Source organism: Salinicola socius (assembly GCF_001937195.1).
Lineage (GTDB): Bacteria > Pseudomonadota > Gammaproteobacteria > Pseudomonadales > Halomonadaceae > Salinicola > Salinicola socius.
The window spans coordinates 51058-220685 of record NZ_MSDO01000004.1 but is presented as its reverse complement, the minus strand read 5'-3'; the positions used below and the strand labels follow the sequence as shown (position 1 = coordinate 220685).

Genomic DNA, 169628 nt, shown 5'->3' with positions numbered 1-169628 from the left:
TCGGGCCGGTGTCATAAGCCGCACTGCCGGCGGCTTCGGGCCGGTGTCATAAGCCGCGCTGCCGGCGGCTTCGGGCCGGTGCAATAAGCCGCGCAGCCTAGCATAATCTCCCCCGGTGGGCCCGCCGCGGCCCAAGCGAGATTCGAGTCAGCGGTTCATGCGGGGTTTCGCGGCTTGATCAGCGGGCACGCCTGACAGTATTCCCGTGGACAGGTCGCCTTGAAATAGAGACAACAAGTCCGCCGAAAACGGACCGAATCGTTGTCTTCCGGTCGGGTGCGCGCGTGGAAGAATCGCGCCAGGGGATTGAAATCGAGTCCGAAAAGCGAGGGGTCAGCCGCTAGCAAAAAACGATAGTCCTCATCGCGACGCTGGATGGCATGGGTACAGGCAAGTCCGGTCAGCCGGCGTTCGTAGAGCGAATAGACCCTGACCGCCAGATTTTCCCACAGGATGCGTTCCGGCACGCCCCCCACTTCGCGAAGCCTCTGCCACAGCGGGACGATCGTCTGCGCGAACAGCACATGCAGGGTCTCCCTGCGGGCGCTGTGGCGTCGCGAGGCCGCCAACGCCTCGCTCTCCAGCGTCCACAGCGGCAACGAAGAGGTCCATACGCCGTCGTCGTAGGCGTATTCGATGACGCAATTGGAGGCGGAAAGATCGAGTCTGCGATCGCATATCGACAGCGCGTATAGCGGTGCGCCGGTAAGCAGAAAGCCCAGGCGTTTCGACAGCAACGATGCCGTCGTGCGCCGCTCGGGGGACCCTATCACCGGCCCCAGATGATCGAGCAGTTCGCGACAGCGCCTGGGATCGAGGAAATCGGCGACGTTCAGCGAGCGCGAGTCCGCCCTTTCGGCCGACTTCAAGCGCAGCGTGCCTGCCAGGTAGTGCCAGTGCGAAGGATCGAAACCATGGGTGCGGGACGCTTCGCTCATGCATCCTCCCGCCTGGCAAACGGAATACACAGCGGCGTATGGAAATAGGGATCGTCGATGACCTGACAGTCGAGGTGGAAGATCTCCTTGACCCGCTCACGGGTGATCACCTCATGGGGTGTACCCTGCGCGAGTATACGGCCCTCGCGCATCGCCACGATATGATCGGCGTAGCGACACGCCAGATTGAGATCGTGAAGCACCATGACGATGGTCTTTCCCGACTCTCGGTTGAGACTGGCCAACAACTCCAGCACTTCCATCTGGTGAGCCAAGTCGAGGAAAGATGTCGGCTCGTCGAGCAGCATCAAGGGAGTATCCTGGGCCACCGCCATGGCGATCCAGGCGCGCTGGCGCTGTCCGCCGGAGAGAGTCTCGACACGACGCTCCGCAAACGCGTTCAGTTCGGTGCGCGTCAGCGCTTCTTCGACCTTGCGCTCGTCCTGCTCCGACCATTGCGCCAGCCAGCCTTGATGCGGATGACGGCCCAGCCGCACCAGCTGACGCACGGTAATTCCTTCCGGTGCCACCGGATGCTGCGGCAACAGCGACAGTAACCTCGCCACGGCCTTGGTCGGCTGCTGCTGGATGTCGTATCCCTCGAGAATCACGTTGCCCTGCCACGGCGTCAACAGGCGCGCCAGCGCCTTCAGCAGCGTACTCTTGCCGCAGCCGTTGCTGCCAACGAGCACGGATACCCGGCCTTCCGGCAACACCAGAGACAGCTCGTGTAGAATCTTTTGTCGCTGATAACCCAAGCTGAGTTCATGCGCGGCGATCGTCGTCATGGGTCAGCGTACCTGCCAAATCAGAAGACCAAGAAAAAACGGCGCCCCGACGGCCGCCACGAAAATGCCGGCGGGTAGATCCAGCGGTAGAAAAAGCGTACGTCCCAGCAGGTCCGCCAAGATGACCATCACGCTACCGATCATGCTCGCCATGACGATCTGTGCAGCCCCCGGTCCAGGCACCAGACGCCTCGCCAGATGTGGCGCCACCAGGCCGACGAAAGCGATGGCGCCCCCCCAGGCGACCGCGATGCCTGCCAGCCCCGCCGCGAGCAACGTTAACGTTCCCCGCGACAACTGCACTCGCACGCCGATGCCGACTGCCAACGCGTCGTCCAGCGACGCCAGCAACGCGAAGCGCATCAACGGCACCATCATCAGCAAGGCACCGGCGAACCACGAAGCCAGTCGCAAAACCTCGGTCCAGTTGCTGCCATAGACACTGCCGGTCAACCAGACGTAGGCCGACAGCGTGGTAGACAAGGGGCTGGATAGCAGCACGAACGTCGTCACCGCCGCCAGCATGGCGGAGAGACCGATGCCCATCAGCACCAAGCGTAACGGTGTCACACCCTGCTGCCATGCCATTGCGTATACCAATCCCACCGCGGTGAGCGCACCGGTCGCAGCCGCCAACGGCAGCCAGGTGCTGCCGAGCGTACTGGCCAGAAAGGCCAGATAACAGACCGCCCCGGCGCTGGCCCCGCCGGTCACGCCCAGCGTATCGGGTGAGGCCAGAGGATTGCGAACGACCTGCTGCAGCAACCATCCGGAGAGCGCCAGCGCGCCGCCCGCCATGACACCCAGCAGCGTTCGCGGCAGACGCAGCTGCCATACGATCAAACCGATGTCGCTGCCGGGCGCCATCAGCGCTGCCCTCAACTCGTGAGGTGGCAACGGCACCTTGCCGAGCGACAGGCATGCCACAAGGGCGAGCCCCAACAGCATGGCGACGATAGCCACGCGACGCCACGATCGCCAGACGACCGCGCGGGAAAATGCGCCTATCCGTAACGCGCCGATCTCAGACATTGACGTCCCCCTGACGTCTGACGAGCCCCATGAACAGCGGCGCCCCGACCAGCGCGGTCATCACACCGATCGGCACTTCGCCGGGCAGGATCAGCGTGCGCGCGGCGATGTCCGCAAGCAGCAGTAGCGTCGCGCCCACCAGCGCGGCGGCGGGCAACCAGTGACGATGATCCGATCCCGCCAGCCGACGTGCCACATGCGGGACGATCAACCCGACGAAGGCGATGTTTCCCGCCATGGCCACCGCTGCGCCAGCCAGTATGACGATCAGTACCACCGACGCGCCCTGTAACCTGCCTATCGCCACGCCAGCACCCACGGCAACCGATTCTCCGGCAGCCAGCACGTTCCACTGCCTCGACAACGGCCAGCAAGCCGACAGCGCCACCATGGACAACAGCATCAATGGCCAGATGTCCGACAACGGCCGCGCGGATACCGATCCAGCCAGCCAGAACAGGACCGAATCCAGCCCCTGCTGATCAATCACCAGAAGCGCCTGACTAAAGGCATGGAACAGTGCGGTCAGCGCCGCCCCGGCCAGAATCAGGCGCAACGGCCCCGCCTGACTGGAGCGACGCATGGCGATCCACCACACCATTGCCGCGGCCAACCCGGCACCGACGAAGGCACCGGCGCCAGCCGCCCAGATCGGCAAGGTGGAACCCAGCGTGACGAGTAACACCACCACGAACAGCGCACCGGCGTTGATACCCAGCAAGCCGGGAGACGCCAGTGGATTGCGCGTCAGCGTCTGCATGATGCCTCCCGCCACGCCGAGACCCGCGCCGACGACCAGCGCCACCAGCGTTCGCGTCAGGCGCGTCGTCCGAATCAGCAGATCGTCGATGTCTGTCGCCGAAGGCGACCACAGGGCATGCCACACCTTGATTGGGCTCAGCCAGTGCGCGCCTGCCATCAGGCTCAGCACAAGCGCCGCCAGCAGACCCAGCACCAGCGCCACCAGTCGCAGACTCATGAGCGCCCAGCGCCTGATGCCAGCCAGGCATCCAGGTCGTCGAGAATGCCGAAGATTCCCAGAACGCCCCCGGACAGGCTCCAGGCGACCGGATCGACCTCCCATACACGATTCTGGCGAACCGCCGACAGGCGCTGCCAAAGCGGATGCTCACGCAAGCGACGATAGTGCGTCTCCGCGGATTGGCTCCTGCGATGCAGAATGAAAAAGACATCGGCATCAATCGCCGGCAAGCTCTCGACGCCACCCAACTGCAGCATCACCCCGGACGACTCCCTGGAAGCCAGGTTCCACACGAAACCGAGCTCGGCCAGTACCGATCCTCCGAAGCTCGACGCCAGATAACTACGGATTTCGCCAGGGCGAACGTCTAGCAACGACACCGTCAACGGCCAGCGGTCGCCGAAGCGGCTATCCAACCGCCGACGCAGCGTCGTCATGCGTTGCATCAACGTATGCGACAGCGCCGCCGCTTGTCCCTCCCGATGAAGCGCACGAGCCATGGTATGCAATGTACGCCGGTATCGGTGGATATCGTCGAGCATCAGCACCGGCGCCAGCGCCGACAGCAGCGGCGCAATGCGCTGATGCCGGAACCGCGAGGCGACAATCAGATCAGGAGCCAGCAGCGCGATATCCTCGAGACTGGGCTGGGTCTCGAGCCCTACCAGAGTGACGCCGGACAGCGCCTGTCGCAGATAGGGATAGATCGGCTTGTCCTGCCACGACTCCACCACCCCGACCGGCGTCACGCCGAGCGCCACCGCGGTATCGGTAGCGCCCTGAAACAGCGTCACGATGCGTGGCGAGGAAGCGTCGTGCTTGTCGCCAGCGGCGAATGCCGCACCCGGCGCCGCCCCCAGGGCCAGCGCCATGACCAATAGCTCGCGTCGCGTCATTGCGCCCTTGCCTGCCACAGGTCCCCAGGATCAGCTCGCTTGCCGGGCCGTTTAGAAGTCGACACTGTAGCCCACGGACAGCGTCCGTCCGCGACCGGCGAAATAGCGGTCGTTCATGTAATCGGCACTGGGGCTGTCGAGCGCACTCTGGGAGTAGTAGGTGATGTACTGCTTGTCGAACAGGTTGGCGATGCCGACGTTCAGTTCGCCCACCGGCAACTGGTAGCCGACGGCGGCGTCGACCAGCGTGTAACCGTCGAAGTCGGTATCCCAGCCATTGGCGCTGTCGTCGAAGCTCTTGTCGAACGCGTGATTGACCTGCAGGAACGAGGTCCATTTCGGCGACCATCGAGCGGACCAGCTCGCGATCAAACGGTCGGGGGCGACATTGAGTCCGTTGAGCCTGGAATCGAGCGTGCCGTTGTTATCGCTGTCGTAGCGCCCCCGGGTATGGGAATAGGCCACTCTTCCCGAGTGCCTGTCGGTAAACTCGTAGCCCACGGAAGCTTCGATACCCTCGATTTCTGTTTTTTCGCGTTGCATCACGAAGGCGTCGTCCCGTGTCGTCAGACGCGTGCCGAAGTCGGACGATGAAACGTAGTACGACAATTCGGCATTCAGACGACCGTTGTCGAAGCGCACACCGGTTTCGACATTGTCCGTGACGATGGGGCGCAGATTCTCGAAGCTGTCGACTGACTGCCCCGGCGTATTGATGCCACGCAGCACGCGGCCGACGTCGGGAATCGCAAACCCTTCCGAATAGTTGGCGAACAGGCTCCAGTCATCGACGGGACGCCATACCACACCCGCGTTATAGAGCGTCTCGTCGAAGTCGGGCGAGCCACCATCGACATCGACCCCGTTATTGGCGGCCACTGTCCGGTAGCTGTCGATATCGAGCTTGGCATACTCATAGCGCGCGCCGGCCGAGAAGGTCAGCGACTCGATCGGGCTGAAGTCCATTTGCACGAAAGGCGAAATATCGGTGTACCGGATCTCGGGCACGTAGGTTCGATCCGTGCTCCACAGATACTGCTCGGTATCGTCGCGCATGACGTCCAGGCCCAACGTGAGCTTGATGCGATCGTCCCACAGCCCGTCCTTGATCAACGACGTCTTGAGGCCGTACTTGCTGGTTTCCGCCATGGTCTGGTCGTAGAGCGTACCGACCGGTGCGATATCGGGATCCTGAAACGTACCCGAATCGGTCGCCCCGAACAGCGATTCGTAGTCCTGGTAGAACGCCAGCACGTTCAGGTGCATGCCGGCCAGGTCGTAGTCGTCCCAGGTAACGCCGGTGGTCCAGACCCTGTTGTAGGGAGCACTCCCTTCCGGCTCGTCACGCTTCGAGGTGGTGGGTACCCCGTTTTCACGATCGCCCGCGACGCTGACGTAGTGATTCTGCCCCTCGAGACGATAGTGATTGATGCTGAGCTGCAGCCGGCGGTCATCGTCTAACCAGTAGGCGACCTTGCCGAACACGTCATAGGCGCGTGAATCCATCAGATCGCCCTGGGTATTATCGACGCCAATGGCGTCGTCATCGCCATCCAGATACAGCCCCTGATCTTCGTAGCTCAGCGAGAACAGATAATCGATTGCATCCTTGTTGCCACTGACGCCGTAGTTGGTGCGATAACTGGTGGTGTCTGAATTCAGCTCCGACGTCGGCGTGGTGAGCTGGGCTTCGAAATGCTGGTTGAGCGAGCCCGGCTCGGGGCGCCTGGTGACGAGGTTGATGACGCCACCGGCGGCGCCCAGGCCGTTGGTGGCGTTAGCGCCCTTGATCACCTCGATGTGATCGATCATCGAGAAATCGATGGTGTGCAATTCCCGCCCGGTAGGACGCAGGGGATTGGATTGAGGAATGCCATCGATCATCACCAGCGGGGTTCGCCCGCGAAGAGTCTCGCCGCTGCCGCTCATTTTCTGGCGCGGCGGCGAATAGTCCGGTAGCAGGTTGCTCAGTATTTCGGAAGAGTCCGAGGTAATGCGTCGCTGCTGATCCAGTTCCTCCCGCGTGATCACCCGGACCACCTGGGGAGAATTCTGTTTCTCGGTACCCGAGCGCGTCGCGGTGACAATCAACGGCTCCTGACCGTTCGAGTCGAGTGCGACGGCCGGTGTCACCACCAGCATCGACAGTGTTCCCCACGCCACGACCGTAACCTTTGATCGCATGTTCCCCCCCTTGCTTCGCTATTTTTCTAGTGATCTCGGGCGCCGCCTCAGGAGGCTTGCGTCCGATGGCGGGGGATTATTGCAAACAATATGCAAAAACATCAACAAATGAGAATCATTTGCTTTAATGCGGCAATCGTTTTGTCGATCCCCGGCTGCCCGTCTCTGCTGCCCACGACGCATCGACAATCTGTCAAAATATTGTGGTCGACTTGTCTTGACGACGGCATCGCCGTAGATGAAGGTCGAACGTGGTTGTGGGGAACCCCCGCCTCGACCACCGAATTTCTCTATCCGCCCCGTGGCGACCACCTTCTCGTAGGCCATCGCCGGAGATAACAGACGCATGACACAGAGTTCGCCTCCCCCAAGCAGCGGCGACACACCCCGCTACATCGCCCATCGCGGTCTCTCGGCGCGAGCGCCCGAGAATACCCTGTCTGCGGTTCAGGCCGCGCATGACGCCGGTTGCGAGTGGGTCGAGCTCGACGTTCAACTGCTCGGCGACGGGACGCCGGTGATCTGGCACGATGCCGGCTTGAAGCGCTGTTCCAACGGCCGAGGCAAGCTGTTCAAGCTCAATGCCGAAAGCGCCGCCAAACTGGATGCCGGCAGCTGGTTCGGCGCCCAGTATCGTGGCGAGCCGATCGCCACGCTGGAGGCGATGCTGACGCTGATCCAGCGTCTGGGCATGGGGCTCAACCTGGAACTCAAGGTGTGCCGCGGCCGTAATGCCATCGAACTGGTCAAGGCTGCCCTGCCACCGACGCTGGCAGTGCTGCCGGCCGACAAGCTGATCGTCTCCTCGTTCGACCGCCATGCGTTGACCGCCGCGAGAGCGTTGGAAACCGATCCCGACCGTCTACGCCTTGGCGTGCTCGACGACAAGGCGCCCAAGCGCTGGTGGCAGGAAACCGAACGGCTGTCGGCCTACAGCCTTCACCTGGATTGGCGCAAGCTGAAGATCAAGCGTGCCCAGGAGATCGCCGACGAGGAGATCAAGCTGTTCTGCTATACCGCCAACGACCCGGTCACTTTCGAGAAGCTCTGGGATTGGGGCGTCGACGGCGTGATCAGCGACGATCCCACGCGCTTCGTCACTCATGCCGAGGAGACCGCGGCGCGCCGAGGGAGTGAAGAGAAGTCGCTCGACCCGGCTGCGGTCATGAACCACCGCCAACGATAAGCGCCTGATACACTCGCCAATTAGCGCCTTTGACGGCACGCTCCTGCGCTTAAGATGGGCACCATGCCCGTTTTCCAGGTTGCGAGCCGTTCATGAATCCCTCCACGCTTATCGGCATCATCGCCAGTGCGCTGCTATTGGCGACCGTCGTGCTGTTCACCGCTCAGGCCCCGAGCAGTTTCTTCAATCTGCCGGGGTTGGCGATCGTGCTCACCGGCACGCTGGCGGCCAGCTTCATCAGCTACCCCCTTCAGGAGATGCAGCGGCTATGCCGCCAGATCGCCGTGGTGTTCCGCCGTGAACCCCAGGCGAGCGAACTGGAGAGCGACCTCGAGCAGCTGATCGACATGTCGCGCCACTGGAGCCGCGGCAATATCCGCGCCATCGAAGGCGCCCTCGAGAGCACCACCAACCCGTTCCTGCGCACCGGCATGCAGATGGTGATCGCCAACACCCGCGAGGAAGAGATCCGCGAGATGCTTCGCTGGCGCATGGTGCGGGTCAAGGCCAAGGAGCGTACCGAGGCGCAGATACTGCGTACGATGGCCGTCTATGCGCCGGCCTTCGGCATGCTGGGCACGCTGGTCGGGCTGATCAACATGCTCGAGGTGATCCAGGCCGGCGATCTTGCGGTCATCGGGCCCCGCCTGGCCGTGGCGCTGATGTCGACCTTCTACGGCATTCTGCTGGCCAACCTGCTGTTCAAGCCGATCGCGGTCAAGCTCGAACGCCGCACCGAGGCCCGGCTGATGGCGATGACGCTGATCCTGGAAGGTATCGCGATGGTCAGCAAGCGTCGGCTGCCGGCGTTCATCGAGGAAGCACTGAATACCTACCGTGCCGAGCATCGCGACGAAATGCGCGATCCCCGCCGGCCTCAACCCGCCGATGCGTCGGCCGAGACCGCATGAGTCAGGCCGCAATCTCTCCCGGCGGCCCCTTCGCCGACCTGCTGTTCGATGATGGCCCTTTCGACGACGCCGGGCACGGCAGCGAGAGCGATTCGTGGCTGATGAGCTATCTCGACATGCTGATGCTGCTGATCACGTTCTTCGTGCTGATGCTGGCGCTCTACGGCGGCCAGCTCGTCGACCGCAACGTCGACGACACCCCGGCGATCACGGCACTGCCGCTGCACATTCCGGCGATGGCACCGCCGCTCAGGCTCCCCCAGGCGACCGTCGGCGAGTTCTATCGGCCGCCGCGTCAGCTCTCCCCGGCACCGCTGGCGAGCGACGTCGGCTTTTACTCTCCAGACTCGACGCCGCCCCCCGTCGAGCCATTTCAATCGTCGCCAGCCCTCGCCGAGGTCACGACTGGCGCTCCGATGGCGTTCAGCGTGCCGCTGTTCGATCTGCCCGATGCGGAACCGGCGCCGGTGCTGCCGCAGATCGACGGCGTCGAGGTCACGGCGATTCCCCACGGCTTCAACCTGCGCATTCAGGATCATCTGCTGTTCGACAGCAGTGCCGTCGGGCTCAGCGATAACGGACGACAGCTGGTCGAGAAGCTGATCCCGATGCTGGAGGAGTTCAAGGGCACCATCTCGGTCGAAGGCCACACCGACAGCGTCCCCATCTCGACCTCCCGCTTCCCCTCCAACTGGGAACTGTCGGCCGCGCGCGCCTCCGCCGTCGTGCGGGTTCTGCGTCTGGCCGGTATCGATGGCGATCGGCTGCGAGCGATCGGCTACGCCTCGACGCATCCCCTGGCCGACAACCACACCCCGGCCGGCCGAGCCAGCAACCGCCGCGTGGAACTGGTACTCCAGGAGCCCGATTCGTCAGCCCCGTGACGGTTAGCACCGTCGCGGGGTTGCTGGGGCCGATCCGGAATTCACTTGTCGCGTGGAAGCTGCGACAATCCGGCGCGTCGAGAGACGTGTGCACGGGAAGCGGGTGAGAACCCCGCACTGCCCCCGCAACGGTAATCGCGTTAGGAAACACTGCATAAATGACTGCGCAGGCGAATCGCTGCATTGCGCGGTGCTCGGAATCCTCACCTATACCCCATAGGCTCCGGTTCCCGTGCTCCGTGCGTCTTGCGACGGAGTGCCGCCCACTTCATCCTGCTCGCCGATTTATTCGGCATTTCCTTGGACACCACGAGGATGCGCCGCCAGGCCATCCAGCCACTGTGATCGAATGGACAACGCGTCAAGGGAACGTCCATCGACATGGGAAGGCGTGCGTGTCGGATGACCCAGCGTCATCGCGCAAGAGTCCGGAGACCGGCACGTCTCTCTTCACTGGTTGATGCGGAGGGCTCATCCAGTGGCGGCTTCCCCTGCCCGGACTCCATGACGTCCGAGGCGGGCATCGTCACGTCCGTCCTCCCATTGCGTATTCGTCAGAATTTCGCACCATCGTGCTCGGCCGACCGGTCGGCGATCTTCGATGGTGCCACGCAGTTGGGGATCACATCGCATGCGTTACAAGAAGAAAGTCGCCGTATCCAGCGTCGCACTCGCCGTGGCGATGACCACGGTATCGGCTCACGCCCAGCAGGTTCAGCAGTCGCTCGACGACGTCCAGGTCACGGCCAATCGTCTGCCGCAATCGCAGGCCGACGTGCTGGCCAGCACCACCATCATCGATCGCGCCGAGATCGAACGAAGCCAGGCGGGCAGTCTCGTCGAACTGCTGCAGGGGCGTGCCGGGATCGAACTGGCGCGCAACGGGAGTCGCGGCAATACCACCAGCCTGTTCATGCGCGGCACCAATTCCGACCACACGCTCGTTCTCGTCGATGGGCTGCGCATCGCATCACCCACCGACGGCAGCATCAACTGGGAGTTCCTGCCGGTCGCCGCCATCCAGCGCATCGAGATCGTGCGCGGACCGCGGGCGGCTGCTTACGGCGCCGATGCCATCGGTGGCGTCATCAACATCCTCACCCGGACCGCAGATCAGGATGGCCAGCACGCGACCCTCGACCTGCGCGTCGGCGAGGACAGCAGCCAGCAGCAAAGCGGCTGGTTCTCGTCGGTTCAGGGCGATACGCGGCTCTCGGCGCTAATCGACCACCAGAAAAGCGACGGCTATTCGGCTCGCGATAACAGCACCGATGACGATGGCTTCGAACAGGCCACCGGCCAGCTCTCGCTGAACCACGCTTTTGCCGACAAGGCCGATCTGGACGTCTCGTTGTTGCGCTCGACGACCGATTACGACTACGACGATTGCGGCTTCCCCTACTCCGAGGACTGTCGTGGCAAAGGAGAGCAGTTTCTCGCCCAGGCCGCGCTGACCAGCCACCTGACGCGGAGCTGGGACATGGTGCTATCCGCTGGGCAGGCCCGGGAATCCCGGGAGAATCGAATCACCGGCGACGACCAGGGCAAGACCGCCACACGCCGCAACGACTTTGGCATCGCTCATCGGTTCCGGCTCGATAACGGTAGCGCCGGTCTCGGCGTCGACTATCGTCAGGAAGAACTGACCGACGGCGACGATGGCTATGCTCGAGATTCCCGCGAGAACTACGGGCTCTACGCCAACTGGCAGGGCGACTATGGTCGCCACTCGCTTTCCGCCGGCGGTCGCTACGATGACGATCAGCTGTTCGGCGATGCCACCACCGGCAACGTCGGCTACGCCTATCAGTTGACCGAACGCCAGCAGGTCGGCGCCACCTACGGTACGGCGTTCAAGGCACCCAGCTTCCTGGAACTTTATGGACCCTTCGGCGCCAACCCGGATCTTGATGCCGAAGCGTCGGAAACCACGGAACTGTTCTGGCGTCTGCGCGCCGAATCTTGGCATATCGGTTTGACCGCGTTCGAGACCCATATCGATGACCTGATCAGCTTCAGCGGCCCCAATTTCACGCCGATCAACATCGACGATGCCCGAATTCGTGGCGTCGAGCTGAGCACCGGCTGGGAGCATGGAGGATTCGATATCAGCGCCTCGCTGACCCATCAGGACCCGGAGGATCGCTCCACTGGCGAGCGCCTGCAGCGCCGGGCGCGCACCTTTGGGCGAATCGACGCCGACTACGCTTTCTCGGAGTGGGGCGTGGGCGCAACCCTGCGTAGCGCCGCTGATCGCCGGGATGTGGACGTTGTCAGCTTCGGCGACACCACCACGGCCGGCTACGGAGTCGTCGACCTGCGCACCGCCTGGCAGGTCACTCCGGAAATTCAGCTATCGGCCAAGCTGGAAAACGCCTTCGACAGGGACTATCAACTGGTCGACGGCTACAACACCCAGGATCGTTATCTGGAAGGTGGCGTGAAACTCAGCTTCTGACTCGGCCGCTCGCAGGCCCCGGCTCGATAGGGATCCGAAAGACGCCTCGTCACTCCATGGTTGGCGAGGCGTCGTCGGTTAGAGAGCGAAATGTCGACAAGTCACAAAAACCGTTCAACCGGAGGGCGCCACAACGCTGTATCGGCGACGCATCCGAGCGCAAACCTTCGAGAGCCACGCGAGTTGATCAGGGCCACAACCGAAAGCCCCGGACGTGAACGAGCCCCCGTCATCCGCCCGAAACCCTCCGCCCGAAACCATCCACCCGAAACATGGGTCACGGACAGTTTTCCTATCGAGCAGCCAACCAATCGTCGAAGGCTTCGGCGGTCATCGGCCTGCCCATCCAGTAACCCTGCGCTTCGTCGCAGCCCAGTGCTTGCAGTATCCGGTAGCTTTCCTGGGTCTCCACGCCTTCGGCGACCACATGATAGCCCAGCTCCTGAGCCATGGAGATCATCGCTTTGATCAACGTCTGGCTGCGGGCTTGCTGATCTATCTGGGCGACGAAAGAGCGATCGATCTTTACCACATCGGCCGGCACCTTCTGCAAATAAGCCAGGCTGCTATAGCCGGTACCGAAGTCATCGATAGCGAGTCTGATACCAGCGTTGACCAGCACATCGAGTGCTTCGCGAGCGGTCCGGGTGTTGCTGATCAGAGCACTCTCCGTCAGTTCAAGTTCGAGGGCACCCACCGGTAAAGCCTGCTCGGCCAGATACCTCTCGAGTCGAGCACTGAAATCCGGCTCACCGAGGTTGGCAGCGGAAATATTGACCGACATCTGCAACACTCGGCCGCGCCGGTGCCAGACGGCGGCCTGACGGATAGCGTGGCGCAGCACCCAGTCAGTCAGCGGCCGCACCATGGCCGTGTGCTCGATCAAAGAAATAAACTCGTCAGGGGAGATCGAACCCAGCGTCGGATGTTGCCAGCGAATGAGCGCTTCCGCGCCCACACAGCGGCCGGTGGCCAAGGACACTCGCGGTTGATAGACAAGCTGTAGCTGTCCGACGTCCTCGAGGGCATGACGAAAACCGTTGATCAGCTCAAAACGCCGAAAATGCTGCTCGTCTAAAGACGAAGAGAAGAGGCTGACCCCGGTTTCGCTGTCACGGGCCGCCTGGCAAGCACTGTGCGAGGTTCGAAGGATATCGGCAGGCACGTTTTCGCCCAAGCGGAAAGGCGCTACCCCCACCATCGGACACAGTACGAAAGGCACGGCATCCCCAAGCGGCATGCTCGACAACACTTGCCTGAGGCGTAGGGCCGTAGCCAGCGCTTCACTCTCCTCCAGACAGCGCTCGGCGCTTTCCAGAATGTAGGCATACTGGCAGGGCCCTACCTGATAGATAACGTTGCCGACACCCAGTTCCAGCTGGAGGCGCATCGCCGCCTCGCGCGCCACATCGTCGAGACAAGCCGGCCCCAGGACACGCTGCAACGAGTGCATTTCGGCGATGTCGATCAGCTCGATATAGAGCGCAAAACAGCTTACGCCGGCCCTATCTCGGGCCCGGTCTTCCAGATCCTCGATGAACTTGCTGCTGTTGGATAGCCCGGTGAGCGGGTCGAGCCTGCCAAAGGCATGCTGCAGTTCGATTTGGGCCATGACCATCGCCGCCAAATCCTTCAGCATGCTTATCTCATGTTCTGTAACGCTCCGCGGCTCGTTGCCCAGAACGCACATCGCCCCCAGGAGATAGCCGTCGTATGTTTGCAACGGCGCCCCGGCATAAAAGCGGATGCCCGATTGCGCCAGAGGACTATCGCGGTAGTGCGGCGATTCGAGCAGATCGGGGATCACCACCACCCGAGACAAATCGGCAACTTCCCCGCAGCACGCCTTGGAACGCGGTATCTCCCAATGATCGATCCCCACTCGCGACTTGAACCATTGACGATTCTCGTCAGTGAGCGAAACGGCGGCGATAGGCAGGTTGAAAAGCTCACTGGCGATACGCGTGATGCGATCGAAACTCTCGCTGGGAGGCGTATCGAGCAGATTGAGCTGTCGCAGCTTCGATAATCGCTTGCGCTCGTGCTCTTCGACAGACGAGATATGGGAACCATTGATCATCCTGCAGCTTCCTCTGTGTCTCCCGCACGCTTTCGGCGCCTAGCCAGAAAGCTCTGAACGGCTATCGGCAATATGGCCCCTGATCTTCAGCGATCCTCATCACGAGATTCGACAATATTTTCGAAGGTCCGATGAACGTCGTTGCCGGTCGTGGTCTTGACCCGGATAGGGTGTGACCCGATTCGCGACTTGTCGAACTGGCAAGGCTGGCCCAAGATACTGTATATATAGCCAGTCATCATGCCCAACCACAGGAGTCGCTGGAATGACGTCTCCCTATCGATTTACCGGCCCGCTGAAAGGCCGCGGCGCGACCTACAATCCCGACAACCGTTTCCAGCCGACGCACGGCACCGTGGAAGACGACGGCTGGTGGCAGCAAGAACTGCCGGCGCGTATTGCCACCCAGGTCCAGCTCGAAGCACCCCGCTCCGCGTTTTCCTGGAATCAATCGCCGGATCTGGGCTTCGATCGTTCGCTCAACCCCTATCGCGGCTGCGAGCACGGCTGTATCTACTGCTATGCCCGCCCCAGCCACGCCTACTGGGATCTCTCTCCCGGGATCGATTTCGAGACGCGCCTGATCGCCAAGACCGGCATGGCGGATCGATTGCGCGAGGAGCTGTGCAAACCCGGCTACGTCTGCCGGCCGATCAACCTCTCCGGCAACACCGACTGCTACCAGCCGATCGAGGCGCAGCACGGTACGACGCGCTCGCTGCTGGAACTGCTGCTGGAGTGCCGCCACCCGGTCACGCTGGTGACCAAGAGCGCGTTGATCCTGCGCGACCGGGAACTGCTCGCCGAAATGGCCCGCGAGCGGCTGGTCCGTGTCTTCGTCAGCCTGACCTCCCTCGACAACGAACTGAAGCGCACGCTCGAGCCGCGTACCGCTTCGCCGGCGGCGCGCCTCAAGGTCATTCGGGATCTGCATGAAGCCGGGGTCCCGGTGGGCGTGCTGGTGGCGCCGGTGATCCCCGCCATTAACGACAGCGAGATCGAGACGCTGCTGGCGCGGGCGGCTGAGGCCGGGGCCCGAACCGCCAGCTGGACGCTGTTGCGACTGCCACGCGAGGTGTCGCCGCTGTTCGAAGCCTGGCTCGAGGAGCACTATCCGGAGCGCGCGGGCAAGGTCATGAGCCTGCTCCGCCAGTCCCGCGGCGGGCAGAACAACGACAGCCGTTTCGGCCACCGGATGCGTGGCGAGGGGCTGTTCGTGGACATGATTGACCAGCGTTTTCGCCGTGCCGCCGCTCGTCTGCAGATGGGCCAACGGGCGGAGATGGGTCTCGATACCACGCGCTTTCGCGCGCCTCACGCGCAGCAGGATCTGTTTGGCTGATTTTCGACAATCGGCAGGCACCCTTTGACCCTGCCCTGAGCAGGAACGTCGTTTTCCTGTTTGTCGCTTAAGATTTCTTTAAGCCTGGAACACGACCATGAACGGATCGCCCTCGCGCTCATCGTCCACGATTGCCCTGGCCTGACCGACGCGGTTGGGCCCGCGGCCCTTCGTCAAACCGATCCGTGATCTCTCAGGTTGCCCGTTCACATGGCCAGGATATCGTCACCAATGCGTTCAAGCCTCCATTCTCCCTTGATTTCGATTCTGATACCGGCCAAGGATGAAGTCGGCAATCTCCCCGGCCTGCTCGATGAAATCAGCCTGGCGCTTGCCGATGTCGAGCATGAAGTCATCGTCGTCGACGATGCCTCGACGGATGGCAGCTGGGAGCTGTTGACCCGGCGCGCGGCGCAGGATTCTCGCCTGCGCCCGATGCGTCACGCTTGCAGTGCCGGACAAAGCACCTCTGTCTGGCAGGCCGCGTGGGCGGCCCGCGGAACCTGGCTCGGCACGCTGGATGGCGACGGCCAGAACGATCCGGCGGACCTGCCGGCGCTACTCGCGCGCGCGCGACAGGGCGATGTCACGCTGGTGGCGGGTCATCGGGTTCAGCGCCACGACGATTGGCTAAAACGGGTGTCGTCGAAGATCGCCAATCGCGTCCGCGCGGCGTTGCTCAACGATGCCACGCCGGATACCGGTTGCGGATTAAAGGTGGTGCGTCGCGACGCTTTCGTGTCGCTGCCCTACTTCGATCATATGCACCGGTTTCTCCCCGCCCTGGTTCGCGCTCAGGGGGGCGAGTGCGTTTCCGTTCCAGTCAATCACCGCCCGCGCGGCAGCGGTCGGTCGCATTACGGTCTCAACAATCGGCTGTGGGCAGGGATCGTGGATATGGTCGGGGTGATGTGGCTGCGACGCCGTAGCCGACTGCCTGCGGCCATCGTCGATACGATGACGCCGGCCGGCAGCCCCGCTGAGAATCCGAAAATTTCGACGCACGCGGAGCCGATGCCATGAATCAGGAATGGCTGTGGGTGACCATCGGCTTCATCGGCCAGGCGCTGTTCTCGGCACGCTTCATCATCCAGTGGCTCGCCAGCGAGCGCGCCAGGCGTAGCATCATTCCGGTCGCCTTCTGGTTTTTCAGCCTCGGCGGCGGCGCCACGCTGCTCGCCTACGCCATCTATCGCCGCGATCCGGTGTTCATCGCGGGCCAGGGCACAGGCCTGATCATCTACGTTCGCAACCTGATGCTGATCCGCCGGGAGACGCGTCAGACGGATTCCACCAGAACCGCACTTTCCGACGACGTCTCGAACTCCTGAACGGAACCCTTGCCATGCGACGCTTCTGGACCGACCCATCACAGGCGCAATATCGTCGTACCTGGTTGCTGTTGCTGCTGTTCACCATCGTGCTACTGGGAATCGGCATCGGCCTACGTGATCCGTGGCCCGCCGATGAACCACGTTTCGCGCTGAATGCCCTGGAGATGCTGCGTACCGGCCAGTTCTGGTTCCCGCACCGGGGCGGCGAGCTCTATCCCGACAAACCGCCCCTGTTCATGTGGGCATCGGCCCTGAGCATCTGGCTCACCGGCTCCGTGCGCTGGGGGTTTCTGATACCCACCACGCTGGCCGGTGTCGGTACCCTGTTGCTGACGATAGATCTTTGCCGTCGCCTGTACGGACGGCGCATCGCGCTGATGTCGGGGGTGGCGCTACTGACCGCATTCCAGTTCGTGCTGCAGGCCAAGACGGCCCAGCTCGACATGATGCTGACGTTCTTTACCACCCTTGCCAGCTATGGTTTTCTGCGTCACGCACTGCTCGGCCCTGCCAAGAAGTGGTGGCTGACAGGCTGGGCCGCAATGGGCCTCGGCATCATCACCAAGGGTGTCGGCATCCTGCCTCTGACACTGCTGCCGGCCTGGTGGTGGATGGCCTACCGCGGACAGGCCACACGCTTTCGTCTGAAGGATTTGGCGCAGGGGATCGGCGTCATGCTGCTGTGTGTGGCCACCTGGGCGGTGCCGATGATTGTCATGGCGACATGGGGAGATGACCCGTCATTGGCCGCCTATCGGGACAATATCCTGTTCAAGCAGACCGGCCAGCGCTACGCCGATTCCTGGGCGCACCTCGAACCCTGGTACTACTATCTGCTCAACGTTCTGCCGTGGGCGTGGATGCCGCTGATCCTGGCCTTCCCGTGGGCGATCCCCGCCTGGTGGCGTCGTCTGTGTCGCGCCGATGCACGCATTCTGCTGCCGCTCAGTTCCGTCATTCTGATCGTCACTTTCTTTTCCCTGTCCCCCGGTAAACGTGGCGTTTACATGCTGCCGACGTTACCGCTGCTGGTCATGGCGATGGCACCGCTGCTGCCCGGACTGATCACTAAAAAGCGCCTGCATTGGCTGGGGTTCGGCCTGCTGGCCTTGCTCGGCGGCATACTGTTGATCGCAGGTATTCTGGGTTTCGTCGGTCTGCCGGCACTGACCAAAGTCGCCTCACGTCATGCGGTATCGCCCTGGGCATGGTGGATCGTCATCGGCGTCATAGCGCTTGGATTGCTGGCATGGGCGCGCCCGCGCCGCGGATTGTGGGCACTCTGCGGCTGGTTGATCGTTTTCTGGGTCAGTTGGTCGAGCTGGGGTTATACGCTGCAGGATCACGCTCGCTCTCCGCGGGACATGATGGCCGATGTCGAGTCGATCACCGGCACCGGCATCTGGTTGGCGATGCCGGATTACGATGAAGAGTTTCTTCTGCAGTCTCGCCAACCCAGCATTCAGTTCGGCGACAAGACGCCGGCAAGCGATCAGTTCCAGCGTGCCTTCGCCTGGCTCCAGCAGGATGACAGCCGCTGGATGTTCGCGATGAAGCGTCAAGCCGAAGATTACGACTGCATCGACCGCGGCCAGGTTCACGACATGGGGATTCAGAATGGCGACGACTGGTGGCTCGTTCCGGCGACGGCCGTGGGCCAGTGCCAGGGCGACGTGACCGCAGCGCCGATCTTCGTGGCACCGACCACCTTGCCGGACAGTACCGGCAGCGCACCGAGGGTTTAAAAGCCTGGGACTGCAGCATGAACCCGATGCGCTTCGAGACGGCGGCCAACGTCCCGGCGGGGTGAGTCAGACGACAGCATCGAGCCAGTCCAGCCTGACCACCAGGCCGCCTTCCGCGCGGTTGGCGAGCGTCATCGTCAACCGCTGGCGCTCGGCGATCTCGGCCGCAATGGAGAGGCCCAGGCCGCTGCCGCTAATACGCTGGTCGGACGCGCGTTGGAAGCGCTGTTTCACCGACTCCAGCAGCGCTTCGGGAATGCCGGGGCCGGAGTCCGCGATGGTCAGCCAGGGGTGCCGGTCATCGCTGCCCACCGCCACGACCACCGTCCCTTCCGGTGGGGTATAGCGCAGCGCGTTGTCCATCAGATTGCGGATCAGTATTCCCAGTTCGGTGGCATTGCCGGTAACGCTCACCGGCTCGCCTTCGACGATCTCCAGCGTCTGCTGCCGGGACTCGGCCAACGGCCACAGATCGGCGGCCAGATCCATGACCAAGGCCGGCAGCGGGATCGACTCAGGAGCCGGCCGTTCACGATGAATATCCAGACGGGCCAGCAGCAGCAACTGCTCGACCACGCGCTGCAGACGCTCGATGCCTTTATAGGCCTTGTCCAGCGCACTGGGCTCGCCGTAACGGGCGTTGTCGAGATGGATCTTCATGGCCGCCAGCGGGGTTCTCAACTCGTGGGCCGCATCGGCCGTGAAACGCCGTTCACGTTCGAGCGTCTTGCCCAGACGGTCGATGAAATCGTTGAGCGCACCACGCAGGGTCTGCAATTCTCGCGGCACGCCCACGCGAATCGGACTCAAGTCTTTCTCGTCTCGCGCCTGAACTTGTCGGGAAAGATGATCGATCGGCTTCAAGCCTCGCCGAATCAGCCGGGCAATCAGCCAGATAAGGATCGGCAGCGCCAGCAGCAGCGGCACGAAATTGCCGATGGCGACCTTGTTGGAGAGTTCGTCCTGAAACGCTTCCCGCAACCCGACGCTCAGCCAGCGCCCGCCCTCGATCGGCATGCTGAAGACCCGCCAGCGATGACCGCCGAAACGCTGCCAGCGATACCCGGCGTCTTTCGGCGCCGGGAAGGCGTCGTCCTTCCCGTGCCAGCGCGGTCCCATCAGAATCGGTCGCTGTCCGGCATCCCAGAAGCCGAGCGACAGCATGCCCTCTTCATGGATGTAGCGCTTGGGATGGCCGATCTTGTCGAGGAGGCTGCCGGTTTGGCCATACCAGCGTGCGAAGTGCCCGGGTTGCGACAGCTTTTCGGCGACCGCCTGATACTCCCGTGATGTCGTGTCGGTATCGACGAGCGCCGACACCACGCGCGCCTGAAGGCTCAACTGCGCATCGAAGATCTCTTCCATTTCGTGGCGCGTGATCAGATAGGCGGCGGTGACTGCCAGCCCCATGACGATCAGCAGTACGCCAACGAGCGTAAAATTGAGATAGCGGCGGATCGATGTCATGCCACGCGGCTGTCCAGTCGATAGCCGATGCCTCTGACCGTAGCGATCAGATGCTTGTCGAGCTTGCGGCGCAGGTGGTGGACATGAACTTCCAGTGCGTTGGAACCGACCTCTTCTCCCCAGCCATAGAGCAGACTTTCCAGTTTGGGGCGCGACATGACTTTATCGCGGTTTCTGGCCAGCTCGAGCAGCAGCGCAAACTCCCGTCGAGCGAGCGGGACAGACGCCCCCTTCCAGCTGACTTCATGCTCGGCTTCGTTGATGGTCAACTGGCCGATCGCCAGCAGCTGGGTCGCCCTGCCTTCGGCACGACGCGTCACCACGCGCATCCGTGCCAGCAGCTCCTGCAGATCGAACGGCTTGAGCACGTAGTCGTCGGCGCCGGCATCCAGCCCCATGATGCGCTGGTCGACCGCATCCCGGGCGGTCAGGATCAGAACCGGCAGCGGATAGTGGCGCCGAATGCCTTTGAGCACCTCGAGTCCGTCGATGTCCGGTAGACCCAGATCGAGCACGACCAACGAAAATGGCTCGACGCGCACTGCTTCCAGTGCATCCCGGCCTTTCGTCAACCAGTCCACCACGTAGCCTTCCCGGATCAGGGCAGTCCGAATGCCGTCCCCCAGCAGGGGATCATCTTCCACCAACAATACGCGCATTGCGGTTTCCGTCTTCGTTGCGTGTCTCTCGTTGTGTGTCTCGATCGTGCGCGTGCATCATCCGGCTTCGTCGTTCGTCTGCGTCACGCCGCCGAGGATCCCGACGGGATTTCGCCCGTCTAACCCATTGAGACACACCCACCTTAACGCTTTCTTATCGTGCGATTCGCTTCTCGGAATTCCGCCCCCAACCCCGTTCTTGCACGATCTGGAGACCGTCCTGTCTCGATAATATTTCGTTAAGCCAGCGCCATCACAGTAGCGTCTCTCCACTTCGTCGAGGCGCGATCGCGTGATCATCACCCGCCAGTTTCCGCACTCTCTCACTCTGTTGCGTTGGGAAACCAGACATCGCGACACCGCGGTCATCGTGCTGCTCTGGTCGATGGCGCTCGCCGGCGCACTGGCCAAGCCGTTGATGCCGATCGACGAAACCCGCTACGTCTCGGTCGCCTGGGAGATGTGGCACGCCCACTCTTTCTGGCTTCCGCTCATGAACGGCGTCCCTTACGCCGACAAGCCGCCGCTGCTGTTCTGGCTGATCCATTCCGGCTGGTCGCTGTTCGGGGTCAGCGAATGGTGGCCCAGGTTGATCTCGCCGCTGGCGTCGCTGATTGCCATGGCGCATCTCTATCGCATCGCCCGCCGTCTGGGTTACGCCGGCAGTCAGGCGCGACTCGCGCCCATGGCATTGATGGCCATGTTGATGTGGAACCTCTACAGCGGCGCGCTGATGTTCGACATCCTGCTCAGCGCCTGCCTGCTGGGCGCCATCGCGCCGCTGGTAGCGGGCCAACTGACGATATCCAAGGCCACCGTCAGCGGGCTCTGGCTGGGGCTGGCACTGCTCGCCAAGGGCCCGGCCGTGTTCGTGACGCTCGGGCCGATTCTGCTGACGATCCCGCTTTGGCGAGCCTCAGCGCTGGGTCCATCCGGTCGGCGTCATCTCGTCCTGGCGCTGACACTGGGACTCGCCATGCTGTTGGCCTGGGCATTGCCCGCCGCGTGGCTGGGCGGTCGCGACTACGCCCAGGATCTACTCTGGGGCCAGAGCGTCGATCGCCTGCAACAGGCAATGGACCACGCGCGCCCCGTGTGGTGGTACCTCCCGTGGCTACCATTGCTCGCCTTCCCCTGGACGCTATGGCCAAGCGCATGGCCTCGGCTGCCGCGCCACCGCCATCAGCGCCTGGCCTGGATCTGGCTAGGCTGCCCGCTGGTCATTTTTTCACTCATCAGCGGCAAGCAGATTCACTACCTGATGCCACTGCTGCCGGCGTTGGCGCTGCTGATCATGGACCGTCTCGGCAGCATCGATCGCCGTGCACGCCTGCGTGGCCGCCTGCCCGCCATGGCCATCGGCCTGCTAGGCGTGGCAGCTCCGGTTCTGATGCTCCTTGGCACTGGCGCCGTGAGTCGCGCGATGCTTTCCCCCTTCGGGGCTATTGCCCTGATCGCCTGGGCGGCTTTTCTCTGGTATCGGCATTGGCTGGGCGCAGCTCAAGCGATTCGCAATCTGGCACTCGGCACCGGTATCGCTGTGCTGATCGCCACCCAACTGATGCTGTCGCCCCTCTGGAGCCGCTACGACGTCACCGCTCCCGCCAGGCTGATGGCACGACTGCAGCATGAGGGGGTCCCCGTTGCCTTCAACGGCAATGGCTACCAGGCGACCTTTCAGTTCGCGGGACGACTGAGCAAGCCCCTGATCACGCTGAACGGTACATCCACAGATCTGTGTCGCTTTGAACACCAGATGCCGGAGGGCTGGGTCGTCGGCCGTGATCGCGATCTCCGTCCGTTGATGGATGACGCCACCGTCGCTCACACCTTCCCTTACCGCGGCGGGCAACTGGATGTGCTACCCGTCGCCGCCCTGTCATTCGGCAGGCAGGCGGTCGCCTGTGGCAATCAGAGCCCAGCACCCGTTCGCCGGCTCGATCAGTCATGGATTCATCAAGGACAGAAACCTGCATGAAAATCCTCGTTACCGGTGCCGCCGGATTCATCGGCTTTCATCTTGCCGATCGTCTTGCCCGCGATGGTCACAGTGTCGTCGCCCTCGACAACCTCAACGATTACTACGCCGTCTCCCTCAAGCAGGCGCGAGTCGCACAGCTGTCCGGGGTGCCGTTCCATCGCATCGATATCGCCGATCTAGCGTCGCTGGAGGCGCTGTTTGTCCGCGAACGTTTCACTCACGTGGTCAATCTCGCCGCCCAGGCCGGCGTGCGCCATTCCGTCGATCACCCGCACGAGTACGGGCGCAGCAACCTGACCGGGTTTCTCAACCTGCTCGACGTGTGCAAGCGTCACGATGTCGAGCATCTGCTCTACGCCTCCTCCAGTTCGGTCTACGGGCGCCAGAAAACCCTGCCATTTCGGGAGACCGATGCCGTGAATCAGCCGGCCTCGATCTACGCCGCAACCAAACGCGCCAATGAGATGATGGCCTACAGCTATGCCGACCTGCATCGGCTGCCTTCCACCGGAATGCGTTTCTTTACCGTCTATGGCCCGTGGGGACGCCCGGACATGGCGCCATGCCTGTTTGCCGCCAACCTGTTACGCGCAGAGCCGATCGATATCTTCAACCACGGCCGCATGGCCAGAGACTTTACCTATATCGACGATGTCATCGAGTGCATCGTGCGGTTGCTGCCCCTCGCTCCAGAATCGGCGCCCGCCCCGACTACCGAGCGCAGCGCGCCGCACGACATCTACAATCTGGGGCGCGGCAAGCCGATCGCCCTGCTAGACTTCGTCGCCACGCTGGAAGCCCGGCTGGGCGTCACCGCCACCAAGCACTTCAGACAAATGCAGCCGGGCGATATGGAGCGCACCTGGGCGGACACCCGCAAGCTGCAGTCGGCCATCCATTACACGCCTCAGATTTCGCTGGAACGGGGCATCGATCGCTTCGTGGATTGGCTTCTCGATTACCGCGAGCTGCTGCTGGAATCCATGGCCGCCTGACTCGAGTGCTGCCCCACGGTGCCAACGGTCGTCGAACGCAAGGCGTTGGCGTAGCATCGGAGCCATGCCATCCCGAACCACGAGCCCGTCCATGACTCTCAGCAAGACCCGCACCAGCTTCTATCGTCGCCTCTACGTCGCCCACCTGATCGATGCCGGACTTGCCGCGAGCGTGCCGGCCATCGTCGAGGTCAGCGGCATGCCCCGGCGTACCGCGCAGGATACGCTGGCCGCACTGGGCGAGCTCGACATTCGCTGCGAGTTCGAGCAGTCCGCGGGCGAACGTCACCAGATCGGGCGCTACGTGATCCGCGACTGGGGCCCGATCTCATCGACATGGGTCGAGCATCATGCCGATGAGATCGCCGGCGCGCTGGGCTATCCGCTTCCCGCACCGTGATCCCGATCCGCTTTTCCTTTGCCGACCCGATCGCCCTTCCATCCAAGACCGGAGCCCAGCCATGAGTGACCGCCAGCAGCGTCACCAGCAAGCGATGCAGAAACTCAAATCCCACGTCGACGAGAAGGTCGCCGCCGCCACAGAACAGCGCGGTCTACTGCTGGTCTTCACCGGCAACGGCAAGGGCAAGACCACGGCGGCCTGGGGCACCGTCACCCGTGCGCTGGGCTACGGCTATCGCGTCGGCGTGATCCAGTTCATCAAGGGGCTGTGGGAATGCGGCGAACGCGACCGGCTGATCGACGATCCCCACCTCGAGGTCCACGTGATGGCGACGGGATTCACCTGGGACACCCAGAATCGCGACAGCGACACCGTCGCCTGTCTCGAGGTGTGGCTGGAGGCCGAGCGCCTGCTCGCCGATCCCGACGTCTATCTGGTGGTGCTCGACGAGATCACCTACATGCTCAAGTTCGGCTATCTCGAGTTCGAGACGGTCAGGCGCGCCATTGCCAATCGGCCGCGGGAACAGAGCGTGATCGTGACCGGGCGCAATGCCCACCGCGAGCTGGTGGAAATGGCGGATACGGTGACCGAAATGCACGACACCAAACACGCGTTCAATGCGGGGGTGCAGGCGCGTCGAGGCATCGACTACTAACGCCAAGAGCAATGAGCCACGGGCCGCGGGCCGCGGGCCAAGAGCCAAGATCCCCGGGTTGAGCGCCAAGAGCGACGAGACGCGGCCAGGAATCCCCTTTCCGCTATCGACTCGTTGGCTATCGGGTCGTCGGCTATCGGATCGTCTGGGCAAGCGCCCGACACACTTGGCGCACGGCGTGGATCATGCGTGGGCCGGGGCGGCTGATCGCGTCCGGGTCCAGCGTGTACATCGCCCCGTTGCGCACCGCCGGCAATTCATCGTGCTCGGCCCAGAACGACTGCCAGCGATCATCGTTACCGGCTGCCAGAATGACCTCTGGCTGCGCTTCGATCAGTGACTCCCAGCCGATCTGGGGCACCAGCACCGGCGCATCGTCGAACAGCGGCACGCCGCCGCAGTGGCGAATCACCTGGGTCACGATCTGACCGCCGGCCAGGGTGGTCAAGGGTGACTGCCCCAACTGATAGAACACCCGTGGTGCCGGGGAAAGCTGCTGCGATGTCCCTTCCAGCGCTTGTTCGAAATCGGAAGCGGCCTGCTCTCCCGCCGAGGCATGTCCCGAGAGCCGGCCGATATCCCGCAGGTCGCCCGCGATCTCCCCGAGCTGGCGCGGCTCGCTGCGATAGACGGGGATATCCAGGCGCTCGAGCTGCTCGACCAGCGAAGCCGGCGTACCGCTACCCCAGACCAGCACCAGATCCGGCTGCCTGGCAACGACCAGTTCGAGTGGAATCCCTCGGTAGCTGCCGACACGGGCGATCTGCCGCGCCGCCGGCGGGTAGTCGCTGCCGTCGATGACGCCGACCAGCTGTCTGCCGGCGCCGACGGCGTAACTCAATTCCACCAGGTGCGGTGCCAGCGCAATGATGCGCTCGGCCGGCCGCGCCAGCGTCACCCGACGGCCGCTATCGTCTTCCACACTGACCGCAGTCACACCCACGTCGGATTCGGCGGCTGAAACCCTGGTCGCCGGCCAGCCGACAACGGCCACCATCAGCGCCAGTGCGAACGGCGACACAGCCGCCAATGGCCAGCGGATTGTCTGGCGCCAGCGGCTCGGCAATGGGGAAAGACAGCGCATCATCGACTCGAAGGGTTGGGATATAGAAGCGGGCGAGCATAGCATGGGAACCGAACGACGCTGGAAGCGTCCATGCAGCGCTCGGTTCTCGCACGAACGACGTTTCAACGCCGGTTTTCGGTACCGCCGTTTTTTCGACAAAGGAAATGCCATGTTTCTCGACACGCCTATCGACCTTCGCCACGCATTGTGCGACTCATCCCCCCGCAAGGCCCACCCGCAGACACTGGGGCGGACCCTCGGCCTGGGCGTCGCCGCGGTGCTGGCGACCCTGACGCTGGTCACGCCGGCGCTCGCCGACAAGACACCCCACCAAATCCACGTGCAGGCCAATGCCAAGATCGATATCGCGCCCGATCAGGCAACGCTGAACGCCACGCTTTGGGAGCGCACGCCCGCCCAGGTTCAGGGCGAGGAGTCCTCGGGCGATAGCGACGCCATCAAGAAGGCGCGGGAACGGCTCGAATCCCGCACCGGCGAATTGATCCGCACGTTGGAAAACGCGGGTATCGACAGCAGGAACATTCGCGCCGGTTCGCTCAGCGTGCGACCCGACTTCGTGCAGACCGCCAATCGGGGCGACGACAACACGCCTCCCAAGGTACGCACCCAGGTCGAACGTTCGGTGTCGTTGACGCTCGATGAGCTCGACCGTCTGCCGCGCGTTCTCGACGCCTTGACCAGCGCCGGGGTCGATTCACTCGACGGTGTCAGCTACGGCCTCAAGGACAGCGACGCCGCCGACGATCGGGCGCTCAAGCAGGCACTCGAACGCGCCCGCCAGAAGGCCGAGATGATGGCGGACACGCTGGGCGTCGATCTGGGCGATGTCGTCACCATCGAGGAGACCACCGCTCCGCGCTACCAGCCGCAGATGGTGATGATGCGCGCTGCGGAGGCCGACAGCAGTGGCAGCGCCGCGGAGTACCGCAGTGGCGAGATCAGCATCGACGCAGGTGTCAGCGTCAGCTGGGAAATCGATGACTGATGCCTCTCGGGCGGGCGTCGGTGCCCGCCCGACAGCAAAACTCGGTGGCCACGTCACCAATTCGATGAGAACTCGCTGACGACTGACCGCCTCTCACCCACCCTGGCGTCCATGACGACGAAGGATAGCGACTTCGGCAATCAGCGCGAGAACCAGGACTGCCGCCAGCCAGCGCCAGTCGAATGCCGCACCCAGCGCGCCGAGAGCGTCCAGGAACACCATCACGATCGCCAGCGGACAGACATAGCGGATCGCGAATCGCCACAGTGCGTGAACCGCCGAAGGTAGCCCCAACTCCTCTTTCAGACTCTCTCCGCGCAGCACGAATCCTGCCAGCAGCGCCGTTCCCAGCCCCCCCAGCGGCATCAAAAAGCGCGAGGTCAGAAAGTCGAGCCAGTCGAAGAAATGTCGCCCCGCCAGCTTCCAGTCCGCACCGACGTTGAACGACAGCATCGCCAGCGTGCTCACTACCCACAGCAGAATACCGACACCCCAGGCCGCCCTGACGCGGGACAGGCCGTGACTCTCGTTCAACCATGCGACCGTCGCTTCGATCATCGAGATGGCCGATGTCAGTGCAGCCACGGTGAGCATCAGAAAGAAGATCGTCTCGACTGCGCCACCCAGCGGCATCTGCTGGAAGGCCAGCGGCAGACTCATGAAGATCAGGCCAGGGCCGGATGCCGGGTCCATCCCGTTGGCGAAGATCACCGGGAAGATCGCCAACCCCGCCATCAGTGCGACCAGGGTGTCGCAGATGGCGACCATCAGCGTGGTGCGGCCGATGGATTGATCTGCCGGCAGGTAAGCGCCATAGGTGAGGATGGCACCTGAAGCCAAGGACAAGGTAAAGAAGGCGTGGCCCATCGCGGCCAACACCGCCTGTCCGGTGAGCTTGCCGGGGTCGAAGGCAAACAGGAAGTGCACTCCGGCGCCGAAACTGCCGGAGAAGAGCGCATAGACGATCATCACGACCAGCATGACCACCAGACCCGGCATCATCCAGCGCACGCTTCGCTCGATGCCCGCCTGTACGCCCAGCCCCACGATCGCCATCGTTGCCAGCGTGACCAGCGAGCTCCAGAACCCCAGATTCCAGGGGTTGGCATTGTTGGCGCTGAAGATGGCGGCCATGCCCTCGACGCTATGGGCGGCGAGACCACCCGTCACCGATTTCCACAGATAGGAGACCGCCCACCCGGCGACCACCACGTAGAACGACAGAATCATGAAGCCGCACAGCATCGCCATCCATCCCAGCCCCGACCACCATCGGCTGCGCCCGGACTCCCTCGTCACCCGCCGGATGGCGTCGATCGGACTGCCTCTCCCTCGGCGCCCGAGTGCGATCTCCGCCATCATCACCGGCACGCCGATGGCGGCAATGCAAAGGAGATAGACCAGCACGAAAGCGCCGCCGCCATATTCGCCGGTCATGTAGGGGAACTTCCAGATGTTGCCCAGGCCTACCGACGAGCCGGTGGCCGCGAGGACAAAGCCCCAGCGTCCCAGCCACAAATTCTTGGGTGATGCGATTGCGGTCATGCGTCCTCGTCGTTCCAGTAGCTGGCTGGGTCGAGCCGTGCCGTGCCCGAACCGGGCCTCGAGCACCGATCCGGTGCCGGGAATCGCCCATAACGGTGTCGCTCCTGATGAGAAAAACGACCCATGGCGGGAGATGCGGCGGGGGATTGTAGCGTCGACGCGAGACATGCGCGACCGCATCATGGTTGGTACGATGCCGGGGCTTGTGCAAAGCTCGGCGCACAGCGATGATCCGGGCGATTTATCAGGGCCTCTGACGACTCATGTCAAGCTCGTGACGATTTCATGTCAGGCTCAGGTGTTTCGTTTCGGTCTCTGTCAGACGAGACCTCACAAGGAGATTTCGATGTCCCGGCACTTCGCCATTCTGGGGTTGGGCTATTTCGGCAGTACCGTCGCGCGTGAATTGAAACGCCACCAGAATCAGGTGCTAGGCGTCGATGCCGACGAAACCCGTGTCGACGCGCTGTCGGACATTCTCGACCATGCGGTAATTGCCGATCTCACCGACGAGAAGGCGCTGGGTGAGCTGTCGCTCGATGCCTACGACGTGGTGGTGATCGACGTCGACGACAACGTCGAGGCCAGCGTGACCTGCACGCTCCACGTCAAGGAGCTCGGCGCCAAGGAGATCTGGGCCAAGGCGCACTCCGACTCTCACTACAAGCTGCTCAAGCGCCTCGGCGCCGATCGCGTGGTCTATCCGGAATACGATGTCGGCGTGCGCGTGGCAGAAAGCCTCAACTATCACGCCATGGTCGATTTCATCCGGCTGGGCGAGCGCCAGTTCATCGTCGAGATCGAAACCACCGAGCGCCTGATCGAGAACTGCGCCAGCGTCGCCAATCTCTCGATCGATCGTGATGCGCTGTTTCTGGTCGCCATCAAACGCGGCCAGGAAGTGATCCGCAATCCGGCCGACGACACCCCGCTCCAGACCGGCGACAGCCTGATCCTGATGGGCGACCTGCAGGCGCTGCGCGAAATCGGCAAACAGATATGAATCTCCCGATAGCTCATGCCTCCGAGCCGGCGTCGGGGATGCGCCCGTGAGACGCTGGCAACGCTTGAAACAGCCGTTTCGTCGTGCCCCCCATGGCGGCGTCATCCGGCTATCGCCGCCGGAAGTGCTGTTGCTCGGTTTCGCCCTGCTCTGCGCCATCGGCGCCCTGCTGCTGTGGCTGCCCGGTAGCGGTACACGTCCGCTGGCCTGGCACGAGGCACTGTTCACCGCGACATCGGCGGTCACGGTCACCGGCCTCAGCGTGATCGATGTCGGCGAGGATCTGACCTTCGTCGGCCAGTTGGTGGTGCTGGTGATGATCCAGCTGGGCGGCCTGGGTTTCATGACGTTCGCCGCCCTTACCGTGCTGCTGCTGGGGGCGCGGCTGCCGCTGAGCCAGCAGAATCTGGTCCGCGAGGCGTTGGGCGAGATCGCCTTCAGCGACATCCGCGATCTGGTCAAGCTGGTGATCGCCTTCGCATTCATTACCGAAGGCATCGGCACCTTGCTGCTGGCGTGGCACTGGGTGCCGGAGTACGGCCTGAAAATGGGGTTGTGGCATAGCCTCTTTCATGCCGTTTCCGCGTTCAACAACGCCGGATTCTCGACCTTCTCCGATAGTCTGATACAGGAAGTCGGCGACCCGCTGGTCAACGGCACGGTGACACTGATGTTCATCGTCGGCGGGCTCGGCTTCGTGGTGGTAAGCGACCTGTATCGCCATCGCCGCTGGTCGCGTCTGTCGATGCAGACCAAGGTCGTGCTGCTGGCCACGTTCTGGCTCAACGTGATCGCCACCGCGATTCTGCTTGGCCTGGAGTGGTCCAATCCGGACACGCTGGGCGGTCTGGGCGATATCTTCGCCAGGATACAGGCTGCCTGGTTCCAGGCTGTAACCCCGCGTACGGCCGGGTTCAACACGCTGGAGATCGGTTCGCTGACCGACGCCTCGACGCTGCTGGTGATGCTGCTGATGTTCATTGGCGCGGGCTCCAGTTCCACTGCCAGCGGTATCAAGATCACCACTTTCGTGGTGCTGCTGCTGACGGCTCGGGCGTTCTACCGCAACACCGAACACCCCACCGCGTTCGGCCGTTCGATCACCCAGGAGACCGTGATCAAGGCGATCACGGTCGCGCTCGCCGGGGTTCTGCTGGTCTTTCTGACGCTGTTCGGGCTCACCATCACCGACGGCGACCATTCGTTTCTCGATCTGGCGTTCGAGACGGTTTCCGCCTTCGGTACCGTCGGGCTGTCCCGCGGCATCACCAGCGATCTCTCGCTGCCCGGCCAGTTCCTGCTGGGGCTGACGATGTTGCTGGGTCGTGTCGGGCCACTCTCGGTAGGCTATTTTCTCGCCACCCGCCAGGCGCGAGGCGTGCGCTATGCCAAGGGCGAGATACAGATCGGCTAGCGATCTGTCGCGTTCGTTGTGGTGCTGGCGACGCGTTCACAGCGGACGCGTCGCGAGCTGCCAGGCGATCGCCAGCATGATCAACCCCACCGCAATATCGATCCCCTGCCACCAGCGGGGATCGCGCAGCCGTGGCGCCAGCCAGTGGGCCAATCCGACCAGACCGAAGAACCAGACCAGCGAGGCCGCCGAGGCCCCGATCACGAATCCGGCAGGGCTGGACTGCTGACCGCCGATGATCCCGAGCATCACCACCGTATCCAGATAGACGTGTGGATTGAGCAGTGTGACGCCCAGCGTCGCGACCACCACGGATCTGGCATCTGGCGAACTCACGCCGATCGACGCTCCGTTCTCCTTGTCTTGCAGGTTGATGGCTTGAGCACGGAAGGCACGCCTGAACGCCAATGCGGCCTGCCACAGCAGCCAGATCACCCCGCCCCATCGAGCCAGCTGCAGCCCGGTGGAACTCGACGTGATCAGCGGCGCAAGACCCGCCACACCAGCGGCGACCAGCAACAGATCGCAAACCGCACAGATGCCGGCCACCAGCCAGCCGTGTTCGCGTCGCAGACCCTGACGCAACACGAACGCGTTCTGCGCGCCGATGGCTACGATCAGGCTGGCGCCGATCAACAGGCCGTGAACGATGGAAGTTCCCACGATAGCGATCTCGAATGAAGGGATTCGCATCATGCCGGGAATTCGACTATTAATAAAAATGAACAAGCTGAATGAGGCATTAGCGGATTTGATGCTGGATTACAAACTTCTGGAGGCGCTTTCCGCCATTGTCGATCAAGGCGGATTCGATCGCGGTGCGCAGCAACTCAACCTGACCCAGTCGGCCGTCTCGCAACGCATCAAGCTACTGGAAGCGAGACTCGGCCAGCCCGTAGTCGTTCGCACCCCTCGGCTGGTGCCGACACCCCTGGGGCAACGGCTGTTGAATCATGCCCAGCAGGTGCGTCTGCTGGAACACGACCTGCTGGACAGGATTCCGGCGCTCGGCGAGAGAACGCAACGCCTGCGACTGGCGATCAACGCCGATAGCCTGGCGACCTGGTGGGCACCGACCCTCGGTGATTTCTGTCATCGCAGAGGCGTTCTGCTGGACCTGGTGGTGGACGATCAGGAGGTGGCGCTGCGGCGCATGCGCGACGGTGAGGTGGCCGGTTGCATCTGCGCCACCGCTCGCCCGGTCCAAGGCGCCCGCGCCCGCGCGCTCGGCACCATGCGTTATCGCGTCATGGCCAGCCCCACCTTTGCCGAACGTCATTTCGCGGAGGGCGTGACCCATCGAACGCTGGAGCAAGCGCCGGCGATTCTCTATGGACCGGATGACCGCCTGCATCAACGCTATCTCGATGTCCATGGCATCAGGACACCATTTCCCTATCACCTGTGCCCCTCGTCAGAAGGGGTACTGCACATGACCCTTGCCGGTATCGGCTACGCCATGATCCCCGAGACGCAGGCGGCGGCCGGGCTAGCCGCCGGCGATCTCGTCGATCTCGATCCGCAGCAGCCGCTGGACGTACCGCTGTATTGGCACTTCTGGCGCCATGGCGGTGAACTGCTCGATGCGCTTACCGCCCACCTGCTTTCCGCCGGCGACCATTGGCTGATCGCACCGAAAGCGCCATCGACTGCGATCATCTGACAACGCCGTTGTCGCGATGGAGCGACATTTTTCCCTACGTTAGAATGACTTACGATAACTGGTGACTTGAAGATCGAAACGTACGGTCTAGACTGAAGACTGATAGCCACAGCGTCGTCAAAGGATCTTGCCGACGCTGGTTCAAGAACCGTGACACAAGGAGTGAGTGACATGATGCAGACGACAACCAGAACCCCGGCATGGATGGCCCTGGCTGGCGTGCTGACACTGGGCGTCCTTTCCGGCTGCGCCAGCGACAGCAGCTCGATCGAGAAAGATTCCTCCGATTACGTCGTGACCGGATTGGGTGACGACCAGGATGAAGCGATGAGCAACGCCAAGGAACGTTCTCTCGAGCAGTGCGAGAGCCAGGATCGCGATGCCTTCGTCATCGTCGAGCAACAGATGATGGGACCGAACGACAGCGCCAACAAAGCGGCAAGCGCCAACGATCAGCTCGAAGGCGCGACCGTCGACGAGGACACCGAGCTACAGGCTGCCACTCAGGAAGGAGATGGCTACAAGGCGACCTGGACGATCCGCTGTCGCTGAACCGACGGACCGTCATCGAAACCACCCCATCAGCCCCGTCGACCGCATTGCCGGCGGGGCTGATTGTCCCGATTTCTCGGCGATTCAGGCCCGCCGGGGGCTCTTTCGAAACCCGCCGAGGGCTCTTTCAATCCCGCGGAGGGCTCTCTCAGACCCGCCGGGGGCTCTTTCAATTCCGCCGAAGGCTCTCTCAGACCCGCCGAAGGTTCTTTCAATCCCGCCGAAGGCTCTCCACGCTCCCGACCTTGTCATCCATGCGCTGCTCCCGATCCGTACGGGTCCCCATCTTCAGTGTCGTGGTGATCCTTGGCGCTCCCATCGCGTGCACCGCTTCATGGCAAGCCTTGACCACCGCCATCACCTCATCCCAGGGACCTTCGATATTGGTGCCGTAGGCATGCATTCGATGATGCAGGCCGGAGGCCTCGATCACGCGCTGGCACTCCGCCACGTGCGATGACACAGAAACTCCCACCCCCAACGGCACGACACAGAGATCGATGATCACGTGCATGGTCTGCCTCCTTGAATGACTGCTGGATTGCTGAGATCGGCCCTCATTCAGCCTCATTCGAATCAGGCTTGTCGATTTCCCGGCGTAAAAAGCCGTGCATGGCTGGACTATTGAGAGAATAGCGCTAGGATTATTGACGGGAAAGCCGTTAGCACGCAATGTAAATAAAGCCAACATGGCATTTGCGGCTAGCATCTCCACAAGGCTAACCAGTAGGAAACAGGGACCGTGGCGCACCACGTCACCGCCGCCATAGCTTGATCCTCCGTACCGATCCAAGCGAGTGGAAAATGACCGAACCAACGCGTCATCGCGGTCGAACCCGCAAGTCAACAGGTTATTTTCTGCCGCTCGAGCGGAGCGATGCGATCGGGCGGCCGGGGAACGGGCTGCGCCCCTCGCCAGGAAAAACCATGACCAGTAATACGCCTATCGCTCCCGTCGCGCTGCCCGACACCCGAGCTCGTCAAACCCTGGAAAAACTGCTGCAAGGCTCCGGCGTTACCCTCAATGGTAACCAGCCGTGGGATATTCGCGTTCATCATCCCGATCTGTTCTCGCGAGTCATCCGCCAAGGCTCCATCGGTTTTGGCGAAGCCTACATGGACGGATGGTGGGAGTGCGATCGCATCGACGAGATGATCCATCGCCTGTTGCGTCACGGCCTCGGCGGCGTGGCACACACCACCACCGAACGCGTGGTCTACAAACTGCAGTCGAGCTTCGTCAATCTGCAGAGCAAGGCGCGAGCCTACATCGTCGGCAAAGAGCACTACGATTTCGGCAACGACCTTTTCACCCGGATGCTCGACGAGACGCTGTGCTACTCCTGCGGCTACTGGAAGGAGGCGCAGACGCTCCATGAAGCGCAGATCGCCAAGCTCGATCTGGCCTGCCGCAAGCTCGATCTCGAGCCAGGCATGAAGGTGCTGGATATCGGCTGTGGCTGGGCCAGTTTTGCCGAACATGCGGCTCGCCAGTACGGCGTCGAAGTGACCGGCATCACCATCTCCGAAGAGCAGGCGAAACTGGGCCGCGAGCGCTGCGCCGGCCTGCCGGTCGAGATCCTGCTCGAGGACTATCGCGAGCTCACCGGCGAGTTCGACCGTATCGTCTCGATCGGCATGTTCGAGCACGTCGGCCAACGCAACTACGCCACCTACTTCGATACCATCAAGCGCCTGTTGAAACCCGGCGGCCTGTTCGTGCTGCACACCATCGGTTCCAATACCAACGAAGTCAGCATCGACCCCTGGATCAACAAGTACATCTTCCCCAACGGCATTCTGCCGTCGATCCAGCAGATCGGCGACGCCAGCGAGGGCAAGCTGGTGATGGAAGACTGGCAGAACTTCGGTGCCGACTACGACACCACGCTGATGGCGTGGCAGGACAATCTGCTCGCCCGTTGGCACGAAATCGCCGACCGCTACGATGAACGCATCAAGCGGATGTTCCTCTACTATCTCGGCTCCTGCGCGGGGGCCTTCCGGGCAAGAGATCTCCAGCTGTGGCAGGTGGTCTATTCCAACGGCCGGGGTGGCCGTTACGATTCGCCGCGCTAGCCCGAGCCACGAGCCGAAACCAGTGTCGCAGAGGGCCACTCGAGTGGAAAAGAAAGGGGCCTGCCATCATGGCAGGCCCCTTCTTCGTTGCCGCACGCCTTCACCGACTCACGCCACCGGCGCGGGCGTCACGTGAATGCCGAACAGGCTCGCCTCCCCGCTACCGCGGCCGGTCTCTTCCGGCGCGACGGCCTGCCCTTCGCGTACGATGACATGCCCCCCTTGGCCCTGCTGGCCACCGATCACGCTGCCGACCAGATAGGTCGGGAATATGCTCGGATCGTTCTCGTAGTTGGGGTTGTGGATCAGGCCGATCATCTGGAAACGCCCGCGCGTGTTGCGCAGCGATTCCAGCGAGTCCTGGATCAACCGCCGGTGCGATAGCTTCGAGAACAGGCCGTCGAGCAGGATGACGCTCTCGCGGCTGGCGCGCGCCCGGCGCTTGTGGCTGCCGGGCAGTTCCCGCAACTCGCGCTCGATGGCGAACTCGGACAGTTTCACCAGCCACATCAGCGAGACGGCTTCGCGCTGACCTTCCGACATGTCCTCGTTGAGCGAGAACAGTCGGCCGTGCGGGCGAATCGCGTCGTGCTTGAGCCGGATGGTGACGTCGCAGAACAGGCCACGGTAGATGCGTCGACGGATCTGGCGGGTCAACTCATCGTCGCGCCCTCCCTTGGGCTGACTGCCGTCGCTGGCCTGCTCGAGCCGGCGTCGCTGCACCGCGAGATGCGCATCGATATCCGCCAGCAGCTGCTGGATCAGCTCTCGCACCGACTCGTCGGCGATCAGGTCGGCCTTGACCTCGAAGTATGCCCCCCCGTCGCTGGTGCGTTTTGCCACCCGCTTGAGGATCTCCAGATTGCCGGCCGCATCGATGATGATCGAGCTGAGGCGCTCGACCAGCGTGTCTTCGATCTGCTCCCGCGAGGCATGCAGTCGCGCCACGCGCTGACGGTGCTCGTCGAGCTGGCCGCCCAGTTGGCGGTGTAGGCCGCGAAGCGATTCCAGGGCGGCATGACTGACGCCTTCCAGCGTACCGAGCCGAGCCCGTTCAGTCTCGTTGAACAGCCGACTGGCGCTGGCCGATTCCAGCGAATCCGCCAGCGCCTTTTCCCGTGACGTCACGTCCCGTGCCTGGCGCTCGCGATTGCGCGCGCGCTCGCCCAGATTGAGACTGCCAAGCCCATCGAGCAGTGTCTGCTGGCAGGTCTCGAAAGCTTCCAGGTCGAAGACATCGGCGTCCCTGTTCTTGCCTGGCGTATCGCCGGCGCCATCGAGCGAGGCCAGCGCCCAGCGCCGCCACTCGTCCATCGCGGCATCGAGGTGCGCGGTTTCTTCGCCGCTCGCCGGCCAGCGAGCCTTCGCATCCGCCGTGGCCCGCTCGAACCAGCCCTCCGGCAATTGACGCAGCACCTCCAGCCACGCCACTGCCAACTGGTCGACCACCGTCAACGCCTGCTGATGGCGCGCCAGCCGGCTCTCGAGCTCGCTCTGCTCGCGAGCGCTGGCCTTGCGCCGTTCACGCATCTCCTTGAGCGACTGTTTCAGGCGACCGATGTCCCGCTCCAGCGTACGGTTGCCGCCCTGATCGTCTCGCACCTGCAGAAACGCCCGAATCCGGTCGAAATCGAAATCGGCACGCCGGCTGGCGTGCGCCAGCGCCTCCGCCAGTGCGGCCTCGCGAGCGTCGGCATCGCGCATGAAGTGCGGTCCACCTTCGGCAACGAAAGCCGCCAGCCGCCGCAGTCGTTCACGCTCGCCGTCGGCGAATAGATGACGCAATTGATCGCGACACGTCTCGCGACGCGCGTTCAATTCCTCGATTTGAAGCAGGATCTCGGCGAAGCGCTCGTCATGTTCGGCCAGCTCCTCCGCCAGCGCGGAGAGACTGGCATCGATCTCCCCGAGCCGTTCGACACCGCCAGCCGTGGCAAATCGCTCGGCGCTCAGCCAGAGCTCGCCATGGGTTTCCAGCTCACGCGCGGCCTGCTCGCGCTGCGGACTCAGCGACTCGACGCGCTCGGCGGCGCTCTGTGCCGCCTCGGCAGCGGACTGCAGTGCCGGCTCGCCGCCCTCCTCGAGAAAGCGCTGAAAATCGTCGATCGACTTCATCGCGGCTTCGCCCAGGCGCGGCTCGAGCGCGTCCCGCTCGGCTTCGGCGCTCTCGCGCTGTTCCGCCAGCGTCGCCAGCTGCAGTTCGACCTCCTGCGTCAGCGCCTCGTCCGCCTGCAGCGCTTGGCGGAAGCGCTCACCGTGAGGATCGAGACGCTCGATCTCTTCCTGGAGTGCCTGCTGGCGTTCGCGGTCCACCGCAAGACGCTGCTGGGTCTCTTCGCGAAGGGCCGTGAGGTAAGCGGGATCCAGCGCGGCCTTGACCGCCAGCGTCTCGACGCCCTGCACTGCCCCCAGCGGCAGCTCGCCCCGCGCCAGTGTCGCCCGCAGTCGGTTGGCCTCTAGCACCGGAACGCCACAGCCGGCATCGACCAGGCACTGCGAGGCCTCCCGGGCGTCGTCTTCGCCCTCGACCACGGGGGCAAACAGCTGGCCGGCGGACTGCGCCAGCCAGCCTCGACGCTGTTCATCGTCGGCTTCGAGCGCGGCGAGCACCTCATGCAACGGCCGGAAGGCAATCTCGCGCGCCTCCAGCCAATGCTGGGCTTCGGCCTCGGAGGCCAGGCGGGCCAGCGGGTCGCCACTCAAGCTGTCGAGATAGCCTTCTCGCGCCTCGATGGACCCGGCCAGGGTTTCGCGCTCCCGCAGCAGCCGCGGGTAGCGCAGTTTGGCGTCTTTGAGCCAGGCCGAGGGCGGCTGCTCGCTGGTCTCGCGAAATGCGCTCAATGCCTGCTCGAGCACCTCGAGCTGCTGGCCCTGCTGTGTGAGCTGATGAAGACGGTCCTGTGCTTCCCGGGACTGGCGGTAGAGCGTTTCGCGCAGATGCACCGGCGACGCCTCGCCGTGCCAGTGACGATAACGTTCGGCCGCATCCCTGAGCGGCGACAGTCGGTCCAGGCGCGCCTTGGCATCATTCTGCGCCCGCCGGACCTCGGCCAGCGCCTGTTCCAGCTCGGCCAGCGCGCTCTTGCGCTCGCTCCAGAAGCCCACCGCGGCATGTTCGGGCCACTGTGCGGCAAACGCTTGCCACGCGTCGCGTCCCGCGGCCAAGGGTGCCAGCTCGCCCTCCAGGCGCTGACGCTGCTCGCGGCGTGCCTGCAGCGCTTCTCTGGTCGTTTCGCGTTGACGCTCCAGCGTGCTGGCCTGGGCATCCCAGTCGCCGAGCTGGGCCTCCAGCATCTCCTGCTGCTCGCCCTTGGTCGCCAACAGCTCCTCGGGCGAGGCATCGGGATGTTCGAGGAGAAATTCGTCATACCACTGCGCGGGCTGCTTGAGCTCGCCCATGCGGCCGAGATGATCGGCATGCGCCTTGCGTGCTTCACCGAGCCGACTCTGAGCCGCCTCTCGGGTCGCTTCCGGTGCTTCGAGCTCGGCTTCGGTGAATAGCCCCTCCGCCAGCGCCTGGGTGTAGACGCTCTGGTTGTCGATGAAGTCGCGCTGGCGTGATTCGAGCTGTTCGCGCTCCTGCTCGAGACGCTCGACTTCCTCGTCCAGCTGCTCGGCATCGAGGCGCAGCGAGCGTCGATACTCGCGATCGGCGATCACCTCTTCGCGGAACCGGTTGCCATCCAGCGCCTCGAAGGCCTCGGCACCATCATCGAGCACACCGAGCGCCCGGTAGCGCGCGGCATCGTCGTGGAACGCGTGGCTATCCGCCAGCCAGGCGCGGGCCTGATCGAACGACACATGACCGATATCCCGGGCGCTGACCCAGGCCGCCGCCGGTAGATGAATCAGGCGCCGATGCGTGTCGACCCGCGCGCCGCGCTCGGACAGCGCAAGACGCACATTGCGTTCGGACTGGCGCGAGAGTTTCGCCAACAGCCAGGTCGAGACCCGTGGGCGTTCGGTATCGCCGGTGACCCAGGCGAAGCCGATCACGCTGTCGGCAACCTCCTTGGCAAGCCCGCGACCCTTCTCGTCACCATCGGCGCCGGGCAAACCGGGCAGTGGCGCCAGCGCCTGCCCGCCCAGCAGACGTTCGGCCTCGAGCAGCGACGCGTCGAGCGCGGTCAGTTGGCGGCGCGCCTCGAGCAGCCCTTCTCCCTCCTCGTTCAGCGTGGCCAGCCGTTCGACTTTCTCGTCGGCGCGCTGTTGATCGCTGGCGGCTTCCGCCAGCCGGTGTCGCAGTTCGGTAATACGCGTGCCGGAGTTGAGGATCACGTCCTCGATCAGCTCTTCTTCCTCGTCGGTCTCGCCGCGCGTCGCTCCGGAGAGTATCTGCGGGGCCAGCACTTCGTAGAAAAACGCCTGATCGGCCTTCTCGCCGGCCCGCGGCTTGATGGCGTTGAAGATCTGGCTCTTGTCGGCGCCGCCCTCTTTCTGGAATGCCGCCATCTGCGCCAGTTCGCGGCGAGAGATATGCACGCCGACCGCTTCCAGCCACTCCTCGCGGTTGTGGGCACGCGTCACGCCCTGGGCCCGCATCGTGCTCTGGAAATCGGCATTGGCGTAAAGCGCCAGCTTGCCGTCGCGAGTGATGTGGTGCACCGGCACGTCGGCGAGCTTGCCCGGGTAGTGATAGAACACCAGACCGCTGCCGTCGCTGTAGCCGTACATGCCGAACACGAAGGTCTCGCCGGCGACCTCTTCGCCAGCGACCGCCAGCATGTCGTCCTGCTGGCTGGCGCTGTCCTGGGCACGGAATTCCACGCGCAGATGCGTCCAGCTGCGGCCTTCGCCGTTGACCTTGGACGGCGAACACTTGCGCCGGGTCCGGGTCAGCAGTTGGCGATCTCGCGAGAGCATGCCGATCAGGGCTTCGGCCATGGTGGTCTTGCCGAAGCCGTTCTCCATGCTGATCGCGCTCGACTGCCCGCGCAGATCGAGCAGCAGATGGCGCATCTTGGCTTCCCAGGGCGAGGCGATATCACCGTGCTTGTTGAGCAGATTGGCGATTTCGATACGGTTGATGACGCTCACCGGCGATCCCCCTCGGCATTCTGGGTCGTCGGTCGGTCGGTGTTCTCGTCCGTCGAGGTGTCGAACATGTCGGCGACGTCCGGATCGTCCTCGCCGGCGGCATCGCTGCCTTCCGCGACATCGTCCGCCGCCACGGCAATCTCGCCCGCCTCGTCCAGGCTAGTTTCGGATTCGCCGGCGGTCAGTTCGATCAGATGCGTCAGATGGTTGACCCCGATCTGCTCGGCTTCCAGCGCCCCCAGCAGGGTCTGCTGCCAGACATCCTCGTCGGCGGCCTCGCGGACGGCCTCGAGATGGCCGGCACGCATCAGTAGGTCGATGAACGCCTTGACTCGGCGGGGAATGTCCTCGCCCCGCTCATCGAGCAGCACGCGGCTATTCTGAGGCGCGCGGTCGCCCAGGCCACGCAGCGTTTCCAGCTGTTCCCGCACCAGCTCGACCAGTTCGCGGGTGGCGAACGTGGCCTCCTGGTAGCGACTGACATCGGACAGCGCCCGGTTCAGCCGGGTGTAGATCAGCGTGTGCAGCAACAGCCACAGTTGCAGATACCACAGCGCCAGTTCGGCCCGACTCTCCTGGCGCAGCTTGAGCGCCTCGAACACCGGCTCGCGGGTGTAGAGCGGCGGCTGTTCGAGCTCAGGATCCGGCAGTAGCGCGAAGAAGCGAGATCCCGGCGCGATGCCGGGATAGTCGCCGGACTCGAAGGCCTTGAGGCGCAGCCCTTGCCCGGCGAGGAAGTCTCGCAGCGCCTCGCGCTCGCTCTCCTGGGCGTCGTCGATCAGTGCGCAGACGTCACGCTCGGAGAGCTGTCCTTCTCTCGCCGAGCGGCGTTTGCGACCGCCACTGGGGACACGTTCGGCGGTGCGGTAGCGCAGCAGGTAGGCGACGACTTCGCCCATTTCCATCATGTTCATAAATCAGACTTCCTGTTCTTCTGTTGCCGTCTCACGCAGGCGCAGCGACGGCGTGACGGCGCCCTCGATGCAACGTCCATCGGGCAACTCGATCACGAATGGGGTGTCGTCGATGCCGACGCTCAGGTGGTCGTCGAGCAGTTGGGTATCGACGAAGGTGTTGAGAAGCTGGGGCAGGCAGTCCAGGGTCTCGGCGCTCGCCCCGTCCGAACCCGCCTCGAAGTGGTGCCAGCCTTCGCTGAGCGCATCGGGCAACGACAGCGGCGCCTGGCGCAGTCGCTGGCGAAGGGCCGGGCCGCGCGCCTTGAGATAGCGCGCCAGCAACGGATCGGCGTTGGGCCTGTCGCTGGCCTCGTCGAACACCAGCGCCGCACCGCTGCGCTCGGCACGCCGGGTCTCCACCAGCGGCAGCAGCGTCTCGACGCGCGGCATCGCCACGCGAGAGCCCAGCGGCATCATCCGCGCGACCACCGCGTCCTGCAGACGTCCGGGCGGCGGGGTGATGAGCAACCGATGCGCCAGCCCGGCGAAGTCGATCACCCCCATCGACTGGATTCGGCCTTCGGCGATGTCCGACAGCAGCTCGGAGAGTCGCCGCGACAGGTTCTCGATGGCGTTCAACACGCGCCCGATGGTGGCGGAGAGCATGCGCAGATCCCACTCCTCTTCCTGCCGCTCGGCCCAGCTATCGAAGTTGGCGATCAGCGCCGGTGTCGAGAGCTGCGAACGCGCGCTCAGCAGGGTGCCCTGAATGGTGCTCAGGGCGTTGTGGTAGTGGCGCTCGTTATCCAGCAGCGCGGCCAGCTTGCCTTCGTGGGTCGGGTTCTCGCGGACTCGTCGCAGCTCCTGGGTCAACGCGCGGATCGCCATCAGGATCTGCTGGGTGATATCCGGCACGCGGGCGTAATCGCCGCGGGAAAGCGCCGCGATGACCTTGGCCGCATCGTATTCGGAATAGAGCAGGTCCTCGACCTGGCTCGCCAGCGTCACCGCCTGGCGACCGCTCGGGGTGAGGCGCACCTGGCCGGTCTGGCCCTGCTTCTCGATCAGCGCCGTGCGCTTGGTACTGCGCCCGCTGCGCCCGCTGCGCACGCCCGGCGACGTTTCGTCGCCATCGGGTTCCCCCGCGTCGCCGGGACTCGCCCGCCATTCGCGATAGTGAATTTCGCTGGGTGTCGCGAGCAGGTTGATGACGAAGCTCAGATCATCGGCCGGGAGGTCGGGATAGTCCCCGCGCAGGTGCGAAAGACAGCGACGCTGGGTAACGAACGCGCTGTTGGTGGCGAAATCGACCTCCAGCAGATAATCGAGCAGCAGGCAGCCCAGATCGAGCCAGTAGCCGTCACGCAGGCCGCGGCGCTGCTCCTGCGTTACCTGAACGAAGGGCGAACCCGGCTCGTGGGCGCTGTCATGCAGATCCAGCAGCCGCGACGTCGCGACCAGCAGCTTGTTCCAGGCGGTCATGTCGACTCCAGACGGGGAACAACGAAGAGAAAGCGCAGCATTATGCCAAGGATGGCCGGTCGGGTCATGACGATCCGCGTAACGATCTCGTCACGTCACGGTGTCGTCGATGCCTGCTATGGTGTGGAAGTCCCTTCACTCGGAATTCATCGGGAGCACATCATGGAATATCGTCGTCTCGGCCGTACCGGCCTCAAGGTTTCTCCACTCTGTCTCGGCACCATGACCTACGGCACGCCACAGTGGCGCGACTGGGTGCTGGACGATGCCGGGAGCCGCCCTTTCATCCAGCAGGCACTGGATGCCGGGATCAACTTTTTCGACACCGCCGACATGTATTCCGATGGCGAATCGGAGCGTGTCGTCGGCAAGGCGCTCAAGGACTTCGCACGCCGGGAAGAGGTGGTGCTGGCGACCAAGGTCTACAACCCCACCGGCAACAAGTCTCCCAACGAGCGCGGCTTGTCGCGCAAGCACATCCACCACGCCATCGACGCGTCGCTGGAGCGACTGGGCATGGATTACGTCGATCTGTACCAGACCCACCGCTGGGATTACGACACGCCGATCGAAGAGACCATGGAAGCGCTCCACGAAGTGGTCAAAGCCGGCAAGGCACGCTACATCGGCGCTTCCAGCATGCATGCCTGGCAATTCGCCAAGGCGCAGCACGTTGCCGAGCGCAATGGCTGGACGAAGTTCGCGACCATGCAGCCGATGGTCAACCTGATCTATCGCGAGGAAGAACGCGAGATGATCCCCCAGTGCCTGGATCAGGGCGTGGGCGTGATCCCCTGGAGCCCGTTGGGCCGCGGCATTCTCGCCGGCAGCAAGGCGGTGGGCAGCGAAGGCAGCACGACTCGCGCCAGGAGCGACGAGCAGATGCGCAACTGGAAACTGGGGCTCGAGCGTGACGCAGCGGTCATCGAAGCGCTGCAGCAGGTTGCCGAATCCCGCCAGGTCTCGCCCGCCCAGATCGCGCTGGCCTGGGTGCTGCAGAAACCCGGCATCACCGCACCGATCGTCGGCGCCAGCAAATCGCACCACCTGGATCAGGCGCTGGGTGCGCTGGATATCGCGCTGACGGCAGACGAAGTCGAACAACTGGAAGCGCCCTACGTGCCGCACGACGTCGTCGGGTTCGAATGACATTTCTTGCGGCTTCCCCATGACGAAGCCGCATGACGCTTGCCGTTCCCGCAGGGAGATTCGACCATGACGACGCTCGCCGAACAGCCGTGCACCGCCTGTGACGCGGGTGCAGCGACGTTGACACCGATAGAGATCGATAAGTTGCTGCCGGAACTGCCCCAGTGGCAGATCCTGGAGCACGATGGCATCATGCAGTTGCAGCGAAGCTTCACGTTTCGCGATTTTGCGCAGGCTCTGAGCTTTACCAACCGGGTGGGTGAACTTGCCGAGTCGCAAGGCCATCATCCGGCGCTCACCACCGAATGGGGCAAGACCACAGTGACCTGGTGGACGCACAAGATCAGGGGCCTGCATCGCAATGATTTCATCATGGCCGCCAGAACCGACGAGGTAGCGCACTCCTATGCTGGAGAAGACCGATGTTTGAGAAGATCGAGCGTGTCCCCGGGGACGCCATCCTCGGGCTGATCGAAGCTTACAATCAGGATGCCAACCCGCAGAAGGTCGACCTTGGCGTCGGCGTCTACCGGGATCCGAATGGCCATACCCCGATCATGCGCGCCGTGAAACAAGCCGAGGCGCGCCTGCTGGAAAGCGAACAGACCAAGAGCTACATCGGCTCTCATGGCGATCCGCGCTACGGCAAGGCGATCCTGCCGCTGGTGCTGGGGGCAGGCTCGCCGGTGCTGGCCGCCAATCGCGCCAGTGCCACCCAGTCACCGGGCGGCACCGGTGCGCTGCGTCTGGCCGCGGATTTCATCCGCACCCAGCTGCCGGGCAAGAGCGTGTGGCTTTCCAACCCGACCTGGCCCAATCATATCGGTATCTTCGAAGGTGCCGAGATTCCGATTCAGCGTTATCCGTACGTCGATGGCGACAATCGCCTCGATTTCGACGGCATGCTGGCCGCGCTCAAGCAGATCCCTCACGGTGACGTGGTGCTGCTGCATGCGTGCTGCCACAACCCGTCAGGCTTCGATCTCAATCAGGACCAGTGGCGCCAGGTGCTGGCGGTGGTCCAGGAGCGCGAGCTGTTGCCGCTGGTCGACTTCGCCTATCAGGGCTTCGGCGACGGGCTGGACGTCGACGCTTTCGGTGCCCGCCTGCTGGCCGAGAACCTCGACGAGATGCTGATCACCAGCTCCTGCTCGAAGAACTTCGGTCTCTACCGCGAGCGGACCGGCTGCCTGATCGTGATTGCCAGGACCGCGGAGCAGATGGAGAACGTGCGCTCGCAGATGGCGATCGTCGCCCGCGAGAACTACTCCACGCCTCCCTCGCACGGGGCGGCGATCGTGGTCGACATTCTCGAATCCGAGGAGCTGACCCAACTGTGGAAAAGCGAACTGACCGAGATGTGCGATCGCATCAATACGCTGCGTCGTGACCTGGTCGACTCGCTCAAACCCTACGGACTGGATCAGCGTTTTGCCCATGTGGCAGAGCAGCGCGGCATGTTCTCCTACACCGGGCTATCCACGGCCCAGGTGAAGCGGCTGCGGGACGAGTTCAGCATCTATATGGTGGGTTCCGGCCGCGCCAACGTCGCCGGATTCACCAGCGAGAACCTGCCCTACGTGGCCAAGGCGATCGCCGCCGTCGTCGACTGAACCCGAGCGGAGGTCGGCCGAACGTCCTCCGGTCGGACCCGAGACACCCAGCCACGGCTGGGTGTCTTGCCATCGGCGACTCCTGGCGCTGAAGGCCCACGCCCTTGAAAGCCCACGCCTTTAAGCACTCAGTACCAAGCACTCAGTACCAAGCGCTCAGGCCGACCACCAGAGAGAGCCGGTCAGCCTCTTCTCGCGTCCGCATATCCCGCGTTTCTCCATGGACGTTTTCCCAGCTCATCCCGACATAGGGCGAGAATTGGCGGGTCACGTCATAGCTCAGACGCAATCCGGCCTCGGTGCTGGTGATGCCCTTGCCGAGCTCGTAATCGGCTACACGATCCGCGGAGGCGTTGATCTCGAAGCGCGGTGAAAGGATCCACCGCTGCGTGAGCAGCCACTCATGCTCGAACTCGAGCCGCGCGCTGGTATCGCCGCGCTCGCTGACGAACAGCGACGCCTCGGTGTCGATGCCGTAGGGCGCGAGCCCCTGAAGGCCAATAACCCCGTAGGTGCGCGAGGGATGGGGGTCGGCATCATGCCGCAAGCCCACCTGTAGATCCCAGAAATCGTCCAGCATGCGGTCGTAGAGGCCTTGGAATTCGGCACTCTCCGTCTGCCCGGTGCGCCAGTCACCCTCCCCTTCGGTCTTCCACCAGAACTTGTCGCGATCGTTGCCGTACCAGCCTTCGGCCTCCCATAGATAGCCTTCGCCACCGTCGTAGCCACGATACTCCAGTCGATCCAGAGTGAAGTTGGCGTAGTTGGCATCGTCCACAACCGGCCGCGCCCAGCTGGCCGGCGCCCCGCTGTGCGCGTCGGGATCCGCCGGCACGACCGACTCCAGAGACGCCTTGCCGGGCGGGGTCGCCTGCGCCGAGACGGGCATCAAAATCATGGCGGCCAGCAATAGGGGTTGGAGCGCGCATTGAGAGTTATTCATGCGCGTGCTCCTTGTCCAGGACGCGAACGACCCGAAACATGCCCATCTCCATGTGGTAAAGCAGGTGGCAGTGGAAGGCCCAGCGTCCCGGCTCGTCGGCGGTCACCAGCAGCGATACCCGCGCCGCCGGTCGCACGCTGATGGTGTGCTTGAGCGGCAGGTGTGCACCTTGTCCGTTCTCGAGTGCCATGAACATGCCATGCAGGTGGATCGGATGCTCCATCATGGTGTTGTTGATCAACACCAACCGCAATCGCTCGCCATAGTGGAAGTCGATAGGCCCGGATTCGCTGTAGGCCTTGCCATCGAACGACCACATGTAGCGCTCCATGTTGCCGGTAAGATGCAAGGTCACGGTACGGGTCGGCGACCGCTGATCCTCGATCGCCACGGGGCGTCTGAGCTGTGTGTAGCGCAGTACACGGTGATCGACATTCTCGAGACCTAGGCCGGGCTCGTCGAGCCGGTCGCGCATGGCCGCGTGCATCATCCCCTGGCTCCGCTCGCCGTGGCTTTGGTGCCCCATCGGGGCCGCCATGGAGCCTCCTTGCATGGCGTCATCGTCCATGGCGCCTTCCTTCATGCCGATGCCGGCATCCCACGCGCCATGAGGCACCCTGTGGTCGACCATGCCACCATCGTGCATTTGGCCCATATCGCTCGCCCCCATCGTCATGTCCGCCCCCTGAGTGCCGCTCATGCGAGCCATGGAACCCGTGTCCATACCGGCCATCGCTCCCATGCTCATGTCGGCCATGGTTCGACGAGGCGGCTTGCGCAACGACGGCACCGGCGCGAATTCGCCAAGACTTGGTGTCAGGCTGCCGAGTGCGAATCCCGTTCGATCCATGCTTTCGCACATCAGCGTGTAGGGGCGGGCCTCCGGCGCCACTATCACGTCGAAGGTTTCGGCCACGCCGATCTGGAATTCGTCGATCTCGACCGGCTCGACCGGTTGTCCGTCGGCGGCCACCACTGTCATGGCCAACCCTGGAATCCGGACGTTGAAATAGGTCATGGCGGAAGCGTTGATGAACCGCAGCCGAACCCGCTCCCCCGGCGCGAAGAGCCCTTCCCATGGCGTGGCCGAATGGTGACCGTTGAGCAGGTAGTCGTAGGTGAGCCCGGAGATATCGGCGATATCCCGCGGGCTCATGCGCATGTCGCCCCACATCCGGCGCTCCTGCAGCGTCGCTGACCAGCCCTTGGCCTCCACTTCCTCGAAGAAATCACCGACGGTCCGCTCGTCGAGGTTGTAGTAATCGCTCTGTGCCTTGAGCTTGGTCATGATCCGATGAGGATCGTCGAAGGTCCAGTCGTTGAGCATGACGACGAAATCACACGCCACCGGATGTGGATCCGGTTCGGCGGAATGCACGACGAGCGGTCCCGTCAGGCCTTTCTGTTCCTGCACGCCCGAATGGCTGTGATACCAGTAGGTGCCGCTCTGGCGCACCGGAAAATAGGCCTCGAACGTCTCGCCCGGAGAAACACCGGGGAACGAGACGCCGGGAACGCCATCCATCGTGAAGGGAAGCAGGAGGCCGTGCCAGTGCAGGGACGTGGGGACATCCAGGTGGTTGTGAACGCGCAGACGCGCGGTTTGCCCTTCCCACAACTCGATGAGCGGCGACGGCACGCTGTCGTTGACGCTGTACGCCGCGCCGCCACGACCGGCGACATGGAAGCGATCGGTACGCACGTGTGCATCGAAGGTCACGTTTCGGGGAGGGCCTTTCTGCAGACGCCCGATGTGGCCGGGGGTTGCCGAGCGGCTCCCCGCTGCCGCGAAGGCGGCCGGCGGCATCAAGGCATTCCAGCCGCCCAGCACGCCGAGTGCACCCAGCGCGCGTATCAGCGTTCGACGCCGAGGACAGAATTCATTCATTTCAGGCTCTCCGACATACAGCGGTAGTCGCAGACCTTAACCCCCGAAGCTGACACCAAGCTGAGAAACGGTCACGAATCGCCCGACGGCAGGATCAGCTCGATCCTTAGCCCGCCGCCGCTCGCTTGCCCGAAGTGCACATCGCCGCGATAGCGTTCGACCAGTTGACGCAGGATGGATAGCCCCAGACCGTGCCCGGGGCGCTGTTCGTCGAGACGCCAGCCTCGCTCTCCCAGCCGGTGTCGCTGCCCTTCCGGTACCCCCGGTCCATCGTCCTCGACGACGAGCCGATAGGCCGAGACACAGTCGACCGTCACCGAACGCGCGGCCCACTTGCCGCCGTTGTCGAGCACGATCCCCAGCACTTCCATCGCATCGTGACGCTCGAGCGGGAGTCGGGTCAGCGCCAATCGATCCGGCAGGAAGCGATAGTCGATGTCGGGATAGAGCGTTGCCATCATGCCCAGCATCGTATCGACATCATCCTCGCTCAGACGGCGCTGCCCGGTAGCCTGGCCCGCGATACGCGAGCGCCGCAGCGCTTCGGTCAGCTTCTCGTCGATGACGTAAAGACGATGCAGAATCTGCTCGCGACGCTTGTCGGTCAGTGGTTTACGCTGGCCCAGCGCCTGAATGATGGCGGCCAGCGGCGTCTTGATGGCATGCGACAGGTTGGCCAGCGATTGCCGGGAACGTAGCTGACGAAAGCGCTGCTCATCGACGAACTCGTTGATCTGGGCGACGACATCCTCCAGCTCGGAGACCGTGGAGACATCGAGGCAATCGCGCTCGCCCCGGCGCAGGGCCCAGAGCTGGCGCTTGAGCCCAGCCAGCGGCCGAAGCGCACGCTGTACGACGACCCAGCTCAGCAGCAGCAACAGCAGCGAGATCAATGCCGCCGTGGCGCCGATCCAAAGATGCAGACGTGCAAGCCCTCGGTCGACCTGAGCGAAGTCCTCCCCGACCAGCACGGTGACCATTTCGTCTCGGATTTCCGCCTGCTCGCGCCAAGCCAGGAAAGGGTGTCCCTGCCACTCGATATCCAGAACCTGGCGGTCCGGCCCCTTCAGGAAGCTCTCCAGTTCACGGACCCCCTCGGAAGGCGAGACGAACACCTGCCCCCCGCGACGTACCAGATAGACATGGTGAAAAACGGAAGTGTCGGGCCACACGTCCCGCTCGACCGGTGCCAGCGGCATGTCGCCCAGCGCCAGGCGGGAAATGATGTACTCGGCTTCCTGCTGCAGACGGCCGGCCAGAAAGTCTCGGGCCAAGTTCGTCAGCAACATGCCATGAAGGAACCAGGTCACTCCCATGATGAAGACCGCGACCAGCGCCAGCCGGCTCAGCAACCGTATCCGCAGGCTACGACTGGCGAACGGCATGGAGCACGTAACCTTCACCCCTGCGGGTTTCGATGCGAGAGCGCCCGAAGCGTTGACGCAGACGCGCGACGTAGACCTCGATCATATTGGGTGTGGATATGTCCTGGGACAGCGTATAGAGCTGGTCCAGTAGCCGTTGCTTGGAGTGGACACGATCGGGGTTGTGCATCATGAAACGCAGTAACCGATACTCGGTAGCCGTCAGCGTCTGCCAGTCCGACTCGCCGATGCGACAGCGCTTGAGCGCTTCGTCCAGTTGCAGGTCGTCCAGTGTCAGCAGCGCCTTGGCCTGCCCGTGGGAGCGGCGAATCAAGGCTTGCAAGCGGGCCAACAGCTCCGCCTCGTGAAAAGGCTTGGTGACGTAGTCGTCGGCGCCGCCCTGCAGCCCCTTGACCTTGTCCTCCCAACTGTCGCGGGCCGTCAGCGCCAGCACCGGAACGAGATTTCCCGCATCCCGGCAGCGCTCCAGTATGCCCAGACCCGATCCGTCCGGCAGTCCGAGATCGAGGAGGATGGCGGCGTAGTCCTCGCTCGCGATCAAGGCTTCGGCATCACGGCACTGCGTCGCGACGTCCACCCGATAGCCCTCTTCGTCCAGCCGCTCGGCCAGACTGTCGCCGAGCAGCTCGTCATCCTCGACCAGCAACAGTTTCATGATTCGACTCGCTGACAAACGCATTCAGCATCCTATATCGACAATCTGAATGCCGGCTGAATGACCACGCGAGGGCACCCAGCCCAGCGGAGTGACACGCCAGGGCTCACTCCGACAACGTGTCCGACCCCATTGCCTGCTCGAAGCTTTCCCGTGTCACGCCACTGGGCTTTCCCTCGCTTCCTGGCGTGCTGAGCTGCTCGAACATCGTCCGCTGCCTGGCGCTGACCGCTTCGTCCTGATCGATGACGCCATCGCCATCCACATCCAGTTGCTCGAAGCTCAAGGCATTGGGCCGCTGATCGACCGGGGTCTGTGCGCCGCCGTCGGTGAACCCGGCATTCTCACGCCCTACGCCGCCGGATTTCTCGATCGACTCATGATCGACCTGGGACGCGTTGGCAGGCGCCTGAGGCTCGTCGCTGTCCTGCTTGACGTTCAACCCCGAACTCCCCGCCGACATCGAATCCTGCTCCGCCGCCGCATCCTGGGCCCACACCGGCAACGCCAGACCGCCGGCCAGCAAACCAACACACAGGCAAGACGCCATCCGTCTTCCCACCGTCCGCGTAAGCATCGCTATTCCTCTTGAAACGGTAACGTTCCTGAGACCCGCGATTACGACAAAAATTCAGCCACTACTCATCCCATCGGGGAGCGAATGACGGGTTGGCCTGGCGGTCACCACGATCGAGACGATCGATCTGCTCGATCTCGTCGGCGCCAAGACGAATGTCCATCGCCTCCAGGTTCGATTTCTGGTTGGCCGGCTTGGTCGAGGAGGGAATCACGATGATATCGCGTGCCGCGATCCAGGCCAGTGCGATCTGCGCAGCCGAGGCATCATGGGCGTCAGCGATGCGCTTGAGCACCGGGTCATCCATCACCTTGCCCACCGCCAGCGGCATGTAGGCGGTGACATCGAGCCCCTTGGCCTGACAGTGTTCGACCAGCTTGCGGTTGGCGAGGAACGGGTGCACCTCGATCTGGTTGGTGACGATGTTCTCGCCGCCCGGCAAGCCGAGGGCCTCGTCGATCTGGGCGATGGTGAAGTTGGAAACGCCGATATGCCGGGTGAGACCGCGAGCGCGTGCGGCATCCAGCGCGGCGATGGTGTCGGCCATCGGTACCTCGCCCTTGGGTGATGGCCAGTGAATCAGCACCAGGTCCAGTTGCTCGAGTCCGAAGTTCTCCAGACTCTGTTCGATGGCGGCGGTCAATGGCTTCGGTTCGAGCTTGTCCCACCAGATCTTGGTGGTCACGAACAGCTCGTCACGCGCGATACCGCTGTGGCGAATGGCCTTGCCCACCGCGACTTCGTTCTCGTACATCTGGGCGCTGTCGAGATGGCGATAGCCGAGTTCGAGGGCGGACGTTACCGAGTCGATCACCGCCCGCTCCTTGAGGCGATACGTACCCAGACCGGGCTGCGGCAGAATATGGCGTGTCATCAATGCGCTCTCCTAGAGTTCAACGATCAGCCGAGGCTCGAAGTCGGGCACAGGACACCACGGATGAAAAACGACCTCTTCGAGCCTCGCTCTCAGCACATGCTAGACTGAAGTCCGACTCCCCGCCCGGATCGAGGCATGACGAATACCCAGCCGAGCCACCTTGACAACCGGCCCGTAGGCCAGCATCTGATACTCGTCGGCAACGGCGATTCCCATCTTCACGTCGCCGCCCACGCCGAGCGTCTCGTGCAGCGAGGCGCCCGGGTGACGCTGGTGACGCGGCAGGACTTCGCGTTCGCCGACTGGCTCGGCGGCATGCTGGGTGGCGAATGGCAGCTCGATGATGTCCGTCTCCCCGCAGACCGTATCGTTGCCCACGGTGGCGAGCATGTTGCCGCCGAGGTGGTGCAGGTCGACCGCCAGCAGCGTCGAATCACCCTCGAGGACGGCAGGCAACTCGACTACGACTGGCTGTCGCTCGATCTACCGCCCGTGGTCGACGAGCATGCGATCCCCGGCTTCTACACGGCCAAGGGCGTCTTCACCGCCTCCGCCGACGATCTCTGGATACTACGTCAGCGACTGGAGACTCAGCTTGCCGGCGCCACAGGCGACCTGCCCAGTATCGCCGTCATCGGCAATGGACCCACCGCCGTCGAGCTCGCCGCCAACCTGCTGGCGCTGGGCGAGCGCTATGGCCGCCGGCTGACGGTGACTCTGGTCGGCAATGATCGCCGCCCGCTGCCCGGCGCCTGTCAGCGCGCCAATCGCTGGCTATTGCAGCGGCTACATCGTAGAGGGTTGCGGCTGGAGCTGGTCGCAACGGCAACCCGCTACGATCGCAACCAGCTGATTCTGGACGATGGCAGCGGGGTCGACGCCGATCTGCTGCTCGTTACCGAACATCTACGGCCCTCGCCGGGACTGACGCCGTTCGGCCTCGAGACCGACGGGAATGGCCGCATCGCCGTCGGACCCGCCTTGCGCAGTCGCGAGGATCCGCGACTGTTCCTGGCACGTGGACTGCTGGCGGATCTTGCTCACCCGCCGACGACCCGCGAGCGAGCCGCCCTGCTGCTGGAAGCATTGGATCAGACGCTCAGCGGGGAATCGCGGACCCTGCGCTACGATCAGTTCGAGCGCTGGAAGGCGCTCAATCTGGGCGATCTTCGTGACATCGCATGGCGCGGCTCGTTGTGGTGCCGCGGTCGTTGGGTACGGCGCTGGAAGCATCGCCGCGACCGCCGCGAAGTGGCGCACTATCTCGGCAACGCTTGACCGCCGGCGCCGTTCCGAGCCGGAATGTCGAGTCGCCAGCCATGACCAAGCAGACCGGCGCAAACGCAAGATCCCGGCACCAGGGCCGGGATCTCCTATTTTGAAGGCGGCTTTTCGCGACCGCCTTGCATAGCCACCTTTCATGACTAGCGCGGCTAACGCTGGCTCCAGCGCGAACCCTCTTACTGACGAACGCCCTCGAGCACGATATACAGCTCGACGCTGTGCATCGGTTCCGGGAAATCGCTCATGTCGATATCGAAGTCCGCCAGATCCAGCGTGGTGGAAGCCTCGAAGCCTTGACGATAACCGCCCCAAGGATCTTCGCCACCGCCGATGTGATCGACCTCGAACGTCACCGGCTTGGTAACACCATGAATCGTGAGGTCGCCGGTCATCTCGGCCTCGTCGCCTTCGTCATCGACGTCGAAACTCGTCGACTTGAACGTGGCCTGCGGAAACTCGCTCACATTCAGGAAATCGCCGCTCTGGATGTGCTTGTCACGCTCGGCATGATTCGTGTCCAGGCTGTCCACGTCCACGGTCACGTCGACGCTGGAGTCATCCGGCGACTCGGGATCGTAGCTGAAATCGCCCTGGAACTGCTTGAAGCTACCCAGAATGTACGAATACCCCAGGTGGCTGATCTTGAACTGGATAAAGGCGTGCTGTCCTTCGCTGTCGATCTGGTAATCGGCAGCCTGCGCCTGGGCCAGCGGCAGAGCCGACGCGGCGGCGATCAGCGTTGCGAGTGCGGTCTTTTTCAACATCGTCATGCTCCTTGAAGCGGTTTGAGTCTTCTAGCCAGAAGGTCCAGCCCCGGCGACGGCAGGCACTCGCCGGGGCGGGAGAATGAAACTGTCAGCGGCGTCTGGCCGCGCGGGGAGTGAGCATACGGGTTAGCGTATCCTGGCGATCTACCCAGTGATGCTTGAAAGCTGCCAGTCCGTGACCCGCGGCAAGGACGACCAGCGCCCACGCCGCATACCAATGGATGTCGCCGGCCAGCACCGCCTGATCCGGCAACCCGGACACCAGCGCCGGAACGGTGAACCAGCCGAACATGCTGATGCCCTCGCCTTCCGCCGTGGAAATCAGATAGCCCGAAATCATCACCACGAACATCAGTGCATAGATCAGACCGTGACCCAGATGCGCCGCACGCTGCTCCAGCGGCTTGCCATGGGCGACCGGCGTCGGCTGCAACAGCCGCCACACTACCCGGAAGATGCTGACCAGCAGGACCGCAATACCGATCGACTTATGCCACCACGGGGCCAGATGATACCAATGGTCATAGTAGCCCAGTCCGGTCATCCACCAGCCCAGCGCGAACAAACCGACGATCGCCAGCGCGCTCGACCAGTGAACGACGATGCTGACCCAACCCCAACCCGATCGCGTATTACCCCACACGGCACGTCTCCCTTTCATCTACGCTCAGCATACGGCGTGACCGGCAGGAAGCCAGACCCGATCCGTGAAACCATTGGTGACGAGAGGGAAACAATAAAGCCGTGGCCGAAGACACGCCCAAGTGCCTCGCACCCCAGGCGAGACCGACAGATACCCCCGTCACCAGCGAGCGATCGACGGCACAAGGCGTATTGCTGACTTCGGTGGTAGTGAAGACCTCTTCCGCGACAGCGATGACGCTATTGATCGCCGAAAAAAACAAAGCCATCGAATCATCGATGGCAGTCGTGGACTTACTTATCAAAAATGCTGCTTGTGGACTTCTTGGACACTTTTGCGGCTTTCTTCTCTTTGGCGGTTAGTAGCGGTTTCTTCTTGGCGTTCTTCTTGCTGTCTTGTCCTTTACTCATGGCACTTCCCTCATCGACATGAAGCCAATTTAGCCAGCCGGACAGCTGTGACCACCGACTGATTTCCCAAGCAGCCAAGCTGGCGTGACCATCAGTATGGCCCTAAGCATGACCAATAGATAGGCGCCGTCAGCGAGGGTCCGTCGGTCAAAAACGACGAAGCTCCGGCGGAGATGCCAGAGCTTCATCTGCAATCCAGAACCCACGAGCGCAGGCTTTTTCCAGATCGGCGAAGGCTTGCGAAAAGCCAGGCCAACCCGCTCGGCCGACTAGAGCAGCCTCAGGCCTCGCTCGAGATCGGCCTTGAGGTCGTCCAGCGTTTCCAGCCCGACGGCGATACGAATCAGGCCATCGCGAATGCCGGCGGAAGCGCGCTGTTCATCGGTGAGACGACCATGCGTCGTGGTGCCGGGATGGGTGATCGTCGTCTTGACGTCGCCCAGATTGCCGGTGATCGACATCACGCGCGTATTGTCGATGACCTTCCAAGCTGCGGCCTGACCGCCCTTCACCTCGATGCCCATCACCGCCCCGAACCCCTGCTGCTGACGTTTGGCCAGCGCATGCTGCGGGTGGCTTTCGAGACCGCTGTAGTGGACACGCTCGATGGCCGGTTGGGACTCGAGCCATTCCGCCATCGCCTGAGCGCTCCGGCTATGCGCGTGCATCCGCAGGCTGAGTGTCTCCAGCCCCTTGAGGAAAATCCAGGCATTGAACGGACTCATGCACGGCCCGCAGGTGCGCACCACGCCGTAGAGCTGCTCCAGTTCCTCGTTGCGGCCGACCACGGCACCGCCGATCGCCCGCCCCTGCCCGTCGAGATACTTGGTGGCGGAGTGAATCACCAGGTCCGCGCCCAGATCCAGCGGCCGCTGCAGCGCCGGCGTCAGGAAGCAGTTGTCGATCGCCAGCCAGGCGCCATGCCGGTGGGCCAGTTCGGCCAGCGCGGCGACGTCGACCAACTCGTTGAGCGGATTCGACGGCGTCTCGGCAAACAGCAGCTTGGTGTTGGGCGTGATCGCCGCTTCCCACTGCGCCAGGTCGTTGAGCTCGACATAGCGTGGCACCACGCCGAACTTGGCCAGATACTTGTCGAACAGCGCGATGGTCGAGCCGAACACCGACCGCGAGACGATCACCTCGTCACCGGCCTTGAGCAGCGCCAGCACGGTGGACAGAATCGCCGCCATGCCGGAGCTGGTGGCGACACAGCGTTCACCACCTTCGAGTGCCGCCAGCCGCTGCTCGAACGTGCGCACCGTCGGGTTGGTGAAGCGGGAATAGACGTTGCCGGGCTCTTCGCCCTTGAACTTGCGCGCCGCTTCCGCCGCGCTGCCATAAACGAAGCTGGAGGTCGGGAAGATCGGCTCGGCGTGCTCCTGTTCATGGGTACGCTCATGCCCCGCGCGGATTGCCAGCGTCTCCAGGCCTAATGTTTCCGAGCCCGGCGTTTCCAACCCCGGCGTGAGATCGTCGTCAAAACTCATCCAGCAGCTCCTGAAAAACAAGATCCCGTGAGAGCCCGGCGTACGTGTCCGGACTCAGGTTCGATCGCCTTGGCGATCAGTCGTCTTCACTGTCATTGTGCAGATCGACGACGGCGTTGAGGCTCTCGCGCCCGGACTTGGCGGCATCGTTACGCGCCGCTTCCAGCGCCGCCAGGTAGTTGTCGTCGACATCGCCGGTGACATAGTGGCCGTCGAATACCGAACAGTCGAAATCGTCGAGCGCCGGATTGACCTCGCGGCACGCCGCCTTGAGATCCTCGAGATCCTGGTAGATGAGGCGGTCGGCGCCAATCAGCTCTCCCACTTCGGCATCGGTGCGGCCATGGGCGACCAGCTCGGTGGCGACCGGCATGTCGATTCCGTAGACGTTGGGAAAGCGCACGGCTGGCGCGGCCGAGGCGAAGTAGACCTTGTTGGCGCCGGCGTCGCGGGCCATCTGGATGATCTGCTTGCAGGTCGTTCCGCGCACGATCGAATCGTCCACCAGCATCACGTTCTTGCCTTCGAACTCGCTGGCGATGGCGTTGAGCTTCTGACGAACGGACTTCTTGCGCTGGGTCTGCCCCGGCATGATGAACGTCCGACCGATATAGCGGTTCTTCATGAAGCCTTCGCGGAAGGTCACGCCGATGTGCTGGGCCAACTCCAGCGCCGTGGTGCGCGAGGTATCGGGAATCGGGATCACCACGTCGATATCGTGATCCGGCCATTCGCGCTCGATCCGATCGCCCAGCTTGCGGCCCATCTGCATCCGGGTGCCGTAGACATACGCGCCGTCCAGCATCGAATCGGGGCGTGCCAGATAGACATGCTCGAAAATACACGGCGTCAGGCGCGGCTTGTCGACGCACATCTGCGTATGGATGTTCTTGTCCATGTCGACGAAGATCGCTTCACCCGGCGCGAGATCCCGCACCAGCTCGAAACCGGCAACGTCGAGTGCGACCGATTCGGAAGCGATCATCACGTCCTGGCCCTCGGCGGTCTGTCGGGTGCCATAGACCACCGGACGAATCCCGTGGGGGTCACGAAACGCCACCAGTCCGAAACCGTTGATGATCGCCACCGCGGCGTAACCGCCGCTGCAGCGCCGGTGAACGCGACGCAGCGAATCGAAGATATCCTCCGGCGTCAGCGTCACCCCCTGCTTGCCCAGTTCATGGGCAAACACGTTGAGCAGCACCTCGGAATCGGAGCTGGTGTTGATGTGACGCAGGTCGGAGGAGAACAGCTCCTGCTTGAGCTGATCGGAGTTGGTCAAATTACCGTTGTGGGCCAGCGTGATGCCGTAAGGGGAATTGACGTAGAACGGCTGGGACTCGGCCTCGCTCGCGGTACCCGCGGTCGGATAGCGAACATGACCGATACCGAGCTGGCCCTGGAGCCGCTTCATGTGACGCGTGTGGAACACGTCCCGCACCAGTCCGTTGTTCTTGCGCAGCAGAAAGCGACCTTCATCCCAGGTCATCATGCCGGCGGCATCCTGTCCGCGGTGCTGCAAAACCGTCAATGCGTCGTAAATCAACTGATTGACCGCTTCATTGGCCATGAGGCCTACGATACCGCACATGCCGCCTTACCTCGCTTGGTCGCACCCCGGTTCAGGGCGCCGGTTTTTCGTTCGGAACGGGGATCGGAATCGTCACCCCTTGCCCATCCTGACTTCGTGAAGAACTGTCTGAAGAGCCGTTTGAAGAATCGGGTGAAGCGCTGGAAGGAAAATTGCTCCGCCCCGGTAACGTCATCGGCAAGTGCCGCATGGCGTCCTCGGCAGCGGACGGATCCACATCCCAGCTCTGGAGCTGAACCACCGCCCATTCACGCAGCGATTCGAACGAAGGCCTCAACTGGGCCTGCTGCCAGGCCTGCAACTGGGCCAACGGCGTCAGGCCGATCACCACCGTGACGATAACCAGAATGGCCCCGCCGCGGGCCAGACCGAAGATCGCCCCGGCGACCCGGTTGAAGAACCCCATTCCGACCCATTCGATCGCCGCGTTGAGCAGCCGGATGATGAATCCGCAGACCATCACCACCACGAAGATGATCAGAACGAACCCCAGTACCAGTCGCGCATCGGGATGCGAGATGTAGGGTTCCAGCAGGTCCGCGATCGGTTTGGCGAATATTCGCGCCGCCAGCAGCGCCACGATCCAGGCACCCAGTCCGAGCGCTTCTCTCACCAGGCCCCGCATGAAACCTGCCAGCATCGATATCGTCAACACCAGCAGGAAAGCGTAGTCGAGCCAGGTCAATGTCATCAGCTACCCGGTTTGCGAATCAGCAGCCCCTGGATATTGGCGGCCTGCTTGAGTTCGGATCTGGCCTTCTCGCCTGCGTCAGACGAAGAGAACGGGCCCACGTAGACCGTGGTCAGGTTGTTGTCCCGTGGCTGCGAATAGGCGGCGAAACCCTGCTCCTTGAGCTTGGCGGCGAGCCGGGTGGCGTTGTCGGACTGACCGAAGCTGCCCACCTGCACGACCCAGCCCCCGTCGCTGCTCGCCGAAGTACGCTCGGGCGTGGAGGACGACGGTGAAGAGGACGACGTCGAGGGAGGCTGCGCCGGCGCCGGCTCGGACGGAGCCGGATTGGATGGGCGGGGCTCGGGCTGGGCCTGTTCGGACTGCGCGATATCGGCAATCGGGTCATCGCCACCGCTCGACACCCTACCGTTATCTGACGATCCATCGCTGCTCTGACCGAACGAATCCTCGCTGCCGGCACCCAACTGACTGCGCGTATCCGGCTCCGGCACGGGGACGTTACCGGCGCTGCCGCCGTTCTGGTTTCCAGTGCTCTGACTGCCCGCATTCTGGCCGCCATTGGCAGCGACCGATGCCGGCGGCTCGGGCGACTCGATGATGCGCTGGCGCGTTTCGCCACCGTCGATCGGCTGCTCGATGGCCATGACCGGTCCAGGTTCCTGCTGTCTCGGTTCGGGATCATCGAACAGCATCGGCAGAAAAATGGCCCCCAATGCGACGAGAATGACCGCCCCGCTGATACGCTCACGCCATCCATACTTCATAGGACCTTGACCTCCTTGGTAGCACCTGGACCTTCGTCACCCGCGCCAGCTTTCAATGCTTCGAGCGCACCGGCCACGGTCAGAAACGAACCGCATACTAACACTTCTTCGTCGGGCGCAAGACGTGGGGCCAGCCAGTCGACGGCCGCTGCCGGCGAAGAGGCCACCGATAACGTCTCGCCGCCGCGGCGCGCGATGGATTCAGCCAATTCTTCACCCGAACGACCACGCGGCCCTTCGAGTCCCACCGGAAGCCATGCATCGACCACGGGCGCCAGCGCCTCGATCAACGCTTCGGCGTCCTTGTCCTTGAGCACACCGAGCAGGCCGATACGTCGCCGAGGCGCCGAGCGCTGCGCCAACCTGGCTGCTACATAGTGGGCAGCATGCGGATTGTGCGCCACGTCGAAGCACCAATTTCCCACCCACTGCAGTCTTCCTGCCAGCCCAACGGTGGCCATCGCCTGGCGAGACTCCGCGGGTTGCGGCATGACGCCGCAAAGCCGGAGCACCTGCAGCGCGACGGCGGCATTGTCCAGCGGCAGCCCCGGATCGGGCAAGCTATCGAGATGATAGCGAGCTCCCTCGGCGGACTGGCCCTGCCAGCGCCAGTCACCGCCTTCGCCGATGGCGTGATCGAAATCGCGGCCGAGCCAATGGGCGACCGCGCCGAGCGTTTCGATACGCTGAGAGACACTGGCGGGTAGTTGACGGCTACCGAGTACCACCGGGCGGCCCTGGCGAAGAATACCTGCCTTCTCGGAGCCGATGATCTCGAGATCGGTGCCGAGGAAATCCGCGTGGTCATGAGCGATTGTGGTGATGACGGCGATATCGCTGTCGATCACGTTGACCGCGTCCAGCCGCCCGCCGAGCCCCACTTCGAGAATGGCCAGCTGGGGGCGGACATCGGCAATCGCCACCAGCGCCGCCAAGGTTCCCGCTTCGAAGTAGGTCAGGCTGACGGGGTCGCCGGCCAGGCGCGCCGCGTCCACCCGCTCGAACCCGTTCACCAGCGTGGCGTCATCGGCTGCCACGCCATCGAAACAGAGTCGTTCGTTGTAGCGCAGCAGATGGGGCGAGGTATAACTGGCCGTGGTCGAGCCATGGGCGCGGGCCAGCCGTTCGAGCATGGCCACCGTGGAGCCCTTGCCGTTGGTACCGGCAACGGTCACCACCTGCTTCGCGATCGGACCCTGCGTCAGACCCAGCCGCTCGGCGACGATCGCCACCCGTTCGAGACCCATGTCGATGGCGATCGGATGCTGGCGCTCGAGGCGCGCCAGCCAGTCGTTGAGGGGGGCACTCATGAATCGGCGATTCCTCTGACAAATTCTAGCGCGCTGTCTTGGCCGTATCCGGCTCGTCGGCCAGCGGCGAGAAATCATCGCTCTCGTCAACACTGTGACCAACCGCCGGCTGATGCGTCAGCTTGCGCAGAATGCCACCCAGGCGCTCGCGCAATTCGGTACGCGCCACGATCATGTCGACGGTGCCATGCTCGAGCAGAAACTCGCTGCGCTGAAAGCCTTCCGGCAAGGTTTCGCGTACCGTCTGTTCGATGACGCGCGGACCGGCAAAGCCGATCAACGCATTGGGCTCGGCCACGTTCAGATCGCCGAGCATCGCCAGCGAGGCCGAGACGCCGCCGAAGACCGGATCGGTGAGCACGGAGATATAGGGAACGCCGGCCAGCTTGAGCTTCTCCAGCGCCGCCGAGGTCTTGGCCATCTGCATCAGCGAGAACAGCGCTTCCTGCATGCGCGCACCGCCGGAGGCGGCGAAGCAGACCAGCGGTATCTCGTTCTCGAGCGCCAGCGTAGCGGCGCGCACGAATTTTTCGCCGACCACGGCACCCATGGAGCCGCCCATGAACGAAAACTCGAACGCCACCGCCACCACGGGCAGGCCATCCAGCGTGCCGCGCATGGCGATCAGGGCGTCGTTCTCGTCGGTCGACTTCTGGGCCGAGGTCAGCCGATCCTTGTACTTCTTGGAGTCACGAAACTTGAGACGGTCGCTCGGCTGAAGATCGCCCGCGATCTCTTCACGCCCTTCTGCATCGAGGAACCAGTTGAGGCGCTTGCGCGCGGTCAGCCGCAGATGGTGCTGACACTTGGGGCAAACGTTCTGGTGTTTCTCCAGCTCGGGGAGATAGAGCACCGCTTCACAGTTCGGGCACTTGCGCCACAGGCCGTCCGGCACGCTGGCGCGGCGGTCGTTGCGCTGGGTGCGGCTCATCGACGGGACGATCTTGTCTAGCCAGCTCATGTCAGGAACGATTCCCTATTTGCCAAAATAGAAAGTAATGACGACAGTCGTCATGAAAACGACTGTCGTGATAACCGCAGATGCCGAATGATACCAAATCGATGGCGACGGCTCAGCTAACCGCATCGCGGTCGAGCGCTTCGCGCATTTCGCCGAGAATCGATTTCAACGCGGCAGGAATGGACGCCGGATCATCGGCTCGTTCGGCAATACGCCCGACCAGAGCGCTACCGACGATCACACCGTCGGCGACACGACCAATGGCCGCCGCCGTCGCCCCATCGCGAATGCCGAACCCGACGCACAGTGGCAGCTCGGTCACCTGGCGCAGCTTGCTCAACTGCTCGCCGACGGCGTCGGCATCCAGCGTAGCCGCACCGGTCACGCCCTTTAGCGAAACGTAGTAGAGATATCCCTCGCCGTGCTCGCAGATCGCTCTGGCCCGCGCGTCGGACGTCGTCGGCGCCAGCAGGAAGATCGACTGCAGGCCGTGCGCCGCGAACAGCGCCGCGTTATCGCCGGCCTCTTCGGGCGGCATGTCGACCACCAGTACGCCGTCGACACCGCAAGTCTGCGCCTGTTCGGCGAAGACGTCATACCCCATTCGCTCGATGGGATTGAGATACCCCATCAGCACCACCGGCGTCTCGCTGTCCCGCTGGCGGAATTCTGCCACCATCTCCAGCACGTGCTGCAACCGCGTGCCGTGCTTGAGCGCTCTCTCGCAAGCCTTCTGGATCACCGGCCCATCGGCCATCGGATCGGAGAACGGTACGCCGAGCTCGATCACATCGGCACCGGCTTCCACGCAGGCGTGCATGAACTCGACCGTATGCGCCGGCGCCGGATCGCCAGCGGTGATGTAGGGGATTAACGCCGTGCGGCCCTGAGCCTTGAGCGTGGCAAAGCGCCGGTCGATGCGGTTCGGTTCGGTTCGGTTCATGTCGGGCCCCGTCAAAATTCGATGCCGTCGAGCTCGGCGACGGTGTGGATATCCTTGTCGCCGCGTCCGGAAAGGTTGACGACGATATGCTGATCCGGCGACATTTCCCCCGCCAGCTTCTTGGCGTGGGCCAGGGCGTGCGCCGACTCCAGTGCCGGCATGATGCCCTCGACCAGGGTCAGCTCACGGAACGCTGCCAGCACCTCATTGTCGTCCGCCGCCACGTAGCGCACGCGGCCGACATCCTTCCACAGCGCATGCTCGGGGCCGACGCCGGGATAATCCAGGCCGGCAGAGATCGACTGGGTGTCTGCGACCTGCCCGCCTTCGTCGGACATCAGATAGGTCCGGTTGCCGTGCAGCACCCCGCGCGGGGCGTTGGCCGTCAGCGGTGCCGCATGGCGACCGGTGGCAACGCCTTCACCGCCGGCCTCGACGCCGTACATGGCGACGTCGTCATCCTCGACGAACGGATAGAAAAGCCCCATGGCGTTGGAACCACCGCCGACGCAGGCAACCAGTGCGTCGGGCAACCGACCGATCTGCTCGAGCGACTGCCGCCGCGCCTCGCGTCCCACCACCGCGCTGAAATCGCGTACCAGCATCGGATAAGGATGCGGGCCGGCCACCGTGCCGATGATGTAGAAGGTATCGTCGACGTTGGTCACCCAGTCCCGCAACGCCTCGTTCATGGCATCCTTGAGCGTGCGCGAGCCGGACTCGACCGGCACCACCTTGGCACCCAGCAGATGCATGCGATAGACGTTCAGTTTCTGGCGCTGCACGTCCTCGGCGCCCATGTAGATTTCGCACTTCAGCCCGAGCCGCGCGGCAACCGTCGCCGTGGCGACGCCGTGCTGACCCGCCCCCGTTTCGGCGATCACGCGCGGCTTGCCTGATTTCTTGGCCAGCAGCGCCTGGCCGATGGTGTTGTTCACCTTGTGGGCGCCGGTGTGGTTCAGATCCTCGCGCTTGAGCCAGATCTGGGCGCCACCGATCTCGCGCGACCAGCGTTCGGCGTGATAGAGCGGTGACGGTCGGCCGACGTAGTGCTTCAGATCACGGTCGAACTCGGCCTGGAACTCGGGATCGTTCTTGAGACTCGCATAGATGTTCTCGAGCTCTTCGAGGGCGAAACTCAAGGTTTCGGAAACGAAGCGGCCACCGTAAGGCCCGAAATGGCCGCGAGCGTCCGGGAGTTGCGTCAAGTCGTGGAATCGGCTCACGAAGGGACCCTCATGATGTGGCGGTGAATGAACGAGGCGTGCCGGAGTCGGCGCTGGACGACACCGCGTGGAGCGCGGCATTGGCCGCCCGCACACGATCGCAGAAGGCGCGGATACGCCGGGGATCCTTGATACCCTTGCGGCGGGTGTCGTCATCCGGAGATGACGTCACCTCGACGCCACCGGAGACATCGACCGCATAGGGGTGCACCTGCGCCACCGCGTCGGCGACGTTATCCGGCGTCAGCCCTCCGGCGAGAATAACAGGTTTCGCCAGATCCCCCGGAATGCGCTGCCAGTCGAAGGTCTCTCCCGTTCCCCCTGGCACGCCGGGACGGTAGGCATCGAGCAACAGCGCGCCAGCGCCAGCGTAGCTGTCGGCCGCAGCCTGCAGATCGATATCGTCATGCATGCGCAGCGCCTTGATCCAGGGTCTGGAGAAACGCGCGCAGAATTCGGGCGATTCGTCGCCATGAAACTGTAGCAGGTCGAGATACGGCAGACACACTTCGACATCGGCCACGCTGGGGTCGACGAACAGCCCCACCCGTGTCACGAACGGTGGCACCGTGACGCTCAACGCTGCCAGCGTATCGATATCGATGGCGCGCCCGCTGCCCGGCCACATCACGAAACCCAGCGCATCGGCGCCACTGGCAACGGCCGCCGCGATGTCTTCACGGCGGGTCAATCCACAGATCTTGATCCTGACGGGGTTCATGGCGTGGTCTCCAGACGGGCCCGAGGCGGCTCGTCGACCACCCGTCCCTCATCGTCGATCCATTTTGGCCAGACCCGGCGACGACGCATCAGCGGGGTATCCGGGATCTCGCCTCGTTCGCCGGTCCAGTCGCCCAGAAACGACAGCAGCTGTGGCCCCACCGGCTCTTCCGGGAGTTCGAAACGTTCGTCGAAGCGCACGTCGACGAAATGCAGGCCGCAGGCCGGTGCCGTCACGTTGCCCAGCCGACGATCCCTCAGCGCCAGCAGTTCGGCGGGATACGCTTCTCCCTCGTCACCCCGTCCGACCGCCACCAGCACGCCGGCGATGTTGCGAATCATGTGGTGAAGGAAGGCATTGGCCTGGACATCGATCATGACCAGTGGCCCGAAACGGCGGACGTCGATGAAATGCAGATGGCGCACCGGCACCTTCGACTGACAGCCGGCGGCACGATAGCTCGAGAAATCGTGCTCGCCGACCAGCGCCTGCGCGGCGCGATGCATGCGATCGGCATCGAGCGGTTCGCGACACCAGGTCACGTTGTGACGCTCCATGACCGGGCGCGTCGGCTGGTTGAGAATGAGGTAGCGATAGCGTCTCGCCAGCGCCGAAAATCGCGAATGGAAGTCGTCACCGACCGGGACCAGCCAGCGCACCGCGATATCGCGAGGTAACTTGGCATTGGCACCGAACACCCACGCCTTCTGGGTGCGTACGACCGGCGCGTCGAAGTGAACGATCTGGCGCGTGGCGTGAACGCCGCTGTCGGTGCGACCGCTGCAGAGCACGCGCACGGGAGTGGCGGCGATCTTGCTTAATGCCGCCTCGAGCGCACCCTGGACCGAATCGGCCTGGCGCAGTCGCTGCCAGCCGCAATAGCGCGTGCCGTCGTATTCGACGCCAAGGGCCAGGCGACCCGAGAGCGGCTGGTTATCGTCCTGCCGGGAGAAAAACGCCATCGAAAGCTGTGCAGCCCAAAGTCGTCAGGGGCGACCATTATCCCGATGCGACGGCTGGAATTCCACCTCATCGACATCCCACGCTGCAGGAACTTCCCGTTTTGTGCCACAGGCCCTCGCGGCAGCTGGCGGCGCGCCCTCCTTCGGCGTCTCGAGACCATCACCCTGGGCGGATGTATCGAAGACGACCTCAGGCCCGCTGCCGGTGGCAGGCTCGGCTGGAGGTGTCATGGCTACCGGCTCCAGCGAAAATGCGGAAAAATCGATAACCGGCATGGCCGACGGCGAGCCCGGAGTCCCCGTCACGAGCGCGGCCAGGGAAGAGGAGTCCGATGCCGAAGCCGATGTCTCGTTCTCAGCCGCGTCCAGCTCCAGGGCCGGCGCTTCGTAATCGATGCATGACGCGAACAGCGAGGTTGCCGATGGATCGACCGACGGGGTCAGATCGTCATCGAACAACGCCGACATCGGATCGGGGTGATCTTGCACGTCGTTCTGAATCGATGAAGGATGGCGCGGGATCGGGGCCGGGGAAACGAGATCCGGATCGAAACGAGCGGCGGCGGGGTCGGGCCGATCGACCTGCGCCTCGAACAGCGCATCGACGTCTTGTGCAGCCCCCCGCCAAACCGGCTCGTGAGGCTCGGAGGCGACCTCTCCTGTCGCCTCCTGCCAGCTCTCCTCGACGTATCGGGCGCGGTAATCATCGACCAGGGCTTGCCCTTCACGACGCTGCTCGGCTGTGGCGTCGTCACCGAAGCCCGCCAGCGCCTGCTCCAGCGCGTCCATATCGCGCAGCTCCCCCAGTGCTTTCAACAGTCCCAGGCGAAACTGCGAATTCTCCCGATTCGCCAGCTGATCGCGCAGCCAGTCACGCGCTTCGGCGTGACGACCGTACGCCATGTAGATATCCGCCTGGCTGATCGAGACCGAATCCACATCCAGCTCGACAGCCGACCGGCGTAATGGCGTGGACTGACGGCTCGTCCCACGGGGTGATATCTCAACCGCGCCCGACATCGACTCGTCAAGAGATTCGGGGATGCCGGTTTCGCTGACGTCGGGTTCGGCGCGACGACGCCGGCGCTGCCAGACCCACAGCATCAGAAGCGCGATCAGCAACCCTCCGCCGATCCAGTCGAGGTGCCCGAGCAGTCGCTGCCACAGTGACGGCGGCGAAGCGGGAGAGGGATCCGGTGACGCCGCCACCGCCTGGCTGACCACACCGGATGCAGGAGCGTCCGATCCGGGGGCGTCCGATACCGATACGGCAACGTCGGCCGTTTTCGACACCACAGGCGATACGCTGCCGTTGGATGCATCGCGCTGTCCGGGCTGGCGATCCGGATCGGCCTCGGCCGACGGCGTATCGACGACTGCCAGCGCCCCCTGCAGCGTATCGCGTTCGCGCCGCAAGGCTTCGATCGTCGCGCGCTGCCGTTCGGTTTCGGCGGTCAGATCGGATAGCCGTTGTTGCAGCATGGCGAGTCTGGCCGCAGCTGGCGCTTCCCCGGAGGATGTCCTGGAAACCGGCGCTTCGGACGCTGTCGACGTCGGGTCCCGCCCCACGATGTCGATGACCGGCCGACCGTCCCTGGTCTTGCGGACGAGCGTCTCGAGCCGGGACGCTGCCTCGGCGGGCGAGATATTGGCCACGGCCGCCAGCGTGGGCACATCCATTGCCACATTGGCGCGCAAGCGATCAATATCGCCATCGACGAACGCCGCCGGGTTGGACTGGAACAGCGCCAGCATCAGCGACTGACGGCTCATGCCGGCCTGCGGCAACAGCGAGGCCGCCAGCGTCGACAGCGAATCGCCGGGGCGAACGGTCACTCGCGAGGGCCACGCCAAAGGAGAGGAAGAGGAAGAGGAAGAAGAGGGAGAGGAAGACGGATGATGCGACACGGGGACTGGAGTCACGCCGTTCGATAACGCATAGGCGCGCGTCAGATCGCGGTCGCCACTTAGCAGCGGTTGGGCGCTGGCGTAATCGACCGGATCGAACAACAGCGACACGGCACGCTGCCACTGCCCTTCCGGCCAGGTCACCACCAGCACCAGATCCAGAAAGGGTTCTCTCACCCGCCGCGGGCTGTCGAGCACGACTGCCAGGCCACCCGCCTGACGCTCGACCGTGGCCGACACCGTGTCCGTGAGCGCGCTGCGCGTCAGTCCGGCCTGGCGATAGGCGGCGTCATCGGCAACGGTCACCGATACCTGCGAGGCCTCGAGGCCACTGTCGTCCGTCAGCGGCAGCACCACATGCAGCGGCCGATTGAGCGAGGACACCTGCCGAGGGTCGCCGACGCCGAGCGCGTAAGTCGACGAGGCCAGTAACAGACAGAGCCCGCCGATCATGAGTGTGAGCCATTGCCGCATGGGGTCCTCGCCAACGCATTGGAGTGAGTCTCGACTCCCTCATCGGCGGCACCTCAGCAAACTTTAACAATTTGTAACGATTGGATAACAAAAGGCCTCGCCAGCCGATGCTGACGAGGCCCTTGTCGCTTAAGGCGAACGTAACGCTCCAGGAGAACGTGACGCTTACGCTTGCTCGCGCACGATCTTGAGCATGCGTTTGAGTGGTTCGGCGGCGCCCCACAGCAGCTGGTCTCCGACACTGAAGGCGGTCAGGTATTCCCCCCCCATGGAGAGCTTGCGCAGGCGCCCTACCGGCACGGTCAGCGTACCGCTGACGGCAGCCGGCGTCAGCTGCTCGAGCGTCGCGTCTTTCTCGTTGGGGACGACCTTGGCCCAGTCGTTGTGCCTGGCCAGGCGATCCTCGATCTCGTCGAGCGGCACGTCCTGCCTGAGCTTGATGGTGAACGCCTGACTATGCGAGCGCATCGCGCCGATGCGTACGCAGAGGCCGTCGATGGGAATCGGATTGGCGCCGGTGGCGAGAATCTTGTTGGTCTCGACCCCGCCTTTCCACTCCTCCTTGCTCTGGCCGTTGTCCATCGCCTTGTCGATCCACGGCAACAGGCTGCCGGCCAGCGGCGCGCCGAAGTTGTCGACCGGGAACTCCCCGCCCCGCATGGCGGCGGTGACGTCGCGATCGATGTCGAGAATCGCGCTCGATGGCGTGGCGAGATCGCTGGCGACTGCCGAATGCAGCGCGCCCATCTGCGACAGCAGTTCGCGCATGTGCTTGGCCCCGGAACCGGAAGCCGCCTGATAGGTCATGGAGGTCATCCACTCGACCATGTTGGCTTCGAACAGCCCGCCCAGCCCCATCAGCATCAGGCTGACGGTGCAGTTGCCGCCGACGAAGGTTCTGGCGCCCTTGGCAAGCTGAGCGTCGATCACGTGCCGGTTGACCGGATCGAGCACGATGGTCGACTCCTCCGCCATGCGCAACGTGCTGGCCGCGTCGATCCAGTAGCCTTTCCAGCCCGCCTGGCGCAGCGGCTGATAGACCGCGCCGGTGTAGTCGCCGCCCTGACAGGTGACGATCACGTCCATCGTCTTCAGCGACTCGATGTCGTTGGCGTCCTTCAGCGCCGGCACATCGACGCCGATGTTCGGCCCGGCCTGGCCGGCCTGGGAGGTGGAGAAGAAAACTGGCTCGAGTCCGGCGAAATCGTTGTCGTCCAGCATGCGCTGCATCAACACGGAACCGACCATCCCGCGCCAGCCGACGAATCCGACTTTCAACATAGTGGCGTACCCCGAAGCTTTTTGAATGTCCTGAATCGACACGACGACTCGTTCGAGTCGTCGCATCCTGTCAATCCTGAAAGCGCATTATAGCGCATGGGTCCAGGGCCTGTTCACGCCATACACCGCGAGCCGCGTGGATAGTGTGAACAGGCCTGGCATGCCCGCCCTCACATATCCGCGCTCAGGCCTCGGCGAATGCCGCCAGCACCGCGTCGCCCATCTCGCTGGTGGAGACCTGGCGGGTGCCCGGATAGGCGATATCCGCGGTGCGCAGCCCCTGATCCAGCACCTTGCCCACGGCGCGCTCGATGCGATCGGCCAGCGTCGGTTCGCCCAGCGAATAACGCAGCATCATCGCCACCGACAGAATCGTCGCCAGCGGGTTGGCCAGGCCCTGACCGGCGATATCCGGCGCACTGCCGTGGCACGGTTCGTACATGCCCTGCTGACGCTCGTTGAGCGACGCCGATGGCAGCATGCCGATCGAACCGGTCAGCATCGCGGCGGCGTCGGAGAGAATGTCGCCGAACATGTTGCCGGTCACCACGACGTCGAACTGCTTGGGCGCGCGCACCAGTTGCATGGCGGCGTTGTCGACGTACATGTGCGACAGCTCGACATCCGGATACTCCGGTGCCAGCCGATTCATCACTTCCCGCCACAGCATGGTGACTTCGAGCACGTTGGCCTTGTCCACCGAGCAGAGCTTCTTGCCGCGCTTCTGGGCCATCTCGAAGGCGACGCGACCGATGCGCTCGATCTCGGACTCGGCGTAGACGTAGGTGTTGAAACCGACGCGCTCGCCGTTACGTTCCTCGATGCCGCGTGGCTGACCGAAATAGATGCCACCGGTCAGCTCGCGCACGATCATGATGTCGAGGCCGGAAACCACGTCCGGCTTTAGCGTCGAGGCCTCGGCGAGCTGCGGATAGAGCAGCGCCGGGCGCAGATTGCCGAACAGATTGAGATTCTTGCGCAGCCCCAGCAGGCCCTTTTCGGGGCGCTTGCTCAGGTCTTCCAAGGTGTCCCATTTCGGGCCGCCGACGGCGCCGAGCAGGATCGCGTCCGCCGCCTTGGCTTTCGCCAGGGTGGATTCGGGCAACGGATCGCCCTCGGCATCAAAACCGGCGCCGCCGACCAGCGCCTCTTCCAGCTCGGCGTCCAGACCGGCCTCGCGGCAGGCGTTCAGGATCTTGACCGCCTCGGCGGTAATTTCCGGGCCAATACCGTCACCGGGCAACACCAGAATCTTCTTGCTCATGCAGTTTCCTCAAACATGTTCTTTGGTCGCCCACAGCACCAGCATATCCGTGGTGAAGGAGCCGTCATCGCTGATCTCGAAGGCATCGCGCACTTCCTGACCGACATCGCGCTGCAGGTGGCGAATCGCATCGCGCATCACATCCGGGGTACGCATGCGCTCGATCCAGGTCTCGAAATCCAGGCGCAGGCGCTGACGCGAGCTGGACGTCATCACAAGGCCCGCTTCACCGACCCTCTGTGCCCATTCACTCGGGGCGTAGTCGCGCACATGACTGGTGTCGCGCAGCATCTCCACGGTCTGCAGGAAGCTGTCGAACAGCGGCTGCTCGGACGCCGAGACGTCGATGAATGCCGCCAGTCCACCCGGCTTCAACACCCGTCTCGCTTCGCGCAGCGCCAGCCCGACATCGCGCCAGTGGTGCGCGGAGAAGCGGCTGCAAACCACGTCGAAACTGTCGTCCGCGAACGGCAGCGACTCGGCGATGCCCTGCACCGTGCGGATATTGTTGAACCCACGCTCGATGGCCGCCTCGCCGACCACCGCGAGCATTCTCGGCGACAGGTCGTAGGCCACGATCTCCGCCGCCAGATCCGCCAGCTGGAAGCTGACGTGACCCGAGCCGCAACCGAGATCCAGCACGCGTGGCGCGTCGATCCGGGCAACGCGTTCGTGAAGCTGCGCGAACTCTTCACCCTGGGCATGCACTTGACTCGACAGGTAAGCCGCAGCCTGCCCTCCGAACTGGCGCTCGACGACGGCGCTATGGTCGCCGTGACCTGTCACGTCAGACATCCCGGAACAACCAGGGGTTCGCCGGACGATGGCGACTCTCGAAGTCGCGAATGGCCGCGGACTGCTCGAGGGTCAGGCCGATGTCGTCGAGCCCCTCCAGCAGGCAGTGCTTGCGAAACGCGTCGACCTCGAACGGGATCGCCTCGCCACTCGGCGTGGTAATCGTCTGCCCCTCGAGATCGATGTCGAGGCGATAGCCTTCCACGGCCTCGGTCTCCTGGAACAGTCGATCGACGGTGGCCTCGTCGAGCGTGATCAACAGGATCCCGTTCTTGAACGAGTTGTTGTAGAAGATGTCGGCGAAGCTCGGCGCGATCACCACGCGGAAACCGAAGTCATCCAGTGCCCAGGGCGCGTGCTCGCGCGAACTCCCGCAACCGAAATTGCGCCGCGCCAGCAGCACCTGCGCATCGCGGTAGCGCGACTGGTTGAGCACGAAATCCGGATTGAGCGGGCGGCCCGTGGCGTCCTGCCCCGGATAGCCCTCGTCGAGATAGCGCAGCTCGTCGAACAGGTTGGGGCCGAAGCCGGTGCGCTTGATCGACTTCAGAAACTGTTTGGGAATGATCAGGTCGGTGTCGACATTGGCGCGATCCAGCGGCGCGACCAGACCCTGCAGGCGTTCGAACTTTTTCATCGTCTGGCCTCCTTAGGCACTCATCGCATCGGCGCGATCATAGTCATAGCTCCGGACATCCACGAAGTGGCCTTCGATGGCAGCGGCCGCCGCCATCGCCGGACTCACCAGATGGGTGCGTCCACCGTAGCCCTGGCGCCCCTCGAAGTTGCGGTTGGACGTCGACGCGCAGCGCTCGCCGGCGCCCAGCTTGTCGGCGTTCATCGCCAGACACATCGAACAGCCCGGCTCGCGCCATTCGAAGCCCGCCTCGACGAAAACCCTGTCGAGCCCTTCGGCTTCGGCCAGGCGCTTCACCAGCCCGGAGCCCGGCACCACCATCGCCAGTTGAATGTTGTCGGCAACCTTGCGCCCTCTCGCCACCTTGGCCGCCTCGCGCAGGTCCTCGATCCGCGAGTTGGTGCAGGAGCCGATGAACACCTTGTCGAGCCGGATATCGGTGATCTTCTGTCCGGCGCTGAGCCCCATGTATTCCAGCGCGCGTGTCATGCCCTGGGTGACGGTTTCATCGGCGGCCGTGGCCGGATCCGGCACTTCGGCGGAGACGTTGACGACCATTTCCGGGCTGGTGCCCCAGGTGACCTGCGGCTCGATCTCGGCGGCGTCGAGCTCGACGATCTTGTCGAAGTGCGCGCCGTCGTCGGAAACCAGATCCCGCCACGCCTCGACCGCCGCAGACCACTGCTCGGCCGTCGGTGCATAGGGGCGGCCCTTCAGATAGTCGATGGTGTTGTCGTCCACCGCCACCAGCCCGACGCGGGCGCCGGCCTCGATCGCCATGTTGCAGATCGTCATACGACCTTCCATGGAGAGATCGCGGATCGCACTGCCGGCGAATTCGATGGCGTAGCCGGTGCCGCCAGCGGTACCGATACGCCCGATGATCGCCAGCACGACATCCTTGGCGGTGACGCCGAGCCCAAGCTTGCCCTCGACGCGCACCTGCATGTTCTTCATCTTCTGGGCGATCAGACACTGCGTCGCCAGCACGTGCTCGACTTCGGAGGTGCCGATGCCGTGAGAGAGCGCGGCGAAGGCGCCGTGCGTCGCGGTGTGCGAGTCGCCGCAGACCACGGTCATCCCGGGCAGCGTGGCGCCCTGCTCCGGCCCGACCACGTGGACGATACCCTGGCGCTCGTCGTTGATCCGGAACTCCTCGATCTCGAAGCTCTCGCAGTTGGCATCCAGGGTCTCGACCTGGATTCGCGACACGTCGTCGAGAATCCCGGCGTTACCGGCGCTGCGCTCCTTGAGCGTGGTCGGCACGTTGTGGTCCGGCGTCGCCAGGTTGGCGTCGCGACGCCACGGCTTGCGCCCGGCCAGACGCAGCCCCTCGAACGCCTGGGGCGACGTGACCTCGTGCAGCAGGTGACGATCGATGTAGATCAGCGCGGAACCGTCGTCGCGCTGGGTCACCAAATGCTGCGCCCACAGCTTGTCGTAGAGCGTCTGGCTTGCCATCTGTGTCATCTCCTCCGTCCCGCTGTCTGACGGGAAACGCCGCATAAATGCCTGCGCCAGCGAATCGCTACGTTGCGCGGTACTCGAAGACCCAACTAACCCTATGTTATGTCTCGTCTCCTGCGTTCCGTGCGCCTTGCGATTCATCTTGCTCGTCGATTTATTCAGCCTTTCCCTACCGCAGCTTGGTGACGTAACGCTTGCGAATCGAGACGTCATGTGACGCCGCGAATGATTGGTTAGCCAAGATACGGCGCCTTTATGCATAAAATCAATTCATCTTGATTATGCTTTGGATTCCATAACAGAATTGAACGATACACCTGACGGAAAACGACGCCATGGACACACAGAGCCTGCAGGCTTTCATCGCGGTCGCCGATACGGCGTCGTTCTCGCTGGCCGGCGAGCAACTGCATCTGACCCAGCCGGCGGTCAGCAAACGGATCGCCACGCTGGAACATCAGACCGGCGCCAGGCTCTTCGACCGGATCAATCGGCGCGTCAGCCTGACCGAGGCCGGCCGGCTGCTGCTGCCCCGCGCGCGGCAGATCCTGCAGCTGGTCGAGGACAGTCGCCGGACCATGAGCAATCTGAGCGGCAGCGTCGAGGGCAGCCTGACGCTCGCCACCAGTCACCATGTCGGCCTGCACCGGCTCCCGCCGATCCTCAAGGCCTTTACCCAGCGCTACCCCGGGGTCGATCTGGATCTGCGCTTTCTCGATTCCGAACAGGCCTATCACGGCGTCGTCGCCGGCGAGATCGAGCTGGCCGTGGTGACGCTGTCGCCGCACCCCAACCCGCAGGTGGAATCGGTCCCGGTGTGGATCGATCAGCTGCGCTTCGTCGCGGCGCCCGAACACCCGCTGACGACGCGCGGCGAGCTGCCGCTATCGACACTGGTGAACTATCCGGCGGTACTGCCGGGGCCGCTCACGTTTACTCGCGACATCGTGGTGGGTTCGTTCAATCGGGCCGGACTGGCAATCGATGTGGCGCTCTCCACCAACTACCTGGAGACGCTGAAAATGATGGCGGGTATCGGGCTGGGCTGGAGCGTGCTGCCGGAGAGCATGATCGACGAGGAGATCGCGGTACTGCCGGTGTCGCATCCGCCCATCGAGCGCCGGCTGGGCTATCTGGTGCACAAGGAGCGCACGCTTTCCAACGCCGGACGCGCGATGATCGCGGAGCTGGAAGGCGCACGCGTGGCACCCGTTGCCTGAGAGCTATTGCCTTCAGGCCTGACCGAGACGCGGCGTATCGACCCGAACGTCACCGTTCTGGGCACGATGACGCAGCAGATGATCCATCAGCGTCAGCGCCATCATCGCCTCGGCGATCGGGGTGGCTCGGATGCCGACGCAGGGGTCGTGTCGACCTTTGGTCACTACCTCGACCGCGTTGCCATGGATATCGATGGAGCGCCCCGGCTGAGTGATGCTTGAGGTCGGCTTCAGTGCCAGATGGGCGACCACCGGCTGGCCGCTGGAGATGCCGCCGAGTACCCCGCCGGCGTGATTGGAGAGGAAGCCTTCCGGCGTCATTTCGTCGCGATGCTCGCTGCCGCGTTGGGCGACGACATCGAAGCCATCGCCGATCTCGACCCCTTTCACCGCATTGATACTCATCAGCCCATGAGCCAGATCGGCGTCCAGCCGATCGAACACCGGTTCGCCCAGCCCCACCGGTACACCCTCGGCGACAACCGTGATCTTCGCGCCCACCGAATCCTGATCGCGGCGTAGCTGGTCCATGTAGGCCTCGAGCTGCGGCAAGCTGTCCGGATCCGGACAGAAGAACGGATTGTCATCGACGCCTTCCCATCCCTTGAAGTCGATCGCGATGGGCCCGAGCTGACTCATGTAGCCGCGCACCTGAATGCCCTGCCCGGCCAGCCATGCCTTGGCAATGGCGCCTGCCGCCACGCGCATGGCGGTTTCCCGCGCGCTGGAGCGGCCGCCCCCGCGGTAGTCGCGAGTCCCGTACTTGTGGTGATAGGTGTAGTCGGCGTGGGCCGGACGAAACTGCTCGGCGATCCTGGAGTAGTCCTTGGAGCGCTGGTCGGTGTTCTCGATCATCAACCCGATCGGCGTCCCCGTGGTCCGACCCTCGAACACGCCGGACAGAATCCGGACCTGGTCCGGCTCGCGCCGCTGGGTGGTGTGACGCGAAGAGCCGGGACGACGGCGATCCAGGTCGCGCTGCAGATCCGCCTCGCTGAGCTCGAGCCCCGGCGGGCAACCGTCGACGATGGCACCCAGCGCGGGGCCGTGGCTCTCACCGAAAGTGGTGACGGTGAACAGTTTGCCGAAGGTGTTGCCGGACATGCGCGATCCTCAGGAAATGGACGAAAAATTCGGGTTCAGGCCGGACGGGCAGCCGCGAACTGATCGGCGTGGCTATCGAGATCCTCGGCACTGAGCGCAAAGACCCCTTCGCCGCCCCGCTCGAACTCCAGCCACAGGAATGGCACCTCGGGGAAGGCTGCCTCCAGATGGCGCTGCGAGTTGCCCACCTCGACGATCAGCATGCCGCCGTCGTTCAGGTAGCGGCGGGCTTCTCGCAGGATGCGCCGGACGATATCGAGCCCGTCGCGACCGGCGCCCAGCGCCAGGCCCGGCTCATGGCGATACTCCGCCGGCATGGCTGCCAGATCGCGCGTATCGACATAAGGCGGGTTGCTGACGATCAGATCGTAATGCTGCCCCGCCACCCCCTCGAACAGATCGGAGGCCACCGCGCGAACGCGCCGACCGACATCATGCCGTACGATATTCGCCTTGGCGACCTCGAGCGCCTCCACGCTGATATCGACCAGATCCACTTCGCAGGTCGGCAGGTGGAGTGCGGTGGCAATGCCCATGCAGCCGGAGCCTGTGCACAGATCGAGCACTCGCGCCGGAGGCGTCTCGTCGAACCAGGCCGAAAACCCCTGCTCGATCAGTTCGGCGGTAGGCGAACGCGGGATCAGCACGCGCTCGTCGACCTCGAACGGGAACCCGGCGAAAAACGCCTCGCCGAGCAGGTAAGGCAATGGCCGGCGAGATTCGATGCGGCTACGTACCAGCGAAACGATGCGGCGCCGTTCGAGCCCCAGCAAACGCGCATCGAGCACTGCCGGGTCGATGTCCCACGGCAGATGCAGCGCGCCCAGCACCAGCGCCACCGCTTCGTCCCAGGCGCTATCGGTACCATGACCGAAATGCAGCCGATGGGCGTGGAATTCGGTGGTCGCCCAGCGCAGGCAGTCGCGCACGCTGAACAGGTCTTCGACGATGGCTTCGTCGGTTAGCGTCAGGGTCGACTGCGGTGAGGACATCGGCAGGGCTCGCATCTGGCTGGAAAACGGACGACGATTGTACGCGCAAGGCTCACGCGTTCACAGCCGGCCATGTCATGACGCGCGGAATCGGTTACCCTTCCGCCGCTGAAGGACTCGAGCCCAAGACAGCGATCAGCGAAGGCACAACGGCAATGACCCACTTCCCGGGCGATGACGACGATCGCGCCGCTAGCGCCAAACCCGACAGTGCCTTCCGCGAGGCACTGGAAGCCGCCGGTATCCGGCGACTGAGGATCAACCGCGCACAGACCGGTCGGCCGCGGCGCAACGCGCTCAACGTCAGCGCACGTCGCGAGGCGGCGGAGCAGGCGCCGCTGCAGACGCAGTCAACGCTGTCGGACGGCGGGGTCGAGGCGGTCACCCCGCATCAACGCCTGGAGTTCTCGATTCCGGATCTGCCGCCACGCACCTTTGCCCAGCTCAAGAAAGGCCACATCGCCTGGGAAGGCGGGCTCGATCTGCACGGCTATACCCTCGACGAAGCGCGCATCGAGCTCGAGTCGTTCATCAACGATGCCATTGCCAACCGCGCCCGCTGCGTGCTGGTGGTCCACGGCAAGGCGCGCGGCTATCGTGGCAGCGGCGCGGACTATCCGGTGATCAAGAGTCACGTCAACGGCTGGCTCAAGAACTGGTCGCGGGTGCTGGCATTCTGCTCGGCGAGCGATATCGACGGCGGGACCGGCGCGCTCTACGTGCTGCTGCGAACGCGCGCCGATTCAAATAGCTAGTGTGGTGTCTCATAAATACCATCCAATAATATCGGTCCCTGGCGCCGCCATGCATCCGATATTTCTTCGCGTTACCTGCGAGACGCCACACTAGGGTTTGTCTGAAAAATCGTCGAGCGAAGGTCAGGCAAAAATCGGCGAAAAGACGGGGTTTACGCGGTTGTAAATGAGTACTTCAAGCCGATTTTTAACGCCGTATGGCCGAGCGCAGGCACTTTTCAGACAAAGCCTGAGACGTCACATGGAGCGCCCATAAGGCGCTGATTGAGCTGCCGAGCGAGATGGCACGCAGGCGGTTATCCAGTATCTCCTTCAACCGTGCCGCTTGGGCGACGATAAAGGCAACGGCAGACGCCCCTGCGGGTCGGCGCTGCTGGCCGGATGTCGACGGCCGTCGACCGGTTCGGCGGCAACGGACGTTCGGTCCCGCTGGCGCTCATGCCGATCCAGGGCCTGAGCGGTGAGATAGCGTCCCAGTTCGATCAGCGCTTCCGCGCGGTGAAATTCGTAGGCGCCACAAACGCTCTTGGGAACTTCGATCAGAATGTCGGGCGGGTAACCGGCGATCTTGTACTTGGCCAGCGCCGCCTGAGTGATATCGAACGAAGCCAGCATCATGTCGAGCTTGCTCCAGGCGCGCTCGGTCTGGCTCGACCAGCTGACGTTTTCCGTAACCTCCTCCTCGTCGCCGAATGACGACACCATGCCCTGCACTCGCGTCCGCACGTTCCTCACCCAGCCGCTGAAACTCTTGCCTTCGGCTGCGCGCTTGATTTCGCGCGCGTGCTCCTGGGCCGCCTGTTCGGCGGGCAGCAATTCCTCCAGCGTGATCGGCCGGGAGGTCTGCGCCGTGGCGTTGACCGCCAGCACGATATCCGCATCGACCGAGACCGTGGGAATGATCGGGAGCGGATTCAGCAGCCCGCCGTCGACCAGCACGTGGCCGTTTTCCTGAACCGGGGTAATGATCCCCGGCACCGCGATGGAGGCACGAATCGCGCGTAGCAAGGGGCCGCTCTGAAACCACACTTCGCGCTGGCGGCTCAGGTCCGTCGCCACCGCGGTGAATGGCATCGGCAGATCCTCGATGCGAATGTCCCCGACCAGCGATTCGAGCTTGGTCATCACCTTGCCGGCGCGCATGGCACCCATGGCACTCCAGGTGATGTCGACCAGTCGCAGCACGTCGAAATAGTCGAGCTGACAGACCCAGTCGCGGTAACCCTCGAGTCTGCCGGCCGCATAGACCCCGCCGATCAAGGCGCCCATGGAGCAGCCGGAGATCGAGGCGATTTCGTAGCCGCGCGCCTCGAGCTCCTCGATCACGCCGATGTGCGCATAGCCACGTGCGCCACCACTCCCCAGTACCAACGAGACTCGAGGTTTCATGACACGGGCTCCCCGATTGTCGATCGATGCCAGCTTACGATTTCCGATGCCACCTGCGCCACGCTGACGCGCTCCAGATGCAGATGATGTCCGCCGGAGAGGATCCGTCGTTCGAGTCTGTCGATCCGGCGGCACGCGTCGCCAAGATGCGCGCGCTGCGTCAACACACCGGCGGAGGCCTGCAACAGCAGCACCGGCGCCCGAATGGCGGCAACCGTGGCCAGCATCTGATCCGGTGTCCAGCGCAGCAGCGAGGGATAGACCAGCCGCCGATCGGTGCGCCATTGATAGCGCCCATCCCCTTTTCTGGCGAGATTGCGTTCGACGATCGGGCGGGCGGTGTCGGCATCGATCCGGGTGACCCCACCCCGGACTCGGGCGGTTACGGCATCGTCGAGACTCGCGTAGTCGCCGGCATCGCTGCGCGAACGGCGCCGCGCACGCAATCCCGCTTGCAACTGCGCCACCGTCTCGCCGGGCTCGTTGGTGGTCGAAGCCAGACCGTCGATCAGCACCAACCGGTCGACCCGCTCCGGCGTCGCGGCCGCGATAAGGCTGGCGACACCGGCACCCATCGAGTGGCCGACGAGCGTCGTCGCGTTCAGATTCAACGCATCCAGTGCATCGAGCACATCGGGCACGTAGCCCCATAGCGGGTAGTCGGCATGGGCGCCGCGTAGCGGCGAGTGGCCGTGACCCGGCAGATCCAGCGCCACCAGACGAATGCCAAGCGCCGTGACCAGCGCCGGCGCCAGACGCGAGAAGGTCGCAGCGTTGTCGAGCCAGCCATGCAATGCCACCCACGTGGGCGCCGCATCGTCACCCCAACTCAGCGCGGCGAGACGCCCTTCCCCCAGGATCATTTCTCGAGCCCTCAAGGGTTCTCTCCCAGCATGTCATCGATCGCCGTCAGGATCGCTCCGCGGGCGGCCTTTGGATGTTCGAACGGAAACATGTGCCCACCCGGTACACAGCGCAGCCGAACGCCCAGCCGCGAGAGCGTGCGCCGACGGCCGGGGGTAAGCAAGTCGGAGTCTTCACCGGCGATGACCGTCAGCGGTACCTGAAGCTTGCGCAGTACCGAGATCAGGTGATCCGGCAGGTGGCGAAACACGGCGGCTTCCGTGCGCGGCGCGAAGAGCAGCCGGGCAGCGCCGCTGTCTTCGTCGAGCGTCGTCGCGCCGGTGACATAGTCGTCCATGGCAGTCTCGGTGAAGCGCTGAAACAGCGAACGCCGACGCAATGATTCGGCCATCGCTTCTCGACTGGACCAACGCTCGCGCCGGCGTAGCGTCTTGCCAGCCGGCGTCACTCGATCGATGAAACCCGTGAGCTTGGCAACTTTCAGCATCCATGCATCCCGCCCCAGCAGCAGCGGCGGATCCAGTGCCACCACGGCGCGGAATCGCTGCGGCGCCTCGGCGGCCGCCATGATCGACAGCACGCCACCCATGGAGTGGCCGACGGCGACGATCGGCGTCGGCACCGAGGCGACAGCCGCAAGATACTCTTCGCGCAAAGCCAGCCAGTTGCGTCCCACCGGGTAACGGGGATCGTGGGCCAGACGTTCCAGCGGATGCAGCTCGAAACGGTCCGCCAACGGTGACAACAGGGTCCGGTAACTGGCACCGGTGAACCCGTTGGCATGGGCGAAGACCAGAGGATAACGCAGCATCGACATCTGAATTCCCTTAGACTGTCGCGTGTCAATTTCCGGCGATAGATCCTCGCCCCTTCATTCGGGGTCGTCTATTCCCGACTCGACATTCAATACGCCCGTCGGACGCCTGGATCGACCGCGTTCGAAACGTTTGCCAAGCAAGGATTGTACTGTGTCTCGCAACAGATCCCATCGCGATACCCGTCTGCGTAACCGATTATTCTGGGCACTGCTGATTGCGGCGCTGGTGGTCGGCTTCTGGCTCGTGCGCAGCGGAGGCTGAACCATGGGGCTGTTGGCCGCCTTCACCCACACGCTGGAAATCACGCTGCCGGTATTTCTGATGGTCTTCCTCGGCCTGGGCCTCAAACGGCTCGGCTGGATCGATGCGCATTTCATCACCACCGCATCGATGCTGGTATTCAAGGTCACGATGCCGGCGCTGCTGTTTCTGAGCATCATTCAGGCCGATCTGGGCCGGGCGCTGCAGCCGGACCTGATCGGCTACTTCATCGGCTATACCGCGATCAGCTTCTTCCTCGCCTGGGCCTGGGCCATCTGGCGCCACCCACGGGTAGAGCGAGGCATTTTCACCCAGGGGGCGTTTCGCGCCAACAACGGCATCGTCGGGCTGGCGCTGGCCGCCGGCCAGTACGGTGATTACGGTCTGTCCGTTGGCGGCGTGCTGGCCGGCGCGGTCATCGTCATCTACAACGTCTTCTCGGTCTTTATCCTGTCGCTCTACAGCGATGAGGTCGACACGGACTTCCGCAGCCTGATCAAGAATCTGGCCAGGAACCCGCTGATCCTGAGCGTGGTGTTCGCGATTCCGGTAGCGCTGTCGGGCATCGAGCTGTCCGGCTGGGTGATGACCTCGGGTGGGTATCTCGCCGGCATGTCGCTGCCATTGGGACTGATCTGCATCGGCGGCACGCTCTCGGTCACCGCGTTCAAGCGCAGCAGCACCATCGCCCTCGACGCCAGCCTGTGGAAGCTGGTGTGGGTTCCCTTGTTCGGCGTCCTGGGCGCGCTTGCCGCGGGGATCCAAGGGCCGGCGCTGGGCATCATCTTTCTCTACCTCGGCTGCCCCGGCGCGGCGGCCAGTTTCGTCATGGCCAAGGCGTTCAAGAGCAACGACAAACTGGCGGCCAATATCATCGTCATTACCACTTTTGCATCGATGTTCACCTTGAGCTTCGGCCTGTTCGTGCTGAAATGGCTGGACCTGGTATAACGCGGGCCATTGATCTCACCCCTGCAAAACGGGCCGCTCTCGCGAGCGGCCCGTTTCATCATCATGCCGCTGATCGCCGCACGGCTGGCGAGATCAGCGCTTGCGTTCGCCGTCGAGCAGACGGCGCAGCTCGAACGGCCTTGCCCTCGTGAACGGCTTCCGACAGTCGCTACGTTCAGACACGGTCCTGATAGGCGGCGTAGTTGTCATAGGCCCGCTGAAGATGACGATACATGGCATCGCGGGCGGCTTCGGCCTGTCCCGAAACGATCGCCTGCAGGGTCTCGGCATGTTCACGCGCGACCCTTTCAAGATAGTAGGAGACCGCTTCCGGATCGAGCTCGACGGAAAGCAGTTTCGTCCGCGGTATCGCGCCCTCATTGAGCTGATCGTACAGCGAGACGAAAAACGGATTGTGGGTGGCCTCGACGATCGCCCGGTGGAAGACATAGTCCTCGTGACGCGCCTGGCTGCCCTTGCTGCAGGCGGTCACGAACCGCTCATGGGCACTCTGCATCGCCGCCACGTCGGCCGGCGTGCGTCGCTCGGCTGCCAGCGCCGCGGCCTGGGAATCGAGCGTCATGCGCATCTCGAGCACGTGCAGGATGTCCTCTACCGTAGTGGCACTGATGCGCCTCGCCGGGAAATGGTGTTCCGGCGCAGAGCGTAGAACACGGGTACCGATACCTCGGCGTGTTTCGACCAGGCCCATCGACTTGAGGTGGGCGATCGCCTCCCGCACCGCCGTGCGACTGACGCCGAACATGTCGCACAGCTGGCTCTCGGTCGGCAATTTCTCCCCCACCTCGATACGCCCCTGGGTGATCAGGGCTTCCAGTTGCCGGGCGATCTGACGCGAAAGACTCTCCTGCGAAGAGATGCGGGTTATCTCCCAAGCCTTGGTCTGCTCCATCGTGCTGCCTGCCTTATCGATTTTCTTGACCGACCATGGCGCCTGCGATCACGCGGATGCGGTCGGTACTGTCTGACGTTCGAGACTGCCAGCATAACAGGTCGACCGCGCCCAGCCCTGGGTCACGCTTCGTCGTCGGGATGCCCCAGTGTCACGAACTTGCCACCCTGATAGACGACTGCCGGATCCATCGGATCCTGAGGAGCCTTTGCGGCTTCGGCCTCGACTTCGTTACGCCACGGCGCCGAGCTCTCCTGCGGCGCCCAGCCCAGGAATCGGGCATGACGATTGTCCCACCACTGCTCGGCATTGTCGGAAACGCCGTAGATCACGGTATAGCCCAGCTTGGGCGCAACGAACGCTCGCTCCAGCAGTGCCATGAAATCCTTGACCCCCAGCCACGTCGCCAGCATGCGGGTATCCTTGGGCTTGGGAAAGCAGGAGCCGATCCGCACGCTGAGCGTCTCGATGCCGAACTTGTCGAAATAGAGGCTCGCCAGATCCTCGCCGAAGCATTTGGAAACGCCATAGAGCGAATCCGGTCGACGCGGCACCTGACTGTCGATTCGTGTCGAGCGCTCGTAGAATCCGATGGTGTGGTTAGAGCTGGCAAACACGATTCGGGGCTTGCCCTGCTTGCGAGCCGCCTCGTAAAGATTGTAGGCCCCGATGATGTTGGCCTGCAGAATGCCTTCCCACGGCTTCTCCACCGAGATGCCTCCCAGATGGACGACGCCGTCACAGTCGCTGACGAGCTTTTCCACCGCCGCCGCATCGGCCAGATCGCAGCCGATGAACTCCTCGTGCTTCTCGACGTCGTCGATCGCATCGATGTCGGACAGGCGCACCTGATGCGCCAGTTTCGAAAGATAGGGGCGAATGGCTCGACCGACGCCGCCGGCAGCGCCTGTGACCAGTAATCGATTCAGCACGTTGATCTCTCCTTGTCAGTTTGGACGGCCACGCGTCGATGGCCGGATGTCGAGATATCGGATGATGGGGAGGTCGAACCGCTCCGGTGGCGGATCATTGAAGCAGCTCGGGCAAGGTCAGGGAGATGGCCGGTACATAGGTAACCAGCATCAGTACCACGAACAGCGCCAGATAGAATGGCCAGATGGTCTTGACGGTCTGCTCGATCTTGATCCCGCCGATCGCGCTGCCGACGAACAGACACCCGCCAACCGGTGGCGTGCACAGGCCAATGCCCAGGTTCATCATCATCAGGATGCCGAACTGGATGGGATCCATGCCGAACTGTTGCGCGACCGGCAGGAAGATCGGTGTACAGATCAGGATCAGCGGCGCCATATCCATGATCATGCCGAGCGCCAGCAGCAGCAGATTGAGCATCAGCAGCACGACGATGGGATTGTCGGAGAACGATGTCAGCGCATTGGCCAGGATCTCCGGCACGTTGTAGAGCGCCAGCAGATAGGAAAACGCCGAGGCACAGCCGACCAGAATCATGACCAACGCCGTCGTCTTGACCGCCTGGTAGACCGCTTTCTTGAACGAGGCCCAGCGAAGCTCGCGATAGACGAGCCCGGTAATCACGATGGCATAGATGGCGCCGAACGCACCGGATTCAGTCACCGTGAGGATGCCCGAGAGCACACCGCCGACGATGATCACCGCCGTCAGCAGCCCCGGCAGGGACGCGACGAAACTGATCAACAGCGCATACCAGCCCGGGAAGGGCTCGCCGCCATAGCCGCGCTTGACCGCCACCAGGTAAGCCGCCACGGCCAGCGCGACACACATCAGAATGCCGGGGACGATGCCCGCCACGAAAAGCTGGGTCACCGAAATCCCGCCGCCGGCCGCCACCGCATAGAGAATCATGTTGTGGCTGGGCGGAATCACCACGCCGGCAATGGAAGATGTCACCGTCACGTTGACCGCGTAGTCGGTGTCGTAGCCTTTCTCCTTCATCACCGGAATCAGAATCGAGCCCAGCGCAGAGGTGTCGGCGACGGCGGACCCGGAGATGCCGCCGAACAGCATCGAGGAAGTCACGTTGACCATGCCCAGGCCACCCCGGACACGTCCGACGGCTGCCGAAGCAAAGCGTACCAGACGGGTGGAAATCCCGCCGTGCAGCATCAGTTCACCGGCAAAGATGAAAAACGGAATCGCCAGCAACGAGAACACCGAAATGCCGGAAACGATTCGCTGGAATCCCACGAACAGCGGCAATCCCTCGTAGAGGAACGTCACGATAGACGCCAGACCCACCGCAAACGCGATCGGCGCGCCTACGATCAGTCCGAGAAGAAAGACGCCGAAAAGAATGGCTAGTCCCATGATGTCAGCTCCCTGCCCGGCCGGTTCGCGTGATGCGTTGAATGAGATTGGCCCCGGTGAAGATCACCAGGAGCACGCCACAAGCGACCAGAGGCGCAGCCCGCCAGCTCTCGGACAGCCCGATCATCGGGATCGGCCGGCCGGCGTTGCTGATCATCATCAGCCACCCCTGCCACGCCATGAAGCCGCCGAAAAGCAGTACGAATCCATCGGAGATGGCGTGCATGATCGCCCGCGGAATTCGCGGCGCGCCTTCGCGCAGGAAATCGATACTCAGGTGGGAGTTGAAGCGAACCCCGGCACCGGCACCGAGGCAGGTGATATAGACCACGATCAACAGCGAGGATTGCTCGATCCAGGTCGGCGTATCGTTGAGCACGTAGCGGCCGAATACTAACCAGCCGAACGAGAAAATCAGGAACACTAACAGTACGCCAGCGACGATCAGGCATAAACGCGCCAAACCGTCCAGCACCCTGTCTGACGTCGTGTCAGGATTGGTGGCCGAATCCGGGACGTTATCCACGATGGTTTTCCCTAGTTGATATCGAAGACAAAAGACGAGCCCCTGGCATCAGGGGCTCGTCATGCTTGGCGGGCTTACTGGGTATTGCGGATATCGTCGATCAACGATTCCAGGTCCGGATGTTCCTGGATGAAGGCCTGGTAGATCGGCTCCATCCGCTTCTGGAACGCCGCCTTGTCCTCTACCACGTTGACCTCGACGCCAGCCGCCTCGACTTTCTCGCGGCTTTTCTCTGCCCCTTCTTCCCACAGCTCGCGCTGTTTCTTGGCCGCGTCTTCTGCCGCCGTGCGCACGATCGACTTGTCCTCGTCGGAGAGCGCGTTCCAGCTGGATTTCGCGACACAGAGACATTCGGGAATGATCAGGTGGCCGGTTTCGGAGAAGTACTTGGCAACCTCATAGTGGTTGCTGGATTCGAATGACGGGAAGTTGTTCTCCGCACCGTCGATGACCCCGGTCTTCAAGGACTGGAACACTTCGCCGTAGGACATTGGCGTCGCATTGCCGCCCAGCGCATCGACCATATCCACGTAAAGATCGTTGTTCATCACTCGAAGCTTGAGGCCCTTGACGTCGTCAGGCTCTTTGATCGCATGATCGGTATTGTAGAAACTGCGAGCCCCCGAACCGAACCAGGACAGCGCGATCAGGTCCTTTTCGGCCAGCGCATCCGCGAAGCGCTTGCCGATATCACCATCCATGACGCGATACATCTGATCGACGCTGGTGAACAGAAATGGCAGCGACAGCACGTCGGTTTCAGGCACGATCGGCCCCATCGGCCCCATGTTGAAATTACCGAAATCCAGGGCGCCGCTGCGAGTCTGATCGATGGCATCGGGCTGGTCGCCCAGCACCGCGTTGTTATAGATCCGCGGGTTGATTCTGCCGTCCGTCTTCTCGGAAACTTCCTCGTCGAAAAATTTCAACGCCACCGAATTGGGGTAGCCATCCGGATGAACGTTCCATCCCCGCCAGTCTTCCGCATGGGCGGGAAAGGCCGCGACCGATAACGCTCCAGCGACAGCTACAGCGGGTAAAGAGGCGGAAACATGATCCCAGAAACGTTGTGCCATCGTAGGGCTCCCTCGCTCGACTGAAGCGAATTGTGATTGTCGAAACGTAGGATGCCATACATCATACTTGCTCAATATTAGACTTTGGAATCGACGCCGAGCGCCGTTCATGCGAGCCAGAAGCGTATTCGTTGTCGACTTGAGATATTGATAAAACAATGAAACAGCACTTGATAATTCGTAGATCCAGAGCCACCCAGTTACGTTGTGCGATCTCCAACCGCTAGCCTGGGACGTTGACTTCAAAACAAAAAAAAGCAGCATCCTGAGATGCTGCCTGGCGCCACAGTAAATACGGATAACGCGACCCGCAACTGCATGCGCCCGTCAGCGCACCCGTGCCGGGTATTTTTTTCGCCTGCGCTTTTGTACTCTCGCGCGACTTCTACTCGAGCACCACGCCTTCTCTACTCGCTACTCGCGCGCCCTCCTACTCGAGCGCATGCTGGTATCGCGCGCGTTCTGGTGTCGCGCGCGTCTAGGGCTTCTTTTCCGCCGACGTCTCCTCCCGCGTTTTCTCCTGCCGGCTATCCTGCCCCATCTGCGCGTGCGAATGCTGCGGATCTCCGCTCACCCCATAGCGCTCGTCGCAGTCGGCATCCTGCCCGGCATCTTGCGTCTGCAGGCAAGGCTCGGCTGACGCCGAATAGATCGCCACCGTACTGCGCCCGCCGCGCTTGGCGCAGTAGAGCGCTTCGTCGGCCAGTCGCAGCAGGCCGTCGGGGCTTGCACTGTGCACCGGGTAGCTGGCGATACCAGCCGAGAAGGTGATATGGCCCAGACACATTTCGCCGCGCTTGAGCGGCTTCGCACAGAGCCGCCCCAGCAGACGCTCCAGACGCTCGGCCAGCACCGCCGGCGAGGCGTGGGAGAGCAGCGCGAACTCCTCGCCACCCAGGCGGCAGACGCTCTCGCCGATATGCTGGTGAGACTTGAGCAGCCCGGCCAGGGTCACCAGCACGCTATCTCCGGCATCGTGCCCGAAGCGGTCGTTGACGCGCTTGAAGTGGTCGAGATCGAGAATCGCCAGCGTCAGAAACTCGCCACGTGACTCCCCCCGCCGGCACGCCTGGGCGTAGGCCGCGTCGAAGTGACGCCGGTTGTAGAGCCCGGTCAAGGCGTCGCGATAGGACAACCCTTCGAGCTCCTCGACCAGTTGCGCCAGCTCCGCGGTACGCAGCGCCACCTGCTGTTCCAGCGTCTCATGGGAGCGTGCCAGTTCGCGGTGAATACGATGGTAGCGGTGCAGCGAAATCGCCACGCAGGAGAGTGAGAAGGCCAGCGAGCCGAAGCTCAGCGGTATCGGTTGCCACGGGATGAAGCCATGCGCCACCAGAATATCGGCCAGCAGCAGCGGCGCAAACACCGCAAAGCACAGCACCACGGTACGCTGTGTGCCATCCAGCGCGCGCCATTGCCATAGCGCCAGCACCAGCATGGCCGGCAGTGTTGCCACCAGCAGTCCGTCGAAAATGGGAAAGGTCAGCGACAGATTGACCACGCCGCCCTGAACCAGTCCCATCACCAGCACCACGTAGCCGAGATGCAGCGCCCACAGCCGCTGCATCCAGCGCCTCGCGCTGCCCTTGAGCCAGTGGGCCAGGATCAGCGCGGTCGCCACCGGCAGCATGTAGTAGCTGCATGCCCTGACCAGATCCCATCCCAGCGGATTGCCGGCGATCAATTGCCGCGCTGGCGCTTCGGCCAGCAGCATCAGCCCCGAGGCGCCGGCGAACAGCGCAATGGCTCCGAAGCTGCGCCGCTCGACACCGCTGGCGGCGAAGATCGCGGCGAATACCGAAAGCGCCAGGGCCAGCGCGCTCACCGCCACGTCCCAGGCCGAGCGCCGAATGATCTGGCGATAGGCCTCCCCGCGCTCCATCAGGCGCACCTGACCCCATAGACCAATGCTGGTGTAGTCAGAGAAGACGCGCAGGCAGAGGGTCTTCCCGGCGAAGTCGCGGGGCAACGCGATCATGTGCCAGGGCCAGCCGGCAAAGGTGATCTTGCCGCCATCGTCGAAGTCGCCGTGCTGGTAGATGAGCCGGTCGCCGAGGTAGACCTGCGCGATCAGATCGATACTGGAGAGGAACAGCACCGGATCGTGCCATTGATTGTCCGGCAGGCGCAGGCGAAACCACACCTTGTCGCGACCGTTACGCTCCGGAGGGGTGGCGGGAAAAGCAATCGGCTGCCAGCCAGGGCCAGCGGCATTCAGCCAGAGCGGCAGCCCGGCGGTATCCAGCGGTGAATCGCCCCAGCGGTACTCCCAACCGCTGGGTTCGACGCTCGGTATCTCGCCATCGGGCTCGCGCGTGGCCCAGCCCCAGGCCACGAACATGCCGGTCAACAATACGCACAGGCCGGTCACAGTGCCGATCACGCGCATGATGAGCCCCCCCTCGCTCAAGGAAGCTCATAGTGTCATGAAACCAAGCGTCAAGATAAGTATCCAAATGTAATTTAGCCACTTCCTCGCTTCTCCTTGGCTTCCTACTCTGACGCCTTTGGCCCGACACCTCCCGGCCCTGCGGGGCGCCCTGCCCTGCGGAAGAACCTAGCTCGCCTGACGCCCGCCTCCGGTTCTTCCCCGGTCACCCAAGCCTCGCGGCCGGTTCAGGTCCCACCGCGCCGTCATGGCGGGCTCAGCGCACCAGCGCCGGACGTTTCGGATCGAACGACCAACCGTCGATCAGGTACTGCATGGCCATGGCATCGTTACGGCTTCGCACGTCGAGCGACTTGTAGAGCGCATGAGCCTGCGCCACCTGAGCCATATCGAGCTTGATCCCTAGGCCCGGCGTCTTGGGTACGCTCAACTTGCCACCACGGATCGTGTACGGCTCTTCGGTCAGTCGCTGACCGTCCTGCCAGATCCAGTGCGTATCAATGGCGGTAATGTTGCCGGGACACGCCGCCGCCACGTGCGTCATCATCGCCAGGGATACATCGAAGTGGTTGTTGGAGTGCGAGCCCCAGGTCATTCCCCACTCGTCGCACAGCTCACCGACCATCACCGCACCCTGCATGGTCCAGAAATGGCAATCCGCCAGCGGGATATCGACGGCATTGAGCGCCACCGCGTATTGCAGCTGCTTGAAATCGGTGGCGATCATGTTGGTTGCCGTCGGCAGTCCGGTCCGCTTCTTGAACTCGGCCATCACCTCGCGCCCGGACCAGCTCTCTTCCTGCCCGCACGGATCCTCGGCGTAGCTGAGAAGATGCTTGATCGGATCGAGAATCCTGACCGCCTCGTCGAGTTTCCACGCGCCATTGGGATCCAGCGTCAGCCGTGCCTCGGGGAAGGCGTCATGCAGTGCTCGGATGCAGTCGGCCTCATCCTCGCCGCGCAGCACGCCGCCCTTGAGCTTGAAGTCCTTGAAGCCGTAGCGTTCATAGGCCGCCTTGGCCAGATTGGCTACCGACTCCGGAGTCAGGGCTTCCTTGCGGCGGACGTCGTCCCAGGCGTCCACCGGATCTTGAGCCTTGGGATACGGCAGATCGGTCTTGTCGGGATCCCCGAGCAGGAACAGATACCCCAGCGCTTCGACTTCATCGCGCTGGCGACCAAAACGTCCCAACAGGTCGGCTACCGGCTGGCCCACCGCCTGACCGTAGAGATCGAACAGCGCCGACTCGATGGCGGTCAAGACGTGAACCGCGACACGCAGGTCGAAGGTCTGCCGTCCTCGCTCCTCGCGTCCGTTACTGGCCAGCAGCAAGCGGGCGCGGTTGAGCGTCTGCTTGACCTCGTTGATCCTGGCACCTTCGACGAGCGAACGGCACTGTTCGAGACCCTTCAGAATCCCCTCGCTGGAGGGAATCTCGCCAACGCCCTGGTTACCTGCATCGTCTTCGAGAATCAGCAGACAGCGAATGAACCATGGCGCATGGCCACCGCTCAGGTTAAGCAGAAAGCTGTCGTAACCCGCGACCGGCATGACGGTCATTTTGGTCACTTTGGGAAAACTCATATCGCACTCCTCGTACAACAAACTGTCGGGAATTACCCAGCCGATTCCGTATAAAGTTGCCGAGCGATGATCAGACAAGCAAAGACCGACGCGCAAGACGGACCGGGCTGGCGCACCAGTTCACGTGCGTGCCAATGAGGTCTTTCGCGTCGACTTCTAACGCCGCATGACCGAGCGCAGGCACTTTTTCAGCCGCGCTTGCCGAATTCGGCGCTGTCCACGGTCCACTTGCGCGCCTGCTCGGTCAGCGTAATACCCAGGCCCGGACGATCCGGCACGACCATGCGGCCGTCGCGAGTTTCCAGCCGCTCGTTGAACAACGGCTCCAACCAGTCGAAGTGCTCGACCCACGGCTCGGCCGGATAGGCGGCGGCCAGATGCAGGTGAATTTCCATCGCGAAGTGCGGCGCCAGCTGCAGGCCGGCGGCATCGGCCAGCGTCGCCAGCTTCAGGAACTGGGTAATCCCGCCGATACGCGGCGCATCCGGCTGAATGATATCGGCACTGCGGTGCTTGATCAGCTCCATATGCTCGCCCACGCTCGCCAGCATCTCGCCGGTCGCGATCGGGGTATCAAGCGCGGCGGCCAACGCGGCATGCCCCTCGACGTCGTAGGCGTCCAGCGGCTCCTCGATCCACACCAGGTTGTACTGTTCCATGACGCGACCGAAGCGAAGCGCCGTCGCGCGATCCCACTGCTGGTTGGCATCGATCATCAGTGGCACATCGTCACCGAGATGCTTGCGCACGGCTTCGACACGCTGGAGATCGATCCGCATGTCGGGCTGACCCACCTTGATCTTGACGCCCTTGATGCCGTTCTCCAGCGATCGCGTTGCGTTCTCCTTGACCTCTTCGATCGGCGTATGCAGGAAGCCGCCGGAAGTGTTGTAGCACTGCACGGAGTCGCGATGCGCGCCCAGCAGCTTGGCCAGCGGCAACCCGGCTCGTTTGGCCTTGAGGTCCCATAACCCGACATCGACCGCGGCGATGGCCTGCGTCGAGAGACCGCTCCGCCCCACCGAGGCCCCGGCCCAGACCAGTTTCTGCCACAGTTTGCCGGTGTCGTTGGGATCCTCGCCCAGAATTGCCGGGGCAATCTCCTTGGCGTGGGCGAACTGGCCATAACCGCCGGCACGCTTGGAGTAGCTGAAACCGATGCCTTGATGACCATCACGTGTTTCGATCTCGGTGAACAGGAACGAAACTTCGGTCATCGGCTTCTGACGCCCGGTCAGCACCTTGGCGTCACTGATGGGCGTCGCCAGCGGCAACAGCACGTGAGAAAAACGGATCCAGCTGATGGCGTCGTTAGACATCGGACTACCTCATGGGTGTGGCGGAGAGGCTCCTCTCCCGAGTGACCCGGCACCCTGATGATTGCGCTATCAATCACGGTGTCGAGCAGCGAATGCCAGGAATGTTAGCGCAATCAATTTGTATGACAAAGCATCTGCCACCGAATTACGACCAAAGGATGACGGCGCTTCATCGCGCCACCGACGGATGCACCAACGCGATTCGGATGCTCGTTCAGGTAGTGTCTCGATCGATGATCTCGAAGCCGATGTCCAGCGTTTGCCCCGCCCGCTGAAAGGCCGGCAGCGCCATGCGCTGTAGCAGATGCTCGGCCGCACGCAGACCGATGGCAGCCCCATCGATACGGACGGTACTCAACGCGGGAAAGCTGGCAGCGGCATAGCTGCTGTCGCCGAACCCCATGATTGCCAGCTGCCCGGGCACCGATAACCCCCGACTCTGCGCTTCCGCCAGCACGCCCAGGGCGAGAATGTCCGAGCTGCAGACGATGGCATCCAGCGAATGCTGATCCAGCAGTTCGGCGCTCTTCTCCCGCCCCCAGGGCATGCTCGAGGGCGTACCGACCTCTCGCAGCTGATACTCCCCTGCCCCCGCCTGCTCCAGTGCCGAGACGAAACCGACGGCACGCCGTTTGGCGCGAGAATCATCGGCGCTGATGAGCCCGAAGCGACGACAGCCCCGCGCCAGCAGATGCTCGGCCACGGCGCGTCCCACCGCCTCGTGGGAGAAGCCGACCAGCATGTCCAGCGGATCATCGGTCATGTCCCAGATTTCGACCAGCGGCACCTGGGCAGACTTGAGTCGTTGGCGCGTCAGTGCGGAGTGGCGACAGCCGGTCAGCACGATCCCGTCAGGGCGGCGGCTCAGCACGGTCTCGAGAATCGTCTCTTCCTGTTCCGGCGTATAGCCGACCAGACCCAGCAACACCTGGTAGCCCTGAGGCGCCAGAGCGCCCATTACCGTCTGCACGACCTCGGCAAACAGCGAGTGCGCGACCGTCGGCACCAGCAGCGCCACCAGCCGACTCCGGCTCGAAGCCAGGGCACCGGCGACCCGATTGGGTACGTAGCCGGTCTCCAGCACCGCCCGTTGCACTCGCAGCCGCGTACCTTCGCTGACCAGTTCGGGCCGATTGAGTGCCCGTGACACGGTCATCGGTGCGACGCCCGCGACTCGAGCCACATCGGTCAATCGCGCGCTCCCGGTCGAACGCGAGGAGCGCGGCTTGTCGTCACTATCATCCATAGTGATGATTACCCATCCGACCGTTGGTGGTGATTGTCAGCCGACGTCCCATCGACACCCAGTCAGGTGTTCGACGCGAAGCATTCGGCATTTTTTGCCGCCGACTTGCGACCAAAGTTGATAGCGCAAACATCCCGCACTACTGCGTTACCATGCTCCCGACCCGCTTTACCGTTCGCGCTGGCAGTCCCGCATCAGGAGGGCGAAACGAAAGCCCTCAACGACGCGCATCCGGCGGCCCAGACATCGGCTTCCAGCAATGCGATACCCGCCGTAGGGAACATTGCCCCCGAGTGGGAGGCGCCTTCGGTAAGGCGCCCGGTGAGCAGACCGACCAGCGGCATATGGCTGACGAGGATCAGTGGCCGCGAAACGTCGAGCAGGGTCAGTCGTTCGACCAGCGCGCCGACATCGTCATCCGGCGTCACGCCTTCGACCGTTTCGATGTCGCCATCCACGGCATCGGCAATGGCCCGTGCGGTCTGCCGGGCCCGAAGATAGGGGCTCGACCATATCGTCGCGCCGGAGAGAGCTGGACGTGACGCCAGCCACTGGCCGGCTTGCAGGGCCTCCTGCTCCCCGCGCCGGGTCAGCTGACGGGCGGCATCCGGGCGCCCCTGCCCCGCTTCGCCATGCCTGACGACTGCAAGCCACCCCATCACTCGGAATCCGGCGCCAGTTCATGGGCCCGGGATACCGCTTCCCGCGACAGCATGAACTCGACGTCACTGCTCTGCTCGCTTTCCATCAGCGCCTTGGCCATGTCCTTGGCCGGAACGCCGCCGAACATGACCTGATAGAGCCCCTGGGCCAGCGGCATGTAGATATCTTCCCGGCGGGCCTTTTCGCACACCAGTTTGACCGTATTGACACCTTCCGCCACCTGCCCGAGCACTTCGATGGCCGATTCGAGATCGTGCCCCTGCCCCAGGGCGTAGCCGACACGGTAGTTACGCGAAAGCTCCGAGGAACAGGTGACGATCAGGTCGCCGACGCCGGAAAGCCCCAGGAACGTCATCGGATTGGCACCGAGAGCGACCGCGAACCGGCTCATTTCCGCCAGCGCCCGGGTCATCAGCATGCTGCGCGTATTCTCGCCCATGCCCAGTGCGGCCGCCATGCCGGCGGCGATGGCGTAAATGTTCTTGAGCGAGCCCCCCAGTTCGGCGCCATAGCGATCGTTGCCGGCATAGACGCGGAAATAACTGCACCCCAACGCCGCCTGGACATAGGCACGTGTCACCGGATCGTCGCTGGCGATCACCGTCGCGGTCAAATGCTTCTGGGCGATCTCGGCGGCGAGATTCGGGCCGGACAGCGCGCCGATGTGCGAAGAGCCTGTCTCTTCCTCGATCACCTGGCTCATCAGCTTGAAGCCATCGGCCTCGATACCCTTGGTCGTGCTGACAAGGATCTGCTCGGGTCGCAGATACGGCCGTACCTGCTGCAGCACGGTGCGGAACGCCTTGGAGGGGATGGCGATGAACACCACGGCGGCCTCGGTCACCGTCTCCGCCAGATCGGTGGATGCGACCACCGCCGGATTGATCGAGTAATCGGGCAGGTAGCGACCGTTGCGATGTTCGCGGTTGATCTGTTCGACCAGGGCTTCATCGCGCAACCACTGCCGAACGTCGGCGCCATTGTCGGCGGCGATGCTGGCAATGGCAGTACCGAAGCTACCCCCGCCGAGTACGGCGACCTGCATGCGTTCTTCTGACCCGTTCTTGCCTGACCCGTTTTTATCGGACCCGTTCCTATCAGACATGGTCGTTCCATTGACGATGAGCGTTAGCGACATTGTAACGAAAAAACGCCCCGAGACGGGGCGTTTAGTAGCATCGTTGTGACGAACCGGAGGGCCGCCGCGAGCCGAGCGTCATCAATCGATCATCGATACCAGCGAATCGATACTGGACCGAGCGTCGCCGTAGAGCATGCGGGTGTTGTCCTTGAAGCACAGCGGATTCTCGATACCGGAGTAACCGGTACCCTGTCCGCGCTTGCACACGAAAACCTGCTTCGATTCCCAGACCTTGAGCACCGGCATGCCGGCGATGGGGCTGTTGGGGTCTTCCTGCGCCGCAGGATTGACGATGTCGTTGGAACCGATGACGATCACCACGTCAGTGCTGGCGAAATCATCGTTGATCTCGTCCATTTCCAGCACGATGTCGTAAGGCACTCGCGCCTCGGCCAGCAGCACGTTCATGTGTCCCGGCAAACGGCCCGCCACCGGATGGATGCCGAACCGCACCTCCTTGCCGGCGTCGCGCAGTTTGCGCACCAGGTCGCTGACCGCATTCTGGGCCTGGGCCACGGCCATGCCGTAACCGGGCACAATGATGACGCTGTCGGCATCGTTGAGCGCGCTGGCGACCCCGCCGGCATCGATGGCGACCTGCTCGCCCTCGATCTCCGCCGCCGGCCCCTGCGGACCGCCGAATCCGCCCAGGATGACGCTGACGAAGTTGCGATTCATCGCCTTGCACATGATGTAGGAGAGAATCGCCCCGGAAGAGCCGACCAGCGCGCCGGTCACGATCAGCAGGTCATTGGAGAGCGTGAAACCGATCGCCGCAGCGGCCCAGCCCGAGTAGCTGTTGAGCATCGAGACCACTACCGGCATGTCGGCACCTCCGATGCCCATGATCAGATGCCAGCCAATGAAGAAAGCCAGCGCTGCCAGTATCACCAGCGTCCAGAAGCCGGCACCGTTGAAGTAGGCGATGGCCAGCACCAGGCACAGCCCGACCGCCGCGGCGTTCAACAGGTGCCCGCCGGGGAGCTTGTGCGGTTTGCCGCCGATCTTGCCGGCCAGTTTGCCGTACGCGACGACCGAGCCGGTAAAAGTCACGGCGCCGATGAACACGCCAAGCACCACTTCGCCCTGCAGGAAAGAGAGCTCCGCTGGGGTCTTGTGTGCCAGGGTCGAGGCAAAAGCCGACAGGCCATCGAAGGAGACGCCGGCTGCCCGAATCGCCATGACGCGAGCGCGCTCCAGCTCGGCATTCCAGCCGATGAAGACCGCGGCCAACCCGACGAAGCTATGCAGCGCTGCCACCAGTTGCGGCATTTCGGTCATTTCTACCTTGCGGGAGAGCCACGCGCCGATCAGCCCCCCGATCAGCATCATCGGGATCATCCAGCCGTAGCCGCCGATCTTCGGGCCCATGGCGGTGAAGATCACCGCGATCGCCATGCCGACGATGCCATACCAGACTGCCCGCTTGGCCTTCTCGTGGTTGCTCAATCCACCCAACGAGAGGATGAACAGGACACTCGCCGCGATCGCCGCGGCGGAAACGAACTCATGTTGCAACATATCGATTCTCCGCGGATCAGGATTTCTGGAACATGGCGAGCATGCGGCGAGTCACCAGGAAGCCGCCGACGATATTGATCGAGGCGATCAGCACCGACAGGCCTGCCAACAGCGCCACCAGCCAACTGCCGGAGCCGATCTGCAACACGGCGCCCAGAATCACGATGCCCGAAATGGCATTGGTCACCGCCATCAGTGGCGTGTGCAGCGAATGGCTGACGTTCCAGATCACCTGAAACCCGACGAAGCAGGCCAGGACGAAGACGATGAAGTGCTGCATGAACGATGCCGGCGCGACCAGTCCCAGCAGCCACATCAGCGCCCCCCCCGCCGCGAGAATGCCGATCTGGCGTTTGCTCTGGGCCAGGAAGGCAGCATGCTCGGCCGCCTTCTTCTCCTCCGGCGTCGGCTGTTTGACCTTCTCCTTGGGCTTGGCAGCCGCGATCGCCTTCACCTTGGGCGGCGGCGGCGGGAAGGTGATCTCGCCGGCATGGGTCACCGTCGCGCCGCGAATGACGTCGTCTTCCATGTCGTGAACGATCACGCCATCCTTCTCCGGCGTCAGATCGGTCAGCATGTGGCGAATATTGGTGGCGTAGAGCAGCGACGACTGTGTCGCCATGCGCGACGGAAAATCGGTGTAGCCGACCACGATCACCCCGTTGTCGGTGACGATGCGCTCATCCATCACGGTCAGATCACAGTTGCCGCCCTTTTCCGCTGCCAGGTCGACGATGACCGAGCCGGGCTTCATCCCCGCGACCATGTCCTCGAGCCACAGTTTCGGCGCGGGACGACCCGGGATCAGCGCGGTGGTGATGACGATATCCACCTCCGGGGCCTGCTCGCGGAACAGCGCCAGCTGTTTTTCGCGGAACTCGGGGCTCGAGGGGGCCGCGTAGCCGCCGCTGCCCGAGCCGTCCTGACTGTCCTCGAAATCGAGAAACAGAAACTCGGCCCCCATCGATTCGATCTGTTCCGCCACCTCCGGACGAACATCGAAGGCGCGAACCACGGCACCCAGACTGGTCGCGGTACCGATGGCCGCCAGTCCGGCAACGCCGGCACCGACGATCAGCACCTTGGCCGGCGGCACCTTGCCGGCCGCCGTCACCTGGCCGGTGAAGAAGCGTCCGAACTGATTGCCCGCTTCGATCACAGCACGATAACCGGCGATATTAGCGGTGCTGGAAAGCGCGTCCATCTTCTGGGCACGCGAGATACGCGGGACCATGTCCATGGCGACAACGGTCGCACCGGTCGCCCGACAGCGCTCCAGGTTCCCCTCGTTCTGTGCCGGCCAGAAGAAGCTGATCAGCGTCTGGCCTTTCCGCAGCTGTTCGATCTCCGCTTCGACCGGCTCCCGAACCTTGATCACGACGTCCGCTTCGCCCCACAGCGCCCTTGCTCCCTCGACGACGCTGACGCCGACGTCACGATAGGCGCTGTCGTCGAACCCGGCGAGTGCGCCGGCGCCGCTCTCGATCAGGCACTCATGCCCCAGCTTCTGTATCTGCTGCGCGCTTTCGGGCGTCAGCGCCACTCGCGCCTCTCCCCTGGCGAGCTCCTTCGGCGCCCCAATTTTCATTCGATATTCTCCTGGTGGTCAGCCATGCGTCGAGACTCCTTTCCGTCTGTCGATCAAGCGATCCATCGGTTTGCCAATGACGTAACCCTTCAACGCCCAGTGCCGGAACACCAGGCGGAGAGACCCATCATCAGATTCAAGCCGCGTCGACCGGTACGACAGTTTTCCGGAAAGAAGAGAGTGGAATCAAGCAATTAGGAGAAAAACCAACCCAATCAATATTTTATGGCAGGCATAACTAAAGCGTTATATTAAAAAAAGACAACAAGCGTCTGATTTCAATATTAAAAACCGGACACATCGTTTCCGTTATCGCACTTATAACCCATGACTTATCGCTGCCAAATCGCCATGAAAATGCCGGCTGCGGGCACCGGCATCACGCTGTCATGACGAACAGGAGAGGCAGACAGGCGGCGCGTCGGAGGATGGCGCCTCGCTCCAGATCTCCATCCCCGGTCGCTGCAGAAACGGAGACGAGAGCAGCTCGCGGAATGTCTGCAACGGCCTCGCGTCCCCCTGTTCCGCGGCCTCGATCACCTGCTGAGCCAGATGCGTGCGGAGGATATAGAGCGGATTGACCCGCCGCATTGCCGCCAGCCGCTCGGTGTCTCCACGGGATTCATGATTCAAACGTCGGCGATACCGCTCCAGCCAGCTCTCGAGCTCCGGACTCGCGATCTCTTCCGCCAGGGAGAGGCCGCCGACGACATCGCGGTCGCTGAGCGCGCGGAAGCTGCGATGAAAATCGGCCCGCGAGCTTTCGAGCAGCGACAGCCAGTCATCGATCAATTCGCCATCGCTCTGCTGTTCTGTTTCGAGCCCCAGCCGTCCTCGCATCAGGATGGCATATGCCGCCTGCAGCGTCGGCTCGTAGCTATCGAGCATCTCGCGCAGCCGTTCGACGTCGATCAACGGCGTCAACGATTGCCCCAGCACGGTCAGATTCCACAGTGCCACGCCGGGCTGCTGGTCGAAGGCATAGCGGCCGGCCGTATCCGTGTGGTTGGGCGTCAGGTTCGACTCGAATCGATCCATGAAGGCATAGGGGCCATAGTCCAGCGTCAGGCCGAGAATCGACATGTTGTCGGTGTTCATCACCGCGTGGACGAATCCATAGGCCTGCCAGCGAGCGATCAACTCCGCGGTGCGCGTGACCACATCCTGGAACAGTGCCTCCAGCGGTGCGGACTCCTGAGCGAGATCAGGCCGATGACGATCGATGACGTGACGCGCCAGTCGCTCGAGATCCTCGACACGCTGCTGCTGGTAAAGCCATTCGAAGTGACCGAACCTCACGTGACTTTCCGCCAGCCGCAGCAGCGTCGCGCCCGGCTCGACGCGCTCGCGCATCACTTTCTCGCCGTTGACGGCCACCGCCAGCGCCAGCGTGGTCGGGATCTTGAGTCCAGCCATTGCCTCGCCGGCCAGATACTCGCGAATCGAAGAACGTAGCACCGCACGGCCATCGCCGAAGCGCGAATACGGCGTCTGTCCGGCCCCCTTCAGATGCAGATCGACCGGCCCCTGAGGTGTCATTGCCTCCCCCAGCAGCAGGCCGCGTCCGTCTCCGAGTGCCGGGTTGTAGGTACCGAACTGATGGCCGGTGTACTTCTGGGCCAGGGGATCCATGCCGTCCAGCAGTCGCTCCCCACCCATCAGCGCGGTCAGACGACCATGATCGATATCATCGGGCTCCAGGCCGAGGCGCGCCGCCCCTCTCGGGCTGATATCGAGCAGCCGCGTACCACCCCAGCGAGTCGGCTTGACTCGGGTGAAGAAATCATCGGGGAAGCGGGACCAGACGTTATCGAAGGTCAGTGCCTCGAGGGATGTATCGCTGACCATGACGGCCTCCTCGGATTGGCAGGAAAGTGGCTGTAGTTGAGTCCACAGTTGAGTCCAGAGTCTAGTCCAACTGGCCGATGACGCACGATCGCCCCAGCGTCGACAGGCCCGTGAATGGCGCCCTGAGTCGGCGTCGCCGAGATCATGGTAAATCGCCGAGAGTGACGACAATCAGGCCGGGCTGCCGCTCACGAAGGCGTTGTCGGCGCCGTGAGTACGGATGAGGTCTCCGTTGGTGCGCAGTAGCGATAGCAGCTGCTGCTGATAATCGGGTGAGGTCGAGTAGTTGTGCAGCGCACCGATCAGCTTTTCGGCGGAAATGGACTTGCCCCTTGCCGCCAACGCCGCTCGCTGCCCGCGAAGTTGCGCATAGGCACGATGGGTATTCAGGTTATGCAGATAAGCACCGACCCCGTCGCGGACACTATCGAACACCTGAAAACGGCGTGAAGTCCCCTGTTGCGCAATACCGCAACCCGCACGGAAGCATCGCATGCCGAACAGATTGTTGCTGTCCCGGGCGAGCCGGGAGGTGCCCCAGCCGGATTCTTCCACCGCCTGGATCGCCACCATCTCCAACGGCACGGTGTTGACCCGCGCCAGCAGTTCACGGCTGACCTTGGCCGGTTCGCAGTCGACCCCGTAGTCGTCACACAGACGAGACAATCGGCGTTTCTCGTCCGCCGTCATTGGATTGATGCGGCTATGCACACCGACCAGCCAGTTGCGATCGCTCTGGATGCGGGCGTTTTCCGCCTGTACCAACGGCACCAGCATGCTCAAAAAAGCCGCCTTGCGCTTGGGGCCTGCCTTGACCTCGCGCAGATTGGGCAGTTCGTTGATCGGATCCAGCGCGGGGCGTTGAACCTGGCTGTTTAGGGTCGGCAAGGTTTCGGATATCGACTCGGCCTGAGACGCTATCGGGAACGCTGCCAGACTCAAGGCCAGAACGATTCCTGCCACCCTTGTCGATGCCCGCTGTCGGCGGTCGGGTTGGGTTCGGTATCGACTGGACCACTGAAGGTGCGGATGACATTGGTGACGAGAGACGCTTCGTCGGTCAAGAAACCACAGGAAGGATCGCGACATGCTCGCTCCCCCGTTGATGAGAAGACGGCAGGTTAACAGCATTTAACCGCAAGGTTGAGGAAAAAACGTGCAAGAACACGCTTTCCCAACGAGCAACGGCCGACCACGAGGGCCGGCCGTCGAGTGCTCATGGGCGGATCACGCGAAGGTGATCAAGCACTTAGCAGGGTGTTGAGACGTTTGACATAGGCTGCCGGATCGTCGAGATGGCCACCCTCGGCGATGACCGCCTGATCCAGCAGAATATGGGCCAGATCGTCGAAATTGCCCCCTTCGGTGCTTTCCAGGCGCGCTACCAGCGCATGGTCGGGGTTGAGCTCGAGAATCGGCTTCACTTCCGGCAACGGCTGGCCGGCAGCTTCCATCATCCGGCGCATCTGGAAGCCCATTTCGTGCTCAGGCAGTACCACGCAGGCCGGAGAATCGGTCAGCCGGTGCGTGACGCGCACTTCCTGGACGTGCTCGCCCAGTGCCTGCTGCACCCGCTTGACCAGATCCTCCTTGGCCTTGGCGCTCTCTTCCTGGGCCTGCTTCTCGGCTTCATCGGCCATATCGTCGAGTTCAAGGTCACCCTTGGCCACATCCGCGAAGGACTTGCCGTCGAACTCGGTGAGGTGACTCATCAGCCACTCGTCGATGCGATCATGCAGCAGCAGCACCTCGATCCCCTTCTTGCGGAAGATCTCCAGATGCGGACTATGGCTCGCCGCATTGAAGCTATCCGCGACGATGTAGTAGATCTTCTGCTGCCCTGCCTTCATGCGTTCGACGTAATCGGCCAGCGACTGATCCTGCGTAGTGCTGTCGGTGTGCGTGGTCGAAAAGCGCAGCAGACCCGCAATCTTGTCACGGTTGGCGTAATCTTCCGCCGGCCCTTCCTTCAGGACATCGCCGAAGGTGTTCCAGAAGGTCTGATAGGCCTCCTTGTCCTTCGCCAGCTTCTTGAGCATGTCCAGCGCACGCTTGGTCAACGCCGACTTCATCGAGTCGACCTGCGGTGACTTCTGCAGCAGCTCCCGGGAGACGTTCAACGGCAGGTCGCGGGAGTCCAGCACGCCCTTGACGAAACGCAGGTAGAGCGGCAGGAAGGCTTCGGCATCGTCCATGATGAACACGCGCTGCACGTAGAGCTTGAGCCCACGTACGCCGTCGCGCTGATAGAGATCGAACGGCGCCCGTTCCGGAAGGTAGAGCAGGCTGGTGTACTCGAGCTTGCCTTCGACCTTGTTGTGGCTCCAGGTCAGTGGATCGCTGAAGTCATGGGCGATGTGCTTGTAGAACGCCTTGTATTCGTCGTCATCGATCTCGGCCTTGGGGCGAACCCACAGCGCGGTCGCTTCGTTGACGGTTTCCCAGCTGACGGTCTCGCTACCGTCGATCTCGTTACCCTCTTCGTCGCGCGCTTTCTCGACCTTCGGCATGCGTACCGGCACGTCGATATGATCGGAGTACTTGCGCACGAGGTTCTTAAGCCGGAATTCGTCGGCGAACTCCTTGGCATCTTCCTTCAGATGCAGCACGATCTCGGTGCCGCGCGCCGGCCGATCGATGTCGGCGATGGTGAATTCGCCTTCGCCTTTCGAGCGCCACTCGACGCCCTGCTCGCTGTCGGCACGGCGGGTACGCACGACCATTTCATCCGCGACGATGAAGCCGGAGTAGAAGCCGACGCCGAACTGCCCGATAAGCTTGGCATCTTTCTGCTTTTCCCCGGAAAGCTGCTTGAGGAAGTCGGCCGTACCACTCTTGGCGATGGTGCCCAGGTTCTGGATCACTTCGTCACGATTCATGCCGATACCGGTGTCGCGCACGGTGACGGTCCCCGCCTCGGCGTCATGCTCGATCTCGATCCGCAGTTCGGCATCGCCAGCGTAGAGCCCGTCGTTGTCCAACGCCTCATAGCGCAGCTTGTCGCACGCGTCGGCCGAGTTGGAGATCAGCTCACGCAGGAAAATCTCCCGGTTGGAGTACAGGGAGTGGATCATCAAGTGGAGAAGCTGCTTGACTTCGGTCTGGAAGCCTAGCGTTTCTTCTTGAGTGGCAGTGGTCATTGATGGGCCTCTCGAGGCTGTTACGAAATAAAGACGAACAAAATCACGGTGTTCTGCGATATGGGGATGGCTTGAACCATTTCAAGCCGAACCCGAACTCGGCGGCGACTTCTTCACTCGGTGACGCCGTTGTTGCTCGATAACGCTTGATCGACGACGGCGTTCTTAGTCGACGACGACCTTCTCGTCGTCGATGCCCTTCCAGCGCCGGTAGTCCCCCATCGCCCGGTCGACTCGGGTCAGCAGCCAACCCACGATGAATACGTCATCGACCAGTCCGATGATCATCAGAAAGTCGGGGATCAGATCCAGCGGCGACACCAGGTACACCAGCGCCAACGCCATCCAGCCGAATGCCGCCCAGGGAATCGGACGATAGCGACCACGGAAGACATCCATGCACATGGGACCGAAGACCCGAAACGCGCGGCCGATTCGGGACAGCGCGCCACCGCGCTGCTTGAGACGGGAGAGCTGGGTCAGGAAACGCCAAGGACTCATGGTTGGATCTCCGTTGGTGACGCTGGGGGCGAAGAGCGTTCGATCGACGCCGACTGGAGGGTTAAATGGTCACGATCCGACCAGGATTCAATATCATCGCAATCAAACGGCACGATTCGGCTACCAGACGCTATCGTCGAATCGTCAAACGGCACTACCCAAGCCGGCCACCATCGGCGACGATGGACGCCATGAGTCGACAAGGCGTCAGCAAACCTTCGTCGCACACGCCGCCCTGACCGCAGTTGCGGCTCTGGTCGAGGTCATTCGCCGAGCGCGCGTCGCATCGGGCGAGCCGGACGAGCGTGCGACCTGTACCCGCATGCGCTTCAAAGAACAGCGCTTTCAGGAAGAGAGAGACCCAATGCCCGCAATACCCACCCGCAGACGTTGGTTGAGCTGGTGCCTGGCAGGCGCCATGAGCCTCGGCGCAACCGCACAGGCGGCCGTGCCGTCCCAGGGCGTGAATCCCCGCGCCGATCAAGCCATGAAGCAGGCCCTGGACGCCGCCCGGGATCGGCGCTGGAGCGATATCGACCAGGCTGCCATTCAGGATCACGTACTGGCCGGCTACGTGGAGTACCACCGCCTTCGAGCACGGCTTTCCAACGCTTCGGCGGCGGAGGTAAAGGATTTTATCCGGCGTTACGGCGACTCGCCGCTGGCCGACTGGATGCGTGGCTCCGCGCAGACACGTTTCGGTGAACAGGGACGTTTCGACGATCTGCTGGCGATCAGCGATGGTGAACCGTCCAGCGCCATCCGCCAGTGCTACTACTACACCGCACTGCTCGATCGTGAGCCGGCCAGGGCCGCTGAGGGCGGGGAAGCGTTATGGCATGTCGGCGCCTCCCAGCCCGAAGCCTGCGACCCGCTGTTCTCGGCCCTCGAGAAGCGCGGCGTATTGACCGATGAAGACACCTGGGAGCGGATGATGCTGGCCTGGGAGAACGGCCAGAGCGGACTGGTCACCTATCTCCAGCGTGGCCTTGACGACTCCTGGCAGCGCGCCATCGACAGCTTCGACGACGTCCGTGGCAACTACGCCGCGGTGACCCGGATCCCGCTGGATCTCGGCCCCGGGGGTCAAGCCAGCGGCGCGCTGATCGCCGCCGCCATGCACGGCCTGACTCGCGCGGATACCGAAGCGTCACTGGAGGCCTGGCGCAAGATTTCCCCCCATGTATCGATCGGTGAAGATCGTCGCCATGAGATCGAGCACGACCTGGCGTTCTACTCCATGGTCCGCGATGTGGGCAACAATCAGGGCTGGGTCGATACGACGCTGCCGCGCCTCGCGGATGCCGATCTCATCGAGCTGCGTATTCGCAGTGCGGTCACCGAGGGCAACTGGGCCAATGTCGTGCGCTGGAGCGAGGCGCTTGCCCCGGACGTCCGCGCCGAAGCCCACTGGCAGTACTGGCTCGGCCGCGCCAGCGAGGCCCTGGGCGACGACGCCAAGGCGCGCCAGGCCTATCAGCTGGCCGCTCAGAATCGCAGCTTCTTCGGCTTTGCCGCCGCCGATCGTCTCGGTCAACCCTATCAGTTGCAGATGGCCGACACCCAGGTCTCGACGCTACAGCAGGAACTGACCGGCATGCTGCCGGTGGTTCAGCGGACCGAGGCCTTGATGCGAATCGGCGAGGACGGCCTCGCGCGCAGCGAGTGGTTCACCGCAGCCGCTCGCGACACGCCGGAACAGGCCGAGGCGCTGGCCGACTACGCCATCCGCCAAGGCTGGTTCGGCATGGCGATCCAGACCACCATTGCCGCCAAACAGTGGGATGCATTGCCGTGGCGATTCCCGGCCGCCTACCGCGACTCGTTCCTGAAATGGGGTGAAGTCAACCAGGTCGATCCCTACCTGCTGATGGGCATCGCCCGTCGGGAAAGCGCCTTCAATCCGCACGCCATGTCACCGGTCGGGGCTCGCGGACTGATGCAACTGATGCCGGGCACCGCCGATCATGTCGCCCGAGGGCTCGGGATCAGCGCGCCCAGCACGGCGGACCTGTTCGAGCCCCAGGTCAACATTCGCCTTGGCAGCACCTACATTCAGTCGATGCTGGCGCGCTACCGTGGCAATCGAATCGCGGCAACGGCGGCTTACAACGCCGGCCCTCAGCGAGTGGATCGCTGGCTTTCGACCGCCCCGCGCGAGTTCGATCGCTTCGTCGAGAGCATTCCGTTCCGCGAGACTCGTGACTACGTGCAGGCCGTGCTGGCGTATCGAGTGATCTTCGAAAGCCTGGCCAAGCGAGGCGATACGCAAGGCGTCGCCATGCTGTCCCAGGCCGAGCGGCAGGGAAACTACGATCCGACGCTGATCGCCCGCAACTGAACCGACGCCGACCTCCCGCCACAATCGCCCCGATCGCCCTGGATCGACTGTCGATGCCAGGACGGCCGGGGCGATTTTCATGGGAGCGCATGGGTGCGCAGGTCGATCAGAGCAGCCAGAAGCCGATTCCGACGCCGCCACCCAGGGTAATCCCGAGGCCGATCAACATCATCAACCCATCGCCGGCCGTGAGCCCAAGCGCCATGATCACGATCGCCAGTGCCGGTATCGCGGCGGCAAACGGCAACAGTTCCAGCGGCATCATCCCGAGCCCGAGCACGACCATCAACAGCGCCAGCAGACGCTGGGTGACATCGCCCATCAGCCAGCCCAATCGAGGCTCGAGGAATCGATCGATTTTCCGGGTCCAGGGCTTGATACGCTGAGTGACGCGATGCCAGCGGTCGTGACTGATGCCGCGCTCGCTCAAGACTTTAGGCAACCACGGACTCTTGCGTCCAAACACCAGCTGGATCGCCATCAATGCAATGAAGATACCGCAGGCGCTGGGCACGCCCGGCACACCGCCGGTCGGCAGCAGCGCGATCAGTGCCGGCAACAACACTACCGGCCCGAATCCCCGAGCATTGAAGGTGTCGACGATGTCCTGCAGCGTGATGGTGTCATCCTCGACCTGACGATCGAGCGTTTCCAGAATGCCGGTAAGCTTCAGTCGCTTCGGCATGCGTCACCTCCTTGTGACAAAAAATGGGTAACCACCCTGCGAAGACGATTTCGCTGTCCGAGCGGGAGCGACCCGAAGCCGCCCGATTACAGGCCGCGGCGTGCGTGCTTCACCGAAATCTGATCGTTGAGGGTCCAGAAATCGTAGAGCACACCCACCAGGAACAGACCGCCTGTGAACAGGTAGATCAGCCCGGTGATCCATTTGCCCATGTACATCCGGTGAATACCGAACACGCCCAAAAACGTCAGCAGTACCCAGGCCAACGTGTAGCTCGTCGGTCCCGACCGAAAGCGCAGGTCGGCCTGTCGATCCATGCTCGGAATCAGAAACAGATCGATCAGCCAGCCAATGCCGAACAGCCCGAGGGTGAGAAACCAGATGGTGCCGGTGACCGGCTTGCCATAGTAAAAGCGGTGGGCACCGGTAAATCCAAAAATCCATAGCAGATAACCGATGACCTTGCTGTGAGTGTCGTTGAACCTCAACTCTTGGTGTGTCACGCACGTTGCTCCTGACTCGAGTGATGATTGAACCGAGGGAGCTGGCGCTGCCCCGTCGACTCAAAAGGCGAGCGACAGCTTACCCGAGGTCCCTGCTGCGATATACCGCCGTGCTCCAGGTCCGCGCGACATTCTCCGACACAGGGACATGACAGCCCGCCTCGATTACCGCCAGCGACGAACGCCGCCATGACGGACAACGGCATGCGCCGGCACCGGGATGGACGCCGTGACATCCGGCGACGCCGGTCGTCTTTCCCGGGGCAGGTAGCGTCTTGGCTCGTGGCCAATATGACAGCGGCATGTCATCTTCTTAAAAAGCGTTAAGAAAACCATACTGCGTGACGCGATCAGCCCGAAAAAAGGACAGCAGAGGATATAGACGCCCTTGAAAATATTATCTATGGTTCGAAGGCGGGGCATGGGAAACGGTTTTACCTGAAGTCAAGCCGCTGACGTTTGACCCGGTACATCCACCAATGCAACCTCCGTTGCGTCGGTTTGCAGGCAGAATGTCGTCAGTTGTTAGTCGATTTCGTCGAACTCCTCGTGCGCATTCCCCCCTGGTCTTACCACGCATTTCGGGTACTCCCGTGGGGTGCTCGGCTACATCACTATGCACGTTAAGGATATCGACAATGGCAACTGGCACTGTCAAATGGTTCAACGACACGAAAGGCTACGGATTCATCTCTCCCGATGACGGCGGTGATGATCTGTTCGCCCACTTCTCCGAAATTCAGGCAGACGGCTTCAAGACCCTGCAGGACGGCCAGAAGGTTACCTTCGACGTCACACAGGGCAAGAAAGGCCTTCAGGCCGCCAACATCAAGGTATCTGGCTAACCCCAGTCAAAGGGTCTGACTCCGGGGCCACGATCCGGGAGGCTTTCCGCCTTGAACAAAGCCCACCGTCAGGTGGGCTTTTTAGTCACCGGCATTCGGCGCCTGCGAATGCCCGAGCGTAACGGGAGCCGCCAGATCGCTCATGGCTCGCCGATATCTTCGTTCCAGACCTCAGGGCAGGTCGCGATGAACTGGGTCATCAGTTCACGGCAGACGGGATCGTCCAGCACCTCGAGTTCTACACCCCGCTCTCGCAGCAACGCCTCTTCACCGAGAAAGGTACGATTCTCGCCGATCACGACTTTGGGTATGCCGTATAGCAGGATCGCACCACTGCACATCGAGCAAGGCGACAGGGTGGTATAGAGCACCGTCTCACGGTAAACCGAGGCCGGGAGACGGCCCGCGTTTTCCAGCGCATCCATCTCTCCATGCAGAATCGCACTTCCCTTCTGCTGACGTTGATTGTGCCCTCGACCGATGATCTCACCCCGATGGACCAGCACCGATCCGATCGGAACGCCCCCGTTGTCGAGACTGCGCTGCGCCTGTTCGATGGCTGCCTGCATGAACTGATTCACTGTGATCTGCTCCTGTCGCTCTTGATCGATGCTTTCCGATGTCGTTATCGACACCAGCCTCATTCCCGGTTTCACGCCTGGTGTTGTCTGAACAGTCGGCGATCGAAGGGCCAGGCAAGGCAAAACCGGCGAAGACGGGCCGGGTTGGCGTACCAGTTTACGGGGTGTCAATGAGCATTTTGACCGGGCTGGCGCACCAGCCGATTGTTAACGCCGCATGGGCGAGCGCGGTACTTTTCAGACAGTGCCTAACCCGGGTACAGCAACAAAGGGCAGCTCTTTGGTACCACCAACGGCAGGGCACCACGGTCCAGCGATGCACGAAAATGGCCGTAGCGACGCGGCTCGCCGTCGAGATTCAAGGGAAAGGCGCCGTTGCTGTCGAATTCGACCCAGGGCACGCGAAGATACCGCACGAATTCCCCGTCCTGAGGCAGGTTCTCGAGTTCATCGATGATTCGTTTCAGTTCACCCAGCGAGTTGAAGTGGCGAACGAACAGCAGCTCGAGCAGTCCGTCATCCAGTTTGGCGGAGGGCGCCAGCCGTTGGCCGCCACCGGCCTGGCAACCGTTGCCGATCGCCAGCATGAACAGCGGTACACGGGCCTCGCCGTCCGGCCATCGCATGTGCCCTTCGAAGGGCTGATAATTCCACGCTTTCAACATCCCCATCAGCGAATATGCACCGCCGCCCAGCAGACGTTTCAGCCCCACCGGCGTCGAGGTAGTGATCTCGGCACCGAATCCACCGGACGCCACGTTGATGAACGGCTCATCGTCGAGCTTTCCGACATCCACCTGGCGAACGTCTCCGGTGATGGCCAGCGCCAGCGCCTCATGGGGAGTCATCGGCAGATTCAACCCATGGGCGAAGTCGTTGGCGCTCCCCAGCGGCAGAACTCCCATGGCCGGACGCCGCTCGGGCGCCTGCCGCATCAGCCCGGCGACGATCTCGTTGATCGAGCCGTCACCGCCGCCGGCGACGATCCGTGTGGCACCGCCGGCTATCGCGTCGTCCACCAACCCGACCCCGTCACCGCCCTCCCAGGTTACCCGAACCCGGAGGTCATGCCCTTGACGGCGCAGATGCTCGACAGCCTCGCGGATCTCCGGCTGCTGAGCCGATTTACCGTTGAGAATCAACCATGTGCTTTCCTTGCCATGACTGGCCATACCTATTGTTTCCTTTCCTGAGGCCGACCGGATATCGCTGTCGCGCCGTAATCTCTCACGTCATTGCTGCTTGCTGACGGTTTCATTCTAGTCTGTTCATTCTGCCCCGATACCGCTCGCGTTAAACCTCACCCCAACGCAGCGCCTTTCAACATGATGCTGCGCACTCCAGTCTAGCGTAACCGCCGCTGGAACTGGCGAGACGGCAGAAGGCATCAGACCCGTGAAGACCGCTTCGCTGGATGACGTCCCCGGCGATCGACTCATCACCCAGCGGTTTCAGGACGTCCGGCAAGCCGAATTGCCAGGGTCCACATGACGATCCCTCCGAGGCAACAGATCATGGCCAGCGATGTCTGCGGTGCCAACGGCGTCATCAGCAGCAGCGTGGCCAACGTCGCACCGCCGCCCAGCTGGATCGCGCCGAGCAGTGCCGCGGCCGTCCCCGCCCGCTCCGGAAACGGCTCCAACGCCAGGCTCGCCGCGGCACCCAGCACCATCGAGAAGCCGATCGACAGTATCGCCACAGGCCCCATGAAGGTGACTACCGATACCGGTACGGTGCCGTAGAGGACAGCGATCAACAGGCCGCCGCCGATGACGACGACCAGCCCACGCTGCACGGTAGACTCCCTTCCCCACCGCGCCATCAGCCTGGGAACGATAAAGAATGCGACAGTGCTGACCAGGGCGTTACCCCCGAACCACAAGCTGAATATCCACTCCGGCTGGCGTAGACGATCCATCATGACGACCGGTGCCGCCGATACGTAGACGAGTATCGCGGCCATCATGGTGCTGACGAGCACGGCATAATGGAGAAACCGATGGTTGAAGATGATCGGGCGATAACGCGACCAGCGATAGAGACGCTTTTCGACCACCGTTCCGACAGGACGGGTTTCGCCGAAGCGCCAGTACGCGCACAGCCACAGCAGTCCGGCGAACGCCGTCATGAAGGCGAAGTTGCTGCGCCAACCCAGCGCCACGGTCAGTGCTCCGCCCAGCACCGGAGCCAACGATGGCACCAGCGTCAGCGAGCCATTGAGATAGCTGTAGAGCTTGGCACCCTGGCTCGGGGTATAACTGTCGCGGACTGCGGCAAAGGCCACGGTGACGGATGCGCAGGCCCCCAGCCCCTGAAGAATGCGTGACAGGTAGAGCATCTCTATCGACATGGCCGTCATGCCGATCACTGCCGCCGTCATATAGATGGCGACGCCGCCCAGCAGCACCGGACGGCGGCCGAATCGATCGGTCAACGGACCGACCAGCAGTTGCCCGACCCCGACACTCATCAGGAACAGCGTGATGGTCAGCTGCAGCGCAGCGTAGGGCCGCTCGAACTCATCGGCCATGGCAGTCAGCGCCGGCAGATAAATGTCGATCGCCAACGGCGACAGCATGATCGCGCCCATCAGTATCCAGAAAGCCGGACGCTTCTCGCGTGCCTGCATCACCACCTCGCCACCATTTCAGGATCGCCTACTCTATCGGCTGGCAAGGGAATGACAACCATTCTCGACATCAATCTCCGGTGGGCGAAAGCTGAAACTCCAGCAAACGGTCGTGGTCGCGAAGATCGGCGGCCAGCGGCGGGATATACTTTCGATCATGGGTCCGCAGCATCAGGCGGTATTCGAACTGGCGGCCTTCGTCACGAGTTCGATAGCTCAAGCTCTCGACCTTGAACCGATGTGACGCCATCAGATCATGAACCTGTGCCTCGGCCATCACCGCCTGACTATCGAAACGCAGAACGCAGCGGGCAAATATCCGGCTCGGCATGCGTGCCTCCACCACCCGGAACAGGGAGAGGGTCAACAGGGTCACGATGGTGGCCAGCACCGCCGGAAACAGAAAACCGATACCGTAGAGAATACCCAGTACCGAGGTCACCCAGATCGACGCGGCCGTGGTCAACCCTCGAACCGTCAGGCCCTCCTTGAAGATCACCCCGGCTCCCAGGAAACCGATCCCGGTCATGATGCCTTGCGCCATGCGCGTGGGATCCGTGCGAATCGTTGCTTCCGGCACCGCACTGCCCAGCCATTGCCACTGATACATCGTGACCATCATCAGAAGCGCCGACGAGACGCAGACCAGCGCATGCGTGCGAAATCCCGCCGGGCGACCATGGAAGGTTCGCTCCAGGCCGATCAGGCTGCCGGCCAGCCAGGCCATTCCCAAATGCGTCAGCATCGTCCACGATTCCGGCGACATGCTTGGCTATCTCCTTGTCTCATTTGCGACTATCGTTCCAGCATAGCGTTTGCCACTGGCCATCGCAGAGAAACCTGGTGGCCGCTCTTCATGCTTGACGCCCTCCTCCACTCTGACCAAGGAATGCCCGCTTGACTAACCATCACGATCTCACGCCGCCCAGTCGCGTCCGGCAGGAAGACGACGAGCACGACCTGCAACTCGATGGCGAGCATCTGCCCTCGAAGGCGGCGGCCGTACACGAGTACATTCGAGAGGAAGGCGAAAAGGAGCTGAACCGTACGGTATCGGCATTGCTGTGGTCCGCCATTGCCGCCGGCCTATCGATGAGTTTTTCGATGCTGGCGAAAGGCCTGCTGCACGCCCGCCTACCGGATAACGATGTCGGATTTCTGGTCGAGTCACTGGGCTACACGGTGGGCTTTCTGGTCGTGATCATGGCGCGACAGCAGCTCTTCACCGAAAACACCGTGACGGCGGTCCTGCCCGTGATGAGTCAACCTCGGATCGGCAAATTCTTGTGCCTGCTACGCCTCTGGGGCGTGGTGCTGGTCGGTAACCTAGTCGGTGTGGCGGTCTCGGCCTGGGCGATTCTGGTACTACCGATCTTCTCGATGCAGACTCACGAGGCCTTTCTCTCTCTGGGTGAACACATTCTCGAGAATACCCCGATGCAGATGTTCGCCAAGGGTATCGTGGCCGGCTGGATGATCGCGACCATGGTCTGGCTGCTGCCAAGCGCCAGCAGCGCCAAGATCTGGGTCATCCTGATCGTGACCTACCTCGTCGCCATCGGCGGGTTCACGCATATCATCGTCGGCTCGACCGAAGTGATGTATCTGGTCTTCTCCGGTCACGCGAGCTGGGGGGAATACCTGTTCCGCTTCGGCCTGCCGACGCTACTCGGCAACGTCGTCGGCGGCACCTTCATCTTCGCTCTGATCAGCCACGCTCAGATTCGCAGCGATAGCGACAACTGATAGCCGTCAGTCGACGACCGTCACAGAGGGAAAACGCGGACGGGGCGCCAATGGGCGCCCCGTCTGCGTTTCTGCCCCCTATGAACCGTTACAGCGCCCGTTCCGTCTCGCGAGTCGCGCTCGATTCGGTCGTCATCGCCAGATTGATCCCGGCGATGAGCGCCTTGAGCGAGGCACTGACGGTGTCGCTGTCTTCGGCCACGGCACAGACGCGTTGCCCGCCGACGTTGAGCTGGACGAAGGCGATGGCATTGGCCTCACTGTCGCCCCCGAGGGAATGTTCGGCGTAATCGACGATGCCGACGCTGACGCCGGAATGCTTCTGCCACGCATCGGTGAACGAAGACATCGCCCCGTTCCCCTTGCCGGAAAGGCGCAGCGTCTCGGCACCCTGCCACAGGGTCACCTCGATGCCCTCGTCCTGCCCCTTGGAAAGACGATAGTCGGCCAGCGACAGCGGTGACTCGCAGGTGAACCGGTCGAACATGACCTGCCGGATGATCTCGCTGGAGAGTTCGCTGGCCCGCTTCTCGCTCTCCTGCTGCACGTGGGGCGCCAGCGCCAGCATCATCCAGCGCGGCAGGCTGATGCCGTAGTCGCGCTCGAGCAGGAACGCCATGCCGCCCTTGCCGGATTGGCTGTTGACCCGAATCACCGCCTGGTAATCGCGACCGATGTCATGCGGATCGATGGGCAGATAAGCGACCTGCCACGGCTCGTCCGGCCGCTGCTTCTTGAGCGACTTGCGAATCGCGTCCTGATGGCTGCCCGAGAAGGCGGTGTAGACCATTTCGCCGACCCACGGATGGCGCGGATGAATCGGGATGTTGGTGCAGTCGTTGACCACTTCGATGATCTCGTCCGGCCGCGACAGGTCGAGCTCGGGATCGATGCCCTGGCTGTAGAGGTTCATCGCCAACGTGACGATGTCCATGTTGCCGGTGCGCTCGCCATTGCCCAGCAGCGTGCCTTCGACGCGCTCGGCCCCGGCCAGCAGTGCCAGCTCGGCGGAGGCCACCGCACCGCCGCGGTCGTTATGGGTGTGTACCGAGATGATCACGCTGTCGCGCCGGCTGATGTGCTGACAGAAGTACTCGATCTGATCGGCATGATGATGCGGCCCTGCCACTTCGACCGTGGTCGGCAGGTTGAGGATGCACTTGTTGTCGGGCGTCGGCTGCCACACATCCATGACCGCTTCGCAGATCCGCAGCGAGAAGTCGATCTCGGTGCTGGAGAAGCTCTCGGGCGTGTACTCGAAACGCCATTCCACTTCCGGATAGCGTTCGGCGTAGGTCTTGACCCAGGTCGCCCCCTGCACCGCGATATCGACGATGCCGTCACGGTCCATCTCGAACACCCGCTCGCGCTGGACGGTGGAGGTGGAGTTGTAGAGATGGACGATGGCGCGCTTGGCTCCGACCAGCGATTCGAACGTCTTCTCGATCAGATGCTCGCGGCACTGCACCAGTACGGCGATGGTCACGTCATCGGGAATCTGGTCATCCTCGATCAGCCAGCGCACGAAGTCGTAATCGGGCTGACTCGCCGAGGGGAACCCGACCATGATCTCCTTGATGCCTACCTTGACGATCTGATGCCAGAAACGCTTCTTCTGCTCGACGCTCATCGGCTCCAGTAGCGCCTGGTTGCCATCGCGCAGGTCTTCGCTCACCCAGATCGGTGCGTGATCGAGATCACGGTCCGGCCATTGACGATCGAAGGCGGGCACGCGGGGCGCCGGGCGATATTTTCTATGATCAAAGGCGCGCTGGTCGAAAGCAGACATGATGGGATTCCTGAAGATGAAGAACTCGGTTGACGATGGCCGCGGGTGGCGGCCCCGGTGATCGCGGGAGCGGTGGATGACCACGCCGGCTTGGTGGCTGCTTGTGGCAGCGAAAGTCGTAACGGCAGTGACAGTGTAGAACGTTTGCCGCGACAGGTTATTGCGAAAAAACGCGCAAAACGGACTAAATTGGCATAATGTTGCGAAAAAACGAAGAATAGAGGCAGATAACGTCATGCATCCCACCACTCCCCAGATCCTGGACCGATATGATCGGCGCATACTCGAACGCCTTCAGCAGGAGGGGCGCATCAGCAACCAGGAACTGGCCGACCGTATCGGGCTCTCTCCCTCGCCTTGCCTGCGACGCGTCAGGGCGCTGGAAGAGAGCGGCCTGATCGTGCGATATCGAGCCGATGTCGACGCGCGCCCGCTGGGCTATCAGTTGATGGCACTGCTGCATATCTCGATGGATCTTCATACCCCGGAGCGCTTCGATAACTTCGAGCGGCACATTCGCGAGGTGCCCAACGTCATCGAGTGCCTGATCATCACCGGCCAGGCCGCGGACTTTCAGCTCAAGATCCTGGTCCGCGACATGGATGACTATCAGCACCTTCTGCTGCACGTCATCAATCGTATCGAAGGCGTGACCGGCGCCCACACCAGCTTCGTCCTGCGTCGCGTGTTCGAGAATCGACCGATCCCGACCGATCTCATCGCTGCCACCTGAGCGGGTTGCGCTCTTCGCACCTTAGACGATTGCGCAATTGTGGCGGGGGCCACGTCTTGCTATGACTTTGCATGCAAAGTTCATCTTGAAAAATTTTCTAAAAAATAAGCACGCCAAGCGAGGTCATCATGAACCGATCAGTGGCTCCCCGCCGTCTCAGCCTGTTGCTGTCCGCCGCCGTACTGGCCTCGCCACTGGCATGGGCGGATTATCCCGAGAAGCCGATCACGCTGATCGTGCCGTGGGCGGCCGGTGGCGGTACCGACGCGACCGCGCGCATCATCGCCTCCTCCCTCGAGGAACAGCTGGGACAGACGATCAACGTCCAGAATCGTACCGGCGGAAGTGGTGTCGTCGGTCATACCGCGATCGCCAACGCCAAACCCGACGGCTACACCCTGGGCCTGTCCACCGTCGAGGTCGCGATGATGCACTGGCAAGGGCTCACCGACCTGACTTACCAGGCTTTCACCCCGATCGGTCAGATCAATTTCGACTCCGCCAGTCTCTCCGTCTCCGACGACTCCCCTTTCACGGATCTCGAAGACTTCGTGACCCAGGTCAAGGACCAGCCCCGGGGCACCTACAACGCCTCGGGCACCGGGCTTGGTGGTATCTGGCACGTCGCGCTCAATGGCTTCCTGATGGATCAGGGCATTCCCGCCGGAAAGATCACCTGGATTCCCAGCCAGGGCTCGGCGCCGGCCATGACCGAGCTGGCCTCCAACAGTATCGATCTGGTGGCCTCTTCACTGCCCGAGGCAAGATCGATGATCGAGGCGGGCGAGCTTCACAGCCTCGGCGTGATGACCCCGGAGAGGCTGGAGGGTTTCCCCGACATTCCGACTTTCAAGGAGCAGGTCGGAAGCGATTTCACGCTAGGGGCATGGCGTGGCATCGTCGGGCCGAAGGGAATGGACGAAGACGTCGTGGCAACCCTGGAAAGCGCGCTCAAGAAAGCCTACGACAGCGACGCCTATCAGAACTTCATGGCCAAACAGGGTTACGGCATCGTGTGGCGAGATGCGGATGGCTTTGCCCAGTTGATGGCCGAAGACGATGAGAAATTCGGCAAGATCATGGGCGAAATGGGTCTGACGAACTAAGCTCTGTCTGAAAAATCAGCGAGCGATGGTCAGACTAGGCAAAAAATGACGAAAAAGCGGAGTTTACGAGGTGTAAATGAGCATTTTGAGTCAATTTTTAACGCCGGATGGGCGAGCGCAGGCATTTTTCAGACAGAGCGTAGATCGTCACGGCTGAGATCGTATAAGGAAACCAATGCCATGCAATTACCATCGAATCCTTTCAAACGCTCGCTCGATGGCACCCCCCGCTATGGTTGCTGGGCCGGGTTCGGCACCGGGTACGCCACCGAGATTCTGGCCACTACCGGCTTCGACTGGCTGCTGATCGATGGCGAGCATGCACCCAATACGGTGCCTTCCGTGCTGGCCCAGCTGCAGGCCATCGCTCCCTATGCCATCGCCCCCGGTGCCTGCGCGCCGGTGGTAAGAACCGTCAATCACGATCCCGCACTGATCAAGCAGTTGCTGGATATTGGCGCCCAGACGTTGATGATTCCCATGGTCGACACGGCAGAGCAAGCGGAGAAGCTGGTGGCAGCGACACGCTATCCGCCGCACGGCTTCAGAGGCGTCGGCGGCGGCCTGACTCGGGCAACGCGCTGGGACAGCGTGGAAGACTATCTGGCTCATGCGCACGAGGAACTATGCCTCGTCGTGCAAGTGGAGTCTCGAACCGGCGTCGATAACGCCGAAGCGATTGCGGCCACCGAGGGGGTGGATGCCATCTTCGTTGGCCCGGTGGATCTTTCCACCGGTGTCGGTCACGCCGGCAACCCCAATCATCCGGATGTGCAAGCCATGATTCGCCACACGCTCGAGGTGACCCACGCCGCCGGCAAGGCGGCCGGCATCCTCGCGCCCGCCGAGGCGGATGCCAAACGCTACGCCCAGTGGGGTTTCGATTTCATCGCCGTTGGCATCGATATCAGCCTGCTGCGTCAGGCCGCCGTGGAGACCATTGCTCGCTACAAGCCGGACACCCCCAGACCGACATCCAGTCTCGGTTACTGAAAGGCGACGCTGGACGTGTCATCTCCGATCCGACATGAGTTCAAAAAAAGCCCCGGCCACATCCTGTGACCGGGGCTGCGCTAGGCCAGTTTTTCTCCACAATACCGACACACCTGGATTGAACCCTCCTTCTTGTCGGCAGCGGATTCTTCTATTTCGACGCTCTGCCCTGCCTCGACAAGACGGAGCGCCACGGCAGATTCGGGCTTGTCGTTGACGCCGGAAGCGTCGACGGAATGAGCCGGAAACAGGGGAACGATTTCGCTTCCCTCCCGGCGCAAACCAATATCCTTGAGCATATGCGGATTCAGGCCCCTCAAGGTGCGCAAATCCCGTTGACGGCGACGAGCCGCTGCAACGCACTGGATCAATTTCCGAACAATCGCTGATAGCTGCATGGTTCCGAACTCCTGTTTGACGGAGGCCGGGCACGAATCGCGGAAAAAAGAGAGGGAGTTTCGTCATTTTCGGCCGCGAAAGGTGTCGCGGCCGGTGATCAACATCAATCCAAGGCGCGCGACTGACAACGTGCTCGCATACCGTGCAGGCGCACGGCATGGGAGAACGATGAGCAATTCGGGCGATGGAAGTTCATCACGATTTCCGAAATCAAATGGATCATTACTGATGTGGGATTATCGAGAAGCATAAGCTCATGCCCTCGATAAATTGATTAAAATCGAGTCATCTACCGGCGTCAACCATCAACAACCAAAAACAGTCGACTTGTCAGTTTTCACGATGATCTTTATTTCCGGATATGAAAAACGCGCTCCGTGGAGCGCGTTCACTATCCGCTTTATCAACCGATTTAACCTTCACGCATAGGTGTTGATCTGTGTCCCAACACTACCGGAAGAGGCGAGCTCGGCCGACGGTGCCACGGAAGACATCAGCTGTTCGATGTGCGAGGCCTGCCCATCCAGAGACTTCTTCAACAGATTGTTCTGCGCTTCCTGGCCCTGATTGAAGTTCTGTAGCGCCAACGCAGTGCCGACGGCGGCATTGACTGCGGTATCCATCGCAAACTCCTTGATCTGAAGGAAAGTCGTACGTCTTTCTGTCTTACGGTTTTTCGATCTTTCGGTCCATCCATCCGGCTATCGGCCGATCCGCTCATCAACTTTAGCCATCGGTGATAGAGTCGACCAGATGCCCATTCACGAGGAAGAGCAATGTCCAAACTCTCGCTGACGAGCGTGATCGCGCTGTCGACGCTGGCCGTCTTGAGCGGCTGCCAGCAGCGCGATGCTTCGTCGCTGGACGCCAGCGCCCAAGAAACCACATTCCACGCCGCGAATTACCCGCTGGGCATGACATATGACACCGAGTTGGCGCGTGTCGATGGCGACGCGTCCAGCTACTTCGACAACGGTGGCTGGCAACTGCAAGACGACGCCCCGGGTGAGCGTTTGGTCGCGCTGACGCTACCCGAGTCGAACGACGTGACGACGGCACTGTGGCGGCTCGGGGCCAGTCGCAACGCCAACGCCGTCGATCGCTGCCTGACGCTGCCAGCCAACGCCCAGACCTTGCCATCGCAAGCGACCATTGCGGGCAACGCCTTCACCGCATTCACGCTCGACGACGCCGGCATGAGTCACTTCCAGAATATCGAAGGCTATCGCGCCGTGATCGACGACACCTGTTATGCCGTCGACATGATCGTCCAGGGGGTCAACGGTATGGTTTACGATCCTCCGCGTCAGCCGCCGTTTTCCAAGGAAGAGGCCATGGCCCGATTGCGCTCGATCAATGACGGTATCTCGTTCGACAGCGAATGAGGTTAGCCGCTGATCGACCGTGCCGAGGAGCCACTACCCTACGCCCCCGGGACACCACCGTGGCGCGGCTGCTAGACTTCGACGGCTAGCCCCAAGGATCGGATCACCCTATGAAAACCATTGGAGCCCACGTCAGCGCTGCCGGCGGCGTCGACCAGGCCGTGAGTCGTGCCACCGAGATCGGCGCCAACGCTTTTGCGCTGTTCACCAAGAATCAGCGCCAGTGGAAAGCCAAACCTCTGGAAGAGGCCACGATCGAGGCGTTCAAGGCGGCCTGCCGCGAACAGGGTTTCGGTCCCGCTCAGATCCTTCCTCACGACAGCTACCTGATCAACCTGGGTCACCCCGAGCAGGACGCACTGGCAAAATCCCGCGCGGCGTTTCTCGATGAGTGCCAGCGCTGCGAACAGCTGGGGCTGACACTGCTCAACTTCCATCCCGGCAGTCATCTCAAGAAGATCAGCGAACGCGACTGCCTGGCGCGAATCGCGGAGTCGATCAACCAAGCGCACGCTGCCACGCAATTCGTCGTGGCCGTGATCGAGAATACCGCCGGGCAGGGTTCCAACCTGGGCTTCCGCTTCGAGCAACTGGCGGAGATCATCGACCAGGTCGACGATAAATCCCGAGTCGGCGCCTGCATCGATACCTGCCATGCGTTCGCAGCCGGGTATGATTTGCGCACTGAAGCGGACGCCGTTGCCATGCTCGATGCCTTCGAGAGCGTCGTCGGTGTTCAGTATCTTCGTGGCATGCATCTCAACGATGCCAAGAGTGAATTCGCCAGCCGGGTCGACCGCCACCACAGCCTGGGCAAGGGCAACATCGGGCTGCCCGGATTCACCGCCTTGATGCGCGACGCTCGCACCGATGGCATTCCGCTGATTCTGGAAACCGTCGAACCCGAGATCTGGCCCGAGGAAATCCAATGGCTGCGCGATCAGCAGCGCGCCGATTAACCACTCAGGAAAAGACCTAACCATGGATGGATTCTTCAACTGGCTCGGCGAAGCCATCGGCAACGTGCTTCGCACCATCGTCGACCTGCTTCACGGACTGTTCGGCAGCCTGTGGCAGGCGATGGACGGCTTCGTCGATGGCCTGACGGGCTCGCTCGGCATCGGCAATTCGGTCTTCAGCATCGCCGTACTGGTGATCGGCGTACTACTGCTGATCAGCGGGATACGCGCACTCGTTCGAGGGGGCATTGTCGGTGGCGTCATCGGTTTGCTGCTGGGTCTGATGGTGCTGAGCTGGCTGATTCGTTGAGTCGGGTGTCTTCCCGGTTATAACAATCGGCGGGAAGACATGCCTATTCCTGCTGGCCCCCCGCGCCCCCCTTGTCATCTCTCCTTTCGTCTACCACCTTGAAGTCGCAAGGTCACATTGATCGGTGACCGACTGACGACAGGCTCTGTCGTCGCGTCAGACAAGGAGACATCAAGATGAGTCAGTCACTCAAGTCGCAGCATAACGGCGTCGACGTCTACAACCAGTTCATCGGAGGGCAGTGGCTCACTGGTGACGGCGAGTTGCTGGACGTGCTCAATCCCGCCACTGGCGAGGTCATTGCTCGGGCACGGCTGGCCGACGAAAAGCTCGCCGATCAAGCCCTCCAGGCTGCCCAGAAGGCGTTCCCGGCCTGGTCGCGCAAGACCGCCGTCGAGCGTGCCGACTCTCTCTACCGTCTGGTCGAGCTGATCCAGGAGAACCGCGAGCGCCTGGGCCGCTTGATCACCACGGAACAAGGCAAGCCGCTGGCGGAAGCCGACGCCGATGTCGGCATGTGTTGCGATCTGATCCGCTTTGCGGCGGAAAACACCCGTCGTCTGGAAGGCGATATCATTCCCGCGGATGACCCCGACGAGCAGATCTGGATCCAGAAAGTGCCGCACGGCGTAGTGGTCGGCATCACCGCCTGGAACTTCCCCGCCGCCCTGATCGGCCGCAAGCTGGGACCGGCGCTGGCCGCGGGCAACACCATCGTGCTCAAGCCGTCGGAAGAGACACCGCTAACCGCCCTGGAGATCGTCGAACTGGCGCGTCAGGCCGGCATCCCGGACGGTGTCGTCAACCTGGTCAACGGCCGAGGCCGCGATATCGGCAACCACCTCATTACCAGCCCGATCACGCAGCTGGTGAGCATGACCGGCAGCGTGCGTGGTGGACGCGAAATCAACAAGGCCGCTGCCGAGCATCTCAAGATCGTGCGACTCGAGCTGGGCGGCAAGGCGCCGTTCATCGTGCTCGACGACGCCGACCTTGACCCGGCCGTGGATGCCGCCATCACCTCGCGCTTCAACAACTGCGGTCAGATCTGCACCTGCAACGAGCGCATGTACGTCCAGTCCGGCATCTACGATCGCTTCCTGGAGCGCTTCAAGCAGCGTGTCGAAGCGCTCAAGGTGGGCAATCCGCTCACCGACAAGGATGTCGACATGGGACCGAAGATCAACGCCGCCGAACTCGACAAGATTCATGACATGGTGAAGCACGCCCAGAACCAGGGCGCTGAGCTGCTGACCGGCGGTCAACGCTTGACGGGTGGCGAATATGACAAGGGCAACTACTACGCCCCGACGATCCTCACCAACGTCAACAACGACATGGACATCATGAAGCAGGAGATTTTCGGGCCGGTGGCGCCGATCATGAAGGTCGAAGGTTTCGAGCAGGCGATGGCATACGCCAATGACTCGGAGTTCGGCCTGTCCGCCTACGTCTTTACCCAGAACGTGCGCCACCTGATGGCACTGACTCGCGAACTCGACTTCGGCGAGATCTATGTCAATCGTGGCGGCGGCGAATCCGTTCAGGGCTTCCACAAGGGCTATCGCAACAGCGGCCTGGGTGGCGAGGACGGCAAGTACGGCCTTGAAGCCTACGTCAAGAGCAAGACGATGTACGTGCACTACGCCTGATCGACACCGACTTTTCCTGAACTTTCCGCATACGGGCCGCCAGTGGCGGCCCGTACTCGTTACCGGCTATCGCCGACTCAACGATGGCAATACATGATCGCGATAACGGCACAGGATGAGCACACCGGCGACGAGCATGACGAGCGCCACGCCCAGCAGGATCGAACCCGCCAGCCGCGACAACGGCAGCGACGCGAAGGAATGGCGATTGGGCGATTTCACCCAACGAGTCTCTCCGTTCGAATCGAAGCACCGCCGATATCGATGCGGATTATCGATGACATGGCAGACATCGGCGACGATAAAACGAAGCCGCTCACGAGGAGCGGCTTCGGTCACAAAACGCAGCAGGAGGCCGCCATCAGGCATCCGCCAGCGCGCGTTCCACCATCTCATAGACGTTGGGTGAGAGCTTCTCGGCACGAATGCGCTCGAGCTCGGCTTTCATCAGCGCCTGACGCTCGTCTTCGAAACGCTGCCAGCGGGTCAATGGGGTGATGATGCGCGCGGCGATCTCCGGGTTGAGTCGGTTGAGTTCGATCACGACGTCCGCCAGTAGCTTGTAGCCCTCGCCATCGAGCCGGTGGAAGTTGACCCGGTTCTGGGCGAAGGCACCGATCAGCGCCCGCACCTTGTTGGGATTTTTCATCGAGAACAGCGGATGCCCCATCAGGAAGCGCACCCGCTCCAGCACGTCGGCTTGTGGACGAGTGACCTGAATCGTGAACCACTGATCCATGACCAGCGGATCGTGGGCCCACTTTTCGCCGAACGCCTTGAGCGCCGGCTCGGCCAGATCGGTGCGATCGCTGTGAGCCAGCAGCGTGAGCGCCGCGCGCACGTCGGTCATGTTGGCGCTCTGCTCCAGCTGCTGCTGCGTCAGACTGACGGCTTCTTCGGTCTCGATGCTCATCAGGTAGGCGAGCGCGACGTTCTTGAGCCGCCGCTGGGCGATCTGCTCCGGTGTCGGCGCGTAGGGTTCGTCGCTCAGGTTGTCCCGATAGACGGCGAGAAAATCGTCGCGCAGCTGATACGCCAGCGACTGACGTACGAATTCCCGCGCGGCGTGAATCGCATCGACATCGACCGTCGGCTGCTGTTCGGCAATATAAGCCTCCGACGGCAGTGTCAGCATTTCCGCCAGCACCGCCTTGTCGTCGCCAGGCTCGTTGAGCAGGCTTCGATAGGCTTCGATCAGGCGGCTATCCATCACCTTCTCGACGCCGTTACGGTGAGCCGCGATCAGGTCGTCCAGCGCCAGCAGGGTCAAGCGCTGGCCGGCATCCCAGCGGTTGAAGCCATCGGAATCATGGGTCAGCAGGAATGCCAGTTCTTCACGTGAATAGGGGTAGCGCAGTTTCACCGGCGCCGAGAACCCGCGCAGCAGCGACGGTACCGGTGCCTCTTCGACATCGGTGAACACGAAGGTCTGCTCTGCCTCTCGCAGGTGGATGACGGCATCCTTGCCCAGCTTTTCGCTCTCGCCGTCTTTACCGCTTAGCGTCAAGCTCAGATCGTGGCCGGACTTGGTACCGACCAGACCAAGGCGTACCGGGATGTGCAGCGGCAGCTTTGCGGTCTGACCCGGCGTCGCCGGGGTGCGCTGGGACAGACGCAGACGATATTCGCAGGTGGCGTAATCATATTCGCCGTGGGCATCGATCTCCGGCGTTCCCGACTGGGAATACCAGCGCAGGAACTGATCGAGATCCAGCCCGGATACCTCTGCCATGCAGGCGACGAAATCCTCGATCGTCACTGCCTGACCATCGAAGCGTTCGAAATAGAGATCGCTGCCGCGGCGAAAATCCTCCCAACCCAATAGATGGCGCAACATGCGCACCACTTCCGCACCCTTCTCATAGATGGTCAGGGTGTAGAAGTTGGAGATCTCGATGTAGTGGTCGGGACGAATCGGATGGGCGGTCGGCCCGGCGTCCTCGGCAAACTGCGCGGTACGGAAGAACGAGACGTCCTCGATCCGCTTGACCGGTGCCGAGTTGACGTCGGCGGAGAAAGTCTGGTCCCGGAAGACGGTGAAACCCTCTTTCAACGAAAGCTGGAACCAGTCACGGCAGGTCACGCGGTTGCCCGACCAGTTGTGGAAGTACTCGTGGGCGACGATGCCCTCGACCCGCTGGAAGGTCGCATCGTTGGCGGTCTGGGGATGAGTCAGAACGGCGGCGGAGTTGAAGATGTTGAGCCCCTTGTTCTCCATCGCGCCCATGTTGAAGTCGTTGACGGCGACGATCATGAAACGATCCAGATCGTATTCGCGGCCATAGGTCTCCTCGTCCCACTGCATGGAACGCTTGAGCGATGCCATGGCGTGCTCGGTCTTGTCGAGGTTCTCCGCCTCGACCCAGATCTGCAACAGTACCTCGCGTCCACTCATCGTGGTGTAGTGATCCTCGACCTTTTCCAGACTGCCGGCGACCAGCGCGAACAGATAGCTGGGCTTGGGGTGCGGATCCTCCCAGGTCACGAAATGACGATTGTTGGGCAGCTCCCCCCGTTCCACCGGATTGCCGTTGGAGAGCAGCACCGGCAGCGCATCGCGATCGCCGATCACCGTGGTCGAGAAGGTCGCCATCACGTCCGGCCGATCGGGATAGAACGTGATTCGGCGAAAGCCTTCCGGCTCGCACTGCGTGCAGAACATGCCGTTGGAACGATAGAGCCCTTCCAGCGCGGTGTTGGCATCCGGGTCGATCTCGACCTCGGTATCGAGCAGGAAGCGTTCCGGCACCGTGGCGACGGTCAGCGTCTTGTCGTCGACCGTGAATTCATCGGCTTCCAGCACCTGACCATCGATGGCGACGCTGATCAACTTGAGCTGTTCACCGGCCAGTTCCAGCGGCAGGCCAGTCTCTTTTTCATCGGGCTCTCGCTCGGGATGGCGTTCCACATGCAAGCGCGCCTTGACTCGGGTAGCGGACGGCTCGAGATCGAAGGTGAGCTCGGTATGCGTGACGCGGTACGCCGGCGGCAGATAATCCTTGAGATAGGTCGCTTGCATCTCAGACATGGCAACGCTCCTTGCAGAAATGGGTAGGTCGAATCGACAGCTCGAACCAGTGACGACAGTCAGTAACCCGAGTGGAACGACAAAGCGTGCCGATCGACGATCGGACACTATTCTACCCGCCTCGGCGGAACGATATCGAATCGGGGTCGTAGCTTGGTAAGCGCGGAGAATTCGAGGAATGACAAGGTCAGCGCCGGCCGGCGACTCAACGCCGTTCGGGGGCCTCCTCCGACCATACGCCGCGCACCGGACACTGCAGGCTCGGCAGCGGGCGCGTCACGATCCAGATCGCAAGCGCCGCCAGTCCGACGATCAGGCCGATCTTGAGCGGCCAGAGGGAAACGGTGAACGCGATGACCAGGCACGAAACGCTGAGCATGATCACTGCCATGATCTTGGCGTGCTTGGGAATGGCCCGTTCACGTTCCCAGGACTGGATCGGCGGACCGAAGCGCGGATGGTTGCGAATCCAGTTGGCGAACCGGGGAGAACCTCTGGAAGCCAGCCAGACCGCCGCCAGCATGAAACAGGTGGTCGGCATCACGGGCAGGAAGAGACCGATCACGCCCAGCGCGAAGCTGATGGCGGCCAAGGTGACATAAATGGCATTACGCATGCCGGACATCCCCACTACGGTGTGTCGATAGCGCCACCCGAAGAGGACGCTGGAATGGATAGTGTAAACCAGCCCTGGTCATCCGCTCCAATGTCCGGGCATGGAAAACGCCAATGTTGACGATAGGGAAACCCTCCATTCGCATGACGATGTCTAGCACAGGGAAACGATCGGCGTAGGCTTGCGATATCGCCAACGCCATCCCATGACAGGAGCGCCGATCATGACCACACGCCAGGTACTCTATCTGTCTCACGGATCTCCCGATCTCAGTCTAATCGATCATCCTGCTCGCACTTTCCTGCGAGAGTTCGGCGAGCGACTGCCGAAGCCTCGCGGCGCGTTGATCATCTCGGCGCACTTCGAGACGCCGGGTCTGGTCGTTGGGGGATCCAGCCGTCCTCGCACCTGGCACGACTTCCACGGCTTCCCCGATGCTCTCTATCGAACGCATTATCCGGCTCGCGGCTTGCCCGAAATGGCCAAAACGTTGGTGACAGGGCTCAATAACGAGGGAATCGATACGCTCCTGGATGCCGAGCGAGCGCTCGACCACGGCATCTGGTCGCCACTCTCGTTGCTCTGGCCGCAGGCCGACGTACCGTTGATACCGATCAGCGTACCGATGCAGACCGGTGTGGCAGCCCAATTGAACAGCGCCGCCTCGCTAGGCCGCTGGGCGGAGCAAAACGCGTTCATGCTGATCGGCTCCGGCGCCGCCACCCACAATCTCGGGGATCGACACTTCATCCACGATGCGCCGGATCCCTGGGCGAGGCAATTTCACGACTGGGTCATCGACGTCGCCGCACGCGGCGATCTCGGCGCGATGAAAGATTGGCGGGATGCGCCGAATGCCCGCTACGCGCACCCGACGCCCGAGCACTTTCTGCCGTTACTGATGTGCGTGGGGGCGATGGAGGGCCAGCCGCTCCGGGCGCTTCACGAGAGCTTCATGTTCGGCAATCTGAGCATGCTGGCATTGGGTAGCGAGGTATACAGAAACAGCGGTGATATTAAAACCGATGACCTAGGATGAATTTACGGCTTCATGTCAAACAGTAATTACGGAATATTCAAAAGACCTGGTAGCGTTACGGTATGGCTTACCGTGGTTGGCCTCCGTTCGAAGAAACTTGAATGCGGGAAGCTGACAGCCCTCCAGATCCACTCAAGTGCATGACAGCCCACAGCAAACACCCATCAAACACTACTTAACAGGCGATCGAACTCTTCCTGCAAGTTCTCATTGGACAGCTGGCTAACCTGCTCACTCTCGACAACGAGTTGTCGTGCACGAGCATAATTTGGTGCCCATATTTCATACCCAACCAGGCCAGTGTCCTTCAGCTTTCTTTTGTTATAAATTGCAAGAAGAGGCTTGTTGAATGCATTGCACATATGAACGATGGAGGTGTCCGGTGAAACGATGACATCGGCCCTTCTGACGATTTCAACTGCGGTCCTCACCGTACTCCCTTCCACATACACGATTTTCTCAATACCCATGGCAGAAATCTTCGATTCCATGCCGATAAGAACGACCAGGTCCTGAGGATGATGCCTTTTAATATGATACACCAATTGCTGGACCTGATCAGCAGATAAGTCTTTATCTTTTGAACCCGTCAAAGGATTGATGGCTATCAATCTTTTATAAGTCAAACTGCTTACCAGCGCATCAACTCGGGCCACGGCGTCTGGGTGGATCGGCAAATGATAGCGGTAATCATGTTCCTCCGAAGCAAAAAGCCGCAATACGCTACGATGCCGCTCAGTGATATGTCGACTCGGATCAAGAAATTCAATTGACTTCCGATAAATCGGAAGATCTCCCTTGTTAAAACCAACACTATGTTTCGCTGACAGCTTATGAACAAGCCTGCAGCGTTCATAGGTCACCACATCATCGAAGTCGATGACCACATCAAAACACTCTTGCTGAAGTGGTTTCAAAGACTCACGGCGCTTGTAGATAAACACCTTTTCAACATATTCAGAATGGGCCAGCAAATCGGCACAAAGCGGGCCCGTCAAAAGATAAACCTTAACATTTCTTTCAGCAAAAAACCTGATGACGCCAGATGCAACAATCATATCTCCAATTTTATCATCGAGCCTCAACAGCAATACCTTATTTATATTTTTATAATCAATCTCTTTGTCGCGAGCATAATATTTCGACACCATCAACCGAAGCTTAAAGGCTCTGAAGAATTCCTTTTTCAATCGAACCGCGTTTTTTAAAAAACTCATTTTCTTTCGGCCAGCGGACATGCCACCCTCTCCTGTCATCGTATCGCCTCGCACAATCGTCAAATCAGCGCTGGCCTTCTGGTGGCGGAAGGTAGGAAAAAACCCATCGCCAGGATAATACTATCGGGCGAAAAACCCGCATGCCATGCGGGTTCGGTAGATACGCCACGGCTGGAGCCTGACCGTCGCGTTAGGGATGATTCGGGAAGACGTGCAAGGCGTACCCCTCACTCCCGAAAGTTATCGTACTGCAGTGCCAGGTCCGGGCCATCTTCCCCCTTGAGCAGGGCGATCGCCTGTTGCAGGTCGTCGCGCTTCTTGCCGCTCACACGGACCTTGTCGCCCTGGATCGCCGGCTGCACCTTGAGCTTCGAATCCTTGAGCAGTTTGACGATCGCCTTGGCATCCGGCTGTTCGAGGCCTTGCTTGAGCTTGACCTCCTGACGCGCCTTGACGCCGGAGGTCTGGGCATCCTGGATGTCCATGCAGCGCGGATCGATCCCGCGAGCGATCAGCTTGTTGCGCAGCACGTCGATCATCTGCTGCAGCTGGAATTCGGCGTCCGCCTCGATCGAGACGGTCTCTCCCTCCAGCGAGAAGCTGGCGTCGACGCCGCGAAAGTCGAAGCGGGTCTGGATTTCGCGATTCGCCTGATCGACGGCATTGGTCGCTTCGTGGCGATCGAATTCGGAAACGATGTCGAAAGACGGCATAAATATCAGTCCTCTATCAGGAAATGGGGCCGCGACGCGGCCGGAGTGAGTCGGCGGGCGCCGTCAGTCGGCCAATGGCGCTTCGGCCGCCTCCAGTCGCTTGTCCATCTGCCAGGCGGCACAGCCGTCGGCATAGTAGTCGTCCAGCCAGCGACGCGCATTGAAGCCCATCCGGCGATAGAGACCCATCGCCACGCGGTTATCCGCGCGTACTTCCAGCAGCAGGCGCTGGCTGCCCCGCTCTCTTGCCGTTTCCTCCAGTGCCTGGAGCAGTTCCCGACCCAGCCCGCTTCCGCGGGCCGCCGGATCGACGCAAAAGGAGTAGAGCCTGGCGGTGACGCTGTTACGGCGGAACAGCAGCGTGCCATAACCGATGACTCGCTGGTCTTCGGCCACCGCCAGCAGATTGGCGGCGTTGGCTCGGGTCAGCAGGTGCGCGAGTTGGCGGCGGCTGAAGCGATCGCTATCGAAGCAGCGTTCTTCCAGTTCATACAGGGCGTCGCAATCGGCGGGCAGGCCGTGGCGAAGGGTGCGGAGCATGCTTGCGCTCTTATCTGGTTCAACGGAGATTTCGGTTTGTCAGGGCCTTGGTTCGTCCGCAAATCCGGCGAATTCGGGAATCGTGTACATCCCGGCTGTCATTCATCTTGAGCGGGCCCGACAGCCCGCCAAATGGGCAATGGCGGACGCGACCACACCGACGATGGTGAAATTATTTCACGCCTGTCACGACTTGTCGCCGCCTTCACATCATCGCATGCTATTTTGCCTTTAAGCCCCCGGCAGCTTGCCGTATCGACCGCCGACCCCTCGCCGAGAGACGATGTCGGAAAAGGAGCCACCGATTCATGTCACGCCTGCGTATCGTCGTCGACCGCCTTGCCGACTGGCAACCTTACTACCCTTCCGAAGATTTGATCAGCGCCGATGCCTTTCTGGCGCAGCAAGGCGTGACGACGACCGATGACGCCACACATGTCATCAATCTTTGCGCCAATCTCGACTATCTGGAAACCGGCTACTACGTCTCGCTGCTGGCCCAGGCTCGCGATCAGCGGGTTCTGCCCAGTGTGGAGACGCTCAATCAGCTGTCGCGCAAGGCATTGATCGACATGCAGCTGGCGGCCATCGATCCGCTGCTGATGGAACTGAACAAGCGTGGCGTGCTGGAAGGCGACACCTTTTCGCTGCGGGTGTTTTTCGGCGAGTGCCGGGAGCCGGAGTTGCAGCGCCTGGCCCGGCGCCTGTTCGAGCGCCTGCCCCATCCGCTGCTGGAAGCCCGCTTCGAGAAACGCCAGAACGTGTGGCGACTGGCACGACTCAAGCCGTTGGCGTTGACGGCATTGCAGTCCGGCGAAGAAGATCTGTTCGCGACGGCGCTGAACCGCCACTCCACCCGGGTCTGGCGTACGCCGCGCGCTCGTCGTCGCTATCGCTTCGATCTTGCGATCCTGATCGATCCGGAAGAGACGTTGCCACCCAGCAACAAGGGCGCACTCAAGCGCTTCATTCGTGCCGGCCGACGCCTGGGGATCGACGTCAGCCTGATCACGCATCGCGACGCAGGACGGCTGGCCGAATTCGACGCGCTGTTCATCCGCGAGACGACGCGGCTGGATCATCACACCTATCGCATGGCCAAGAAGGCGGAACATGAAGGCCTGGTCGTGATCGACGATCCCCAGTCGATCCTGCGCTGCACCAACAAGATCTTCCTTCACGAGCTGCTGGGTACCCACAAGATTCCCGCGCCTCGCGGACAACTGCTCTACCGCGGCGACATGAGCCGTCTCGACGAAAAGCTCGTCCAGTTGGAGTATCCGCTGGTACTCAAGGTGCCCGACGGCGCCTTTTCCAAGGGGGTGGTCAAGATTCGTTCGCGGGAGGAACTGGAGGCGGAAGCGCCGAAGCTGTTCGAATCTTCCGCGCTGCTGCTGCTGCAGGAGTGGCTGCCCACCGACTTCGACTGGCGCATCGGCGTCCTCGACGGCCAGATGCTGTTCGCCAGTCGCTACTACATGGCGCGCGGCCATTGGCAGATCTACGACCACTCCAGCGGCAAGACTCGCAGCGGCGGTTTCACCACTCACGATCTCTCCGAAGTGCCACCCCCGGTGGTCAAGGCAGCACTGCGGGCGACCAAGCTGATCGGCAACGGGCTATACGGGGTCGATCTCAAGCAGATCGGCGAGCGCGTGGTGGTCATCGAGGTCAACGACAACCCCAACCTGGATGCCGGCGTGGAAGACCTGGTACTGAAGGATGCGCTCTATGAACAGGTCATGGCGGTATTTCTGAAGCGCATGGAACGCCAGCTCGAGCGCAAACCGCGCTGACGGTCATCGCCGGAATCAGGCCGCTTCGGTTTCCACCGCGACCTGATAGCCGGTGAACTTGCGCAGGTTGATGACGCCGGTGTCGAGAATCAGGTATTGCCCCTTGAGCCCCATCAGGGTGCCCTCTATCCTCGGCGTCTTGTCGAAATTGAGCGAAACGATCTTGCGCGGCCATTCGAGCACCGGATAGTCGATCGCCAACGGCGGCACATCGTCGATCGTCTGGATGGCATCGTTGCCGAAACGCTGGCGCAACTCGGCAAGCCCGGGTTCGAGTTCGGCCAGCAGACGATCGCGCTCGGCAATCAAGTCGAGCGGTTCGACCTCCCCCTTGAGCATTGCACGCCAGTTGGTGCGATCGGATACCCGTGCCTTGAACAGCGTTTCCACCAACCCGGACTGCTGGCGCGTGTCGACGTCGAGAATCGGTAGCGCCTGGACCGCGCCCTGATCCAGCCAGCGCCCAGGGGTATTGGTACCCCGGGTAATGCCGACCTTGAGACCCGAAGCGTTGGCGAGATAGACCGTATGCGGTCGAAAGCAGTGGCGCTCGCCCCAGGCCGGGTCACGGCAAGTGCCCTGAAAGTAGTGGCAGGTCTCCGGACGCATCATGCAGAGATCGCAATGCGCCAGCGACGAGAAACAGGGGTAGCAGTGGCCCTGACCGAAGCTCTTGCGCGTGGCTCGCCCACATTCGATGCAATGAATCTTGCCGGTATGATGCAACCGGATTCGCTGACCCAGCCAGCCGTTGAGGGCCAGTCGCTGCTCGCCGGCGCGCAAGGTGTAATCCGCCCGGCCACTCTCCGCCGACAACCGAATATCGAGCTTGCGCAACTGGCCGCTGGCGATCCGATCAGCCTCGAGCGCAGCAGGGGTGTGCACGCTGGCGATCAGTTGATCCATTTGACCGCAGCTTCCTCGGCGGAAGAGTGGCTACCGGAGACACACTCGTTGCGTTCCAGATAACCCACGCGCTGATCCGCAGGCACGTCGTGAATCATCTCGTACTTGATCACCGCTTCCAGGCACAGTTCGGTCTGTTCGGCACTCAACCGGCGACCATCGGGCCACTTGCGCAACTGAATGGCCTGCTTGAAGTTTTCGTACATCTCCGGCGTCATCTGCGCGACCATGCGGTCGAAATTCATTTCGTTCATTTCTGTCCTCCTGAAGCGTCGTGACCGCCGCCCGACGCGTTGCGGCTGGCAAACCACCCCATGATCAGCCCGATCAGCAACCCGCCCAGATGCGCCTCGTTGGCGACATTGCCGAAACCGAAGGCATCGCCCAGCCCCGTCATGGTAAAGACCATCCAGGCCAGCATGAAGACCATCAGCATCTGGGGCACGAAGAAACCGCTGCCGGGCCGGCGGCGAGACATCAGCCACACGTAACCCAGCAGCGCATAGTCGACGCCCGACATGCCGCCGAACAGGACGGTGCCGGTGACATATTGCGCGAGGTTGGAAAACACCGCCGCGACGACAACGATGATGCCGAGCCGGCGCCAGCCCTGAACCGACTCGACCTGACGGCCGAAATACCATACCCACAGCATGTTGAAGATCAGATGCATCCAGCCGAAATGCAGAAGCGCTGGCGTGAACAGGCGCCAGATCTGGCCGCTGGCCAGGGTATCGGAGACGAGGTCTCCCGGCACCAGCCGCTGGCCCACCACATCGAGCGGCACGATGGTGAGTGCACGGACGATGGCGTCGCCCGCGAATGTCATGGCGAGAAAAATCGCCACACAGATTGCGATCAGACCTGCCGCGAGCGGTGCCTGGCCGAATGCCTGGCCGGTGACGCTGGGCCGGCGGCGCGGCGCAGAAGTCGCCGCCGATGCCTCCAGCTCACCACGCCGCCAGAGCTCGATCAGCCGAGCCGCCGCATCTCGCTGCTCGGGGTCGGCCAGCCACAGCACCTGCAGATCGTCCTGCCGGGTGAAGCGATGACCGACGTGATGCGCCCACAGCGCTTGCCTCAGCGGGCGAGTGTCCAGATCACCGGGCAGTTCGAGGAGTTTGTACATAGAGGACGTCCGACCCGCTTGGCGAGAAAATAGCGAAACACCTGCACCGACGACGCTGGCACCGCGAAGCTCGACACGAATGCCCACGACGCTCGGATCGCCATTCTACAGGCCCAACAAAGAAAAATCCGGCGGGAGGGCCGCCGGATAAGAGCAAGGGATCATTCAAGGGAACACTGACTTTGAGGGTTGCCGTGGGCGGTAGTTCCCGACATCGCCGAAAAAAATCCATCGCCCTCCTGAAATCCGCTGAACCGACCCCAAAAACATCGCCAAATCAGAAATCTGCGCATCATGTAAAAAAATGCAAAAAGAGACCGGTGCCGTGGCCATCTCACCCCCGGATCCCCTCCTGCGACACATCGACCCAGACGAAATGATTGGCGTCGAGCCGACTCTCCCCTTCCCAGCGATAAGCGACCAGTCGACCGTACTTCACTGCGCTGTAGTCGAGACAGGCGATATTCGACCGCGGCAGAGCCGGCACGCCCTTGCACCAGTAATGACCGACGAACAGGGGCGGCGCCGATTCCGGATAGTAGGTCAGCCGCGCCCGCTCGTCAGTGCGCAATGGCCGGTCCTCGAGCGCCGGCGGCAGATTGTCGGGCTGAAAGACCACGTCGCCGTAGGTCCGCGGATTCCGACACCAGAAATGGGTGCGAAACGAGCGTCGGGTAAAGCCGTCACCCGAGTGAATCTCCATGCCCGGCGGCAGCGGCAGTTGGGTACCCCGGGTCAGGCGATCCAATATCTGGTGGGCCAGACTGCCATGACGCGTCGATTCGATCAGGAACTCACGGTCGATACGGGCGTTGGGGTAACGCTTCAAAAACGCGGCGACCAAGGAGTCGTCCCAGCACGCATGCACCACCCGCAGGCCATCAAGCTCGAGGCACAGCGGTAATGTCATGAACCAGGAAAGGCAGGTTTCCCACTCCAGCGGAAAGGCGTGGAACTGCTCCAGCGTGCGGCCGATGATACGGTTGTTGCGCGGCGTGTGATCGCGCAGCCATTCGCGTTCGCTGTCGCTTGGCGCGGCATGACAATAGGCCAGCGCATTGGCTTCGTGGTTACCCATCACGATGCGCGCCTCGCCGGCGTCGACCATGCGTTTGGCAACGGACACCGCCAGCCGGATGCTCGGTCCACGATCGATCAGGTCGCCTAAGAAGATCACCCGGCGGCGTGGGTGACGAAACACCCCATCTTCCGCGCGATAGCCGAGTTTCTCGAGCAGCCGGATCAGGCTCTGACCGCAGCCGTGGACATCGCCGATCAGATCGTAGCCGTCGACATCGCTGTCCTGCGCCATGTCAATCTCCCAGCCTGCTGCTCCATCCCAGTTTGGAACGACAGGCTTCGAAGAAACTGTGTCCGCGCGGATGGATCAGCGTCAGACGCTCGGCATGTCGGCGGACATAGAGCACGTCATCGGGCTTGCAGACGACGCGGGTCTGACCGTCGCAGCTGACATGCGGGTAGGCCTGGTTGATATCACCGATATGCACGCGAATCTCGCTGGCGGCATCGATCACGATCGGTCGGCTGGAGAGCGTGTGCGGGAACATCGGCACCAGCGTGATGGCTTCCAGGCCCGGATGCACGATCGGACCGCCACCGGAGAGCGCGTAGGCCGTCGACCCCGTCGGGGTCGCCATGATCAGCCCATCGGAGCGCTGGGAGTAGACGAAGCGGTCGTCGACGAACAGTTCGAACTCGATCATTCGCGCAGCCTTGCCGGGGTGAACGACCACGTCGTTGAGACTGGTGCCGGATCCGATCAGGCGTTCGCCGCGAAAGAGTTCCGCCTCGAGCAGAAATCGACGTTCCGTGTCGTACTGGCCTTCCAGTACCTCGGCAACCTTCTGCTCGACCTCATCCGGGGAAATATCGGTCAGAAAGCCCAGCCGCCCCCGGTTGATGCCAAGCACCGGCGTGGCGCTATGGCAGAGCGCACGGGCCGCGCCCAGCAGACTACCATCGCCACCCACCACGATCACCAGATCGCACAGCGTGCCCAGCTCTCGGCGCTTGGCTTCACTGTGGCCATGGCCGGGCAGCAGCGCGGCGGTGCGATCCTCGATCACCAGATCGAGACCACGACGCTCGAGAAAGATCGTCAGGCGCTTGAGCGTCTCGACGACCTTGTCGCTGCCCAGACGGCCAATTAGACCGATGGTGTTGAACGATTCCATACAGCGTCTCTCTCGCGGCGTGACGGCCGGTCATTATGCTGGCTGCGCTTGCCCTCCAGCAAACGCCGGCCCACGATAGGTCGTACGGCGCACGGTCGCGGTGTGCCGATCGCCCTTGGCAATCGAACAACACAAACTATCATGACTGAGGCTACGTCATGAAAAAGGCTCGGCCAGCTCAAAAAAACGAATTAGTTCACATGCTAACTTCCAAAAATCCTTTATACTTTGGTCGGCCTGGCCAGGGGAATACGAGCAAGCTTAGCCACACCATCGAACTGTTTCGTCGATGTTTTTTGGCCTGATGCAACATCAGAGCAACGCAGACACAATCGCCAGGTGCAACACATCGCTCTCATCAGGAGACAACAACCTCATGTCGCAATCTCGATCATTCAGGGCGGGCATCATCGTGCTGCTGGTGGCCTCGCTTGCCGGGCTCGCCATCTCGCTTTATGCCTACTTCACTCCGCTGACCGGTGTCAACGGCTCACTCGGTGCACTCGCCGTCATTCTTTCGACGATCGCGCTGGTCATCATGACACTGGTCATGGCGCCTCTTTCCTGCCGCAGCGGACGCGTTGCGCTGCGTTTGCTTATTCTGCTGGCGCTCGTCGGCACGGGTTTCGCCGGACTGTTGCTGCATCAGTGGTGGCTGACCGCCGCCATGGTGGTTGGCCTGATCGGCCTGCTCCTGGACATGGCCAGTCCAGCCGCATCCACCACACCAGCCCATTCATGAGGAGCCGATCCATGCCAACATCCCTGTCACCGATGCCGCTGCCCACGCTGAAACTCACCGCACAGCGGTTGGGTATGGCCACGGCATTGGCACTGCTGCTCGCCCCGGTTCCGCTGTTCGCGCAGGACCAGCCGACCGAGTCCGATCAGACATCGGCTCAGAGCGACACTCAGCCGTCGTCCAAGGCGTCGACCTCGTCCGAAGCCGCTGAATCTTCCGAAGCCGCTACGTCGTCCGAAGCCGCCACGTCGTCCGAAACGCCGCAAGCCGGCGATGAGGGGGCGCAGGACGTCAGCGCGGCGGACTCGGGCGATCAGCAGAATGCCAACCGGGCACCGATTCCGCTGGTGCCCGAGACGCCGACCTGGGACAGCTTCCACGGTCAGCTCAATGCCCAGAAGTACAGCCCTCTCGATCAGATCACCGCGGACAATGTCGGTGATCTCGAGAAGGTCTGGGAATTCCATACCGGCGATGTCGCCGATGGGTCCGGCGATACGCCGGCGACCGTGTGGTCGGCCACCCCGGTTTTCGCCAACGACACCATCTACATCGGTACGCCGTTCTATCGCCTGATCGCACTCGATCCGGGTACCGGCAAGGAAAAATGGAGTTTCGACACCAAGTCCTCGCGTGAGGCTCTGACCCAGCCGGTGCTGAAGAACCGCGGTGTCTCCTACTGGGAGGCAGAAAACCCGGTCGCCGGTGAGCCGTGCCAGAAGATCGTCTACATGGGCACCATGGACGCCCAGCTGTTCGCACTGGACGCCGATACCGGCGAACTCTGCAAGGGCTTCGCCGACAACGGCGTGCTCAACGTCAATCAATGGAACGACACCCACGCCGAATGGCCGCTCTCCGTGCTGCAGCCGCCGACCGTGGTCGGCGACCATCTAATGCTCGGCTGGGCCGGCATGGACTGGGCCTACGAACAGGCACCGCCGGGAACGATCTTTTCACTCAACGCCCAGACCGGCGAGCTCGAGTGGACGTTCCAGGCGCTTTCCGACGAGATGCGCGAGAAGAGCGGTACCGCCAACGTGTGGACGCACATGTCCGCGGATCGCGAGAACGGCCTGCTCTATCTGCCGGTCTCTTCGCCGTCACCGAACTACTGGGGTGGCAACCGCACCGAAGAGGCACCGCTGGCGACGTCGACCACCGCGCTCGATATCGAGACCGGTAAAGTGGTGTGGTCGCGTCAGTGGGTTCACCACGATATCTGGGACTACGACATCAACTCCGCGCCGACGCTGATGGACATCACCGTCGATGGCAAGAAGATCCCGGCGCTGGTCCAGGCAACCAAGCAGGGCTTCCTGTTCGTGGTCAATCGTCTGACCGGCGAAGACGTCTGGCCGATCGAGGAGCGTCCGGTACCGCAGGGTGACGGTAGTGTCGACGGCGAGGTCTATGCTCCGACCCAGCCATTCCCGACCAAGCCTGCGCCGCTGCTGGATCAATCCGAGAAACCCAAGATCTGGGGTCTCGCCGACGCCGTGGGCGGCGGACAGTGTTCGCGTCTGTGGGATAACCTCTGGTACGAAGGCATGTACACCCCGCCGACCACCAAAGGCGAAGGGGCATTGACCTACCCTGACAGCTCGGGTGGCGTGCAATGGGGCGGCGTGGCTTTCGACCCCGAAACTCAGACCGCCGTCGTCAACACCTCGCATATCGTGCAGTACGTCAAGCTGTACAACCGTGAAGACTACGAGCAGGCGGACAGCGGCTCCGGCAACGAAAGCGGCTTCGCACCGCAGAAAGGCGCGCCGTACGGCATGCGACTCAAGGTTGCGATGAACTGGCTCGGCATGCCCTGCTGGGAACCGCCTTTCGGCGAGCTGGTGGCGATCGACATGCATACCGGTGACGTGAAGTGGCGTCGTCCGGTCGGCGCGTCGCAGCAGTTCGGCTTCTTCATGCCGGAAAAATGGGGCTCGCCGACCATCGGTGGCCCGGCCGTGACTGCCGGTGGTGTCGTGTTCATCGGTGCGTCGATGGACGCCAAGCTGCGCGCCTACTCTCTCGAGACGGGCGAGGAGCTGTGGTCCGATCAGGCCGAGGCCCCGGCCGTGGCCAATCCGTCGGTCTACGAGTACAAGGGCCGGCAGTATGTCGCCTTCGTCGCCGGTGGCAACACCATCCTCAAGGATCAGGTGGGCGATCAGGTCGTGGTATACGCGCTGCCAGAGGATTGATCACCTAGTCCGACAATCGACGGACAATGGCGATCATGATCGCGTTGACGGGGTGGGCCTTGGCCCACCCCGTTTTTCGTCGCGAATGATCCATGACGCTCCAGTCATCCAAAAATCAGAACACCTCGCACCTTTCATTCGATCACACTCTCTCTGGATACTCGGTGGATGACCTCTCCACCAACAACAAAGAGGTAACGATCGATGCCCCTCTCTCAACTGCTCAATTGGCGCCTGCATCTGCTGGTCGTCGTGCTGTCGCTGCTCAGCGAATGGATCGGTATCGTCAAGATCCCGCTCGGACCAGGCACGCTTCTGCTACTGCCGCTGTTCTACGCCTTCGTTCTCGGGGTACTGCTCAACCCGCATCTGTTCGCCGGCACCAAACGATTTCTGCCCGAAAGCGTCAGCCAGGCAGCCACCCCGCTGATTCTGATCTCGATCATGCCGTTCATCGCGCGCTTCGGTTCGACCATCGGCCCCGCCATCGATCAGCTCATCAGCGCAGGCCCCGCCCTGATCCTGCAGGAACTGGGCAATCTCGGCACCATGCTGGTGGCATTGCCGGTCGCGGTGCTGGTTCTCAAGATGGGGCGGGAAGCGATCGGTGCGACCTATTCGATCGCGCGTGAACCCAACATCGCGATCATCTCCGACAAGTACGGCCTCAAGGGGCCGGAAGGCGTCGGTGTGATGGGGGTCTACGTCGTTGGTACCATGTTCGGCACGCTGTGGTTCGCGTTAATGGCCGGCTATCTCGCTTCGCTGGGCTGGTTCGACCCGCGCGCGCTGGCGATGGCCTGCGGTGTCGGCAGCGGCAGCATGGTGGCGGCGTGTTCCGGCGCGCTGGCCGGCGCCATGCCCGATCTCGCCGATGACCTGCTCGCCTTCGCCGGTGCCAGCAACCTATTGACCTATGCCACCGGGCTTTATGTCTCGCTATTCATCGCCCTGCCCGTCGCCGAGTGGCTTTATCGCCGCCTGGGCGGTCGTCGCCGAGCCGCCAGCACGATGGGCGCCACGGCAGATGAGGATGCGACCGACCTGACCCGAGAAGAGCGCCCCGAAACGGATCTCGGCAAGACCGCCGCCGTGCTGGCCATGGCCTGCGTCGTCGGCTGGATTGCCAATACCATCAACGGCGCCTCGCTGATCGATGCGCTGCCGGGCATGATCATTCTCTACGTCATGACCCTGATCGGTCTGGTCATCACCCGAGCGGCACCGTTCTACCTCCCCGGTGTAGCCTGGGTGTCGCTGGTCAGCATCCTCATGACGCTGCCCTTTTTCCCGGGCAGCGCCTGGATCGTCGATCAGCTCGCCGCAGTCAACTTCCTCGCCATCGTCACCCCGGTTCTGGCTTATGCCGGCCTGGCGCTGAGCCGGCGTGAGTTCAGCATGTTCCGCCAGACCGGCTGGAAGCTGATCATCATCTCGCTGCTGGTATTCACCGGTACCTACGTCGGCTCGGCGGTCGTCGCGCAAATTCTGCTCTAGGCTGAATACCAGAGGTCTTTACCACCGCGCCCGCGTTTGCGGGCGCGCTTTTTGGGAGTTCGACATGAACCAGCTAACCCCCTACCCCGATCCGACGACATTGACCGAATGGCGCCGCGACTTCCACCGCCATCCGGAAATCGCCTTCGAGGAGGTTCGCACCAGCGAGCGCATCGTCGCCATTCTGCGCGAGCACGATCTCGAGCCGGTCACCGGACTTGGCGGTGGCACCGGCGTCGTCGTTACTATCAACGGCAACCGGGGGACGGGGCGAAGCATCGGCCTGCGTGCCGATATCGATGCCCTGCCGATCGAGGAGCTCAACGACATCGACTACCGCTCGACGATACCCGGACGCATGCACGCCTGCGGCCACGACGGGCATACCACGATGCTGCTGGGTGCAGCCTGCGCGCTGGCGAAGAATCCCGACTTCGCGGGTCAGGTGCACTGTATCTTCCAGCCCGCCGAAGAGAGCGAGGGTGGCGCCCGGGTGATGGTCGAAGAAGGCCTGTTCGAGCGCTTCCCGATGGAGGCGGTCTACGGCCTGCACAACTGGCCAGGGCTGGCCGTGGGCGAAGCCGCCGTGCACGACGGGCCGGTGATGGCGGCGTTCGATGTCTTCACGCTCAAGCTGACCGGCCGCGGCTGTCATGCGGCGATGCCCCATCTGGGTACGGACGTGGTGCTCGCCGCCTGCCAGTTGGTGAATCAGTTGCAGGGGCTGATCAGTCGCGAGACACCGCCGCATCAGTCAGCGGTGCTCAGCATCACCCAGTTTCACGCGGGCGATGCCTACAACGTCATTCCCGAATCGGTCGAACTGCGCGGCACCGTGCGCTGCTTCGATGCAACGCTCAAGGCAAGATTGGAAAAGCGGTTTGGCGACGCCATCGATGCCACCGCCCAGTTTCACGGACTCAAGGTAGAACTCGACTACCAGGCGCGCTACCCGGCAACGATCAACACGCCCGAGCACGCCGCGCGCTGCGCCGATATTCTCGCCACGCTCCCCGGCATCGGCAAGATCCACCGCGACATGGCACCGAGCATGGGATCGGAAGATTTCGCCTTCATGCTGGAGCGGTGCCCGGGCGCCTATATCTGGCTCGGTAACGGCGACAGCGCCGCCCTGCATAACCCGGCCTATGACTTCAACGATGCCATCTCCCCTCTCGGCGTTGCCTACTGGCAGGCGCTGGTGAGGCAACTGCTCAGCGACTGATCACGACGGCTTCGACGTCATCCGCCAACGGCTCCTGATGAGGCCGTTGGCGTTGCCCGGGTACCCGGCACCGGCCTGACCGATCAGCGTTTCAATTATACGAACACTCTCCAGCTTTCTTTGCATCACCCGCTCTCTCAATACTGAAAAGCATCCCTGCCGATCCATTCCTCGGCGGATTCGCCGAGCGCTGTATCCGAAAACCCTTCATTCCGACAGTTCTTTCATTCCAACAACAACCCTGGAGAATCTCATGAAAATCACCGTCATCGGTCTGGGTCAGATGGGCGGAAACATGGCGCTGACGCTCCAACGCGCCGGCTTCGACGTCACCGGCAGCGACGTATTCGAGGCGGCGCGCCGGCGGCTTGCCGAGCAGGGCCTCGCCACTGTCAGTCCGGACCAGATCGGCGCCAGTGATGTCTATCTGTTGTCCCTGCCCACCTCCGATCATGTTCGTGAGGTCATCGAGCAGTCACCGGGATTGCTCGGGCTGGCACCCAAGGGCAGCGTGATCGTCGACACCTCCACCAGCGACCCGGTCGTCAGCCGCGAGCTCGCCGCCAAGGTCGCCGATGCCGGGCTCGAGTGGCTGGATGCGCCGGTCAGCGGCGGCCCCAAGGGGGCGGCAACCGGCAGGCTCGGCATGCTTCTCGGCGGGGATATGGCAACGCTCGAACGCGTCATGCCGGTACTCGAGGCGATGTCCGCCAAGCGCACCCACGTGGGCGGCCCGGGCAGCGGTCACGTGGTCAAGCTGGCCAACAACTATCTCTGCGCCGCCAATCTGATCGCCACCGCCGAAGCGGTGACGCTGGCCGCCAAGGCCGGGGTCGATCCGGCGGCGTGTCTCTCCGGGCTCAACAGCGGCTCGGGCAGAAGCGCCATCAGCGAGGTCAACTTTCCCGAGTGGATCCTCTCCGGTCGCTTCGATTCCGGCTTCACCAGCGGCCTGATGCGCAAGGATCTGCGCCTGGCTCGCGACGCCGCCAGCGGTCTCGGTCTCGATCTAAGCCTTCTGCAGCAAGTGGTCGCTGGCTGGCACGCCGACCCTGATCGACCGGCGGATAGCGACGATTTCAATCACATCACCTCACCGATTCTGGCCCAGGCCGACGTTGACTTCTCCCCTTCCGCCGACAGCGACGAGGAAGCCTCCGCATGAACGCATTGAACACTCAGGCACAGCAGGCCTTGCGCCGTCTCCTCGCCCAGTTCGGTTTGTCGCTGGAAGCGGGCGACATGCCCTGCTCCAACTGGATCGATGGGGATCTGGTCACCGGTCAGGGCGATGCCATCACGCTGACCAACCCGGCCACCGGGGAAGAATTGACCACCTATCGCGATGCCGGTACGGATCTGCTGGATCGCGCGGTGGCCGCCGCCACCCGCGCCCAGGTCGAGTGGATGGCGCTGACTGCCAGCGAACGAGGCCGGCGCATGAACGCGGCAGTCCGTCGCCTGGAGGGCCATGAGGAAGACCTCGCCCAGCTCGAGAGCGTGGTCGCCGGCAAGCCGATCCGGGACTGCCGGGGTGAAGTCGGCAAGGTCCGGGAGATGTTCGAATACTACGCAGGCTGGTGCGACAAGCAGCATGGCGAGGTCATTCCGGTGCCCACCTCGCACCTCAACTACGTTCGCCACGTACCCTTCGGCGTCGTCGGCCAGATCACGCCCTGGAACGCGCCGATGTTCACCTGCGCCTGGCAACTGGCACCGGCGATCGCTGCAGGCAACGGGGTCGTCCTCAAACCCTCGGAGCTGACGCCGTTCTCGTCGGTGGTGATCGCCCGGCTGATCGAATCCGGCGGCCTGCCCCAGGGGCTGATCAACATCGTCAACGGCCTCGGCCCGACTACCGGCGCGGCGCTGACCGGCCACGACGGTATCCGCAAGCTGGTGTTCGTCGGCTCCCCCGACAGCGGTCGCCTGATCGCCGAAGCCGGCGCCCGCCGGTTGGTGCCGAGCGTGCTCGAGCTTGGCGGCAAGTCCGCCAATATCGTGTTCGACGATGCCAGGATCGACGACGCCGTGGCCGGGGCGCAGGCGGCGATCTTCGCGGCGGCGGGACAGAGCTGCGTGGCGGGTTCGCGGCTGTTGATCCAACGCGACATCTTCGACGCCGTGGTCGAACGCGTCAGCCGCGCTGCCAGCCAGATTGCCGTCGGTCTGCCGGCCGATGAAGCGACTCGCATGGGGCCGCTGCAGAATGCCCGTCAGTTCGAGCGGGTGACCAACATGATCGAACGCGCCAAGGCAGCCGGCGCTCGCGTCGTCACGGGAGGCACGCGCCCGACGGGTCTGCCGGGAGGCGCCAACGGCTACTACCTCGCACCCACGGTCATCGCCGATGTCGATGCCTCGATGGAGATCGCCTGCGAGGAAGTGTTCGGCCCCGTGGTCGTTGCCTTGCCATTCGAAGACGAAGCCGAGGCCATCCGCCTCGCCAACAGCACGCGCTTCGGTCTGGCCGGCGCGGTATGGACGCAGGATCCGGCCAGGGCACATCGTGTCGCCGCACAACTGCGCGCCGGCACCGTTTGGATCAACAGCTACAAGGCGATCAACGTGATGTCGCCCTTCGGCGGTTTTCGCGACAGCGGTTTCGGCCGTTCCAGCGGCCTCGACGGTTTGCGCGAATACACGATCCCCCAGAGCGTATGGGTCGAAACCGGAGCCGAAGCCAGCGTCGCCATGGGCTACGGCAGCGGCCAGGTCTAGAGGCTCTATGACCAGTGAGAGCGGCTTGGGTCGCTCTCTTCTCACCTCGGTCGCTTTCTCTCAATTCGGGTAACATGGCAGCACGACCCGAATCCAGGAAGAGCCCCGCGTGCAGCCATCCGATCTCTGCTATCTCAACAACGCCTCCGTCGGTCTGCAAAGCCCGACGGTATCGGCACATCTACGGGAGTGGCTGGAGGCGGAGATGGCGGCTTATCCGCGCCAACGCCTCGAAAGTGCAATCTGGGACCTGCCGACAAAGAGAACCCGGCTGGCCACCATGATTGGGGCGCCGGAAGCTCAGGTCGCGTTCGGCGCGAGTACGTCTCAACTCATGGCGCAGGTGGTCGGTAGCCTGAACCTCGCCGGCCGGCGTCTGCTGATCGCACCGGGCGAATGGGCGTCTAATGTCGTCTTGCTGCGGCGCCTGGGCGGAGCGCCGACACGCAACATCGAGCTGCTGGCAACCGACGCCAACGGCCAGTTCGATCCGGCCGCTATCGCGAACCAGATCGGCGAGGACGTCGCGGCGATTCTGACGCCCCTGGTCACCAGCATCGAAGGTCGCCGCTATGACGTGGAAACCCTGGGCAACCTGCCTCGGCCAGCGCATTGCCCGCTAATCGTCGACGCGGCTCAGGGGTTGGGGCAGAGCGACATCGATGTGCGTCGATTCGGCTGCGACGTACTTGTCGCCACTACCCGCAAATGGCTTCGCGGCCCCCGGGGAATGGCTCTGCTCTACGTCAGTCAGCTGGCAACGGCCATGATGCAGCCCAATCCGGCCCCGGAGCTGGCGGGATTACGCCTGAACCTGGAAACTCAACGTTTCGACGATCTTCCCCAGGCGCGCCGCTTCGATGCCTCGGACGTCTCCGTCATGAATCAGGTCGCTCTGACAGCGGCGATCGGCGAGCTTCAGCAGATCACGCTGGAGCAGTTGCAGGGACATCTGACGACATTGACCGAGCGGGTCTACGAGCTCGCCCGCGATCGCGGGTTCCGTCCGCTGTTGCAGCATCCCGAGAGCGGCATCGCCACGATCCACCTGCCGGATGCCACCCCCTTGCGGACTCGCCAGAAACTCGATGCGGCCAGCATCGTTGCCAAGGTGTGCGACACGGCCGCCGAACCGCTGAACATTCGGCTGCCGGCGACCGGCTCGCTGTTGAGGATCTCTCCGCATTGGCACAATACGTTGGACGATATCGACCGTGTCATGGCGGCGCTGGATTGAGAGAACGCGGAATTGAGAGCGGTGTTGAAATGAGAAAAAGCGGGGGCGATCGCGTACGCTGTCTCTCCCGAACTGCGATCTTAGGCGATACTGCAGATAACGACACCATCGGATGGAAGGCTCATGAGCTTCGGCATCGATCACCCCTTGCTGGCGGTCAGTGATCTCGATCATGCCGCCCAGGCAGCCCGAGACCTTGGTTTCACCGTCAATGCCCGCCACCAGCACCCGTGGGGAACGGACAATCACCTGCTGTTCTTCAGCAACAACTTCATCGAACTGATGGGGATCGGCCGTCCGGAATGTCTGGATTATCAGGATGACAACGGGTTCCAGTTCGGTCGTCTGATCGAGGCGCGCCTGATTACGGTCGGTGACGGCATCGCCATGGTGGCGCTCGACAGCGACAGCATTCAGCGCGATCACGCCCTGGTCGCGGCGCGGGGCTTCAACGCGGGATGCCCGATCATCTTTCGCCGCATGGCTCACCTGCCCGGCGGCCGCGACGAAGAAGTGAGCGTGGCGCTGGATATCCTGCACGATCCGGAACGTCCCTTCCTGACCCAGTTTCTCTGCCAGCAGTTGCGCCCCGAACTGTTTCGCGTCGATCCGACGCAGGAAGCGCATGCCAATACCGCGACGTCGATCGCCGATGTCTGGTACCTCAGCGACGATCCGACCTACGACATCGAACACTTCCGGCGCATTCACGGGCCCAATTCGATCCGAGGTGGCGGCGCCGAATGGACCATTCATACCCATAAGGGCGACTGTCACCTGCTCGACCGCCAGGCGCTGGCAGCCACTTTCCCCATGCTCGGCGATATCGAACCGGAGCCACCGCGAGCCGTGGCACTCACCCTGACCTGCCGTGACCTGAAGGCAGCGATTGCCTGCTGGGAGCATCACGGCATCGACCATCACCGCCACAGCGAGACTCAGGCCGATATCGCGCCTGGCGTTCTGGGTACGCTACTGCGATTCGAGCAACGCTAGGCAGCGGCGCGCGCAGCGCGGGCGCTGGCCTGTCAGGGGCGGTGGGAAGCGGAGCGAAATGCCAGCATCCAGGCGCCCAGATGACGCAGCAACTTGAGACTGGCCTGAGGCTGACGCCGCCCTACCCGGGTGATCATATGGGCCTGGGAATTCTGAAACGGCGCCGAGGCCACCGGCAAGGCAACGACACTGCCCGCGGCCAGTTCATGGGCGACCGCGAAACGCGGCAGCAGCGTGATGCCCATTCCCGCCACCACCGCGCGACGCAGCACGGCCATAGAATTGGTTTCCACGGCTACCTGCGGATGCAATCCTGCCTGTACGAACGCCTGATCGACCAGTCGACGTACCCCATGCCCGGTTTTCCATAGTGCCATGGGCGTTTCGCTGAGCCGTTGCAACGAGATCGGCTGCGACTCCCGGGCCAGCGGGTGATCGACGGGACAGATCGCCAGCAACGGCTGACCGCTGGAGGCCCAGAAGCGAATCTGCGGATGCACGCGTTCATGGAACATCAGCCCGATATGCGCCCGATCTTCGACCACGGATTCGATGATCTCGTCGGTACCGGCCTGCTCGATGTCCAGACGGATGCCACGATAACGTTCGGCAAAGGCTTTCAACGGCGCATCGATCAGATCGTTGATGAAACCCTCACCCACCACCAGTGCGATCGTCCCCGTCTCCAGACGCTGATAGGCCTCCAGGCGGGTAATGAAATCGTCGTCCAGATCCCCTCGCCTGCGGCAGTAATCGAGCGCCATTTCCCCCACCGGCGTGGGCCTGATCCCTCTCGGCGTGCGTTCGAGCAGCGGTGCGCCGAAGGCGGTTTCCAGCAACGCGATCTGACGGCTGACCGCCGACGGCGCGATATCGAGCCTGGCGGCCGCCTTGCGCAATGAGCCGGATTCGACCGTGACGCGAAAGTAGACCAGACGCTGATGCGGAATATCCATGGATGGCAACCAAAGAACGGGAACTGTTGCCTGGATTAGCCCACTAACTCACCGTGGCGTCAACGCCTCGCCTGTCCGTCGCGAGCTGCTTCCGGCTCGACTTTTGGCACTGGATGCTGGCAATGTTACCTCGGTCGCACTGGAAACCAGCGGCAGCGGTCGTCAATCGGTTCCCTGGCGGGCGCCGACCTTTCCTTCAGGAGTCACCCCATGTTCATCGCCATGAACCGCTTTCGCGTCAACCCCGAACGCACCGAAGAGTTCGAGACCCTATGGCTGGAGCGTGAAACGAAACTCCAAGGCTTGCCCGGCTTCGTCGAATTCCACATGCTGCGCGGCCCCCAGGAGGAAGATCATGTTCTCTACGCCTCCCATACCGTCTGGCGCAGCCGCGAAGACTTCGAATCCTGGACGCACTCGGAAGCTTTTCGTGCTGCCCATGCCAATGCCGGCCAGAGCCGCCGCGAAGGGCTCTATCTCGGGCCGCCCAAGTTCGAGGGTTTCGACGTCATTCAAACGATAGACAACGATGTCCAGGCCGGCTGACCGGTTGAATCGGCGTCTGACGACCGGTGTTCTGCTGGCATGCTGGCTGCTGAGCTGCACGTCGGCGTTGGCCGGGCCACCGCCGACGAAAGCCGAGATAGCGCGACAGAAGGCCGAACAGCTCGAGCAACGGGTCGTCGAGACGGATCGAATCGAGCCGGCCCCGGATGCGGCAAGGCTGACGCCGGAGGGCGTGGAGGCCGTCGACCCGCGCGGGCTGGCGCCGCTCGATGATGCGATATCGTGCCTGGCGCGATCGATCTACTGGGAAGCCAAGGGTACCGACCAGCGGGAAATGCAGGCGGTTGCCAACGTCATCATGAACCGGCTGGGGAACCCGGAGTTTCCCTCGAGTCTGTGCGAGATCGTTCAACAGGGCGCGGAGAGCGGCCACTGCCAGTTCTCCTGGTGGTGCGATGGCCGTCCCGACGAGGCCAACGAGCCGGAGCAATACACGGCGGCCAAGGAAGTCGCGCGCCGCGCGCTCAACGGCACCCTGCCCGATATCACTCACGGTGCGCTTTTCTTCCATCACCGCAGCATCTCGCCGGGATGGATGTCGACACTGGTCAGGACGGCTCGCACTCACGAATTCAATTTTTATCGCCAGCCGGGTTAACCGGAAACCTGTATCCATCGATCCAAGATGGGCTCGAGGGCGACGACACGACGACACGACGACACGACGACACGACGACACGACCCAGAGGACATCATGCCAGCCAATGCCGAACATCATTCCAGGGCATTCTCGAATCAGCTGGACGCTGACACGCTATGGCCGGCGCTGGTCGAGTCCGCGCAGGGGGCCATGGAGCGAGATCCGTTGCTGGAGGCGCTATATCGTCACCACCTCCTGGAGGTTCCGGATTTCGCGAGCGCGCTGGCACGAATCATCGCCGAAACCCTGGCAACACCGCAGTTGCCGGAGGGGATGGTGCGGGATCGCATCGAAGACACCCTGAAACAGCGACCCGAGATTGCGGTCGCGGCCGCGCAGGATCTGCTCGTACTGCTCCGCGAGGATGCCGCCATCCCCGAGCCCTTCACACCATTGCTGTTCTTCCCCGGTTACCGCGCCGTGCAGTGCCAGCGTGTTGCGCATCAGTGGTGGCAGCAAGGTCTGACCGATCTTGCCAGCTGTCTCCAGTACCGTGTCGCGGTCCAGTTCAGTGCCGATATCCACCCCGCCGCGATCCTGGGGTCGGGGTTATTCGTCGACCACGGCGCCGGCATCGTCATCGGTGAAACCGCGGTGATCGAAGACGACGTCACACTGTTCCACGGCGTCACGCTCGGTGGCACCGGCAAACTCAGCGGCGATCGACATCCCAAGATCCGCCGTGGTGCCTTTTTGGGCGCCGGCGCCAGCATTCTGGGCAATATCGAGATCGGAGAAAACGCGCGCATCGGTGCCGGCGCCGTGGTCACTCGCGCCGTTGCCGCTGGTGCAACGGTGATCGGCCCCGCGGCCAAACCACGCTAGGCGATTGCTGATGCGTTCGCACTCGGCATCGGATACCCCGCTCGACGTTTTCCACCCTATGGAGGAACGGCTGCGGCAAGATCTGGCAGCGCTGCGTCAACCCTGGGTCCGCGACATTGCATGGCTATTGCACGCCCCGGACATGGCGACAGTCGACTATCCTGGCCGGCCCACGCTGGCAGAGCTGGGGCTCGATCATGACGATCACAGGCGCGCCTGGCTACGCCGGCAGGAGAGCCGGGAGTCGGACTTTCAGGCGCATCGGCTCAAGCGCCGCTCGCAACGCCTGGGCATCTATCACGAGCTGCTCTGGCACTGGATCCTGGATCATGCGCCTCGTACTCGGCTGTTGGCGCACAATGTGGCGCTACGCGATAGCGGACAGACCCTGGGTGAGCTCGACCTTCTCTATACATCGGATCGGGTCGGCGATGCATCGCCAGGTCCCGGTGGGGTAGAGATTTTTCACGCCGAGCTGGCGATCAAGTTTTTCCTCGGGCTGCCCGAAGGGCCTGGCGACGAGCAAGATCCCTCGCGCTGGATCGGTGTCGGAAGCTTCGATTCACTGGCCATCAAATGCCATCGTCTTCAGTCCCACCAGCTTCCTCAAGGCCGGTCCCCGGTCGCCGATCGACAGCGACGAGCGTTGGGGGCAGACGGCCCAATGCATCAGCGAACCATCATGCCGGGATGCCTCTATCAGCCGTGGGACCAGCGCCTGTCGCTACCGAGACTGGCCAACGACGGGGCTGAACAGGGGCTCTGGTGTCATCGATCCGATTGGCATGCCTTGAGCCGGCAACTACCTGAAGGCGCAGCGGGTCACCTGCTGGCCAAGCCCCATTGGCTCGCACCGCCAGCAACCGAGCCTATGCCATTGGCGATCCTGGACAATGAACTGGCCCGCCATTTCGACGATCTGGGCAAGTCCGCACACCTGCTGCTGGTCCTGCCGGACGGACGACGGTGCCGGGTTTTCGTGGTCAGCCGCGAGTGGCCGCCAGCGATGCCGTTGCCGCCCCGGAACGCTTCGCCCAGCGCGCATTGAGCCATAGCGAACCGGCCAGGATCAGCGCCCCGATCCCCAGTCGAGTCAGGTCGGCATCCCGGTTCCAGATCAACAGGTTGACGATCAACCCGGCGGGAATCAGAGCGTTGTTCATGATCGCCAGGGTACCGGCATCGACGCGGCACGCGCCCTTGTTCCAGAGGAAATACCCCAGCCCCGAGGCGACCAGACCCAGCCACCCCAGAATCCCCCACTGCAACGGCGTCGCCGGCAACTTTGCCGTATCCCCCAGAAGCCAGAAAGCCGGTACCGCGAGGCATAACGCTCCCAGGTAGAACCAGCCGAAAAGATGGCGGTGCGCCACGTCCTTTGGCAAGCTTCGCGCCAGGTGACGATAGCCAACCTGCCCCAGCGCAAAGCTCATGTTGGCGCCCTGAACCACCAGGAAACCCAGCCAGTAGTGGGAGGTCACGCCGTCGTAACGAATGATCGCGGCGCCTATCACAGCCAACATCGCCACGATCAGAAAGCGTGGGGAGAAGCGTCGCGCCAACAGATCGTCGATAAGCGTGATATAAAGCGGCGTGAAAATGGTGAACAGCAGCACCTCCGGCACGGTAAGCAAGAGGAAGGACTGGTAGAAGAACAGATACATCACGCCGAGTTGCACGCTCCCGATGGCCATCAGCCCCAGGCGCGAGGACCAGCTCAGCGCAGCAGGACGCAGAAAAGGCAAAAACATCAAGGTCGCCAGAATGATGCGCGTCATGACGGCAAAGTAGCTGTCGACTTGCCCGGATAGATAGACACCGATCAGGCTGAACGAGAAAGCCCACAGCGCCGTGACACCAACGAGATACGACATGAATGGTCAACCTTGCAAAGACGAAAAGTTGACAGCAATTATACGACTAAGATCGATTTTGCCCAAACTTTCGCGCTTTGCGTTCAGCGCAAGGTCAGGTCAAGCCTCCGAAACGGGTTGGAATGGCCAGGGTGAAGGGACGATCGAAGTGGCTCGAGAAGGCTGCAGCATAAAATTGTTCGAGTCCGGCATCTTCACGCTCGATGGCCAGAATCGCGGCGTGCCCATGCGTAACGTCTATCGCTGGGATATCCATGCAGATCGGATCGCCCTTTCTCACGAGCGTCGCGGTGTTGCCGATGCGGTGTCACTGTTCGACCTGGTGATCGACGGCAGTGACGATGACACGCTGGTCAATGTGGAAGCGCATCAATGCGCAGCTGATGCCTACAGTGCGAGGCTCGCGGTGCAACCGGAGGGGTTCGATCTCGAGTGGCGCATCATCGGGCCACGCAAGGACGAGCGGCTTCTCTACCACTACCGCATCCGCTGACACCACGATGATGAGACCGCTGAAACGGCATCGGCTTCCCTGAGGAAGCCGATGAACTCGACACTGAAACGCGTCTTAACGCGTCGCAATGATCCAGATCGCGTGGATGATACCCGGGATATACCCCAGCAGCGTCAACACGACGTTGATCCAGAACTGCAGCCCCAGACCAACCTGCAGGAATACTCCTACCGGCGGCAAGAGAATAGCGAAGATGATGCGAATGATGTCCATATGGCCTCCTTTGCTCAGAACGACATCGTTGTCAGTATTCGACAATCCGTTGCGGTGCCTCGACAACCGGTTTGTCCGCTAGTCGAGGTGGACGAGATGAAGACATCTCGTTGAAAAGTCTTGATTCACCCAACACCAGCATAGCGTCGTTTGGTATTGAGCGCTTCCGCTCATTGTTCGCGATTCGAGGAGTCGTCACGAGCCCGGCGAGTCTTGCTCGCCTTGGCATGAATCGAACGCGAATCGGCGGCCAGCGTTTCGTGATAACGATCCCAGTCTTCCCAATCGTGGGGCGTGCCACTACGCGGGCCGTGCTCGGCTGCCTCTCGAGCCCGAGCCCAAGCCTTCTCTTCGAGCGACTGCGGCTTGTCTTCCTCCTTGTCGAGAGCGATTCCCTGCCTGGCAAGATAATCTCGAGCGTTCATGATCGGGCCCTCCTGGTCGCCATATACGATCCAGGCAAAACGCACTGGGCCGTAGCGATATCGGATAAATGGCGACGACAACCAGACACTTCAAGGCAGCGGCCTACCTCGCTGACGTAAAGATTCCGCGTGTACAGATTTTCCTGCCAGCTTACGTTTATGGCCTATAGTTAGGGGGCATAACGGCTCAGCCACGATCGTGGCTCCGGCATCGTTGTTATCCCGACATAGCTGTTCTCTCGCAAAAGGACTTTGTCATGAGAAAGAATCTGATCACTGCCTCCCTGACCGCAATGCTGCTGATGGGCGCCGCGGGTCATGCGCTTGCCCAGAGCGACGCCATGGAGAAAGCCTACGACGCCAATGAAGAGCCCCTGACCGAGGGTAGTGGGGTTACCAAATCCAACGGCGAGCAGTCTGATACCGCGACAGGTCACAGTCAGGCCGCGGACGAATCAATGGACGCCGTCAAGTCGGAAACCGATGAAACGACGGACGTTCCCGACTCCGACCAACTCGACGAAATCAATGCCGAGGGCCAAAGTGACGCCGCCGGCGAAGCCATCGAAAGCCAGTGACGTCATTGGGGTCGGCAAAAAAGGGGCTTCCGCCCCTTTTCGGTTCGAACGATCCCGTTTGCTACCGGTTCTGCGCACCAGCAGTGATGGAGTGTCAGGAATCCGGCCAGGACGGCCACATGGGACTACAGAGCAGAAACGGTCATCGGGAGGTATGCTTGAATCAATATGCCGTTCGTCATTCTGACATCAACGAAACGCAAGAGGCGCCGGAGTGGCTGGTGGTGGACACGCGCTATGACGACAGTGGCGATGATCACTGGATACAATCCCGCCATGCGTTTTCGGAAGAGGCCGAAATGGAAGCCGAACGGCTCAATGGGAACGACACGTCTCCCATCGGCAGTGTTGATTGAGCCTGGCATCCGAACCATAAGACCTTAAGCTCTGTCTGAAAAATCGGCGAGCGATGGCCAAACTAGGCAAAAATTGACGAAAAAGCGGAGTTTACGAGGTGTAAATGAGCATTTTGAGTCAATTTTTAACGCCGTATGGGCGAGCGCAGGCATTTTTCAGACAGAGCGTAACCACGACTCGATAGACTATCGAGAAGTCGACCCATCCAGCTCAGGGGTACGTCATGAAAAAGTTGATCGGCGCCGCCATCGCGAACTGGTTCAGAAAGCCGGAAAACCGCGAGAAAGCCAAACAAACGGCCAAGCAGGCCTACAGCAAATATCAGCAGCGCAAAGGCAACTCGCCAACGGACAACGGTCGCAAACCCCGCTAGAACAGCTGACACCTGGGCGGCTCCCATTCGCCAGGAGGGTTCGCCGCCCATCTGAACATCTTATTTTCGCTCAACCCTCGCCCCTTCCATTCTCGGGTCTACTCCCCCACGAGTCGTTACCGCGGACTGGCGAACGAGATTGTCGTCAATTCAAACGGGCGGCAAACCACCCGAACCATCCAGTCCGGGCCGTCGAGACCAAATTGAGCTCAGATATCCATGAAATTTATCGATACCTCGCTGGAGGATGGAAATTGCCATTGCTAGTGTAATCATTTAAACATCCAGTTCAGTACTCCATTAGCCGTATCACGCTTGTCGGCCATTTATTTTTGCTCGAGGCAATCTCTTACGTGCATCTAAGCCGGTACCCACTGCGTAATCCCGAAGACGGCAGTAGATTAATAGCCATATACTGACGGGAGCTCGTCTATGTCGAATCGCTACTTCGTGCGTATCGTCAATTCCAACATGCCTGATGAACACTTCGTCGTTGCCGATTTTCGTCGAAACGGCGCGTGCATGAACGTCTATTTCAACCGCCCCGCCGCCATGGAAGAGGCGAGATGGTTGAACCGACATCATCACCGACAACAACTCAAGTCCGCACAGTTTTGTGGCCAACACGATTTTCATCTGACGACAACGCTTCCGCCCTCGATAGAACCTGCGGCGTCGATTTCCTTGCCCCCCGACCACGTTACCGGAAATCATTCTCCTGACTCTGAAACCATTGCCGCGCATCCTCCCCCCGCGCAGACGCGCGAGAGTGCGGCGCAGGCCGTCAAGAAGCTGATGACGCAACGACTGGTCAGGTCCTAGGTTGGTAGCCGGATATCACCGTTTGAATCGCTGCCCCGGACAGAAAATCCGGTAGCCCATGGAAGACAGGTGTGATTCTGCTCAACTTATCCGCTCCTCTGCCGTTCATGTATCAATGCGTACCATGAGATGGCGTATCGAGATGGCAGCAGATGGGGTGGGCGATGAGAATGACGGCAAAGGACCGCGCAGCACCTCTCATGACAAAAAGAGGTCGAGAACCCAAGCGTGAGAGTCTGGCAGTTCTTGCCGAACGGCACGGGATGCCCCTAAGCACGCTCAAGACACGGCTGAAGAAGCTGATAGACAGGGGAATTGACAGAGAAAAGGCCATTCGCCTGGCCCTCGAACATCCAATAGGCCCGCAAGGACGTCCCAGACTCGAGCCACAATGACTTGGGTGACCGAGGGCGCCATCCCGGTGAGTGGCGCCCTTCCCCATCACTCCGACTTTTGGAACTGGCCTCGACTTCCGGAAGCATCGTCTCAACGGCCGGTGTCTTTGGAAGCATCGCCACCGGGAAGCGCCTTCTCTACCCCGTCGGCGATCTCCTCCTTGACGAATGTCTCCTCCCGCTTTTGCATGTCGACAGTAAAGTCCGACTTTTTGCCGACAATCGCACCGCATGAGACACAATGGACTTGCTCGTCCGGGGCGTCTCCCGAGGGTACATCCAGCGTCTGCTGACCACATTTCGGGCACTGAGCATGGGCTTCTGCCATGGCGCGTCTCCTTTCATGAGCGATCACCATCAGCGTAGTCGATCGGCCAGGCGTTCGCGCCCTGCTTCAAGACCAATGACACCTGGGGGCGATCGCTTCAGGCACGACAAAGGCAGCAGGATTGCCAAATCAATGGCTTGAGAAGGGAACGATCGTCGAGAGAAGAGGACTGGCCTGAGATGACCGATGGAGCGGGTGAAGGGAATCGAACAGGATAGCTATCACTGGCGATATCTCTACTTTTCTGCCGGCACATACAACCGACCATACAAGCTGTCACGCGCTGAGTCTGGCCTACGTTGGGGGACTCAGGCTGGAATAGGTCTCGGCAGCTGAGCGCCGCCGAGACATTCAGATCAGCCGCACGCGCAATTGTGACCGCATCCCTTACTACCATCAGTATGGCCGTCGGCGCAGGCTTGGCAGCAATACAGTTTTCCATTTGCCTCGGGTGATTGATCAGTAACTTTGCAGTCGCATTTCGGGCATGCACACGTTTCTTCAGACATAAGTGATCTCCTCTGTTGATCATCCCAACATAGGCCTACCCTCCATTGTTATGTCATCACAATGACGATCTCTTCTCCGCCAGCATTGCCATTCCCGATGATCTATTGTCGTGGAACCGGGCAACTCAGATCGCCCTCTTCGCACTGCGAGTAGCTCTTCAACGTCTCGGTGCGCTGCTGGGTCAGATTCTCCAGGCATCCGGCTTTGACCATTGAATTGGCACTGCCACCAGAGGTCGGCCCACTCACGAATTCACATTCGGCGTCCCGAAACTTGATCCATGTCCGTTGGGCTGTCTTCAGCCGATTCTTCGAGTCGCTGTCGAGCCGGCCCATGATCTCGCCATAGGTTGTATTCAGCTCCTTGTCCGCAGCTTGGTAGCCCTCGCCCGCGCAGGTGTTCATCTCCTGCTGAGTGGTTGCCTCGTCGCAGGAAGAGGCCGCTTGGACCAGTCCGCTCAGACTCGCCAGTGCCAAGCCCGAAACCAGTAGAAATCCACGCATTCGCCACCTCGCTTTTGATGTTGTGCTCTATCGATATCCATACTCTGCTCACCCTAGCCAACGACCGAGAGACTTGCTCGTAAACCATGGTCTCAGGTACCACATACCAGCCCGCTCGCCGCGATCTCATGCGCCCGTGATGCACCGATCCCGCTGATGCGCGCCAGATCATCGGCGCTCGCCCAGGGCCGCCCGTCGATGATGTCTTGTGCTCGGGCCGGGCCGACATTGGGCAGCCGGTCCAGATCGCTCGTCGTGGCGGTGTCTAGATCAATGCAGCTTGGACCACCCGCCTGGCCACCCTCGCCCGCCAGCTCATCCGCACCAGAGAATCTCGCCTGCGCATTGCCCGTGGTCAGGTAGACGGGGGCATGGTCTGAAACGATGTCGCGAGCGGTGGCATGATCGATGTTGAGAATTTCGGGAAAGCGTACGATGCCGGTACCGGTCACGCTGAGTTCGGCGGGGTCATACCAGAAGTTGTCATAAAGGCTGACGTATTGGCCGTTGGTCTCGCTCAGGGTCGTGGCGCCATGGGTAATGGCTGGCTGGGCGCCGGTATCACGTAGCGGCTGCCAAACGGAATCGCTCGGCGGTAGGTTGAAATCACCGGCGATGACGCGGGCGCTATCCGGATAGACCTCGCGCATCCACTCCCAGATACTGGTCAGCTCGCGGATCTCCGGCGTACGATCGGCACGGTTGTCGCCGTAGACGATGTGCACCGCGGCCATCGCGATCGTGTCGCCGGTACCCTTTTCCCGGAACTCCGCCAGGTACGGCTCGCGCGCGAACAGGTCGCCGGGATCCAGGTACACAACGGCGCCCTTGGTGTACTCAACGGCGCTGTCCCGCCACAGGTAGGCGTAACTCTCGCGGTACGAGCTGCGCCCCACCGTGTGCGAGATCATCGAGCTCCACTCCTCACCGGTCTGCCTCTCCAGTTCGCCCTCAAGCTGGGTGACAGCGTTGTCATCCATCACTTCCTCGAGTGCCCACAGGTCGGCGCCCTTCGCGACATCGGCCACGGCATCCAGGCGCTTCTCGTTATTCCAGCCGAGGTGCTTTAGGTTCCAGCTACCAACGGTAATGTCGGCACTAGCTGCCATTGAGAAGCCGAATGAAGCAAGCACTAGCGAAGCCGTAGAAAAGCCCTTGTTACAGCCGGTCATAAGATTGCCCGATCACGGAAATGGAGGGGCAACCTACCTGACGCTTGCCAAATGATCCACGCAGGCGACTTCAAAGGAAATTGCGCGAAAACTTGCAAGGTACTACCTGGGGTAGTACCTTTAGTCACGAAGGGCAGACAACGCCCACATCCTAAGCGAACTGGCCCATCCCGGGCGCAGAACCAAGGAGCCACATCATGACCCTGAACATTGCTCTCATCGAAGCCACCGACCGCACTCTTCGGACCTACTCCACTACGGCAAGTGCTGCTGACACTGCCATCAAGATTCAGCTTCTCTCGATCGTGAGGCTCGATGAAATCGACAAAGCCACTCAGCCGTTTTCCGAACCCCTGCAGCTCGCGCTACTCGATGTCACCAACACCACCCCGGAGCGACTGCTGGAACTTCTGAGCGCCCACTACGATGCGGGTTTCGATGTCGGTGAACGTCTGGCAGATCACGTGAGCCTCAGCCGAATGAAGGCCGCATGCTGGATGATCACAAGCGCCTCACAAACAATCTGGCAATCCCCCGCACTGGAAAATCGGTATCAGGAACTCTCCGCCGCCGCTTCAACCGCACGTGACAACGGCGACACGCCGATAATCATCAAGCTGGCTGATCAGATTACGGCTCTCCATGCCGCCAACGCAGCTACCGCTAAAGCCTGGATGGCATGAAATCAACCTCCGTCCGCCTTTGTCGGCGGGCGGTACCACTGACCACGCTACCTCCGGCCATGGCCGGGGCATTTCATTGGAGCTATCCATGACTGAGAACCGCAAGGCCAAGCGCCCCAGCATCTACCTGAGCCCACCGCTCCAGCAGGTCGCAGACAATCTCCGTAACGGTCAAAGCCTGAGCCAGCGTCTGGCCACGGTGGCCGAACGCTATCGGCTAGTGTGCAGCAATGTTCCCACGCTCACCGAGAATGAACGCGTGATCGTCGGCAGCACACTGTCTGGCTCTCACGTCGAACCATTACTGATCAAACACCTCGACGACGAGATAGAGGACAGCGACGCCGGCGATCTAACAGAACGACGCGACCTCGCTGCTCGGGTGCGCGATATGACACTCGCCGAGCGCGTAGCACTAATCGAATCGCTCGGTTACTAGGAATGGCGCATTCGATCTTTCACCGCTGGAAGCAGCGGCGCGTCACCGTCGAGTCGTTTGCCGAGCAATACATCGAGCAGATTCGCAGCCAAAACCTGAAACCCAAGACGCTCTCGAACCGACGTACTCACGTCCGCCACCTCACTCATCACATCGGAACGATGGCCGTTCGCGATGTCCGACCATTTGATGTGTTACGAGCGGTCAACAGCATCATGGATTCCGGCCGAGGATCCACGGCGCGGAGTGTTCGCTGGGAGGCTGAGTCGATGTTCCTCGCAGCGGTTTACGAGGGGATTATCGATTCGAATCCCGCGGTCCCGGTCAAACCACCTCGGGTGCCGGTCAACCGGGCTCGGCTTATGTTCGAGGAGTGGCAGGCGATCTACGCCTGGTCATGCCGCAACGCGTTACCCTGGGAGTCGTATCTACTCATCCTCGCGCTCGTAACAGGGCAGCGGCGCTCCGACCTGATCACCATGCGGAAATCCCACATCGTGGATGGGCACCTGAGAGTGGAGCAACAGAAAACCGGCGCACGAATCGAGCTGCCGCTATCTCTTCGGCTCGAGGCGCTTGATATCACGCTCGAGGAGACCGTTCGACTCGCTGATGACTACCGGCGCCCGGGAGATCTCCTGCTGCGACGCCGCAACGACATCCAGTTTTGCCCCAAGGGGTTGTCCCCATCGTTTCAAAAAGCGCGTATGGCGGTTTACGACGACTCGCGCTGGACACCGAAAACACCGCCAACGCTCCACGAGATTCGTTCGCTATCAGAGCGGCTATATCGCGCTCAGGGCATCGATACGCAGAATTTACTCGGGCATCAGCACCAGTCGATGACAGACCAATACAATCACGATCGGGGGCGCACCGCCGGCGAATGGAAGCGGCTACAGCTATGAATTGCCGTCTACCATCAGGCGCTCCACCGCGGGCCTCTCACGCTGTCTCAACTGCCACAGGTCATGGTTCTGCTGCATCGCCAACCAGTGCTCTGCGGTTGTCAGGCCAGCTAGCTCCAGCCGCCACGCAATATCGGCGGATATGCTCGTCTGACAGTTGGTGATGTCGGAGAGCAGCTGAGAATCCACGCCGAGCCGGCGCGCACTCTCGTCGACAGTCAATCCCAACGACTCAATCACCTCCTCGCGTAGTATCTCCCCAGGGTGAACCGGGTTAAACATCACCATTCTAGATTACCTCGCCTGTGATCTAGTGCAGATTTATCAGCTGCCGAGCATCCGAACAACTAGCACCTATAGCTCTAATGATGCATACGACCCCCGTATAGCTAAATTTCGCTATTTGCCTACTCATGATTCCTATCTGATACTGTACGCACATACAGTATTCTTAGGGAGCACGCTGTCATGTCCGCACAATTCAAAGCCGCCGCGTCGTATCAGCAGCTGAGCCGCCGCATACAGCAGCAGATCGCCCGGGCTCGTGATCGCGAGCAGTTCGCTGTCACCGTCTATCGCTTTGACGAGGACGACCCCGCCGCGTGGGAGCGGATGCTGGGTGAGTTCGAGGAGCTGGATTACGTGTCCGTCAGTCGCGTGGGCGTTGCCGAGGCGCTCATTACGTGGAACGCAGCGGAAGCGGAGGCGGCGTCATGAATACCGTTGTCGACGTCCTTGGCCAGGCCAACCTGAACGCGCCGGCGCTACCCATTCCGCTGGTCGGCGGCGAGGTCCGTGCGGGTTTCCCCTCCCCCGCGGATGACTACATCGAGAGCGAGCTCAACCTCACTGAGCTACTGATCCCACATCCGAGCTCGACATTCATGGTTCGCGCCAAGGGCCACTCGATGGAGCGTCACGGGATCTATGACAGCGACCTGCTGATCGTCGATCGGTCGCTCGAGCCGCAGGTGGGCGATATCGTGGTGATGGCAGTCGACGGGGAGCTGACGTGCAAGCAGCTGCGCATGATCGGCAAGCGCCACTACCTGTGCTCTGGCAACGAGCATTTCCCCCCTATCCCGCTCACCGGCTGCGATTGCCATTGCTGGGGCGTGGTGACCGACAACATTCACTCTCTGCGTCGGAGACGGTAACGATGATCGGGCTCGTCGACTGCAACAACTTTTACGCCTCGTGCGAACGGGTGTTCCGGCCCGATTGGGAAGGCCGGCCGCTGGCCGTGCTGTCCAACAACGATGGCTGCGTGATCGCTAGGTCGAACGAGGCGAAAGAGCTGGTCGAGATGGGCGCGCCGACGTTCAAGATCCCGCCGGCGGCTCGACAGCAGCTGATCCTGGTCTCGAGCAACTACACGCTCTACGGCGACATGAGCCGGCGCGTGACGGCCACGCTACGCGAGTTCACGCCGGACGTGGAGATCTACTCAATCGATGAGAGCTTTCTCGGGTTCGATGGGTTCCCTCTCGATGGGCTGATCGAGCACTGCTGCGAGATGCGGCGCGTCGTCCGGAGAAACACCGGCATACCCGTCAGCGTCGGGCTATCGACCTCGCGAACGCTGGCAAAGCTGGCCAACCGCCGAGCGAAGAAAGATGCGACATTCGGCGGCGTGTGCCTCATGGATTCGGATGGCGATGAGACGCGGGCCGTCCTCAAGGACTTGCCCGTAACGGATCTCTGGGGTGTGTCCGGCCGTCTGGGCCAGCGCCTCGCACAGCTCGGCATCGTCAATGCCTGGCAACTGCGCGAAGCCGATCCCAAACGCATCCGTGCCAGATTCTCGGTCGTGCAGGAGCGGCTCGTCTATGAGCTTCGCGGCATCGACTGCATCGATACCGACGATTACGGCGAACCAAAGAAAAACATCATGACGTCCCGATCATTCGGACGGCTTTCGAGCGATCCGCACGAGGTGCGCCAAGCGATACGCGCACACGCTGCCCGCGGCGCCGAGAAGCTCCGCAAGCAAGGCAGCGTTGCCCGAGCGATCCAGGTGCACCTGAAAACGAACAAGCACAGGGAAGACTTGGCACAGTATCACCCCGTCCTAGTCGTGCAACTCCCCCATCCAAGCAACGATACTCGCGTGATTGTCGGTGCCGCCCAGGCCGCACTCAAGCGGGTCTACCTCGGTGGGTACCGATACATGAAGGCCGGCGTGATGATGCTCGACCTCGCCCAGGCCGACACGCTGCAGCACGACATCTTCGACTCCCCGGAGAGTGACGCCGAGCGGGAGCGATCGGCGAAGGCATCGGCGGTTATGGACGAGCTGAACCGGCGCATGGGGAGCGGGACCGTACGACTGGGCGGCACGAAAGGGAAAGCGGACTGGAAGCTCAAGGCGGAGCTGCTGACGCAGCGCTACACGACGCGATGGGATGAACTGCCGGTGGCACATCTGAAATGACAAACCCCGGCATGGAAGCCGGGGTCGGAAGGCAGACGCGAGTGATACGGCGAACGTGCACGAACGCATAGGCATGGCGTCGGGATCATCCTATCACCAGATAGAACTACATGAATATGCTCTAGGATACATCCGGCGCCACCGACATGAAAAAAAGCCCGGCCGAGTAGCCGGGCAAACTTCTTTACCGCGGGAACCTCTCGAGCGGCTTCTCTTCGCTCCAGACATAGACTATATCGGCGGAGTGGTACGCCGCTTTAGTACGAGTAATCAGACGCGTTGCGTCAGAGATCGCTTACAGCGGATTGATCAACTACGCGTTACGATTATCTCCGTGCTTATTGACGGCGGCACTCTCGGGCCGCCGGCATCCAATTAGGAATGAAAGGTAACGCTTTCCGAAACAGGCACGCGGTCCATCCGCATGCGGTTTCCCGGCGCGTCCTCATCGGGATAACCGAACGAGATGCCAAAGAGCATTTTGTGGTTCTCAGGTATGTCGAGCACCTTTCGGACCGTCCCGGCGAAAAAGCCCAGCATAGTCTGGGGAATGCCGCCGAGGCCTCGCGCCGCGAGCGACAACAGAAACGTCTGGCCGTACATGCCAATATCCCCACCCACCCGGACGTTGTCGCCGAAGAAAGGCATGAATAGCAGCGCGATCTGCGGTGCGCCGAAGAATGATAGATTCTTGGCAGCGGCTCGATGCCGACCGTCCGCGTCGGCTCGCATGACGTTCATGGCCTCATAATAAGCCTTGCCTTGAGCCTTCTGACGCCCAAGATAGGGCTCGACGAACTCTTCCATGTCAAAAGTAAAATCTGGCGTGTGTCGGCCAGCATCGTTGTCGGCGTGCATCGCCATGGACAGCTCCGCTAGCTTCGCCCCCCGAACGATATGGGTGTGCCAGGGCTGGGTGTTGCAGTTCGATGGCGCGTTCTGAGCGTCTTGCAGTATCTCGTTTAGCACCGCGTCGGGAACGCAGGTGGGTAGGAAGCCGCGATAGGATCGCCGGGTGCGGACCGTTTCCTTGAAGGAGAGAGTGCCGTCGGCATCCGGCGCGGACGAGATGGTCTCTTGCGGTTGAGTCATAGCCGTAAGTCCGTTTGCTGAGAGACCGCCCTGCATGATGGGCGGGTCCGTAAAAAGCAGGCAAGGTAACCGGGGTCAGGCGACACCGTTATATTCGCGGTTCAACGCCGGCAGATCTGAAGGCATCACCTCGCGATCAAAGGTCATCAGCCGCTCGAATATGAGGCCGCGAGCCCTGATCCTCTCCGCTTCGTTCGCCTGGGCCACGCCCTTTAGCACCATTTCAGCACTATAGTCGCAGCAATAGCCGGGGGCGGCGGGCTGATGGCGCCAGCTGTTGGCCAGCGATCCGGTATCGACTGGGTCGAATCCCATAATGTCCACGATCTCCATGGCAACACGCTTGGTGTCGCCGTCATCGCCCGCCACGGCGATGGCCAAGCGTTCGCGCGAGCCCTTCGGTGCAGCCTTGTTGGCCAGTGACTCTGCAAGGATGTTGTTGAATGCCTTAATGATCGGTCGACCGATCTGCTCGGAGACCCAAACACTTTCGACTTTCCCCGCCTCTAGATCATCGATCTTCGGGTCGCGTATGCCAGGGTAATAATTGCTGGTATCGATGATCGGAACGCTGGCCGGGACGCCGTCAAAGAAGTCCTCCGGCAGCTCTGCCAAGGCGGGCAGTGGGATCGATAATACGATCGCCTCCGCCCCCTCAACTGCGCCGCGGGTGTCGGTGGGAGTAGCGCCAATTTCGCGGGCGAAATCGCGCACGGCGTCAGCCCCTCGTGAATTGGCAACACTAACTTCATGGCCAGTCGCCGCCAGCTTACGCGCGACTGTGCTACCGATACTTCCTATGCCTATGACGCCGATTTTCATAATCTGCCCTTCTTCAAAGTAGGTTCGGCATCTAATATGGGACGGAGCAGCAATAAGGGCAAGAACACACAAGATAGTAAGGTACACACCAAAAGGTAAGTCTGATGAAACGTGACTGGCGATGTGAAGACCCCAAACAGCAACTCGTCTGGGCTGCCGCGACAGGCGAGACGCTGCGCGTGCTCGAAGGCAAGTGGAAAATCGTCATCATTATCCAGCTCTTCGCGGCAAGGGGGCCGCTGCGATTCTCGGAACTGGAACGGCGGGTGGAGGGCGTTAACCAGAAAATGTTGATCCAGCAGCTGCGACAGCTGGAAGCGGATGGGATCGTCATTCGGAAGATCTATCCAGAAGTCCCACCCAAGGTCGAATACACCCTCAGCGAGATGGGCACCGCCCTGGGCCCTTCGATTGAGGCTCTCATCGACTGGGCCTTTCTGCGATGCGAAGCATCAGGAGAGACGGACGGCGACGAACCCGCAAGGGAGGCAGAACACTGAAACAGGGGGCTCGACGCCCTTGAAAGCGTACTGCCCGGCGCTATAGCTGAATCAATCGCAAGCAAAAAGCCGGCCTTTGGACGGGCTGAGATTCACATTCCAAGGACGTAACTCGCGCGACTAAAGTATCTGTCGGTCGCGCGCCAAGAGACATGAGTGCGAATATTCCCACACGTGATGTCAGGCATCGCCTACAGCGGATTGATCAGCGCCGCGTTACGATCATCGCCAGGCTTATTGACTGCGGTACTTACTGGCCAATGCCGGATCAGGCCGGCGTCGATATGCCGAGTGACGCCACGGATGGCGTCGCGCTCCGTGAAATGGGGATCCAGCCATGGTTCCAGCGAATCGTTATCCAGCGCCAGCGGCATCCGGTCGTGAACCTCTTGCGCACTCCCCCGCGCCGGCTCAGTGATGATCGCCACCCCAGGCGCCAGGTCATCGCCGCGGTCGGTCCAGATGCCGGCGAGATAAAGCGTCTGGCTATCGCTGCGGGTGATGAAATGCGGCTGCTTGCGACCATCGAGGGACAGCCATTCGTACCACCCATTTGCTGGTATCAAGCAACGGTGGCGCTTAAACGCTGGCGCGAAGTATCGGCTGGTAGCCACGGTCTCGGCTTTGGCGTTGATGGGCTGTGGAGCTTTAGCGCCGGCCCATGCCGGCCGATATCCCCACCAGAGCTGCTCGATCGTGACGGGTGCCTCGTCGTCAGCGCGACGCGCGACACTGATCAACGTGCCCGGTGGCACGTTGTATCGGGGCTCGGCATCAGCGAAGAGATCGGGCTGGGCCACGGCCTCGGCGAGCGCTGAAAAGTCCATGCTGTAGAAAGCGTATCGTCCGCACATAGTAGGATCCAATCAACAACAATCAATGAGGCTGAGTATGGATAAATTACCAAGTTGGGCAACTATTCTGATAGCTATCACTGGTGCTCTAGGCACGATTGTCACTGCGCTAGCGACAGTATTTTTGTGGAGAGTAACTACGATACTAGCTCGCGAAACCACTAGAATGGCTGATGCTTCTTCGCAGCCTCATGTTGTAGCCACACTATCGCCAAACAGATGGTCTATGATTCATTTCGACTTACATGTTGACAACCCAGGGAATGCTCCTGCCTATGACGTGACCGTCACTTTTGATCCTCCAGTCGAAAATGAAGACGTCCGAGAAGGGTATGCTCCACCTTTGCAAAACATCAGCGTTCTCAAGCCCGGCCATGGGCTTTCCAGCTACTTGACAGAGTACAAATCGATCAAGGGAGTAGACTTCAAAGTAGAAATCAGTTGGAAACGTAAGGCCTCAGATGAGGCGAGGGAATACAACTCATACACTTTAAGCATGAGTGACCAAGAAGGGATTAGCAAACTAGGCAGTGATCCGTTGGCACAGATTGCTAACGATATTAAAAAGATAAATGAGGCCTTATCGCCAGTGCTCCGGGGAAACCGGAAGCTAAAAGCTGACGTGTATGACACTTCCGATCGGGAGGCAGATCGCGCGGCCATGATGGAATGGCGAGAAGAGATGAGAAAGAAATCTGATAGTTGATCTCATCTATTCTTTTTTGGCGCGTGATTGGCTCACACGCCGGCCGCTCCTCTCTACTCCTCCGCCACCCTCACCTGCCCATACCCCACGCGCCGCTCGACGCCGGTGTCTACGTTGCGCAGCGCGACTTGGCCGAAGCTGAACCGTTGGTAATTCTGCAACTCGTACAGCCCGACCCAATCCGGCCCTGACTGGATGTTGAGCCTTGTGCTAGGCGGCAGGGTCTCGCGCAGCTTCGCTTCGCACTTGTCGCACTTGTCGCGCGCGGCGCGGGCGGCGCGGGCGGCGCGGGCGGCGCGGGCGGCGCCGTTGAGTTTGTCGATCTCGGGGAACTGGCTCATTCGGTGGGCTCCTCATCTGTCAGAGATTCCCACGTCACCGCCTGGGCTTCCTCGTCCGTCTCCGCGCCTTGAATCATCCACTCGCCACGTTGGCGCAGGCCGGTATACTCCTGCCACTGGATGAACGACTCGGCATTGCGCAGCACGGCGGCAACGAGTTCCGTCAGCGTCTCGGCACCGTCACTACCGTTACGGCCCTTGAGGATCGCTGATAGCGCGGGTGTCGCTGGAGCATCGCCTTCGCTACCGGCATCGAGCCACGCCTGGTACGCAGTCGCTTCGTTCTGCTGCTGAGTCCAGCTCAGGCGCTCGATTGCAGGATACTCGCGCAATAGCGGCTTGGCCCCTGCCTCGTAGTCGGCGTTCAAACTTTCGAGCGCCTTGGTCTTGGCCTGTTCGAGTCGGTCGATGGAAGTCGGCATGTGGGTCTGGCTAGCGATGCGCCCCATTAGATAATCTCCTCATATTCGGTCTGTTGCCGCTGCCAATGCGCACGACGCGCGTCGTAGCTTTCATTCGTTTCGTGGTCGTCACGCAGCACCCGTTCTGGGTAAGGATTGAGCAGCCAGACGGTCAGGTTACCGTCCTCGTCACGCGCCGCGCCTCGGAACACGTCATGCGGCAGGGTCGTCTCGATCTCGTCGGCGCGGCAATGCCCGATGGCGAGTGCCGAAAATTCGACGCTGTCGGTCTGTCCCGCGATCGTGGCAGTGACGGTTTCGCCACTGAATGAGTAGACCACCAAGAAGTCAGCAATTTGTGGTGTGTAAACGACCTTCATCAGTAGACTCCAATGGCAATGCCACGACACTCGGGATAGGTGTCGTCGCTGTTGAATGATTCGCCATAGCCAGACCACGCCGCGATACGACATCCTGTGTTGCCTGGTGAAGTGTCACCTCTTAGCGTGGCACGCAACATCCTTGCGGAAGCGATAGAACCCCAGTCAGCAGCCGGTAACACGACGAAGCAGTTCGAAAAGCCCGCAGGAAAAGACCAGTCTGTGCCCAGCCGATTACCATTATCGTATCTCAATGTTAGAAGAGGGCTGACGCAAACTTGGATTCGGTTGGGTAGCCTGAGAACCCAGCCATTAGAGTTGCTGTAGACCTTGGGTGCGGCAATTTCCTTCCACGCTGACCAAGTGGCGTTGACGTAACTACGCGTCCAGGCTCTGGGGTCGTCGTCGTCATTCTCAAGATAGAGAATGTTGGTTACACCGCTGTTATAACCGCTGCAATAGATGGTGCCAGATCCACCGGGGCGGTTTGCTAAAGTTGAGGTCGCCCTATAGCAACCGGCGGGAATATTAGTTGGGTCGGAGTCCATATCAAACTGATCTAGATTTGGACCACCGTACCATGTCGGTTGTGCACCAACATTGCCTACCCCGTACTTTTTCAACTCGACCAACGCTGCCGCCACAAATCCCATCTTGTTACGCAGCAGTGCCGCATCGCCTACGCCGGCGTCCGAGAGATAATTAGCAGAAGCGAGCAATCCAACGTTCCCATCGTTCGCGCGCTCGGTCAGGTTGAACGCCGAAGCGAGGGCGTTTTCGACGGTAGTGATAAGACCGTTCACAACCTCATTCAGCTGGTCCTGATTCGATGCCGTCGCCATAGGATCTCCTACATAAAAAAAGCGCCCGAAGGCGGGGTTATCGTTTAGTCACAGAGAGTTTGATGCCGCGTTTTTCTGCGCTACATCCAATGAGGGTGCCGTTGACTATGGCCCTGGCTCTAATCCTCACCGTCCTATTCCCGCTCCAACCTGGAAGCCGAGTGAACAGCGTTTTGATATCCGCGCTATCGACCCTGGAGGTAACATTGCTACCTGAGTTGGGATTTGAAACCGTATTTCGGGTGTCCATAATTGAACCGAAATCGTATTCAACAGCCCCGCTAATCGTGACCTGTAGCTGAATGCGAGCGCGGCAATAGACACTACTACCCGTCCCGGAATCAGCGGCGGTGAGATCGAACGAGGCACTGAAGAAGATATCGAGATCATTACCCTGAGGATCGTAGGCGAGATCGATAATGTTCGACCATGATTCCGAAATTCCGATTGCGCCGGAATAAATCTGAGAAGCGTTGATCGTGACGGCATTGCCGGCTAGCTGGAGAGTGTCTATCGAAGCATTTTTTATTGTGGCTCCATCTATTTCCACATCCTGAATATCGGCCCATTTGATGACGATATCTTTGACGTTTGCCCATTTGCCCGTGAGGTTATTAACGTCGATATAGTCGGCTTTCAGCTTGTCGCCATCGAACACTAAATTGCCGTTCGTCGACCGCAGCTTGGTCACGACCAGGGAGTCGATCAGCGCTTCGGGGATGATTACACGGCCGTCCTTGACGACAAACGCGGTGACGAGCTCGCCGGATATCTCATTCAGAATGGCAAATTGATCTGCGATGCCGATGATCTCGGCAAGCTGTCCGTCGACTTGAATGCCCAGCATGCCTCGGCGGCCGTTGACGTTGACCGTAGTAACGGCTCTAGCAACGGCACCGGTGGTCGGGTTATAGACAGCGCTGATGTTCTGATTGACGGATGCAAACTGGTCGCTCACCTCGACCTGGTAGTTATCGACTCTCTGCGCAAGCGCGCTATCGGCTTGGCTCAATGCCGTGAGCCGGTTGTCTACTGTCGCTTTGTTGCCGCTGAAGTCAGTCGACAGCGTGTTGACGCGCTGCGAGATTGCATAGCGATTGTTGGCTTCGACGATCCGGTCGGTGTCCTGCTGAGCGGCCCCGTTCATTGACTGAGCACGCAGACCGAGATAGCGAATAGCCTGCATCTTCTCTTCAGTTTCGATGATCTGCTGAAGCTCGTCGATGCGAGCGCCTTGGCCTTCCGGATCGAGCGCATCGACTTGCGCCTTCAGATCGTCGATGGACTGCTGCGCTTCGGCGATTGCCTCGTAGCTCTCGTCCAAGCCGTTCTGGAACTGGTCGGCCAGGCCGCCGTCCCGATAAATGATCTCGTTGATCCGCGCTTCTTCCTCGGTGAAATCACTGGTCGTCGCAACCTCCTGGAAGAACAGATCGCTGTGGCCGTAGGCGTTGACGCTCTCGATCCAGTAGTAATAGGTCGTGCCGAAGCTGCGCCCGGTGTGGACAAGACTGGCGCCAGTACTGAGTAGCTGGGCCGAGCCGCGCACCTGGTTGGCGTCGAGCAGTGTCGGCGAGTAGTAGAACCGGAAAGAGACAGGGGTGCCGTTCCACGCCAGTTGCGGGATCAGCGTCACTTCGTTGTTCGTGACCTGGACGATGACGCTGTCCGGCATCGGTGGTGCGTTGACGCTGAACGTGACCGTCGCGGCACCGGACTGCCCGAAGCTCCCGCGCGTGCGCACCTCGGCGACGTACTGCCCCGCCGGCAGTCCGCCGATAGTGCAGGTGGTCGAGTTGGGCGGCACCTCGATCGCTTGAACGGCCTGGCCGTTCGAACGCAGCACGACGCTGTAGCTTTGCGCCCCGCTGACGGCAGACCAGTCGAGGCGCCCCTGGATGGTCTCGCCGACCGTTTCGAGCGTGTAGGTCAGCCCGGACGGCGCGGCGATGCCACCGGTAGGCAGCGAGATGAAGCCGAGCGGGTCGTAGGGCTCGCCGACGGCGTCGTCATAGATCTCGGGATCTTCGGATGAGAGGGTGACTTTGCAGCCGCTGTCACCATGGAAGTCCCAGTCGGTGATTCGGAACTCGCCGTCGATGTTGATCGACGGCAGATAGACGCGCACGACGCGGCCAGGCCGGCAGGCGTAGCCGCGGAAGTTGAGCGTCAGCGATAGCGAGCCGCCCGCGCGCTTGCGGCGAAGCGCGATGTTGGCGAGGCGCTGGGCCTGATACGGCGAGAACACGTACTGCAGATCG

162 protein-coding genes and 1 riboswitch (1 of these 163 running past the window's edge) are annotated in these 169628 nt (G+C 62.2%); of the genes, 63 read left to right on the top strand and 99 right to left on the bottom strand.

Annotated elements, in window-relative coordinates:
• Positions 1-155 precede the first annotated feature (155 nt).
• The 6 genes from BTW07_RS05280 to BTW07_RS05255 form a co-directional block, all read right to left on the bottom strand.
• Positions 156-938 carry an IucA/IucC family C-terminal-domain containing protein gene (locus BTW07_RS05280; RefSeq protein WP_075569113.1) on the bottom strand — a complete coding sequence of 261 codons (783 nt, stop codon included), beginning with the start codon at positions 936-938 and terminating at the stop codon, positions 156-158.
• Positions 935-1726: an ABC transporter ATP-binding protein gene (locus BTW07_RS05275; protein ID WP_075569112.1), complete on the bottom strand. Its 792-nt coding sequence runs from the start codon at positions 1724-1726 to the stop codon at positions 935-937. The genes BTW07_RS05280 and BTW07_RS05275 overlap by 4 nt, the downstream gene beginning before the upstream one ends.
• Before the next feature lie 3 nt (positions 1727-1729).
• Positions 1730-2689, bottom strand: a complete 960-nt coding sequence (locus BTW07_RS05270; RefSeq protein WP_208605368.1) for a FecCD family ABC transporter permease — start codon at positions 2687-2689, stop codon at positions 1730-1732.
• A gap of 61 nt (positions 2690-2750) precedes the next feature.
• On the bottom strand, positions 2751-3737 hold the full coding sequence (locus tag BTW07_RS05265; protein ID WP_075569110.1) for a FecCD family ABC transporter permease: 987 nt from the start codon (positions 3735-3737) through the stop codon (positions 2751-2753).
• Positions 3734-4636 (bottom strand): ABC transporter substrate-binding protein, encoded by a 903-nt coding sequence (locus BTW07_RS05260; RefSeq protein ID WP_075569109.1) that lies wholly within the window; start codon positions 4634-4636, stop codon positions 3734-3736. Before BTW07_RS05260 ends, BTW07_RS05265 begins: the two co-directional genes overlap by 4 nt.
• A gap of 51 nt (positions 4637-4687) precedes the next feature.
• Positions 4688-6820 (bottom strand): TonB-dependent receptor, encoded by a 2133-nt coding sequence (locus BTW07_RS05255; protein WP_075569108.1) that lies wholly within the window; start codon positions 6818-6820, stop codon positions 4688-4690.
• A 346-nt stretch (positions 6821-7166) separates the two neighbouring features.
• On the opposite strand from BTW07_RS05255, the gene BTW07_RS05250 reads away from it, so the two are divergent.
• The 4 genes from BTW07_RS05250 (at position 7167) to BTW07_RS05235 (ending at position 12259) form a co-directional block, all read left to right on the top strand.
• Positions 7167-8006: a glycerophosphoryl diester phosphodiesterase gene (locus BTW07_RS05250; protein WP_075569107.1), complete on the top strand. Its 840-nt coding sequence runs from the start codon at positions 7167-7169 to the stop codon at positions 8004-8006.
• Between the two features lie 92 nt (positions 8007-8098).
• The gene (locus BTW07_RS05245) at positions 8099-8917 is read left to right on the top strand and encodes a motility protein A (protein WP_075569106.1); all 819 of its coding nucleotides are present in this window, start codon (positions 8099-8101) and stop codon (positions 8915-8917) included.
• Positions 8914-9801, top strand: a complete 888-nt coding sequence (locus tag BTW07_RS05240; RefSeq protein ID WP_083941538.1) for an OmpA family protein — start codon at positions 8914-8916, stop codon at positions 9799-9801. The genes BTW07_RS05245 and BTW07_RS05240 overlap by 4 nt, the downstream gene beginning before the upstream one ends.
• Positions 9802-9896: 95 nt before the next feature.
• A riboswitch (cobalamin riboswitch) is annotated at positions 9897-9950 on the top strand.
• Positions 9951-10432: 482 nt separating this feature from the next.
• Complete coding sequence (locus tag BTW07_RS05235) at positions 10433-12259, top strand: TonB-dependent receptor domain-containing protein (RefSeq protein ID WP_075569105.1); 1827 nt, start codon at positions 10433-10435, stop codon at positions 12257-12259.
• 292 nt (positions 12260-12551) lie between these two features.
• On the opposite strand, the gene BTW07_RS05230 is transcribed toward BTW07_RS05235, so the two are convergent.
• Positions 12552-14339, bottom strand: a complete 1788-nt coding sequence (locus BTW07_RS05230) for a sensor domain-containing phosphodiesterase (protein WP_075569104.1) — start codon at positions 14337-14339, stop codon at positions 12552-12554.
• A 265-nt stretch (positions 14340-14604) separates the two neighbouring features.
• Between BTW07_RS05230 and BTW07_RS05225 the strand changes: the two genes are divergently transcribed.
• The 4 genes from BTW07_RS05225 to BTW07_RS05210 all read left to right on the top strand — a co-directional run bounded on the left by BTW07_RS05225 (position 14605) and on the right by BTW07_RS05210 (position 18760).
• Entirely contained in the window at positions 14605-15681 is a 1077-nt protein-coding gene (locus BTW07_RS05225; protein ID WP_075569103.1) for a PA0069 family radical SAM protein, read from the top strand.
• Between the two features lie 231 nt (positions 15682-15912).
• The gene (locus tag BTW07_RS05220) at positions 15913-16704 is read left to right on the top strand and encodes a glycosyltransferase family 2 protein (RefSeq protein WP_083941534.1); all 792 of its coding nucleotides are present in this window, start codon (positions 15913-15915) and stop codon (positions 16702-16704) included.
• Positions 16701-17012 (top strand): lipid-A-disaccharide synthase N-terminal domain-containing protein, encoded by a 312-nt coding sequence (locus BTW07_RS05215; RefSeq protein WP_075569102.1) that lies wholly within the window; start codon positions 16701-16703, stop codon positions 17010-17012. The genes BTW07_RS05220 and BTW07_RS05215 overlap by 4 nt, the downstream gene beginning before the upstream one ends.
• Positions 17013-17026: 14 nt before the next feature.
• A complete protein-coding gene (locus BTW07_RS05210; protein WP_075569101.1) occupies positions 17027-18760 on the top strand; it encodes an ArnT family glycosyltransferase in 1734 nt (577 codons plus the stop codon).
• A 66-nt stretch (positions 18761-18826) separates the two neighbouring features.
• On the opposite strand, the gene BTW07_RS05205 is transcribed toward BTW07_RS05210, so the two are convergent.
• Together BTW07_RS05205 and BTW07_RS05200 are read right to left on the bottom strand one after the other, a co-directional pair.
• The gene (locus BTW07_RS05205) at positions 18827-20227 is read right to left on the bottom strand and encodes an ATP-binding protein (RefSeq protein WP_075569100.1); all 1401 of its coding nucleotides are present in this window, start codon (positions 20225-20227) and stop codon (positions 18827-18829) included.
• Complete coding sequence (locus BTW07_RS05200; protein ID WP_075569099.1) at positions 20224-20886, bottom strand: response regulator; 663 nt, start codon at positions 20884-20886, stop codon at positions 20224-20226. The genes BTW07_RS05205 and BTW07_RS05200 overlap by 4 nt, the downstream gene beginning before the upstream one ends.
• Before the next feature lie 292 nt (positions 20887-21178).
• Here BTW07_RS05200 and BTW07_RS05195 point away from each other — a divergent pair, with 292 nt between their 5' ends.
• From BTW07_RS05195 to cobO, 4 genes are all read left to right on the top strand, one after another.
• Positions 21179-22864 (top strand): ArnT family glycosyltransferase, encoded by a 1686-nt coding sequence (locus BTW07_RS05195; RefSeq protein ID WP_075569098.1) that lies wholly within the window; start codon positions 21179-21181, stop codon positions 22862-22864.
• Positions 22861-23862, top strand: coding sequence for an SDR family NAD(P)-dependent oxidoreductase (locus BTW07_RS05190; protein ID WP_075569097.1), 1002 nt, complete (start codon positions 22861-22863; stop codon positions 23860-23862). Before BTW07_RS05195 ends, BTW07_RS05190 begins: the two co-directional genes overlap by 4 nt.
• Before the next feature lie 91 nt (positions 23863-23953).
• Positions 23954-24262: a winged helix-turn-helix domain-containing protein gene (locus BTW07_RS05185; protein ID WP_075569096.1), complete on the top strand. Its 309-nt coding sequence runs from the start codon at positions 23954-23956 to the stop codon at positions 24260-24262.
• A gap of 61 nt (positions 24263-24323) precedes the next feature.
• Positions 24324-24923: a cob(I)yrinic acid a,c-diamide adenosyltransferase gene (gene cobO, locus BTW07_RS05180; protein ID WP_075569095.1), complete on the top strand. Its 600-nt coding sequence runs from the start codon at positions 24324-24326 to the stop codon at positions 24921-24923.
• A 133-nt stretch (positions 24924-25056) separates the two neighbouring features.
• On the opposite strand, the gene BTW07_RS05175 is transcribed toward cobO, so the two are convergent.
• Complete coding sequence (locus BTW07_RS05175) at positions 25057-26007, bottom strand: cobalamin-binding protein (RefSeq protein WP_158025859.1); 951 nt, start codon at positions 26005-26007, stop codon at positions 25057-25059.
• A 151-nt stretch (positions 26008-26158) separates the two neighbouring features.
• On the opposite strand from BTW07_RS05175, the gene BTW07_RS05170 reads away from it, so the two are divergent.
• Positions 26159-26995: an SIMPL domain-containing protein gene (locus tag BTW07_RS05170; RefSeq protein ID WP_083941530.1), complete on the top strand. Its 837-nt coding sequence runs from the start codon at positions 26159-26161 to the stop codon at positions 26993-26995.
• A gap of 93 nt (positions 26996-27088) precedes the next feature.
• On the opposite strand, the gene BTW07_RS05165 is transcribed toward BTW07_RS05170, so the two are convergent.
• Positions 27089-28540 (bottom strand): sodium-dependent transporter, encoded by a 1452-nt coding sequence (locus BTW07_RS05165; RefSeq protein ID WP_075569094.1) that lies wholly within the window; start codon positions 28538-28540, stop codon positions 27089-27091.
• A gap of 346 nt (positions 28541-28886) precedes the next feature.
• Between BTW07_RS05165 and BTW07_RS19800 the strand changes: the two genes are divergently transcribed.
• Together BTW07_RS19800 and BTW07_RS05155 are read left to right on the top strand one after the other, a co-directional pair.
• Positions 28887-29543 (top strand): potassium channel family protein, encoded by a 657-nt coding sequence (locus BTW07_RS19800; protein WP_075569129.1) that lies wholly within the window; start codon positions 28887-28889, stop codon positions 29541-29543.
• Between the two features lie 46 nt (positions 29544-29589).
• On the top strand, positions 29590-30957 hold the full coding sequence (locus BTW07_RS05155) for a TrkH family potassium uptake protein (RefSeq protein WP_075569093.1): 1368 nt from the start codon (positions 29590-29592) through the stop codon (positions 30955-30957).
• A gap of 36 nt (positions 30958-30993) precedes the next feature.
• Here BTW07_RS05155 and BTW07_RS05150 read toward each other — a convergent pair whose 3' ends face one another.
• Positions 30994-31653 carry a LysE/ArgO family amino acid transporter gene (locus BTW07_RS05150; protein WP_244158312.1) on the bottom strand — a complete coding sequence of 220 codons (660 nt, stop codon included), beginning with the start codon at positions 31651-31653 and terminating at the stop codon, positions 30994-30996.
• A gap of 58 nt (positions 31654-31711) precedes the next feature.
• Here BTW07_RS05150 and BTW07_RS05145 point away from each other — a divergent pair, with 58 nt between their 5' ends.
• Together BTW07_RS05145 and BTW07_RS05140 are read left to right on the top strand one after the other, a co-directional pair.
• The gene (locus BTW07_RS05145; RefSeq protein ID WP_075569127.1) at positions 31712-32620 is read left to right on the top strand and encodes a LysR family transcriptional regulator ArgP; all 909 of its coding nucleotides are present in this window, start codon (positions 31712-31714) and stop codon (positions 32618-32620) included.
• 171 nt (positions 32621-32791) lie between these two features.
• On the top strand, positions 32792-33172 hold the full coding sequence (locus BTW07_RS05140; protein WP_075569092.1) for a hypothetical protein: 381 nt from the start codon (positions 32792-32794) through the stop codon (positions 33170-33172).
• A gap of 211 nt (positions 33173-33383) precedes the next feature.
• On the opposite strand, the gene BTW07_RS05135 is transcribed toward BTW07_RS05140, so the two are convergent.
• The gene (locus tag BTW07_RS05135) at positions 33384-33686 is read right to left on the bottom strand and encodes an MTH1187 family thiamine-binding protein (protein WP_075569091.1); all 303 of its coding nucleotides are present in this window, start codon (positions 33684-33686) and stop codon (positions 33384-33386) included.
• Between the two features lie 413 nt (positions 33687-34099).
• Here BTW07_RS05135 and cfa point away from each other — a divergent pair, with 413 nt between their 5' ends.
• A complete protein-coding gene (gene cfa / locus BTW07_RS05130) occupies positions 34100-35251 on the top strand; it encodes a cyclopropane fatty acyl phospholipid synthase (RefSeq protein WP_075569090.1) in 1152 nt (383 codons plus the stop codon).
• Positions 35252-35359: 108 nt separating this feature from the next.
• Here cfa and BTW07_RS05125 read toward each other — a convergent pair whose 3' ends face one another.
• The 3 genes from BTW07_RS05125 to BTW07_RS05115 are packed head-to-tail and all read right to left on the bottom strand — an operon-like array spanning position 35360 to position 42666.
• On the bottom strand, positions 35360-40288 hold the full coding sequence (locus BTW07_RS05125) for a coiled-coil domain-containing protein (protein ID WP_075569089.1): 4929 nt from the start codon (positions 40286-40288) through the stop codon (positions 35360-35362).
• Positions 40285-41202, bottom strand: a complete 918-nt coding sequence (locus BTW07_RS05120) for a hypothetical protein (RefSeq protein ID WP_244158311.1) — start codon at positions 41200-41202, stop codon at positions 40285-40287. Before BTW07_RS05120 ends, BTW07_RS05125 begins: the two co-directional genes overlap by 4 nt.
• Before the next feature lie 3 nt (positions 41203-41205).
• Positions 41206-42666, bottom strand: a complete 1461-nt coding sequence (locus BTW07_RS05115) for a hypothetical protein (protein ID WP_075569088.1) — start codon at positions 42664-42666, stop codon at positions 41206-41208.
• 66 nt (positions 42667-42732) lie between these two features.
• On the opposite strand from BTW07_RS05115, the gene BTW07_RS05110 reads away from it, so the two are divergent.
• The 3 genes from BTW07_RS05110 to BTW07_RS05100 all read left to right on the top strand — a co-directional run bounded on the left by BTW07_RS05110 (position 42733) and on the right by BTW07_RS05100 (position 45428).
• Positions 42733-43815, top strand: coding sequence for an aldo/keto reductase (locus BTW07_RS05110; RefSeq protein WP_244158310.1), 1083 nt, complete (start codon positions 42733-42735; stop codon positions 43813-43815).
• Between the two features lie 66 nt (positions 43816-43881).
• Positions 43882-44286, top strand: coding sequence for a 4a-hydroxytetrahydrobiopterin dehydratase (locus BTW07_RS05105; RefSeq protein WP_075569087.1), 405 nt, complete (start codon positions 43882-43884; stop codon positions 44284-44286).
• Positions 44238-45428 carry an amino acid aminotransferase gene (locus BTW07_RS05100; RefSeq protein ID WP_075569086.1) on the top strand — a complete coding sequence of 397 codons (1191 nt, stop codon included), beginning with the start codon at positions 44238-44240 and terminating at the stop codon, positions 45426-45428. The genes BTW07_RS05105 and BTW07_RS05100 overlap by 49 nt, the downstream gene beginning before the upstream one ends.
• Before the next feature lie 142 nt (positions 45429-45570).
• Here BTW07_RS05100 and BTW07_RS05095 read toward each other — a convergent pair whose 3' ends face one another.
• From BTW07_RS05095 to dkgB, 6 genes are all read right to left on the bottom strand, one after another.
• Positions 45571-46371 (bottom strand): copper resistance protein B, encoded by an 801-nt coding sequence (locus BTW07_RS05095; protein WP_075569085.1) that lies wholly within the window; start codon positions 46369-46371, stop codon positions 45571-45573.
• Positions 46364-48259, bottom strand: coding sequence for a copper resistance system multicopper oxidase (locus tag BTW07_RS05090; RefSeq protein ID WP_075569084.1), 1896 nt, complete (start codon positions 48257-48259; stop codon positions 46364-46366). Before BTW07_RS05090 ends, BTW07_RS05095 begins: the two co-directional genes overlap by 8 nt.
• Positions 48260-48330: 71 nt before the next feature.
• Positions 48331-49644, bottom strand: coding sequence for a sensor histidine kinase (locus BTW07_RS05085; protein ID WP_075569083.1), 1314 nt, complete (start codon positions 49642-49644; stop codon positions 48331-48333).
• Positions 49625-50299, bottom strand: a complete 675-nt coding sequence (locus BTW07_RS05080) for a response regulator transcription factor (RefSeq protein ID WP_075569082.1) — start codon at positions 50297-50299, stop codon at positions 49625-49627. The genes BTW07_RS05085 and BTW07_RS05080 overlap by 20 nt, the downstream gene beginning before the upstream one ends.
• 106 nt (positions 50300-50405) lie before the next feature.
• The gene (locus tag BTW07_RS05075) at positions 50406-50849 is read right to left on the bottom strand and encodes an EF-hand domain-containing protein (RefSeq protein WP_144076828.1); all 444 of its coding nucleotides are present in this window, start codon (positions 50847-50849) and stop codon (positions 50406-50408) included.
• Between the two features lie 88 nt (positions 50850-50937).
• On the bottom strand, positions 50938-51750 hold the full coding sequence (gene dkgB / locus BTW07_RS05070; protein ID WP_075569080.1) for a 2,5-didehydrogluconate reductase DkgB: 813 nt from the start codon (positions 51748-51750) through the stop codon (positions 50938-50940).
• A 138-nt stretch (positions 51751-51888) separates the two neighbouring features.
• On the opposite strand from dkgB, the gene BTW07_RS05065 reads away from it, so the two are divergent.
• Positions 51889-53031 carry an NAD(P)/FAD-dependent oxidoreductase gene (locus BTW07_RS05065; protein WP_075569079.1) on the top strand — a complete coding sequence of 381 codons (1143 nt, stop codon included), beginning with the start codon at positions 51889-51891 and terminating at the stop codon, positions 53029-53031.
• A 182-nt stretch (positions 53032-53213) separates the two neighbouring features.
• Here the strand turns inward: BTW07_RS05065 and BTW07_RS05060 are convergent, their stop codons facing one another.
• Complete coding sequence (locus BTW07_RS05060; RefSeq protein WP_075569078.1) at positions 53214-53801, bottom strand: YceI family protein; 588 nt, start codon at positions 53799-53801, stop codon at positions 53214-53216.
• 91 nt (positions 53802-53892) lie between these two features.
• Positions 53893-54447 carry a cytochrome b gene (locus BTW07_RS05055; RefSeq protein WP_075569077.1) on the bottom strand — a complete coding sequence of 185 codons (555 nt, stop codon included), beginning with the start codon at positions 54445-54447 and terminating at the stop codon, positions 53893-53895.
• A gap of 101 nt (positions 54448-54548) precedes the next feature.
• Here BTW07_RS05055 and BTW07_RS19990 point away from each other — a divergent pair, with 101 nt between their 5' ends.
• On the top strand, positions 54549-54809 hold the full coding sequence (locus BTW07_RS19990) for a hypothetical protein (protein ID WP_162618358.1): 261 nt from the start codon (positions 54549-54551) through the stop codon (positions 54807-54809).
• Positions 54810-55126: 317 nt separating this feature from the next.
• On the opposite strand, the gene BTW07_RS05050 is transcribed toward BTW07_RS19990, so the two are convergent.
• The 16 genes from BTW07_RS05050 to leuC form a co-directional block, all read right to left on the bottom strand.
• Positions 55127-56344 carry an O-succinylhomoserine sulfhydrylase gene (locus tag BTW07_RS05050; RefSeq protein WP_075569076.1) on the bottom strand — a complete coding sequence of 406 codons (1218 nt, stop codon included), beginning with the start codon at positions 56342-56344 and terminating at the stop codon, positions 55127-55129.
• A 76-nt stretch (positions 56345-56420) separates the two neighbouring features.
• Entirely contained in the window at positions 56421-57935 is a 1515-nt protein-coding gene (gene purF, locus BTW07_RS05045) for an amidophosphoribosyltransferase (protein WP_075569075.1), read from the bottom strand.
• A 31-nt stretch (positions 57936-57966) separates the two neighbouring features.
• A complete protein-coding gene (locus BTW07_RS05040) occupies positions 57967-58626 on the bottom strand; it encodes a CvpA family protein (protein WP_083941528.1) in 660 nt (219 codons plus the stop codon).
• Positions 58626-59393 carry an SPOR domain-containing protein gene (locus tag BTW07_RS05035; protein ID WP_075569074.1) on the bottom strand — a complete coding sequence of 256 codons (768 nt, stop codon included), beginning with the start codon at positions 59391-59393 and terminating at the stop codon, positions 58626-58628. The genes BTW07_RS05040 and BTW07_RS05035 overlap by 1 nt, the downstream gene beginning before the upstream one ends.
• Positions 59390-60703 (bottom strand): bifunctional folylpolyglutamate synthase/dihydrofolate synthase, encoded by a 1314-nt coding sequence (locus tag BTW07_RS05030; protein WP_075569073.1) that lies wholly within the window; start codon positions 60701-60703, stop codon positions 59390-59392. Before BTW07_RS05030 ends, BTW07_RS05035 begins: the two co-directional genes overlap by 4 nt.
• Positions 60704-60728: 25 nt before the next feature.
• Positions 60729-61664, bottom strand: coding sequence for an acetyl-CoA carboxylase, carboxyltransferase subunit beta (gene accD, locus BTW07_RS05025; RefSeq protein ID WP_075569072.1), 936 nt, complete (start codon positions 61662-61664; stop codon positions 60729-60731).
• Positions 61665-61776: 112 nt separating this feature from the next.
• The gene (trpA, locus tag BTW07_RS05020; protein WP_075569071.1) at positions 61777-62607 is read right to left on the bottom strand and encodes a tryptophan synthase subunit alpha; all 831 of its coding nucleotides are present in this window, start codon (positions 62605-62607) and stop codon (positions 61777-61779) included.
• A gap of 11 nt (positions 62608-62618) precedes the next feature.
• The gene (trpB, locus tag BTW07_RS05015) at positions 62619-63833 is read right to left on the bottom strand and encodes a tryptophan synthase subunit beta (RefSeq protein WP_075569070.1); all 1215 of its coding nucleotides are present in this window, start codon (positions 63831-63833) and stop codon (positions 62619-62621) included.
• A gap of 10 nt (positions 63834-63843) precedes the next feature.
• Positions 63844-64554: a phosphoribosylanthranilate isomerase gene (locus BTW07_RS05010; RefSeq protein ID WP_083941525.1), complete on the bottom strand. Its 711-nt coding sequence runs from the start codon at positions 64552-64554 to the stop codon at positions 63844-63846.
• The gene (gene truA, locus BTW07_RS05005) at positions 64551-65516 is read right to left on the bottom strand and encodes a tRNA pseudouridine(38-40) synthase TruA (protein ID WP_075569069.1); all 966 of its coding nucleotides are present in this window, start codon (positions 65514-65516) and stop codon (positions 64551-64553) included. The genes BTW07_RS05010 and truA overlap by 4 nt, the downstream gene beginning before the upstream one ends.
• 24 nt (positions 65517-65540) lie before the next feature.
• A complete protein-coding gene (locus BTW07_RS05000) occupies positions 65541-67898 on the bottom strand; it encodes a type IV pilus assembly protein FimV (protein ID WP_075569068.1) in 2358 nt (785 codons plus the stop codon).
• 165 nt (positions 67899-68063) lie between these two features.
• Positions 68064-69179, bottom strand: a complete 1116-nt coding sequence (asd, locus tag BTW07_RS04995; RefSeq protein WP_075569125.1) for an aspartate-semialdehyde dehydrogenase — start codon at positions 69177-69179, stop codon at positions 68064-68066.
• Positions 69180-69363: 184 nt separating this feature from the next.
• The gene (gene leuB / locus BTW07_RS04990; protein WP_075569067.1) at positions 69364-70443 is read right to left on the bottom strand and encodes a 3-isopropylmalate dehydrogenase; all 1080 of its coding nucleotides are present in this window, start codon (positions 70441-70443) and stop codon (positions 69364-69366) included.
• 9 nt (positions 70444-70452) lie between these two features.
• Positions 70453-71238 (bottom strand): class I SAM-dependent methyltransferase, encoded by a 786-nt coding sequence (locus BTW07_RS04985; protein WP_075569066.1) that lies wholly within the window; start codon positions 71236-71238, stop codon positions 70453-70455.
• Positions 71231-71875: a 3-isopropylmalate dehydratase small subunit gene (gene leuD / locus BTW07_RS04980; RefSeq protein ID WP_075569065.1), complete on the bottom strand. Its 645-nt coding sequence runs from the start codon at positions 71873-71875 to the stop codon at positions 71231-71233. Before leuD ends, BTW07_RS04985 begins: the two co-directional genes overlap by 8 nt.
• A gap of 12 nt (positions 71876-71887) precedes the next feature.
• Entirely contained in the window at positions 71888-73336 is a 1449-nt protein-coding gene (gene leuC, locus BTW07_RS04975; protein ID WP_075569064.1) for a 3-isopropylmalate dehydratase large subunit, read from the bottom strand.
• 341 nt (positions 73337-73677) lie between these two features.
• Between leuC and BTW07_RS04970 the strand changes: the two genes are divergently transcribed.
• Positions 73678-74562 (top strand): LysR family transcriptional regulator, encoded by an 885-nt coding sequence (locus BTW07_RS04970; protein WP_075569063.1) that lies wholly within the window; start codon positions 73678-73680, stop codon positions 74560-74562.
• 12 nt (positions 74563-74574) lie between these two features.
• On the opposite strand, the gene aroC is transcribed toward BTW07_RS04970, so the two are convergent.
• Both aroC and prmB read right to left on the bottom strand, forming a co-directional pair.
• Positions 74575-75666 carry a chorismate synthase gene (gene aroC, locus BTW07_RS04965; RefSeq protein WP_075569062.1) on the bottom strand — a complete coding sequence of 364 codons (1092 nt, stop codon included), beginning with the start codon at positions 75664-75666 and terminating at the stop codon, positions 74575-74577.
• Positions 75667-75701: 35 nt separating this feature from the next.
• Positions 75702-76658, bottom strand: coding sequence for a 50S ribosomal protein L3 N(5)-glutamine methyltransferase (gene prmB, locus BTW07_RS04960; protein ID WP_075569061.1), 957 nt, complete (start codon positions 76656-76658; stop codon positions 75702-75704).
• 155 nt (positions 76659-76813) lie between these two features.
• Between prmB and BTW07_RS04955 the strand changes: the two genes are divergently transcribed.
• Positions 76814-77413, top strand: coding sequence for a Smr/MutS family protein (locus BTW07_RS04955; protein WP_075569060.1), 600 nt, complete (start codon positions 76814-76816; stop codon positions 77411-77413).
• A 312-nt stretch (positions 77414-77725) separates the two neighbouring features.
• On the opposite strand, the gene BTW07_RS04950 is transcribed toward BTW07_RS04955, so the two are convergent.
• The 3 genes from BTW07_RS04950 to BTW07_RS04940 are packed head-to-tail and all read right to left on the bottom strand — an operon-like array spanning position 77726 to position 80483.
• Positions 77726-78802, bottom strand: coding sequence for a patatin-like phospholipase family protein (locus tag BTW07_RS04950; protein WP_075569059.1), 1077 nt, complete (start codon positions 78800-78802; stop codon positions 77726-77728).
• The gene (locus BTW07_RS04945) at positions 78799-79680 is read right to left on the bottom strand and encodes an alpha/beta fold hydrolase (RefSeq protein WP_244158309.1); all 882 of its coding nucleotides are present in this window, start codon (positions 79678-79680) and stop codon (positions 78799-78801) included. The genes BTW07_RS04950 and BTW07_RS04945 overlap by 4 nt, the downstream gene beginning before the upstream one ends.
• Positions 79677-80483, bottom strand: coding sequence for an alpha/beta fold hydrolase (locus BTW07_RS04940; RefSeq protein WP_075569057.1), 807 nt, complete (start codon positions 80481-80483; stop codon positions 79677-79679). Before BTW07_RS04940 ends, BTW07_RS04945 begins: the two co-directional genes overlap by 4 nt.
• 265 nt (positions 80484-80748) lie before the next feature.
• Between BTW07_RS04940 and BTW07_RS04935 the strand changes: the two genes are divergently transcribed.
• Entirely contained in the window at positions 80749-81696 is a 948-nt protein-coding gene (locus BTW07_RS04935; protein ID WP_075569056.1) for an AEC family transporter, read from the top strand.
• Between the two features lie 175 nt (positions 81697-81871).
• Here BTW07_RS04935 and BTW07_RS04930 read toward each other — a convergent pair whose 3' ends face one another.
• The 17 genes from BTW07_RS04930 to BTW07_RS04850 all read right to left on the bottom strand — a co-directional run bounded on the left by BTW07_RS04930 (position 81872) and on the right by BTW07_RS04850 (position 103459).
• A complete protein-coding gene (locus tag BTW07_RS04930; protein ID WP_075569055.1) occupies positions 81872-82609 on the bottom strand; it encodes a FadR/GntR family transcriptional regulator in 738 nt (245 codons plus the stop codon).
• A 122-nt stretch (positions 82610-82731) separates the two neighbouring features.
• A complete protein-coding gene (locus BTW07_RS04925) occupies positions 82732-83541 on the bottom strand; it encodes an NAD-dependent epimerase/dehydratase family protein (RefSeq protein ID WP_075569054.1) in 810 nt (269 codons plus the stop codon).
• A 94-nt stretch (positions 83542-83635) separates the two neighbouring features.
• Entirely contained in the window at positions 83636-84916 is a 1281-nt protein-coding gene (locus tag BTW07_RS04920; protein WP_075569053.1) for a TRAP transporter large permease, read from the bottom strand.
• Positions 84917-84920: 4 nt separating this feature from the next.
• Complete coding sequence (locus BTW07_RS04915) at positions 84921-85442, bottom strand: TRAP transporter small permease (RefSeq protein WP_075569052.1); 522 nt, start codon at positions 85440-85442, stop codon at positions 84921-84923.
• A 74-nt stretch (positions 85443-85516) separates the two neighbouring features.
• Positions 85517-86518, bottom strand: coding sequence for a TRAP transporter substrate-binding protein (locus tag BTW07_RS04910; RefSeq protein ID WP_075569051.1), 1002 nt, complete (start codon positions 86516-86518; stop codon positions 85517-85519).
• 478 nt (positions 86519-86996) lie between these two features.
• Positions 86997-88928, bottom strand: coding sequence for a GGDEF domain-containing protein (locus tag BTW07_RS04905; protein ID WP_144076826.1), 1932 nt, complete (start codon positions 88926-88928; stop codon positions 86997-86999).
• A 235-nt stretch (positions 88929-89163) separates the two neighbouring features.
• A complete protein-coding gene (locus BTW07_RS04900; protein ID WP_075569049.1) occupies positions 89164-90492 on the bottom strand; it encodes an enolase C-terminal domain-like protein in 1329 nt (442 codons plus the stop codon).
• Between the two features lie 188 nt (positions 90493-90680).
• Positions 90681-91811, bottom strand: coding sequence for an L-talarate/galactarate dehydratase (locus BTW07_RS04895; protein WP_075569048.1), 1131 nt, complete (start codon positions 91809-91811; stop codon positions 90681-90683).
• A gap of 214 nt (positions 91812-92025) precedes the next feature.
• A complete protein-coding gene (locus BTW07_RS04890) occupies positions 92026-93057 on the bottom strand; it encodes a LacI family DNA-binding transcriptional regulator (protein WP_075569047.1) in 1032 nt (343 codons plus the stop codon).
• Positions 93058-93251: 194 nt separating this feature from the next.
• Complete coding sequence (gene sixA / locus BTW07_RS04885; protein ID WP_075569046.1) at positions 93252-93716, bottom strand: phosphohistidine phosphatase SixA; 465 nt, start codon at positions 93714-93716, stop codon at positions 93252-93254.
• Positions 93716-94765: an NAD(P)H-dependent glycerol-3-phosphate dehydrogenase gene (locus tag BTW07_RS04880; protein WP_075569045.1), complete on the bottom strand. Its 1050-nt coding sequence runs from the start codon at positions 94763-94765 to the stop codon at positions 93716-93718. Before BTW07_RS04880 ends, sixA begins: the two co-directional genes overlap by 1 nt.
• A 174-nt stretch (positions 94766-94939) precedes the next feature.
• A complete protein-coding gene (locus tag BTW07_RS04875) occupies positions 94940-96382 on the bottom strand; it encodes an NAD(P)(+) transhydrogenase (Re/Si-specific) subunit beta (RefSeq protein ID WP_075569044.1) in 1443 nt (480 codons plus the stop codon).
• Positions 96383-96398: 16 nt separating this feature from the next.
• Entirely contained in the window at positions 96399-97970 is a 1572-nt protein-coding gene (locus tag BTW07_RS04870) for a Re/Si-specific NAD(P)(+) transhydrogenase subunit alpha (protein WP_075569043.1), read from the bottom strand.
• A gap of 387 nt (positions 97971-98357) precedes the next feature.
• Complete coding sequence (locus BTW07_RS04865) at positions 98358-99818, bottom strand: protein adenylyltransferase SelO (RefSeq protein WP_075569042.1); 1461 nt, start codon at positions 99816-99818, stop codon at positions 98358-98360.
• A gap of 171 nt (positions 99819-99989) precedes the next feature.
• Positions 99990-100781: a glucosaminidase domain-containing protein gene (locus BTW07_RS04860; RefSeq protein WP_158025858.1), complete on the bottom strand. Its 792-nt coding sequence runs from the start codon at positions 100779-100781 to the stop codon at positions 99990-99992.
• A gap of 278 nt (positions 100782-101059) precedes the next feature.
• Entirely contained in the window at positions 101060-102958 is a 1899-nt protein-coding gene (gene htpG, locus BTW07_RS04855; RefSeq protein ID WP_075569041.1) for a molecular chaperone HtpG, read from the bottom strand.
• Between the two features lie 165 nt (positions 102959-103123).
• Entirely contained in the window at positions 103124-103459 is a 336-nt protein-coding gene (locus tag BTW07_RS04850; protein ID WP_075569040.1) for a YkvA family protein, read from the bottom strand.
• 364 nt (positions 103460-103823) lie between these two features.
• On the opposite strand from BTW07_RS04850, the gene BTW07_RS04845 reads away from it, so the two are divergent.
• Entirely contained in the window at positions 103824-105800 is a 1977-nt protein-coding gene (locus tag BTW07_RS04845; protein WP_075569123.1) for a transglycosylase SLT domain-containing protein, read from the top strand.
• Positions 105801-105906: 106 nt separating this feature from the next.
• Here the strand turns inward: BTW07_RS04845 and BTW07_RS04840 are convergent, their stop codons facing one another.
• Complete coding sequence (locus BTW07_RS04840) at positions 105907-106485, bottom strand: exopolysaccharide biosynthesis protein (RefSeq protein WP_075569039.1); 579 nt, start codon at positions 106483-106485, stop codon at positions 105907-105909.
• Between the two features lie 86 nt (positions 106486-106571).
• Positions 106572-106988: an NINE protein gene (locus BTW07_RS04835; protein ID WP_075569038.1), complete on the bottom strand. Its 417-nt coding sequence runs from the start codon at positions 106986-106988 to the stop codon at positions 106572-106574.
• A gap of 638 nt (positions 106989-107626) precedes the next feature.
• Between BTW07_RS04835 and BTW07_RS04830 the strand changes: the two genes are divergently transcribed.
• On the top strand, positions 107627-107833 hold the full coding sequence (locus BTW07_RS04830; protein WP_071232112.1) for a cold-shock protein: 207 nt from the start codon (positions 107627-107629) through the stop codon (positions 107831-107833).
• A gap of 140 nt (positions 107834-107973) precedes the next feature.
• Here the strand turns inward: BTW07_RS04830 and BTW07_RS04825 are convergent, their stop codons facing one another.
• From BTW07_RS04825 to BTW07_RS04810, 4 genes are all read right to left on the bottom strand, one after another.
• Positions 107974-108414, bottom strand: coding sequence for a nucleoside deaminase (locus BTW07_RS04825; protein ID WP_075569122.1), 441 nt, complete (start codon positions 108412-108414; stop codon positions 107974-107976).
• Positions 108415-108662: 248 nt separating this feature from the next.
• The gene (gene yegS / locus BTW07_RS04820; protein WP_075569037.1) at positions 108663-109586 is read right to left on the bottom strand and encodes a lipid kinase YegS; all 924 of its coding nucleotides are present in this window, start codon (positions 109584-109586) and stop codon (positions 108663-108665) included.
• Positions 109587-109852: 266 nt separating this feature from the next.
• On the bottom strand, positions 109853-111043 hold the full coding sequence (locus BTW07_RS04815) for a multidrug effflux MFS transporter (protein WP_075569036.1): 1191 nt from the start codon (positions 111041-111043) through the stop codon (positions 109853-109855).
• A gap of 70 nt (positions 111044-111113) precedes the next feature.
• The gene (locus BTW07_RS04810) at positions 111114-111809 is read right to left on the bottom strand and encodes an MgtC/SapB family protein (protein ID WP_075569035.1); all 696 of its coding nucleotides are present in this window, start codon (positions 111807-111809) and stop codon (positions 111114-111116) included.
• A gap of 131 nt (positions 111810-111940) precedes the next feature.
• On the opposite strand from BTW07_RS04810, the gene BTW07_RS04805 reads away from it, so the two are divergent.
• Positions 111941-112789 carry a formate/nitrite transporter family protein gene (locus BTW07_RS04805; protein ID WP_075569034.1) on the top strand — a complete coding sequence of 283 codons (849 nt, stop codon included), beginning with the start codon at positions 111941-111943 and terminating at the stop codon, positions 112787-112789.
• An 88-nt stretch (positions 112790-112877) separates the two neighbouring features.
• Here BTW07_RS04805 and BTW07_RS04800 read toward each other — a convergent pair whose 3' ends face one another.
• A complete protein-coding gene (locus BTW07_RS04800; protein ID WP_075569033.1) occupies positions 112878-114578 on the bottom strand; it encodes a 2-isopropylmalate synthase in 1701 nt (566 codons plus the stop codon).
• A 235-nt stretch (positions 114579-114813) separates the two neighbouring features.
• Between BTW07_RS04800 and BTW07_RS04795 the strand changes: the two genes are divergently transcribed.
• The 3 genes from BTW07_RS04795 to BTW07_RS04785 all read left to right on the top strand — a co-directional run bounded on the left by BTW07_RS04795 (position 114814) and on the right by BTW07_RS04785 (position 117410).
• Positions 114814-115311 carry an Lrp/AsnC family transcriptional regulator gene (locus tag BTW07_RS04795; protein ID WP_075569032.1) on the top strand — a complete coding sequence of 166 codons (498 nt, stop codon included), beginning with the start codon at positions 114814-114816 and terminating at the stop codon, positions 115309-115311.
• A gap of 128 nt (positions 115312-115439) precedes the next feature.
• A complete protein-coding gene (locus BTW07_RS04790) occupies positions 115440-116417 on the top strand; it encodes a tripartite tricarboxylate transporter substrate binding protein (RefSeq protein WP_075569031.1) in 978 nt (325 codons plus the stop codon).
• Positions 116418-116597: 180 nt separating this feature from the next.
• Positions 116598-117410 (top strand): HpcH/HpaI aldolase family protein, encoded by an 813-nt coding sequence (locus BTW07_RS04785; RefSeq protein WP_075569030.1) that lies wholly within the window; start codon positions 116598-116600, stop codon positions 117408-117410.
• Between the two features lie 80 nt (positions 117411-117490).
• On the opposite strand, the gene BTW07_RS04780 is transcribed toward BTW07_RS04785, so the two are convergent.
• Positions 117491-117808 (bottom strand): DUF1127 domain-containing protein, encoded by a 318-nt coding sequence (locus BTW07_RS04780; protein ID WP_075569029.1) that lies wholly within the window; start codon positions 117806-117808, stop codon positions 117491-117493.
• 420 nt (positions 117809-118228) lie between these two features.
• The gene (locus BTW07_RS04775; RefSeq protein ID WP_075569028.1) at positions 118229-118432 is read right to left on the bottom strand and encodes a hypothetical protein; all 204 of its coding nucleotides are present in this window, start codon (positions 118430-118432) and stop codon (positions 118229-118231) included.
• 153 nt (positions 118433-118585) lie between these two features.
• Here BTW07_RS04775 and BTW07_RS04770 point away from each other — a divergent pair, with 153 nt between their 5' ends.
• From BTW07_RS04770 to aldA, 4 genes are all read left to right on the top strand, one after another.
• Positions 118586-119194: a hypothetical protein gene (locus BTW07_RS04770; RefSeq protein ID WP_075569027.1), complete on the top strand. Its 609-nt coding sequence runs from the start codon at positions 118586-118588 to the stop codon at positions 119192-119194.
• Positions 119195-119304: 110 nt separating this feature from the next.
• Entirely contained in the window at positions 119305-120153 is an 849-nt protein-coding gene (gene nfo / locus BTW07_RS04765) for a deoxyribonuclease IV (protein WP_075569026.1), read from the top strand.
• Positions 120154-120175: 22 nt separating this feature from the next.
• The gene (locus BTW07_RS04760; RefSeq protein ID WP_075569025.1) at positions 120176-120463 is read left to right on the top strand and encodes a hypothetical protein; all 288 of its coding nucleotides are present in this window, start codon (positions 120176-120178) and stop codon (positions 120461-120463) included.
• 176 nt (positions 120464-120639) lie between these two features.
• The gene (aldA, locus tag BTW07_RS04755) at positions 120640-122115 is read left to right on the top strand and encodes an aldehyde dehydrogenase (protein WP_075569024.1); all 1476 of its coding nucleotides are present in this window, start codon (positions 120640-120642) and stop codon (positions 122113-122115) included.
• 66 nt (positions 122116-122181) lie between these two features.
• Here the strand turns inward: aldA and BTW07_RS19795 are convergent, their stop codons facing one another.
• From BTW07_RS19795 to BTW07_RS04740, 3 genes are all read right to left on the bottom strand, one after another.
• On the bottom strand, positions 122182-122337 hold the full coding sequence (locus tag BTW07_RS19795; RefSeq protein ID WP_158025857.1) for a hypothetical protein: 156 nt from the start codon (positions 122335-122337) through the stop codon (positions 122182-122184).
• Positions 122338-122476: 139 nt separating this feature from the next.
• Positions 122477-125143: an aminopeptidase N gene (gene pepN, locus BTW07_RS04745; protein ID WP_075569022.1), complete on the bottom strand. Its 2667-nt coding sequence runs from the start codon at positions 125141-125143 to the stop codon at positions 122477-122479.
• A 205-nt stretch (positions 125144-125348) separates the two neighbouring features.
• On the bottom strand, positions 125349-125759 hold the full coding sequence (locus BTW07_RS04740; RefSeq protein WP_341864693.1) for a YbaN family protein: 411 nt from the start codon (positions 125757-125759) through the stop codon (positions 125349-125351).
• A 223-nt stretch (positions 125760-125982) separates the two neighbouring features.
• Here BTW07_RS04740 and BTW07_RS04735 point away from each other — a divergent pair, with 223 nt between their 5' ends.
• Complete coding sequence (locus tag BTW07_RS04735; RefSeq protein ID WP_075569020.1) at positions 125983-126798, top strand: DODA-type extradiol aromatic ring-opening family dioxygenase; 816 nt, start codon at positions 125983-125985, stop codon at positions 126796-126798.
• Positions 126799-126962: 164 nt separating this feature from the next.
• On the opposite strand, the gene BTW07_RS04730 is transcribed toward BTW07_RS04735, so the two are convergent.
• The 3 genes from BTW07_RS04730 to rimI all read right to left on the bottom strand — a co-directional run bounded on the left by BTW07_RS04730 (position 126963) and on the right by rimI (position 129268).
• Positions 126963-128036 (bottom strand): glycosyltransferase family 9 protein, encoded by a 1074-nt coding sequence (locus tag BTW07_RS04730; protein ID WP_158025856.1) that lies wholly within the window; start codon positions 128034-128036, stop codon positions 126963-126965.
• A 206-nt stretch (positions 128037-128242) separates the two neighbouring features.
• Positions 128243-128728, bottom strand: coding sequence for a YajQ family cyclic di-GMP-binding protein (locus tag BTW07_RS04725; protein ID WP_075569019.1), 486 nt, complete (start codon positions 128726-128728; stop codon positions 128243-128245).
• Between the two features lie 63 nt (positions 128729-128791).
• Positions 128792-129268, bottom strand: coding sequence for a ribosomal protein S18-alanine N-acetyltransferase (gene rimI / locus BTW07_RS04720; protein ID WP_075569018.1), 477 nt, complete (start codon positions 129266-129268; stop codon positions 128792-128794).
• Between the two features lie 308 nt (positions 129269-129576).
• Here rimI and BTW07_RS04715 point away from each other — a divergent pair, with 308 nt between their 5' ends.
• Positions 129577-131064, top strand: coding sequence for a RimK family protein (locus tag BTW07_RS04715; RefSeq protein WP_075569017.1), 1488 nt, complete (start codon positions 129577-129579; stop codon positions 131062-131064).
• Between the two features lie 15 nt (positions 131065-131079).
• Here BTW07_RS04715 and BTW07_RS04710 read toward each other — a convergent pair whose 3' ends face one another.
• From BTW07_RS04710 to BTW07_RS04690, 5 genes are all read right to left on the bottom strand, one after another.
• A complete protein-coding gene (locus tag BTW07_RS04710) occupies positions 131080-131970 on the bottom strand; it encodes a DUF2797 domain-containing protein (protein ID WP_083941519.1) in 891 nt (296 codons plus the stop codon).
• Positions 131958-132224, bottom strand: a complete 267-nt coding sequence (locus tag BTW07_RS04705; RefSeq protein WP_075569016.1) for a YeaC family protein — start codon at positions 132222-132224, stop codon at positions 131958-131960. The genes BTW07_RS04710 and BTW07_RS04705 overlap by 13 nt, the downstream gene beginning before the upstream one ends.
• On the bottom strand, positions 132221-133099 hold the full coding sequence (locus BTW07_RS04700) for a rhomboid family intramembrane serine protease (protein ID WP_075569015.1): 879 nt from the start codon (positions 133097-133099) through the stop codon (positions 132221-132223). Before BTW07_RS04700 ends, BTW07_RS04705 begins: the two co-directional genes overlap by 4 nt.
• 334 nt (positions 133100-133433) lie before the next feature.
• Positions 133434-134411, bottom strand: coding sequence for a metallophosphoesterase (locus tag BTW07_RS04695; protein WP_075569014.1), 978 nt, complete (start codon positions 134409-134411; stop codon positions 133434-133436).
• A gap of 1 nt (position 134412) precedes the next feature.
• The gene (locus BTW07_RS04690; RefSeq protein WP_075569013.1) at positions 134413-135294 is read right to left on the bottom strand and encodes an NAD(+) kinase; all 882 of its coding nucleotides are present in this window, start codon (positions 135292-135294) and stop codon (positions 134413-134415) included.
• Between the two features lie 289 nt (positions 135295-135583).
• On the opposite strand from BTW07_RS04690, the gene BTW07_RS04685 reads away from it, so the two are divergent.
• The 8 genes from BTW07_RS04685 (at position 135584) to BTW07_RS04650 (ending at position 145913) form a co-directional block, all read left to right on the top strand.
• Positions 135584-136036, top strand: coding sequence for a hypothetical protein (locus BTW07_RS04685; protein WP_244158308.1), 453 nt, complete (start codon positions 135584-135586; stop codon positions 136034-136036).
• Positions 136037-136047: 11 nt separating this feature from the next.
• Positions 136048-138237, top strand: a complete 2190-nt coding sequence (locus BTW07_RS04680; RefSeq protein WP_232823797.1) for a pyrroloquinoline quinone-dependent dehydrogenase — start codon at positions 136048-136050, stop codon at positions 138235-138237.
• Positions 138238-138441: 204 nt separating this feature from the next.
• Entirely contained in the window at positions 138442-139734 is a 1293-nt protein-coding gene (locus tag BTW07_RS04675; protein WP_075569011.1) for a DUF3100 domain-containing protein, read from the top strand.
• Positions 139735-139798: 64 nt separating this feature from the next.
• A complete protein-coding gene (locus tag BTW07_RS04670) occupies positions 139799-140959 on the top strand; it encodes a M20 aminoacylase family protein (RefSeq protein ID WP_075569010.1) in 1161 nt (386 codons plus the stop codon).
• A gap of 253 nt (positions 140960-141212) precedes the next feature.
• Positions 141213-142124 (top strand): NAD(P)-dependent oxidoreductase, encoded by a 912-nt coding sequence (locus BTW07_RS04665; protein WP_075569009.1) that lies wholly within the window; start codon positions 141213-141215, stop codon positions 142122-142124.
• Entirely contained in the window at positions 142121-143680 is a 1560-nt protein-coding gene (locus tag BTW07_RS04660) for an aldehyde dehydrogenase family protein (protein ID WP_075569008.1), read from the top strand. The genes BTW07_RS04665 and BTW07_RS04660 overlap by 4 nt, the downstream gene beginning before the upstream one ends.
• Positions 143681-143789: 109 nt before the next feature.
• A complete protein-coding gene (locus BTW07_RS04655) occupies positions 143790-144917 on the top strand; it encodes an aminotransferase class V-fold PLP-dependent enzyme (RefSeq protein WP_075569007.1) in 1128 nt (375 codons plus the stop codon).
• Positions 144918-145040: 123 nt separating this feature from the next.
• Positions 145041-145913, top strand: a complete 873-nt coding sequence (locus BTW07_RS04650; protein ID WP_075569006.1) for a VOC family protein — start codon at positions 145041-145043, stop codon at positions 145911-145913.
• Positions 145914-145945: 32 nt separating this feature from the next.
• Here the strand turns inward: BTW07_RS04650 and BTW07_RS04645 are convergent, their stop codons facing one another.
• Entirely contained in the window at positions 145946-146869 is a 924-nt protein-coding gene (locus BTW07_RS04645) for a LysR family transcriptional regulator (RefSeq protein WP_075569005.1), read from the bottom strand.
• A 210-nt stretch (positions 146870-147079) separates the two neighbouring features.
• On the opposite strand from BTW07_RS04645, the gene hmuQ reads away from it, so the two are divergent.
• The 4 genes from hmuQ (at position 147080) to BTW07_RS04625 (ending at position 149949) form a co-directional block, all read left to right on the top strand.
• Positions 147080-147415 carry a heme-degrading protein HmuQ gene (hmuQ, locus tag BTW07_RS04640; RefSeq protein ID WP_075569004.1) on the top strand — a complete coding sequence of 112 codons (336 nt, stop codon included), beginning with the start codon at positions 147080-147082 and terminating at the stop codon, positions 147413-147415.
• Positions 147399-148034, top strand: coding sequence for a cell wall hydrolase (locus tag BTW07_RS04635; protein WP_083941517.1), 636 nt, complete (start codon positions 147399-147401; stop codon positions 148032-148034). The genes hmuQ and BTW07_RS04635 overlap by 17 nt, the downstream gene beginning before the upstream one ends.
• A 96-nt stretch (positions 148035-148130) precedes the next feature.
• Positions 148131-148901: a serine O-acetyltransferase EpsC gene (gene epsC / locus BTW07_RS04630; RefSeq protein WP_075569003.1), complete on the top strand. Its 771-nt coding sequence runs from the start codon at positions 148131-148133 to the stop codon at positions 148899-148901.
• A gap of 10 nt (positions 148902-148911) precedes the next feature.
• Positions 148912-149949 (top strand): DUF1853 family protein, encoded by a 1038-nt coding sequence (locus tag BTW07_RS04625; RefSeq protein WP_083941513.1) that lies wholly within the window; start codon positions 148912-148914, stop codon positions 149947-149949.
• Here BTW07_RS04625 and BTW07_RS04620 read toward each other — a convergent pair.
• Positions 149885-150775: a carboxylate/amino acid/amine transporter gene (locus BTW07_RS04620; RefSeq protein ID WP_075569001.1), complete on the bottom strand. Its 891-nt coding sequence runs from the start codon at positions 150773-150775 to the stop codon at positions 149885-149887. The genes BTW07_RS04625 and BTW07_RS04620 overlap by 65 nt on opposite strands.
• On the opposite strand from BTW07_RS04620, the gene BTW07_RS19570 reads away from it, so the two are divergent.
• Positions 150774-151268 (top strand): DUF6314 family protein, encoded by a 495-nt coding sequence (locus BTW07_RS19570; protein ID WP_144076824.1) that lies wholly within the window; start codon positions 150774-150776, stop codon positions 151266-151268. The genes BTW07_RS04620 and BTW07_RS19570 overlap by 2 nt on opposite strands.
• A gap of 75 nt (positions 151269-151343) precedes the next feature.
• Here BTW07_RS19570 and BTW07_RS04610 read toward each other — a convergent pair whose 3' ends face one another.
• Positions 151344-151502: a YqaE/Pmp3 family membrane protein gene (locus tag BTW07_RS04610; RefSeq protein WP_075569000.1), complete on the bottom strand. Its 159-nt coding sequence runs from the start codon at positions 151500-151502 to the stop codon at positions 151344-151346.
• Positions 151503-151672: 170 nt separating this feature from the next.
• Positions 151673-151927, bottom strand: a complete 255-nt coding sequence (locus BTW07_RS04605; protein ID WP_075568999.1) for a hypothetical protein — start codon at positions 151925-151927, stop codon at positions 151673-151675.
• A gap of 257 nt (positions 151928-152184) precedes the next feature.
• On the opposite strand from BTW07_RS04605, the gene BTW07_RS04600 reads away from it, so the two are divergent.
• The 4 genes from BTW07_RS04600 (at position 152185) to BTW07_RS04590 (ending at position 154057) form a co-directional block, all read left to right on the top strand.
• Entirely contained in the window at positions 152185-152505 is a 321-nt protein-coding gene (locus tag BTW07_RS04600) for a hypothetical protein (RefSeq protein WP_075568998.1), read from the top strand.
• Between the two features lie 158 nt (positions 152506-152663).
• On the top strand, positions 152664-152861 hold the full coding sequence (locus tag BTW07_RS04595; RefSeq protein ID WP_144076822.1) for a hypothetical protein: 198 nt from the start codon (positions 152664-152666) through the stop codon (positions 152859-152861).
• Positions 152862-153085: 224 nt separating this feature from the next.
• Positions 153086-153235, top strand: a complete 150-nt coding sequence (locus tag BTW07_RS19985; RefSeq protein ID WP_167369276.1) for a hypothetical protein — start codon at positions 153086-153088, stop codon at positions 153233-153235.
• A 432-nt stretch (positions 153236-153667) separates the two neighbouring features.
• Positions 153668-154057: a hypothetical protein gene (locus tag BTW07_RS04590; protein ID WP_075568996.1), complete on the top strand. Its 390-nt coding sequence runs from the start codon at positions 153668-153670 to the stop codon at positions 154055-154057.
• Positions 154058-154543: 486 nt separating this feature from the next.
• Here the strand turns inward: BTW07_RS04590 and BTW07_RS04585 are convergent, their stop codons facing one another.
• From BTW07_RS04585 to BTW07_RS04570, 4 genes are all read right to left on the bottom strand, one after another.
• Positions 154544-154780 carry a hypothetical protein gene (locus BTW07_RS04585; protein ID WP_075568995.1) on the bottom strand — a complete coding sequence of 79 codons (237 nt, stop codon included), beginning with the start codon at positions 154778-154780 and terminating at the stop codon, positions 154544-154546.
• 356 nt (positions 154781-155136) lie between these two features.
• Positions 155137-155289, bottom strand: coding sequence for a metallothionein (locus BTW07_RS04580; protein ID WP_075568994.1), 153 nt, complete (start codon positions 155287-155289; stop codon positions 155137-155139).
• A gap of 102 nt (positions 155290-155391) precedes the next feature.
• Positions 155392-155793 carry a lysozyme inhibitor LprI family protein gene (locus BTW07_RS04575; RefSeq protein WP_075568993.1) on the bottom strand — a complete coding sequence of 134 codons (402 nt, stop codon included), beginning with the start codon at positions 155791-155793 and terminating at the stop codon, positions 155392-155394.
• A 92-nt stretch (positions 155794-155885) separates the two neighbouring features.
• Positions 155886-156902 carry an endonuclease/exonuclease/phosphatase family protein gene (locus tag BTW07_RS04570; RefSeq protein ID WP_075568992.1) on the bottom strand — a complete coding sequence of 339 codons (1017 nt, stop codon included), beginning with the start codon at positions 156900-156902 and terminating at the stop codon, positions 155886-155888.
• A 260-nt stretch (positions 156903-157162) separates the two neighbouring features.
• Between BTW07_RS04570 and BTW07_RS04565 the strand changes: the two genes are divergently transcribed.
• From BTW07_RS04565 to BTW07_RS04555, 3 genes are all read left to right on the top strand, one after another.
• Positions 157163-157648 (top strand): hypothetical protein, encoded by a 486-nt coding sequence (locus tag BTW07_RS04565; protein WP_075568991.1) that lies wholly within the window; start codon positions 157163-157165, stop codon positions 157646-157648.
• A gap of 88 nt (positions 157649-157736) precedes the next feature.
• Positions 157737-158087: a hypothetical protein gene (locus tag BTW07_RS04560; protein WP_075568990.1), complete on the top strand. Its 351-nt coding sequence runs from the start codon at positions 157737-157739 to the stop codon at positions 158085-158087.
• Between the two features lie 2 nt (positions 158088-158089).
• On the top strand, positions 158090-158995 hold the full coding sequence (locus BTW07_RS04555) for a tyrosine-type recombinase/integrase (RefSeq protein WP_075568989.1): 906 nt from the start codon (positions 158090-158092) through the stop codon (positions 158993-158995).
• Here BTW07_RS04555 and BTW07_RS04550 read toward each other — a convergent pair.
• Positions 158990-159283, bottom strand: a complete 294-nt coding sequence (locus BTW07_RS04550; protein ID WP_208605367.1) for a HigA family addiction module antitoxin — start codon at positions 159281-159283, stop codon at positions 158990-158992. The two genes, BTW07_RS04555 and BTW07_RS04550, sit on opposite strands and share 6 nt — an antisense overlap.
• 180 nt (positions 159284-159463) lie before the next feature.
• Between BTW07_RS04550 and BTW07_RS04545 the strand changes: the two genes are divergently transcribed.
• The 3 genes from BTW07_RS04545 to BTW07_RS04535 are packed head-to-tail and all read left to right on the top strand — an operon-like array spanning position 159464 to position 161429.
• On the top strand, positions 159464-159712 hold the full coding sequence (locus BTW07_RS04545; RefSeq protein WP_075568988.1) for a DUF1654 domain-containing protein: 249 nt from the start codon (positions 159464-159466) through the stop codon (positions 159710-159712).
• Positions 159709-160152, top strand: a complete 444-nt coding sequence (locus BTW07_RS04540) for a LexA family protein (protein ID WP_075568987.1) — start codon at positions 159709-159711, stop codon at positions 160150-160152. Before BTW07_RS04545 ends, BTW07_RS04540 begins: the two co-directional genes overlap by 4 nt.
• A gap of 2 nt (positions 160153-160154) precedes the next feature.
• Positions 160155-161429: a Y-family DNA polymerase gene (locus BTW07_RS04535; protein ID WP_075568986.1), complete on the top strand. Its 1275-nt coding sequence runs from the start codon at positions 160155-160157 to the stop codon at positions 161427-161429.
• Between the two features lie 375 nt (positions 161430-161804).
• Here the strand turns inward: BTW07_RS04535 and BTW07_RS04530 are convergent, their stop codons facing one another.
• Both BTW07_RS04530 and BTW07_RS04525 read right to left on the bottom strand, forming a co-directional pair.
• Complete coding sequence (locus tag BTW07_RS04530; protein ID WP_075568985.1) at positions 161805-162521, bottom strand: nitroreductase; 717 nt, start codon at positions 162519-162521, stop codon at positions 161805-161807.
• A 75-nt stretch (positions 162522-162596) separates the two neighbouring features.
• The gene (locus tag BTW07_RS04525; protein WP_075568984.1) at positions 162597-163343 is read right to left on the bottom strand and encodes an NADPH-dependent F420 reductase; all 747 of its coding nucleotides are present in this window, start codon (positions 163341-163343) and stop codon (positions 162597-162599) included.
• A 104-nt stretch (positions 163344-163447) separates the two neighbouring features.
• Between BTW07_RS04525 and BTW07_RS04520 the strand changes: the two genes are divergently transcribed.
• Positions 163448-163843: a winged helix-turn-helix transcriptional regulator gene (locus BTW07_RS04520; RefSeq protein ID WP_075568983.1), complete on the top strand. Its 396-nt coding sequence runs from the start codon at positions 163448-163450 to the stop codon at positions 163841-163843.
• Positions 163844-164034: 191 nt separating this feature from the next.
• Here BTW07_RS04520 and BTW07_RS04515 read toward each other — a convergent pair whose 3' ends face one another.
• A complete protein-coding gene (locus BTW07_RS04515; RefSeq protein ID WP_075568982.1) occupies positions 164035-164697 on the bottom strand; it encodes an SOS response-associated peptidase in 663 nt (220 codons plus the stop codon).
• A gap of 37 nt (positions 164698-164734) precedes the next feature.
• Between BTW07_RS04515 and BTW07_RS04510 the strand changes: the two genes are divergently transcribed.
• Complete coding sequence (locus BTW07_RS04510; protein WP_075568981.1) at positions 164735-165403, top strand: hypothetical protein; 669 nt, start codon at positions 164735-164737, stop codon at positions 165401-165403.
• A gap of 53 nt (positions 165404-165456) precedes the next feature.
• Here the strand turns inward: BTW07_RS04510 and BTW07_RS04505 are convergent, their stop codons facing one another.
• The 5 genes in view from BTW07_RS04505 to BTW07_RS04485 are tightly spaced (at most 37 nt apart) and all read right to left on the bottom strand, a layout consistent with a single transcriptional unit that may run on beyond the window.
• Positions 165457-165744, bottom strand: coding sequence for a hypothetical protein (locus BTW07_RS04505; protein ID WP_075568980.1), 288 nt, complete (start codon positions 165742-165744; stop codon positions 165457-165459).
• Positions 165741-166193, bottom strand: a complete 453-nt coding sequence (locus tag BTW07_RS04500) for a hypothetical protein (protein ID WP_075568979.1) — start codon at positions 166191-166193, stop codon at positions 165741-165743. The genes BTW07_RS04505 and BTW07_RS04500 overlap by 4 nt, the downstream gene beginning before the upstream one ends.
• Positions 166193-166525 carry a hypothetical protein gene (locus BTW07_RS04495; RefSeq protein WP_075568978.1) on the bottom strand — a complete coding sequence of 111 codons (333 nt, stop codon included), beginning with the start codon at positions 166523-166525 and terminating at the stop codon, positions 166193-166195. The genes BTW07_RS04500 and BTW07_RS04495 overlap by 1 nt, the downstream gene beginning before the upstream one ends.
• Positions 166525-167367: a pyocin knob domain-containing protein gene (locus BTW07_RS04490; protein WP_075568977.1), complete on the bottom strand. Its 843-nt coding sequence runs from the start codon at positions 167365-167367 to the stop codon at positions 166525-166527. Before BTW07_RS04490 ends, BTW07_RS04495 begins: the two co-directional genes overlap by 1 nt.
• Before the next feature lie 37 nt (positions 167368-167404).
• Positions 167405-169628, bottom strand: the 3' portion of a protein-coding gene (locus BTW07_RS04485) for a phage tail tip protein J-related protein (protein WP_075568976.1). The gene runs 1064 nt beyond the window's last position; 2224 of the gene's 3288 nt are visible here — the last part of the coding sequence; its start codon lies off the right edge, out of view; the stop codon is at positions 167405-167407.

What these genes read in the sequence shown, in the direction of transcription:
- BTW07_RS05280 (WP_075569113.1), bottom strand. Translation starts at nt 938, where the DNA reads ATGAGCGAAGCGTCCCGCACCCATGGTTTCGATCCTTCGCACTGGCAC.
- BTW07_RS05275 (WP_075569112.1), bottom strand. Translation starts at nt 1,726, where the DNA reads ATGACGACGATCGCCGCGCATGAACTCAGCTTGGGTTATCAGCGACAA.
- BTW07_RS05265 (WP_075569110.1), bottom strand. Translation starts at nt 3,737, where the DNA reads ATGAGTCTGCGACTGGTGGCGCTGGTGCTGGGTCTGCTGGCGGCGCTT.
- BTW07_RS05260 (WP_075569109.1), bottom strand. Translation starts at nt 4,636, where the DNA reads ATGACGCGACGCGAGCTATTGGTCATGGCGCTGGCCCTGGGGGCGGCG.
- BTW07_RS05255 (WP_075569108.1), bottom strand. Translation starts at nt 6,820, where the DNA reads ATGCGATCAAAGGTTACGGTCGTGGCGTGGGGAACACTGTCGATGCTG.
- BTW07_RS05250 (WP_075569107.1), top strand. Translation starts at nt 7,167, where the DNA reads ATGACACAGAGTTCGCCTCCCCCAAGCAGCGGCGACACACCCCGCTAC.
- BTW07_RS05245 (WP_075569106.1), top strand. Translation starts at nt 8,099, where the DNA reads ATGAATCCCTCCACGCTTATCGGCATCATCGCCAGTGCGCTGCTATTG.
- BTW07_RS05240 (WP_083941538.1), top strand. Translation starts at nt 8,914, where the DNA reads ATGAGTCAGGCCGCAATCTCTCCCGGCGGCCCCTTCGCCGACCTGCTG.
- BTW07_RS05235 (WP_075569105.1), top strand. Translation starts at nt 10,433, where the DNA reads ATGCGTTACAAGAAGAAAGTCGCCGTATCCAGCGTCGCACTCGCCGTG.
- BTW07_RS05230 (WP_075569104.1), bottom strand. Translation starts at nt 14,339, where the DNA reads ATGATCAATGGTTCCCATATCTCGTCTGTCGAAGAGCACGAGCGCAAG.
- BTW07_RS05225 (WP_075569103.1), top strand. Translation starts at nt 14,605, where the DNA reads ATGACGTCTCCCTATCGATTTACCGGCCCGCTGAAAGGCCGCGGCGCG.
- BTW07_RS05220 (WP_083941534.1), top strand. Translation starts at nt 15,913, where the DNA reads ATGCGTTCAAGCCTCCATTCTCCCTTGATTTCGATTCTGATACCGGCC.
- BTW07_RS05215 (WP_075569102.1), top strand. Translation starts at nt 16,701, where the DNA reads ATGAATCAGGAATGGCTGTGGGTGACCATCGGCTTCATCGGCCAGGCG.
- BTW07_RS05210 (WP_075569101.1), top strand. Translation starts at nt 17,027, where the DNA reads ATGCGACGCTTCTGGACCGACCCATCACAGGCGCAATATCGTCGTACC.
- BTW07_RS05205 (WP_075569100.1), bottom strand. Translation starts at nt 20,227, where the DNA reads ATGACATCGATCCGCCGCTATCTCAATTTTACGCTCGTTGGCGTACTG.
- BTW07_RS05200 (WP_075569099.1), bottom strand. Translation starts at nt 20,886, where the DNA reads ATGCGCGTATTGTTGGTGGAAGATGATCCCCTGCTGGGGGACGGCATT.
- BTW07_RS05190 (WP_075569097.1), top strand. Translation starts at nt 22,861, where the DNA reads ATGAAAATCCTCGTTACCGGTGCCGCCGGATTCATCGGCTTTCATCTT.
- BTW07_RS05185 (WP_075569096.1), top strand. Translation starts at nt 23,954, where the DNA reads ATGACTCTCAGCAAGACCCGCACCAGCTTCTATCGTCGCCTCTACGTC.
- cobO (WP_075569095.1), top strand. Translation starts at nt 24,324, where the DNA reads ATGAGTGACCGCCAGCAGCGTCACCAGCAAGCGATGCAGAAACTCAAA.
- BTW07_RS05175 (WP_158025859.1), bottom strand. Translation starts at nt 26,007, where the DNA reads ATGCGCTGTCTTTCCCCATTGCCGAGCCGCTGGCGCCAGACAATCCGC.
- BTW07_RS05170 (WP_083941530.1), top strand. Translation starts at nt 26,159, where the DNA reads ATGTTTCTCGACACGCCTATCGACCTTCGCCACGCATTGTGCGACTCA.
- BTW07_RS05165 (WP_075569094.1), bottom strand. Translation starts at nt 28,540, where the DNA reads ATGACCGCAATCGCATCACCCAAGAATTTGTGGCTGGGACGCTGGGGC.
- BTW07_RS19800 (WP_075569129.1), top strand. Translation starts at nt 28,887, where the DNA reads ATGTCCCGGCACTTCGCCATTCTGGGGTTGGGCTATTTCGGCAGTACC.
- BTW07_RS05150 (WP_244158312.1), bottom strand. Translation starts at nt 31,653, where the DNA reads ATGATGCGAATCCCTTCATTCGAGATCGCTATCGTGGGAACTTCCATC.
- BTW07_RS05145 (WP_075569127.1), top strand. Translation starts at nt 31,712, where the DNA reads ATGCTGGATTACAAACTTCTGGAGGCGCTTTCCGCCATTGTCGATCAA.
- BTW07_RS05140 (WP_075569092.1), top strand. Translation starts at nt 32,792, where the DNA reads ATGATGCAGACGACAACCAGAACCCCGGCATGGATGGCCCTGGCTGGC.
- BTW07_RS05135 (WP_075569091.1), bottom strand. Translation starts at nt 33,686, where the DNA reads ATGCACGTGATCATCGATCTCTGTGTCGTGCCGTTGGGGGTGGGAGTT.
- cfa (WP_075569090.1), top strand. Translation starts at nt 34,100, where the DNA reads ATGACCAGTAATACGCCTATCGCTCCCGTCGCGCTGCCCGACACCCGA.
- BTW07_RS05120 (WP_244158311.1), bottom strand. Translation starts at nt 41,202, where the DNA reads ATGAACATGATGGAAATGGGCGAAGTCGTCGCCTACCTGCTGCGCTAC.
- BTW07_RS05115 (WP_075569088.1), bottom strand. Translation starts at nt 42,666, where the DNA reads ATGACCGCCTGGAACAAGCTGCTGGTCGCGACGTCGCGGCTGCTGGAT.
- BTW07_RS05110 (WP_244158310.1), top strand. Translation starts at nt 42,733, where the DNA reads ATGACGATCCGCGTAACGATCTCGTCACGTCACGGTGTCGTCGATGCC.
- BTW07_RS05105 (WP_075569087.1), top strand. Translation starts at nt 43,882, where the DNA reads ATGACGACGCTCGCCGAACAGCCGTGCACCGCCTGTGACGCGGGTGCA.
- BTW07_RS05100 (WP_075569086.1), top strand. Translation starts at nt 44,238, where the DNA reads ATGTTTGAGAAGATCGAGCGTGTCCCCGGGGACGCCATCCTCGGGCTG.
- BTW07_RS05095 (WP_075569085.1), bottom strand. Translation starts at nt 46,371, where the DNA reads ATGAATAACTCTCAATGCGCGCTCCAACCCCTATTGCTGGCCGCCATG.
- BTW07_RS05090 (WP_075569084.1), bottom strand. Translation starts at nt 48,259, where the DNA reads ATGAATGAATTCTGTCCTCGGCGTCGAACGCTGATACGCGCGCTGGGT.
- BTW07_RS05085 (WP_075569083.1), bottom strand. Translation starts at nt 49,644, where the DNA reads ATGCCGTTCGCCAGTCGTAGCCTGCGGATACGGTTGCTGAGCCGGCTG.
- BTW07_RS05080 (WP_075569082.1), bottom strand. Translation starts at nt 50,299, where the DNA reads ATGAAACTGTTGCTGGTCGAGGATGACGAGCTGCTCGGCGACAGTCTG.
- BTW07_RS05075 (WP_144076828.1), bottom strand. Translation starts at nt 50,849, where the DNA reads ATGGCGTCTTGCCTGTGTGTTGGTTTGCTGGCCGGCGGTCTGGCGTTG.
- dkgB (WP_075569080.1), bottom strand. Translation starts at nt 51,750, where the DNA reads ATGACACGCCATATTCTGCCGCAGCCCGGTCTGGGTACGTATCGCCTC.
- BTW07_RS05065 (WP_075569079.1), top strand. Translation starts at nt 51,889, where the DNA reads ATGACGAATACCCAGCCGAGCCACCTTGACAACCGGCCCGTAGGCCAG.
- BTW07_RS05060 (WP_075569078.1), bottom strand. Translation starts at nt 53,801, where the DNA reads ATGTTGAAAAAGACCGCACTCGCAACGCTGATCGCCGCCGCGTCGGCT.
- BTW07_RS05050 (WP_075569076.1), bottom strand. Translation starts at nt 56,344, where the DNA reads ATGAGTTTTGACGACGATCTCACGCCGGGGTTGGAAACGCCGGGCTCG.
- purF (WP_075569075.1), bottom strand. Translation starts at nt 57,935, where the DNA reads ATGTGCGGTATCGTAGGCCTCATGGCCAATGAAGCGGTCAATCAGTTG.
- BTW07_RS05040 (WP_083941528.1), bottom strand. Translation starts at nt 58,626, where the DNA reads ATGACATTGACCTGGCTCGACTACGCTTTCCTGCTGGTGTTGACGATA.
- BTW07_RS05035 (WP_075569074.1), bottom strand. Translation starts at nt 59,393, where the DNA reads ATGAAGTATGGATGGCGTGAGCGTATCAGCGGGGCGGTCATTCTCGTC.
- BTW07_RS05030 (WP_075569073.1), bottom strand. Translation starts at nt 60,703, where the DNA reads ATGAGTGCCCCCCTCAACGACTGGCTGGCGCGCCTCGAGCGCCAGCAT.
- accD (WP_075569072.1), bottom strand. Translation starts at nt 61,664, where the DNA reads ATGAGCTGGCTAGACAAGATCGTCCCGTCGATGAGCCGCACCCAGCGC.
- trpA (WP_075569071.1), bottom strand. Translation starts at nt 62,607, where the DNA reads ATGAACCGAACCGAACCGAACCGCATCGACCGGCGCTTTGCCACGCTC.
- BTW07_RS05010 (WP_083941525.1), bottom strand. Translation starts at nt 64,554, where the DNA reads ATGAACCCCGTCAGGATCAAGATCTGTGGATTGACCCGCCGTGAAGAC.
- truA (WP_075569069.1), bottom strand. Translation starts at nt 65,516, where the DNA reads ATGGCGTTTTTCTCCCGGCAGGACGATAACCAGCCGCTCTCGGGTCGC.
- BTW07_RS05000 (WP_075569068.1), bottom strand. Translation starts at nt 67,898, where the DNA reads ATGCGGCAATGGCTCACACTCATGATCGGCGGGCTCTGTCTGTTACTG.
- asd (WP_075569125.1), bottom strand. Translation starts at nt 69,179, where the DNA reads ATGTTGAAAGTCGGATTCGTCGGCTGGCGCGGGATGGTCGGTTCCGTG.
- leuB (WP_075569067.1), bottom strand. Translation starts at nt 70,443, where the DNA reads ATGAGCAAGAAGATTCTGGTGTTGCCCGGTGACGGTATTGGCCCGGAA.
- BTW07_RS04985 (WP_075569066.1), bottom strand. Translation starts at nt 71,238, where the DNA reads ATGTCTGACGTGACAGGTCACGGCGACCATAGCGCCGTCGTCGAGCGC.
- leuD (WP_075569065.1), bottom strand. Translation starts at nt 71,875, where the DNA reads ATGAAAAAGTTCGAACGCCTGCAGGGTCTGGTCGCGCCGCTGGATCGC.
- leuC (WP_075569064.1), bottom strand. Translation starts at nt 73,336, where the DNA reads ATGGCAAGCCAGACGCTCTACGACAAGCTGTGGGCGCAGCATTTGGTG.
- BTW07_RS04970 (WP_075569063.1), top strand. Translation starts at nt 73,678, where the DNA reads ATGGACACACAGAGCCTGCAGGCTTTCATCGCGGTCGCCGATACGGCG.
- aroC (WP_075569062.1), bottom strand. Translation starts at nt 75,666, where the DNA reads ATGTCCGGCAACACCTTCGGCAAACTGTTCACCGTCACCACTTTCGGT.
- prmB (WP_075569061.1), bottom strand. Translation starts at nt 76,658, where the DNA reads ATGTCCTCACCGCAGTCGACCCTGACGCTAACCGACGAAGCCATCGTC.
- BTW07_RS04955 (WP_075569060.1), top strand. Translation starts at nt 76,814, where the DNA reads ATGACCCACTTCCCGGGCGATGACGACGATCGCGCCGCTAGCGCCAAA.
- BTW07_RS04950 (WP_075569059.1), bottom strand. Translation starts at nt 78,802, where the DNA reads ATGAAACCTCGAGTCTCGTTGGTACTGGGGAGTGGTGGCGCACGTGGC.
- BTW07_RS04940 (WP_075569057.1), bottom strand. Translation starts at nt 80,483, where the DNA reads ATGTCGATGCTGCGTTATCCTCTGGTCTTCGCCCATGCCAACGGGTTC.
- BTW07_RS04935 (WP_075569056.1), top strand. Translation starts at nt 80,749, where the DNA reads ATGGGGCTGTTGGCCGCCTTCACCCACACGCTGGAAATCACGCTGCCG.
- BTW07_RS04930 (WP_075569055.1), bottom strand. Translation starts at nt 82,609, where the DNA reads ATGGAGCAGACCAAGGCTTGGGAGATAACCCGCATCTCTTCGCAGGAG.
- BTW07_RS04920 (WP_075569053.1), bottom strand. Translation starts at nt 84,916, where the DNA reads ATGGGACTAGCCATTCTTTTCGGCGTCTTTCTTCTCGGACTGATCGTA.
- BTW07_RS04910 (WP_075569051.1), bottom strand. Translation starts at nt 86,518, where the DNA reads ATGGCACAACGTTTCTGGGATCATGTTTCCGCCTCTTTACCCGCTGTA.
- BTW07_RS04900 (WP_075569049.1), bottom strand. Translation starts at nt 90,492, where the DNA reads ATGAGTTTTCCCAAAGTGACCAAAATGACCGTCATGCCGGTCGCGGGT.
- BTW07_RS04895 (WP_075569048.1), bottom strand. Translation starts at nt 91,811, where the DNA reads ATGTCTAACGACGCCATCAGCTGGATCCGTTTTTCTCACGTGCTGTTG.
- BTW07_RS04890 (WP_075569047.1), bottom strand. Translation starts at nt 93,057, where the DNA reads ATGGATGATAGTGACGACAAGCCGCGCTCCTCGCGTTCGACCGGGAGC.
- sixA (WP_075569046.1), bottom strand. Translation starts at nt 93,716, where the DNA reads ATGGGGTGGCTTGCAGTCGTCAGGCATGGCGAAGCGGGGCAGGGGCGC.
- BTW07_RS04880 (WP_075569045.1), bottom strand. Translation starts at nt 94,765, where the DNA reads ATGCAGGTCGCCGTACTCGGCGGGGGTAGCTTCGGTACTGCCATTGCC.
- BTW07_RS04875 (WP_075569044.1), bottom strand. Translation starts at nt 96,382, where the DNA reads ATGTTGCAACATGAGTTCGTTTCCGCCGCGGCGATCGCGGCGAGTGTC.
- BTW07_RS04870 (WP_075569043.1), bottom strand. Translation starts at nt 97,970, where the DNA reads ATGAAAATTGGGGCGCCGAAGGAGCTCGCCAGGGGAGAGGCGCGAGTG.
- BTW07_RS04865 (WP_075569042.1), bottom strand. Translation starts at nt 99,818, where the DNA reads ATGGTCAGCGATACATCCCTCGAGGCACTGACCTTCGATAACGTCTGG.
- htpG (WP_075569041.1), bottom strand. Translation starts at nt 102,958, where the DNA reads ATGACCACTGCCACTCAAGAAGAAACGCTAGGCTTCCAGACCGAAGTC.
- BTW07_RS04850 (WP_075569040.1), bottom strand. Translation starts at nt 103,459, where the DNA reads ATGAGTCCTTGGCGTTTCCTGACCCAGCTCTCCCGTCTCAAGCAGCGC.
- BTW07_RS04845 (WP_075569123.1), top strand. Translation starts at nt 103,824, where the DNA reads ATGCCCGCAATACCCACCCGCAGACGTTGGTTGAGCTGGTGCCTGGCA.
- BTW07_RS04840 (WP_075569039.1), bottom strand. Translation starts at nt 106,485, where the DNA reads ATGCCGAAGCGACTGAAGCTTACCGGCATTCTGGAAACGCTCGATCGT.
- BTW07_RS04830 (WP_071232112.1), top strand. Translation starts at nt 107,627, where the DNA reads ATGGCAACTGGCACTGTCAAATGGTTCAACGACACGAAAGGCTACGGA.
- yegS (WP_075569037.1), bottom strand. Translation starts at nt 109,586, where the DNA reads ATGGCCAGTCATGGCAAGGAAAGCACATGGTTGATTCTCAACGGTAAA.
- BTW07_RS04815 (WP_075569036.1), bottom strand. Translation starts at nt 111,043, where the DNA reads ATGCAGGCACGCGAGAAGCGTCCGGCTTTCTGGATACTGATGGGCGCG.
- BTW07_RS04810 (WP_075569035.1), bottom strand. Translation starts at nt 111,809, where the DNA reads ATGTCGCCGGAATCGTGGACGATGCTGACGCATTTGGGAATGGCCTGG.
- BTW07_RS04800 (WP_075569033.1), bottom strand. Translation starts at nt 114,578, where the DNA reads ATGTCTGCTTTCGACCAGCGCGCCTTTGATCATAGAAAATATCGCCCG.
- BTW07_RS04795 (WP_075569032.1), top strand. Translation starts at nt 114,814, where the DNA reads ATGCATCCCACCACTCCCCAGATCCTGGACCGATATGATCGGCGCATA.
- BTW07_RS04790 (WP_075569031.1), top strand. Translation starts at nt 115,440, where the DNA reads ATGAACCGATCAGTGGCTCCCCGCCGTCTCAGCCTGTTGCTGTCCGCC.
- BTW07_RS04785 (WP_075569030.1), top strand. Translation starts at nt 116,598, where the DNA reads ATGCAATTACCATCGAATCCTTTCAAACGCTCGCTCGATGGCACCCCC.
- BTW07_RS04780 (WP_075569029.1), bottom strand. Translation starts at nt 117,808, where the DNA reads ATGCAGCTATCAGCGATTGTTCGGAAATTGATCCAGTGCGTTGCAGCG.
- BTW07_RS04775 (WP_075569028.1), bottom strand. Translation starts at nt 118,432, where the DNA reads ATGGATACCGCAGTCAATGCCGCCGTCGGCACTGCGTTGGCGCTACAG.
- BTW07_RS04770 (WP_075569027.1), top strand. Translation starts at nt 118,586, where the DNA reads ATGTCCAAACTCTCGCTGACGAGCGTGATCGCGCTGTCGACGCTGGCC.
- nfo (WP_075569026.1), top strand. Translation starts at nt 119,305, where the DNA reads ATGAAAACCATTGGAGCCCACGTCAGCGCTGCCGGCGGCGTCGACCAG.
- BTW07_RS04760 (WP_075569025.1), top strand. Translation starts at nt 120,176, where the DNA reads ATGGATGGATTCTTCAACTGGCTCGGCGAAGCCATCGGCAACGTGCTT.
- aldA (WP_075569024.1), top strand. Translation starts at nt 120,640, where the DNA reads ATGAGTCAGTCACTCAAGTCGCAGCATAACGGCGTCGACGTCTACAAC.
- pepN (WP_075569022.1), bottom strand. Translation starts at nt 125,143, where the DNA reads ATGTCTGAGATGCAAGCGACCTATCTCAAGGATTATCTGCCGCCGGCG.
- BTW07_RS04740 (WP_341864693.1), bottom strand. Translation starts at nt 125,759, where the DNA reads ATGCGTAATGCCATTTATGTCACCTTGGCCGCCATCAGCTTCGCGCTG.
- BTW07_RS04735 (WP_075569020.1), top strand. Translation starts at nt 125,983, where the DNA reads ATGACCACACGCCAGGTACTCTATCTGTCTCACGGATCTCCCGATCTC.
- BTW07_RS04730 (WP_158025856.1), bottom strand. Translation starts at nt 128,036, where the DNA reads ATGTCCGCTGGCCGAAAGAAAATGAGTTTTTTAAAAAACGCGGTTCGA.
- BTW07_RS04725 (WP_075569019.1), bottom strand. Translation starts at nt 128,728, where the DNA reads ATGCCGTCTTTCGACATCGTTTCCGAATTCGATCGCCACGAAGCGACC.
- rimI (WP_075569018.1), bottom strand. Translation starts at nt 129,268, where the DNA reads ATGCTCCGCACCCTTCGCCACGGCCTGCCCGCCGATTGCGACGCCCTG.
- BTW07_RS04715 (WP_075569017.1), top strand. Translation starts at nt 129,577, where the DNA reads ATGTCACGCCTGCGTATCGTCGTCGACCGCCTTGCCGACTGGCAACCT.
- BTW07_RS04710 (WP_083941519.1), bottom strand. Translation starts at nt 131,970, where the DNA reads ATGGATCAACTGATCGCCAGCGTGCACACCCCTGCTGCGCTCGAGGCT.
- BTW07_RS04705 (WP_075569016.1), bottom strand. Translation starts at nt 132,224, where the DNA reads ATGAACGAAATGAATTTCGACCGCATGGTCGCGCAGATGACGCCGGAG.
- BTW07_RS04700 (WP_075569015.1), bottom strand. Translation starts at nt 133,099, where the DNA reads ATGTACAAACTCCTCGAACTGCCCGGTGATCTGGACACTCGCCCGCTG.
- BTW07_RS04695 (WP_075569014.1), bottom strand. Translation starts at nt 134,411, where the DNA reads ATGGCGCAGGACAGCGATGTCGACGGCTACGATCTGATCGGCGATGTC.
- BTW07_RS04690 (WP_075569013.1), bottom strand. Translation starts at nt 135,294, where the DNA reads ATGGAATCGTTCAACACCATCGGTCTAATTGGCCGTCTGGGCAGCGAC.
- BTW07_RS04685 (WP_244158308.1), top strand. Translation starts at nt 135,584, where the DNA reads ATGTTTTTTGGCCTGATGCAACATCAGAGCAACGCAGACACAATCGCC.
- BTW07_RS04680 (WP_232823797.1), top strand. Translation starts at nt 136,048, where the DNA reads ATGCCAACATCCCTGTCACCGATGCCGCTGCCCACGCTGAAACTCACC.
- BTW07_RS04675 (WP_075569011.1), top strand. Translation starts at nt 138,442, where the DNA reads ATGCCCCTCTCTCAACTGCTCAATTGGCGCCTGCATCTGCTGGTCGTC.
- BTW07_RS04670 (WP_075569010.1), top strand. Translation starts at nt 139,799, where the DNA reads ATGAACCAGCTAACCCCCTACCCCGATCCGACGACATTGACCGAATGG.
- BTW07_RS04665 (WP_075569009.1), top strand. Translation starts at nt 141,213, where the DNA reads ATGAAAATCACCGTCATCGGTCTGGGTCAGATGGGCGGAAACATGGCG.
- BTW07_RS04660 (WP_075569008.1), top strand. Translation starts at nt 142,121, where the DNA reads ATGAACGCATTGAACACTCAGGCACAGCAGGCCTTGCGCCGTCTCCTC.
- BTW07_RS04650 (WP_075569006.1), top strand. Translation starts at nt 145,041, where the DNA reads ATGAGCTTCGGCATCGATCACCCCTTGCTGGCGGTCAGTGATCTCGAT.
- BTW07_RS04645 (WP_075569005.1), bottom strand. Translation starts at nt 146,869, where the DNA reads ATGGATATTCCGCATCAGCGTCTGGTCTACTTTCGCGTCACGGTCGAA.
- hmuQ (WP_075569004.1), top strand. Translation starts at nt 147,080, where the DNA reads ATGTTCATCGCCATGAACCGCTTTCGCGTCAACCCCGAACGCACCGAA.
- BTW07_RS04635 (WP_083941517.1), top strand. Translation starts at nt 147,399, where the DNA reads ATGTCCAGGCCGGCTGACCGGTTGAATCGGCGTCTGACGACCGGTGTT.
- epsC (WP_075569003.1), top strand. Translation starts at nt 148,131, where the DNA reads ATGCCAGCCAATGCCGAACATCATTCCAGGGCATTCTCGAATCAGCTG.
- BTW07_RS04625 (WP_083941513.1), top strand. Translation starts at nt 148,912, where the DNA reads ATGCGTTCGCACTCGGCATCGGATACCCCGCTCGACGTTTTCCACCCT.
- BTW07_RS19570 (WP_144076824.1), top strand. Translation starts at nt 150,774, where the DNA reads ATGAATGGTCAACCTTGCAAAGACGAAAAGTTGACAGCAATTATACGA.
- BTW07_RS04620 (WP_075569001.1), bottom strand. Translation starts at nt 150,775, where the DNA reads ATGTCGTATCTCGTTGGTGTCACGGCGCTGTGGGCTTTCTCGTTCAGC.
- BTW07_RS04610 (WP_075569000.1), bottom strand. Translation starts at nt 151,502, where the DNA reads ATGGACATCATTCGCATCATCTTCGCTATTCTCTTGCCGCCGGTAGGA.
- BTW07_RS04605 (WP_075568999.1), bottom strand. Translation starts at nt 151,927, where the DNA reads ATGAACGCTCGAGATTATCTTGCCAGGCAGGGAATCGCTCTCGACAAG.
- BTW07_RS04600 (WP_075568998.1), top strand. Translation starts at nt 152,185, where the DNA reads ATGAGAAAGAATCTGATCACTGCCTCCCTGACCGCAATGCTGCTGATG.
- BTW07_RS19985 (WP_167369276.1), top strand. Translation starts at nt 153,086, where the DNA reads ATGAAAAAGTTGATCGGCGCCGCCATCGCGAACTGGTTCAGAAAGCCG.
- BTW07_RS04590 (WP_075568996.1), top strand. Translation starts at nt 153,668, where the DNA reads ATGTCGAATCGCTACTTCGTGCGTATCGTCAATTCCAACATGCCTGAT.
- BTW07_RS04585 (WP_075568995.1), bottom strand. Translation starts at nt 154,780, where the DNA reads ATGGCAGAAGCCCATGCTCAGTGCCCGAAATGTGGTCAGCAGACGCTG.
- BTW07_RS04580 (WP_075568994.1), bottom strand. Translation starts at nt 155,289, where the DNA reads ATGTCTGAAGAAACGTGTGCATGCCCGAAATGCGACTGCAAAGTTACT.
- BTW07_RS04575 (WP_075568993.1), bottom strand. Translation starts at nt 155,793, where the DNA reads ATGCGTGGATTTCTACTGGTTTCGGGCTTGGCACTGGCGAGTCTGAGC.
- BTW07_RS04570 (WP_075568992.1), bottom strand. Translation starts at nt 156,902, where the DNA reads ATGGCAGCTAGTGCCGACATTACCGTTGGTAGCTGGAACCTAAAGCAC.
- BTW07_RS04565 (WP_075568991.1), top strand. Translation starts at nt 157,163, where the DNA reads ATGACCCTGAACATTGCTCTCATCGAAGCCACCGACCGCACTCTTCGG.
- BTW07_RS04560 (WP_075568990.1), top strand. Translation starts at nt 157,737, where the DNA reads ATGACTGAGAACCGCAAGGCCAAGCGCCCCAGCATCTACCTGAGCCCA.
- BTW07_RS04555 (WP_075568989.1), top strand. Translation starts at nt 158,090, where the DNA reads ATGGCGCATTCGATCTTTCACCGCTGGAAGCAGCGGCGCGTCACCGTC.
- BTW07_RS04550 (WP_208605367.1), bottom strand. Translation starts at nt 159,283, where the DNA reads ATGGTGATGTTTAACCCGGTTCACCCTGGGGAGATACTACGCGAGGAG.
- BTW07_RS04545 (WP_075568988.1), top strand. Translation starts at nt 159,464, where the DNA reads ATGTCCGCACAATTCAAAGCCGCCGCGTCGTATCAGCAGCTGAGCCGC.
- BTW07_RS04540 (WP_075568987.1), top strand. Translation starts at nt 159,709, where the DNA reads ATGAATACCGTTGTCGACGTCCTTGGCCAGGCCAACCTGAACGCGCCG.
- BTW07_RS04535 (WP_075568986.1), top strand. Translation starts at nt 160,155, where the DNA reads ATGATCGGGCTCGTCGACTGCAACAACTTTTACGCCTCGTGCGAACGG.
- BTW07_RS04530 (WP_075568985.1), bottom strand. Translation starts at nt 162,521, where the DNA reads ATGACTCAACCGCAAGAGACCATCTCGTCCGCGCCGGATGCCGACGGC.
- BTW07_RS04525 (WP_075568984.1), bottom strand. Translation starts at nt 163,343, where the DNA reads ATGAAAATCGGCGTCATAGGCATAGGAAGTATCGGTAGCACAGTCGCG.
- BTW07_RS04520 (WP_075568983.1), top strand. Translation starts at nt 163,448, where the DNA reads ATGAAACGTGACTGGCGATGTGAAGACCCCAAACAGCAACTCGTCTGG.
- BTW07_RS04515 (WP_075568982.1), bottom strand. Translation starts at nt 164,697, where the DNA reads ATGTGCGGACGATACGCTTTCTACAGCATGGACTTTTCAGCGCTCGCC.
- BTW07_RS04510 (WP_075568981.1), top strand. Translation starts at nt 164,735, where the DNA reads ATGGATAAATTACCAAGTTGGGCAACTATTCTGATAGCTATCACTGGT.
- BTW07_RS04505 (WP_075568980.1), bottom strand. Translation starts at nt 165,744, where the DNA reads ATGAGCCAGTTCCCCGAGATCGACAAACTCAACGGCGCCGCCCGCGCC.
- BTW07_RS04500 (WP_075568979.1), bottom strand. Translation starts at nt 166,193, where the DNA reads ATGGGGCGCATCGCTAGCCAGACCCACATGCCGACTTCCATCGACCGA.
- BTW07_RS04495 (WP_075568978.1), bottom strand. Translation starts at nt 166,525, where the DNA reads ATGAAGGTCGTTTACACACCACAAATTGCTGACTTCTTGGTGGTCTAC.
- BTW07_RS04490 (WP_075568977.1), bottom strand. Translation starts at nt 167,367, where the DNA reads ATGGCGACGGCATCGAATCAGGACCAGCTGAATGAGGTTGTGAACGGT.